Origin of the sequence: Pseudomonas putida (assembly GCF_004357765.1) — a bacterium.
GTDB classification, from domain to species: domain Bacteria; phylum Pseudomonadota; class Gammaproteobacteria; order Pseudomonadales; family Pseudomonadaceae; genus Aquipseudomonas; species Aquipseudomonas putida_U.
The window spans coordinates 1-228733 of record NZ_SMTE01000004.1; the positions used below are offsets into that span (position 1 = coordinate 1).

The 228733-nt window shown below is 62.1% G+C and carries 212 protein-coding genes and 1 pseudogene (1 of these 213 cut by a window edge); 73 read left to right on the forward strand and 140 right to left on the reverse strand.

The window, feature by feature from the left end; genetic code table 11:
• Positions 1-229: pseudogene (locus tag E2H86_RS26380) on the reverse strand (hypothetical protein); the annotation flags it as partial.
• Between the two features lie 291 nt (positions 230-520).
• Here E2H86_RS26380 and E2H86_RS06495 point away from each other — a divergent pair.
• The 4 genes from E2H86_RS06495 (at position 521) to tsaA (ending at position 3023) form a co-directional block, all read left to right on the forward strand.
• Entirely contained in the window at positions 521-979 is a 459-nt protein-coding gene (locus E2H86_RS06495) for a GNAT family N-acetyltransferase (protein WP_133325909.1), read from the forward strand.
• A gap of 120 nt (positions 980-1099) precedes the next feature.
• Entirely contained in the window at positions 1100-1810 is a 711-nt protein-coding gene (locus E2H86_RS06500) for an rRNA pseudouridine synthase (protein ID WP_133325911.1), read from the forward strand.
• Positions 1811-1859: 49 nt separating this feature from the next.
• Complete coding sequence (locus tag E2H86_RS06505) at positions 1860-2321, forward strand: DUF1456 family protein (protein WP_133325913.1); 462 nt, start codon at positions 1860-1862, stop codon at positions 2319-2321.
• 6 nt (positions 2322-2327) lie between these two features.
• The gene (gene tsaA / locus E2H86_RS06510; RefSeq protein WP_133325915.1) at positions 2328-3023 is read left to right on the forward strand and encodes a tRNA (N6-threonylcarbamoyladenosine(37)-N6)-methyltransferase TrmO; all 696 of its coding nucleotides are present in this window, start codon (positions 2328-2330) and stop codon (positions 3021-3023) included.
• A gap of 66 nt (positions 3024-3089) precedes the next feature.
• On the opposite strand, the gene fpr is transcribed toward tsaA, so the two are convergent.
• Positions 3090-3869, reverse strand: a complete 780-nt coding sequence (gene fpr, locus E2H86_RS06515; protein WP_023381933.1) for a ferredoxin-NADP reductase — start codon at positions 3867-3869, stop codon at positions 3090-3092.
• 119 nt (positions 3870-3988) lie between these two features.
• On the opposite strand from fpr, the gene finR reads away from it, so the two are divergent.
• Positions 3989-4915, forward strand: a complete 927-nt coding sequence (gene finR / locus E2H86_RS06520) for a LysR family transcriptional regulator FinR (RefSeq protein ID WP_133325917.1) — start codon at positions 3989-3991, stop codon at positions 4913-4915.
• Here finR and E2H86_RS06525 read toward each other — a convergent pair.
• From E2H86_RS06525 to E2H86_RS06535, 3 genes are all read right to left on the reverse strand, one after another.
• A complete protein-coding gene (locus tag E2H86_RS06525; RefSeq protein ID WP_133325919.1) occupies positions 4912-5274 on the reverse strand; it encodes a diacylglycerol kinase in 363 nt (120 codons plus the stop codon). The two genes, finR and E2H86_RS06525, sit on opposite strands and share 4 nt — an antisense overlap.
• A gap of 73 nt (positions 5275-5347) precedes the next feature.
• Positions 5348-5998, reverse strand: a complete 651-nt coding sequence (gene erdR / locus E2H86_RS06530; RefSeq protein WP_133325921.1) for a response regulator transcription factor ErdR — start codon at positions 5996-5998, stop codon at positions 5348-5350.
• Between the two features lie 180 nt (positions 5999-6178).
• Positions 6179-6889, reverse strand: a complete 711-nt coding sequence (locus E2H86_RS06535) for a tRNA-uridine aminocarboxypropyltransferase (protein WP_133325923.1) — start codon at positions 6887-6889, stop codon at positions 6179-6181.
• Positions 6890-7107: 218 nt separating this feature from the next.
• Here E2H86_RS06535 and E2H86_RS06540 point away from each other — a divergent pair, with 218 nt between their 5' ends.
• Positions 7108-7527 carry a quorum-sensing-regulated virulence factor family protein gene (locus E2H86_RS06540; RefSeq protein ID WP_133325925.1) on the forward strand — a complete coding sequence of 140 codons (420 nt, stop codon included), beginning with the start codon at positions 7108-7110 and terminating at the stop codon, positions 7525-7527.
• On the opposite strand, the gene E2H86_RS06545 is transcribed toward E2H86_RS06540, so the two are convergent.
• On the reverse strand, positions 7528-7731 hold the full coding sequence (locus E2H86_RS06545; protein WP_133325927.1) for a hypothetical protein: 204 nt from the start codon (positions 7729-7731) through the stop codon (positions 7528-7530).
• Positions 7732-8010: 279 nt separating this feature from the next.
• Here E2H86_RS06545 and E2H86_RS06550 point away from each other — a divergent pair, with 279 nt between their 5' ends.
• Complete coding sequence (locus tag E2H86_RS06550; protein ID WP_133325929.1) at positions 8011-9129, forward strand: TIGR00730 family Rossman fold protein; 1119 nt, start codon at positions 8011-8013, stop codon at positions 9127-9129.
• A 62-nt stretch (positions 9130-9191) separates the two neighbouring features.
• Here E2H86_RS06550 and recX read toward each other — a convergent pair whose 3' ends face one another.
• The 3 genes from recX to E2H86_RS06565 all read right to left on the reverse strand — a co-directional run bounded on the left by recX (position 9192) and on the right by E2H86_RS06565 (position 11326).
• Positions 9192-9662, reverse strand: coding sequence for a recombination regulator RecX (gene recX, locus E2H86_RS06555; RefSeq protein WP_133325931.1), 471 nt, complete (start codon positions 9660-9662; stop codon positions 9192-9194).
• Between the two features lie 10 nt (positions 9663-9672).
• The gene (gene recA / locus E2H86_RS06560; RefSeq protein WP_133325933.1) at positions 9673-10740 is read right to left on the reverse strand and encodes a recombinase RecA; all 1068 of its coding nucleotides are present in this window, start codon (positions 10738-10740) and stop codon (positions 9673-9675) included.
• A gap of 103 nt (positions 10741-10843) precedes the next feature.
• Positions 10844-11326, reverse strand: coding sequence for a CinA family protein (locus E2H86_RS06565; protein WP_133325935.1), 483 nt, complete (start codon positions 11324-11326; stop codon positions 10844-10846).
• A gap of 741 nt (positions 11327-12067) precedes the next feature.
• Between E2H86_RS06565 and E2H86_RS06570 the strand changes: the two genes are divergently transcribed.
• Together E2H86_RS06570 and E2H86_RS06575 are read left to right on the forward strand one after the other, a co-directional pair.
• Positions 12068-12316 carry a hypothetical protein gene (locus E2H86_RS06570; protein WP_133325937.1) on the forward strand — a complete coding sequence of 83 codons (249 nt, stop codon included), beginning with the start codon at positions 12068-12070 and terminating at the stop codon, positions 12314-12316.
• Entirely contained in the window at positions 12313-12564 is a 252-nt protein-coding gene (locus E2H86_RS06575) for a DUF3077 domain-containing protein (RefSeq protein WP_133325938.1), read from the forward strand. Before E2H86_RS06570 ends, E2H86_RS06575 begins: the two co-directional genes overlap by 4 nt.
• Positions 12565-12595: 31 nt before the next feature.
• Here the strand turns inward: E2H86_RS06575 and E2H86_RS06580 are convergent, their stop codons facing one another.
• The 18 genes from E2H86_RS06580 to E2H86_RS06665 all read right to left on the reverse strand — a co-directional run bounded on the left by E2H86_RS06580 (position 12596) and on the right by E2H86_RS06665 (position 27285).
• A complete protein-coding gene (locus tag E2H86_RS06580; RefSeq protein ID WP_133326573.1) occupies positions 12596-13045 on the reverse strand; it encodes a lysis system i-spanin subunit Rz in 450 nt (149 codons plus the stop codon).
• Positions 13046-13077: 32 nt separating this feature from the next.
• Positions 13078-13626 (reverse strand): glycoside hydrolase family 19 protein, encoded by a 549-nt coding sequence (locus E2H86_RS06585; protein WP_133325940.1) that lies wholly within the window; start codon positions 13624-13626, stop codon positions 13078-13080.
• Positions 13627-13656: 30 nt separating this feature from the next.
• Entirely contained in the window at positions 13657-14673 is a 1017-nt protein-coding gene (locus E2H86_RS06590) for a phage late control D family protein (protein WP_133325942.1), read from the reverse strand.
• A gap of 27 nt (positions 14674-14700) precedes the next feature.
• Positions 14701-14907 (reverse strand): tail protein X, encoded by a 207-nt coding sequence (locus tag E2H86_RS06595; RefSeq protein WP_133325944.1) that lies wholly within the window; start codon positions 14905-14907, stop codon positions 14701-14703.
• Positions 14882-15727, reverse strand: a complete 846-nt coding sequence (locus E2H86_RS06600; RefSeq protein ID WP_133325946.1) for a phage tail protein — start codon at positions 15725-15727, stop codon at positions 14882-14884. The genes E2H86_RS06595 and E2H86_RS06600 overlap by 26 nt, the downstream gene beginning before the upstream one ends.
• A gap of 9 nt (positions 15728-15736) precedes the next feature.
• On the reverse strand, positions 15737-17683 hold the full coding sequence (locus E2H86_RS06605) for a hypothetical protein (RefSeq protein ID WP_133325948.1): 1947 nt from the start codon (positions 17681-17683) through the stop codon (positions 15737-15739).
• A gap of 125 nt (positions 17684-17808) precedes the next feature.
• Positions 17809-18111, reverse strand: a complete 303-nt coding sequence (locus E2H86_RS06610) for a phage tail assembly protein (protein ID WP_133325950.1) — start codon at positions 18109-18111, stop codon at positions 17809-17811.
• An 11-nt stretch (positions 18112-18122) separates the two neighbouring features.
• A complete protein-coding gene (locus E2H86_RS06615; protein WP_133325952.1) occupies positions 18123-18632 on the reverse strand; it encodes a phage major tail tube protein in 510 nt (169 codons plus the stop codon).
• Positions 18633-18645: 13 nt separating this feature from the next.
• Positions 18646-19812 carry a phage tail sheath subtilisin-like domain-containing protein gene (locus E2H86_RS06620; protein WP_133325954.1) on the reverse strand — a complete coding sequence of 389 codons (1167 nt, stop codon included), beginning with the start codon at positions 19810-19812 and terminating at the stop codon, positions 18646-18648.
• Between the two features lie 85 nt (positions 19813-19897).
• Positions 19898-20269 (reverse strand): phage tail assembly chaperone, encoded by a 372-nt coding sequence (locus E2H86_RS06625; protein WP_243744030.1) that lies wholly within the window; start codon positions 20267-20269, stop codon positions 19898-19900.
• A gap of 32 nt (positions 20270-20301) precedes the next feature.
• A complete protein-coding gene (locus E2H86_RS06630; protein WP_243744031.1) occupies positions 20302-22866 on the reverse strand; it encodes a phage tail-collar fiber domain-containing protein in 2565 nt (854 codons plus the stop codon).
• Complete coding sequence (locus E2H86_RS06635) at positions 22826-23434, reverse strand: phage tail protein I (protein ID WP_133325958.1); 609 nt, start codon at positions 23432-23434, stop codon at positions 22826-22828. Before E2H86_RS06635 ends, E2H86_RS06630 begins: the two co-directional genes overlap by 41 nt.
• Positions 23431-24318, reverse strand: a complete 888-nt coding sequence (locus E2H86_RS06640; RefSeq protein ID WP_133325960.1) for a baseplate assembly protein — start codon at positions 24316-24318, stop codon at positions 23431-23433. Before E2H86_RS06640 ends, E2H86_RS06635 begins: the two co-directional genes overlap by 4 nt.
• Positions 24315-24641 carry a GPW/gp25 family protein gene (locus E2H86_RS06645; protein WP_133325962.1) on the reverse strand — a complete coding sequence of 109 codons (327 nt, stop codon included), beginning with the start codon at positions 24639-24641 and terminating at the stop codon, positions 24315-24317. Before E2H86_RS06645 ends, E2H86_RS06640 begins: the two co-directional genes overlap by 4 nt.
• A 43-nt stretch (positions 24642-24684) precedes the next feature.
• Positions 24685-25245: a phage baseplate assembly protein V gene (locus tag E2H86_RS06650; RefSeq protein WP_133325964.1), complete on the reverse strand. Its 561-nt coding sequence runs from the start codon at positions 25243-25245 to the stop codon at positions 24685-24687.
• The gene (locus tag E2H86_RS06655) at positions 25242-25739 is read right to left on the reverse strand and encodes a hypothetical protein (protein WP_133325966.1); all 498 of its coding nucleotides are present in this window, start codon (positions 25737-25739) and stop codon (positions 25242-25244) included. Before E2H86_RS06655 ends, E2H86_RS06650 begins: the two co-directional genes overlap by 4 nt.
• The gene (locus E2H86_RS06660) at positions 25736-26089 is read right to left on the reverse strand and encodes a phage holin family protein (RefSeq protein ID WP_133325968.1); all 354 of its coding nucleotides are present in this window, start codon (positions 26087-26089) and stop codon (positions 25736-25738) included. Before E2H86_RS06660 ends, E2H86_RS06655 begins: the two co-directional genes overlap by 4 nt.
• Before the next feature lie 458 nt (positions 26090-26547).
• A complete protein-coding gene (locus E2H86_RS06665) occupies positions 26548-27285 on the reverse strand; it encodes a LexA family transcriptional regulator (RefSeq protein WP_133326577.1) in 738 nt (245 codons plus the stop codon).
• A 146-nt stretch (positions 27286-27431) separates the two neighbouring features.
• Between E2H86_RS06665 and mutS the strand changes: the two genes are divergently transcribed.
• The gene (gene mutS / locus E2H86_RS06670; RefSeq protein WP_133325970.1) at positions 27432-30005 is read left to right on the forward strand and encodes a DNA mismatch repair protein MutS; all 2574 of its coding nucleotides are present in this window, start codon (positions 27432-27434) and stop codon (positions 30003-30005) included.
• A gap of 139 nt (positions 30006-30144) precedes the next feature.
• Entirely contained in the window at positions 30145-30468 is a 324-nt protein-coding gene (gene fdxA, locus E2H86_RS06675) for a ferredoxin FdxA (protein ID WP_133325972.1), read from the forward strand.
• A gap of 518 nt (positions 30469-30986) precedes the next feature.
• Here fdxA and rpoS read toward each other — a convergent pair.
• The 8 genes from rpoS to E2H86_RS06715 form a co-directional block, all read right to left on the reverse strand.
• Positions 30987-31994 (reverse strand): RNA polymerase sigma factor RpoS, encoded by a 1008-nt coding sequence (gene rpoS, locus E2H86_RS06680; protein ID WP_133325974.1) that lies wholly within the window; start codon positions 31992-31994, stop codon positions 30987-30989.
• A gap of 108 nt (positions 31995-32102) precedes the next feature.
• Complete coding sequence (locus E2H86_RS06685; RefSeq protein WP_133325976.1) at positions 32103-32957, reverse strand: peptidoglycan DD-metalloendopeptidase family protein; 855 nt, start codon at positions 32955-32957, stop codon at positions 32103-32105.
• Between the two features lie 188 nt (positions 32958-33145).
• A complete protein-coding gene (locus E2H86_RS06690; protein WP_165976041.1) occupies positions 33146-33784 on the reverse strand; it encodes a protein-L-isoaspartate(D-aspartate) O-methyltransferase in 639 nt (212 codons plus the stop codon).
• A gap of 38 nt (positions 33785-33822) precedes the next feature.
• Positions 33823-34572: a 5'/3'-nucleotidase SurE gene (gene surE / locus E2H86_RS06695; protein ID WP_133325978.1), complete on the reverse strand. Its 750-nt coding sequence runs from the start codon at positions 34570-34572 to the stop codon at positions 33823-33825.
• Positions 34560-35618 (reverse strand): tRNA pseudouridine(13) synthase TruD, encoded by a 1059-nt coding sequence (truD, locus tag E2H86_RS06700; protein ID WP_133325980.1) that lies wholly within the window; start codon positions 35616-35618, stop codon positions 34560-34562. Before truD ends, surE begins: the two co-directional genes overlap by 13 nt.
• Complete coding sequence (ispF, locus tag E2H86_RS06705; RefSeq protein ID WP_133325982.1) at positions 35615-36088, reverse strand: 2-C-methyl-D-erythritol 2,4-cyclodiphosphate synthase; 474 nt, start codon at positions 36086-36088, stop codon at positions 35615-35617. Before ispF ends, truD begins: the two co-directional genes overlap by 4 nt.
• Before the next feature lie 137 nt (positions 36089-36225).
• Positions 36226-37080: an S-formylglutathione hydrolase gene (fghA, locus tag E2H86_RS06710; RefSeq protein WP_133325984.1), complete on the reverse strand. Its 855-nt coding sequence runs from the start codon at positions 37078-37080 to the stop codon at positions 36226-36228.
• Positions 37081-37088: 8 nt separating this feature from the next.
• Positions 37089-38201: an S-(hydroxymethyl)glutathione dehydrogenase/class III alcohol dehydrogenase gene (locus E2H86_RS06715; protein WP_133325986.1), complete on the reverse strand. Its 1113-nt coding sequence runs from the start codon at positions 38199-38201 to the stop codon at positions 37089-37091.
• A gap of 108 nt (positions 38202-38309) precedes the next feature.
• Between E2H86_RS06715 and E2H86_RS06720 the strand changes: the two genes are divergently transcribed.
• A complete protein-coding gene (locus E2H86_RS06720; RefSeq protein ID WP_133325988.1) occupies positions 38310-39206 on the forward strand; it encodes a LysR substrate-binding domain-containing protein in 897 nt (298 codons plus the stop codon).
• A 126-nt stretch (positions 39207-39332) separates the two neighbouring features.
• Here the strand turns inward: E2H86_RS06720 and ispD are convergent, their stop codons facing one another.
• From ispD to rpsB, 23 genes are all read right to left on the reverse strand, one after another.
• Positions 39333-40040 carry a 2-C-methyl-D-erythritol 4-phosphate cytidylyltransferase gene (gene ispD, locus E2H86_RS06725; RefSeq protein WP_133325990.1) on the reverse strand — a complete coding sequence of 236 codons (708 nt, stop codon included), beginning with the start codon at positions 40038-40040 and terminating at the stop codon, positions 39333-39335.
• Complete coding sequence (ftsB, locus tag E2H86_RS06730; RefSeq protein ID WP_012315882.1) at positions 40037-40318, reverse strand: cell division protein FtsB; 282 nt, start codon at positions 40316-40318, stop codon at positions 40037-40039. Before ftsB ends, ispD begins: the two co-directional genes overlap by 4 nt.
• A gap of 156 nt (positions 40319-40474) precedes the next feature.
• Positions 40475-41764, reverse strand: a complete 1290-nt coding sequence (eno, locus tag E2H86_RS06735; protein ID WP_133325992.1) for a phosphopyruvate hydratase — start codon at positions 41762-41764, stop codon at positions 40475-40477.
• A 152-nt stretch (positions 41765-41916) separates the two neighbouring features.
• The gene (kdsA, locus tag E2H86_RS06740; protein WP_133325994.1) at positions 41917-42762 is read right to left on the reverse strand and encodes a 3-deoxy-8-phosphooctulonate synthase; all 846 of its coding nucleotides are present in this window, start codon (positions 42760-42762) and stop codon (positions 41917-41919) included.
• Between the two features lie 3 nt (positions 42763-42765).
• The gene (locus tag E2H86_RS06745; protein ID WP_133325996.1) at positions 42766-44394 is read right to left on the reverse strand and encodes a CTP synthase; all 1629 of its coding nucleotides are present in this window, start codon (positions 44392-44394) and stop codon (positions 42766-42768) included.
• Positions 44395-44663: 269 nt separating this feature from the next.
• Complete coding sequence (gene tilS, locus E2H86_RS06750) at positions 44664-45947, reverse strand: tRNA lysidine(34) synthetase TilS (protein ID WP_133325998.1); 1284 nt, start codon at positions 45945-45947, stop codon at positions 44664-44666.
• 136 nt (positions 45948-46083) lie between these two features.
• On the reverse strand, positions 46084-47031 hold the full coding sequence (locus E2H86_RS06755) for an acetyl-CoA carboxylase carboxyltransferase subunit alpha (protein WP_133326000.1): 948 nt from the start codon (positions 47029-47031) through the stop codon (positions 46084-46086).
• Between the two features lie 105 nt (positions 47032-47136).
• Positions 47137-50661 (reverse strand): DNA polymerase III subunit alpha, encoded by a 3525-nt coding sequence (gene dnaE, locus E2H86_RS06760; protein WP_133326002.1) that lies wholly within the window; start codon positions 50659-50661, stop codon positions 47137-47139.
• A 179-nt stretch (positions 50662-50840) separates the two neighbouring features.
• Positions 50841-51464: a ribonuclease HII gene (gene rnhB / locus E2H86_RS06765; RefSeq protein WP_133326004.1), complete on the reverse strand. Its 624-nt coding sequence runs from the start codon at positions 51462-51464 to the stop codon at positions 50841-50843.
• Between the two features lies 1 nt (position 51465).
• Positions 51466-52593, reverse strand: coding sequence for a lipid-A-disaccharide synthase (gene lpxB, locus E2H86_RS06770; RefSeq protein WP_133326006.1), 1128 nt, complete (start codon positions 52591-52593; stop codon positions 51466-51468).
• Between the two features lies 1 nt (position 52594).
• On the reverse strand, positions 52595-53371 hold the full coding sequence (gene lpxA / locus E2H86_RS06775; RefSeq protein WP_133326008.1) for an acyl-ACP--UDP-N-acetylglucosamine O-acyltransferase: 777 nt from the start codon (positions 53369-53371) through the stop codon (positions 52595-52597).
• On the reverse strand, positions 53368-53808 hold the full coding sequence (gene fabZ / locus E2H86_RS06780) for a 3-hydroxyacyl-ACP dehydratase FabZ (protein WP_003252314.1): 441 nt from the start codon (positions 53806-53808) through the stop codon (positions 53368-53370). The genes lpxA and fabZ overlap by 4 nt, the downstream gene beginning before the upstream one ends.
• Positions 53809-53921: 113 nt before the next feature.
• Positions 53922-54977, reverse strand: a complete 1056-nt coding sequence (gene lpxD, locus E2H86_RS06785) for a UDP-3-O-(3-hydroxymyristoyl)glucosamine N-acyltransferase (protein ID WP_133326010.1) — start codon at positions 54975-54977, stop codon at positions 53922-53924.
• A gap of 1 nt (position 54978) precedes the next feature.
• Positions 54979-55482 carry an OmpH family outer membrane protein gene (locus E2H86_RS06790; RefSeq protein WP_133326012.1) on the reverse strand — a complete coding sequence of 168 codons (504 nt, stop codon included), beginning with the start codon at positions 55480-55482 and terminating at the stop codon, positions 54979-54981.
• A gap of 42 nt (positions 55483-55524) precedes the next feature.
• Positions 55525-57873 carry an outer membrane protein assembly factor BamA gene (gene bamA, locus E2H86_RS06795; RefSeq protein ID WP_133326014.1) on the reverse strand — a complete coding sequence of 783 codons (2349 nt, stop codon included), beginning with the start codon at positions 57871-57873 and terminating at the stop codon, positions 55525-55527.
• Between the two features lie 74 nt (positions 57874-57947).
• A complete protein-coding gene (rseP, locus tag E2H86_RS06800; protein WP_133326016.1) occupies positions 57948-59300 on the reverse strand; it encodes an RIP metalloprotease RseP in 1353 nt (450 codons plus the stop codon).
• A 45-nt stretch (positions 59301-59345) separates the two neighbouring features.
• On the reverse strand, positions 59346-60536 hold the full coding sequence (gene ispC / locus E2H86_RS06805) for a 1-deoxy-D-xylulose-5-phosphate reductoisomerase (protein WP_133326018.1): 1191 nt from the start codon (positions 60534-60536) through the stop codon (positions 59346-59348).
• Entirely contained in the window at positions 60533-61348 is an 816-nt protein-coding gene (locus E2H86_RS06810; RefSeq protein ID WP_133326020.1) for a phosphatidate cytidylyltransferase, read from the reverse strand. Before E2H86_RS06810 ends, ispC begins: the two co-directional genes overlap by 4 nt.
• Positions 61348-62103, reverse strand: a complete 756-nt coding sequence (gene uppS / locus E2H86_RS06815; RefSeq protein WP_133326022.1) for a polyprenyl diphosphate synthase — start codon at positions 62101-62103, stop codon at positions 61348-61350. Before uppS ends, E2H86_RS06810 begins: the two co-directional genes overlap by 1 nt.
• Positions 62104-62118: 15 nt before the next feature.
• Positions 62119-62676: a ribosome recycling factor gene (gene frr / locus E2H86_RS06820; protein ID WP_051097412.1), complete on the reverse strand. Its 558-nt coding sequence runs from the start codon at positions 62674-62676 to the stop codon at positions 62119-62121.
• On the reverse strand, positions 62673-63416 hold the full coding sequence (gene pyrH / locus E2H86_RS06825) for a UMP kinase (RefSeq protein ID WP_003252294.1): 744 nt from the start codon (positions 63414-63416) through the stop codon (positions 62673-62675). Before pyrH ends, frr begins: the two co-directional genes overlap by 4 nt.
• 180 nt (positions 63417-63596) lie before the next feature.
• Positions 63597-64460 (reverse strand): translation elongation factor Ts, encoded by an 864-nt coding sequence (tsf, locus tag E2H86_RS06830; RefSeq protein WP_133326024.1) that lies wholly within the window; start codon positions 64458-64460, stop codon positions 63597-63599.
• Positions 64461-64644: 184 nt separating this feature from the next.
• Positions 64645-65382, reverse strand: a complete 738-nt coding sequence (gene rpsB / locus E2H86_RS06835) for a 30S ribosomal protein S2 (protein ID WP_133326026.1) — start codon at positions 65380-65382, stop codon at positions 64645-64647.
• Between the two features lie 397 nt (positions 65383-65779).
• Between rpsB and map the strand changes: the two genes are divergently transcribed.
• Genes map through dapC form a run of 3 tightly spaced genes read left to right on the forward strand, consistent with a single transcriptional unit; the run spans position 65780 to position 70531 of the window.
• Positions 65780-66562: a type I methionyl aminopeptidase gene (map, locus tag E2H86_RS06840; RefSeq protein WP_133326028.1), complete on the forward strand. Its 783-nt coding sequence runs from the start codon at positions 65780-65782 to the stop codon at positions 66560-66562.
• Between the two features lie 35 nt (positions 66563-66597).
• On the forward strand, positions 66598-69300 hold the full coding sequence (locus E2H86_RS06845; RefSeq protein ID WP_133326030.1) for a [protein-PII] uridylyltransferase: 2703 nt from the start codon (positions 66598-66600) through the stop codon (positions 69298-69300).
• A 34-nt stretch (positions 69301-69334) separates the two neighbouring features.
• Positions 69335-70531 (forward strand): succinyldiaminopimelate transaminase, encoded by a 1197-nt coding sequence (dapC, locus tag E2H86_RS06850; RefSeq protein ID WP_133326032.1) that lies wholly within the window; start codon positions 69335-69337, stop codon positions 70529-70531.
• Positions 70532-70585: 54 nt separating this feature from the next.
• Here dapC and E2H86_RS06855 read toward each other — a convergent pair whose 3' ends face one another.
• Positions 70586-72232 carry a Na+/H+ antiporter gene (locus E2H86_RS06855; protein WP_133326034.1) on the reverse strand — a complete coding sequence of 549 codons (1647 nt, stop codon included), beginning with the start codon at positions 72230-72232 and terminating at the stop codon, positions 70586-70588.
• Between the two features lie 481 nt (positions 72233-72713).
• Here E2H86_RS06855 and E2H86_RS06860 point away from each other — a divergent pair, with 481 nt between their 5' ends.
• From E2H86_RS06860 to E2H86_RS06875, 4 genes are all read left to right on the forward strand, one after another.
• Positions 72714-73061: an ArsC family reductase gene (locus E2H86_RS06860; RefSeq protein ID WP_165976042.1), complete on the forward strand. Its 348-nt coding sequence runs from the start codon at positions 72714-72716 to the stop codon at positions 73059-73061.
• A 42-nt stretch (positions 73062-73103) separates the two neighbouring features.
• Positions 73104-74138 carry a 2,3,4,5-tetrahydropyridine-2,6-dicarboxylate N-succinyltransferase gene (gene dapD / locus E2H86_RS06865; RefSeq protein ID WP_133326038.1) on the forward strand — a complete coding sequence of 345 codons (1035 nt, stop codon included), beginning with the start codon at positions 73104-73106 and terminating at the stop codon, positions 74136-74138.
• Positions 74139-74217: 79 nt separating this feature from the next.
• Entirely contained in the window at positions 74218-75423 is a 1206-nt protein-coding gene (locus E2H86_RS06870) for a cysteine desulfurase (protein ID WP_133326040.1), read from the forward strand.
• Positions 75420-75830: a SufE family protein gene (locus E2H86_RS06875; protein WP_133326042.1), complete on the forward strand. Its 411-nt coding sequence runs from the start codon at positions 75420-75422 to the stop codon at positions 75828-75830. The genes E2H86_RS06870 and E2H86_RS06875 overlap by 4 nt, the downstream gene beginning before the upstream one ends.
• Positions 75831-75956: 126 nt before the next feature.
• Here E2H86_RS06875 and tcdA read toward each other — a convergent pair whose 3' ends face one another.
• A complete protein-coding gene (tcdA, locus tag E2H86_RS06880) occupies positions 75957-76766 on the reverse strand; it encodes a tRNA cyclic N6-threonylcarbamoyladenosine(37) synthase TcdA (protein ID WP_133326044.1) in 810 nt (269 codons plus the stop codon).
• A gap of 131 nt (positions 76767-76897) precedes the next feature.
• On the opposite strand from tcdA, the gene E2H86_RS06885 reads away from it, so the two are divergent.
• A complete protein-coding gene (locus E2H86_RS06885) occupies positions 76898-79486 on the forward strand; it encodes a glycosyltransferase (protein WP_133326046.1) in 2589 nt (862 codons plus the stop codon).
• A gap of 19 nt (positions 79487-79505) precedes the next feature.
• Here E2H86_RS06885 and E2H86_RS06890 read toward each other — a convergent pair whose 3' ends face one another.
• Genes E2H86_RS06890 through E2H86_RS06900 form a run of 3 tightly spaced genes read right to left on the reverse strand, consistent with a single transcriptional unit; the run spans position 79506 to position 83262 of the window.
• The gene (locus tag E2H86_RS06890) at positions 79506-81890 is read right to left on the reverse strand and encodes a fimbria/pilus outer membrane usher protein (protein ID WP_133326048.1); all 2385 of its coding nucleotides are present in this window, start codon (positions 81888-81890) and stop codon (positions 79506-79508) included.
• The gene (locus E2H86_RS06895; RefSeq protein ID WP_133326050.1) at positions 81890-82606 is read right to left on the reverse strand and encodes a fimbria/pilus chaperone family protein; all 717 of its coding nucleotides are present in this window, start codon (positions 82604-82606) and stop codon (positions 81890-81892) included. Before E2H86_RS06895 ends, E2H86_RS06890 begins: the two co-directional genes overlap by 1 nt.
• A gap of 8 nt (positions 82607-82614) precedes the next feature.
• On the reverse strand, positions 82615-83262 hold the full coding sequence (locus E2H86_RS06900; RefSeq protein WP_133326052.1) for a DUF1120 domain-containing protein: 648 nt from the start codon (positions 83260-83262) through the stop codon (positions 82615-82617).
• A 181-nt stretch (positions 83263-83443) separates the two neighbouring features.
• Here E2H86_RS06900 and dapE point away from each other — a divergent pair, with 181 nt between their 5' ends.
• Genes dapE through E2H86_RS06915 form a run of 3 tightly spaced genes read left to right on the forward strand, consistent with a single transcriptional unit; the run spans position 83444 to position 85799 of the window.
• Positions 83444-84595, forward strand: a complete 1152-nt coding sequence (gene dapE, locus E2H86_RS06905; RefSeq protein WP_133326054.1) for a succinyl-diaminopimelate desuccinylase — start codon at positions 83444-83446, stop codon at positions 84593-84595.
• Positions 84595-85407, forward strand: a complete 813-nt coding sequence (locus tag E2H86_RS06910; RefSeq protein ID WP_133326056.1) for a putative RNA methyltransferase — start codon at positions 84595-84597, stop codon at positions 85405-85407. The genes dapE and E2H86_RS06910 overlap by 1 nt, the downstream gene beginning before the upstream one ends.
• A 17-nt stretch (positions 85408-85424) precedes the next feature.
• Positions 85425-85799 carry a hypothetical protein gene (locus tag E2H86_RS06915; RefSeq protein WP_133326058.1) on the forward strand — a complete coding sequence of 125 codons (375 nt, stop codon included), beginning with the start codon at positions 85425-85427 and terminating at the stop codon, positions 85797-85799.
• A 119-nt stretch (positions 85800-85918) separates the two neighbouring features.
• Here E2H86_RS06915 and E2H86_RS06920 read toward each other — a convergent pair whose 3' ends face one another.
• Positions 85919-86128 (reverse strand): cold-shock protein, encoded by a 210-nt coding sequence (locus E2H86_RS06920; RefSeq protein ID WP_003252255.1) that lies wholly within the window; start codon positions 86126-86128, stop codon positions 85919-85921.
• A 228-nt stretch (positions 86129-86356) separates the two neighbouring features.
• Here E2H86_RS06920 and plsB point away from each other — a divergent pair, with 228 nt between their 5' ends.
• The 4 genes from plsB to E2H86_RS06940 all read left to right on the forward strand — a co-directional run bounded on the left by plsB (position 86357) and on the right by E2H86_RS06940 (position 90893).
• Positions 86357-88843 (forward strand): glycerol-3-phosphate 1-O-acyltransferase PlsB, encoded by a 2487-nt coding sequence (plsB, locus tag E2H86_RS06925; protein ID WP_133326060.1) that lies wholly within the window; start codon positions 86357-86359, stop codon positions 88841-88843.
• 141 nt (positions 88844-88984) lie between these two features.
• On the forward strand, positions 88985-89674 hold the full coding sequence (locus E2H86_RS06930) for a hypothetical protein (protein ID WP_133326062.1): 690 nt from the start codon (positions 88985-88987) through the stop codon (positions 89672-89674).
• Positions 89675-89774: 100 nt separating this feature from the next.
• A complete protein-coding gene (locus tag E2H86_RS06935; RefSeq protein WP_133326064.1) occupies positions 89775-90173 on the forward strand; it encodes a YbaY family lipoprotein in 399 nt (132 codons plus the stop codon).
• Positions 90174-90206: 33 nt separating this feature from the next.
• Positions 90207-90893 carry a DUF4197 domain-containing protein gene (locus tag E2H86_RS06940; RefSeq protein WP_133326066.1) on the forward strand — a complete coding sequence of 229 codons (687 nt, stop codon included), beginning with the start codon at positions 90207-90209 and terminating at the stop codon, positions 90891-90893.
• A 67-nt stretch (positions 90894-90960) separates the two neighbouring features.
• Here the strand turns inward: E2H86_RS06940 and E2H86_RS06945 are convergent, their stop codons facing one another.
• Both E2H86_RS06945 and E2H86_RS06950 read right to left on the reverse strand, forming a co-directional pair.
• On the reverse strand, positions 90961-94035 hold the full coding sequence (locus tag E2H86_RS06945; RefSeq protein ID WP_133326068.1) for an efflux RND transporter permease subunit: 3075 nt from the start codon (positions 94033-94035) through the stop codon (positions 90961-90963).
• Between the two features lie 6 nt (positions 94036-94041).
• Positions 94042-95142: an efflux RND transporter periplasmic adaptor subunit gene (locus tag E2H86_RS06950; RefSeq protein ID WP_133326070.1), complete on the reverse strand. Its 1101-nt coding sequence runs from the start codon at positions 95140-95142 to the stop codon at positions 94042-94044.
• A 181-nt stretch (positions 95143-95323) separates the two neighbouring features.
• Here E2H86_RS06950 and E2H86_RS06955 point away from each other — a divergent pair, with 181 nt between their 5' ends.
• Entirely contained in the window at positions 95324-95953 is a 630-nt protein-coding gene (locus tag E2H86_RS06955) for a TetR/AcrR family transcriptional regulator (RefSeq protein ID WP_133326072.1), read from the forward strand.
• Between the two features lie 91 nt (positions 95954-96044).
• On the opposite strand, the gene E2H86_RS06960 is transcribed toward E2H86_RS06955, so the two are convergent.
• On the reverse strand, positions 96045-96827 hold the full coding sequence (locus tag E2H86_RS06960) for a class I SAM-dependent methyltransferase (RefSeq protein WP_133326581.1): 783 nt from the start codon (positions 96825-96827) through the stop codon (positions 96045-96047).
• 105 nt (positions 96828-96932) lie between these two features.
• Between E2H86_RS06960 and E2H86_RS06965 the strand changes: the two genes are divergently transcribed.
• Positions 96933-97556 (forward strand): energy transducer TonB, encoded by a 624-nt coding sequence (locus E2H86_RS06965; protein WP_133326074.1) that lies wholly within the window; start codon positions 96933-96935, stop codon positions 97554-97556.
• 2 nt (positions 97557-97558) lie between these two features.
• Here E2H86_RS06965 and E2H86_RS06970 read toward each other — a convergent pair whose 3' ends face one another.
• From E2H86_RS06970 to ppc, 8 genes are all read right to left on the reverse strand, one after another.
• Complete coding sequence (locus tag E2H86_RS06970; RefSeq protein WP_133326076.1) at positions 97559-98248, reverse strand: extensin-like domain-containing protein; 690 nt, start codon at positions 98246-98248, stop codon at positions 97559-97561.
• A 3-nt stretch (positions 98249-98251) separates the two neighbouring features.
• Positions 98252-99082 carry an isocitrate lyase/PEP mutase family protein gene (locus E2H86_RS06975; protein ID WP_133326078.1) on the reverse strand — a complete coding sequence of 277 codons (831 nt, stop codon included), beginning with the start codon at positions 99080-99082 and terminating at the stop codon, positions 98252-98254.
• Positions 99083-99122: 40 nt separating this feature from the next.
• Positions 99123-99992 (reverse strand): DUF72 domain-containing protein, encoded by an 870-nt coding sequence (locus E2H86_RS06980; protein ID WP_133326080.1) that lies wholly within the window; start codon positions 99990-99992, stop codon positions 99123-99125.
• Positions 99993-99995: 3 nt separating this feature from the next.
• Positions 99996-100280: a hypothetical protein gene (locus E2H86_RS06985; protein WP_133326082.1), complete on the reverse strand. Its 285-nt coding sequence runs from the start codon at positions 100278-100280 to the stop codon at positions 99996-99998.
• Positions 100281-100410: 130 nt separating this feature from the next.
• Positions 100411-101085, reverse strand: coding sequence for a tRNA (adenosine(37)-N6)-threonylcarbamoyltransferase complex dimerization subunit type 1 TsaB (gene tsaB, locus E2H86_RS06990; RefSeq protein WP_133326084.1), 675 nt, complete (start codon positions 101083-101085; stop codon positions 100411-100413).
• 88 nt (positions 101086-101173) lie between these two features.
• Positions 101174-101824 carry an adenylate kinase gene (adk, locus tag E2H86_RS06995; protein WP_133326086.1) on the reverse strand — a complete coding sequence of 217 codons (651 nt, stop codon included), beginning with the start codon at positions 101822-101824 and terminating at the stop codon, positions 101174-101176.
• Between the two features lie 10 nt (positions 101825-101834).
• A complete protein-coding gene (locus E2H86_RS25930) occupies positions 101835-101981 on the reverse strand; it encodes a hypothetical protein (RefSeq protein WP_165976039.1) in 147 nt (48 codons plus the stop codon).
• A 100-nt stretch (positions 101982-102081) separates the two neighbouring features.
• Positions 102082-104709 (reverse strand): phosphoenolpyruvate carboxylase, encoded by a 2628-nt coding sequence (gene ppc / locus E2H86_RS07000; protein WP_133326088.1) that lies wholly within the window; start codon positions 104707-104709, stop codon positions 102082-102084.
• A gap of 170 nt (positions 104710-104879) precedes the next feature.
• On the opposite strand from ppc, the gene E2H86_RS07005 reads away from it, so the two are divergent.
• From E2H86_RS07005 to E2H86_RS07015, 3 genes are all read left to right on the forward strand, one after another.
• A complete protein-coding gene (locus E2H86_RS07005) occupies positions 104880-105224 on the forward strand; it encodes a pilin assembly protein (protein ID WP_133326090.1) in 345 nt (114 codons plus the stop codon).
• A 274-nt stretch (positions 105225-105498) separates the two neighbouring features.
• Positions 105499-105912 carry a DUF4398 domain-containing protein gene (locus E2H86_RS07010; protein ID WP_133326092.1) on the forward strand — a complete coding sequence of 138 codons (414 nt, stop codon included), beginning with the start codon at positions 105499-105501 and terminating at the stop codon, positions 105910-105912.
• Between the two features lie 50 nt (positions 105913-105962).
• Positions 105963-106748: an OmpA family protein gene (locus tag E2H86_RS07015; protein ID WP_133326094.1), complete on the forward strand. Its 786-nt coding sequence runs from the start codon at positions 105963-105965 to the stop codon at positions 106746-106748.
• Between the two features lie 218 nt (positions 106749-106966).
• Here E2H86_RS07015 and E2H86_RS07020 read toward each other — a convergent pair whose 3' ends face one another.
• The 7 genes from E2H86_RS07020 to prfB all read right to left on the reverse strand — a co-directional run bounded on the left by E2H86_RS07020 (position 106967) and on the right by prfB (position 113595).
• Entirely contained in the window at positions 106967-107293 is a 327-nt protein-coding gene (locus E2H86_RS07020; protein WP_009686993.1) for a hypothetical protein, read from the reverse strand.
• Positions 107290-108213 (reverse strand): alpha/beta hydrolase, encoded by a 924-nt coding sequence (locus tag E2H86_RS07025; RefSeq protein WP_133326096.1) that lies wholly within the window; start codon positions 108211-108213, stop codon positions 107290-107292. The genes E2H86_RS07020 and E2H86_RS07025 overlap by 4 nt, the downstream gene beginning before the upstream one ends.
• Entirely contained in the window at positions 108185-109462 is a 1278-nt protein-coding gene (locus tag E2H86_RS07030) for a flavohemoglobin expression-modulating QEGLA motif protein (protein ID WP_133326098.1), read from the reverse strand. Before E2H86_RS07030 ends, E2H86_RS07025 begins: the two co-directional genes overlap by 29 nt.
• Positions 109463-109498: 36 nt before the next feature.
• Entirely contained in the window at positions 109499-110047 is a 549-nt protein-coding gene (locus E2H86_RS07035) for a hypothetical protein (RefSeq protein ID WP_133326100.1), read from the reverse strand.
• A gap of 27 nt (positions 110048-110074) precedes the next feature.
• Complete coding sequence (locus tag E2H86_RS07040; protein ID WP_133326102.1) at positions 110075-110779, reverse strand: TetR/AcrR family transcriptional regulator; 705 nt, start codon at positions 110777-110779, stop codon at positions 110075-110077.
• A gap of 124 nt (positions 110780-110903) precedes the next feature.
• On the reverse strand, positions 110904-112406 hold the full coding sequence (lysS, locus tag E2H86_RS07045; RefSeq protein ID WP_133326104.1) for a lysine--tRNA ligase: 1503 nt from the start codon (positions 112404-112406) through the stop codon (positions 110904-110906).
• Between the two features lie 93 nt (positions 112407-112499).
• Positions 112500-113595, reverse strand: a protein-coding gene (gene prfB / locus E2H86_RS07050; protein ID WP_133326106.1) for a peptide chain release factor 2 whose coding sequence is annotated in 2 segments (ribosomal slippage) — positions 112500-113522 and positions 113524-113595 — 1095 coding nt in all. Because the reading frame shifts where the segments join, the coding sequence is not laid out codon by codon here.
• 228 nt (positions 113596-113823) lie between these two features.
• On the opposite strand from prfB, the gene E2H86_RS07055 reads away from it, so the two are divergent.
• Positions 113824-114225: a hypothetical protein gene (locus E2H86_RS07055; protein WP_133326108.1), complete on the forward strand. Its 402-nt coding sequence runs from the start codon at positions 113824-113826 to the stop codon at positions 114223-114225.
• Positions 114226-114273: 48 nt separating this feature from the next.
• Here the strand turns inward: E2H86_RS07055 and E2H86_RS07060 are convergent, their stop codons facing one another.
• The 8 genes from E2H86_RS07060 to E2H86_RS07095 form a co-directional block, all read right to left on the reverse strand.
• Positions 114274-115275: a response regulator gene (locus E2H86_RS07060; protein WP_133326110.1), complete on the reverse strand. Its 1002-nt coding sequence runs from the start codon at positions 115273-115275 to the stop codon at positions 114274-114276.
• 51 nt (positions 115276-115326) lie between these two features.
• Positions 115327-116340 carry a chemotaxis response regulator protein-glutamate methylesterase gene (locus E2H86_RS07065; protein ID WP_133326112.1) on the reverse strand — a complete coding sequence of 338 codons (1014 nt, stop codon included), beginning with the start codon at positions 116338-116340 and terminating at the stop codon, positions 115327-115329.
• Positions 116337-118619 (reverse strand): hybrid sensor histidine kinase/response regulator, encoded by a 2283-nt coding sequence (locus E2H86_RS07070; protein ID WP_133326113.1) that lies wholly within the window; start codon positions 118617-118619, stop codon positions 116337-116339. Before E2H86_RS07070 ends, E2H86_RS07065 begins: the two co-directional genes overlap by 4 nt.
• Entirely contained in the window at positions 118616-119281 is a 666-nt protein-coding gene (locus E2H86_RS07075) for a chemotaxis protein CheW (protein ID WP_133326115.1), read from the reverse strand. The genes E2H86_RS07070 and E2H86_RS07075 overlap by 4 nt, the downstream gene beginning before the upstream one ends.
• Complete coding sequence (locus E2H86_RS07080; RefSeq protein ID WP_133326117.1) at positions 119278-120525, reverse strand: CheR family methyltransferase; 1248 nt, start codon at positions 120523-120525, stop codon at positions 119278-119280. The genes E2H86_RS07075 and E2H86_RS07080 overlap by 4 nt, the downstream gene beginning before the upstream one ends.
• Positions 120522-121025 (reverse strand): chemotaxis protein CheW, encoded by a 504-nt coding sequence (locus E2H86_RS07085; protein ID WP_133326119.1) that lies wholly within the window; start codon positions 121023-121025, stop codon positions 120522-120524. Before E2H86_RS07085 ends, E2H86_RS07080 begins: the two co-directional genes overlap by 4 nt.
• 5 nt (positions 121026-121030) lie before the next feature.
• Positions 121031-122653 carry a methyl-accepting chemotaxis protein gene (locus E2H86_RS07090; RefSeq protein ID WP_133326121.1) on the reverse strand — a complete coding sequence of 541 codons (1623 nt, stop codon included), beginning with the start codon at positions 122651-122653 and terminating at the stop codon, positions 121031-121033.
• A gap of 165 nt (positions 122654-122818) precedes the next feature.
• Complete coding sequence (locus tag E2H86_RS07095; protein WP_133326123.1) at positions 122819-123508, reverse strand: tellurite resistance TerB family protein; 690 nt, start codon at positions 123506-123508, stop codon at positions 122819-122821.
• Positions 123509-123724: 216 nt separating this feature from the next.
• On the opposite strand from E2H86_RS07095, the gene ydcS reads away from it, so the two are divergent.
• The 5 genes from ydcS to E2H86_RS07120 all read left to right on the forward strand — a co-directional run bounded on the left by ydcS (position 123725) and on the right by E2H86_RS07120 (position 129221).
• The gene (gene ydcS / locus E2H86_RS07100) at positions 123725-124876 is read left to right on the forward strand and encodes a putative ABC transporter substrate-binding protein YdcS (RefSeq protein ID WP_133326125.1); all 1152 of its coding nucleotides are present in this window, start codon (positions 123725-123727) and stop codon (positions 124874-124876) included.
• A gap of 124 nt (positions 124877-125000) precedes the next feature.
• Positions 125001-126041, forward strand: coding sequence for an ABC transporter ATP-binding protein (locus E2H86_RS07105; protein ID WP_133326127.1), 1041 nt, complete (start codon positions 125001-125003; stop codon positions 126039-126041).
• Position 126042: 1 nt separating this feature from the next.
• A complete protein-coding gene (locus E2H86_RS07110; protein ID WP_133326129.1) occupies positions 126043-126984 on the forward strand; it encodes an ABC transporter permease in 942 nt (313 codons plus the stop codon).
• On the forward strand, positions 126974-127780 hold the full coding sequence (locus tag E2H86_RS07115; protein WP_133326131.1) for an ABC transporter permease: 807 nt from the start codon (positions 126974-126976) through the stop codon (positions 127778-127780). The genes E2H86_RS07110 and E2H86_RS07115 overlap by 11 nt, the downstream gene beginning before the upstream one ends.
• 16 nt (positions 127781-127796) lie before the next feature.
• A complete protein-coding gene (locus E2H86_RS07120) occupies positions 127797-129221 on the forward strand; it encodes a gamma-aminobutyraldehyde dehydrogenase (protein ID WP_133326133.1) in 1425 nt (474 codons plus the stop codon).
• Between the two features lie 103 nt (positions 129222-129324).
• Here the strand turns inward: E2H86_RS07120 and tnpA are convergent, their stop codons facing one another.
• Positions 129325-129732, reverse strand: a complete 408-nt coding sequence (gene tnpA / locus E2H86_RS07125) for an IS200/IS605 family transposase (RefSeq protein WP_133326135.1) — start codon at positions 129730-129732, stop codon at positions 129325-129327.
• Positions 129733-129951: 219 nt separating this feature from the next.
• Here tnpA and E2H86_RS07130 point away from each other — a divergent pair, with 219 nt between their 5' ends.
• Together E2H86_RS07130 and E2H86_RS07135 are read left to right on the forward strand one after the other, a co-directional pair.
• A complete protein-coding gene (locus tag E2H86_RS07130; RefSeq protein WP_243744032.1) occupies positions 129952-130407 on the forward strand; it encodes an RNA-guided endonuclease InsQ/TnpB family protein in 456 nt (151 codons plus the stop codon).
• A 42-nt stretch (positions 130408-130449) separates the two neighbouring features.
• Positions 130450-130746: a type II toxin-antitoxin system HicB family antitoxin gene (locus E2H86_RS07135; protein ID WP_133326583.1), complete on the forward strand. Its 297-nt coding sequence runs from the start codon at positions 130450-130452 to the stop codon at positions 130744-130746.
• A gap of 3 nt (positions 130747-130749) precedes the next feature.
• On the opposite strand, the gene E2H86_RS07140 is transcribed toward E2H86_RS07135, so the two are convergent.
• From E2H86_RS07140 to E2H86_RS07150, 3 genes are all read right to left on the reverse strand, one after another.
• A complete protein-coding gene (locus E2H86_RS07140; RefSeq protein ID WP_133326137.1) occupies positions 130750-131856 on the reverse strand; it encodes an NADH:flavin oxidoreductase/NADH oxidase in 1107 nt (368 codons plus the stop codon).
• Positions 131857-132164: 308 nt separating this feature from the next.
• Positions 132165-133874 (reverse strand): single-stranded-DNA-specific exonuclease RecJ, encoded by a 1710-nt coding sequence (gene recJ, locus E2H86_RS07145; protein ID WP_133326139.1) that lies wholly within the window; start codon positions 133872-133874, stop codon positions 132165-132167.
• A 30-nt stretch (positions 133875-133904) separates the two neighbouring features.
• Positions 133905-134447 carry a YaeQ family protein gene (locus tag E2H86_RS07150; protein ID WP_133326142.1) on the reverse strand — a complete coding sequence of 181 codons (543 nt, stop codon included), beginning with the start codon at positions 134445-134447 and terminating at the stop codon, positions 133905-133907.
• 132 nt (positions 134448-134579) lie between these two features.
• On the opposite strand from E2H86_RS07150, the gene E2H86_RS07155 reads away from it, so the two are divergent.
• Positions 134580-135779: a CaiB/BaiF CoA transferase family protein gene (locus tag E2H86_RS07155; RefSeq protein WP_133326144.1), complete on the forward strand. Its 1200-nt coding sequence runs from the start codon at positions 134580-134582 to the stop codon at positions 135777-135779.
• Between the two features lie 8 nt (positions 135780-135787).
• On the forward strand, positions 135788-136660 hold the full coding sequence (locus E2H86_RS07160) for a TIGR02285 family protein (protein WP_133326146.1): 873 nt from the start codon (positions 135788-135790) through the stop codon (positions 136658-136660).
• 143 nt (positions 136661-136803) lie between these two features.
• On the opposite strand, the gene E2H86_RS07165 is transcribed toward E2H86_RS07160, so the two are convergent.
• The 6 genes from E2H86_RS07165 to xerD all read right to left on the reverse strand — a co-directional run bounded on the left by E2H86_RS07165 (position 136804) and on the right by xerD (position 142478).
• Positions 136804-137085 (reverse strand): DUF3509 domain-containing protein, encoded by a 282-nt coding sequence (locus E2H86_RS07165; RefSeq protein ID WP_133326148.1) that lies wholly within the window; start codon positions 137083-137085, stop codon positions 136804-136806.
• A gap of 79 nt (positions 137086-137164) precedes the next feature.
• Complete coding sequence (locus E2H86_RS07170) at positions 137165-137572, reverse strand: histidine kinase (RefSeq protein ID WP_133326150.1); 408 nt, start codon at positions 137570-137572, stop codon at positions 137165-137167.
• A 133-nt stretch (positions 137573-137705) separates the two neighbouring features.
• Positions 137706-139115, reverse strand: a complete 1410-nt coding sequence (gene thrC, locus E2H86_RS07175; protein ID WP_133326152.1) for a threonine synthase — start codon at positions 139113-139115, stop codon at positions 137706-137708.
• 163 nt (positions 139116-139278) lie between these two features.
• Positions 139279-140583 (reverse strand): homoserine dehydrogenase, encoded by a 1305-nt coding sequence (locus tag E2H86_RS07180; RefSeq protein WP_133326154.1) that lies wholly within the window; start codon positions 140581-140583, stop codon positions 139279-139281.
• A gap of 82 nt (positions 140584-140665) precedes the next feature.
• Positions 140666-141427: a DsbC family protein gene (locus tag E2H86_RS07185; RefSeq protein WP_133326156.1), complete on the reverse strand. Its 762-nt coding sequence runs from the start codon at positions 141425-141427 to the stop codon at positions 140666-140668.
• Positions 141428-141581: 154 nt separating this feature from the next.
• A complete protein-coding gene (gene xerD / locus E2H86_RS07190) occupies positions 141582-142478 on the reverse strand; it encodes a site-specific tyrosine recombinase XerD (RefSeq protein ID WP_133326158.1) in 897 nt (298 codons plus the stop codon).
• Positions 142479-142546: 68 nt separating this feature from the next.
• On the opposite strand from xerD, the gene E2H86_RS07195 reads away from it, so the two are divergent.
• Positions 142547-144373 (forward strand): cation:proton antiporter, encoded by a 1827-nt coding sequence (locus E2H86_RS07195; RefSeq protein WP_133326160.1) that lies wholly within the window; start codon positions 142547-142549, stop codon positions 144371-144373.
• A 2-nt stretch (positions 144374-144375) separates the two neighbouring features.
• Here the strand turns inward: E2H86_RS07195 and E2H86_RS07200 are convergent, their stop codons facing one another.
• The 6 genes from E2H86_RS07200 to ffh all read right to left on the reverse strand — a co-directional run bounded on the left by E2H86_RS07200 (position 144376) and on the right by ffh (position 148430).
• Complete coding sequence (locus E2H86_RS07200) at positions 144376-144783, reverse strand: acyl-CoA thioesterase (protein ID WP_133326162.1); 408 nt, start codon at positions 144781-144783, stop codon at positions 144376-144378.
• Positions 144784-144878: 95 nt separating this feature from the next.
• The gene (rplS, locus tag E2H86_RS07205) at positions 144879-145229 is read right to left on the reverse strand and encodes a 50S ribosomal protein L19 (protein WP_008094487.1); all 351 of its coding nucleotides are present in this window, start codon (positions 145227-145229) and stop codon (positions 144879-144881) included.
• A gap of 42 nt (positions 145230-145271) precedes the next feature.
• Positions 145272-146024: a tRNA (guanosine(37)-N1)-methyltransferase TrmD gene (gene trmD, locus E2H86_RS07210; RefSeq protein ID WP_133326164.1), complete on the reverse strand. Its 753-nt coding sequence runs from the start codon at positions 146022-146024 to the stop codon at positions 145272-145274.
• 3 nt (positions 146025-146027) lie between these two features.
• A complete protein-coding gene (gene rimM / locus E2H86_RS07215; RefSeq protein ID WP_133326166.1) occupies positions 146028-146564 on the reverse strand; it encodes a ribosome maturation factor RimM in 537 nt (178 codons plus the stop codon).
• A 5-nt stretch (positions 146565-146569) separates the two neighbouring features.
• Positions 146570-146821 carry a 30S ribosomal protein S16 gene (rpsP, locus tag E2H86_RS07220; RefSeq protein WP_003259424.1) on the reverse strand — a complete coding sequence of 84 codons (252 nt, stop codon included), beginning with the start codon at positions 146819-146821 and terminating at the stop codon, positions 146570-146572.
• Positions 146822-147053: 232 nt separating this feature from the next.
• Positions 147054-148430: a signal recognition particle protein gene (ffh, locus tag E2H86_RS07225; RefSeq protein ID WP_133326168.1), complete on the reverse strand. Its 1377-nt coding sequence runs from the start codon at positions 148428-148430 to the stop codon at positions 147054-147056.
• Between the two features lie 261 nt (positions 148431-148691).
• Between ffh and E2H86_RS07230 the strand changes: the two genes are divergently transcribed.
• From E2H86_RS07230 to E2H86_RS07240, 3 genes are all read left to right on the forward strand, one after another.
• Entirely contained in the window at positions 148692-149501 is an 810-nt protein-coding gene (locus E2H86_RS07230; RefSeq protein ID WP_133326170.1) for a cytochrome C assembly family protein, read from the forward strand.
• Positions 149502-149507: 6 nt separating this feature from the next.
• On the forward strand, positions 149508-150710 hold the full coding sequence (locus E2H86_RS07235; protein ID WP_133326172.1) for a transporter associated domain-containing protein: 1203 nt from the start codon (positions 149508-149510) through the stop codon (positions 150708-150710).
• A 257-nt stretch (positions 150711-150967) separates the two neighbouring features.
• Positions 150968-152269, forward strand: a complete 1302-nt coding sequence (locus tag E2H86_RS07240) for an MFS transporter (protein ID WP_133326174.1) — start codon at positions 150968-150970, stop codon at positions 152267-152269.
• Positions 152270-152404: 135 nt separating this feature from the next.
• Here the strand turns inward: E2H86_RS07240 and purT are convergent, their stop codons facing one another.
• From purT to E2H86_RS07270, 5 genes are all read right to left on the reverse strand, one after another.
• Positions 152405-153586: a formate-dependent phosphoribosylglycinamide formyltransferase gene (gene purT, locus E2H86_RS07250; RefSeq protein ID WP_133326178.1), complete on the reverse strand. Its 1182-nt coding sequence runs from the start codon at positions 153584-153586 to the stop codon at positions 152405-152407.
• Between the two features lie 77 nt (positions 153587-153663).
• Complete coding sequence (locus E2H86_RS07255) at positions 153664-154131, reverse strand: VUT family protein (protein ID WP_133326180.1); 468 nt, start codon at positions 154129-154131, stop codon at positions 153664-153666.
• An 87-nt stretch (positions 154132-154218) separates the two neighbouring features.
• Positions 154219-154416, reverse strand: a complete 198-nt coding sequence (locus E2H86_RS07260; protein WP_133326182.1) for a DUF1289 domain-containing protein — start codon at positions 154414-154416, stop codon at positions 154219-154221.
• Positions 154409-154933, reverse strand: coding sequence for a gamma carbonic anhydrase family protein (locus E2H86_RS07265; RefSeq protein WP_133326184.1), 525 nt, complete (start codon positions 154931-154933; stop codon positions 154409-154411). The genes E2H86_RS07260 and E2H86_RS07265 overlap by 8 nt, the downstream gene beginning before the upstream one ends.
• A gap of 65 nt (positions 154934-154998) precedes the next feature.
• On the reverse strand, positions 154999-155598 hold the full coding sequence (locus tag E2H86_RS07270; protein WP_133326186.1) for a CoA pyrophosphatase: 600 nt from the start codon (positions 155596-155598) through the stop codon (positions 154999-155001).
• 140 nt (positions 155599-155738) lie between these two features.
• Here E2H86_RS07270 and E2H86_RS07275 point away from each other — a divergent pair, with 140 nt between their 5' ends.
• From E2H86_RS07275 to E2H86_RS07300, 6 genes are all read left to right on the forward strand, one after another.
• Entirely contained in the window at positions 155739-156290 is a 552-nt protein-coding gene (locus tag E2H86_RS07275) for an NUDIX hydrolase (protein ID WP_133326188.1), read from the forward strand.
• A 20-nt stretch (positions 156291-156310) separates the two neighbouring features.
• Positions 156311-156865 carry a L,D-transpeptidase family protein gene (locus tag E2H86_RS07280; protein WP_133326190.1) on the forward strand — a complete coding sequence of 185 codons (555 nt, stop codon included), beginning with the start codon at positions 156311-156313 and terminating at the stop codon, positions 156863-156865.
• 154 nt (positions 156866-157019) lie between these two features.
• Positions 157020-158699, forward strand: coding sequence for a ShlB/FhaC/HecB family hemolysin secretion/activation protein (locus tag E2H86_RS07285; RefSeq protein ID WP_133326192.1), 1680 nt, complete (start codon positions 157020-157022; stop codon positions 158697-158699).
• Between the two features lie 26 nt (positions 158700-158725).
• Entirely contained in the window at positions 158726-163252 is a 4527-nt protein-coding gene (locus E2H86_RS07290; protein WP_133326194.1) for a hemagglutinin repeat-containing protein, read from the forward strand.
• A gap of 163 nt (positions 163253-163415) precedes the next feature.
• Positions 163416-165461, forward strand: coding sequence for a PhoX family protein (locus E2H86_RS07295; protein WP_133326195.1), 2046 nt, complete (start codon positions 163416-163418; stop codon positions 165459-165461).
• Positions 165462-165605: 144 nt separating this feature from the next.
• Entirely contained in the window at positions 165606-167636 is a 2031-nt protein-coding gene (locus E2H86_RS07300) for an HET-C-related protein (RefSeq protein WP_133326196.1), read from the forward strand.
• A 3-nt stretch (positions 167637-167639) separates the two neighbouring features.
• Here the strand turns inward: E2H86_RS07300 and E2H86_RS07305 are convergent, their stop codons facing one another.
• Together E2H86_RS07305 and purL are read right to left on the reverse strand one after the other, a co-directional pair.
• On the reverse strand, positions 167640-167951 hold the full coding sequence (locus E2H86_RS07305; RefSeq protein WP_133326197.1) for an NGG1p interacting factor NIF3: 312 nt from the start codon (positions 167949-167951) through the stop codon (positions 167640-167642).
• 3 nt (positions 167952-167954) lie between these two features.
• A complete protein-coding gene (gene purL, locus E2H86_RS07310; protein ID WP_133326198.1) occupies positions 167955-171854 on the reverse strand; it encodes a phosphoribosylformylglycinamidine synthase in 3900 nt (1299 codons plus the stop codon).
• Positions 171855-172089: 235 nt separating this feature from the next.
• Here purL and mltF point away from each other — a divergent pair, with 235 nt between their 5' ends.
• A complete protein-coding gene (gene mltF, locus E2H86_RS07315) occupies positions 172090-173547 on the forward strand; it encodes a membrane-bound lytic murein transglycosylase MltF (protein WP_133326585.1) in 1458 nt (485 codons plus the stop codon).
• A 1-nt stretch (position 173548) separates the two neighbouring features.
• On the opposite strand, the gene tadA is transcribed toward mltF, so the two are convergent.
• Positions 173549-174028 carry a tRNA adenosine(34) deaminase TadA gene (gene tadA, locus E2H86_RS07320; RefSeq protein WP_133326199.1) on the reverse strand — a complete coding sequence of 160 codons (480 nt, stop codon included), beginning with the start codon at positions 174026-174028 and terminating at the stop codon, positions 173549-173551.
• Complete coding sequence (locus E2H86_RS07325; RefSeq protein ID WP_133326200.1) at positions 174028-175410, reverse strand: multicopper oxidase family protein; 1383 nt, start codon at positions 175408-175410, stop codon at positions 174028-174030. The genes tadA and E2H86_RS07325 overlap by 1 nt, the downstream gene beginning before the upstream one ends.
• A 211-nt stretch (positions 175411-175621) precedes the next feature.
• On the opposite strand from E2H86_RS07325, the gene E2H86_RS07330 reads away from it, so the two are divergent.
• Both E2H86_RS07330 and E2H86_RS07335 read left to right on the forward strand, forming a co-directional pair.
• Positions 175622-176887 (forward strand): DUF2254 domain-containing protein, encoded by a 1266-nt coding sequence (locus tag E2H86_RS07330; RefSeq protein ID WP_133326201.1) that lies wholly within the window; start codon positions 175622-175624, stop codon positions 176885-176887.
• Between the two features lie 181 nt (positions 176888-177068).
• Positions 177069-180038 (forward strand): membrane-targeted effector domain-containing toxin, encoded by a 2970-nt coding sequence (locus E2H86_RS07335; protein ID WP_165976040.1) that lies wholly within the window; start codon positions 177069-177071, stop codon positions 180036-180038.
• Between the two features lie 145 nt (positions 180039-180183).
• On the opposite strand, the gene E2H86_RS07340 is transcribed toward E2H86_RS07335, so the two are convergent.
• A complete protein-coding gene (locus tag E2H86_RS07340; protein ID WP_133326205.1) occupies positions 180184-181221 on the reverse strand; it encodes a PIN domain-containing protein in 1038 nt (345 codons plus the stop codon).
• Complete coding sequence (locus E2H86_RS07345; RefSeq protein WP_439958279.1) at positions 181218-181385, reverse strand: hypothetical protein; 168 nt, start codon at positions 181383-181385, stop codon at positions 181218-181220. Before E2H86_RS07345 ends, E2H86_RS07340 begins: the two co-directional genes overlap by 4 nt.
• Positions 181386-181699: 314 nt before the next feature.
• Between E2H86_RS07345 and E2H86_RS07350 the strand changes: the two genes are divergently transcribed.
• The 3 genes from E2H86_RS07350 to E2H86_RS07360 are packed head-to-tail and all read left to right on the forward strand — an operon-like array spanning position 181700 to position 185902.
• Positions 181700-182926, forward strand: a complete 1227-nt coding sequence (locus E2H86_RS07350) for an ABC-three component system protein (RefSeq protein WP_133326209.1) — start codon at positions 181700-181702, stop codon at positions 182924-182926.
• On the forward strand, positions 182923-183588 hold the full coding sequence (locus E2H86_RS07355) for an ABC-three component system middle component 1 (RefSeq protein WP_133326211.1): 666 nt from the start codon (positions 182923-182925) through the stop codon (positions 183586-183588). The genes E2H86_RS07350 and E2H86_RS07355 overlap by 4 nt, the downstream gene beginning before the upstream one ends.
• Positions 183563-185902: an AAA family ATPase gene (locus E2H86_RS07360; protein WP_133326213.1), complete on the forward strand. Its 2340-nt coding sequence runs from the start codon at positions 183563-183565 to the stop codon at positions 185900-185902. The genes E2H86_RS07355 and E2H86_RS07360 overlap by 26 nt, the downstream gene beginning before the upstream one ends.
• 48 nt (positions 185903-185950) lie before the next feature.
• Here E2H86_RS07360 and E2H86_RS07365 read toward each other — a convergent pair whose 3' ends face one another.
• The gene (locus E2H86_RS07365; protein WP_133326215.1) at positions 185951-186331 is read right to left on the reverse strand and encodes a plasmid mobilization protein; all 381 of its coding nucleotides are present in this window, start codon (positions 186329-186331) and stop codon (positions 185951-185953) included.
• Between the two features lie 479 nt (positions 186332-186810).
• Here E2H86_RS07365 and E2H86_RS07370 point away from each other — a divergent pair, with 479 nt between their 5' ends.
• The 4 genes from E2H86_RS07370 (at position 186811) to E2H86_RS07395 (ending at position 190406) form a co-directional block, all read left to right on the forward strand.
• Positions 186811-187020, forward strand: a complete 210-nt coding sequence (locus tag E2H86_RS07370) for a TraC family protein (protein WP_133326217.1) — start codon at positions 186811-186813, stop codon at positions 187018-187020.
• Between the two features lie 503 nt (positions 187021-187523).
• The gene (gene trbJ, locus E2H86_RS07380; protein WP_133326221.1) at positions 187524-188321 is read left to right on the forward strand and encodes a P-type conjugative transfer protein TrbJ; all 798 of its coding nucleotides are present in this window, start codon (positions 187524-187526) and stop codon (positions 188319-188321) included.
• Between the two features lie 193 nt (positions 188322-188514).
• Positions 188515-190083, forward strand: coding sequence for a P-type conjugative transfer protein TrbL (gene trbL / locus E2H86_RS07390; protein WP_133326225.1), 1569 nt, complete (start codon positions 188515-188517; stop codon positions 190081-190083).
• Between the two features lie 2 nt (positions 190084-190085).
• A complete protein-coding gene (locus E2H86_RS07395; RefSeq protein ID WP_133326227.1) occupies positions 190086-190406 on the forward strand; it encodes a hypothetical protein in 321 nt (106 codons plus the stop codon).
• Positions 190407-190771: 365 nt separating this feature from the next.
• Here E2H86_RS07395 and E2H86_RS07400 read toward each other — a convergent pair whose 3' ends face one another.
• Together E2H86_RS07400 and E2H86_RS07405 are read right to left on the reverse strand one after the other, a co-directional pair.
• Positions 190772-192046 (reverse strand): replication protein, encoded by a 1275-nt coding sequence (locus E2H86_RS07400; RefSeq protein WP_133326229.1) that lies wholly within the window; start codon positions 192044-192046, stop codon positions 190772-190774.
• Between the two features lie 108 nt (positions 192047-192154).
• Positions 192155-192373, reverse strand: coding sequence for a helix-turn-helix transcriptional regulator (locus E2H86_RS07405; RefSeq protein WP_133326231.1), 219 nt, complete (start codon positions 192371-192373; stop codon positions 192155-192157).
• Between the two features lie 82 nt (positions 192374-192455).
• On the opposite strand from E2H86_RS07405, the gene E2H86_RS07410 reads away from it, so the two are divergent.
• Positions 192456-193406: a LuxR family transcriptional regulator gene (locus tag E2H86_RS07410; RefSeq protein ID WP_133326233.1), complete on the forward strand. Its 951-nt coding sequence runs from the start codon at positions 192456-192458 to the stop codon at positions 193404-193406.
• 290 nt (positions 193407-193696) lie between these two features.
• Positions 193697-194425 (forward strand): hypothetical protein, encoded by a 729-nt coding sequence (locus E2H86_RS07415; RefSeq protein WP_133326235.1) that lies wholly within the window; start codon positions 193697-193699, stop codon positions 194423-194425.
• Between the two features lie 49 nt (positions 194426-194474).
• Here the strand turns inward: E2H86_RS07415 and E2H86_RS07420 are convergent, their stop codons facing one another.
• The 5 genes from E2H86_RS07420 to E2H86_RS07440 all read right to left on the reverse strand — a co-directional run bounded on the left by E2H86_RS07420 (position 194475) and on the right by E2H86_RS07440 (position 200616).
• Positions 194475-195686, reverse strand: a complete 1212-nt coding sequence (locus E2H86_RS07420; protein ID WP_133326587.1) for a tyrosine-type recombinase/integrase — start codon at positions 195684-195686, stop codon at positions 194475-194477.
• A 307-nt stretch (positions 195687-195993) separates the two neighbouring features.
• Positions 195994-197571: a glutamine-hydrolyzing GMP synthase gene (gene guaA / locus E2H86_RS07425; RefSeq protein WP_133326237.1), complete on the reverse strand. Its 1578-nt coding sequence runs from the start codon at positions 197569-197571 to the stop codon at positions 195994-195996.
• A 125-nt stretch (positions 197572-197696) separates the two neighbouring features.
• Positions 197697-199166 carry an IMP dehydrogenase gene (gene guaB / locus E2H86_RS07430; RefSeq protein ID WP_133326239.1) on the reverse strand — a complete coding sequence of 490 codons (1470 nt, stop codon included), beginning with the start codon at positions 199164-199166 and terminating at the stop codon, positions 197697-197699.
• An 86-nt stretch (positions 199167-199252) separates the two neighbouring features.
• The gene (locus E2H86_RS07435) at positions 199253-199810 is read right to left on the reverse strand and encodes a sugar ABC transporter ATPase (protein ID WP_133326241.1); all 558 of its coding nucleotides are present in this window, start codon (positions 199808-199810) and stop codon (positions 199253-199255) included.
• Between the two features lie 50 nt (positions 199811-199860).
• Complete coding sequence (locus tag E2H86_RS07440; RefSeq protein WP_133326243.1) at positions 199861-200616, reverse strand: sulfite exporter TauE/SafE family protein; 756 nt, start codon at positions 200614-200616, stop codon at positions 199861-199863.
• Between the two features lie 97 nt (positions 200617-200713).
• Between E2H86_RS07440 and E2H86_RS07445 the strand changes: the two genes are divergently transcribed.
• Positions 200714-201601: a LysR substrate-binding domain-containing protein gene (locus E2H86_RS07445; RefSeq protein ID WP_133326245.1), complete on the forward strand. Its 888-nt coding sequence runs from the start codon at positions 200714-200716 to the stop codon at positions 201599-201601.
• On the opposite strand, the gene E2H86_RS07450 is transcribed toward E2H86_RS07445, so the two are convergent.
• Positions 201592-202356 (reverse strand): N-acetylmuramoyl-L-alanine amidase, encoded by a 765-nt coding sequence (locus E2H86_RS07450; RefSeq protein WP_133326247.1) that lies wholly within the window; start codon positions 202354-202356, stop codon positions 201592-201594. The genes E2H86_RS07445 and E2H86_RS07450 overlap by 10 nt on opposite strands.
• Before the next feature lie 145 nt (positions 202357-202501).
• Between E2H86_RS07450 and xseA the strand changes: the two genes are divergently transcribed.
• From xseA to leuA, 3 genes are all read left to right on the forward strand, one after another.
• The gene (gene xseA / locus E2H86_RS07455; protein ID WP_133326249.1) at positions 202502-203881 is read left to right on the forward strand and encodes an exodeoxyribonuclease VII large subunit; all 1380 of its coding nucleotides are present in this window, start codon (positions 202502-202504) and stop codon (positions 203879-203881) included.
• Positions 203882-203884: 3 nt separating this feature from the next.
• Positions 203885-204712 carry a peptidoglycan DD-metalloendopeptidase family protein gene (locus E2H86_RS07460; protein ID WP_133326251.1) on the forward strand — a complete coding sequence of 276 codons (828 nt, stop codon included), beginning with the start codon at positions 203885-203887 and terminating at the stop codon, positions 204710-204712.
• Between the two features lie 328 nt (positions 204713-205040).
• On the forward strand, positions 205041-206714 hold the full coding sequence (gene leuA, locus E2H86_RS07465) for a 2-isopropylmalate synthase (protein WP_133326253.1): 1674 nt from the start codon (positions 205041-205043) through the stop codon (positions 206712-206714).
• A gap of 171 nt (positions 206715-206885) precedes the next feature.
• On the opposite strand, the gene E2H86_RS07470 is transcribed toward leuA, so the two are convergent.
• From E2H86_RS07470 to zwf, 3 genes are read right to left on the reverse strand one after another with little or no spacing between them, the layout of a single operon-like run.
• Positions 206886-207566: a bifunctional 4-hydroxy-2-oxoglutarate aldolase/2-dehydro-3-deoxy-phosphogluconate aldolase gene (locus E2H86_RS07470; RefSeq protein WP_133326255.1), complete on the reverse strand. Its 681-nt coding sequence runs from the start codon at positions 207564-207566 to the stop codon at positions 206886-206888.
• A 17-nt stretch (positions 207567-207583) separates the two neighbouring features.
• Positions 207584-208297: a 6-phosphogluconolactonase gene (gene pgl / locus E2H86_RS07475; RefSeq protein WP_133326257.1), complete on the reverse strand. Its 714-nt coding sequence runs from the start codon at positions 208295-208297 to the stop codon at positions 207584-207586.
• Complete coding sequence (gene zwf, locus E2H86_RS07480) at positions 208284-209753, reverse strand: glucose-6-phosphate dehydrogenase (protein WP_133326259.1); 1470 nt, start codon at positions 209751-209753, stop codon at positions 208284-208286. The genes pgl and zwf overlap by 14 nt, the downstream gene beginning before the upstream one ends.
• 210 nt (positions 209754-209963) lie before the next feature.
• On the opposite strand from zwf, the gene hexR reads away from it, so the two are divergent.
• Positions 209964-210827 carry a DNA-binding transcriptional regulator HexR gene (gene hexR, locus E2H86_RS07485; protein ID WP_196172888.1) on the forward strand — a complete coding sequence of 288 codons (864 nt, stop codon included), beginning with the start codon at positions 209964-209966 and terminating at the stop codon, positions 210825-210827.
• On the opposite strand, the gene E2H86_RS07490 is transcribed toward hexR, so the two are convergent.
• The 11 genes from E2H86_RS07490 to edd form a co-directional block, all read right to left on the reverse strand.
• Positions 210820-211674 (reverse strand): D-hexose-6-phosphate mutarotase, encoded by an 855-nt coding sequence (locus tag E2H86_RS07490; RefSeq protein WP_133326263.1) that lies wholly within the window; start codon positions 211672-211674, stop codon positions 210820-210822. The genes hexR and E2H86_RS07490 overlap by 8 nt on opposite strands.
• Before the next feature lie 117 nt (positions 211675-211791).
• A complete protein-coding gene (locus E2H86_RS07495) occupies positions 211792-213135 on the reverse strand; it encodes a carbohydrate porin (protein WP_133326265.1) in 1344 nt (447 codons plus the stop codon).
• 42 nt (positions 213136-213177) lie between these two features.
• The gene (locus E2H86_RS07500; RefSeq protein ID WP_133326267.1) at positions 213178-214332 is read right to left on the reverse strand and encodes an ABC transporter ATP-binding protein; all 1155 of its coding nucleotides are present in this window, start codon (positions 214330-214332) and stop codon (positions 213178-213180) included.
• Positions 214333-214335: 3 nt separating this feature from the next.
• Positions 214336-215181, reverse strand: coding sequence for a carbohydrate ABC transporter permease (locus E2H86_RS07505; protein ID WP_133326269.1), 846 nt, complete (start codon positions 215179-215181; stop codon positions 214336-214338).
• Entirely contained in the window at positions 215174-216082 is a 909-nt protein-coding gene (locus E2H86_RS07510) for a carbohydrate ABC transporter permease (RefSeq protein WP_133326271.1), read from the reverse strand. Before E2H86_RS07510 ends, E2H86_RS07505 begins: the two co-directional genes overlap by 8 nt.
• A gap of 134 nt (positions 216083-216216) precedes the next feature.
• Positions 216217-217533, reverse strand: a complete 1317-nt coding sequence (locus tag E2H86_RS07515) for an ABC transporter substrate-binding protein (protein WP_133326273.1) — start codon at positions 217531-217533, stop codon at positions 216217-216219.
• Between the two features lie 104 nt (positions 217534-217637).
• Complete coding sequence (locus E2H86_RS07520) at positions 217638-218879, reverse strand: D-mannose isomerase (RefSeq protein WP_133326275.1); 1242 nt, start codon at positions 218877-218879, stop codon at positions 217638-217640.
• Between the two features lie 123 nt (positions 218880-219002).
• Positions 219003-220454 (reverse strand): ATP-binding protein, encoded by a 1452-nt coding sequence (locus E2H86_RS07525; protein WP_133326277.1) that lies wholly within the window; start codon positions 220452-220454, stop codon positions 219003-219005.
• Positions 220435-221133, reverse strand: a complete 699-nt coding sequence (locus tag E2H86_RS07530) for a response regulator (protein ID WP_397465974.1) — start codon at positions 221131-221133, stop codon at positions 220435-220437. Before E2H86_RS07530 ends, E2H86_RS07525 begins: the two co-directional genes overlap by 20 nt.
• Before the next feature lie 90 nt (positions 221134-221223).
• The gene (locus E2H86_RS07535) at positions 221224-222183 is read right to left on the reverse strand and encodes a glucokinase (RefSeq protein WP_133326281.1); all 960 of its coding nucleotides are present in this window, start codon (positions 222181-222183) and stop codon (positions 221224-221226) included.
• Complete coding sequence (gene edd, locus E2H86_RS07540) at positions 222180-224006, reverse strand: phosphogluconate dehydratase (protein WP_133326283.1); 1827 nt, start codon at positions 224004-224006, stop codon at positions 222180-222182. Before edd ends, E2H86_RS07535 begins: the two co-directional genes overlap by 4 nt.
• 265 nt (positions 224007-224271) lie before the next feature.
• Between edd and gap the strand changes: the two genes are divergently transcribed.
• From gap to E2H86_RS07560, 4 genes are all read left to right on the forward strand, one after another.
• On the forward strand, positions 224272-225273 hold the full coding sequence (gene gap / locus E2H86_RS07545; protein WP_133326285.1) for a type I glyceraldehyde-3-phosphate dehydrogenase: 1002 nt from the start codon (positions 224272-224274) through the stop codon (positions 225271-225273).
• Between the two features lie 152 nt (positions 225274-225425).
• Positions 225426-225938, forward strand: coding sequence for an RNA polymerase sigma factor (locus E2H86_RS07550; protein WP_133326287.1), 513 nt, complete (start codon positions 225426-225428; stop codon positions 225936-225938).
• 91 nt (positions 225939-226029) lie between these two features.
• On the forward strand, positions 226030-226989 hold the full coding sequence (locus E2H86_RS07555; RefSeq protein ID WP_133326289.1) for a FecR family protein: 960 nt from the start codon (positions 226030-226032) through the stop codon (positions 226987-226989).
• 142 nt (positions 226990-227131) lie between these two features.
• Positions 227132-228733, forward strand: the 5' portion of a protein-coding gene (locus tag E2H86_RS07560; RefSeq protein WP_133326291.1) for a TonB-dependent receptor. 1005 nt of this gene lie beyond the right edge of the window; only the first 1602 of its 2607 coding nucleotides appear in the window; the start codon lies at positions 227132-227134; the stop codon falls past the right edge of the window.

Here is a 228733-nt window from a genome sequence, read left to right on the forward strand (position 1 = left end):
CGCCGCCGCCGTGGCCACCGCCACCGCCGCCACCGCCGTGGCCACCACCACCGCCGCCGCCATGACCACCACCGCCGCCGCCACCGTGGCCACCGCCGCCGCCGCCATCTTTGGCAAAGGCGCTGGAACCGCTTGAAATCGAGTCAGGAACCAAAACCATGGCGGTCGACAGTACGCCAGCAACGGCTACCGCCAATAGAGCCCGCTTGAACAGCCAATGAATCTGCATTTTCCGTCTCCTGGTCATCACCGCGATGGGACGCCAAATCACGTAGTCGTTCGTAGGCTTTTACTTTTTATTGTGTGGGAATTTTTCCCACGCTTTAGTAATAGACCTCCTTCATCGGGTGTTCAAGCGGCGCATGCGGGAGACGACCAGCGGTCACACCCGGAATACTGCAGAAGGAGGGACGCGTTCTCATTGAAGCGATCGATGTCAGCGACAAGCACCTGCGGCATCGCCCTGGCGGTGCGGACTTTTACATCTATGTTTGCTTTATGGCATTGGAGGAAGTTCCGCATGCACGCACTACTGACGTTGCAAACCCCGCACCCAGGCGACTTTCCCGAACTGGTGGAAGTGTGGGAGGCCTCGGTGCGCGCAACACACGATTTTCTGCCCGAGTACTACATCGTGCTGCTGCGCGAGCAGGTCCTGCGCCGCTACCTGAATGCCGTGATGTTGATCTGCTGCAAGGATGCCCACCAACGTATCTGCGGCTTCGCCGGAGTCGCCAACGGCCAGGTCGCCATGCTTTTCGTCGCACCGCAATACCGTGGGCAAGGCGTGGGCAAACGACTGCTGCGCTACGCCGTGACCGAGCTCAATGCTGAACGCTTGGACGTCAACGAGCAGAATGCCCAGGCTCTCGGGTTCTACCTGCATGAGGGGTTCGAGGTGGTGGGGCGCTCGGAGACCGACGGTCTGGGTCAGCCGTACCCATTGCTGCACATGCGTCGAAGGCGTACCTACGCCTAGGACCGGCGTGGGCGATGCCGTGCAATATCTTGCAAATGGCGTAATTGCCATCGATTCCCGTCACCTTGTGTGAGCAGACAGGTACAATGCAGGTCTCTTCCTGTCTTGTGAATCGCTGTCATGTCCGAACCGGTGCGCTTGTCCAAACGCCTTATCGAGCAACTCGGCTGCTCACGCCGCGAAGCCGAGCTGTATATCGAAGGCGGTTGGGTCACAGTCGATGGCGTGGTGGTCGAGCAACCGCAGTTCAAGGTCGATACCCAGCGTATCGAGTTGCTGCCTGGCGCCCGCGCCGAAGCCCTGGAACCAGTGACCCTGCTCCTGCACCAGGCAGCGGGCGTGGACAGCGAAACTGCGCGCGCCAGCCTGAACATGACCAACCTCAGCGAGGCCCACCGCGAAGGTGTGCGCCCGTTGCACGGACACTTCTCCCGGCTCACCTGCGTGGCACCGCTGGAGCGCGGCGCCAGCGGCCTGCAGTTGTTCACTCAGGACTGGCGGGTCAGCCGCAAGCTCGACGCTGACATGCGGCGCATGGAGCAGGAATACATCATCGAAGTGCGCGGTCAAACGACCCCTCAGGCTCTCGAGCGCTTGGCCCGCGGGGCTACGCGCAATGATCGGGAGTTGCCCAAGGCCAAGGCCAGCTGGCAGAACGAGACCCACCTGCGCGTGGCCTTGAAGAACCCACAGCCCGGTCAGATCGCCGAACTGTGCGCCTATCTGCGCCTGGAGGTCGTTGGCATGCGCCGCATTCGTCTGGGTGGCGTGCCCATGGGCAAACTGCCGATGGGTCAGTGGCGCTACGTCGCCAGCACCGAACGTTTCTAAGCAATGCCGCCGTGCCTGGAGGCGCGGCTCTGAACAGGATCCGAGTCACATGAACCACAACGATGTCCTGCGCAGCCTGCGCTACATGCTCAAGGTGAACGACGCCAAGATGGCCGAGATCATCGCGCTGTCCGGCCTCGAGGTTAATCCGGTGGTTCTCGCCACCTACCTGAAGAAGGAAGACGAGGCAGGCTTCGTGCGCTGCCCGGAACGGGTCATGGCGCACTTTCTCGACGGCCTGGTGATCCATCGCCGCGGCAAGGATGACAGCCGTGCGCCGCAGCCAGTCGAGCTGCCGGTGACCAACAACACCATACTCAAGAAGCTGCGAGTCGCCTTCGAGCTCAAGGAAGACGACCTCCATGCGATCCTGAAGTCAGTGAACTTTCCTGTGTCCAAGCCAGAGCTCAGTGCCCTGTTCCGCAAAGCTGGGCATGACAACTACCGCCCCTGCGGCGATCAGTTGCTGCGCAACTTCCTCAAGGGCCTGACCCTGCGCGTGCGTGGCTGAACGAGCATGCAGCATTCGGTTTCAGCGGTCGGCATCGTGCGCTCCTGCTTCAAGGAGAAGTTCGCCATTCCACGCCAGCCGCACCTGGCGCCTGCGGCCCGCGGGGTAGTGGAACTGATACCGCCTTTCGACCAGGGCGACGCGGTCGCCGGTCTCGAGCAGGTCAGCCACATCTGGATTCTGTTCCTGTTCCACCAGGCCCTGGAGGATAAACCCAGGCTCAAGGTGCGCCCGCCACGGCTGGGTGGCAACAAAACCATGGGTGTGTTCGCCACCCGCGCTACCCACCGCCCCAACGGTATCGGCCAGTCGGTGGTACGCCTGGAAGGTGTCGAACCCGGACGCCTGCTGCTCTCGGGCATCGACCTGCTCGATGGCACCCCAGTCCTCGACATCAAGCCCTACGTGCCCTATGCCGACAGCGTCGGCGATGCGCGCAACCAGATGGCCAGCGAAGCCCCGCCGTCGATTGCCGTGCAGTGGCACGACAATGCCCTGCCCCAGGCTCGCGCACATGCCTTGCGCCTGTCTGAACCGCTGGTAGAGCTGATCGAGCAGTGCCTGGCCCAGGACCCGCGACCGGCTTATCAGGTGCCGTCGCCAGAGCGGGTGTATGGCGTGAAGTTCTGGGATGTGCAGGTCAGGTGGCATTATCCGCAGGCGGATTTGATCCGCATACTGGAAGTGGTCCGCGAACGCTGAAAGCAGAAGTCGATGAGCATAAAAAACGCAGACCAAGGTCTGCGTTTTTTCGTCACGGCGTTCGTCTTACTTCTCGACGAAAGCGCGCTCGATCAGGTAGTCACCTGGCTCACGCATGCGCGGAGAGATCTTCAAGCCAAAGCTGTCCAGCACTTCGCTGGTTTCATCGAGCATGCTCGGGCTGCCGCAGATCATGGCGCGGTCGTCCTGGGGGTTGATCGGTGGCAGGCCGATGTCGCTGAACAGCTTACCGCTGCGCATCAGGTCGGTCAGACGACCCTGGTTCTCGAACGGCTCACGGGTCACGGTCGGGTAGTAGATCAGCTTGTCGCGTACCGCCTCGCCGAAGAACTCGTTCTGCGGCAGGTGCTCGGTAATGAACTCGCGGTAGGCCACTTCGTTCACGTAGCGCACGCCGTGGACCAGGATGACCTTCTCGAAACGCTCGTAGGTTTCCGGGTCCTGGATGACGCTCATGAACGGCGCCAGACCGGTACCGGTGCTCAACAGGTACAGGTGCTTGCCTGGGTTCAGATCGTCCAGTACCAGGGTACCGGTCGGCTTTTTGCTGATGATGATCTCATCGCCTTCCTTCAGGTGCTGCAGCTGAGAGGTCAGCGGGCCGTCCGGGACCTTGATGCTGAAGAACTCCAGGTGCTCTTCCCAGTTCGGCGAAGCGATGGAGTAGGCGCGCATGAGCGGACGGCCGTTGTCTTGTTGCAGGCCGATCATCACGAACTGACCGTTCTCGAAGCGCAGGCCCGGATCGCGGGTGCACTTGAAGCTGAACAGGGTGTCGTTCCAGTGGTGCACACTGAGGACACGTTCGTGGTTCATGTTGCTCATCTAGGGGGGCTCCTGAAGAAAAACGCAGCGCGCGAGACGCGCAGTTGCGCGATAGTTTAGGGGCAGCGACAATATCTGTTAACTGAATTATCAAGATATGTGTTATCGGTTATATCGATATGCGATTCACTCTCCGTCAACTGCAGGTTTTCGTCGCCGTCGCCCAGCACCAGAGCGTGTCGCGCGCTGCCAGCGTGTTGGCGCTCTCACAATCGGCCGCCAGCACCTCGATCACCGAACTCGAGCGCCAATCGAGCTGCCAGCTGTTCGACCGCGCCGGCAAACGCCTGGCGCTCAACGCCCTGGGCCATCAACTGCTGCCCCAGGCCGTGGCGCTGCTCGACCAGGCCAAGGAAATCGAAGACCTGCTCAACGGCAAGTCCGGTTTCGGCTCGCTGGCGGTCGGCGCGACCCTGACCATCGGCAACTACCTAGCCACCCTGCTGATCGGCAGCTTCATGCAGGTGCACCCGGAAAGCCAGGTGAAGCTGCATGTGCAGAACACGGCGCATATCGTGCAACAGGTGGCCCACTATGAAATTGACCTGGGTCTGATCGAAGGCGATTGCAACCACCCCGACCTCGAAGTGCAGCCTTGGGTCGAAGACGAACTGGTGGTGTTCTGCGCGCCGCAGCACCCATTGGCCACAATTGGCCGCGCCGATGTCGAAACCTTGTCGCATGAAGCGTGGATCCTGCGTGAACAGGGTTCAGGCACGCGGCTGACCTTCGACCAAGCCATGCGCCATCACCGCGCCAACCTGAATATCCGCCTGGAACTGGAACACACCGAGGCCATCAAGCGTGCGGTGGAGTCCGGTCTGGGCATTGGCTGCATTTCGCGCCTGGCCCTGCGCGATGCGTTCCGCCGCGGCAGTCTGGTGCCGGTCGAAACCCCGGAACTGGACCTGATGCGCCAGTTCTATTTCATCTGGCATAAACAGAAGTACCAAACCTCGGCAATGCGCGAGTTTCTCGAGCTCTGCCGCAACTTCACTGCGGGCTTTACCCGCAGTGACGAAATCGTGCTGCCGCCGATCGCTTAGAGCAGGATCACCGCCCAGACCAGGGCGACCATGGTCAACGCTACGAACTGCGCGGCGCTGCCCATGTCCTTGGCATTTTTCGACAAGGGATGACGCTCCAGCGAGATGCGATCGATAGCCGCCTCCACTGCCGAATTGAACAGCTCCACGATCAGGCCCAACAAGCACACCGCGATCATGATGGCTCGCTCGGCACGGCTCACCGACAGCCAGAACGCCAAGGGAATCAGCACCACGTTGAGCAATACCAGCTGGCGAAACGCCGCCTCCCCTTTGTAGGCCGCGCGCAGACCGTCCAGCGAATAGCCGGCCGCGTTGAGAATGCGCTTGAGGCCCGTCTTGCCCTTGAATGGCGACATATGCGTCCCTTCACCGATAAAAGGCCCGCAGCCTAGTTGGGCTGGGGTCAAAAAAGCGTGAACTGGCAGCGACTTAGTTGCTGGCAACCGATTCCAGTTGTTGCAACAGCAGCGCCGCCTGGGTTCGAGTACGCACACCCAATTTGCGGAAGATCGCCGTCACGTGGGCCTTGATGGTCGCTTCGGAGACATTCAGCTCGTAGGCGATCTGCTTGTTCAGCAACCCTTCACAGACCATGGTCAACACGCGGAACTGCTGCGGGGTAAGGCTGGCCAGACCTTCGCTGGCGGCCTTGGCCTCGGCCGAGACATCGACTTTTTCGAACGCCTGGGGTGGCCACCAGACTTCGCCATCGAGCACTTTTCTCACCGCATCCTGTATCACTTCGAGGCCGCTGGATTTGGGGATGAAGCCGCTGGCACCAAACTCACGCGACTTGACCACCACGGCCGCTTCTTCCTGGGCCGAAACCATCACCACCGGGATCTGCGGATATTGTCCGCGCAACAGGACCAACCCGGAGAAGCCATAGGCTCCCGGCATGTTGAGATCCAGCAGGACCAGGTCCCAATCGGATTTTTCACTCAGACGGGTTTCCAGTTCGGCGATGCTCGCCACTTCAACCAGTCGTACATCCGCGCCCAGGCCGAGGGTAACGGCCTGGCGCAATGCGCTACGAAACAACGGGTGGTCGTCGGCAATCAGGATTTCGTATGTGGCCATCGATCTATGGATCCTGTTCTGTGCCAGGCGCGGGCGGGGTAGGTCAGGCGCCTGGCGGGGAATCGGCACCAAGGATGCCGAGCGCGGCTGGCGATGGTCAAGCCAAACGCCCCGCCGAACCCGCCACCCTGGCCGCCAGCCCCGACATTATGAACCAGTCTGGGGCATCTGCCCCTTGGACTATAGGAAGGTATGCAAACGCTGGTGGGCCGCGTCCTGCTCATCCAGCGGCAGGTGCCGTTTGGCACTCAGGTAATGCAGGCTGAACACATCCAGGTAGGCGTCCAGCGCCTGGGAGGCGCGCGCATCGCCGGCCAGTTCCAGGCACATCGCCGCGACCTCGGCAGTGCAGAAGTGATCATCGCGTTTGGAACGGCGCAAGCGATAGCGCGACATCTGCTCGGCTTCCAGACTCAGCACCGGGAAGCGGTCCAGGTACGGACTCTTGCGAAACATCTTGCGCGCTTCGGTCCAGGTCGCGTCGAGCAGAATGAACAACGGCCGCTTGCCCGGTTCACGCACCACCTCGGTCACCACGCGCTCCTGGGCTACGAACTCGCCAGGAAACACGATATAGGGCTGCCATTGGGGCTGTTCGAGCAGGGCCAGCAACTGTCCGTCGACCGAGGTGCGCAGCCAGCCGAACGCCGAGGTGTCCTCGACCAGGTCGGCGATCAGCCAGCCGGTGTTGGTCGGTTTCAATGGCTCGGTGTCATGCATCAGCAGGCACACACCCGAATCGGCCTGTACCTTGGGCTTCCATTTGCACAGGCAATGGCTGGCGATGACCCGGCAATCCGGGCAACGGACAGCACGCGAGCCGCGGGCGATGAAGGGTTTGATGCTGCGGGCCAGGCGCTCGGCGCGCAGCCGCGCTACGGCGTGGCTCATGCTGGCGAGCCTTTGAAGGAGGAAATGAACACTGCGGTAACTCGGAGTAGACAGAGCGCCAGTCTATCAGAATGACCATGTTTTGCCCGTGCAAGGGCTCCCCTGCGCCCTTATAATCCGCCCTTTGCCGGCCAACACATCCCCGCGCCAGCAGGGTTTCATGGAACGCCGCCTGCCGGCGCATGTCAAAGCGCCAGTCAACGAACCAGGAGAGATTCATGCTGCGTCTTATCGTCCCGACCCTGAGCCTGCTGCTGGCCCTGCCGCTGGCAGCCCAGGCCGCCTCCAAGCAGGATTACGACCTCAACAAAATGCTGCAGAAGGTCGCCAAGGAGAGCAGCGTCGGCACGCCGCGTGCCATCAACGAAGACATCCTCGACCAAGGCTACACGGTCGAGGGCAAGGCGCTGGTCAATCACCTGAGCGTACGTGCCGAGCACGCCGAGCGCATGCAGGCGAACCCTGAGCAGGTGCGTAGCCAGCTGGGCGACAGCGTATGCCGCAACAATGGTTACCGTAACCTGATGTCCAAGGGCGCAGTCATGGTCTATCGCTTCAGCGTCTACAAGACCAACCAGCCGGTCATGGACCAAGCTTTCGATGCAGCCAGTTGCACGGCCGGCAACAAGAGAAAGTAACTAGCTCGGCTGATCCTCATGGGCGCGCCGCGAATCCTCATCGGCGCGCATCTCCGCCAGCATCGCCTGCAGGTAGCGAGACTGGCATTCAAGCAGCCCCAACCTGCGCCGACACTCGGCCTCCAGACTCACATGATGTACCTGAGCTGCATGTTCCAGCTGCTGATACAGCTGCCGGTCTACCTCGATGACCAAGCGATGCATAGGCCACCTCCCCGTCTTCAGCACCTTCGCCATCTCAGTTAACCAAAGCCCTGGGCCCTGTGGCCATGTGCCGACGAGTGGCCACGGTCAATCCGCTTCGGCACGATCAGGGCCGAGGGTCTAGATTGATAGCGAACGCCCAAGAAAAACGAGATGGACTTTTGCGACCTGCAGCACGGCCTTGCAGGCCCACTGCAATGCTCGGGTGGCATGCTCGAGCCACGGCAGCCCGTGACACACGAAGTGTCCAAGAGGTTTTGCTGCAGAAGGAGACGTTGAATGCCTTACCTACCAAATGAACGCCTGTCCAGTTACTTCACAGAAAACGGCATCGACCTGCACCACATCGACGAACAACTCCAGCAGGTGGCTTCCAACAGCCCGAACCTGCCCCTGTACCGCGACATGATACTGACCATCCTGCGCATGGCCCATGACGACAGCGACCGCTGGAGCGCAAAGATCACCCTGCAGGCCCTGCGTGAACTCGACCATTCCTTCCGTACCCTGCAGCGCTACAAGGGCCGTCGCAAGGTTACCGTGTTCGGCTCGGCACGCACGCCACTGGAGCATCCCATGTACGCTCTGGCCCGCGAACTCGGCGCAACCCTGGCTCGCTCCGATCTGATGGTCATTACGGGCGGCGGCGGCGGGATCATGGCGGCGGCCCACGAAGGGGCTGGCAGCGACCATAGTCTGGGTTTCAACATCACCCTGCCCTTCGAGCAACACGCCAATGCCACGGTGGACGGCACCGACAAGCTGCTGTCCTTCCACTTCTTCTTCATTCGCAAGCTGTTTTTCGTCAAGGAAGCCGATGCGCTGGTGCTGTGCCCGGGCGGTTTCGGCACACTCGATGAAGCCCTGGAAGTACTGACACTGATCCAGACCGGCAAGAGCCCCCTGGTGCCGGTGGTATTGCTCGACTCGCCCGGAGGATCGTTCTGGCGCGATTGCCTGGATTTTATTACCCGCCAGTTGGAAGAGAATCGCTATATTCTGCCCACCGACCTCAAGCTGGTGCGCCTGGTACACAGTGCCGACGAAGCGGTGGAGGAAATCAATCAGTTCTACAGCAACTATCACTCCAGTCGCTGGCTGAAGAATCAGTTCGTGATCCGCATGCACCATGCACTGAGCGAAGCAGCGCTATACGACATCCAGGAAGGCTTCGCCGACCTGCGCCTGAGTGGCAAGTATCATCAGCAAGGGGACGGTGGTTTTGAACACGAGGTCGGTGATTTCAGTCACTTGACGAGGCTGACCTTCGCTTTCAATGGTCGTGACCAAGGCAGGCTGCGCGAACTGGTGGACTTCATCAACTTGCCGGAAAACTGGGCCAAGCCACAACCTATGCATACCACACAGCGTGCGCGGGAAGCGTTGAAAGCCAGCTAAAGGACTCAGGGCTCCATCAAGACAAACGACCTCATCGCCGGCAAACCGGCGATGAGGCCATCTCAGTAATCGTCCAGATCTCGCCCGTTGAGCAGACGGCCGATCATGTCCATGGGAAAGCCACGGTAGGCAAGAAACCGCGTCTGCTGGGCGCGACTACGAGGATCATGAGGGCGCTGCCCGGCGAACTTGCGTTGCCACGTGTCCCTGAGTAGCGCTGCCCAGTCCACTTCGCTTTCACGCAGTGCCTGGTCGACGTCGCCACGGTTGAGGCCACGCTGGCCCAATTCCTCGCGGATACGGGCAGGGCCGTAGCCGGAATTGGAGCGGTAACGGATGAAGCTTTCGAGATAGCGGGCTTCACTGAGCAGCCCTTCTTCGGCAAGCCGATCGAGCGCAGGCTCGATCAGCTCATCGGATGCGCCGCGCTGACGCAACTTGCGCGTCAGCTCGACTCGACCATGCTCGCGGCGCGCGAGGAGGTCCATGGCTGCCCGGCGGACCGCGACGGGATTGTCGAGTACGACGGACATACGCGTCTAATTAGTAGCCAGCGTCGGCGTCGGCTACATCGTCAGCGTTGGCATCGGCGACGGCAGCCTTGCCAGCAGCGGCAACGGCACCCGAATTGAGCAGCTTGTCGCGGATCTGCTTCTCGATTTCGTTGCCGATGGCCGGGTTCTCTTGCAGGTACTTGGCAGCGTTCGCCTTGCCCTGGCCGATCTTGTTGCCTTGGTAGCTGTACCAGGCACCGGATTTTTCCACCAGCCCTTGGGCAACGCCCAGGTCGATGATTTCACCGTTGCGGTAGATACCTTTACCGTAAAGGATCTGGAACTCGGCCTGACGGAACGGCGGCGAGACCTTGTTCTTGACGATCTTGACGCGGGTTTCGCTACCGACCACCTCGTCGCCTTCCTTGACCGCGCCAGTACGGCGGATGTCCAGACGCACCGAAGCGTAGAACTTCAGGGCGTTACCACCGGTGGTAGTCTCCGGGCTACCGAACATGACGCCGATCTTCATACGGATCTGGTTGATGAAGATGACCAGGCAGTTGGCGTTCTTGATGTTACCGGTGATCTTGCGCAGCGCCTGGGACATCAGACGAGCCTGCAGACCCACATGCATGTCGCCCATCTCACCTTCGATCTCGGCCTTGGGTACCAGGGCAGCCACGGAGTCGACGATGATCACGTCAACGGCGTTGGAGCGCACCAGCATGTCGGTGATTTCCAGAGCCTGTTCACCGGTGTCCGGCTGCGAGACCAGCAGGTCGTCGACGTTGACGCCCAGCTTGCCAGCGTACTCCGGATCGAGGGCGTGCTCGGCGTCGACGAAGGCACAGGTGGCGCCGTTTTTCTGGGCTTCGGCGATGACCGACAGCGTCAGCGTGGTTTTACCCGACGATTCCGGGCCGTAGATCTCGACGATACGGCCTTTTGGCAGGCCGCCGATGCCAAGGGCGATGTCCAGGCCCAGCGAGCCGGTGGAAATGGCCGGGATGGCCGAACGCTCGTGGTCGCCCATGCGCATGACCGCGCCCTTGCCGAATTGGCGTTCGATCTGACCCAGGGCCGCAGCCAAGGCGCGCTTCTTGTTGTCGTCCATTGAAATCCTCACGTGTTCGACTTGGCCCTGACGGCCGGAATACCTGTATAAGTAGCCAGTATTATTCCACAGGCGAGCGCCGAGGCAAACCCCTGTCGTCGATTTACTCGGCACCGAGCTGTAACAAGCCGTCTAACGCGGCGATTACCGTCTGTCGACGCACTGCTTCGCGGTCGCCGTCGAAGTGCCGGCGTTCGCTGCTGACATGGTCGCCATCGGCCCAAGCCAGCCATACGGTGCCCACTGGCTTGTCGGGCGATCCGCCGTCAGGCCCGGCCACGCCGCTCACCGCAACGGCAAAGCGTGCGCCGCTGGCGGCCTGGGCGCCACGGGCCATGGCCTCGACCACTTCCTGGCTGACTGCGCCGACTTGGCCGAACAGGGTCTCGGGGACGTTCAGTTGGCGGGTTTTCTGGCTGTTGGAGTAGGTGATGTAACCGGCCTCGAACCAGGCCGAGCTGCCCGGCACACGGGTGATGGCCTCGGCGATGCCGCCGCCGGTGCAGGATTCGGCGGTGGTGACATGGGCGTTGAGGCGTTGCAGATGTTCGCCCAGGCGGGTGGCGAGAACGGTGATCGGGTCCATGGGTGGAGTCCTTGGGGGGATGGGGTACGGTAGCATTTGGGGTGTGCGATTGAGAAATGTAGCGGCGCCCGAACTGTGGTTCGCGAGGTGTGCACTTGAGAGGTGCAGCGCCACTGAAATCGAGCGCCGCCCGCGCGGCGCTTCGCGGGACAAGCCCGCTCCCACAGTTTGTTGCAACGAACCTATGTCTGATAGGTCATGGTTGTCAGCCTGGTGGGCCCGGCGCGATATTTGTGTTGGCGCAGGGCTCACCACGATATTCGGTGGTGCCGCCAAAGGCGAACAACCCCGGCCTGACAGACATAGGTTCGTTGCAACAAACTGTGGGAGCGGGCTTGTCCCGCGAAGCGCCGCGCGGGCGGCGCTCGATTTCGGCAGCGCTACATTTCTCAAGCGCACACCCTGAACCACCGCCGCTCCGTAAGAAGATTCCGAACCTGGATCCCAATACTTCAGTGGCACAACCATATCGAACTATCCTACGCCCTGTGTCGGATGTCATCTGATAGGCGGGGAAGTACCCCAGGGATAAGGTCACGGTTCGCCCATATGGCGAGCGGCTGTGAGAAGCCGACGTTGCCCCTTACTGCTGTGGCTTTCTGTCATGGTAGCCGTGCGCGTGCAGACTTCGGTCTAGCCGCGAACTCGGGGCGCGGACTTCTCACCTCGCGTACGGCTGCCACCCAAACCGTGAGAAGTGCTTGGTGGCGGTTTTTTGGACCAACCCCGCGGACGATCACCATGAAAAAAATCATCCCTCCCCCCACTGACCTCAATTCCCCCCGCTACACATTTCCACCCTACCTCCCCCGCGAAAAAGCCCTGCTCTACGCAACCAAGCTCATGAAAAGCCTCACCAAAACCAGCAACGACTACCTGAATGCCGAAACCGATGAAGCCGCCACGTCCGCCCTCGACGAACTAGCGATGCGCACCGACCTGTTGGCAGCGGTACTCACCCACCTGCAAAACCTGGAGCGTGCGCAATGAAAACCACGCTCGGCTCCCGCACCACCGCAGGCCAGACCAACTTCTCCGAGCTATACGCCATCCGCCCGGGAATTCCCCTCGATCATGCCTTCTCCGAACTCTCCGCCCTGCTCGGCTGCATCGAGCACCTGACCGAGGAAGCCGAAATGGAAAGCAATCTGATCGCCGGCAGTGCAGCGCGCATCCTCAGCGCCATGGCCAAGGCACTGATCAATGACATGGAGGTAGGCTTCAATTGCGGTAATTGATCCTGGGAGCGGCTCGATGCCGCTCCCATAGCTATGGCCCTCCCCGCAACACCTCGCGAACATAATCCTGACACCCCCGCAACGCCATCAATCCCCGGTCGCCTTCATCGGTAATGGCGATAATTCGTCCAGCATGCGCCGGCTCAAGTCGGGCGCGTACGGCGCCATGATCCATGCCGCCGGTGCCGACGGCGGCAGGCATAGAGGCGCAGGCGTCATCGCGCTCGACCAGGGCCGACAAGCGCACATCGGCAGTAGCCAAGCGATCACGCAGGCGTGCTTGAGACTGTTGCGCATCGTTCAACTCCTTGAAAAACCGGCTTTCGCTGTCACGCAGACGCTGCTCCAGGCCTTGACGTTGCGCGCGTTCACCCTCCAACTGCGCTACCAGAGCCTGGGCCTGTGCCGCGTCCTGTTCCGCCAGCGAACGAGCGCAGCGCCAGCCCTGGGTTTGCCAGCCGAGCGCCGCACTCGCCAGCATCAGCAGCCCACATACAGCCAACTGCACACGGCTCAGCACAGTACCTCCCGCGCTCTGGCCCACAGTTTGAGGCGATCCTCCAAGCCATTGAGCCCGCCATTGATGAGCCGGGTAATGCGGTTGAACTCGCCTTGGTCGGCGAGCGCATTGAGGCCCCGCGATTGCCAGAACCAGGCTGCCGATTCGCACGCCCAGCGCGGTTGCTCGAGCAGCTGCGGCTGCTCCAATAGACGTTCGTCGCCAAACAGGGCGCGGCTGCAAGCTTGGTAGTTGTTGTATCCGGTGACCTGAATCAGCCCGCGCCCCCGGTAACGCTGGCCATCACCGTCGGCCTGGGGCGTGTTGCCCAGGCGCAGCGCCAGGCTGCCCGTGTCGTAACGCGCCAGGTATCGATCGTTGCCCAGTTCGCGCACATAACGCAATTGGCCGGATTCATGACCGACCTGGGCTATAAAAGCCGCCACGCGCCTGGGGTTGTCGATTTCCCAGCGCGGCATGCAGGCGTTGAGCGCCGGTAGGAAATCGCCCGCGACACGGCGGGCGTTGGGCAGTATCTGCACCAGTTGTGATTCGCTGAGCATCCTTGTTTACCTCTTCCAATGAGTCATCGGTCAGCGTTGCCTGACGCTGCCTTTGGCTTGCACCTTGCCCGCCTTGCCGCCGTTGCACTGCACGGTGGTGCGCCAACCGGACGCGGTGAAAACCTGTTCCACCGAGTCGATCAGGTATTGGCCGCCGAGCCCAGTGGCAAAGCCTTCCAGGTCAATGCTGCGCTCGGCGAACAGGTCGTTGCGCCCTGGCAGGTCCAGACGCACGCTGGCGGTGTCGCGGTTAAAACCGGCCAGACGCGCCCTGGCAGCCTGTTCGGCAGCGCTGCGGTCGGGGTACAGGTGGCGGTCGGTGTGCACTGGACGCTGACCGTTAGCCGCTTCCCCGTTAGTCAGTTCCACTACCTTCTGTTCGCCAGTGGCGAGATCCTGGTAGCGGGTGCGTACGATGGCTCGCGCAGCCTTGTCATCCAGGCGGAACTGCCATTGGCTTACTTCGGCGCGAGTCAGCCTGACCATGCCCAAGGGCTTGCCAGTAGCGCTCTGCCCCGCCTGGCGTGGCAGCACCAGCAACTGGCCGTTGCCCAGCTTGGCGGTGCAGTCGTACTGGCGGGCCAGGCGGGTGATGAAGTTGAAGTCCGATTCGTTGTACTGATCGACCCTAGCCACCTGGGTGAGCACCGGGCAGATCGCCTGCCAACCATTGCGCGCGCCGATCTCGGCGACGATGCGCTGCAGGGTCACGGCCTCCCAGCTACCGCTGCGGATGGTCCGGCCACTGCCACGCAGGTCGCTGGCCTTGCCGCGGATTACCAGGGTGTCCGGTGGACCGGACAGCTCCACCTCGTCCACCGTGAAGCGCCCCAAACGCGCCAGGGGCTGGCCGACATAGCCCAGGTGCACCTCGATCGATGCACCCCGGGCTGGCAGGGCCACAACTGCGTCGCGGGCATCGATGCGCAGCTCGAAGTCATCGGACTCCATGCCGGGTTTGTCGGTGGTGCGCAAGAGCAGCAGGCGGTCATTGATCTGGGTGGTGATGTCGTTGCCGTCGGCAACGATGCGAAATTGCGGTTGCATGGGCATGACTCCGTTGGGGTTGCGCCATCAGTCCCACAACTGGACGGTGGCCGTGCCCGGCACGTTGACCTCGGGCAAGCGAATCAACACACCGCTGCGAAACGGTTGTGCCTCGTCCGCCAGGCCCTGGTTGGCTTCGAGCACCGCCTCGACGGTGCCGTTGAGATGGCCGTAGTAATGCTGGCAAAGGGTGTCGAGGACATCGCCCTCAGAGGTTCTGCAGGTCTTGGCCATAGCTGACGAACTCCAGTGAGAAGCCTTGTTTACGCGGGATGCCACCCGCCAGCAGCAGGCCCTGATCCTCCTCGATACTGGTCAGGCACCAGTTGCCGAGTACTTCGCCATAGCCTGTGGTCAACGACAGCGGCAGCAACTGGCGACCGATGTCACGCAGGGTTTGCAACTGACCGAGGCCACCTCTGAAGCCGGGGAAAATGGCCCCACGGATGCTGATGGTTTCTTCGCCCAGGCTTACCGCCTGCTGGGCGTTTTCTCGGCTCAGGCGTTCCTGAGCGGCCCATCGAAAACGCGTTTGCCGGCGCAATTGGTCGAAGGCAGCGGTGTCGAGGTTGAAGTAGTAGGGCGCGGCATTGGCCTTGAGCGGCTGCAGCACCAACAGATGGGGGAACGGCGTGATCGCTTCGGCAGCGGGTGTGGTCAGCGGGGCAAAGCCGAGCGCGGACATCACGCCGCTGGCCACGGCCTGCGCGTCACCGATCACCCGACGGATCGCCGCGCCAGCCTTGCCCAGGTGCTCGGTAAGGGCATCGACGCGGTCACGCACCTTGCGCACCGTTTCGACGGTCTGCTCGTACTTGGCGATCACGTTGTCCACGCGCTGCTTGGCCGAGTCGATCGCGCGCATCGTGCGTTGCAGACGCTTGCCGATCTCCGGGCCGATCCAGGGCAAGGCTTCGAGTTCGGCGGCCGCCTCCTTTACATGGCCAACCGCCTGGTCCATCGGTTCGAGCATGGCGTCGGCACGCCGACGCCCCTCCTCGCCCGCCTTGACCAGTGCATGCAAGCCGCCTTGCAACTGCTCCAGGTAGGTCATGGGTACTCCTCATGGGTTGGGTTGATCGACCATCTGCACCGACCGCGCCTGGCGCATCAGGTCGTCCAGCACCCGACGGGCGATGGCTTCCAGTTGCTGCAGGGTGGTCGGGTCGTCGAAGTTGTTGTTCAAGGTCACCGGCATGTTGGCGGTAAAGGTGAACTGCTGGTTGATGATGGGTGGTGGGGTGGGTAGCGATTCGGGTGTCGCCGTAGCGGACTCGGACTGCGAGATGCTTTTGATGGGTTCGGTAACCTGGACGGGCTGCACAGCGGGCGCTGCAGAGCCCTCGCCCGCAACCGAAGCATCGTTGCCAGTGACCGCAGCCACGGCCCTGCCCATCTGGCTGCCTGCGGTTTCCCCGACCATGCCACCCAACACGCCGCCAATCAGGCCACCCAATACAGTGCCGAGCACCGGCACCACGGACCCGAGCGCAGCACCTGCGGCCACGCCGGCCAGCGTCCCGCCCAGCCCTCCTGCTGGCTGGCCATATCCCTCAAGCTTCTGTGCTGTCGTGCCGTCGCTGGTGTAGGTATCGACTACTTGCAGCCCGGCACTGAGGTAGGCAAGTCCAGGAACACGTTTGAGCAGCGTTGCGGCCTTGGGCAGGTGCAGGCTCGCGCCAAGCGTCGGTTTGCCAGGTACGGGAAAAACAAGTGGGGTGCCCGCCGTTGGAGGGCTGGCGGTGGCCGTCGGTAACGTCGCATCGGCTGCCTGTTCTTGCACCACTTGCGATTGCTCTGCGCCCTGCGGCTGGCCATTTCCATGCCGAGCAATGTCACTTGCCTTACCAGGCGGTGCCGCTTCGTCCACTTCATCGGCCACAGTGCCAGCGTCGCGTCCCTCGTCACCGGGACGCAACGACACGCCATTGAGAGCAGTACGGCTGTCTTGCCAGTGCGCACTCGTCGCACTGACGATCGTCATCTGCGTATTCGTTGCGCTGTCTGATCCAAGCCCTGAAACTACCACGAGGCCGCTGGCTACAACGGCTGTGGTGCCAATCGTCGTGGTCGGTGGCTGCGGTTGCCCCTGAGTCGGTGCGGCAGGGGTATCCGCAGCCTCGCTGCCAGGTTTCCCGCCATCGTCCCGCTGCGCCGTGGCATCCTGGCTGACCCAGTTGTACAGCATGCTCGCTACACGTTCACCGAGTCCCTCACCCACTGGGCCGAGCAAATCGGCGCCGTACTTTCTAGCCCACTTGTTTTTAAACAACCTTGGCAGCACCGCCCCTGCTATGCGACCACCGAGCTCGCCAACCGCACCACCGACAGCTTTGGCCTTTGCCTCGCCGTCCTCGCCGGTGATCAGCGCCTTGCCGATATTGCCGATGGTCTCGGCACCCTTTTCGCGCAATTGCTGACGCGCCACCCTAACAATCCTGCGCTGGGTATTCGGCGGCAGGCGACGCATGCCCTCACGCGCAACATAGCCGCCAGCGACCGCAGTGCCACCGAGCGCGGCCACCGCCCCCGCGCCTCTGAGCACCGCGCCCGAGTTACCCTGCTTAGCCGTCGAGGCCGGTACAGGACGTTCCTGCGATTGCTCCGATGCGGCAACGTTTGCGTGTTGCATGACCAACAACGATTGCTGGACGACGACCAGCGTCGACTGGATTCGCAGCGGCTTGAACCGCGCCAACCCAGTGAGCACCTGGTCGAGCAGCAGATAATGTCGGCGCAGGCGCTCGACGGCGCCGACCTCATCGTCCAGGCGGGCGATCTGGCCCTCATGTTGCTGTTGCTGATCCAACGCCAACTCACGTTCGACCTGGCGTACCTTGCCCAGCTCCAGACCCAGGCGGACCACTTCGCCGATGAGCCTGCCGAGCGGGGTGCCGTCGGCCTGCCTGCGCAGTCGTTCGAGATCACGGCGCAGTTGCTCGATGGCAGTGCCCAGAGGATTGGTGAAGGTGACGCCGAGCCCGAGGGTGAACACCTGTGTGCTCGCCATGGAGTCCTCCTTGTCACGGGGCGAGCCACCAGACCATGTCGTTATAGGACATGGTCATGATGTCGCTCGCGGAAAAATTCAGTTCCTTGGCCAGCCGCCTGGCAGCGGCCTTTTGCCGGGCCGGGTCAAAGTTTGTCGTCCTGCACCAGGCGAAAATAGCCGCTTTGCAGGCGGCTATAGTCCTTCAGGGCAAGGCCTTCGAGGTCCTTGATACCGACCTCGGCCAGCGAGGCGAACAGGTTCAGCTCGCGCTGTTCATCGTCACTGGCGCCCCCGGCCTGGGCATTGCGGATGTCGCGCACGGTCGGTGCCCGCAGCGTCAGGCTGTCGACCTGCACGCCATTGGCCTCGCTGGGGCGCGACAGGCGCACGGTGACGCGCTCGGCGTCCAGGGTCAGCCACTGCGGCTGCTTTTTTGCTTGGGCCATGGTGCTTCTCCTTACAGGCCGAGTGCGGCGCGCTGGGCGGCCAGTTGGTCGACGCCGTCGATCACCCGCTTCATGCCCAGGGCGTCGATTTCGTAGATAACCCGGCCATCGACTTCGAGCTTGTAGTAGGTCAGGCCGACGCTGTGCTTGATCTCGGCTTTTTCGCCGGATTTCCAGTCGCCCATGTCGATCTCCTTGAGGCTGCCGCGCAGGGTCACCACCACCGGGTTGATCTTGCCCTTGAGGCCCTTGAAGGCGCCGCGGAAGGTGCCGTTGAAGCCGCTGCCATCGGCCAGGCCGAAGAACTTCAGCGCTTCGCGGCGCACGCCAGTGGTGGTGAACGCCGCTTCCTGCTTCTCCATGCCCATGTCCATCTCCACCGGCATGTCCAGGCCGCCGGGGCGATGTTCTTCCATCTTCAGGGTGAGCTTGGGCAGAGTCAGGCTGGGTACATCGCCCTGGAAGCTGACGCCGTCGACGAACAGGTTCAGGTTGGCCAGGGTTTCGGGAATCATTGCCATGTGTGTGCGCTCCTTAGGCGGCGGAATCGAGGACTTCGGTCAGCCACTGGTTGGTGACTTCGACGCGGAAATTGGGGTTTTCGGCAGGCGGTACGTCTGTGAAGCGGATGTTCCAGTAGACCTTGCCTTGCTCGAGCTGGCTGGCGGTGTTCAGGTCGGGGTCGGCGAACACTTCGAAGTTGATGATCGCGCCCTGGTTCTTGAGGTCGCGCATGAACGCCTGCAGGCCCTCGGTGACGTCCTTGACGTAGGTGGCGGTGATGGCGCGGTCGACGGCCCACTTGTGGCCGTAGAGGATCGCGTCCATGACGATGTCCATGGTCCGTACGCGGGTGACGAACGCCCACTTCGGGTCCCTCGACAGGGTGCGGTTACCCCACAGGCGGAAGCCATCGTCACGGATGATGGTGGCAATGTTGGCGTTGTTGAGCAGGTTGGCGCGGCAGGTATCGTCGCCATCGAGGAACTCGACTGCGCGGGTGGTGCCGGTGATGCCGACGAACTCCTTGTTCGAGGGCGAGGCCCAGAAACCGTATTCGCTGTCGGTCCAGGCGAACAGACCGGCGACCCAGGCCGAAGCGGGTGCATCGAGGGTGGCTTCGTCGCCGTTGTCCCAGTACTGCACGCCTGGATCGACCAGGAACGCGCGCTTAGCACCGAAGTTCTCGGCGTAGCCGATAGCCGCTTCGTCGGTGGTGTTCGGGCCGTCGATGATGGCGATGCCGCGCAGCTTGTCGGCCAGCGCCACCAGGGCGGTGCCGACGGCCTGGGTGGCGCTGTGGCCAGGCGTGGCCAGCAGGCGTGGCTGGGCGTTGAAACGACTCTTGCCGTCGAGCAGCGCCTGCAGGCCGGTGCGTTTGCCATCGGCCTGGACGTTGCCGATGATCGCCGAGGTTTGCTCGGCATCATCATCCAGTTTGGCCACACCGCAGGCGACGATCACTGCCTTGGCCCGGGTATAGATGGCGCGACAGGCACGAGTGATGGCCGAGTTCTGCCCGAACGCCGCAACCGCTTCGCGCTCGCTGGTGATCAACACCAGGTCGTTGGGCTGGGCCGTGGCATCGGCGCCGGGGGTGAAGGTGTCGACCAGGCCGATGATCGAGGAGGAAGGCAGCGCGATGCTGCGGGCTCCGGTGTCGACGTTGGTCACGGTAACGCCGTGGAAAAATCCGCTCATAGATACTCCAGAAAGAAGAAGGCCCCGCGAGGGCGAGGCCGGAGGTGATACAGCAGAAAAGAAAACGCCCCAGCGGTGCGGGGCGTTATTTGGTAAAGAGGTCAATCCAGATGGGCAACTTCGGTCGCTTTTGCGAATCGGGAAAAGATTCGGACTGTGGCCAGTCACGCAGCGCCTGCAAGTACGAAAGCAGTTCGGTGAAAAGCACATTACTGAGCGTGGTCGGTCGCCCTAGGTCTTGCTCATCGCGATGGCGGTCGCGCAGCCATTGCCGGGCGGACAGTTCAACATCTCGCCATTGCCGCTCAGCCGCGCGACGGTCCTCCTCGCTCACAACCTTCTCGGAAAATGAGCCGTTCGAGTAAAGCCACCCGGAACGAACCTGATCCGGGCAAGCTCGCCATTTGAGGTCGGGGTGATAGCGCCCCTCCGGGTCGACATTCGTCGTCTCGACCACGACGCCATCCTGCACAAGAGCCCACATAGTCATCACCATTGAATAATTACCTGCCCAACAGCCCCAAGCCCACCCGATGAGCCGGTATAAGCACCAGAGCCACCACCGCCAGGACCCACGCCCGTACCGCCAGTGACTGCGGCCTGGGAGGCACGAACGCCTGGCCCGCCACCGGTGCCGCCTTGAGTACCGTAGTTAGAGTGACCAGGGCCCAGTGTGGTATTAAAATCCCCGCCTACGCCCAAGCCACCATTTCCGCCGGCGTTAGCAGACGAGCTATTCCCTGCACCACCTACGCCGCCGGTCGCAGACAGATAAGCCCCAAAGGAGGATGTCCCCCCCGTTCCACCTTGCCCGCCGAAGCTTGTCGCGCCGGCCCCACCCTCACCGACCGTCACCGTTACCGACGTAACGCCCGCTAGGTCAACCAAGCGCTGCGACATGCCGCCACCACCACCACCGGCCGAGCCGATGCTGTTGGCGGGAGCGCAACCACCCCCGCCCCCAGCACCGATAACAGTTACCCAAGCTTTGTTTACGCCGGCGGGAACAGCCCAGGTAGATACACCGGCAGCTTTGTAAACCTGCGTACCACGGAACGGCAGCGTTTGACTGGTGGAGTACGTGTACCAATCTGTCCACCCGTCCACGTTTTGCATCACACGCAAGGCCATGACTGGGATCCCACCTTGCGCTAGACCGCCCGTGATGCGCTGGATGAGATAGTTATTTGCATTCAATCCCTCGACAACAACGTTGTAGCGAGCGCTGGCTGTCCAACCGTCTGGTAGGTTTGTGAGACCTGATAAAGGGGTTAGATAGTTACCTGGGATCTTGTAATTGTTAAGGTTGGTTTCGGTACTAAGGACGCCGGCGCCCAGGCCGAAAGACCCCACCGTCAACATCGCACCAGCGGTTTGATCCGTGCTACTGGCTTGTTTCGGTGTGTTGTGACTGGTCCACAACTCGCCCCAAGGCAACCAATTCCCGCTCAGATTCTTAGTTCGAATGAATGTGAGTGGCGTTGTCGTACTGATGAATACGTCGAGTATCTGCGTGGCCGCATTACCCGATCCTCGCTCGATGTGCAGCAGGCTGCCCGCCGTGATCGACTGGCCTTGAACTCCGCCAGGATATCCAGAGGGCCACTTAGGCATCGTGCCGGCGTTGCCGGAAACTAGATAAAAGCCGGTCAAGTTCAGCATATCGATGTTGCCGCCGAACTGGTTCGCTGCGGAACCCACGCCAAACAAGGACATGGCCGCGCGCACAAACGCCGTTGTGGCCACAGATGAATCGTTATCGCTTGCCGTTTGCGTTGGCGCCCTCGGATCGCCGGTAAACATGGGACTGGCCAACGGCGCCTTGAGCGCCAATGCGTTGGTCATAGTGGTGGCGAAGTTCGGATCGTTGCCCAGCGCAGCCGCCAGCTCGTTGAGCGTATCTAGAGCTCCAGGGGATGAAGCCACCAACGCAGCTATAGCAGCCTGCACAAACGCGGTGTTCGCCAACCGAGTGCTGTTGTCGCCCACCGCCTGGGTGGGGGCGGTCGGATTATTGGTGAATGTAGGACTGTCCAACGGCGCCTTGAGACCCAAGGTTTCATCGATCTGTGTCTTGGTATATACATCGGTCAGGCCATAACCGCCCACGGTGGTGGGATTGCTTGCCGCAACCACTCGACCGTAAGCGTCTACGGTCACGCTGCGATAGATACCCGCCGCCACACCGGTGCGCCCAAAGGCCATTTCAAACGTCAAACTGGTAACGCCTAGCGTGATCGGTGCATCCGTCACCAGCTGCCACGCGCTGTCGCCATTGACCGCGCCCCGCTCTACCAACACCAGCATGCCGGGCGTCATCTCGGCGCTGATATTCGCATCAGTGCAGCGAGCCCAGGCGCCCCCTGCAACCACCAGATACAAGCCATTATCCTTAGCGGCGACTTGGTTTTTCACCAGTACCCGCACCCCAGCAGAGAGGGCCACACCGTCGACGGTCTGCAACCCGCTCAGGCTGATGGCTGCAGTAGTCGCCGCAACTACTGAATGCTTGAAGTCCTGCTTCGCCAGCTCGCTCTCGACCCATTCACGAGTAGCCAGCACCACACTAGGATCAATCTTGAGCTGCACATTACTGGCGCTACTTACGATCAGGTTCATCCGCACCACCTGAGTACGCCCCGACCCCTGGTTCAGCAGCGGCTTGTAGGTCGGCGCACAATTGGCCACCGCCACCAGATCCCCATCGGCGTCATACAACCCGATCTCGCGAATCCAGCGCCCACCAATATCCGCCGGAATGATCTGCTCGGCGACAATGATCGAACTGTCCTTGTCATCGACCTTCAACTGATTCAGCGGCGCCCTGCGCCATTCATTCAGCAAGGCCGTCCAGTTCGCCGAAGGCTGCGGCAATGCCGGGCTCTCGACATTGCCGGGGTTGCCATCGCCCACGGCCATCTCGGTAATCTTCCAGGCTATGCCCAGGGCATCGGCATTGGCCTGCTTGGCCGCGCCGACATTGGTGAGGATCGCGTAAAACTGTGAAGTCCGGTCAACCATAATGAATATCCAGGTAATCGATGGTGTGTTCACGCCCACCCCTACCAATGCTGCCGCTGACCTCGAGGTCCACGGCGAGTGGCGGGTAGACATCTAGTTCGTCGCCCTCGGAAATCGACGTGGCCAAGTACACCCGGCCAGCGGTTTCCAGGCTGATCACCAGCCCGGTCATGTGTCGGCTCACCGGGCGCGCGTCGTCGATCAGCCAGGACAGCTCGCGGTAGGTCTCCTCGCTGATGCCCTCCTCGGCCACCCCGACCTTGACGGCGAAAGTGCCTGGCACGCCCAAGGGCTCGGTCTGCCACCATTCCTGCACCTCGATCAGGTAGCCGAATGGCTCGACCACCCTACGCAGCGCGCCGATGGTGCCCTTGTGGGCATGAACGTAGAACGACGAGCGGATGACCGATCGCTTGACCGCATCGGTCCAGCTGTCATCCCAGCGGTCCACCGACCACGCCCAGGCCAGTTGGTACAGCAGATGCGCGGGGCAGGTGTCAGGGTCGTAAAGCGTGCGCAAGGGGATGGCGGCGTCGTCGACACCGGCTGCCTCCACCGCCCGTTCCAGGGCGGTGCTGTTGAGCGGTAGCAGGCTATTCATGCCTCTTCACCCCGCTCGACCGTGAACCCTTCGCACCAGGCGGCCTGGGCCGTACTTGGTCGGATGTCGGCCCAGCCGGGAATTTCCACCCGGGCCACGCCGCTGATATGCAACTGGGCATCAATCGCCGAGCGCGCTACTTCCACGCCCAGCCGGCGCCGAGGGTTCACCCAGGCTTGCAGGCGCGCCTTGCATTCGGCGAGCACCGCCTCGTTCTCCGGGCCGGTGCCGGCCATGTACACCAGGGCATCGATGCGATACGGCAGGATCTGCGCTGATTGCACCGTCAGCCGGTCGGCGACCGGGCGCACATCGTCGTCACTCAAATAGGCCTGCACGGTTTGCAACAGATCCGCCGAGGCCTCGCCGTTGCCCTCCAGCGCCAGTACGCTCACGACCACTTCGGCCGGGGCCGGGCTCTGCGCGGTGGCATCGGCGACCAACCCCGAGGCGTTGCGGGCATGCAGGATATAGCTGTTGCGCGGCCCCGCCGTGGTCAGGCCTTCATAGACCAACTGCACTCGCTCGCGCAGGGCATCGTCCGACTCGAGCACGGCCTCGGTGGGAGGTGTAGCGGTCAGGTCCTCGGCCTGGATCACCAGGCGCTGCAGGCTGACGTTGGCTGCCAACTGGTCAAGGTCGCTGCCTTGGGCGTAGGCCAGCAGAAGCGCCTTGGCTGCGTCGTTGGTGCGCGCCCGATCGAGCAACTTGCGGTAGGCCCCGACCTCCAGCAGCTTGGTCACCGGATCGCTTTCCAGATTGGCGGTCCAGCCCTCGCCCAGGTATTCGCGGAAGGTGTCCAGGTCCGCCTGGTACAGCACCTCGAAATCGAGGTCTTCGAGTAACTGCGGCGCCGGCAGTTGCGACAGGTCGACCGGGCTCATACGTTCACCTCCACCTGTGCATCTTCACCCAGGTAGCGACCGTTCAAGACCAAGCTGACCTGGCCGTCGAGCACCGCCACCACCTTGACCCGCTCCAGCCGCAGGCGTGGCTCCCAACGCCCCAGGGCGCGGGCGACCTCGGCTTGCACCGCGCTCTTCCAGCCTTCGTTGACCGGCAGGTCGACGTAACGGCGCAACTGGCTGCCGTATTCCGGGCGCATGCGTCGGCTGCCCAAGGGCGTGGCGAGGATGTCTTCGATGGACTGGCGCAAGTGGGAGGCGCCGGCCAGCGTCTGGCCGGTGTGGCGGTCCAGGCCGATCACGGTGCACCTCCGGTTGTTCTTGTCTGCATGGCGAACTCCTGACTCAGTGTTTGTGGTTGGCGGTATTGCCAGCGGTATCGATGATCCGCCCACCGCCGTTGATGTCGCCGCTGACGCTCAACGGGCCGTCGATGGCGACATTGCCTGCGAGACTGATGCTGCTGGCTTCAAGATGGATGGCGCCGTCGCTGACCAGCACGTTGCTCTGGCCGACTTGAATGCGGGCGTTGCCGCTGGGCAACTGGATGTCGTAGCGCTTGGCCTGCCAGTCGTAGACCAACGAGCCGCCGTCGGGAAAGTGCCAGGCCTCGGTGGATTCGCGGTTGTCTGGCGTCGGACCGGCATTGCCGTACAAGCCGGGAATGAAGGTGCCCTGGGCCGGCTCGCCACTGGGGCTCAGCAATACCCCCTGCTCGCCGAGGCCCGGTGCCCGCCAATGGCGCGCCGCACCTGCCGCCAGGGCATGCCAGCGCAACCAGGCGCTGGTCCAGCCGGCACCGTCCGAGACCCTTACCCGCGCCGCGGCGAGGTCCACCGCGACCACCCGGCAGGGGATCAACAGGCACGCCAGCATGCGGTCATGCATTGCGCTGACGTAGCTCATGCCAGCTCCTCCGGTGCCAGGTACTGGCCTTCGTTGCCGGGGCCGGTGTCCGGGCTGAAGCCCAGGCGCAGGCTGCCGGGTGGTTGGTCAGGCCAGTCCCAGCGCGGCTCGCCGAACATTACCGGCTGCTCCCAGATCACGCTCCAGGCGCTGCCCTCGAACTGCGCCTGCACATTGCGACTCGCCTCGACGAACTCCAGGCCCCAGTGCTGCTGGCGCAACAGGTCCATCAGTTGTGCCGCGAGCAGACTGCCCTGCAGCCGCGCATCTGGGTTGGCGCTGTCGGCGGTAATGTCCGCCTCGAAGGTGGCGATCAGCACCGAGCGACCATCCCTCGGCGTGGCATCGGCCGTCATGCGGACCACGCCGTGGCGCAGCGATGGGCGCTCCAATGCATTTCCTACGTTCGTGTATGCATCAACCGACACCAGGTCTGGCATGGACTCACGAATGGTCGCGGTTACGGTCGCATGCAGTGTGGCGAGTTCGTTCATGTGTCTTCCCTCGATCGATCGGCTGAAGGCCCGGCGTCGCGCAGGCCCAGGCGTTTCATTGCCCAGCGTTCGTAAAGGCCCATGGCTACATCGGCACCGCCCACGGCGGTCAGGCAGCCAAAGGCGCTGGCGGTCCAGATGGAAAGGCCGCAGGCATACAGCAGCATCACCGTCGAAACCCCGCAGACCACGCAGGCCCCAGAGCGCAATACCAGGCGTCGCAACAGCGACCAGCCAGTGGCCCCGGCCTTGTCGGCGCGCCACATTTCGCCGCTGAGGCCGCCCAGCAATGCCAGGACGATCACCAGCCAGAGCGGCATCTCCAGCGACGCTTGTTGCTCATTCGTCACTGTCCTGTCTCCTGTATGAGGCTCACCGGCGGTGACCGGTGAGCGATGGGTGGAACGCGGCATTCCAAAAAGCCCGCAGCCCGGGCTTTTCAGTAATGCGTTGTCGAACCGCCGGCCACGACTGGTGACGCCGGGCGGTTGCTTGCACAAATTGGTGTCTCCGACCGCGGCCACCTGCCCGCCGGATAACTGATCGTGGTGCTTTACGCTGCACACCCGGGCCAGTTGCCAACCCTCTGAACAGTCGAGGCCTGTTCATCGCTGCCTGTGTAACAACCGGTGTCCGACCGGCTTGAGACACACATTATGCATTGATGCATATGCAGTCAATGCATTTTTAAATATTTCCATGCGCGAAAATTTGCTTGAATGCATGAGATCCATGCATGCCGTGGGCTGTAGGATTTTTCTGGAGGCGAAAAAAAACCCGCCGAAGCGGGTTTTTCAGGAAGGTGGATTCAACGTGCGTACATGCCCCACCAGAACACATGCCCGAGCAAACTGATCTGCTCATCCTGCATCTGCTGGAAGCTGTAGTCCTCGTCGGGATGTTCGTCGCGGTTGAAGCTACGCAGGCGGATGCCAGTGGGCAGGCGGTACACCTGCTTCACACGCAACTGCCCGTTGTGGTTGATGGCGTAGAGATCGCCATCGATGATGTCGCCGATCGAGCACTTGCCGGTGTTCACCCCGACCGTGGCCCCATCGCGCAGCACCGGGAGCATGCTGTTACCCCGCACGGTGACGCATTTGGCGTGGTCGAACTGCACGCCATTATGGCGCAGGCTGCGCTTGCCGAAACGCAAGCGGGCGCGTTCGCTCTCCTCGATGACAAATCTTCCTGATCCGGCTGCCAATTCGACCTCACGAAGGAAAGGCACACTGACCTCGTCGTCCTCGACGGGGGTTTCATCGTCCCACAAGCTGATGTCGCTCAGTTGCGCATGCCCATGCACCGGCCTAGCCTGTTCACGCGTTTCGCCCAGTTCGGCGCGACCGCGCAGTTGATCGGTGCTCACACCGAAATACTCGGCGATTTTCGACACGTGTTTGTCGGAGGGGTCGACGATCTTGCCACTGAGAATCCGTGACAGGGTCGATTGCGGGACGCCCGTACGCCGGTGCAGCTCCGTCGGGGACAGGCCGTGGCGATCGAGCAGTGCTCTGAGTACGGTTGCTACGTTGCGCTTTTGCATAACGTGCATCATGCAAGCGAACCTCAAGAAATGCAACCATGCATGAATAGGTGATGGGCCGCCGCTCCGTGCCCCTTTGCAGGGAAAATCCCTGTAGAATGCGCGGTTCGCAAAATGCCAACCAGATGACCGCTGTAAGGCCCTGAATGTCTGATCTATCCGCACACACCCCGATGATGCAGCAATACTGGAAGCTGAAAAACCAGCATCCAGACCAGCTGATGTTCTACCGCATGGGCGATTTCTACGAGATCTTCTACGAAGATGCGAAGAAAGCCGCAAAACTGCTGGACATCACCCTGACCGCCCGCGGGCAGTCGGCGGGCCAGTCGATCCCGATGTGCGGCATCCCATTCCATTCGGTCGAAGGCTACCTGGCCAAGCTGGTGAAGCTCGGCGAATCGGTGGTCATCTGCGAACAGATTGGCGACCCGGCTACCAGCAAGGGTCCGGTGGAGCGCCAGGTGGTGCGTATCATCACCCCAGGCACGGTCAGCGACGAAGCCCTGCTCGACGAGCGCCGCGACAACCTGATCGCCGCCCTGCTGGGTGACGAGCGCCTGTTCGGCCTGGCCGTGCTGGACATCACCAGCGGCAACTTCAGCGTGCAAGAGATAAAAGGCTGGGAAAACCTCCTGGCCGAGCTCGAACGCCTCAACCCGGTCGAGCTGCTGATTCCTGACGACTGGCCCCAGGGCCTGCCCGCGGAAAAGCGCCCAGGTGCGCGCCGTCGTGCGCCGTGGGACTTCGACCGTGACTCGGCGCGCAAGAGTCTGTGTCAGCAGTTCGCCACCCAGGACCTCAAGGGCTTCGGCTGCGACAAGCTGACCCTGGCCATCGGCGCCGCGGGTTGTCTGCTGACCTACGCCAAGGAAACCCAACGTACTGCCCTTCCGCATCTGCGCAGCCTGCGCCACGAGCGCATGGACGATACGGTGATCCTCGACGGCGCCAGCCGGCGCAACCTGGAGCTGGACATCAATCTGGCCGGTGGCCGCGACAACACCTTGCAGTCGGTGATCGACCGCTGCCAGACCGCCATGGCCAGCCGCCTGCTGACCCGCTGGCTGAACCGTCCGCTGCGCGACCTCAAGGTCCTGCAGGCGCGCCAGCAGTCGATCCGTTGCCTGCTCGACGGCTACCGCTTCGAGAAACTGCAACCGCAGCTCAAGGAAATCGGCGATATCGAGCGGATCCTCGCCCGTATCGGCCTGCGCAACGCCCGCCCGCGTGACCTGGCGCGCCTGCGCGATGCCCTCGGGGCGCTGCCGGAGCTGCAGAACGCCATGGCCGAGCTGGAGGCGCCGCACCTGGCACGCCTGGCCGCGATCACCGGCACCTACCCGGAACTGGCCAGCCTGCTGGAACGGGCGATCATCGACAACCCGCCCGCTGTGATCCGTGACGGCGGCGTACTCAAGACCGGTTACGACACTGAGCTCGACGAGCTGCTGGCCATGAGCGAGAACGCCGGCCAGTTCCTCATCGACCTGGAAGCCCGGGAAAAGGCCCGCACGGGCCTGGCCAACCTCAAGGTCGGCTACAACCGCGTGCATGGCTACTATATCGAGCTGCCGACCAAGCAGGCCGAACAGGCGCCGGGCGACTACATCCGTCGCCAGACCCTCAAGGGTGCCGAGCGCTTCATCACTCCGGAGCTCAAGGCTTTCGAGGACAAGGCCCTGTCGGCCAAGAGCCGCGCCCTGGCCCGCGAGAAGATGCTCTACGACGCGCTGCTGGAAAACCTCATCGGCCACCTGGCGCCGCTGCAAGACAGCGCCGCCGCCCTGGCCGAGCTGGACGTGCTCAGCAACCTGGCCGAGCGCGCGCTGAACCTCGACCTGAACTGCCCGACATTCGTCGACGAGCCTTGCCTGCGCATCGACCAAGGTCGCCATCCTGTCGTCGAGCAAGTGCTGACCACGCCGTTCGTGGCCAACGACCTGAGCCTGGACGACAGCACTCGCATGTTGATCATCACCGGCCCGAACATGGGCGGTAAGTCGACCTACATGCGTCAGACCGCGTTGATCGTGTTGATGGCCCATATCGGCAGCTTCGTGCCGGCGGCCCGTTGCGAATTGTCGCTGGTCGACCGCATCTTCACCCGCATCGGTTCCAGCGATGACCTGGCCGGCGGTCGTTCGACCTTCATGGTCGAGATGAGCGAAACCGCCAATATCCTGCACAATGCCACCGACCGCAGCCTGGTGCTGATGGACGAGGTCGGTCGCGGCACCAGCACCTTCGACGGCCTTTCGCTGGCCTGGGCCGCTGCCGAGCGCCTGGCCCAACTGCGCGCCTACACACTGTTCGCCACCCACTACTTCGAACTGACGGTATTGCCCGAAAGCGAACCATTGGTGGCCAACGTGCACCTGAACGCGACCGAGCACAATGAGCGGATCGTCTTCCTGCACCACGTGCTGCCCGGCCCTGCCAGCCAGAGCTATGGTCTGGCTGTGGCGCAACTGGCCGGCGTGCCGGCGCCAGTCATCCAGCGTGCCCGCGAACACCTGGGCCGGCTGGAAACCAGCAGCTTGCCGCATGAGGCCCCGGTGGCCAAGAAAGCCGCCGATGCCCCAAGCGTGCCGCACCAGAGCGACCTGTTCGCCAGCCTGCCTCACCCAGCCATCGAGAAGCTGGGCAAGCTGGCGCTGGACGACATGACCCCGCGTCAAGCTATCGAAACGCTATATCAACTAAAGAACCTGTTATAACGGCGCCCACAACAAGCTGGTAGAATCCGCCGCGGTTTGCTGGTGCTGCAGGCTATTAGCCTGGCCTGCAGCCATTGCCAGTTAGCCGCGCGGCCCTGAGAGGAAGGGCCGCCGCCGTCGCCTGAGGAGAGAACTAGAAATGACCTTCGTCGTCACCGACAACTGCATCAAATGCAAATACACCGACTGCGTGGAAGTCTGTCCGGTGGACTGCTTCTACGAAGGCCCGAACTTCCTGGTCATTCACCCGGACGAGTGCATCGACTGTGCACTGTGCGAGCCTGAATGCCCGGCCCAGGCGATCTTCTCGGAAGACGAGATCCCTGCTGGCATGGAAAACTTCATCGAGCTCAATGCCGAGCTGGCGGAAATCTGGCCGAATATCACCGAGAGAAAAGACGCGCTGCCTGACGCTGAAGAGTGGGATGGCAAGACCGGCAAGATCGCCGATCTGCAGCGCTGATAGCGCAAGCGTATGAAAAAGGCTCGAGAGAGCCTTTTTTCATTTTCGCCAGGCAAAAAAAAGGGGCGGTTTGACCCGCCCACATTTTTTCCGTAGTCCCTGCTTGTCCTAAACATCGTCCTGATGAAATCGCTTCTTGCGATGTCCTTGGCCTTCATCCGTGAGGGCCTGTGCATGTCCGTGTGCACAGTTCGAATACTAACGAGTTGAATCGGTGCCGCAAACTGCGAAACCTCACAAGACATTACCAGGGACACACTTCCACACATCGAATAAACGCAATACTTTCAAGCACTTAGATTTTCGCGGAATGTGAAAACGGCGATAATTTACTCCTCATCACATAGATGGCTTACACAAAGAGTAAGCAAAGGCTTACATCCAACGCTACAAAGGTAGCGGATGCCATCTTTTAAGCGTCGGCCTCCGGCTTGCTCGGTGCTTGAGCGAGCCCTCCGGGTTTCGATAGCCATGAAAAAGCCCCGCCAAATGACGGGGCTCTTCGACTCCAGCTCGTGTTACTGGAACAGCGATTCGCTGGACAGGCCGTTCTTCTCGAGAATCTCACGCAGGCGCTTGAGCCCCTCTACCTGAATCTGCCGCACGCGTTCGCGAGTCAGGCCGATCTCCAGACCAACATCCTCAAGGGTGCTGCTTTCATGCCCCCGCAGGCCAAAACGACGCACCACCACTTCACGTTGCTTGTCGGTCAGCTCGCCCAGCCACTGATCGATGCTCTGCGACAGGTCATCGTCCTGCAGCAGATCGCAGGGGTCGGTTGGACGATCGTCGGTCAGGGTGTCGAGCAGGGTCTTGTCCGAGTCCGGGCCCAGCGAAACGTCCACCGAAGACACCCGCTCGTTGAGACCCAGCATGCGCTTGACCTCGGCTACCGGCTTTTCCAGCAGCGTGGCGATTTCTTCCGGGGAGGGTTCGTGATCGAGCTTTTGCGTCAGCTCCCGCGCGGCGCGCAGGTAAACGTTGAGCTCCTTGACCACATGAATCGGCAGGCGAATGGTGCGGGTCTGGTTCATGATCGCCCGCTCGATGGTCTGGCGGATCCACCAGGTGGCATAGGTCGAGAAGCGGAAGCCACGCTCGGGGTCGAACTTCTCGACCGCGCGGATCAGACCCAGATTGCCCTCCTCGATCAAATCGAGCAGTGACAGGCCGCGGTTGACGTAGCGGCGGGCGATTTTCACCACCAGGCGCAGGTTGCTCTCGATCATTCGCTTGCGCCCGGCAGGGTCGCCTTTTTGCGAGAGGCGGGCGAAATGCACTTCCTCCTCTGGCGACAGCAGAGGCGAGAAGCCGATCTCGTTGAGATACAGCTGGGTAGCATCGAGTGCCCGGCTGTAATCGATGTACTTGTGCTGCTTGAGCGAAGAGCCTGATTTGGCCCTGGTCCGAACCGAAGGTACAGCAGGTTCGTCTGACACCACATCCGTTTCCAAAACGATGCCCGTCTCCATCAGGAGGACGTCCTCGTCGATGTCAAACTCCGGCGCTTCTTTACTGAGAGCCATTGTTATAGTCCTTTGCTGAGTTCGAACTCAGACTCGAGCGGCGCCTGTCTCCTTGGCATCGCTGGAGCCCGTCCCCTCTACGTCAAAGGAACAGGCCAGGCACAATGGTCAACGACGTGGCAGGAACTGGAGAGGATCGACGGGTTTGCCCTGGCGGCGAATCTCGAAATGCAGTTTCACCCGATCAGTGCCCGTGGACCCCATTTCAGCAATCGACTGCCCTGCCTTGACCTGCTGCCCCTCCCGAACCAAAAGCCTGCGGTTGTGGCCGTAGGCACTGACGTAGGTATCGCTGTGCTTGATGATGATCAGCTCGCCGTAGCCCCTCAAGCCACTCCCGGCGTACACCACCGAACCATCAGACGCAGCAAAAACAGGCTGTCCCAAATCACCGGCGATATCAATGCCTTTATTCAAACTACCGTTTGAAGCGAATTTTCCAATCAGCACACCGTTCGCAGGCCAGGTCCAGCCGCCCACCGCACGCTCCGCGGCGGGTACGGTGGTGACCACCGGCGTGCTGCTCGACGCTGTGGCGGTGGCTGGTTTGCTGGTGGTCGTCGTAGTGGTCCCAGCAGGCCGCCGGGTGACCGTGGTGCGGCTCGATGACGATGGGCTGGACACGACCGTGGTTCGTCCGGATGAACCGCTGCTGAAACGAATCGCTTGGCCCGGACGGATGGTGTATGGCGCCGTGATGCCATTTCGCGCAGCCAGCTCCTTGTAATCCCAGCCATAGCGGAAGGCGATGGAGAACAGCGTATCCCCCGGCTTGACGATGTATTGCCCGGAGGTCACGGTCGGCCGCTTGGGCGCTGCGTTCGAACTGCCGCGGTCGACGACCCGTGCGCCACTGGAGCCGGTGCTCGAACACCCTGCCAACAGGGTCCCCATGGCCAACGCAATCGCCAGAAGCTTGAAACCCGCTCGATCCCTGCGCTGCCGCATGCCTGTGTGACCCACCCGCGCTCCCCTCATGGTGCCAAAAAACGTAAAGACGAAATGAAATGCAATATTGTTGCAATTATAACCAAGCCCATCCGCAAAGGGAGGATTGCCTGGCCTGGATACCCATGAATACCCTGAAGCCCCGCCAGATAGACAGGCGGCCGACGCAAGAATTCGCGGCGAGGGCGAAAAAGCCTTGCGACTCAGGCTACTGGGCCATTGAGCAACGGCACGAAACGCACTGCACCCAGTACCCGTCGTGAGAAGCCGTGCTCCTCGCGCACGATCAACATCAGCTGTTGCACTTCGCCCGCCGGACCGACCGGAATCACCATGCGCCCTCCCGGCGCCAACTGGTCGAGCAGCGCCTGGGGTACCTCTGGGGCCACTGCGGTGACGATGATGCCGTTATAGGGCGCCAGGGCGGGCCAACCCTCGCAACCATCGCCCCAACGGAATACCACGTTACGCAGGTTGAGCTCGACCAGACGCTCTTTCGCGCGGTCTTGCAGGACCTTGATCCGCTCCACCGAGAACACCCGTTCCACCAACTGGGCGAGAATCGCGGTCTGGTAGCCGGAGCCGGTACCGATTTCCAGCACCTTGTCCAGCGGACCGGCTTCGAGCAGCAGTTCGCTCATGTGCGCGACCATGAACGGCTGAGAGATGGTCTGGTTATGGCCGATCGGCAGCGCGGTGTCTTCATAGGCCCGGTGCGCCAGGGCCTCGTCGACGAAGAGATGCCGAGGGGTGCGGCGGATGACCTCGAGCACCTTGGGGTTCGAAACGCCCTCCTCGCACAGACGTTGAATCAACCGCTCCCGGGTCCGCTGGGAGGTCATGCCGATGCCGCGCCGCAGCAGATCGTCCTGTTCGCGCATCAGAGCACGCCCTCCAGCCAACCATCGAGTTGTTCGAAAGCATCGTTGAAGGTGCGGTCCAATTGCAGCGGGGTGATCGAGACGTAGCCCTGCATCACCGCGTGGAAGTCAGTGCCCGGCCCTCCGTCCTCGGCATCGCCGGCCACAGCGATCCAGTAGCCTTCCTTGCCTCGCGGGTTGACCACCTTGGTCGGCGCCGCAGCACGGGCGCGGTGGCCCAGACGGGTGAGCTGGATGCCGCGGATGTGCTCGAGCGGCAGGTTGGGAATGTTGACGTTGAGCACGGTGCGCGCCGGCAATTGCAGGCGCGCTTGCGCCTCGACCAAACGGCGGGCGATATAAGCCGCCGTCGGCAGGTTGTCCGGCTGGCGCGAGAGCAACGAGAAGGCCAGCGAGGTACCGCCCAGGAAGCGGCCTTCCAGGGCGGCAGCGACGGTGCCGGAATACAGCACGTCATCGCCCAGGTTGGCCCCCAGGTTGATGCCCGACACGACCATGTCCGGCGTCTCGGCCAACAGACCGTTCAGCCCCAGGTGCACGCAATCGGTCGGCGTGCCGTTGAGGCTGATGAAACCGTTGGCCAAGGCCTGCGGGTGCAGTGGCCGATCCAGCGTCAGCGAACTGCTGGCGCCGCTCTTGTCTTGATCCGGGGCAATTACCGAACACTCGGCATAATCCGCCAGCGCAGCGTGAAGCGCGGCGAGGCCAGGTGCGGTAACACCGTCGTCATTCGAAATCAGAATACGCATGGGCTGTCCGTCTGCCCTGCCGGCACCAGATCGACGAGTTCGCGCACCACGACGGTGGCGAAGCATCCGGCCGGAAGGACGAATTCCAGTTGCAGGATATCAGGCTCTGGATAATGCCACGTCAAGCCGCCAATAGGGAGCCGCAGGATGCGTCGTTCGTGAACCATTCCCGCTTGCGCCAGCCACTGACACAACTGCGGGTGCCGATCACCAACCGCCGATTCCAGCGCCCCGGGGGCGCCGCAGGTCGCTACTGAGCCTTCGCCCCACAGCGGACCCGTCGGGTGCAGGTCGAGAATCGCCAGGCGCGGATCGCTGCATTCCTGCTCGCCTGCAGGAAAGAAACTACGACTGGTGGTGAACGCCAACAAGTCGCCGACCTGGGCTATCTGCCAGCTACCGTCGGCCACACGCGCCGCCAGCACCTGGTTGAACAGATAGCTGCGCGCCGCCGAAAGCAGCCGCGAACGTACATTGCGTTGTTCTGGCAGCGCCTTGCGGCTTGCCCAATCGAGGGCATCATGGACGTTGCCGCCGGCATGGCCGAAGCGCTGGCTACCAAAATAGTTCGGCACGCCTTGCGCCTTGAGGCTTCCCAAGCGGGCATCCAGCGCTGCATGATCCCCTGTCAAGCCGGTCAAACGCAGCGTGAAGCCGTTGGCCGAATGGGCGCCACGTTGCAGCTTGCGCAGGTGGCGAACCTGCTTGAGCACACGCAGGCTGGCATCCTCGGCACGGGACAGGTCGGGGTCGGCCTTGCCAGGCAGGTGCAAGCTGAACCACTGGCGGGTCAGCGCCTGACGATCCTTGAGCCCGGCGTAGCTGATCGCTCGCACCGGTACGCCAGCGGCTCGTGCCAGCCGGCGCGCCGCTTCCTCGGTATTGAGGTCTCGCTTCTCGACCCACAGCCACAGATGCTCGCCCTGGCCGGAGAGCGGGATGTCGAGCACTTCGTCGACCTGGAAGTCCTCGGCCACCGCCTTGAGTACCGCGGTCCCCAGCGACCCGCCCGACGCACGCGGGCCCAGCAGTTCCAGTTCGGTCATGCGGGCAGCAGCAGGGCGACCGCATGCACGGCGATGCCCTCCTCGCGACCGGTGAAGCCAAGCTTCTCGGTGGTGGTGGCCTTGACGTTGACCTGGTCGAGTTCGACCTGCAGGTCTTCGGCGATGGCTCGACGCATGGTGTCGATGTGCGGGGCCATTTTCGGCGCCTGGGCGACGATGGTGGCATCGACGTTGCCGACCTTCCAGCCCTTGGCCGCGACGATACCTACCACGTGACGCAGCAGCACGCGGCTGTCGGCACCCTTGAACTGCGGGTCGGTGTCGGGGAAATGCTTGCCGATATCGCCCAACGCAGCGGCGCCGAGCAAGGCATCACTCAGGGCATGCAACAGCACGTCACCGTCGGAATGGGCCAGCAGGCCGTATTTGTGGGGGATACGCACCCCACCCAGGGTAATGAAATCACCGTCGCAGAAACGGTGCACATCGTAGCCGTGGCCAATACGCATAGAAAAACGCCCTGATTGAGTCAGGGCGTGATTCTACCTGCATTTGGAGCTGCAAGCTGCAAGCTGCAAGCCTTAAGAAAAATCGGGGCGATGTGCAACCTGCTCTTTCTTGCAGCTTGAAGCTTGCCGCTCTGAACTTACACCCGCCCCAGGGCCTCCGCATGGTGGCGCAGGTGCTCATCGATGAAGCTGGCGATGAAGTAGTAGCTGTGGTCATAGCCTGGCTGCATGCGCAGGGTCAGTTCATGACCGCCCTTGCGTGCAGCCTGCTCCAGCGCTTGCGGCTTGAGCTGCTTGTCGAGGAAGTCATCGCGGTCGCCCTGGTCGACCAGCAGCGGCGGGCACTGGCCTGCCGGCGCCTCGGCCAACAACACGCTGGCGTCCCATTCGCGCCAGCGTGCGCGGTCTTCACCCAGATAACGGCTGAACGCCTTCTCCCCCCACGGGCAGTCCATCGGGTTGCTGATCGGCGAGAACGCCGATACCGAACGGTAGCGCCCTGGGTTGCGCAAGGCGCACACCAACGCGCCGTGGCCACCCATGGAATGGCCGCTGATGCTGCGCTGGTCGGAGGCCGGGAAATGCGCCTCGATCAGTGCCGGCAGCTCCTGTACCACGTAGTCGTGCATACGATAGTGCTGCGCCCAGGGTTGCTGGGTTGCGTTGAGATAGAAGCCCGCGCCGAGGCCGAAGTCATAGGCGCCATCGGGGTCGCCAGGCACCTGGTCGCCGCGCGGGCTGGTGTCTGGCGCCACGATGATCAAACCCAGCTCGGCAGCCAGGCGCTGGGCGCCGGCCTTCTGCATGAAGTTCTCGTCGGTGCAGGTAAGGCCGCTGAGCCAGTACAGCACAGGCAGCTTCTCGCCTTGTTCGGCCTGCGGAGGCAGATAGACGGCGAACACCATGTCGCAGCCCAGCACCTTGGAGTGATGCCGGTAACGCTTGTGCCAGCCGCCGAAGCTCTTCTGGCAAGAGATGTTATCCAGGCTCATGACAGACCTCAGAAGTGGATCACGCTACGGATGCTCTTGCCTTCGTGCATCAGGTCGAAGGCTTTGTTGATGTCCTCCAGGCCCATGGTGTGGGTGATGAAGGTATCCAGCGGAATCTCGCCCTTCTCGGACATTTCCACATAGCTCGGCAGCTCGCTGCGGCCACGCACGCCGCCGAACGCCGAACCGCGCCAGACGCGACCGGTCACCAGCTGGAACGGACGAGTGGAGATTTCCTGGCCGGCCCCGGCCACGCCGATGATCACCGATTCGCCCCAACCCTTGTGGCAGCATTCCAGGGCCGCACGCATCAGCTGTACGTTGCCGATGCACTCGAACGAGAAGTCCACCCCGCCGTCGGTGAGGTCGACGATGACTTCCTGGATCGGACGATCGTATTCCTTGGGATTGATGCAATCGGTAGCGCCCAACTGGCGGGCGATTTCGAACTTGGCCGGGTTGATGTCGATGGCGATGATGCGCGAGGCCTTGGCCTTGACCGCACCGATAATCGCCGACAGACCGATGCCGCCCAGGCCGAAGACGGCCACGGTATCACCAGGCTTGACCTTGGCGGTGTTGAGCACCGCGCCGATGCCGGTGGTGACACCGCAACCGAGCAGACAGACTTTCTCCAGAGGGGCTTCCTTCTGAATCTTGGCCACGGAGATTTCCGGCAGCACCGTGTACTCGGAGAAGGTCGAGGTGCCCATGTAGTGGAACAGTTGCTGGCCTTTATAGGAGAACCGGGTGGTGCCATCGGGCATCAGGCCCTTGCCCTGGGTCGCGCGGATCGCCTGGCACAGGTTGGTCTTGCCCGAGAGGCAGAACTTGCACTTGCCGCATTCGGGGGTGTACAGCGGAATAACATGGTCGCCGACAGCCACCGAGGTCACGCCCTCGCCCACTGCTTCGACGATCGCACCGCCTTCGTGACCCAGGATCGACGGGAAGATGCCTTCCGGATCGGCACCCGACAGGGTGTACGCATCGGTGTGGCAGACACCGCTGGCGACCACGCGCAGCAGCACCTCGCCGGCCTTGGGCATGGCCACGTCGACTTCGACGATTTCCAGGGGTTTCTTGGCCTCGAAGGCAACGGCAGCACGGGACTTGATCATCGGCGGTCTCCATTCAGATAGATGAAATCGAACCACCAGTGTAATTCAGCATCTTTTGAGGAATAATCGGGGCCAAGACAAAACATTATTGCCGCACAGGGATAATCCATGAGCAGTCGCTGGGAGGGTATCGACGAATTCGTCGCGGTGGCCGAGGCGGGTCAGTTCACCGCTGCCGCCGAGCGTCTCGGCGTGTCGTCTTCGCACATGAGCCGGCAGATCGCCCGGCTCGAAGAGCGTTTGCAGACCCGCCTGCTATACCGTAGTACCCGACGAGTGACCCTGAGCGAGGCTGGGCAGACCTTCTTGCAGCATTGCCAGCGCCTGCAGGATGGTCGAGATGAGGCCCTGCGCGCCATCGGCGACCTGGCCAGCGAACCCAAGGGCCTGCTGCGCATGACCTGCGCGGTGGCTTACGGTGAGCGCTTCATCGTCCCGCTGGTGACACGCTTCATGGCGTCGTACCCACAGCTGCGGGTCGACGTGGAACTGAGCAACCGCACGCTCGATCTGGTTCACGAAGGCATGGACCTGGCCATTCGCCTGGGCCGTTTGCAGGATTCTCGGTTGGTGGCCACCCGCCTGGCGCCACGGCGCATGTATCTGTGCGCCTCCCCCGACTACCTCGAGCGCTACGGCCGGCCCCACAGTCTGTCGGAGCTGGCACGGCACAACTGCCTGGTGGGCAGCACGGACTTGTGGGCGTTGCAGCAAGATGGCCGGGAAATCAGCCAACGGATTCAGGGCAACTGGCGCTGCAACAGCGGCCAGGCGGTGCTGGATGCGGCGCTGCAGGGAATGGGCTTGTGCCAGTTGCCCGACTACTACGTGCTCGAGCATTTGCACAGTGGGGCATTGGTATCGTTGCTCGAAGCCCATCAGCCGCCCAATACCGCGGTTTGGGCGCTGTATCCGCAGCAGCGGCACCTGTCGCCGAAGGTCAGGCGCCTGGTGGATCATCTGAAGCAGGGGTTGGCGGGGCTGCCGGAGTATCGGCTCAGCTGATGTGCTGGCGCTATCGGTCTCTTCGCAGGTAAACCCGCTCCCACAGGACCAGCACAAACCTTGAATCCCGTAGTACACCTGTGGGAGCGGGCTTGCCCGCGAAGGGGCCGCTGGGGAACACGACGATCAGCTACGCGCTGACCAACGCTGGCGCAGCCACTCCAGGTCTTCCGGACGCGTGACCTTGATGTTGTCGCTGCGCCCTTCGACCAGCCGCGGAGCCAGGCCAGTCCACTCGATGGCGGACGCTTCGTCGGTGACCACCACATCGGCTACCAGGCACTCGGCCAGCGCACGGTGCAAGGTCCCCAGGCGGAACATCTGCGGCGTATAGGCCTGCCAGATGGTGCTGCGGTCCACCGTCGCACTGACCCGTCCATTGCCGTCGGCCCGCTTGAGCGTGTCGCGAGCCGGCACTGCCAGTAGTCCACCCACGGGGTCATCAGCCAGTTCTGATAACAAGCGGTCCAGATCACTGCGCGCCAGGTTCGGCCGCGCCGCGTCGTGCACCAGCACCCAGTCGCTGTCCGCAGCGCCCTGTTCATGCAATACCAGCAAGGCATTGAGCACCGAGTCGGCACGCTCTCGCCCGCCAGGAGCTCGCTGGATACGTGGATCGCTGGCAGAGCGCAGACCCGGCCAGTAAGGATCATCGGCGGCAAGGCTGACCACCACGCCCCTGAGCGACGGATGGTCGAGAAAACAGTCGAGGCTATGCTCGATCAAGGTCTGCCCGCCCAGTTGCAGGTACTGCTTGGGACGGTCGGCAGCCATGCGGGCACCCACGCCCGCAGCAGGAATCACGGCCCAGAAGGCCGGTAGCGTTTCACTCATTTTTGCGGCAGCTGGAAGAGGGTTTCGCCCTCTTTGACCATTCCCAATTCATGGCGAGCCCGTTCTTCGACGGTCTCCATGCCTTTCTTCAATTCCAACACCTCGGCGTAGAGCACGCGGTTACGCTCCAGCAGCCGCTCGTTCTCGGCATGCTGTTCGTCGATCTGCTGCTTGAGCTCGGCCACTTGCGCCAGGCTGCCGTTACCGACCCAGAGGCGGTATTGCAGACCACCGAGCAGCAGGAGCAGGACAAGAAACAACCAATAGGGACTGCGCATCAAGGTATCCAGGTTAAAGACCGCCGCACACGGACGTCATATAGCACGAAGCCTGGCCGAGGCCAGGCTTCGTTGACAGAAACCCGCATGAAGCGTCGGAAATCTCAGTATGAAATGTCCGACAGCCTCGGCAGCTGTCTTTTTACCATCTCTTGCTTAGCCGCGAAACTCGGCGCGACCACGGTACACCGCCTTGGCACCCAGTTGCTCTTCGATGCGCAGCAGCTGGTTGTACTTGGAAACGCGGTCAGAACGGCACAGCGAACCGGTCTTGATCTGGCCGGCAGCGGTACCAACGGCCAGGTCGGCGATGGTCGAATCTTCGGTTTCGCCGGAACGGTGCGAGATGACTGCAGTGTAGCCTGCGGCCTTGGCCATCTGGATGGCTTCCAGGGTTTCGGTCAGCGAGCCGATCTGGTTGAACTTGATCAGGATCGAGTTACCGATGCCCTTCTCGATGCCTTCCTTGAGGATCTTGGTGTTGGTCACGAACAGGTCGTCGCCGACCAGTTGCACCTTGGCACCGATCTTGTCGGTCAGAATCTTCCAGCCAGCCCAGTCGGACTCGTCCAGACCGTCTTCGATGGAGATGATCGGGAAGCGCTCGGTCAGGCCTTTCAGGTAATCGGCGAAGCCTTCGGCATCGAACGACTTGCCTTCACCGGACAGGTTGTACTTACCGTCTTCGTAGAATTCCGAAGCCGCGCAGTCCAGCGCCAGGGTCACATCGGTGCCCAGCTTGTAGCCGGCTTTTTCCACGGCTTCGGCGATGGCGCCCAGGGCGTCTTCGTTGGAAGCCAGGTTCGGTGCGAAACCACCCTCGTCACCCACCGCGGTATTCAGGCCGCGAGCCTTCAGTACAGCCTTGAGGTGATGGAAGATCTCGGTGCCCATGCGCAGGCCGTCGGAGAAGGTCTTGGCGCCGACCGGCTGAACCATGAACTCCTGGATGTCGACGTTGTTGTCGGCGTGCTCGCCGCCGTTGATGATGTTCATCATCGGAACCGGCATCGAGTATTGGCCCGGAGTGCCGTTGAGATTGGCGATGTGCGCGTACAGCGGCAGGTCCTGGTCCTGGGCGGCGGCCTTGGCAGCAGCCAGCGACACGGCCAGGATGGCGTTGGCGCCCAGCTTGGCCTTGTTCTCGGTACCGTCCAGTTCGATCATGGCGCGGTCCAGGGCCTTCTGGTCGGAAGGATCCTTGCCCAGCAGCAGGTCACGGATCGGACCGTTGATGTTGCCGACGGCTTTCAGCACGCCCTTGCCCAGGTAACGGCTCTTGTCGCCATCACGCAGCTCCAGCGCTTCGCGCGAGCCGGTGGAAGCACCGGACGGCGCGCAGGCGCTACCGATGATGCCGTTGTCGAGCAGTACATCGGCTTCCACGGTGGGGTTGCCACGCGAATCGAGAACTTCACGACCTTTGATGTCGACGATCTTTGCCATTGTTGTAAGCACTCCAGAATTGACGAAAACAACGCAGCTTGGGAAATCCTTGCTTCACCAGGCGGTAGCACGCGGCAGGCAGGCCTGATGAACAGGCCCCCTGACCGGCAGGTCAGGGGGAAACGGGCGGTACTTTACCCGAGAATTGAGGTTTACGCGGTTTCTACCGTCGGAAAACTCTTGACCAGGTCGTCCAGTTGCTTGAGCTGGGCCAGGAATGGCTCCAGTTTATCCAGGCGCAGCGCGCATGGACCGTCGCACTTGGCGTTGTCCGGGTCGGGGTGCGCTTCGAGGAACAGACCGGCCAGGCCCTGGCTCATGCCAGCCTTGGCCAGGTCGGTGACCTGGGCACGGCGGCCACCGGCGGAGTCGGCGCGGCCACCCGGCGTTTGCAGGGAATGGGTCACGTCGAAGAACACCGGATACTCGAACTGCTTCATGATGCCGAAGCCGAGCATGTCCACCACCAGGTTGTTGTAACCGAAGCTGGAACCACGCTCGCACAGGATCAGTTGATCGTTACCGGCCTCCACGCACTTGGCCAGGATGTGTTTCATCTCCTGGGGGGCGAGGAACTGGGCTTTCTTGATGTTGATCACCGCGCCGGTCTTGGCCATGGCCACCACCAGGTCGGTCTGGCGCGACAGGAAGGCCGGCAACTGGATGATGTCGCACACCTTGGCCACCGGTTCGCACTGGTAAGGCTCGTGGACGTCGGTGATCACCGGCACGTTGAAGGTCCGCTTGATCTCCTCGAAGATCTTCAGGCCTTCTTCCATGCCAGGGCCACGGTACGAGGTGACCGACGAACGGTTGGCCTTGTCGAAGCTGGCCTTGAACACGTAGGGGATACCGAGCTTCTCGGTGACGCGCACGTACTCTTCGCAGACTTTGAGGGCCAGGTCGCGGGACTCCAGCACGTTCATGCCGCCGAACAGCACGAATGGCTTGTCGTTGGCGATCTCGATGTTACCGACGCGAATGATCTTCTGGGTCATGGATCAGGCCTTGTTCTTCTGTGCCAGAGCTGCCTTGACGAAGCCGCTGAACAGCGGGTGACCGTCACGCGGGGTCGAGGTGAACTCAGGGTGGAACTGGCAGGCGACGAACCATGGGTGATCCTTGGACTCGACCACTTCGACCAGCGCGCCATCCTCGGAGCGACCGGATACCACCAGGCCAGCCTCAACCAACTGCGGCAGCAGGTTGTTGTTGACCTCGTAACGGTGGCGGTGACGCTCGGTGATGATGTCCTTGCCGTAGCATTCGTGCACCTTGGAACCGGCCGCCAGCTGGCAGTCCTGTGCGCCCAGGCGCATGGTGCCGCCCAGGTCGGACGCTTCGGTACGGGTCTCGACGGCACCGGTGGCATCGGCCCACTCGGTGATCAGACCGACCACCGGATGGCCGCTGTTGCGGTCGAACTCGGTGGAGTTGGCGTCTTTCCAGCCCATCACGTTACGGGCGAACTCGATCACGGCCACCTGCATGCCCAGGCATATACCCAGGTAAGGCACCTTGTTCTCACGGGCGTACTGCACCGCGGTGATCTTGCCCTCGACGCCGCGCAGGCCGAAACCGCCCGGGACGAGAATCGCATCGGCACCTTCGAGCAGGCTGGTGCCCTGGTTCTCGATGTCTTCGGAGTCGATGTAGCGCAGGTTGACTTTGGTGCGGTTGGTGATGCCGGCGTGGCTCATCGCTTCGATCAGCGACTTGTACGCATCCAGCAGCTCCATGTACTTACCGACCATGGCGATGGTGACTTCTTGCTCGGGATTGAGCTTGGCATCGACGACCTTGTCCCACTCGGACAGGTCGGCGCTGTTGCACTGCAGGCCGAAGCGCTCGACGACGAAGTCATCCAGGCCCTGAGCGTGCAGCACGCCAGGAATCTTGTAGATGGTATCGACGTCTTCCAGGGAGATCACCGCACGCTCTTCGACGTTGGTGAACAGCGCGATCTTGCGACGCGAGGAAGCATCGACCGGGTGGTCGGAACGGCAGATCAGCACGTCAGGCTGCAGGCCGATGGAGCGCAGCTCCTTGACCGAGTGCTGGGTCGGCTTGGTCTTGGTCTCGCCAGCGGTGGCGATGTACGGGACCAGGGTCAGGTGCATCAGCATGGCACGCTTGGAGCCCACTTCGACACGCAGCTGGCGGATCGCCTCGAGGAACGGCTGCGACTCGATGTCACCCACGGTACCGCCGATCTCGACCAGGGCCACGTCGGCATCGCCGGCGCCCTTGATGATGCGGCGTTTGATTTCGTCGGTGATGTGCGGGATGACCTGGATGGTCGCGCCCAGGTAATCACCACGGCGCTCCTTGCGCAGCACGTGCTCGTAGATACGGCCGGTGGTGAAGTTGTTGTTCTGGGTCATGGTGGTGCGGATGAACCGCTCATAGTGGCCCAGGTCGAGGTCGGTCTCGGCGCCGTCGTGGGTGACGAACACCTCACCGTGCTGGAACGGGCTCATGGTGCCCGGGTCGACGTTGATGTACGGATCCAGCTTGAGCATGGTGACCTTGAGCCCCCGCGCTTCCAGGATGGCCGCCAGGGAAGCCGAGGCAATGCCTTTCCCCAATGAAGAAACAACACCGCCCGTGACGAATATGTAGCGCGTCATGAAAAACCCTAGAAGTCTGCGTTAAGGCGGCCAGCGCCGCCGGAGAAAGCGAAGGAAGGCCGAAGCCCCCGATCACCTGCGTCAATCACAGTGCATCTCGAAAAACTGCCGCGTCTGTACAGACCAGGGGCATCCCCGGCATGGAGCTCGCTCGTCATTTTAAGATTCAGCCCAGCAAAAAACTGCTTGGTAATCGGCAACTCCTGTGTTTTCGCGGAACCCACAGAAGCTGTATCAAGAAGGGAGGGTAGTCTACCCGAATGTACCCTTCAGCTCAAACCTTGCGCGTTCGTCGGCAACTGCCATTCCAGTTGGCAATCGGCCTGCGCCAGGCCCGGCAGGTTGGCGACTGCCAGCAGACGACCGCCCTGGTACAGCAATGGCAGGCGCGGACGCAGAAAATGCGGCACTTGCAACTCGTTGAGCAGGCGCTTGAGGTCGCGCCGGCCGCGCCCAGGCAGATCGAGCACCTCGCCGCCCTGGCGGTAGGCGATATACAGGTCGGCCACAGGCTGGGCCGCGTGAAGGCGCACGCTGCCGTTACCGGGCAGGCTCAGCGCGATGCTTGGGTCTGACCAGCCATGACGGCCTTCGACAGGGCGTAACCAATCGCCGCTCAACCACCAGATCCGGCCATGGCTACGCATCAGTTGGCCATCGGCCAGGCACCACACGGGGCATGCATCGGCAGCGGCATCACGCAGGTCGCCCCAGCCCGCCCAATGGCGCGCATCAGGTAACCGGGTGCGGCGACGCAGCCAGTATTGCAGAGCGTTACGCTGGCGCGCCGGGGACAGTTCAGCGAGTGCGGCCAGGTCGAGCGAGTCCAGGCCCAGCCACAGTGTCGAAGCTCCCACCTTGGCCACGGCCAGATCGCCTTCGGCCAGTTCGTCGAGCAGGCCAAGCGCCTCGTCCAGGTGCTCAGCTGTACGCGCCATGCTCTGTGCCGCCTGTGGCCAGCGCTGCCGCATCACCGGCAGCACCTCACCGCGCAGGTAATTGCGGGCGAAGCGTGTGTCGCTGTTGGAGGGGTCGTCGATCCAGTTCAAGCCGCGGGCCTGGGCATGATCCTGCAACTGTTCCCGACTCATCGAGAGCAACGGCCTGACCAGGCTGCCCTGCCCCAGCGGGCGCTGCAACGGCATACCGGCCAGGCCGCGCAGGCCAGCGCCGCGCAGCAGGCGAAAGAGCAAGGTCTCGGCCTGGTCGTCGCGGTGCTGGGCGGTGAAAACGACGTCACCGGGTTTCATGACCTGCTCGAACGCGGCGTAGCGCGCCTCGCGGGCAGCCTGTTCGAGACTGGCAGCGGAAGCTACCCGGACGTGGATGACCTGGAGCGGAATGCCAAGTGCGTCGCAGACCGACTGGCAGTGCGCGGGCCATGCGTCAGCGGCGGGTTGCAGGCCGTGATGAATGTGAAGGGCACGCAGCGCCGGGGTGGCCTGGTTGCGGGCGTGGTCGGCCAGCAGGTGCAATAGGACGGTGGAGTCGAGGCCGCCGGAGAAGGCGATGTACCAGGTGGGGGCGTTGAGCCAGGGGGTGAGATCAATCATCAGGACCTCGAACGATTCGATAGCGCATTCGCGGACAAGCCCGCTCCCACAAAACCTGCGCTGCACCTGAGGCTTGCGCTGTACCTGTGAGAGCGGGCTTGCCCGCGAATGGGCCGCGGTGCGGCCCGGCGATCTATCAGACGCCGTAGCTCATCAGTCGCTCGTAGCGACGGGCCAGCAATGCGTCATTGTCGAACTTGCCCAGCATGTCCAGCTGCTCGACCAGGTCGGCACGGATGCTTTCGGACATCTTCGCCGGATCACGGTGGGCGCCGCCCAGCGGCTCCTGGATGACCTTGTCGACGATGTTCAGGCTCTTCAGACGCTCGGCGGTGATACCCATGGCCTCGGCGGCATCGGCGGCCTTGTCGGCAGTCTTCCACAGGATCGAAGCGCAGCCTTCCGGCGAGATCACCGAGTAGGTTGAGTACTGCAGCATGTTCAGCTGGTCGCACACGCCAATGGCCAGTGCTCCGCCGGAACCGCCCTCGCCGATCACGGTGGCGATGATCGGGGTCTTCAGCCGCGCCATGACACGCAGGTTCCAGGCGATGGCCTCGCTCTGGTTACGCTCTTCGGCGTCGATGCCCGGATAGGCACCCGGGGTGTCGATGAAGGTCAGAATCGGCATCTTGAAGCGCTCGGCCATTTCCATCAGGCGGCAGGCCTTGCGGTAGCCTTCAGGACGCGGCATACCGAAGTTGCGGCGCACCTTCTCGCGCACTTCCCGGCCCTTCTGGTGGCCGATGACCATGACCGGCTTGCCGTCCAGGCGAGCGGTCCCCCCGACGATGGCAGCATCATCGGAGAAGTGGCGGTCACCGTGCAGCTCTTCGAACTCGGTGAAGATGTGCTCGAGGTAGTCCAGGGTGTAGGGACGACGTGGGTGACGAGCCAGACGGGCGATCTGCCAGCTGGTCAGGTTGCCGAAGATGCTTTCGGTAAGGGTGTTGCTCTTGTCTTGCAGACGGGCAATCTCATCGCTGATGTTCAGCGAGTTGTCGTTGCCCACCAGGCGCAGCCCTTCGATCTTGGCTTGCAGGTCGGCAATCGGCTGTTCGAAATCGAGGAAATTCGGGTTCATAGGCATCCGTCTTGGGTCTACGGCCAGGCGGCCGGCCGGTTGATCCGTTTGGCGCCCTACCTTAAGGGATCAGGCGCATTCAGGTCGAGATTAAAATTCGTCGGTTCAACGATATTGCAGGAAGACGTTCTCACGTCCGAACTGGTCACGCAGCGCCTGAATCAGGCCATCGGCCGGGTCGATCGACCATTCATCGGAGAACTGCAACATCGCTTTGGCATCGCTGCCGGTGTATTCGAGCGTGATCGGGCAGCCACCGCGGTGGCGGGTGATCAACTCACCCAGCCAGCTCAGGCGGTCGCCCTTGAGCGCATCGTGCGCCACTTTCAGGCGCAGGCTCTCGGCGAGCTTGGTGCGGGCATCCTCCATGGTCATCACTTGTTTCACCCGCAGGCGCAGGCCGCCGGAGAAGTCGTCGTTACTGACCTCGCCCTCGACCACCACCATGGCGTCGGTCTGCAGCAGTGCCTGGGCGGCCATGAAGGCATCGGCGAACAGCGAGGCCTCGATGCGCCCGGAGCGGTCATCGAGGGTGACGAAGCCCATTTTGTCGCCCTTCTTGTTCTTCATCACCCGTAAGGCAATGATCATGCCGGCCACCGTCTGAGTCTCGCGTGAAGGCTTGAGGTCGATGATGCGCTGGCGGGCGAAGCGACGAATCTCGGTTTCGTATTCGTCGATCGGGTGACCGGTCAGATAAAGCCCCAGGGTGTCCTTCTCGCCTTTGAGGCGCTCCTTGAGGGTCAGCTCACGCACCTTGCGGTGGTTGGCATAGACATCGGCGTCCGCCTCCTCGAACATGCCACCGAAGAGGTCGATGTGGCCACTGTCGGCAGTGCGGGCGGTCTGTTCTGCAGCCTTGATGGCCTCGCCCAGGGCCGAAAGCAGCGTCGCCCGGTTACGGTCGATGTTGGCGTGGTAGGCCTTGATCTCGTCGTGGAAGTGCGGCCCCAGGCGATCAAGCGCACCGCTGCGCACCAACGCATCGAGGGTCCGTTTGTTGACCCGCTTGAGGTCGATGCGCTCGCAGAAGTCGAACAGATCCTTGAACGGCCCTCCTTGGGCGCGAGCCTCGACGATCGCCTCTACCGGCCCCTCACCGACCCCCTTGATCGCCCCCAGTCCATAGACGATGCGGCCATCGTCGTTGACGGTGAACTTGAAGTCGGAGAAGTTCACGTCCGGCGCATCGAGGCGCAGCTTCATGCTGCGCACTTCCTCGACCAGCACGACGACCTTGTCGGTGTTGTGCATATCCGCCGAAAGCACCGCCGCCATGAACGGCGCCGGGAAATGGGTCTTGAGCCAGGCGGTCTGGTACGACACCAGCCCGTAGGCAGCGGAGTGAGATTTGTTGAAGCCGTAGCCGGCGAATTTTTCTACCAGGTCGAAGATGTTACCGGCTAGCTCCGCATCGATATTGTTGTTGGCACAACCCTCGATGAAGCCTCCGCGCTGCTTGGCCATTTCCTCTGGCTTTTTCTTACCCATGGCCCGACGCAGCATGTCCGCGCCACCCAAGGTGTAACCGGCCATGACCTGGGCGATCTGCATGACCTGTTCCTGATACAGGATGATGCCGTAGGTCGGCGCCAGCACCGGCTGCAAGCCTTCGTACTGATAATCGGGGTGCGGATAGGCCAGCTCGGCACGGCCGTGCTTGCGGTTGATGAAGTCGTCCACCATGCCTGATTGCAGCGGTCCGGGGCGGAACAGTGCCACCAGTGCGATGAGGTCTTCCAGACAGTCGGGCTTGAGCTTCTTGATCAGCTCCTTCATGCCACGCGACTCGAGCTGGAACACCGCGGTGGTCTCGGCCTTCTGCAGCAGTTCGTAGGTCTTGCGGTCGTCCAGCGGAATGAAGTCGATATTGACGTCGGGCAGGTTCTTCTTGGCCTGCTCGCGGTTGATGATTTCCATCGCCCACTTGATGATGGTCAGCGTACGCAGGCCAAGGAAGTCGAACTTCACCAGGCCGGCGGCCTCGACGTCGTCCTTGTCGAACTGGGTCACCAGACCGCCGCCCTCTTCGTCACAGGCGATCGGCGAGAAATCGGTCAGTTTGGTCGGTGCGATCACCACACCGCCGGCGTGCTTGCCGGTACCACGGGTGACGCCCTCGAGCTTGAGCGCCATATCCCAGATTTCCCGGGCGTCTTCGTCACCCTTGAGGAAATCCCGAAGGATCTCTTCCTGCTCGTAGGCCTTCTCCAGCGTCATGCCCACTTCGAACGGAATCATCTTCGACAGACGGTCGGCCAGACCGTAGGACTTGCCCTGCACCCGCGCCACGTCACGCACTACCGCCTTGGCGGCCATGGTGCCGAAGGTGATGATCTGGCTCACCGCATTACGCCCGTAAGCTTCGGCCACGTAATCGATGACCCGGTCGCGACCGTCCATGCAGAAGTCGACGTCGAAGTCGGGCATGGAAATACGCTCAGGGTTGAGGAAGCGCTCGAACAGCAGGTCATAGGCCAGCGGATCGAGGTCGGTGATTTTCAGTACATAGGCTACCAACGAACCTGCACCCGAACCCCGACCAGGGCCGACCGGCACGCCGTTGTTCTTGGCCCACTTGATGAAGTCCATGACGATCAGGAAGTAACCGGGGAAGCCCATCTGGATGATGATGTCCAGCTCGAACTTCAGGCGGTCCAGATAGACCTGGCGCTTCTCTTCGTAGTTGGGCGTGGTCTCCTTGGGCCAGAGCACCGCCAGGCGCTCCTCCAGGCCCTCATGGGACACATGCCGCAGGTAGTCGTCGATGCCCATGCCATTCGGCGTGGGGAAGTCAGGCAGGAAATACTTGCCCAACTGCACCTGGATGTTACAGCGCTTGGCGATCTCGACCGTGTTGGCGATGGCGTCGGGCAGGTCGCTGAACAGCTCGGCCATTTCCTCGGCCGACTTCAGGTACTGCTGATCGCTGTAGTTGCGCGGACGGCGTGGATCATCGAGGGTCCAGCCTTCACCGATGCAGACTCGGGTTTCGTGGGCGTCGAAGTCCGACTGCTTGATGAAACGCACGTCGTTGGTCGCCACCAGCGGCGCACCGAGCTTGTCGGCCAGGGCCACGGCGGCGTGCAGGTACTCTTCGTCACCGACGCGGTTGGTGCGTTGCACCTCGACGTAGAAGCGATCGGGGAACATGCCCATCCAGTCGCCCAGCAGCGCTTCGGCCTCGTCGTTGCGACCACTCATCAGGGCCATGCCGATATCGCCTTCGCGGGCCGCGGACAAGGCAATCAGGCCCTCGCTGGCCGGGGCGATCCATTCGCGCTGGAGAATCACCAGGCCATTGCGCTGGCCTTCGGTCCAGCCACGCGAAATCAACTCAGTCAGGTTGCGGTAGCCTTTGGGGTTCATCGCCAGGAAGCAGATGCGCGACAGCGGTGCTTCGGGATCGGCACCGGCCAGCCACAGGTCGGCACCGCAGATCGGCTTGATACCGGCGCCCATGGCGGTCTTGTAGAACTTGACCAGCGAGCACATGTTGCTCTGGTCGGTGATCGCTACCGCCGGCATGTTCATCCCGGCCAGCGCCTTGGCCAGCGGTTTGATCCGCACCAGGCCGTCGACCAGCGAGAATTCGGAGTGTACGCGCAGGTGAACGAAGGGAACCGACATGGATGATCCTGTAGCAGAGCTGAACGACAAGGGCGGGATTGTAGCGTAAATGGGCGGGGGTTTTGGGCTGCTTTGCAGCCCATTCGCGGGACGAACCCGCCCCACAGGCCCCGCACAAATATCACACCAGGCGCAGAGTCTGTGGGAGCGGGCTTGTCCCGCGAATGGGCCACATAGTTCTATATCAAAGAATTGGTAACGCCTTCACGCGCTTCCCAAGCCGCCCGCACCGGGGCGAAAGAGCGCCGATGAATCGGCGTAGGACCCAGCCGCGCCAAAGCCTCGAGATGCACCGGCGTCGGATAGCCCTTGTGCCCACCGATGCCATAACCCGGGTAAATCAGCTCGAACGCACTCATTTCCCGATCACGACTGACCTTGGCCAGGATCGATGCGGCAGCAATCGCCGGCACCTTGGCATCGCCCTGAATCACCGGTGCCGCCGGCACGGCCAGCTTGGGGCAACGATTTCCGTCGATCAGTGCGAGCTTGGGCGTGACGCTCAACCCCTCGACCGCGCGCTGCATCGCCAGCATGGTCGCCTGGAGAATGTTCAGCCGGTCGATTTCCTCGACTTCGGCCCGGGCGATGCAAAAACTCAGGGCTTTTTCGCAGATCTCATCGAACAGCGCTTCGCGCTTGGCTTCGGTGAGTTTCTTCGAATCGTTGAGGCCGAGGATAGGCCGTGCAGGATCGAGGATCACCGCGGCAGTGACCACCGCCCCACACAAGGGGCCGCGGCCCACTTCATCGACACCGGCGACCAGATCCTCGACCAGGTTGAAATCCAATCCCATCTGCATGTCAGCGGTCCTTGAGCAGGGCCAGCACAGCGTCAGCCGCCTGGTTGGAGGCGTCACGGCGCAGGGTGCGGTGAATCTCGTCGAAGCGCTCGGTCTGCTGGCGGCCATCGGTGACCAACGGTGCCAAGGTCTGGGCCAGGGCTTCGCTGGTGGCGTCATCCTGCAGCAGCTCCGGCACCAATTCGCGTTGGGCGAGCAGGTTGGGCAACGACACGTAGGGGCTTTTGACCAGGCGCTTGAGAATCCAGTACGTCAGCGGCGCGAGTCTGTAAGCCACGACCATGGGGCGTTTGTACAACAAAGCTTCAAGCGTAGCAGTCCCGGAAGCGATCAGTACCGCATCGCAGGCAGCCAGGGCCTGATGCGATTGGCCATCGAGCAAGGTCAGCGGCAGCTCGCGACCCGCCATCATCTGCTCGATCTGGGCACGGCGCGTGGCGTTGGCACAGGGCAGCACGAAACGTACGCCAGGCACCAATTGTTGCAGACGCTGCGCAGCGTCGAGGAACAATGCCCCCAGCCGCCCCACTTCGCCGCCCCGGCTGCCGGGCATCAACGCCACCAGGGGACTGTCGTCCAGACCCAGCGCCTGCCGCGCAGCTTGCCGATCGGCATCCAGAGGAATGGTATCGGCCAGCGGATGACCGACGAAACGCACTGGCACGCCCTGCTCTTCGTAGAAACGCGCCTCGAACGGCAGTAGCGTGAGCATCAGGTCACAGCCCTCGCGGATTTTCAGCACCCGCTTCTGCCGCCACGCCCACACCGAGGGGCTGACGTAGTGCACGGTCTTGATCCCGGCCTGACGCAGTTTCAATTCGATATTGAGGGTGAAATCCGGGGCGTCGATACCGATGAAGACATCGGGCTTCTCGGCGATCAGCGTCTGGATCAGCAGCTTGCGGCGCTTGAGCAATTCGCGCAGACGCCCGAGCACTTCGACCAGGCCCATGACCGCCAAACGCTCCATGGGGAAGTACGACTGCAGGCCTTCAGCCTCCATGAGGGGGCCGCCGACACCGATGAAACGTACATCGGGATGACGCGCCTTGAGCGCACGCATCAAGCCGGAACCTAGAATATCGCCACTGGCCTCACCCGCGACCAAGGCTACACAGAGCTGCGCCATGTCAGCGAGTGATGCCGCGGGCAGAGGTCAGAATCGACTGGCGGAACAGCTCGACTTCGGAGAATTGTCCGGCCAACTCGTCAAGCTCTTTAAGCGCGTCTTCCACGGTCAGGCCCTGGCGATAGACGATCTTGTAGGAGCGGCGCAAGGCGTGGATCACTTCATCGCTGAAGCCGCGACGGCGCATGCCTTCGAAGTTCATGCTGCGCGCTTCGGCCGGGCTGCCGAAGACCGTGACGAACGCCGGTACATCTTTGCCGATGGCCGTGCCCATACCGGAAAACGCATGGGCGCCGATATGACAGTACTGGTGCACCAGCGTGTAGCCGGACAGGATAGCCCAGTCGCCGACGTGGACGTGGCCGGCCAAGGCGGTGTTGTTGACCAGGATGCAGTGATTGCCGATCACGCTGTCATGGCCGATGTGGGCATAGGCCATGACCAGGTTGTGATCGCCCAGGGTGGTTTCGGCGCGGTCCTGGATGGTGCCGCGATGAATGGTCACGCCTTCGCGAATCACGTTGTGATCGCCGATCACCAGGCGAGTAGGCTCACCCTTGTACTTGAGGTCAGGGGTGTCTTCGCCGATCGACGAGAACTGGTAGATGCGATTGTGCTTGCCGATACGGGTCGGACCCTTGAGCACCACGTGCGGGCCGATGACCGTACCTTCGCCGATCTCGACATCGGGACCGACGATGGACCAGGGGCCGACTTCGACGCCGTCGGCCAGCTTGGCCGACGGATCGATGATCGCCCGAGGGTCGATCGAATTCATAGGGAGCGTTCCGCGCAGGTGATCTCCGCCGAGCAAACCGGCTTGCCGTCGACCAGCGCACGGCACTCGAACTTCCAGATCATGCTCTTGCGGCTGAGGAACTTGGCTTCGAGCACCAACTGGTCACCCGGCAGCACCGGCTGGCGGAAACGCAGCTTGTCGGACCCGACGAAGTAATACAGCGTGCCATCTGCCGGCTTGGCGTCGAGCATCTTGAAACCGAGGATGCCGGCCGCCTGGGCCATGGCCTCGATGATAAGAACGCCCGGCATGATCGGATGCGCCGGGAAATGGCCATTGAAGAACGGCTCGTTGATGCTGACATTCTTGTAGGCACGAATGCTCTGGGCCTCGAAGTCCAGATCCGTCACGCGATCTACCAGCAGGAACGGGTAGCGGTGAGGCAGGTATTCGCGAATCTCGTTGATGTCCATCATTTCGGGGGGAAGCCTGTAATAAGAATAGGGAGCGCAGGGGCTGACCGCACGCTCCTTTTGCAATCCAAAGAGGAGCCAGCTAGCGACTGTTCACTCTTGCTCAGGAAATGGTATCAGCCTTCTGATGCCGGCTGGCCACCTGAGGTCACGGTAGCGACGCGTTTTTCCAGCTGTTGCAGACGTTTAGCCATGTCATCCAGCTGGCGGATACGCGCGGCACTCTTGCGCCAGTCAGCCAGAGGCTGCATGGCTGTACCGGAAGAATAGGAGCCCGGTTCGGTAATCGAACGGGTCACCATGGTCATCCCGGAAACGAACACGTTGTCGCAAATATCGATATGCCCCACCAGGCCGACGCCGCCGGCGAGCATGCAGTGCTTGCCAATGCGCGCGCTGCCAGAGATCCCGACGCAGGCCGCCATGGCGGTGTGATCGCCGATCTGCACGTTGTGTGCGATCTGGATCTGGTTGTCGAGCTTGACGCCATCGCCGATGCGGGTATCGGACAAGGCGCCGCGGTCGACAGCGGTGTTGACGCCGATTTCCACGTCATCACCGATGGTCACCCCACCGATCTGGGCGATCTTCTGCCACACGCCCTTTTCGTTGGCAAAGCCGAAACCTTCACCGCCGATCACTGCCCCGGATTGGATCACCACGCGCTTGCCGATGGTCACATCGTGATACAGCGTCACCCGCGGCGCCAGCCAGCCACCTTCGCCGATCACGCTGCGGGCACCGATCACGCAGTGGGCACCCAGGGTGACATTGGCCCCGATGCGTGCGCCGCTTTCGATGACCACGAAGGGCCCGATGCAGGCACTGGCATCGACCTGGGCATCCTCCGCCACCACGGCGCTGGGATGAATACCCGCCACAGCCTTGGGTTTGGGATCGAACAGGTGCGAAATGCGCGCATACGCCAGGTAAGGGTCAGCGACGATCAGAGCGTTACCGGCGAAGCCTTCGGCATCCGCCGCCTTCAGCAACACCGCTGCAGCCTGGCTGTGCTCCAGGTACTTGCGGTACTGCGGATTGGCGAGAAAGCTCAATTGACCGGGGCCGGCCTCTTGCAAGGTCGCCAGCCCGGTAATCTGCACGGCCTCGGCGCCCTGGAGGGTGGCGCCGAGCGCCTCGGCCAGCTGGCCGAGTGTCATGGTCACGGTCATATCAACGCGCTTGGTTCATGCGCTCGATGACTTGGCGGGTGATGTCGTACTGAGGTTTGACATCGATGACCGCACCGCGCTCGAGGACCAGGTCGTAGCCGCCCTTTTTGATCACTTCCTCGACAGCACCGTCCAGCTTGGGCTTGAGCTGCTTGAGCATGTCACGATCGGCGACGGCCTTGGCTTCGTTCAGCTCCTTGGACTGGAACTGGAAGTCGCGTGCCTTCTGCTTGAATTCGAGCTCCAGGCGCTCACGCTCCTGTTGCTGCATCTTGTCACCACCCTTGATCAGACGGTCCTGGATGCCTTTGGCGCTGCTTTCCAGGGTTTTGAGCTTGGTCAGCTGCGGGCCGAACTTCTTCTCGGCATCGACGGCGTACTTCTTGGCCGCGTCGGATTCGAGCAGGGCCATCTGATAGTTCAGTACGGCAACCTTCATTTCAGCGAAAGCCGGGGTGGCGACCAGCGCCGCAGCCACGAGGGCCAATTGGGTCAACTTACGCACGATGCACTCCTGGATAAACCGTTGTTTGAGCAAGGGCCGACCTTAGAAGGTCTGGCCCAGAGAGAATTGGAACACCTGGGTATCGGCGTCGTCCGGCTTCTTCACCGGCATCGCCAAGCTGAAGCTCAGCGGGCCGAGTGCGGTGATCCAGGTTACGCCCAGGCCCACCGAGCTGGCCATGCCCGAGAAACCGACCTTCTCGCAGTCCGGCTTGCTACCGCAATTGGTGTCGAAGACGTTACCCACGTCCCAGAACACGGAAGTGCGCAGCGAACGCTGATCCTTGACGAATGGCAGTGGGAACAACAGCTCTACACCACCCTGGACCAGCACGTTGCCACCGAACGGCAGCGGATCCTGGTCCGGGTCACGAACGGTGCCGTCCCGTGTACCATCGCTCGGCGTACTGCGTGGGCCCAGGCTGCTGTCCTTGAAGCCACGTACGGAGTTGAAACCACCCGCATAGTAGTTCTCGTAGAACGGCAGGCCGGAAGTGCCACCGAAACCATCACCATAGCCCAACTCGGTGTGCAGGCGCAGGGTGTAGTCGTTGTTGATCGGCTGGAACAGCTGGCCGCGGTAGTCGAGCTTGTAGAACGACAGGTCGCTGCCCGGAATGGTGGACTCCAGGGTCAGGCTCTGGGAATGACCCCGGGTCGCCAGTACGCCTTTGTTCAGGGTGGACTCGGACCAGCCGATGGATGCCTTGAAGTTGAGGAAGTTGTCGCCCTCTTCGTCCAGGAAGTCGAAGATCTCGTCGACGGTGTACTTACCGGTCTTGATCTTGTCCTGCTGCACGCTCAAGCCGTAGGTCAGGCGCGAGGTTTCGCTGATCGGGTAGCCCAGGCTGACGCCTGCACCCAGGCTGTCCACCGCATAGCTGGCCACGTCGACGTCGAGGTCATCGTAGTCGGTGCTGCGGTAGAAGGCGTTGTAGCCCAGGCTCACACCATCGGCGGTGAAGTAGGGATCGACGTAGCCGAAGTTGTAACGGGTCTGGTATTCCGAACGGGTCAGGCCGATGGACACCTTGTTACCGGTACCGAGGAAGTTGCTCTGGCTGATCGAGCCACCGAGGATCAGACCGGCGCTCTGGGCGAAACCGACGCTGGCGGTGATCGAGCCGGACGCCTGTTCCTCGACGCTGTAGTTGACGTCGACCTGGTCGTCGGTGCCAGGCACCGGCGGCGTCTCGACGTTGACTTCCTTGAAGAAGCCCAGACGCTCGAGACGGGTCTTGGACTGGTCGATCAGGTAGGTCGAAGCCCAGCCACCTTCCATCTGGCGCATCTCGCGACGCAGCACTTCGTCTTCGGTCTTGGTGTTGCCGCGGTAGTTGATGCGGTTGACGTAGGCACGCTTGCCCGGGTCGACCACGAACATGATGTCGACGGTGTGGTCTTCGTCGTTGGCCTGAGGCACGCCGTTGACGTTGGCGAAGGTATAACCTTCGTTACCCAGGCGGCGGGTGATCAGGTCGGAGGTCGAGGTCATCACCTTGCGCGAGAACACCTGGCCTGGCTGCACCAGCAGCAGCGACTTGACCTGGTCTTCCGGCACTTTGAGGTCGCCGGAGAGCTTCACGTCGCGGACGGTGTACTTCTCGCCTTCGTTGATGTTGACGGTGATGTAGACGTGTTTCTTGTCCGGGGTGATCGATACCTGGGTGGACGCGATGTCCATGTTGATGTAACCGCGGTCCAGGTAGTAGGAACGCAGGCGCTCCAGGTCGCCGGAGAGTTTCTCGCGGGCATACTTGTCGTCGTTCTTGAAGAACGACAGCCAGTTGGTGGTGTGCAGTTCGAACAGCTGCCCCAGGGTCTCGTCGTCGAACACGTTGTTGCCGACGATGTTGATGTGCTGGATGGCAGCGACGGTGCCTTCGTTGATCTTGATCTTCAGCGCCACCCGGTTGCGCGGCTGTGGCACCACCTCGGCATCGACCTCGGCCGAGTAGCGGCCCTGGGCCACGTACTGGCGCTGCAGCTCGTTACGCACGCCTTCGAGGGTGGCCCGCTGGAAGATCTCGCCTTCGGCCAGGCCCGACTGTTTCAAGCCCTTCATCAGGTCTTCGGTGCTGATCGCCTTGTTGCCTTCGATCTCGATACCGGACACCGAGGGGCGCTCGACCACGTTGATGATCAGGACGTTGCCGTCACGGTCCAGCTGGATGTCCTGGAAGAAGCCGGTCTTGAACAGCGAACGGGTCGACTCCACCAGGCGCCGATCATCGGCCTGATCACCCACGTTCAGGGGCAAGGCGCCAAAGACGCTGCCGGCGGACACCCGCTGCAGGCCGTTGACTCGGATATCGGAGATGGTGAAGGACTCGGCGTGAACTTCAGCGATCATCAGTGCGGACATGACCGCAGTTAGCAGCAGACGTTTCATGAAGTCCTTTTATTCCAACTGGCAATAAACAACCTGCCGCAAAAAGGCGGCAGGTTCGCAATTGAGCGAAGCTTTTATAGTCGACCCAGATCGTTGATCAGGGCGAGCAACATCACCCCTATGACCAAACTGATACCGATCTGGACCCCCCAACCTTGCACCCGATCCGACAACGGGCGACCGCGCGCCCACTCGACCAGGTAGAACAGCAAATGCCCCCCATCCAACACGGGGATGGGCAGCAGGTTAAGAACCCCCAGGCTTATGCTCAGGTAGGCCAGGAAATTCAGGAAATCCCCCACGCCGGACTGGGCTGAAGCGCCCGCCACTTTAGCAATGGTTATCGGTCCACTCAAGTTTTTTACCGAGAGCTCCCCGAACAGCATTTTCTTCAGCGAGTCGAGGGTGAGCACGCTCATGTTCCAGGTTCGCGACAGGCCTTGGCCTACCGCATCCAGCGGCCCATAGCTGACCTCACGGAGCATGTCGGCCGGCCATTGCGCAGCTTTGACGCCCGCACCCAGATAGCCTCCGGAGGACTTGCCCTCGCCGTGACGAGCCAAGGTCACCGGCACCTCCAACTGCGCACCGTCGCGCTCGACCCGCAAGGTGACCTTTGTTTCCGGGCGAGCGCGCACGGCGTCCACCCACTGCTGCCAGTCCCCCACCGCGACACCATCGAGGGCCAGCAACGTATCGCCGACTTGCAGCCCCGCAGCCGCTGCCGGGCTCTTGGGCGCGATCTCGGCGAGCACCGGCGCAACCGAAGGACGCCACGGGCGCACACCAAGGGATTGAATCGGATCAGGCTCGTCAGCCCCCTTGAGCCAGGCATCGAGTTTGATCTGCAACTGATGTTCGGCGCTGGCGCCGTCGTCACGCACACCGACCTGCAGGGTGCCGCTCTCGCCCAAACGACGAACCAACTGCAGGTTGACCGCCGACCAACCACTGGTCGGCTCGCCATCGATGGAGACGATCTCCTGGCCGGCCACCAGACCGGCCGACGCAGCCAGGCTGCCCGGCTCGACTGCACCGACCACCGGACGGACCTGCTGAGTCCCGAGCATGGCCAGGACCCAGAAGAACAGGATCGCCAGAAGGAAGTTGGCGATCGGCCCCGCCGCGACGATAGCGATACGCTGGCGCACCGACTTGCGATTGAAGGCCTGCTCGACCAACGCCGGCGGCACCTCGCCCTCGCGCTCGTCGAGCATCTTCACGTAACCGCCCAGAGGAATAGCCGCCACCACGAACTCGGTGCCGTGCTTGTCGTGCCAGCGCAGCAAGGGAGTGCCGAAGCCGACCGAGAAGCGCAGCACCTTGACCCCACAGCGGCGCGCCACCCAGAAGTGGCCGAACTCGTGGAAAGTGACCAGAACACCCAGGGCCACCAGGGTGCCGATAATCATGTAGAGCGCAGTCATGTCTATCTCCGAATGACGTTCAGCGGAACCTGGAGGCCAACGGCATCAGCGGCCGTGACGCCTCAGCCATTCCCGGGACAGCTCCCGGGCCCGCTGGTCGGCGGCGAACACCGCATCCAGCGTAGGCAGCGCCACCACCGGTTCCTGGTCGAGCACCTGTTCGATCATACCCGCGATTTCCGGGAAGCGGATACGCCGCTGGAGAAACGCCTCCACGGCGACTTCGTTTGCCGCATTGAGTACCGCCGGGGCGCTGTTACCAGCCTCGGCAGCCTGCCGCGCCAGACGCAGGCAGGGGAAGCGCTGTTCGTCGGGGGCCTGGAAGTCCAGGCGAGCGATGGCGAACAGGTCAAGCGGAGCCACTCCCGAATCGATCCGTTCAGGCCATGCCAGGGCGTTGGCGATGGGGGTACGCATGTCCGGATTGCCCAACTGGGCCAGCACCGAACCATCCACATAATCGACCAGGGAGTGGATGACGCTCTGCGGATGCACCACTACCTCGACCTTGGCAGGCGCCGCATCGAACAACCAGCAGGCCTCGATCAGTTCCAGGCCCTTGTTCATCATGCTGGCCGAGTCCACCGAGATCTTGCGGCCCATCGACCAGTTCGGATGAGCGCAGGCCTGCTCGGGCGTGACATCCACCAGCGCAGCCTGGGACGTTTCGCGAAACGGCCCACCCGAGGCGGTCAACAGAATGCGCCTCACGCCCACCTGGCCGAGACCACGGGCGTAGTCGCCGGGCAGGCACTGGAAGATCGCATTGTGCTCGCTGTCGATCGGTAACAGCACGGCACCACTGCGCCGCACCGCCTCCATGAACAGCGCGCCGGACATGACCAGGGCTTCCTTGTTGGCCAGCAACACTTTCTTGCCGGCTTCCACCGCAGCCAAGGTCGGGCGCAGGCCGGCGGCACCGACGATGGCCGCCATCACGGCATCCACCTCGGCGGCCGCAGCTACCTGACACAACCCCGCCTCGCCCACCAGCACCTCGGTGGTGCAACCGGCGCCGGTCAGGCCGTCACGCAGGCGCGCGGCCTGCTCGGCCGCCGGCACCACGGCGAACGCCGGGCGATGACGCAGGCACAGGGCGAGCAACTCGTCGATGCGCGAATAGCCGCTGAGGGCGAACACTTCATATCGATCAGGGTGACGGGCAATCACGTCCAGCGTGCTGAGGCCGATCGAACCGGTGGCGCCCAATACGGTGATGCGCTGCACTGCACTCACATCACACCCCATTCGGCAGCCCACAGCAGCACGGCGAACAGCGGAATGGCCGCGGTCAGGCTGTCGATGCGATCGAGCACGCCACCATGACCCGGCAACAGATTGCTGCTGTCCTTGATACCGGAACGGCGCTTGAACATGCTCTCGGTCAGGTCACCCACCACCGAGGACATGACCACCAGCGCCGCGCCCAGCAGACCCAGGAGGATCTGGCCGAAGCCCCAATCACGGTTCAGGCCGACCACCAGGGTGATCAGCAGGCTCAACGCAAGACCGCCATATAAGCCTTCCCAGCTCTTGCCTGGGCTGACCTGGGGTGCCAGCTTGCGCTTGCCGAACTTGCGCCCGGAGAAGTAAGCACCGATGTCGGCGGACCATACCAGCACCATGACCGAGAGGATCAGCCAGTTGCCCAACGGCCAGTGCTTGAGCAGCAACAGCCCCTGCCAGGCAGGCAGCAACACCAACAGGCCGATCAGCAGTCGGCAGGCGGCACTGGCCCACAACTCACTGGTACGAGGGAACGTCAGCACCAGCCAGGTCGCCACGGCCCACCAGATCACCGACGCCCCCAGCACCCAGGGGGCCAGCTCTGGGAGGATGTACAGCAACATCAGCGCCCCGGCGACGACAGCGGCATAAGCAATGCGCAGCGGCTGGGCCATCAACCCAGCCAGGCGCGCCCACTCCCAGGCACCCAGTGTCACGACGAAACCGATGAACAGGGCGAAATCCCCACCGTTGAGCAGGAAGAATCCACCCACTGCGATCGGCAGCAGAATCAGCGCGGTAATGATGCGTTGTTTAAGCATTAAGCACGAGCTCCAGCCTCGACCTGCTCGCTGGTCTTACCGAAGCGGCGCTGGCGCGAAGCGAAATCGGCCAGGGCGTTGCGCATGGCCTCGTGTTTGAAGTCCGGCCAGAAAAGGTCGGAGAAATACAGCTCGGCATAGGCTAACTGCCACAGCAGGAAGTTGCTGATGCGGTGTTCGCCACCGGTACGAATGCACAGGTCAGGCAATGGCAGCTCGCCGGTTGCCAGGCAGGTCTGCAACAATCCAGGCGTGATGTCGTCCGGACGCAGATGCCCGGCCTGCACTTCACGCGCCAGGCGCTGGGCGGCCTGGGCGATATCCCATTGACCACCGTAGTTGGCGGCGATCTGCAGGATGAAGCGATTGTTGCCTGCGGTCAGCGCTTCGGCTTCGCGCATGGCGGCCTGCAGCTCAGGATGGAAACGCGAACGATCACCGATGATACGCAGGCTGATCCTGTTCTCGTTGAGACGCTTGGCCTCGCGACGCAAGGCCGAGAAGAACAGCTCCATCAGGGCACCGACCTCATCGGCCGGACGCTGCCAGTTCTCACTGGAGAAGGCGAACAGGGTCAGTACCTCGACCCCGGCCTCGGCGCACACCTCGATGACTGCACGCACCGCATCGACGCCGGCCTTGTGCCCGGCGACGCCGGGCAAAAGGCGCTTCTTCGCCCAGCGATTGTTGCCATCCATGATGATCGCGACGTGACGCGGCACCGATGAAGGTGCCGCCAGCTTGGTCTTTTCCATTAAAAAACCTCGGCCTCAGACGGCCATCAGGTCCTTTTCCTTGGCTTTGAACGCAGCATCGACCTCGGCGACATACTTGTCGGTCAGCTTCTGGATCTCGTCAGCAGCGCGACGCTCTTCGTCTTCGCTGATTTCCTTGTCCTTGGTCAGCTTCTTCAGATCGGCCAGGGCATCACGACGCACGTTGCGCACCGCGACCTTGGCGTCTTCGGCAACCCCACTGGCCTGCTTGGTGTAGCCCTTGCGGGTTTCCTCGGTGAGGGCCGGCATCGGTACACGGATGGTGGTACCGGCGCTGGACGGGTTCAGACCCAGGTCCGAGGTCAGGATGGCCTTTTCGATGGCCGCGCTGAGATTCTTGTCGTGGGCGACGATCTTCAGGGTGCGGGCGTCTTCGACGGTGATCGCGGCTACCTGGTTCAGCGGCATCTCGCTACCCCATGCCGGGACCTTGACGCTGTCCAGGATGCTTGGGTGGGCGCGACCGGTGCGGATCGCCGCCAGGTTGCGCGCCAGGGCCTCGATGGACTTGCCCATGCGCTCCTGGGCGTCTTTCTTGATGTCGTTGATCATGCTTGGCCTTCCTCGATCAGAGTACCTTCAGCGCCACCGACCACGATGTTCAGCAGGGCGCCAGGCTTGTTCATGTTGAATACCCGCAATGGCATCTTGTGGTCACGGCACAAGCAGATTGCGGTCAGGTCCATGACGCCGAGCTTGCGATCCAGCACCTCATCGTAGGTCAGGTGATCGAACTTCTCGGCGTGCGGGTCCTTGAATGGATCGGCAGTGTACACACCATCGACCTTGGTCGCCTTCAGCACCACGTCGGCATCGATTTCGATGGCGCGCAGGCAGGCCGCGGAGTCGGTGGTGAAGAACGGATTGCCGGTACCGGCGGAGAAAATTACCACATCCCCGGAGTTGAGGTGGCGAATAGCTTTGCGACGATCGTAATGGTCGGTCACGCCCACCATGGAAATGGCCGACATCACCAGGGCCGGGATGTTCGAGCGCTCAAGCGCATCGCGCATGGCCAGGCCGTTCATCACGGTGGCGAGCATGCCCATGTGGTCGCCGGTGACGCGATCCATGCCGGCTGCGCTGAGTGCGGCACCGCGGAACAGGTTGCCACCACCGATCACCAGACCGACCTGGACACCGATCCCCACCAACTGGCCGACTTCAAGGGCCATGCGATCCAGCACCTTCGGGTCGATCCCGAAGTCTTCCGAGCCCATCAGGGCCTCGCCGCTAAGTTTGAGCAAAATGCGTTTATAGCGAGGTTGGCGACCACTCACCTGCTGAGCCATTGCGAGTCTCTCCTGCGGCGTACTTTTAGAAAATTCGTGCGGGCTGTTTACAGCCTGCTAACTGTAGCGTGGCACCGCTTCGGTGCCAGCGGAGATGAGCCGGATAAACCCTTCTCCGTTTTGACAAAGAGGCTGCGCGCGTGAGCGGGCAGCCTCTTTGGGGCGACAGACGGGGCTGTCTTACTGCTTGGCAGCAGCGACCTGAGCGGCAACTTCAGCAGCGAAGTCGTCGACTGGCTTCTCGATGCCTTCGCCAACCTTGAAGTAGGTGAAGGAAACGATTTCAGCACCGGCTTTCTTGGCCAGCGCGCCAACCTTGACTTCCGGATCCATGACGAAAGCTTGCTCTTTCAGCGAAGCTTCGGCTTTGAACTTGGCGATACGGCCGTTGATCATGTTCTCAACGATGTTTTCCGGCTTGCCAGCGATCTTGTCGGCGTTCAGCTGCAGGAAGACGTTCTTCTCGCGCTCGATGGCCTCTGGGGAAATTTCCGAGGCATCCAGGAACTCTGGGTTCGAAGCCGCAACGTGCATGGCGATGTTCTTGGCCAGCTCGACGTCACCGCCTTTCAGAACGACGGCAGCACCGATCTTGTTGCCGTGCAGGTAGGCGCCGACAACGTCGCCCTCGACACGTACCAGACGACGGATGTTGACGTTTTCGCCGCACTTGGCGACCAGGGCTTCACGAGCAGCTTCACGCGAGGCGATCAGCGGAGCAGCGTCGGTCAGCTTCTGGGCGAAGGCTTCTTCGAGGCTTTCGGCGACGAAGTTCTTGAAGTCGTCTTGCAGGGCCAGGAAGTCGGTCTGCGAGTTGACTTCCAGCAGGACGGCCGACTTGCCGTCGGTCTTGACTGCGATGGCGCCTTCGGCGGCTACGTTGCCAGCCTTTTTGGCGGCCTTGATGGCGCCCGAGGCACGCATGTCGTCAATGGCTTTTTCGATGTCGCCGCCGGCCTTTTCCAGGGCCTTCTTGCAATCCATCATGCCTTCGCCGGTACGCTCGCGCAGTTCTTTGACCAGCGCTGCAGTAATTGCTGCCATTTCAAAATCCTCTTGGAAAGTTTTTCAACCATTCCACCCGCTCTTCACGGGCGTTAAATTCTGCAAATCGCTGCTGTTACATCAACCCGAGCATGATGCCGGGCCATGGCTGACAGCAGGATTTCAAGGTGGCAAAAAGGGGGCAAAGCCCCCTTTTCGCGTGCCAAGTAGACGCTAGCGTCTATTACTCGGCAGCAGGTGCAGCCGCTTCTTCAGCGTAGACTTCGGTGCCGCCGGCAACGTTGTTGCGGCCGCGGATGATGGCGTCAGCCATCGAAGTCATGTACAGCTCGATGGCGCGGATGGCGTCGTCGTTACCTGGGATCACGTAGTCAACGCCTTCTGGGCTGCTGTTGGTATCGACAACGCCGATGACCGGGATGCCCAGCTTGTTGGCTTCGGTGATGGCAATGCGCTCGTGGTCGACGTCGATCACGAACAGGGCATCAGGCAGGCCGCCCATGTCCTTGATACCACCCAGGCTACGATCCAGTTTTTCCAGATCGCGCGAACGCATCAGGGCTTCTTTCTTGGTCAGCTTGGCAAAGGTGCCATCTTCGGCCTGGGTTTCCAGGTCGCGCAGACGCTTGATCGAGGCGCGGATGGTTTTGTAGTTGGTCAGCATGCCGCCCAACCAACGGTGATCAACGTATGGCGAACCTGCGCGAGCAGCTTGCTCGGCGACGATCTTGCCAGCGGAACGCTTGGTGCCGACGAACAGGATCTTGTTCTTGCCCTGAGCCAGGCGCTCTACGAACGCCAGGGCGTCGTTGAACATCGGCAGGGTTTTTTCCAGGTTGATGATGTGGATCTTGTTACGCGCGCCGAAAATGAACTTGCCCATTTTCGGGTTCCAGTAACGGGTCTGGTGGCCGAAGTGCACACCGGCCTTCAGCATATCGCGCATGTTGACTTGGGACATGATAGTTCCTTGATAAGTCGGGTTGGGCCTCCACGTATCCCAATGACCAACCCACGCTCCCGAACCGAGGTTCGAAGGTAAACGGGGCACCCAGGCCATCGTGTCGACACGTGTGTGGGTTTGAGCTCCCGGGGACCTCCCCCGAAAGCGGCGCATGTTATACCACAGACCGCAGGCAAACGGAACCCAGTTAGAGCAGCCGCAAGCAGCAAGCGACAAGCAGCCAGAAAAAGCATCCACTTGCAGCATCCACTTGCAGCATCCACTTGCAGCTTGCAGCTTGCAGCATCCACTTGCAGCTTGCAGCTTGCAGCTTGCAGCTTGCAGCTTGCAGCTCTGATAGAATATGGCCTTTCCCGTTTTTTCGCGCCCAAGATGGCGCCGTAGAGAGCCTGCAATGACCGTTACCATCAAGACCGCAGAAGACATCGAGAAGATGCGCATCGCCGGCCGCCTGGCCGCCGAAGTGCTGGAAATGATCGAGGAACACGTCAAGCCCGGCGTTACCACCGAAGAACTCGACCGCCTGTGCCACGACTACATCGTCAACGTCCAACAGGCCATTCCGGCGCCGCTCAACTACAAGGGCTTCCCCAAGTCCATCTGCACGTCGGTCAACCACGTGGTCTGCCACGGCATTCCCGGTGAAAAGCCGCTCAAGGATGGCGATACGTTGAACATCGACGTCACCGTCATCAAGGATGGCTACCACGGCGACACCAGCCGCATGTTCCACGTCGGCACCGTACCGGCCTGGGCCGAGCGCCTGTCCAAGGTCACCCAGGAGTGCATGTACAAGGCCATCGAGCTGGTCAAGCCGGGCTGCCGCCTGGGCGACATCGGCGAAGTGATCCAGAAGCACGCCGAGAAGAACGGTTTCTCGGTGGTGCGCGAGTTCTGCGGCCACGGCATCGGCAAGGTGTTCCACGAAGAGCCGCAGATTCTCCACTACGGCAAGGCCGGCACCGGCATGGAACTCAAGGAAGGCATGACCTTCACCATCGAACCGATGATCAACCAGGGCAAGGCCGACACCAAGGTGCTGGGCGACGGCTGGACCGCCATCACCAAGGACCGCAAGCTCTCGGCCCAGTGGGAACACACCCTGGTGGTGACCGCTACCGGCTATGAGATCTTCACCCTGCGCAAGGACGACACCATCCCGCGCACTTCGGCCTGACCTACCCGGCCACTCTACGACAGGAACGCGACAGCATGCCCCAGGTGGATTCCGAGCTGTTCGACCGCGGCCAGTTCCAGGCGGAACTGGCCCTCAAGGCGAGCCCCATCGCCGCCTTCAAGAAGGCCATCCGCCAGGCAGGCGAGGTGCTCGACAGGCGTTTTCGCGAAGGCCGCGAGATCCGCGGACTGGTCGAGGATCGCGCCTGGCTCGTCGACAACATCCTGCAACAGGCCTGGAAGCAGTTCGACTGGGGCGACTGCAGCGATATCGCCCTGGTAGCCGTCGGCGGCTACGGTCGCGGCGAGTTGCACCCGCATTCGGACATCGACCTGCTGATCCTGCTCGACGCCGCCGAGCATGAGCAATACCGCGACGCAATAGAGCGCTTCCTGACCTTGCTCTGGGACATCGGCCTGGAAGTCGGCCAGAGCGTGCGCACCGTCGATGAATGCGCCGAGCAGGCCCGTGCCGACCTGACGGTGATCACCAACCTGATGGAAAGCCGCACCATCGCCGGCCCCGAAGCCCTGCGCCAGCGCATGCTGGAGGTGACCAGCACCGCCAACATGTGGCCAAGCCGGGAGTTTTTCCTGGCCAAGCGCGCCGAACTCAAGGCGCGCCACCACAAATACAACGACACCGAGTACAACCTCGAGCCCAACGTCAAGGGCTCCCCCGGCGGCCTTCGCGACATCCAGACAGTGCTGTGGGTCGCCCGTCGCCACTACGGCACCTTGAACCTGCACGCCCTGGCCGGCGAAGGCTTCCTGCTGGAGAGCGAGAACGAGTTGCTGGCTTCGTCCCAAGATTTCCTGTGGAAGGTGCGCTACGCCCTGCACATGCTGGCCGGACGGGCCGAGGACCGTCTGCTGTTCGATCACCAGCGCAGCATCGCCGCGTTGCTGGGCTACAGCGACGAGAACCCCAAGCGCGCCATCGAACAGTTCATGCAGCAGTACTACCGGGTGGTGATGAGCATCAGCCAGCTGTGCGATCTGATCATCCAGCACTTCGAGGAGGTCATCCTCGCCGACGACGACAGCGGCACCACCCAGCCCTTGAATGCCCGCTTCCGCCTACACGACGGCTATATCGAGGCGGTCAATCCGAACGTATTCAGACGCACCCCGTTCGCCATGCTGGAAATCTTCGTGCTGATGGCCCAGCACCCGGAAATCAAGGGCGTACGCGCCGATACCGTGCGCCTGTTGCGCGAGCACAGGCACCTGATCGACGAAACGTTCCGCAACGACATCCGCAACACCAGCCTGTTCATCGAACTGTTCAAGTGCGAAGTCGGCATCCACCGCAACCTGCGAAGGATGAACCGCTACGGCATCCTCGGCCGCTACCTGCCGGAGTTCGGCCTGATCGTCGGACAGATGCAGCACGACCTGTTTCACATCTATACCGTCGACGCACACACCCTCAATCTCATCAAGCACCTGCGCAAGCTGCAGTACACGCCGGTGTCCGAGAAATTCCCGCTGGCCAGCAAGCTCATGGGCCGTCTGCCCAAGCCTGAGCTGATCTACCTGGCCGGCCTGTACCACGACATCGGCAAGGGCCGCCAGGGCGACCACTCCGAGCTCGGGGCGGTGGACGCGCAGAAGTTCTGCGAGCGCCACCAGTTGCCGGCCTGGGATTCGCGGCTGATCGTCTGGCTGGTGCAGAACCACCTGGTGATGTCCACCACCGCCCAGCGCAAAGACCTCTCAGACCCGCAAGTCATCAACGACTTTGCCCTGCACGTCGGTGACGAGACGCGTCTGGACTACCTCTACGTGCTGACCGTGGCCGATATCAATGCCACCAACCCCAGCCTGTGGAACTCCTGGCGCGCCAGCCTGCTGCGCCAGCTCTACAGCGAGACCAAGCGCGCATTGCGCCGCGGCCTGGAAAACCCGCTGGACCGGGAAGAACAGATCCGCCAGACGCAAAGTGCGGCGCTGGATATTCTCGTTCGCGAAGGCACCGATCCGGACGACGTCGAACAGCTCTGGTCGCAACTGGGGGACGACTACTTCCTCAAGCACACCGCCGCCGACGTGGCCTGGCACAGCGATGCGATCCTCCAGCAGCCATCTGACGGCGGACCGCTGGTGCTGATCAAGGAAACCACACAGCGCGAGTTCGAAGGCGGTACGCAAATCTTCATCTATGCGCCCGACCAGCACGACTTCTTTGCCGTGACCGTAGCCGCGATGTCACAGCTGAACCTGAACATCCATGATGCGCGGATCATCACCTCGAGCAGCCAGTTCACCCTCGACACCTACATCGTGCTCGACAACGATGGCGGCTCGATCGGCGACAACCCGCAGCGGGTACAGCAGATCCGTGACGGCCTGACCGAAGCGCTGCGCAACCCCGAGGACTACCCGACCATCATCCAACGCCGGGTGCCACGCCAGCTCAAGCATTTCACCTTTGCCCCACAGGTGACCATCCACAACGATGCACAGCGGCCGGTGACCATCCTCGAGATCACCGCCCCCGATCGCCCAGGCCTGCTGGCGCGCATCGGGCGGATCTTCCTGGAGTTCGACCTGTCGTTGCAAAATGCCAAGATCGCCACCCTGGGCGAGCGCGTGGAAGACGTGTTCTTCATCACCGATGCCGACAACCAGCCGCTTTCCGACCCGCAATTGTGCAGCCGCCTGCAGGAAGCCATCGTCCAGCAGTTGCAGGCCGGCCAGGGCAGCGACGCCAGCCCCGCCCGCGTGACCTTTTAACGATTAGACAGACGATTGACGAGACCTTGCGCCGATGAACCATGCCTTGACCCAGCTGCAGCCCTACCCGTTCGAGAAGCTCCGTGCCCTGCTGGGCAGTGTCACCCCTGCCGCGGGTAAACGCGCCATCGCTCTGTCGATCGGCGAGCCTAAGCACGAATCACCGGCGTTCGTCGCCAAGGCCATGGCCGACAACCTCGATAAACTGGCCGTCTACCCCAGCACCATCGGCCTGCCAGCCTTGCGCCAGGCCATTGCCCAGTGGTGCGAGCGCCGTTTCGGTGTGCCTGCCGGCTGGTTGGACGCCGATCGACACGTGCTGCCGGTCAATGGCACTCGCGAGGCGCTGTTCGCCTTCACCCAGGCGGTGGTCAACCGCGCCGATGACGGTCTGGTGATCAGCCCCAACCCGTTCTACCAGATCTACGAAGGTGCCGCCCTGCTGGCGGGAGCCACCCCGCACTACCTGCCGTGCCTGGAAAACAACGGTTTCAATCCTGACTTCGATGCCGTGCCGGCGCATGTCTGGAAGCGCTGTCAGATCCTGTTCCTCTGCTCGCCAGGCAACCCCACCGGTGCCCTGGTGCCGATGGACACGCTGAAGAAGCTGATCGCCCTGGCTGACGAGCACAACTTCGTGATCGCCGCCGACGAGTGCTACAGCGAACTGTACTTCGACGAAGACGCGCCACCTCCCGGCCTGCTGACCGCCTGCGCCGAGCTGGGTCGTAGCGACTTCAAGCGCTGCGTGGTATTCCACAGCCTGTCCAAGCGCTCCAACCTGCCAGGGCTACGCTCGGGCTTCGTGGCCGGCGACGCCGAAATCATCAAGCCGTTCCTGCTGTACCGCACCTATCACGGTTGCGCCATGCCGGTACAAACTCAGCTGGCCAGCATCGCCGCCTGGCAGGACGAGGCCCACGTGCGCGAGAACCGTGACCAGTACCGGGCCAAGTACGATGCCGTACTGGACATTCTGCAGCCGGTAATGGACGTGCAGCGCCCGGACGGTAGCTTCTACCTCTGGGCCAAGGTGCCAGGCAGCGACGCCGACTTCACCCGCGACCTGTTCGAGGCGCAGCACGTGACCGTGGTCCCAGGCTCGTACCTGTCGCGCGAAGTGGACGGCGTCAACCCAGGCGCCGGGCGGGTACGCATGGCCCTGGTCGCGCCACTGGCCGAATGCATCGAGGCAGCGGAGCGGATTCGCACGTTCCTGCAGAGCCGCTGATCAGGCTGGGGGCGCGTTGCGCCCCTGCTTGCCCGCGAATGGCCTCGGTCAGAACTACTTGACCGGCCCCAGGTTGGCCTCGCTCATGTCCAGCTCACCCAGCACCTGACGCACCACCTCATCGCCGACCTGGTGCTGACGGTGCAGGTTGTACAGTTCCAGCCGCTGCGCCCGCAACGCTCGCAGACGCAAACGACGCTCCAGCAAGTCCATTTGTTCGGCCAGTGCCCGCGCCTCGGCGGTGTCGTTGTAACTGTCCAGTTCAGCTCGGTATTCGGCCATCAGCCGCGCTTTGAGCTCGGTCGCCAGGGTGGCTTGGGCCGCATCCTGAGGCGCGTTGGCATCGATGACTTCTTCAGCCTCAAGGGCGTGGATCGCCGCCTCTACCGTACGTCGCCAGGCTTCCTGCACTTCCTGGTGCAGTCGCTCGTCCGGACTGCGGGTCACACCACGAAGCAGCAAAGGCAGGGCGATGCAGGCGCAGATCAACGACAGCAGGATCACCCCGGCGGCAATGAATATGAGCAAATCACGCTCAGGGAAGGCCTTGCCGGCGCCGATCAGCAGCGGCACCGACATCACGCCTGCCAGGGTGACCGCACCGCGTACGCCGCCCAAGGTCAGCAACCAGCAGGAACGCATGGTCGGCACCAGCACCAGTTCCGGCTTGCCGCGCCAACGGCGCACCACGCCAATGGCCCGCCAGATGCTCTGCACCCAGACGAAGCGCAACAGGATCAGTGCGCCGAAGATCGCCACCACGTCCAGGCAACGCCAGGCCAAGGTTGGCCACAGCGTGGCTTCGTGACTGACGACAGCCTTGATGATGTCTGGCAGTTGCAGGCCCAGCAGCAGGAAGATCAGGCCATTGAAGGCGAACTCCAGCAGCGCCCAGACGCTGCGATTGAGCAGTCGGGTACTGGTCTGACGCGGCAACAGGTCGAGCCAGCTCTGCATCATGCCTGCCGCCACCGCCGAAAGAATTCCCGACACACCCAGGCGTTCGGCCAGCACATAGGCGGCGAACGGCAACAGCAGCATGAACACCACATGGGTCGCCGGATCGTCCCAGCCGCGGGCGATCATCCAGGTACGCAGGCGACCGATCAGCCAGCTCAAGGCCACCCCGACCGCCAGACCGCCAAGGGCCACCAGCACGAAGCTCAAACTGGCATCGGCCAGCGAGAACGCGCCGGTGATGGCTGCAGCCAGGGCGAACTTGAAGGTGACCAGGCCAGAAGCGTCGTTCATCAGCGCTTCGCCTTGCAGCATGTGCATCAGCGGCGTGGGCAGTCGATCCTGAGCGATGGCCGAGACTGCCACGGCATCGGTGGGCGAGAGCACCGCCGCCAGGGCGAAGGCCACCGCCAGCGGGATCGACGGCAGCAGCCAATGGATGAAGTAACCCGCCCCTACCACGGTGAACAACACCAGGCCCACGGCCAATGCCACCACCGGGCCTCGAATGCGCCAAAGCGCGCGTTTGGGAATGCGCCAGCCGTCAGCGAACAGCAGCGGCGGCAAGAACAGAAACAGGAACAGCTCGGGATTGAGGGTGACATGCAGACCAAGGGTCGGCCAGGCCAACAGCGCACCGGCGGCAATCTGCACCAGGGGGAGCGGCAGCGGTATCACCCTGCCAAGCAGTTTCGAGAGGCTTACCAGCGTCAGCAGGATGAGGACGGTATAGGCGGACTGCATCCGTGAAAGCTTCCTTTGTGAATCTAGAACGACAGCGGGGCGAAACATCGCCATTGAAACAATATGTTAGCGCCGTCTGGCGAAACGGGGCCGCTGCACGATAGTCGCAAGTGGAGGGCAAATATGTAACATGATGATACTTGATGGCCAGGCTAGGACTGCTGGCAAGCATCTGCCCTCGCGGACTGGCAAGCAAGGCACATAACCGTACAATCGACCTTAACGAATAACGTTAAGCTTTTCGTTCATTAATGCGGCGAGGAACATTCTCGCGGTCGGGCAAGGCCGTCTACCTGTAGCAATCCCCGTCCTTCAGGGCGGGGAGGATGTCAACGGATCGGTACAGCGCCTGGTCGCCTGAGCCGTGCCTCGATGGAAACAGGACGTTGCAAGCGTGGCGCCGCGAGGATCGTTCCCGCATAATCCCGCGACTGACATTCGGCAACGGAGAGATTGGGGCGGCGCCTCCCCAATGAACACGATGACCTACACGCTCTACGGCATCAAAGCCTGCGATACCATGAAAAAAGCCCGCACCTGGCTCGAAGACCAGGCCATCGGCTACGAATTTCACGACTACAAGACCCAAGGCATCGACCGCGACAGCCTGAATCGCTGGTGCGACGAACACGGCTGGGAAGTCATCCTCAATCGTGCCGGCACCACCTTCCGCAAGCTAGACGACGCCAGCAAGGCCGATCTCGACCAGGCCAAGGCCGTTGAACTGATGCTGGCCCAGCCGTCGATGATCAAGCGCCCGGTGCTCGACCTCGGCAATCGCACCCTGGTCGGCTTCAAGCCCGACCTGTACGCCGCCGCGCTGGCCTGAACCGGTCTACGTTCCACCCCCTATTTCGCATGAGGTAATCCTATGTCCAACACTCTGTTCAGCCTGGCCTTCGGTGTCGGCTCCCAGAACCGCCAGGGCACCTGGCTGGAAGTCTTCTACGCTCAGCCTCTGGTCAACCCGAGCGCCGAACTGGTGGCCGCCGTTGCCCCGATCCTCGGTTACCAAGGTGGCAACCAGGCCATCACCTTCAGCAACGCCCAGGCCGCTCAGCTGGCCGAGGCCGTCAAGGGCGTCGACGCCGCCCAGGCCGCCCTGCTGACCCGTCTGGCAGAAAGCCACAAGCCGCTGGTCGCCACCGTATTGGCCGAAGATGCAGCCCTGACCTCGACGCCTGAGGCCTATCTCAAGCTGCACCTGCTCTCGCATCGCCTGGTCAAGCCGCACGGCGTGAGCCTGGCCGGCATCTTCCCGCTGCTGCCGAACGTGGCCTGGACCAACCAGGGTGCCGTCGATCTGAGCGAACTGGCCGAGTTGCAATTGGAAGCCCGCCTCAAGGGTGAACTGCTCGAAGTGTTCTCGGTCGACAAGTTCCCGAAAATGACCGACTACGTGGTTCCGGCTGGCGTGCGTATCGCCGACACTGCCCGTGTGCGCCTGGGCGCCTACATCGGCGAAGGCACCACCATCATGCACGAAGGCTTCGTCAACTTTAACGCTGGCACCGAAGGCCCAGGCATGATCGAGGGCCGCGTATCCGCTGGCGTATTCGTCGGCAAGGGGTCGGACCTGGGCGGCGGCTGCTCGACCATGGGCACCCTGTCCGGCGGCGGTAACATCGTCATCAAGGTGGGCGAAGGCTGCCTGATCGGTGCCAACGCCGGTATCGGCATCCCGTTGGGCGACCGCAACACCGTGGAAGCCGGCCTGTACATCACCGCCGGTACCAAAGTGAACCTGCTGGACGAGAACAACGTCCTGGTCAAGGTGGTCAAGGCCCGTGACCTGGCCGGCCAGACCGACCTGCTGTTCCGCCGCAACTCGCTGAACGGCGCCGTGGAGTGCAAGACCCACAAGTCAGCCATTGAGCTGAACGAAGCGCTGCACGCTCACAACTGAGAACCCTGCGCGGTTCGAAGTGATAAGATCGGGTCTGATGTCATGTCAGACCCGATTTTTCATTCCAGGCCCCGCTCACATGTTCCAGCCCTCTCCCTGGCGTGCCGATTTCCCCGCCATTGCCGCCCTGCAACGGCAGCACCAGACCTACCTGGACAGCGCCGCCACCACCCAGAAGCCTCAAGCCTTGCTCGATGCCCTGAGCCACTACTACGGCCATGGCGCCGCGAACGTGCACCGCGCTCAGCATCTGCCCGGCGCCCTGGCGACCCAAGCCTTCGAGGCCAGTCGCGACAAGGTAGCCGCTTGGCTCAACGCCGCGGAATCCCAGCAGATCGTCTTCACCCACGGCGCGACTTCGGCGCTGAACCTGCTGGCCTATGGCCTGGAGTACCGTTTCGAGCCGGGTGACGAAATCGCCATCAGCGCCTTGGAGCACCATGCCAACCTGCTGCCCTGGCAGCAATTGGCGCAGCGACGCAACCTGCGCCTGGTCGTATTGCCAGTCGATGCACGCGGCCTCGTCGATCTGGATCAGGCCCTGCAACTGATCGGCCCACGCACCCGGGTCCTGGCGGTCAGCCAGTTGTCCAACGTGCTCGGCACCTGGCAGCCGCTGCCGGCCCTGCTCGCCCACGCCCGTGCCCAAGGCGCGCTGACCGTGGTCGACGGCGCCCAGGGCATCGTCCATGGACGTACCGATGTGATGCAGTTGGGCTGCGACTACTACGTGTTTTCCAGCCACAAGCTGTATGGCCCGGAGGGCGTGGGTGTGCTGTATGGTCGTCGCGAGGCGCTGGGGCTGCTGCGCCATTGGCAGTTCGGTGGCGAGATGGTGCAACTGGCCGACTACCAAGGCGCCAGCTTCCGCCCGGCGCCCCTGGGCTTCGAGGCTGGCACTCCACCGATCGCCGGGGTGATTGGCCTGGGCCCCACACTCGACTACCTGGCCAGCCTCGACCATCAGGCTGTCCAGGCCCATGAGGCAAACCTGCACCAGCACCTGCTGCGCGGCCTGGGCGACCGCGAAGGCATACGCCTGCTCGGCTCGCCGCAAACGGCACTGGCCAGCTTCGTCATCGACGGCGTGCACAATGCCGACATCGCCCACGTCCTGACTGAACAAGGCATCGCCGTGCGCGCCGGGCATCATTGCGCCATGCCATTGCTCAAAGGACTGGGGCTGGAGGGCGCGATACGGGTTTCGCTGGCGCTGTACAACGACAGCGACGACCTGCAGCGCTTTTTCGATGCGCTCGACCAGGGCCTGGAGCTACTGCGATGAGCCTTCCGGCAGAGGCCCAGGAGGCCTTGGTCAACTTCGCGCAGGCACGCGGCTGGGAGCAGCGTGCGCGGCTGCTGATGCAGTGGGGCGAGCGTCTCGAGCCACTCGGCGAGGCGGACAAGGTCGAGGCCAACCGGGTCCATGGCTGCGAGAGCCTGGTGTGGTTGGTGGCGCAGCAGCACCAGGGCCAGTGGCGGTTCAAGGCTGCCAGCGATGCGCGGTTGTTACGGGGTTTGCTGGCGTTGTTGCTGGTGCGGGTGCAGGGGATGACCAGGACGGAACTAGCTGGCCTGGATCTGCGCGAGTGGTTCACCCAACTTGGGCTGGAGCGCCAATTGTCGCCCTCGCGCAGCAATGGGTTGCATGCGGTGCTGATGCGAATGGCTGAGTTGGCGACTTCCTGTTGAGTCGGCGGTGTGCCCTTCGCGGGCGAGTCGGGGCGCCGAACCGCCGCCACTACAGGATCTTCACAGCAATCAAAGCCTGCGCCGTACCTGTGGGAGCGGGCTTGTCCCGCGAAGAAGCCGCCGCGACTATTCAGGCTTGACCCGCTCCGACGGCCGCCGCGCCCCCGCCACCAGCTTTTCCACGGCCTTGCTGGCCGCCACCATGCCGAAGGTCGCGGTCACCATCATCACTGCGCCAAAGCCGCCGGCACAGTCCAGGCGCACACCCTCGCCGACGAAGCTCTTCTGCAGGCACACACTGCCATCACCTTTGGGATAGCGCAGTTGTTCGCTGGAGAATACGCAGGGCACGCCGTAGTTACGGCTGACGTTGCGCGAGAAATTGTAGTCGCGACGCAAGGTCGAACGCACCCGTGAGGCCAAAGGATCGTTGAAGGTCTTGTTGAGGTCGCCGATCTGGATCTGGGTCGGGTCGATCTGCCCGCCCGCACCACCGGTGGTAACCACCGCGATCTTGCGCCGCCGGCACCAAGCGATCAGGGCAGCCTTGGCCATCACGCTGTCGATGCAGTCGATGACGCAATCGAGGTTTTCGGTGATGTAATCGACCATGGTCTCGCGGGTCACGAAGTCCGCCACGGCATGCACCGTGCAAGCGGGGTTGATCGCCCGCAGGCGTTCGGCCATGACATCGACCTTGGCCCGCCCGACTTGCCCTTCCAGCGCATGGGCCTGGCGATTGGTGTTGCTGACGCAGACATCGTCCAGATCGAACAGAGTGATCTCGCCCACGCCGCTGCGCGCCAGCGCTTCCGCTGCCCATGAGCCGACCCCGCCAACCCCGACCACTGCCACGTGGGCCTGGCGCAGGCGTTGCAGGCCATCGTCGCCATACAAGCGAGCGACGCCGGCAAATCGTGGATCTTCTGTGCTCATGCGGATACCCCAGACGCTATACCTCAAAACCGGCGCGCATTATAGGCCACTCACTCCGTGAGCTCCATGGTTAGGAAAGAGCCTACTAACCCTGCTTTAATGTCCTATCTCTTCGACAGATTTGGACGACGATGTCTTCACGTAAATTCGGCATGAACCTGGTAGTGGTCCTGGCCATTGCCGCGCTGTTCACCGGCTTCTGGGCGCTGATCAACCGCCCGGTGTCCGCCCCGGCCTGGCCCGATCAGATCGCCGGTTTCTCCTACTCGCCGTTCCGTTTGGGCGAAAGCCCACAGAAGGGGCAATACCCCAGCGACGACGAGATGCGCCAGGACCTGGAACAGATGAGCAAGATGACGGACAACATCCGCATCTATACCGTGGAGGGCACCCAGGCCGAGATCCCCCGCCTTGCCGAAGAGTTGGGGCTGCGCGTGACCCTGGGCATCTGGATCAGTCCCGACCTTGAACGCAACGAACGCGAAATCGCCAAAGGCATCGCCCTGGCCAATACCTCGCGCAGCGTCGTGCGCGTGGTGGTCGGCAACGAAGCGCTGTTCCGCGAAGAGGTCACCCCCGAAGCGTTGATCCAATACCTGGACCGGGTTCGTGCGGCAGTCAAGGTACCGGTCACCACCAGCGAGCAATGGCACATCTGGAAAGAGAACCCGGAACTGGCCCGCCATGTCGACCTTATCGCCGCGCACATCCTGCCCTACTGGGAATTCGTGCCCATGAAGGACTCGGTGGAGTTCGTCCTCGACCGGGCTCGCGAGCTCAAGCGCCAGTTCCCGCGCAAGCCACTGCTGCTATCGGAAGTCGGCTGGCCGAGCAACGGTCGCATGCGCGGCGGCGCCGACGCTACCCAGGCCGATCAGGCGATCTACCTGCGGACACTGGTCAACACCCTCAACCGACGCGGCTACAACTACTTCGTCATCGAAGCCTACGACCAGCCATGGAAGGCCAGCGACGAAGGTTCGGTAGGTGCCTACTGGGGCGTGTTCAACGCCGAGCGCCAACAGAAGTTCAACTTCGAAGGGCCGGTGGTGGCGATTCCCCAGTGGCGGGCCCTGGCAGTCGCCTCGGTGGTGCTGGCGATGATCGCCCTCGCCGTCTTGCTGATCGACGGCTCGGCCCTGCGTCAGCGGGGCAGGACCTTCCTGACCTTCATCACTTTCCTGTGCGGTTCGGTCCTGGTGTGGATCGCCTATGACTACAGCCAGCAGTACAGCACCTGGTTCAGCTTGACCGTCGGCGTATTGCTGGCCCTTGGCGCCCTGGGGGTATTCATCGTATTGCTCACCGAAGCCCACGAACTGGCCGAGGCGGTATGGATTCACAAGCGGCGCCGAGAGTTCTTGCCGGTACAGGCCGACAGCGCCTACCGACCCAAGGTGTCGGTACATGTGCCTTGCTACAACGAGCCTCCGGAGATGGTCAAGCAGACTCTCGATGCCCTCGCCGCGCTGGACTACCCCGACTACGAAGTATTGGTGATCGACAACAACACCAAGGACCCGGCCGTGTGGGAACCCCTCAAGGCCCATTGCGAGAAGCTCGGCGAGCGCTTCAAGTTCTTCCATGTCGCGCCCCTGGCTGGTTTCAAGGGTGGCGCACTCAACTACCTGATTCCGCACACGGCCAAGGATGCCGAAGTGATCGCGGTGATCGATTCGGACTACTGCGTCGATCGCAACTGGCTCAAGCACATGGTGCCGCACTTCGCCGACCCGAAGATCGCCGTGGTGCAATCGCCGCAGGACTACCGCGACCAACACGAGAGCGCCTTCAAGAAACTGTGCTACAGCGAGTACAAGGGCTTTTTCCACATCGGCATGGTCACCCGCAACGACCGTGATGCGATCATCCAGCATGGCACCATGACCATGACCCGGCGCACCGTGCTGGAAGAGCTTGGCTGGGCGGACTGGTGCATCTGCGAAGATGCCGAACTGGGTTTGCGCGTTTTCGAGAAAGGTCTGTCGGCGGCCTATGCCCACAACAGCTACGGTAAGGGTCTGATGCCGGACACCTTCATCGACTTCAAGAAACAACGCTTCCGCTGGGCCTATGGTGCCATCCAGATCATCAAGCATCATGCTGGTCAACTGCTGCGCGGCAAGGGCAGTGAACTGACCCGCGGCCAGCGTTACCACTTCCTCGCCGGCTGGCTGCCATGGATCGCCGACGGCATGAATATCTTCTTCACCGTCGGCGCCTTGCTGTGGTCGGCAGCGATGATCATCGTGCCGCACCGGGTCGACCCGCCACTGATGATTTTCGCCATTCCGCCACTGGCGCTGTTCTTCTTCAAGGTTGGCAAGATCGTCTTTCTCTACCGCAGAGCGGTCGGGGTCAACCTCAAGGACGCCTTCGCCGCCGCGCTGGCGGGGCTGGCCTTGTCCCACACCATTGCCAAGGCCGTGCTGTACGGTTTCTTCACCAGCAGCATGCCGTTCTTCCGCACCCCGAAGAACGCCGACAGCCATGGTCTGATGGTGGCGATTGCCGAAGCCCGTGAGGAACTGTTCATCATGTTGCTGCTATGGGGCGCGGCAGCGGGTATCTACCTGGTGCAAGGCCTGCCCAGCTCGGATATGCGCTTCTGGGTCGCCATGCTGCTGGTGCAATCGTTACCGTACCTGGCGGCGCTGGTGATGGCGTTGCTGTCCTCGCTACCGAAACCGGCGCACCAGGCTGATCCGGTCAAGGTGTAGGCGATCCCGCCCGGTGCTTTCAAGCTGCCCGGCATTGAGCGGGCAGCGTCTCATAATGGCGGTTTGGATCGAGTTTCTCGGCTGGCTGGAACTCGAGGATGCAGGTGCGCGCTCCCGGTATCTCGACCGACAGGCTTGCGCCCTGGCGGTAGTCGTGCAAGAAGACCACACCCGCGTGCTGAACCAGAGTGACGAACTCGCCGGCGGCGTCAGTGACTTTCGCGCCGGCAGGAATGGGCTTTCCATCGTGCGATACCATCAACAGCAACCGTCTGCGTTGCTGGACGTCGAATGCCACCTTCGAAACCGTGCCTCGACGCGCCTGCACGGTGACGATCGCATTATCCAGTTCAGCGCTGCGCGGCAGACTGCGTGAACGCACCTGTACCGGCACCTCTCGGTAAGGCTCGACCTGCGCCACTACCGCTCGCCCGTTACCGTCGGTGCGCACCGGGCCGCTGGGGGTCGTCACTTCGATATCCTCCAGCGCAGCGACGTTCAACAACGCAAAGGTATCGTGCACGGAATAAGGCGAAAGAGTGATGCCCTCCTCGTGGGCAACCGCCGCACCCCGAAGGTTGGCAGACACGCTGCGATCGTCGCGACCATTACCTGCATAATCGAGGCGCATCTGGTTGGAATCGTTTCGCAGTGACACACCCGCGCGGCTGCGTAGTCCATCCTGGCCGGCCCGCTGTTCCAGGCCCAGGTCATAGTCGAGCCGGTCATTGACCTGTTGACGCAGGGTGATCCCAGTCCGTCGAGTTTCACCTTTGCCGACGTGGGAAAGCCGTAGCCGCCGCTTTCCGTCCAATGGCACGCTGAGCCCGAGGTACATCGCTCGCCCGCCCCTGCCTGTACGACTTGCCCAGTCCACCCCGACATTGACAGTGGCCTTGGACAGCGCCTTCGACCAGGCCAGGTGGGTGCGGCCGAGGCGCTGTCCGTCGGCCAGGCGCGACTGTCCGAGACCAAAGCTGAACCCTCCCAGACGAGCCTGTTGCGAAGACAGCGAAAAGGAGTATTGGTGGCGTTCGAACGCAACCTGTCCAGACTTGTCTGCAGTGTTCAACGCCTCATGGAGCTGGCGATAGCCAGAGGTCTGCCGCGAGTAGTCGACGGTTGCCTGCCAGTTGCGTCCCCATCGTTGCGCCAGGCGCAGTTGGCTCTGCGAGCCCACGTGTCCATGTCGACCGGCCCAGGACTGTCGCCAGACTGTCGAGATTTGCGCATCGGTCCAGGCAAGCAGCCCGAGCCCCACACCCAAAGCCTGATAATCGGCGTTGGCCAGCGCGCCGCTTGCGGTCGCCAGGCGTCCGCCGAGGTTACCGTTCCAGCCCCCGCTAAGCACCGTAGGCGAGTGCTCGTGGTCACGCATTGCCCCCAAACCGTAGGTGAACCCGGCGGGCGAGTCGAGCCCGACCGAGGGAGGCGTCGCAACATTCAGCCTGCGCCTCTTGCCATCGGCCTCGATGATGCTCACTTCGAGAGGTGCGAGGGGGTCGACCAGTGCTGGCGGCACCAGGGCGAATGGCCCCGCCGGAACCAGGGTAGCGTGCACCAGTCTTCCCCCCTGACGCACTTCGACACGCGCTGGGGTCTGAGCGATGCCTTCGATGGTCCGCTGGTCGCTCGCCTCGTGCAAGGCCTGCTCAGGGAATGCTTGAACACCTGTCACCGCCATGCCACCCAGGAGCGGATTTCGCAGATCTATCTGCCCAAGCTGAAAGACCAGCGCCGGCTGCTCAAAAGTTCGCTGGGCATAGGCATCGAGCCAGTCGACCCGCTGTTGCCCGTCCAGGCTGCCGGCCAATTGATGGCTTCGAAGCACCCAATTTCCAGCGTTGAGCCCCAGCTCGGTCCTGGCAGTCCAGGCATCCTCTGCGTTTACGCCAAATCGATTTTGCGACCAGGCCAGATCGTAGTTGAGCACCCCTGCCATACCGCCGGAGTCGTAATGGGCGGACGATTGGCCGTGGCGATCGCGGGACAGCGCCTGGGGCGGTACGATCAGGTCCACTGCCGAGGCCTGGGGGTCGAGGTGCACGATGCTTTGCGGATGTGACGCCTGGAAGCGTTCGCAGTCAACGCCAGGACTGTCGAGCTGCCCCGGTGGAGCGACCATGTGCGCGGAATCGAGTAGAGGCCGGTCTATACACAATTCACCGGCTTGGGTGATGCGCACCTCCACCCGCCCCAGGGCCCGCCCATTGACCGTCAATGCTACCGGGTGGGTGCCGGGAGTGAAGCGCGCAGCGTTGGCGAGGTACTCCGCCACGCCGGGGTCGATGCCTCGCTCACGCAAGGTCTGCCGATCGAACCCGGCCGCTTGCGCATGCCCCGTGCTGCACAGTGCCGACATGCAGCACCCCAGCAATGCTATCCAGGCGAACGGCTTGAGCATCAGTGTTCGGACGGCTGGAGCGTGGTCTCGAAGGCTCCGACCGCAAACCCATACACGGTCGCCGGGAATATGCGTACCCGCTGCACGTCACTGCGTGCAAGGTGATCCGAAGAAGCCAGCAGGGATTGACCGGGCAGGAGGTAACTACGCGGTAACGAAACGTTTTTGCCAGAGGGCAACAGCACGACATCCTGCGCCAGACGCACCACATGCAGACTCGGATTCGTCACCCTCAGCTGACCGGCGTCCAGACTCCAGACGAGCTGGGTCCAAGGTGTGCGATCCAGTTCCAGTCCCCTTGGATGAATGAGCAATGGAAGGTTCTGGCGGATCGTCACCCCTACCTTGGTGACGCTGTCACCGCCGGGGCTCAGTTCCGGAACGCCTTCGAACACCACGCGCTTTAGCCGTTGCCCCTGCAAGGGCACATCATCGCGCAGGATGAACCGCACCACCTGCTCCTGACCTGCCTCCACCCGCCAGGCCGGCTGAGTCAGGAACACCAATGGTTCATCATCCTCAGGGATGTCTTGGATCGTCACCAGCAACAATGCCGCCCGGTCGTCATCGTTGCGCACTCGGATCGACGTCTCGCCGTCCGCCTCGTGGACGATGACAACCGAGGTTTCCGGTACCATCCCGTCCGCCAGCGTGGGCAAAGGTCTGAGGAGGAATACGCTGGCCAGGCCAATCGCAGCAAACAGGAACGGTTTCATCTATGCCCTCAGAGGTAGTGCACTTCGAGCGTAGAGGCACCGTCGAGCTCTATACCTGCGCCAACATCCAGGTTGTTGAGGGGTGAGATGTACAGATTCACGCGCATCTGCGCGGTCAGGCTTTGAATCGCCACCGGCTGGCTGCTGTTGCCTGGCGCGAAGCTATGCAGGGTATTGGACCGACTGTTGGTGAGGCGGTTGTGAGATACCCCATCTTCGCGCATCCAACTGGCACCACCATTGCCACTGAAAAAGCGGGAGACTGCCTTCTTGCCATCCACCTCGATGCTCGAACCGAGAATGGCCAACTGATAGTTACCTATCTTGTTGCTCCCATTCATGCCCAGGCCGAAGTTGTATCCGTCCACGGTCGCTGCGCTACCGGCCCGGGAATCTATCGCGCGCAAGCCGAACCGGGTCGGTCCGTCGCACTGGATGTTGAGTACTTGATAGGGCGAATCGATCTGGGTGAACTGGGTCTGCGACAGCTGTTTACTGCTGATGGTCTTGAAGTTGTACTCGCCGCCACCACTGAGGGTGGGCATGCAGGCACTGGGCCTGATCACGCCGCTGACGGTAATCTCGGCGCTGCCAGCCCAAGCCAATGGGCTGGCTCCCATGGCTGCCAACACGAGCAGGCGGTGTAGTCGTTTCATGTTCAAGCTCCTCGTTATCAAAACGTCGCCACAATGGCTGGAGGAGCTTATGAGCTGGCCTGGCGCGAGGTCAGACGGCAAGCATTCCGAGAGAAACCATCCCCCGTGAATGCTCAGCCTGAGGCGTTTTGCTTTAGACTATTGCCCCCTTGCCTGCCTTGCCCGCTTCTGGAGTACCACGATGACGGCCCCAGCCGACCTCACCCCAACCCTGCAACTGGCCTGCGACCTGATCCGTCGCCCGTCGGTCACCCCCGTCGACGCCGACTGCCAGGCGCAGATGATGAATCGCCTTGGCGCCGTGGGCTTCCAGCTCGAGCCGATGCGCATTGAGGACGTCGACAATTTCTGGGCGACCCACGGCAACCAGGACGGTCCGGTACTGTGTTTCGCCGGCCATACCGACGTGGTGCCCACCGGTCCGGTGCAGCAGTGGCAGCATGAGCCTTTCGAGGCGCTGATCGATGCCGACGGCATGCTCTGCGGCCGTGGCGCGGCTGACATGAAAGGCAGTCTGGCATCCATGGTGATCGCCAGCGAACGCTTCGTGCAGGACTACCCGAACCACCGCGGCAAGGTCGCCTTTCTCATCACCAGCGACGAGGAAGGCCCGGCCCACCATGGCACCAAAGCCGTGGTCGAGCGCCTGAAGGCCCGCAACGAGCGCCTGGACTGGTGCATCGTCGGCGAGCCGTCGAGCACCACCCTGCTCGGTGACGTGGTCAAGAACGGCCGTCGTGGCTCGCTGGGCGCCAAGCTCACCGTGCGCGGCAAACAAGGCCATGTGGCCTACCCGCACCTGGCGCGCAACCCGATCCACCTGGCCGCCCCGGCCCTGGCCGAACTGGCCGCGGAGCACTGGGACGAAGGCAACGCGTTCTTCCCGCCGACCAGCTTCCAGATCTCCAATCTGAATTCCGGCACCGGTGCCACCAACGTCGTGCCGGGAGAGCTCACCGCGCTGTTCAACTTCCGCTTCTCCACCGAATCGACCGTCGAAGGCCTGCAGGCGCGGGTATCGGCAATCCTCGACAAGCACCAGCTGGACTGGTCGATCGACTGGGCACTGTCGGGCCTTCCGTTCCTCACCGAACCCGGCGAACTGCTCGATGCAGTCTCGGCCAGCATCAAAGGCGTCACCGGTCGCGACACCCAGCCCTCCACCAGCGGTGGCACCTCCGATGGCCGCTTCATCGCCACCATGGGTACCCAGGTGGTCGAACTCGGCCCGGTCAACGCCACCATCCACCAGGTCGACGAACGTATCCTGGCCAGCGACCTCGACCTGCTGACCGAGATCTACTACCAGACCCTGGTGCGGTTGCTCGCCTGATGCTCACCTGCCCTCTTTGCCAGGCGGCCCTGACGCGGCTCGACAATGGTGTGGTATGCCCCGCCGGGCACCGCTTCGATCGCGCCCGCCAGGGGTACCTGAACCTGTTGCCGGTGCAGCACAAGAACAGCCGCGACCCAGGTGACAACCAGGCCATGGTCGAGGCCCGCCGCGATTTCCTCGAAGGCGGGCATTACGCTCCGGTGGCCCGGCGTCTGGCCGAACTCGCCGCCGAGCGCCAGCCCAAGGCCTGGCTCGACATCGGTTGCGGCGAAGGCTACTACACCGCACAGCTCGCCCAGGCCGTGCCCCAGGCCGACGGCTATGCGCTGGACATCTCCCGCGAGGCGGTCAAACGCGCCTGCCGGCGAGCTCCGTCGGTCACCTGGATGGTGGCCAGCATGGCCCGGGTACCGCTGGCCGATGCCAGTTGTCAGTTCATCGCCAGCGTATTCAGCCCGCTGGACTGGGCCGAGGCCAAGCGCGTGCTCGGCCCCGGCGGCGGCCTGATGCGGGTCGGCCCGACCAGCGGCCACCTGATGGAACTGCGTGAAGTGCTCTACGATGAAGTGCGCCCTTACGCTGACGACAAGCACCTGGCCTTGGTGCCGCCCGGCATGGCCCACGACCATAGCGAGATCCTCGAGTTTCGCCTGAGCCTGGCCGCGCCCAAGGCCCGTGCCGACCTGCTGGCGATGACCCCGCACGGCTGGCGCGCCAGTGCCGAGAAGCGCGCCCGGGTGATCGATCAGCCCGAGCCCTTCGAGGTCACGGTTTCCATGCGTTATGACTATTTCGTGCGCCAAGACTGAGCACACTGGAGCCCCCTATGCGCCAACCTGATATCGAGATCTATCTCAAAGACGCCGACGTCGACCACAAGCAAATCGCCCAGTGGCTCGACCAAGCTGTAGGCACTTGCAGCGAATGGCAGCAGAAAGGCCAGACCTACAAGTGCAAGGCCGGTAACATTCCGGTCACTTGGTTACCCAAAGCTGTAGGGAAATGGAACAGTCTTTATCTGGAAAGTGACCAGACTCCGTGGGAAGACGATGTCGCCTGCGCACGCGCCGCCTTTGCCGCGCTGGGCGTGGAAGTCCGCTGCGCGCCGGGTGGCTGGGTCGAGGAAGACGGTGAAGAGGATGCCGATCGATGGATCCGCATCAGCGCCGACGGTGAAGAAGAAATCACCTGGCGCACCTGACAGCATGGTGTTCTCTGTAGGAGCGGGCTTGTCCCGCGAAGCGAACACCGCGGTGACTGGCACCGGCTGCGCCGGTGTTCGCGGGGCAAGCCCGCTCCTACACGCTTACAGCCAGAGGCTCAGAGGCCTACCACGTCCTCGGCTTGCAGGCCTTTCTGGCCCTGCACGCAGGCGTATTCCACCCGCTGCCCTTCGACCAGGGTACGATGCCCCTCACCGCGGATCGCCCGATAGTGGACGAAGACATCCGCACCACCTTCGCGCTGAATGAAGCCATAACCCTTGGCATCGTTGAACCACTTTACATTCCCAGTCTCACGAGACGACATCTGAACTACTCCGGTTTTTTATTGTGAAGATCGCCTTGCAGGCACAAGGTCACCCCCGTGCCGACGCCGCTTGCTCGAATATCTTGCAAGGTGCAGGCCGAGTATATGACACAGAACAAAAAAGATTCATGACTGGCAGACAAAATCGCGTATTTTGCTGAACTTCTGCGGATACGGCAGACTAACGGGCAGCATACTCATCGAACTTTACCCCAGGGCACTCACCCCATGACCCGTTCCCCCCTGCGCCGCTTGATCTTCGGCGCCCTCCGTCGCCTGTTGTACCTGTGGGTGCGCTCAGAAACCATCAACCAGTCATCCGTGACCTTGCAGCTCGACCGCAGCCGCCCGGTGTTCTATGCCCTGCCTTCGCCCTCGTTGACCGACCTCGCAGTGATCGACCGCGAATGCACCAAGGCGGGGCTGCCACGGCCGGTACTGCCCGTCAGTGTCGCCAACCAGCAGGAGCCCGCGGCGTTCTTCTACCTCACTCCCGAACCCGACTGGCTCGGCCGCCAGGACAAACGCGGCGCGCCACCGACCTTGCAACGCCTGGTCACGGCTGTGAGCCAGCACCCGGAAGAAGATGCGCAGATCATTCCGGTCAGCGTGTTCTGGGGCCAGACCCCGGCCAGTGAGTCGAGCCCTTGGAAACTGCTGTTCGCCGATAGTTGGGCCGTTACCGGTCGCTTGCGCCGGCTGCTGACCGTCCTCATCCTTGGCCGCAAGACCCGCGTGCAGTTCTCTGCCCCTATCCACGTGCGCGAACTGGTCGAACACAACAAGGGGCACGAGCGCACGGTGCGCATGGCCCAGCGCCTGATGCGCGTGCATTTTCGCAATCTCAAGACCGCCGTCATCGGCCCGGACATCTCGCACCGGCGCCATCTGGTCAAGGGGCTGGTCCATGCGCCGCTGGTGCGCCAGGCCATCGGTGAGGAAGCGGCTCGCGAGAACATCCCGCTGGCCAAGGCCGAAGCCCAGGCACTGCGCTACGGCAACGAGATCGCCTCGGATTACACCTACACCGCCATCCGCTTTCTGGAAGTGGTCCTGAGCTGGTTCTGGAACAAGATCTACGACGGCATCAAGGTCAACCACATCGAGCAGGTACAGGGTATCGCGCCAGGTCACGAAGTGATCTACGTACCTTGCCACCGCAGCCATATCGACTATCTGCTGCTGTCATACCTGCTGTTTCGCAACGGCCTGACACCCCCACATATCGCCGCCGGCATCAACCTCAACATGCCTGTGATCGGCGGCCTGTTGCGCCGCGGCGGCGCATTCTTCATGCGCCGGACCTTCAAGGGCAATCCGCTGTACACGGCGGTGTTCAACGAATACTTGCACACCTTGTTCACCAAGGGCTTCCCGGTGGAGTACTTCGTCGAGGGCGGGCGCTCGCGGACCGGTCGCATGCTGCAACCACGCACCGGCATGCTGGCGATCACCCTGCGCAGTTTCCTGCGCTCCTCGCGCACGCCGATCGTTTTCGTGCCGGTTTACATCGGCTACGAGCGAGTGCTCGAGGGCCGCACCTACCTGGGCGAATTACGGGGTGCCAGCAAGAAGAAGGAATCGATTCTCGACATCTTCAAGGTCATCGGTGCATTGAAGCAGCGCTTCGGCCAGGTCTACGTCAACTTCGGCGAACCGATCCGCCTGGCCGGCTTTCTCGACCAGCAGCAACCCGGATGGCGTGAGCAGGACCTCGGCCCACAATTCCGCCCAGCCTGGCTCAACGAAACCACCACCCGCCTGGGCGAAACCGTGGCCCGTCACCTGAACGAGGCGGCAGCGGTCAACCCGGTCAACCTGGTGGCCCTGGCATTGCTGTCCAGTAGCCGCCTCGCTCTCGACGAGCGCGCCCTGGTCCGCGTACTCGACCTGTACCTGGCACTGTTGCGCCAAGTGCCGTACTCCAGCCACACCACCTTGCCCGAAGGTGACGGGCAGGCATTGATCGAACATGTCAGGGGCATGGACCTGCTGTCCGAGCAGAACGATGCCATGGGCCGCATCCTTTATCTGGATGAAGCCAACGCGGTACTGATGACTTATTACCGCAACAACGTGCTGCATATCTTCGCTCTGCCAGGCCTGCTCGCCAGTTTCTTCCTCAGCAGTTCGCGGATGAGCCGGGATCTGCTCGGTCAGTATGTGCACGCGCTCTATCCCTACCTGCAGGCCGAACTGTTCCTGCGCTGGGCACCCGAGCAGCTGGACGAAGCGATCGACCAGTGGTTGGCCGTGTTGGTCGAGCAAGGCTTGCTGCGCCGCGAAGGCGACACATTCATGCGCCCGGCGCCAAGCTCACGGCAGTTCGTACTGCTGACCCTGCTGGCCCGCGCCATCACCCAGACGCTACAACGTTTCTACATGGCGACCTCGCTGCTGCTCAACAGCGGCCAGCACACGCTCAGCGCCGAGGCGCTCGAAGACCTGTGCGTGATGATGGCGCAGCGCCTGTCGATCCTGCATGGCCTCAACGCACCGGAATTCTTCGACAAGACCTTGTTCCGTCACTTCATCCAGACTCTGCTCGAACAAGGCGTGCTGCGCCCGGATGGTAACGGTAAGCTGAGCTATCACGAGAAACTTGGCGAGCTCACCGAAGGGGTGGCCAAGCGCGTGCTTTCAGCCGAACTCCGCCTGTCGATTCGTCAAGTCGCGCTACACCATGACGAGCCTCAAGAGCCCATCGATACCTGATCGATTTGTATCCAGCGTGGGGACAGCAGACAGAGCCCCACGTGAGCACCGCTTCCCTCTGACTCCCTGCCAGCCCCGCTCCCAGACTCCCTTCAACGCCAATACCGGCGCGATACATTCACGATGAAGGAGCGGGAGCCCATGACGAACAAACACCTCATTCAATTGCAGGGATCGATCAGCCTGGCCGATCTGCCGGCATTCACGGCTCGGCCTCACCAAGTCTGCGTAACACTCAGCCGTCCCGGCGCGAAAACACGGGGGGACGCGCTGACCTATCAGTTGATGGCCTTCAACCAGTCACCGCTATCCTATCGGCTGCAGGTCGACGCCCGGACGTTCAAAGCCGGCGAGGCATTGGAGTTAGCCGCCTTCGTCACCGCAGGCTACGACAAGGATGCAGAGAAAGCGCGCGTCACCTTGCCGCTGACCCTGGACCCTGGCAAACCCAACGTCGAATACAACCTGGTCATACCAGGCAGAACAACCCTTGCCAACTCGTCGCGAATCGCAGGCACCTTGACGATCCCGCCGACCGACAATCTGGCCGACCACCTGCTCAGGGTGGGTCTGTACGAAGTCGGCTACGACAACAAAAGGACCCAGCTCTACCACCGGATAGTCGAGTGCAATATTCCGTTTCCTGCGCCGCAGACGCCATTCTCGCTGGATTTCGATGAGACAGCGCTGACCTACGACGACACCAGCCATGACGTGATGATCTGGTTACTGGCACCTAACGGACGCACGGTGGCGACCTGCTTGCTACGCCAAACCACGCCCACCGAACTGGGTCAGAACCTGCAGATAACGCTGAAAAAACGCAGATGAGTCTTTGCAGCGGGATGCCCGCTCCATCGCCCTGCAGGATGGAAATCCGTTAAAGTGACGCGGGCCGGCCGATAACCGGCCCAAGTCGTTGGGAGATTCCATGAAAAAGCTCATCATGCTGTGCTGCGCATCCCTGCTAGCAGCTTGCTCCAGCACCCCCACCTCGAAACCAGTCAGCCTTGACGGTGAAGTCTACTACTTGCAACGCATCGCCTTGCCGCCTGCCGCCACCCTCAGTGTGGAGTTGCAGGACGTCTCGCTCATGGACGCCCCAGCCGTGACCCTGGCTCGCCAGGCCGGCCCGGTCAAAGGCAACGTGCCGCTGCCGTTCCACCTCACCTATGACCCGGCCCAGATCAAGCCTGGCCACCGCTACGCGCTGAGCGCGCGCATCGAACTGGACGGCAAGCTGCTGTTCATCAACACCGAACACCACGGCGTGCTGCTCGACGGCAGCGACCCGCAACCGGTACGGGTCAAGGTCGACCCGGCTCGCTGAACTCCGTACCCATTCGTCGATAAGGAAATACACATGATTCGCTCCACCCTGCGCTTCACCTCCCTATGCGCTGGCCTGATGCTCTCGGCAAGCGCCATGGCCCTGTCGCTGGGCGACCTGTCGCAGACCGATGCCAGCGCCGGCGTCAAGGATGCCCTGACTCAGGGCGCGCAGCTTGCCGTCAAGCAACTGAGCGCACCCGGCGGCTTCAACGACAACCCGGATGTGCGCATCGAGCTGCCCGGCAAACTTGGCAAGGCGGCCAAGGCCATGAAGATGTTCGGCCAGGGCGATAAAGTCGAAGCCCTGGAAAACAGCATGAACGCCGCCGCCGAGGCCGCCGTGCCACAGGCCCAGGCGATCCTCGTCGATGCGGTGAAGAAAATGAGCGTAGCCGACGCCAAGGGCATCCTCAGCGGCGGTGACGACTCGGCCACCCAGTACCTGAACAAGAGCAGCCGCGAACAGATCCGCGCCAAGTTCCTGCCCATCGTCAAGCAAGCCACCGACAAGGTCGGAGTGGCCCAGCAGTACAATGCATTCGCCGGTCAGGCCAAGAGCCTGGGCCTGATCAAGGACGACGCCAACATCGAGAACTATGTGACCGAAAAGGCCCTGGATGGCCTGTTCGAGAGGATCGCCAAAGAAGAACAGAGCATTCGCCAGAACCCGGCACAAGCGGCCACCAGCCTGGCCAAGAAGGTCTTCAGCGCGCTCTGAAGCGCATAGCTGCAAGCTGCAAGAAAAGCGGTACTTGCGTGCCCCCACACTTCTTGTGGCTTGCAGCTTATAGCTTGTCGCCTTTCCTCACCCTGAACCAGGCCGCATACAACGCCGGCAGGAACAGCAGCGTCAAGGCCGTGGCCACGATCAGCCCACCCATGATCGCCACCGCCATCGGTCCGTAGAACACACTGCGCGACAACGGAATCATCGCCAGCACCGCCGCCAGCGCGGTCAGCACGATGGGTCGGAAGCGCCGCACGGTGGCCTCGATGATCGCCTGCCAGCGGTCCAGCCCGGCGGCGATATCCTGCTCGATCTGATCGACCAGGATCACCGAGTTACGCATGATCATCCCCGCCAGGGCGATGGTCCCGAGCATGGCGACGAAGCCGAAAGGCTGGCGGAACACCAACAGGAAAAGGGTCACGCCGATCAGCCCCAGGGGCGCGGTGAGGAACACCATCACCGTGCGCGAGAAACTGCGCAACTGGACCATCAACAAACTCAGCACCACCACCACGAACAGCGGCATGCCGGCGTTCACCGACTTCTGCCCGCGGGCGGCATCCTCCACGGTGCCACCCACTTCGAGCAGGTAGCCGTCGGGCAGCTTGGCCTCGATCGCGGCCAGGGTCGGTTCGATCTGGCGCACCAAGGTGGCGGGCTGCTCCTGGTCGTAGATATCGGCACGCACAGTCACCGTCGGCAAGCGGTTGCGGTGCCAGATGATGCCCTCCTCGAAGCCATATTCCAGGGTCGCCACCTGCGACAGGGCCACGCTCTGACCGTTGTCGGTGGGCAATGCCAGGCTACCGAGGTTGCCCAGCTCGCTGCGTTCGCGCGGGGTGCCACGCAACAGGATCTCGATCAATTCGTTGTCTTCACGGTACTGGCTGACCGAGGTACCGGTCAGCGAGCTCTGCAGAAAACTCGACAAGTGCGCCGTACTTACGCCCAGCGCCCGCGCACGATCCTGATCGATGTTCAGGTATACCGCCTTGCTCGGCTCTTCCCAGTCCAGGTGCACGTTGACCACATGCGGGTTCTCGCGCACCTTGGCCGCCACTTCACGGGCCAAGGCCCGTACTTGCTCGATGTGCTCGCCCGTCACCCGGAACTGCACCGGATAGCCCACGGGAGGACCGTTTTCAAGGCGCGTGACCCGACCGCGCAGGTCGGGAAACTGCTGGTCCAGCGTAGCGATCAGCCAACTGCGAAGGTGTTCGCGGTCGTCGAGCGATTTGGCCAGCACCACGAACTGGGCGAAGCTCGCCGCAGGCAATTGTTGGTCCAGCGGCAGATAGAAACGCGGCGAGCCGGTGCCGACATAGGCCACGTAGTTGTCGATCCCATCCTGCTGCTTGAGCAGAGCCTCCAGTTGCTTGACCCGCTCGGTCGTATTGGCCAGCGAAGCGCCTTCGGCCAGCTTGAGATCGACCATCAGTTCCGGACGGCCAGAGGCGGGGAAAAACTGCTGCGGTACGAAACGGAACAACAGGATGCTGCCGACGAACGCGGCAATGGTCAGCACGATCACCGTCTTGCGCCGTCGTACGCACCACTCCACCAGACGCCGGACCCGTTGATAGAACGGTGTGTCATAGGGGTCCGGGGCGTGCCCGTCCTTGCCGTGCCTGGCAGCATGCATCTTGGCCAGGTCCGGCAACAGCCGCTCGCCCAGATAGGGCACGAACAGCACCGCAGCCACCCAGGACGTTAGCAAGGCAATGGTCACCACCTGGAAGATCGAGCGCGTGTACTCACCGGTACTGGACGCTGCGGTGGCGATGGGCAGGAAACCCGCCGCAGTGATCAGCGTGCCCGTCAGCATCGGGAACGCGGTACTGGTCCAGGCGTAGCTGGCCGCCTTGAGACGGTCGAAGCCCTGTTCCATCTTGATTGCCATCATTTCCACGGCGATGATCGCATCGTCCACCAGCAGGCCCAGCGCCAACACCAGTGCGCCGAGGGAAATCTTGTGCAGGCCGATGCCGAAGTAATGCATCGCCGCGAAAGTCATGGCCAGCACCAGCGGAATGGCCAGAGCCACCACCAGGCCGGTGCGCAGCCCGAGCGAGAAGAAGCTCACCAGCAACACGATGACCAGTGCTTCGGCCAGCACCTGGACGAACTCACCGACTCCTGCCTTGACCGCCGCCGGCTGGTCCGAGACCTTGCGCAGCTCCATGCCCGCCGGCAGATTGCGCGCCAGCCGTTCGAATTCGGCTTCCAGGGCCTTCCCCAGGACCAGGATGTCGCCACCGTCCTTCATCGCCACGGCCAGGCCGATGGCATCTTCGCCCATGAAGCGCATGCGCGGCGCAGGTGGATCGTTGAAGCCTCGGTGCACCTCGGCGACATCGCCTATGCGCAGGGTGCGATCACCGACCCGAATGGGAAACTGGCGGATCTGCTCGACGCTGTCGAAGCGCCCGCTGACCCTTAGCTGCAAACGCTCGCTGGGGGTTTCGAAAAAGCCTGCGGTACTGACTGCGTTCTGCTCGCGCAGCGCCTGCTGCACCGCTTCCAATGGCACGCCAAGGGTCGCCAGCTTGAGGTTGGAGAGTTCGATCCAGACTTTTTCATCCTGCAGGCCGATCAGTTCGACCTTGCCCACATCCTTGACCCGCTGCAGTTGGATCTGGATCCGGTCGGCATAGTCCTTGAGCACCGCATAGTCGAAACCTTGGCCGGTCAGCGCATAGATATTGCCGAAGGTGGTGCCGAACTCATCGTTGAAGAATGGGCCCTGGACCTCTGGCGGCAAGGTGTGACGAATGTCCGAGACCTTCTTGCGGATCTGATACCACAGCTCGGGGATATCCTTGGACGGCATCGAGTCGCGGGCCATGAAGGTCACCTGGGACTCGCCCGGACGCGAAAAAGAGACGATCCGCTCGTACTCGCCGGTTTCCATCAGCTTCTTCTCGATACGCTCGGTGACCTGGCGCGACACCTCCTCGGCCGTGGCGCCCGGCCACAAGGTCTGGATGACCATGGCCTTGAAGGTGAACGGCGGATCTTCGCTTTGACCGAGCTTGGTGTAGGACATCGTCCCCACCGCAGCTAGCAGGATCATCAGGAACAAAACGATCTGGCGATTGCGCAACGCCCAGGCAGAAAGGTTGAAACCCATCGGGACTTACTCCTTGGCCGTCAGGTTGACTACCCGGTTGCTGCGGTCGACGGGCCGTACCGTCTGCCCTTCACGCAACACGTGGCCGCCGGCGGCGACGATCCAGTCGTCGGCGCTGAGCCCCTCGAGCACCGGCACACGCTCGCTGCCATAAGGACCCAGACGCACCGGTGCCCGCTCCAGACGGTGCTCGGGGTTGACCCGCCAAACGTAGGCCTGACCATTTTCCGAGCTGACCGCCGACAACGGCACCGCCAAGGGCACCCGGCCTTCATGACTGATGTACACCCGGGCGCTCTGCCCCAGTTCGGCCGGCACGGTGGCCGAAGTGAACGCGATGCGCGCGGCGAAGGTTCGCGAACGAGGGTCGGCGGCAGGCGACAGTTCCCGGATGCGCCCTTCGAAACGCTGGCCAGGGTGCGACCAGAGTTCGACGCTCACCGCCTGGCCAACGGCGAACCGAGCGAACTGCTGTTCGGGGAAGCTGATGGCCACTTCACGCTCGCCATCGGCGGCCAGCGTGAAAACCGTCTGCCCTGCGGCGACCACCTGCCCGACCTCGACCTCGCGTTTGGCGATCACCCCTGCCTGGGGCGCTCGCAGCACGGCATAGGCGGCCTGGTTGCCGGCAACGTCGAACTCGGCCTTGGCCTGTTTCACACGGGCCAGACCGGCGCGGTAGAGGTTCTCGGCATTGTCGTACTGGGAGTGGCTGACCATCTGCCGGTCCAGCAGTTTGCGGTACCGGTCGCGTTCGGCACGCACCAGCGACAGGTTAGCCTCGGCGGCCGCAAGTTGAGCGCGGTTGGCCTCCAGTTGCAGGCGCACATCCTGTGGGTCGAGCTCGGCCAACGGCTGCTCGGCCTTGACCCGTTGCCCCGCCTCGACCAGTCGCCGGCTGACCTTGCCCGCAATGCGGAAGGCCAGGTCCGGTTCGAAGCGCGCGTGCACCTCGCCGGGGTAGCTGTCGGCCCCGGCTTCGAGCGGCTGTGGCTGAACCACCAACGCCGGACGAGGGCTAGCGGGCGGTGTCGCCTCCTGGCCGCAAGCGACCAGCAGCAGGGCGGCAAGCACCGGCACAGTTAAAGACAAGGCAGGGCGCAACATGATGAGTCCTTTCGCGAGGAGCGATGTCGAGTTTTTATACTGGTGAGTATACTAAATCAGGCAAGCGAAGCCGGGAAGCCGGCACGGTCAAGAAAAACCACATTAAGCTGGAGTATCTCTTGCAGCCCAAACGCACCTGAGCGGCTAAGATAGACGTCCATTCATCCATACGCGGATTCCAATGCCCAACGACGCACCCAACGGGCCAGGTCGCCCCAAGGACCTGGCCAAGCGCGAGTCCATCCTCGAGGCGGCCAAGTCGCTGTTCCTCAGTCTCGGCTATGCCAACACCAGCATGGATGCGGTCGCTGCGGCGGCAGGTGTTTCGAAGCTCACCGTGTACAGCCACTTCACCGACAAGCAGACCCTGTTCTGCTCGGCGGTCATGGCCACCTGCCAGATCCAACTGCCCGATCTGCTGTTCGAGTACCCCGAAGGTGTGCCGGTGGAGGAAGTACTGCTGAACATCGCCCGTGGTTTCCAGGCGTTGATCAGCAGCGACGAGGCGGTGAAGCTGAGCCGCTTGATCATGGCCCAGGGTAGCCAGGACCCAAGCTTCGGTGAGTATTTCTACGAAGCCGGGCCCAAGCGCGTGCTGGCTGGAATGGAGGCGTTGCTGCGGGATATCGATGCGCGGGGGCTGCTACGGATCGCAAATCCACTGCATGCGGCAGAGCACTTCTTCTGCCTGGTCAAGGGCGCGCCGGATTATCGTTTGCTGCTGGGCTGTGCGGGACCGCTCGAAGGGGAAGAGGCCGAGGCGCATGTGCGCGAGGTGGTCGGGGTGTTTATGCGGGCTTTCCGGCCCTGAGAATTTGACAGGGGCTGGGTGATCTCCCATAGGAATTTCACACCCCCCTGTGGAAGCGTGCCCGCGAAGAGGCCGGCACAGCTCTACCTGATCAAGCCTTGAGCGCCTTCTTCGGATAAACGTCATACCGGCTCGACTTGCCTTCCAGGCTATGGCTCGGCTTGGGCCCGTCGATGATCGGCGCCTTACGTGGGCGTTTGACCACCACTCGGTGACTGGCCAGCGCCAGCGCCGCTTCCAGCAAGGCCGGGGCGTCCAGGTCGTCGCCTACCAAGGGCCGGAACACACGCATTTCCTTTTTAACCAATGCGCTCTTGTCGCGGTGGGGAAACATCGGATCGAGATAGATCACCTGCGGCGCCTCGCCTTCCCAGCTGCGCATGCGTTCGATGGCATTGCCGGTCAGCAGCCGCATGCGCGCGACGATCGGGCCGACCTCGGCATCCCCGACCGCACGGGCCAGGCCATCCTCGAGCAGGGCTGCGATCAACGGCTGACGTTCGATCAGGGTCATCTGGCAGCCGAGGCTGGCCAGCACGAATGCGTCCTTGCCCAAGCCCGCCGTGGCATCCAGCACCTGAGGCCGTACACCTTGGGCAATCCCCACCGCCTTGGCGATCATCTGCCCGTTGCCACCACCGAACAGTCGGCGGTGCGCCGCCTGGCCTTCTACGAAGTCCACCCGCACCGGGCCTGGGGCCTGGGGGCCGAGTTGCTGGATCTGCAAACCGTCAGCGCCGACCTGCACGGCGAAACCGGCCTCATCGTCCACCAGCGGCAGCCCCAGACGTTCTGCCCACTCGCTGGCCCGCCCAGCATATTCGGGGGTCAGTGCCTCGACCCTGAGCCCTGCGCCCTGCTCCTGCTCTACCATCACCACCGCACTCGAAAAATTTGATGAAGCCTTAATGAATCACCGGCCACGGCCGATACAGGCAATATCCCGCTATTCTGCCAGAGCACAGCGCGCACGACTGCCATGTCAGAGACTCTTTCCATCGGCTTGACCTACCTGTCGCCTGTCGACAACTACGGTCGGCAGAATACCCAGGCACTGGGGGGCGTCAGCCACCTGTGGCAGGATTTCTTCGCCCGCGCCATGGCCGAGCAGCAAGCGCCGGAGCCGGACACCTTCAGCCAGGCGCTGGTCGAGCAATACGACAAGCAAAGTGGCGAGCCTATCGGTGGCGCCCGGGCACTGGCGCTGATCGATGCGCAGCGCGCCTGCAATGTCCAGGATACTGAGGTCGCACCACCTGAGCCGCTGTTCCTGCCCAAGGCGGAACTGGAAGCTCACCTGCTCGAGCCTGCAGCCGAACCCTACAGCGCTGCCGAGCTGATCGAGCAGCAACGCCAGCTCGACGTCAACAACAGTTGGTTGCGGCCCGTGGTCATGAGCCAGGGCCATGAGTTACCGGTGCCCGGCCCCGCCCCTGCAACCCGTCCGCTGCACCTGCCGATCGCCGAGTTCGAAATGGACCTGCTGCCACCCGCCGCCGAGCCGTTCGATGAGCTCACCTTGGCGCAACAGCAGCAGGCACTGGAGTTCGACATCCACTGGGCGCGTCCGGTGGTACTGAACAACGTGCGCACCTACGCCTGAGGTCAGCGGCAGACCTGCCAGTGCCCCATGTCCAGGTGAAAGTGATTGTGGTGCGCCGCGTTGTAGTCCGGGCCCAACACTGTCCCGAACACCTCGCACGCCGCTTGCCGAGCCTCTCGCAGGAACGCGGCCTTCTGCCCCTCACCCTGCCAGTCCCGCGCCAATACCACCCGCTGACCATCCTTGAGCCGAAACCCGCTGATATCCAGGGCATTGGCCGAAGCGTGCTGGCTCAGCCGGCCTTGGGCACGGTTATACACGTTGCGACAGGCAAAGCTGCCGAGGTGGTCCACCTGCGTCACCGGTTGGCCAAATACACGTTGGGCTGCCGGTTGCAGGCCGTGCTCCTCGAACAGCGCATACGCCACCGCCAGCGGGCAACTGGCCAGAAAACTGCTGGACAAGCGCGCCTGCCCTCCTTCGATCCGCCACACGTTGCGTAGCGGGCATTTCGCCGACGACGGGCTGTCGGCCTGGGCTCGATAGCGCAGGCCGGAGCTTTGCAAGGCCTCTCGGCACAATGCTGGATCGCCGGCCAGGCGCGACAGCTTGTAGGAAGTCAGCAGGTTGGGGGGTTGGCTGACATCCAGTGGCGCCCACGGATTCCACGCCGCCGGTGGCCGCCCCCCCTGATGCCAGGCAAGGCCCGCGGCGAGCGCCAGGCAGAGCAGCAGCCCCAGCAGCCAGCGCATCGGTCAGCGGCGGAACAGGTCGTTGAGCTGGGCGAATGGCAGCGCCTGTTCGCCGTAGCTGAAGGTGCCCTGTTCACGGATCTCCAGCGCCGCACGCTGCAAGGCGCCCATGGCCGCCCGGGCCATCGACGAGCCGACGCTGATACGCTTCACACCCATGTCTTGCAGTTGGTTGACGCTCAAAGGTACGCCGGCCAGGCCCATCAGCACGTTCACCGGCTTCGGCGCCACGGCCTGAACCACCGCACGGATTTCGTCGACGCTGCGCAGTCCCGGTGCATAGAGCACATCGGCCCCCGCCTCGGCGAAGGCCTGCAGGCGCAGGATGGTATCGTCCAGGTCCATTCGGCCATGCAGCAGGTTCTCGGCCCGGGCACACAGGGTAAAGGGGAACGGCAGGCTGCGTGCGGCCTGTGCCGCCGCCCGCACCCGCTCGACCGCCAGGGCCAGGTCGTAGATAGGCGCGTCGCTGCGGCCAGTGGCATCCTCGATCGAACCACCCACCAGCCCCGCCTCGGCCGCTCGCAGGATGGCCTGCGCACAATCCTGCGGCAGTTCACCGAAACCGTTCTCCAGATCTGCGGCTACCGGCAAGGGCGTGGCGTCGACGATGGCCCTGGCATTTTCCAGCGTCTCCTCCAGGTTCAAGGCTGCTTCGGCATCGGGTCTGCCAAGGCTGAAGGCAAGTCCGGCACTGGTCGTGGCCAGGGCCTCGAAGCCAAGACCGGCCAGGAGCCGCGCCGACCCGGCATCCCACGGGTTGGGAATGACGAAGGCACCGTCACGCTCGTGCAGCGCCTTGAAGGCTTCGGCTCGCAGGGTTTGTACATCCATGATGGCGTCTCCAGCAGGTCGATCAGGCAATGGGGTGGCGTCAGAGTAGCCCCAATTGTTCGACCTCAGGGGCTCGCGGCAATTCAGACAAAGCGGCGAGTCCCGGCAGACGCGCCATCAGACGCTGGTGGAAGTGCTGAGCGAGCGCTGCGGCCAAGCGGTTGTCCGAGGTATGCAGAAACACATAAGGGCTGAGCCCTTGCTCGATCCATTCGGCGACCTTGGCTACCCAGGGCGTGAGGAAGCTGTCGTTGGCCGCCAAGGTCGGGTGGCCGATGAAGCGCACCTGCGGATGCTGGCTGAACGCGGCTGGGCGTGGTGGGACCTTGGGCTTTTTGGTTTGGGCATGCAGCACCGCAGGCTCGCGTGAGGTGCAACTGAACAATGCACGGGGGTCGAGACAGATGCGCTCTACCTGGCGCTCATGCAGCAGGCGATTGAGCAGGCGCTCTTCCTCGCCCTTGGCGAAAAACGCCTGGTTACGCACCTCGACGGCCACCGGCACGCCAATCTGATCGAGAAACGCGCTCAACTCGGCCAGACGCGCTGGGCCGAACTGCGCCGGCAGCTGCAGCCAGTAAGGCGCCACACGCTCCCCCAGCGGCGACAGCAGGCGCGTGAAGTCGAAGGCCGATTCGAGCCGATCGCGCAAATCCGCCTCGTGACTGATATCACCCGGAAACTTGGCGGTGAAACGGAAATGCGCAGGCATAACCTGGGCCCAACGGGCTACTGTGGCAGGCGCAGGTCGGGCATAGAAGGTGGTATTGCCCTCCACCGCATTGAACACCTGGCTATACAGGCCGAGAAACTCGTTGGGGCGGGCATCGGCGGGATACAGGTAGTCGCGCCAGGCCATTTCGCTCCAGGAGGGACAACCGAGAAAATAAGGCAGGGAGGACGAATTCATCCGTCAAATGTACAGGTCGAGCCCCAGTACTTCCATGTCCCAGTCATTGAAACCTGCGGTACTCAGGTAGCTGGCCAGCGCCCTGGCGGTGCGCCGATCACTGGCCCGGGGAAACACCAGATCCTGCTGGCGGGCCGGTAAACCGCTGCGAGGTCGTACCGGAGCGGCCTGGGCAGCCTCGGTATCGTCGATCAGTTCGGCATCATCGATGGCATCGTCCCGCACCGCAGCCTTGCGTGGGGCACGCTTGATCGGATAAGACTGCGGTGAGAAACCATCGATACGCATGAAATAGCACTCAGGACCAATAGTGGCAATTTAGCAGCACCAGGGATCCTTCGCTAATGCCCGCGTGATAACTGGACCACAGTTCGGGTAAAAGGTTTTATCGTGACCGGCAATAACCGACGGGCGACCTTCAACGCGTCTTGGGTGTCGCTACATTATCGCGCAGATATACCGGTTGCGCCTGCTCGGCGGCAATCGCCTCGCCCCGCCTCCAGGCGAACTCCGCCAGGCTGAGGACATCCAGGGCAGTGGGCAACGCGGCGGCATTGTGCGCGCCGACCTGCACAGCCAACCGCTCGCCGTAGCCCCAGCCTGTACCGGCTCCAAACCAGTCGCCGCCCATGCCTGCGGGCAGGATGACGCGTTCTGGCGGCAGGACCGCCTCTTGGCCAATCAAGCGCATTTCACCGGCCTCGGCCTGGTAGCAGCCCCAATACACCTCGTCCATCCGCGCATCGATAGCGGCAGCCACCTGTTGCACACCGTGTTCGCGCAGAGCGCCCTGGGCCAAGGCGGCCAGGTTGGATACCGGCAGTACCGGGCGCTCCAAGGCAAACGCCAGGCCCTGGACCACGCCAATGGCGATACGCACACCGGTGAACGCCCCTGGGCCACGGCCAAAGGCGATGGCATCCAGTGCATTGAGCGTTACACCGGATTCGGCCAGCAGCTGCTTGATCATCGGCAGCAGCTTCTGGGCATGCATGCGCGGGATCACCTCGTAATGGCTGGTCACCTTGCCGTCATGCAGCAATGCGACGGAACAGGCTTCGGTGGCGGTATCCAGGGCCAGCAGGGTGGTCATCGAACGGGTTTCCAGGGTGCGAGGGAAAAGAGCGGCAGTATAAACGACAACGGCCCGCAAGCGGGCCGTTGTGACGCGCGGAGATGGATCAGCTCAGCGCTGCCAGCACCTTGGCGGTAATGGCTTCGACCGAACCGACGCCTTCGATGTGGCTGTACTTCGGCTTGCCGCCGTTGTCGGCGGACAGTTTCTGGTAGAAGTCCACCAGAGGTTTGGTCTGGCTGTGGTAGACCGACAGGCGATGACGCACGGTTTCTTCCTTGTCATCGTCGCGCTGGATCAGGTCTTCACCGGTGACGTCGTCCTTGCCTTCCACTTTCGGCGGGTTGTACTGGATGTGGTAGGTACGACCCGACGCCAGGTGCACGCGGCGACCCGCCATACGGCCGACGATCTCTTCGTCGTCGACGGCGATCTCGACCACGGCGTCGATGTCGACACCGGCGGCGACCATGGCTTCAGCCTGGGGAATGGTCCGCGGGAAACCGTCGAACAGGCAGCCATTGGCGCAATCCGGCTGGGCGATGCGCTCCTTGACCAGGCTGATGATCAGTTCGTCCGAGACCAGCTGGCCGGCGTCCATGACTTTCTTCAGTTCCAGGCCCAGCGGGGTGCCGGCCTTGACGGCGGCACGCAGCATGTCGCCAGTGGAGATCTGCGGAATACCGAATTTTTCGGTGATGAACTTTGCCTGAGTACCTTTACCGGCCCCGGGAGCTCCCAGCAGAATTACGCGCATCTTGTGCTCCTCAAATTTTTTTATGAAATTCAATGGATTCGGCAACCTGGGCCAAGTCCGGAAAATCGGGTAAGACCATAAATCGGTCAAAAGGCTGCTCAAGATACACAGCGCTCGGCAGCCAGACAAGCGCCACAAAGTTGCAGGATTGGGCCATTCACGCCCCTGCCGGAGAGTGGTTGCGCCCGGCGCAACCACTCGCCGGCCCCTCTTGCCACACCTCGATCACTGTTGCCCTGCAGGGTAAAGCTGCAGTCTCAGCCGGTGTTGCGCAGACCTGCGGCAATACCGGCGACGGTCACCAGCAAGGCCTGCTCCAATGGGCTGTCCAGAGCGGCTTCGCGGCTGCGTGAACGCGCCAGCAGTTCGGCCTGGAGGCGATGCAGCGGGTCCAGGTAGGTATTGCGCAGGCTGATGAATTCCCGCGTCTCCGGACTGTGCGCCAGTAGCACCTGCTGACCGGTCAAACCTAGCACCACCTGGCAGGACTGCGACAATAGGTCGCGCAGGTGCGCACCCAAGCCACGCAACTCCGGTTGCACTAGACGTTCGTCGTAGGCTTCGGCGATCTGCGCGTCGGCCTTGGCCAGGACCATCTCGAGCATGTCGATGCGCGTGCGGAAGAACGGCCATTGCTGGCGCATCTGCGCCAACAACTCGCCCTGGCCACGTCCCAGGGCATTGCTCAACGCCGTCTCCCAGCCCAACCAGGCCGGGAGCATCAGCCGCGTCTGGGTCCAGCCGAAAATCCACGGGATCGCCCGCAGGCTCTCGATACCTCCGGCCCGTCGCTTGGCCGGGCGACTGCCCAGCGGTAGACGCCCAAGCTCTTGCTCAGGGGTCGACTGACGGAAATACTCGACGAAATCCGGGTTTTCGCGTACCACGCCCCGATAGGCCTTGAGGCCGTCAGCAGCCAACTGGTCCATCAGCGCTCGCCAGGCCGGCTCCGGCGGCGGTGGCGGCGACAAGGTGGCTTCGAGGACGGCCGCCAGGTAGAGGTTGAGGTTCTGTTCGGCGATGCCTGGCAAGCCGAACTTGAAGCGAATCATCTCACCCTGCTCGGTGGTACGGAAACGCCCCGCCACCGAGCCAGGCGGCTGCGACAAGATCGCCGCATGGGCCGGACCACCGCCACGGCCCACGGTACCGCCCCGGCCATGGAACAGCAGCAACTCGACTTGGTGTTCGCGGCAGATGCGCACCAGGTTTTCCTGGGCGCGGTACTGGGCCCAGGCAGCGGCAGTGGTGCCGGCATCCTTGGCCGAGTCGGAATAGCCGATCATCACTTCTTGCGGACCACGCAAGCCGGCGCGGTAGCCCGGCAAACTGAGCAGGCGCTCCATCACCGGCCCGGCGTTGTCCAGATCGGCCAGGGTTTCGAACAGCGGCACCACCCGCATCGGCCGGGTCAGGCCGGCTTCCTTGAGCAGCAATTGCACCGCCAGCACATCCGATGCCGCTCCGGCCATGGAAATCACATAGGAGCCCAGCGAGGCGGCAGGCGCCGCGGCGACCTCGCGGCAAGTGGCGAGCACTTCGGCGGTGTCGGCCTGGGGCTTGAAATGCGCCGGTAGCAGAGGACGGCGGTTTTTCAGCTCGGCCTGAAGGAATTCAATACGCTGTTCTTCGTCCCAATCGGCATAACGGCCCAGCCCCAGGTAATCGGTGATTTCCGACAGCGCGTCGCGGTGCCGGGCGGCATCCTGGCGTACGTCCAGGCGGCCCAGGAACAGGCCGAAGGTCACGGCGCGGCGCAAGGTGTCGAGCAACGGGCCATCGGCGATCACACCCATGCCACATTCATGCAGCGACTGGTAGCAGAGTTCGAGCGGTGCGATCAGGTCGCGGTTGTCGACCAACACGCCGGGATTGGCCGGCTGGCTGCCAGCCAAAGAGGCGTGGGCCCAGGTGCGGGTCGCTCGCAAGCGGTCGCGCAATTGCTTGAGCAGCGCCCGGTAGGGCTCGGCGCTGTCGCCTACCCGCTCACGCACGGCGCTGCTGGCCTGCTGCATGGACAGCTCTGCGGCCAGGGCATCGATGTCGCGCAGGAACAGGTCGGCCGCCATCCAGCGCGCCAACAGCAGTACTTCCCGAGTCACCGCCGCCGTGACGTTGGGGTTGCCGTCACGGTCGCCTCCCATCCAAGAGGCAAAGCGGATCGGCGCGGCCTCCAGCGGCAGGTGCAGTCCGGTCGCCTCGAACAACGCCGCGTCGACCTTGCGCAAGTGATTGGGCACCGCCTGCCACAGCGAGTGCTCGATCACCGCGAAGCCCCACTTGGCTTCATCCACCGGGGTCGGCCGGCTGCGGCGGATCTCTTCGGTGTGCCAGGCTTCGGCGATCAGCCGACGTAGACGCTCGCGCACCTGTTGCCGCTCGGCTGCGGTCAGATCGCGATGATCCTGAGCAGCCAGTTGCCCGGCGATCGCGTCGTACTTCTGGATCAACGTGCGCCGCGCCACTTCGGTGGGATGCGCGGTGAGCACCAGTTGGATATCCAGCTTGGCCAACTGTCGGGCGAGCGCATCGTTACCGTGACCGGCCTGTTTCAGCCGCGCCAGCAACTCCGGCAGTACCCGAGCCTCGAACGGCTCTGGCTGGTCGGCGTCGCGCCGGCGGATCAACTGGTACTGCTCGGCCATGTTGGCCAGGTTCAGAAACTGGTTGAATGCCCGGGCCACCGGCAACAGATCGTCCTCGCCGAGGTTGGCCAGGGTCGAGCTCAACTGCTCGGCGGCGCCACGGCGGTCGGCCTTGGCACTGTGGCGAATGTCCTCGATCTTGCCGAGAAAGGCGTCGCCGTGCTGCTGGCGAATGGTCTCGCCGAGCAACTCCCCCAACAGATGGACATCTTCACGCAATCGCACATCGATATCGGTCATTGGCCCTCTCTTCGGCGCGGCTAGCCCGCACGCTTGTCGTCAACAGCACAACCCCAAGAGTGCCCACAGCCGGGGCCCCGTGGCAAGCCGCGATCAGGCAAAGCAAACTAAAGTGAAGACAGAGCACTCCGATGCAATGCAGCCTTTCACAGGCGTAGACAGAGGTCATCATGAAAATCCGCGAACTCGCACAACACTGGGAACAGAACGCCGCCGGGCGCATGAGCCCGACCAGCCATGTGCTGCACCTGGACCTGGAGTCCGAAGCACGCCTGGCAGCGCTGATCGAGATGTACCCCAAACGTACGGCCGAAGAACTGCTCGGCGAACTGGTCGCAGCCGCCCTCGAAGAGGTGGAGGCAAGTTTTCCCTATGTGCCTGGCAGCCAGGTCATCGCCACCGATGAGGAAGGTGATCCGCTGTATGAAGACATTGGCCCCACCCCGCGCTTTCTTAGCCTTTCCCGGCGCCACTTGCACACCCTGAGCAACACGGCGCAAGACAGTCAGGAATGACCGCACCACGCCGGTCGGCGCGCCGAAACGGCCCGCCGACCGGCGTTCGGCCCCGCAGCCAGCCGCCCTCGCCGCTGACTGACCAGTCAGAAATAATTGCCGTTGCATGTGTAATTTTTCTGAACCATTGGAAAAAAACCCCAGTCCCAGCCAATAGCCATCACGCTAAAACCCTGCACACCTGCCGTTGTGCACCGTTCGGCTGAAGCGCGCGGAACTGTCAGGGATTGAGCGATGGACTGCTACGGACATCGTCGTTATCAGGAGTGATCCAATGGAGCTGACCACCATGAAGACCCGCACTTCGAAACCCTCATCCAATCACCTGCGCGGGTTCAAGCTGGCCGCGCTGGCACTGGGCAGTAGCTTGGTCCTTGCTGGCTGCGCCGGCAACCCGCCGACCGAGCAGTATGCCGTGACCAAGTCCGCCGTGAACTCCGCCGTAAGTGCCGGCGGCACCGAGTTCGCCGCCGTCGAAATGAAAGCGGCGCAGGACAAGTTCAAGCAAGCCGAAATCGCCATGCACGACAAGAAGTACGACGAAGCCAAGCGTCTGGCCGAACAGGCCGAATGGGACGCCCGCGTCGCCGAGCGCAAGGCCCAGGCGGCCAAGGCCCAGAAGGCCGTGCAGGATGCCCGCCAGGGCGTTCAGGACGTACGTGAGGAAGGCCTGCGCAGCGCTCAATGAGCTCTGTGCAGCCAACCCCAGCCTTCGCCAACGATCAAAGGATGAACACTATGCGCAACTACGTCATGATTCCCGCCCTGCTGGCCCTGAGTGTCGGTCTCGCTGCCTGCTCGCACGATCCGAACCCCAACCTGGAGTCGGCCCGCACCAACTTCTCTTCGCTGCAAAGCGACCCGCAGGCGAGCAAAGTCGCAGCACTGGAAACCAAAGATGCCCAGGATTGGCTGAACAAAGCCGACAAGGCCTTCATGGAACGCGAGGACACTGAGAAAGTCGACCAGTTGGCCTACCTGACCAACCAGCGCGTCGAAGTGGCCAAGCAGACCATCGCCCTGCGCACCGCCGAAAACGAGCTGAAGAACGCCTCTGCGCAACGTGCCCAGGCCAAGCTTGACGCACGTGATGCACAGATCAAGAAACTGCAGGAGAGCCTCAACGCCAAACAGACCGACCGTGGCACCTTGGTGACCTTCGGTGACGTGCTGTTCGACTTCAACAAGGCCGAGCTCAAAAGCAGTGCCTACCCCAACATCACCAAGCTGGCCCAGTTCCTTCAGGAAAACCCGGAGCGCAAGGTGATCGTCGAGGGTTATACCGATAGCGTCGGCTCGGCCAGCTACAACCAGAGCCTGTCCGAGCGCCGCGCCAACAGCGTGCGCATGGCCTTGGTACGTGCCGGTGTCGATCCATCGCGCATCGTCGCTCAGGGTTATGGCAAGGAGTACCCGGTCGCGGACAACTCCAGCAACTCGGGCCGCGCGCAGAACCGTCGAGTGGAGGTGACCATCTCCAACGACAACCAGCCCGTGGCACCGCGTTCGGTCAGCCAGCGTTAAGCGATACCGCAGGTAATAGAAAGCCCCGCCAGCTGTGCGGGGCTTTTTTGGTGTCTGCCATAAGGTATTTGGCGCCTGTGAGATCGAGCGCCACCTCAACCCCTAAGACAAACCCCTGGTGGCTCCCACCAACCTGCCGCCAAACCAATCACAGCCACTCTTTCCCAACATCCCGTGAAGACCCCCTTGTTTTGCGGCCCCTTCGCGAAGACCGCAGCTCACTGCACCTGCTGCGGCGTTTCCTCGCCCATGCAACGCACCGCCCGCTTGCGGTTGTCCACCAGGACTCCGGTCAGGCCCTTCTGCTGGGTATCGAACAACACCAGCACGCCATCGACACATTGCGCCACCTGCGGCGCGGGGTCGAGGGACACCTTGTAGTCCTCGCCGGGGACCGTCTTGAGCATGGTGTAGTCCTGCAGCAGCAGGGCATCCTCAGGCTTGGCGAAATGCAGGTAGCCGTAGTACCAAAGGGCCCCCACCGTCACGATGATGCTGCCGACACCGGTCAGGATCAACGGGATGGCGTTGCGTTCTTCACTCATTGCTTGTTCTTCTCGTCAGGGTAGTTGGGCACTTCGGCAAGCCGGCGCAGGCCGTTGAAATGGCTTGGGTCATCGAGGAAGCGCAGCATCACCTGGCGCCATACCGGGTCGGCGAAGGTCTGCACATGGCCGCCACGGGTCAGTTGCAACACCCTCGGAGGTGGTGCGTGCTGGTACAGGCGGATGCCGTTGTCCATCGGCACCAGATTGTCGTCGATGCTGTGGAAGAACAGCTTCGGCGGGCTGCTCAGCCGCTCGATCGAGCGAATCGCGCTGTCGCCGTCCGGCACCAGCCAGGACAGCGGCACCTGCAACGGCCAGGTCATCCACGAGGTGCTCAAGGCATAGCGACCGACCGCGCGGTAGCTGGCAGGCACGCCATCGAATACCAACGCGCTGAAGCGCGCGTTCTGCTCCGGGTGCGCCGCCAGGTAATGAATGGCCATCGCTCCACCCAGGCTCTGGCCCAGCAACACCAGCGGCTTGCCCTGAACCTCGGGCGCCTGGGCAAGCCACACCATCGCTGCGTCGATATCGGCGTAGACCTCAGGCAGGCTTGGCTTGCCCTCGGACAACCCATAGCCCCGGTAATCGATCATCAGCACCTGATAGCCCTGCTCCGGCAGCCAATAGCTGCCGCCCAGGTGCCCCGCCAGGTTGCCGCCATTGCCGTGCAGGTGCAACACCGTGCCCTTGACCGTGACTCCGGCCTTGGCCGGAAGCCACCAGCCATGCAAACGGATGCCATCGCGGGTGGTCAGGGTCAGATCCCGGTACTCGAGCTTGGCCCGCTGCGGTGTGAAAGGCTCTCCAGGTTCGGGATAGAACAGCAAGCTGCTGCACCCGGCCAGGCCCAGCAGGGCCACGGCCAACACCAGCAGGCGACAGCGATCAGAGAATGTTGGCGTAGTCGGCTTCAATGCGATCCAGGCTCAGGTGATTGAGGAAGTTGGAGAAACACATCCACGCCGAGAGGGCGTTGAGGTCGCGGAATTGCTCCGGCAGATACTTGGGCGGCTCCACCAGCCCTTCCTCTACCAACTGGCGCAAGGTCCGCATGTCTTCGAGAGTGGTTTTGCCGCAGAACAGCAGTGGAATCTGCTCCAGCTTGCCCTTCTTCACGGCCAACTGAATGTAGTTGTAAACCATGATGAAGCCTTTGAGGTAGGACAAGTCCTTGGTGAATGGCAATCCATCGGGCACCGAACCGCGGAACACCCGACTGGCGTTGCTGTAGCTCTGCGCCATCTCGAAACCCTGGGCGCGGAAGAACTCATAGACCTGCATGAAGTCCGCCCCCTCCTCGACCATGTGGATGGCGCGGGTACGGTTGGTCAGCTTGCGCAGGCGACTGGGATACGAGGCGAAGGCGATTACCTCCATGAGGATCGCCAGACCCTCCTGGGTCACTGTCGAGGAGGGGGGCCCCTTGGCCAGAAAGGTGCAGATCGGCTGATTCAGGCCATTGAGCGTGGTGCCGACATGCACCAGCCCCTCATGAACCTCCAGGGCCCGCACATCGCGGCTGTTGAACATGGCGTCGGCACGCACCTTGATGTAGTCGGCACCCGCCGCGGCGTCGGCGACGATCCCGTCGGATTCGAACACGCGGATGGTCCCCTCCGCCTCGCCGAACACTTTGTTCAGCCGGTGCTGGAGGATTTCCACGGCCTGCTTGGCAGTGAGGTTCTTTGGCTCGTCCTTGAGGTCGCCGCGGCCATCGATGTTGTTGAGGTAGTCCGAGAGCATCAACCCCAGATCGGCCAGGGTCGGGTCACCGGCATGAAAGGCATCCGACGCGGCGCCGTAGAGCTCCTGGGAGATCAGGCCGAAGTCCTCGGTGCCTCGCGCCTCGAGCATGCGCACCACCATTCGGTATTCGCGGCACATGCGCTTCATGATCTGCCCGACCGGATTGAACTGGCCGAGCTGGCGGATGATATCGCGCTCGATCCCCTGGAATTCGGCCTTCACCGCGCTGGAATCGAATGCCAATGGACGCGATTGATAATAAGCGCGATCGACCGCCGGCGGCTCCTTGCCCCTGGCCTTGAGGAAGCCTTGACGGATGTTGTCATCCCACTTCACCGCATCGAGCACACGGATCGGCGTCTGCGCTGCGACGATGCGGTCGGACAGGGCGCGGATGGTCTGCTGGTATTCGTCCACTGGGGACTCCTTGTTCAAAGGCGCACGCGTAATTCGCTACTTACCGGAGCGCTGGAACCGCGCCACCTCGACGAACAGGTCGGAATTGGCCGGGTCGTCCAGGTACGCCAGGACCCGCGCGGCAGGGCTGTCGATCAGCACGCCGTCACCGTCCTCTTCGTCTACCTGGGTGCTACGCCCCGAGAGTTCTTTGTTCTGCACGGCCTGCAGGACCTGGTCGACATCAAGGTTGTAGACCACCAGCTCCTTGCCATCGACGATGTCGAACCCACCGATCAGGAAGTTGCCGCCCAGACGCTTCGGCACCCCAGCAGACAGGTACCAGCGGTTGCCATGTCGCGAAACGGTGAACGTGTATTGCTCCGGCGCCTTGCCCTTTGCCGTGGCCACCGCCGTGTAGGCATCGCCACCGCTGCGCCTGATGGTCAGCCGCAGCGGCTCGCCCCAGGCATCCTTGCTGCTCCATTTGCCGAGCAAGGCCTTGGGCGCTGCCTGGTTGCTCGGCAGCGGCTCATGAAAGGTCACCAGACAACCGCCCAGCAGCAGAAATGACAAGGTCAACAACAGCACACGCCAGGCCTTCATCTACTTCTCCTTGAAAGATATCTCGGCTCAGGCCGATGCCAGCACCAGGTGCAGATAACGGGTAAGCATAGCGAGCATCTGCCCATCGGCTTGCGCGTCGGCATCCTTGAGCAGGCCCTGATATTCCATCTGCTCGATAATCGCCGTCAACATCTGGGCGTCCTGTTCCGGTTGCTGCGAGCCGACCACCTGCAGCAGCTGGCGGGCGCCGTGCAGCAGAATCTGCTCGTGGGCGCACACCAGCTCGGCCAGCCGAGGGCACAACAAGGCTTCTTGGCGGAACGCCTGCTCGGCCATCATGAAATCGCGACGGTTGAGCAACTGGCGCTGAACGTAGTCGACCGTCATGCGCGCGATTTCGTCCGCCAGCCGCGCCCGCGACTGCGCACTGCCATCGCCCTGGGCCAGCAACTGGCGCAGCACGACCTCGGTGTTGGCCCAGAGCTTGGCCATATAGGCGGCACTGCGCTCGACGTACTGGGCGAAGGTATCGGTGAGCAGGTCCTCGATATCCTTGAAGTAGTAGGTGGTGGCCGATAACGGCACATCGGCCTCGGCTGCCACGGCGCGGTGGCGTACACCGCGCACACCATCGCGCACGACGATGCGCATGGCGGCGTCGAGAATCGCCTGGCGACGTTGCTCGCTGCCCTGGCGGGCGGTCTTGCGCCCCTGGTATTGCACGCTTTCGGCGACGGCGGTGGCGATGCCGGCGGCGCCTTGATGAGCCATTGCGGGTGTCACGGGGTGTACCTCATGGACGGTGGTTTGCCTGGGCCCGCGAAGAGGCCAGCACTGCCAGTACCAGTGTACAGGCAATAAAAAGCCGCCCCGAAAGGCGGCTTGTTCACTTCGCTCAGGCTTGCGGGCGCATGTGCGGGAACAGGATCACATCGCGAATCGACGGCGAGTTGGTCAGCAGCATCACCAGACGGTCGATACCGATGCCCTCACCGGCCGTTGGCGGCATGCCGTACTCCAGCGCACGCACGAAGTCAGCGTCATAGTGCATGGCTTCGTCGTCACCGGCGTCCTTCTCGGCCACCTGGGCCAGGAAGCGCTCGGCCTGGTCTTCGGCATCGTTGAGCTCGGAGTACGCGTTGGCGATCTCGCGGCCACCGATGAACAGCTCGAAGCGGTCGGTGACAGCCGGGTTTTCGTCGTTGCGGCGGGCGAGCGGCGAGACTTCGAAGGGGTACTCGGTGATGAAGTGCGGCTGCTCCAGCTTGTGCTCGACCAGCTCTTCGAAAATCATCACCTGCAACTTGCCCAGGCCTTCGTGACCCAGCACCTTGGCACCGGCTTTCTTGGCGATGTCACGGGCACGGTCGACGTCCTGCAGGTCAGCGGCAGTGAGCTCCGGGTTGTACTTGAGGATCGAGTCGAACACCGAAAGACGGGCGAATGGCTCGCCGAAGTGGAACACCTTGTCGCCGTAAGGCACGTCGGTGCTGCCCAGTACCAGCTGCGCCAGCTCGCGGAACAGTTCCTCGGTGAGGTCCATGTTGTCGCGATAGTCGGCGTAGGCCTGGTAGAACTCGAGCATGGTGAACTCAGGGTTGTGCCGGGTCGAGACGCCTTCGTTACGGAAGTTGCGGTTGATCTCGAACACCTTCTCGAACCCACCGACCACCAGCCGCTTGAGGTACAGCTCCGGCGCGATACGCAGGAACATGGCCATGTCCAGGGCGTTGTGGTGGGTTTCGAACGGCTTGGCCGCGGCGCCGCCAGGGATGGTCTGCAGCATCGGCGTCTCGACTTCGAGGAAGTCGCGCTCGATGAGGAACTTGCGGATGTGCGAGATCACCTGCGAGCGCACCCGGAAAGTGTGGCGGGTTTCCTCGTTGACCATCAGGTCGACGTAGCGCTGGCGGTAGCGCTGTTCGGTGTCGGTCAGGCCGTGGTGCTTGTCCGGCAGCGGGCGCAACGACTTGGTCAGCAGGCGCACGTCGGTCATCTCGACGTACAGGTCACCCTTGCCGGAACGGGCCAGGGTGCCTTCGGCGCTGATGATGTCGCCCAGGTCCCAGGTCTTGACCGCCGCCAGGGTTTCTTCCGGCAGGGTCTTGCGGTTGACGTAGACCTGGATTCGACCGGTCATGTCCTGGATGACCATGAACGAGCCACGGTTGAGCATGATGCGGCCGGCAACCTTGACCGGGATCGCGGCTGCTTCCAGCTCTTCCTTGGTCTTGTCCGCATACTGCTTCTGCAGGTCGTTGCAGTAGCTGTCGCGACGGAAGTCGTTGGGGAAGGCATTGCCCTTGGCGCGTTCTGCGGCAAGTTTTTCCTTGCGCAGGGCGATCAGGGCGTTTTCTTCCTGTTGCAGGTCTTGCGATTCGGTCTTGAGGTCGCTCATGTCGTCATTCTTTCCATCAGGTGTTCGTTGCCCTTTTCGGGCAGGGCACGCGATACCGGCGGATGGCCAGGCATCGCGGCAGTGGTGTGCGGCTTACAGCCCCTGCTTGAGGCTCGCTTCCAGGTATTGGTCGAGGTCGCCGTCCAGGACCTTCTGGCAGTCGCTGCGCTCGACGCCGGTACGCAGGTCCTTGATACGCGAGTCGTCCAGCACGTAGGAGCGGATCTGGTGGCCCCAGCCGATGTCCGACTTGCTGTCCTCCAGTGCCTGCGACGCGGCGTTGCGCTTTTGCATTTCCAGCTCGTACAGCTTGGCCCGCAGCATCTTCATGGCGGTGTCCTTGTTGGCGTGCTGGGACCGTTCGTTCTGGCAGGCCACCACGGTGTTGGTCGGCACGTGGGTGATACGGACCGCCGAGTCGGTGGTGTTCACGTGCTGACCACCGGCGCCGGAGGAGCGGTAGGTGTCGATGCGCAGATCGGACGGGTTGATCTCGATCTCGACCTTGTCGTCGATTTCAGGAGAGACGAACACCGCCGAGAACGAGGTGTGGCGACGAGCGCCGGAGTCGAACGGGCTCTTGCGCACCAGACGGTGCACGCCGATCTCGGTGCGCAGCCAGCCGAAGGCGTACTCACCCTTGACGTGCACGGTGGCGCCCTTGATGCCGGCGACTTCCCCTTCGGACAGCTCGATGATGGTGGCGTCGAAGCCACGCTTGTCGGCCCAGCGCAGGTACATGCGCAGCAGGATGTTGGCCCAGTCCTGTGCCTCGGTACCACCGGAGCCGGCCTGGATGTCCAGGTAGGCGTTGTTCATGTCCATCTCGCCGCTGAACATGCGACGGAACTCAAGCTGGGCCAGGTTTTCTTCCAGGCCTTGCAACTCGGTCACGACGTCGCCGACGGCGCCTTCGTCATTTTCTTCGACGGCCATGTCGAGCAGGTCCTTGCAGTCGGCCAGGCCACCGGACAGTTTGTCCAGGGTCTCGACGACCTGGGCCAGCATGGCGCGCTCACGGCCCAGGGCCTGGGCGTACTCGGGCTTGTTCCAGACGGCAGCGTCTTCCAGCTCGCGGTTGACTTCGATCAGGCGGTCATGCTTGTGATCGTAGTCAAAGATACCCCCGAATGGACTGGGAGCGTTCGGTGAGGTCCTTGATGGTGTTCAGGATCGGTTGGATTTCCATGGGTGCGCGGCTCTCGTACGAATTCTGTGAAAAGCCCGCGAGTATAACTCATCCCAGGCGTCGGAGCAGCCCGCTGGGCGCCCACACCGCCCATTTTCCCCAGCCACAAGGCAGCGGCCAGCCCGCGCAGGCCTAACAGAACTGCCAGTTTTCCGACAACCAGCAACTGCGCACACTGGATCCACGGTCAGGCAAGTCGCCTGCCTCTCGGTTCAGGAGCGAATGAGCATGAACAATACCTATGAGCAAACCCTGCAGCGTCTGGAAGATTTCCACATCGAGCCGCCAATTTTTACCCAAGCTGTAGGAGACGTCCTGGAATACGACCCCTCTGCGGGAGCGAGCAACCCGGTTTCCGTACAGTACCCAGGGCTCGATGAGGCCATTCCAGGGCTCGAATATGTCACGGTGAGCATCCATGGCAGCCGCTGGTCGTCGAGCACGACGTTGCCTCCAGCGGATGCCTTGAAGCCCTGCACCGTAAGCGGTTACGCACGCAGCGCCGCCTTGGAGGAAAGCGACAACTACAAGATAAAGGCAGTCGTGAACTTCAAATTGGTAGGCGAAGAATGCACGATCCGCTACGAGTCCCTCGACAGGGTCTACAAACTCATTGCCAAGAAGCCTTGACCACGATGCGCGATGGGTCGCTGGCAGACGACGCCTGTCAAGCGGCCATCACGCAACGCCCACCTGGTTACGTCCATTGTGCTTGGCCATGTACAAACCTTTGTCCGCCGCCGATATCAACTGTCGGCAATGGCTGCCGACCGGCGGCGTCTGGGTGGCCAGGCCAATGCTCACGGTAAGGCACGAGTCAGCGACGGGCGCGGTGTGGGGAATATTCAGGGCAAGTACCGCCTGACGCAGCTTCTCGGCGATAAGCCGGCCCCCGCCGGGCGAGGTATTGGGCAACACCAAAGCGAATTCTTCGCCGCCATATCGCGCCGGCAGGTCGGTCGGCCGTGCACAGGTACCGCGCAATGCCTCGGCGACCTGACGCAGGGCCTCGTCACCGGCCAGATGGCCGAAACTGTCGTTGTATGCCTTGAAATAGTCGACATCGATCATCAACAGCGACAGTTGCTGCCGCTCACGCATGGCCCGACGCCACTCGAGTTCAAGGTACTCGTCGAAGTGCCGACGATTGGACAGCCCGGTGAGGCCGTCGGAATTCATCAACCGCTGCAGCATCAGGTTGGTGTCCAGCAGTTGCTGTTGGCTCACGCGCAACGCGCGGTAGGCCTCGTCGCGCTGCAGCAGGGTCAGGTAGGAGCGTGAGTGGTAGCGAATGCGCGCGACCAGCTCGATGCTGTCCGGCAACTTCACCAGGTAGTCGTTGGCTCCGGCAGCAAATGCCGCACTCTTGACCAGCGGGTCTTCCTTGGTCGACAGGACGATGATCGGAATGTCCTGGGTAGCCGGGTTGCTGCGGTATTCACGCACCAGCGTCAGGCCATCGAGCCCCGGCATGACCAGATCCTGCAGAATCACCGTGGGCTTGATGCGCATGGCTTGGGCCACGGCCTGATGGGGATCGGCGCAGAAGTGGAAATCGATGTTATCCTCCTGGGCCAACCCGCGCCTTACAGCTTCGCCAATCATGGCCTGGTCATCGACCAGCAGCACCATCGCTGCGTTTTCGTTGGTGGTCAGCCCGTCGAGCGGTTGATCATTCATCCTTTTTCACCCGATCAGTACCGGACAGGCGGCCTGATTCATTGCGTATCATCATTTGCCGAAGATCTCCGCCAACCGCCCGGAAATGCGCTCCAGCGGTTGAATCTCCATTGCTGCGCCGATCGCCGCAGCCGCCTTGGGCATGCCGAATACCGCGCTGCTGTGCTGGTCTTGGGCGATGGTCAGGAAGCCTCGCTCGCGCATCAGTTTAAGCCCCTGAGCGCCATCGCGGCCCATGCCAGTCAGCAAAACCCCCACCGCCTCGCCACGCCAGTATTGCGCCACGCTCTCGAAGAACACATCGATCGACGGTCGATAGATCGCATCCACGGGTTCGGCAGTGTAAGCCAGTTGGCCATTGTGCAGCAGGCGAACATGGTGATTGGTGCCAGCCAGCAACACCTGGCCGGGTTGCGGCGGTTCGCCTTCCCGCGCCAGACGCACCGGCAGCCCGGCGGCGCTAGCGAGCCACTCGGCCATACCGGCGGCAAAGACCTGGTCGACATGCTGGACCAGCACGATGGCTGCCGCGAATGTGCGCGGTAGCCCCCTGAGCAGGACCTCGAGGGCGGCAGGCCCGCCCGCCGAGGAGCCGATGGCCACCAGGCCATGGCGCTGCGCCAGATCACGCGCCGGGGCAGCGATCGCCGAAGTGGCACGTGGTCTTTGATGGCCGATGAGCCAACTGATGTTGAGAATCTTGCGTAGCAGCGGCGCCGCCGCCTCGCGCGGGTCGCCGACGCCCACAGCTGGTGTGTCGACCACGTCCAGGGCGCCATGGCCCATGGCTTGAAATACCCGGTCCATGTTGCGTTTGCGGTCGACCGTGACGATGACGATGGCACAGGGCGTCTCGGCCATGATCCGGCGGGTTGCCTCGACGCCGTCCATCACCGGCATGAGCAGGTCCATGAGAATCAGGTCCGGGATGTCCTCGGCGCAGCGACGTACCGCCTCGGCGCCGTCGTGGGCCACCCACAACACCTGGTGCGCGGGCTCCAAGGCCAGTGCGCGGCGCAGGGCCTCGACTGCCAGGGGCATGTCGTTGACGATGGCGATCTTCATCCCTGAGCACCTCCAATCAATTCGCCGACGGCATCCAGCAACGCATCGTCATGGAAGCTGGCCTTGGCCAAATAGTAGTCGGCGCCAGCGTCCAGGCCACGCCGCCGGTCTTCCTCCCGGTCCTTGTACGACACCACCATCACCGGCAGACTCTGCAGCCGTTGATCGCGGCGCACCAGGGTGACCAGCTCGATGCCATCCATGCGCGGCATGTCGATGTCGGTGATCAGCAAGTCGAAGCGGTCACCACGCAGAGCATTCCAGCCATCCATGCCATCGACCGCCACCGCGACCTCGTAGCCTCGGTTGCTCAGCAGCTTACGTTGCAGTTCGCGCACGGTGAGCGAGTCATCGACCACGAGAATGCGCTTGCGTACCTGGCCGCGCCCGTCCTGGCCGCCGCGCTCGACCCGCTCCAGGCGACCGCTGCTGAGCAGTTTTTCCACCGAGCGCAACAGGTCTTCGACGTCGACGATCAGCACCACCGAGCCGTCATCGAGCAGCGCGCCTGCGGAGATGTCCTGAACCTTGCCCAGGCGGGCATCCAGCGGCATCACCACCAATACCCGCTCGCCGATCAGACGCTCCACGGCAACGCCATACAGCTGCTCCCGCTCGCGAATCACCACCACCGCAAGGCGCGACTGATCCCCCTGCCCCGCTGGACGGTTGAGCAACTGGCTGGCCGCCACCAGGCCTATATGCCGGCCCTCGTGCCAGAAATGCTGGCGCCCTTCGATCTGCACGATCTGCCCGGCTTCGACCTCAAGGGTGCGTTCGATATGTGCCAGGGGAAAGGCGTAGGCCTCCCCACCCACCGTCGCTACCAGGCTGCGCACCACCGACAGGGTCAGCGGCACTTCGAGCTGGAAGCGACAACCCTGACCAGCTTCCTGGGTCAGCTCGATCGAGCCACGCAAACCGCGCACCATGTGCTGCACCGCGTCGAGTCCGACACCTCGGCCAGACACCTCGGTGACCTGGTCGCGCAAGCTGAAACCGGGCAGGAACAGAAACGCCAGCAGCTCCGCTTCGCTCATGTGCGAAACGCTCTCCAGCGGTGCCAGACCGCGCTCGACGATGCTGCGGCGCAGCCGCTCCAGGTCGATGCCAGCACCATCATCGAACAGTTCGAGCACCAGCAGACCTGCCTGGTGCGAGGCCCGCAAGCGGACCACTCCCTCCTGGGCCTTGCCCGCCAAAGTCCGTTGCTCGGGCAGTTCGATGCCATGATCGACCGCGTTGCGCAGCAGATGTGTCAGCGGTGCGTCGAGCTTTTCCAGGACGTCGCGATCGACCTGGGTCTTCTCGCCCTCGATGTGCAGACGCACCTGCTTCCCCAGCGAGCGCCCCAGATCCCGGACCATCCGGCTCTGTCCGCTGAGGACGTCGGCCAATGGCCGCATGCGGCAGGCCAGCGCCGTGTCGTAGAGGGCCTGGGCGCGCTGACTGGCCTGCCAGCCGAACTCGTCCAGGTCGGCGGCCTGTTGTTGCAGAATCTGCTGGGTTTCCGCCAGCAGACGCTGGGTCTGGGCCAATGCCTCGAGCACCTCTGGACCTTGGCCGCTGCCTTCGAGTTGCACCTTCAAACCATCCAGGGCGCGCATGCCCTGTCCGTGCATGCGCTTGAGCCGTTGCAAGGTCGCCAGATAGGGTTTCAGCCGCTGGGTTTCGACCAGCGCCTTGCTCGACAGATCGAGCAGGCCGTTCAACCGTTCGGCGGTGACGCGCAGCACCCGCTCGCCGCCTTCGAGGTTACGCTTGCCAGGCCTGGGCGCAGGTTCCGGTTCAATCTCGACAGCAGATAGGACTGCACTATCGATGGTCACCGCTTCGCTCGGCGGGGCCTGGGGCGTGGGGGACGGCGCCGGGGGTACCGGCAGCGCCGCCGTACCGTCAAGCAGAGCGGCCAGGTGTGCCAGAAAACCCGGAACGGCCCCCTCTCCCTGCTGGTCGCCGGGTGTGGCAATGTGCAGCAGGATGTCGGTGCCGCGCAGCAAGGCATCGATATGCTCGGCGCGCAGACGCAAGCGTCCCTCCTGCGCCGCCACCAGGCAATCTTCCATGGCGTGGGCCACGCTGACCCCGGCATCGATGCCGACGATGCGCGCCGCGCCCTTGAGCGAATGGGCCGCGCGCATGCAGGCTTCGAGCTGCTCGGCCTGGGTTGGGTCACGTTCCAGCGCCAGCAGTCCGGCGTTGAGCACTTGGGTCTGCGCTTCGGCCTCCAGGCCGAACAGTTCGAGCAGCGATGCGTCGCGCATTTGCTCTGGGGTCATGACAGGCTCCGCTGCACGGCAGACAGTAGATGTAATTCGTCCAGCACGCGCACGCTGCGTCCACGCCACTGCAGTACCGCAGCGGTGAACGGCGCGGCGTCGGGCTGCTTGTCCGGCCGGGAGGAGTCGAGGCGATGGATGCCGTCGATCTCGTCCACGGCGATCACCACCGGCCCACCATTGGCAGCCAGGATGAGCATGCGTGGCAACGCACGCCCGACTGCTGCGCCGGGCGGCGCGACCGGCACCTCGAGCAAGTCGGCCAGCGATACGCAGGGCACCAATGCACCGCGGACATTGGCCACACCCTGCAATACCCGCGAGCGTTGGTGGGGCAGCGAGTGCACCGGCTGCATGGGCGCGACCTCCGCCAGACAGGCGGTGGCCAGGGCCAGCCACTCCTCGCCCAGACGGAACAGTAACAACGAGCGGCCATCGACGCGCTCGGGCGGCGGCGCAGGTGCCAGTTCATCCGCATCGAGCAAGGCATAGCGGTCGAGCAAGCGGGTCGCCGCCGCGGCATACACCTCGCAGTTCCGGCAGTGAATGTGCCGCACCAGCAGAGGACACTGCTTGTCGCCATGGACGCCGATCCGGTTCCAGCAATCATCGATGAGCTGATCCTGCTGAGCGAGCGTTTGCAGCAACTGTTCGCCATTCATCGTTCAGGCTCCCGGCCAATGCGTGCGGCCCGTTCATGCAGACGGCGGGCTCCGGCTTCATCGCCCTGGGCCGCCAGCAACATGGCCAGCTGGATCAGCGCCTCGGTGTGCTGGGGTTCCAGGTACAAGGCCTTGCGGTAGTGACTGAGCGCCTGCGCGGCATCGCCTTCTGTGTCGCTGAGCAGTCCGAGCCAGTAGTACACCTGGGCATGGGGCGGGAACGTGCGCAGGTAACGCTGGCAACCGGCGCGGGCCTGGGCGTGCTCGCCGGCGTTGGCCTGACGGGTGATGCTGGCCAGCAACTGTTCCGCAGTTTCGGCCGGCGCCGAAGGGGGCGGCGATGACGCAATCGGCCTGGGCCGCTCCGGCAGGCTGCGCAAGGGCGGCACGGCAGCTACAGTGGGCCGTGGAAGCACGCGACTGACCGGCGCGATCGGCATTGCTGGCGCGTCCGCCTGGCGGGCGTAGGCGAACGCCTGTGGAATGCCCAATGCACGCATGCCCAGGCGGGACAGCAGGCTGCCTTCGGCCGGACCGATGAACAACACACCCTCGGCGTGGGCCAGACGCTTGAGCACCTCGAACACGCGCTGTTGGGTGGCCGTATCGAAATAGATCAGCAGGTTGCGGCAGAACACGAAGTCATACAGCCCGTCGCGGCTGGCCAGCCCTGGGTCCAGGACATTGCCCACCTGCAGGCTGACCGACTGACGAACCCGGTCATGTAACCGATGGCCGTCCTCGACGGGGTCGAAGTGCCGGTCACGGAACGCCAGGTCGCCGCCACGGAAGGCATTGCGGCCATAGATGCCCTGCTCGGCCTTGGCCACCGAACTGGGACTGACGTCCATGCCGTCGATGCGGAAAGCTTGCGCCGCCATCCCACTGTCGAGCAACGCCATGGCCAGGGAATAGGGCTCCTCCCCGGTCGAGCAGGGCAGGCTCAGCAGCCGTAGCGGGCGCGCCCCGGCCAGTTCGGCCAGGCGCTTGTGGGCCAGACCGACCAGGGCGGTAAAGGACTCGGGATAACGGAAAAACCACGTTTCGGGAACGATCACCGCCTCGATCAGCGCCTGCTGCTCATCCGCCGACTGCTGCAGGCGCAGCCAATAATCGTCGAGGTCGCCGGCATGGGTCGCTACGCAGCGCTGGCGCAAGGCACGCTGGACCATCGGCACGCCGACCGAGTCGACGTCCAGACCGATCCGCGCCTGCAGGAACCGGAAGAAGCGCTGCTCGCTCATGTCGCCTCCTCGCCCGTAACGGTGGGAAACAGCATCTGGCGCACGGCATCGCAGAGCAGGTCGTCCACTTCGATGCGCTGCAACAGGCCCTGGGCGTCTTCGAGTACCGGCCCCAGATAGCGGGCGTCGCCGTTGTCCAGACCATACGGCTGGAAGGCGTCGGGCTGACAGCGCAAGGTCTCGGTGGCCTGCTCCAGTACCAGCCCGAGCGCTCGCTCGCTGCGGTAACGCACCAGGACCAGGCGAGTGCTGGTGCGCTGCTCGGCAGGGACGCCGAAGCTCAAGGCGGCCAGGTCGATCACCGGCACCAACTGGCCGCGGTGAGCGAGGATGCCGGCCACCCAGACCGGTGCCTGGGCAATCGGCTTTAGCGGGCGCCTTGGCAACACTTCGATCACCTCACGCACATCCAGGGCAAAGCGCTGGCCACCCAGGTGAAACTGCAAGTACAGCGCGCCCTTGGCTGAGCCCGCTGCAGTCTTGGGGTGCAGGTCGTTCATCACGGTCAGACTTTGAATCGCGACACACCACCGCGCAGACCCGCGGCTACCTGGCTCAATTCGTCGATGGCGAAACTGGCCTGGCGCAGCGACTCGACGGTCTGGGTGCTGGCATCGCTGAGCTGGGCCAGCGCCTGGTTGATCTGCTCGGCGCCGGTCGCCTGGGCCTGCATGCCCTCGTTGACCATCAGCACCCTTGGGGCCAGTGCCTGTACCTGGTGGATGATCTGGCTGAGCTGCTCACCTACCTGTTGCACCTCCGCCATGCCACGACGCACTTCCTCGGAGAACTTGTCCATGCCCATGACCCCAGCCGATACCGCCGACTGGATCTCGCGCACCATCTGCTCGATGTCGTAGGTAGCGACGGCGGTCTGGTCCGCCAGGCGGCGCACCTCGGTGGCCACGACGGCGAAGCCGCGTCCGTATTCACCGGCTTTCTCCGCCTCGATGGCGGCGTTGAGCGACAACAGGTTGGTCTGGTCGGCGACCTTGACGATGGTCACCACCACCTGGGTGATGTTGCTGGCTTTCTCGTTGAGGATCGCCAGCTTGGCATTGACCAGGTCGGCGGCGCCCATCACCTGATGCATGGTGTCTTCCATGCGTGCCAGCCCCTGCTGGCCGGAACCGGCAAGGCTCGACGCCTGGTCGGCGGCGCTGGTGACCTCGGTCATGGTACGCACCAGATCACGCGAGGTCGCAGCGATTTCCCGCGAAGTGGCGCCGATCTCGGTGGTGGTGGCCGCGGTTTCGGTGGCTGTGGCCTGCTGCTGCTTGGAAGTGGCAGCGATCTCGGTGACCGAAGTGGTCACCTGCACCGACGAGCGCTGGGCCTGGGCGACCAGGTTGGCCAGGGCCTCGGCCATTTCGTTGAAACCGCTTTCGATGGCGCCGAACTCATCCTTGCGCTCCAGGCTCAGGCGCATGCTCAGGTCGCCTGAACGCAGCTTGTCCAGCGCATGGACCACGCGCTGTACGGGGGAGGTGATGGCACGCATCAGCAACAGGCCACACACCCCTGCGGCTATGATCGCCAACAGCAGCGACACGATCATGCTGCCCTTGGCAGTGGCAACCGCGCTGACGATCTGCGCCGAGGCGGCGTCGGCAGATTCTCGATTGTGCTCGATCACTGCATTGAGCAGCTTGCGACCCTCCATCCAAGCCGGAGCCAGCTCGTCGGTGACCAGTCGCTCGGCCTCACTGAAATTGCGCTGCCGGTAGGTTTCCAACACCTGCTCGACGAGCTTGACGTAGGTGCTTTCCTGCTTGATGAACTGATCGAAACGCTGTTGATCATCGGCGTCCTGGATGGTGCCCTGGTAACCGGCCATGTGTTCTTTGAGGCGATCGTCGAAGCCCTTGAACAGCTCCATGTCAGCCGGGGTGATCTCGCGACGGTTGGACAGGCCGACCAACTGCTGGCTGGTGACGTACATGTCGACCCAGGAACTGCGGATCATCGAACTGTAGTAGAGGCCTGGAATGCTGTCCGTGCCTACGGCCTGCTCGGCCTTCTCGATCGCCACCAGCCGCGAGTAGGCCGCCACGATCATCAGCAGCATGACGGCGATGATCACGGCGAAACTTGCCAGGATCCGTTGGCGCAAGGTCCAGTTCTTCACATTCAGCCCTCAGGAATTCACTACGAGCGGGAAAAATCGCCGAAGTATAGCCCAGGCATCCTATGCTTTTGTCGCTTCGGATGAGGGTAGAACCGTCATAGATGGCAGGACATGGGCTGGGCCTACCCTCCGGCAATCTGTGAAGAAGCAAATCGCCCGTTGCTTTTATCCGGCTTCGCCAACCTGGCGGACCTGCTCTTCGAGCGACTGGCGCAACGCAGGGTCGAGGCCGAGCTGGCGCGCCAGTTCATCCAGGTAGGCTCGCTCCATGAAGTGTTCCTGGTCGACCATCATCACGCTGGCCAGGTACATCTCGGCAGCCATCTCCGGGGTTTGCGCGGCACGAGCCACTTCGGCGGGATCGAGCGGCTTGTTCAGCTCGGCATGCAGCCAGTGCTGCAATTGCCGGTCGTTGTCCAGGCGAGTGAACTCGCCTTCGATCAGCTCGCGCTCACGGTCATCGATATGACCATCGGCCTTGGCCGCCGCCACCAGTGCCTGCAGCACCGCCTGACTGTGCTGTTCGGCCTGGGCCGGCGGCACGCGGTCGAGGGTCTGCGGCTCACGGTGCGATGCATCGCCCTGACGCGCCTGCCAATTGCCATAGGCCTTGTAGGCCAATACTCCCAGGGCCGCCAGGCCGCCATAGGTGAGGGCTTTGCCGCCAAACTTGCGGGCTTTCTTGTTGCCTAGCAGCAGCCCCATGGCGCCTGCCGCCAGGGCCCCGCCGCCCGCCCCTGAGAGCAGGCTGCCAAGGCCTGCCGTCGTACCGGGTTTGCCAGTACCGCCGGCTTGCTTGTCGAGCAGCGCCTGGCCGGATTTGAGCAGTTGGTCGAGCAGTCCACGGGTGTTCATCGAACGCATCTCCAGGAGGCACAGGTGAAAGGCCAGGGTAAGCCCTGCCGGGGTCGGAGCCAGTGTTGATTTGCTTCCGGATGTTGCATTGGCTGGCAAAAAGCCAACTAGACTGCTCTTCGCCAACACCTTGCATATCCGCACTACGCTTATAACGATCGCTGCACCCTTTCTTGATGACTGCCCCGAGCAAAATCTCCACGAAGAGGGAACACCATGTCAGTGCACAAGACCGCATTGTTCGGCGCCGTGACCGGCGCCTTGCTGGCCTGCGCAAGCCTGCAGGCCGCCGACTTGCCCAAGGCCCTGGGCGACGGCGAAGGGCGCCTGGATATCATCGCCTGGCCGGGCTACATCGAGCGCGGTGAAAGCGACAAGGCCTACGACTGGGTCACGGGGTTCGAAAAGGAAACCGGCTGCAAGGTCAGCGTCAAGACGGCCGCCACCTCCGACGAAATGGTCAGTCTCATGACCAAGGGCGGCTACGACCTGGTCACCGCCTCGGGTGACGCCTCGCTGCGTCTGATCGCCGGCAAGCGCGTGCAGCCGATCAACACGGCGCTGATCCCCAATTGGAAGCACATCGACCCACGCCTGCAGAATGGGGGTTGGTACGTGGTCGACAAGCAGGTCTATGGCACGCCCTACCAGTGGGGGCCGAACGTCCTGCTGTACAACACCACGGTGTTCAAGCAGCCGCCGACCAGCTGGAGCGTGGTGTTCGAGCCGCAGGACCTGCCGGATGGCAAGCCGAACAAGGGCCGCGTACAGGCCTACGATGGGCCGATCTACCTCGCCGACGCCGCGCTGTACCTGAAGTCGGCCAAGCCTGAGCTGGGCATCAAGGACCCCTACGAGCTGAACGAGGCCCAGTACAAGGCCGTGCTGGAACTGCTGCGCCAGCAGCAACCGCTGGTGCACCGCTACTGGCATGACGCCACGGTGCAGATGAGCGACGTCAAGAACGAAGGCGTGGTCGCCTCCAGTTCGTGGGGCTACATGGTCAACGGCCTGAAAGCCGAGAACCAGCCGGTGGCCTCTACCATTCCGAAGGAAGGTGCTACCGGCTGGGCTGACACCACCATGCTGCACAGCGAGGCCAAGCACCCCAACTGCGCCTACAAGTGGATGGACTGGTCGCTGCAACCGAAGGTCCAGGGCGATGTGGCGGCCTGGTTCGGCTCGCTGCCGGCGGTGCCCGCCGCCTGCACCAGCAGCGAGCTGCTCGGGGCCGAAGGTTGCAAGACCAATGGCTTCGACAATTTCGACAAGATCGCCTTCTGGAAGACGCCCCAGGCCCAGGGCGGCAAGTTCGTACCTTATAGCCGCTGGACCCAGGACTACATCGCGATCATGGGAGGGCGTTGAGGTCCATTGAGCCTGTGGTGGCCCCTTCGCGGGACAAGCCCGCTCCCACAAATTCGCCTGTAGGAGCGGGCTTGTCCCGCGAAGGGGCCACTAGAGGTAACACAAGTACAGCTGAGTACCGCCCATGCCCCCAGCAGTCCAGTTCACCCAGGTATCCCGCACCTTCGGCGAGGTCAAGGCCGTCGACCAGGTCAGCATCGACATCGACGACGGCGAGTTCTTCTCCATGCTCGGCCCGTCAGGCTCGGGCAAGACCACCTGCCTGCGACTGATCGCAGGCTTCGAACAACCGAGCAGCGGCTCGATTCGCATCCATGGGGTCGAGGCCGCCGGTGTGCCGCCGTACGAGCGCGACGTCAACACCGTTTTCCAGGACTACGCGCTGTTCCCGCACATGAACGTGCTCGACAACATCGCCTACGGCCTCAAGGTCAGGGGCATAGCCAAGGCCGAACGTCATGGCCGAGCCGAGGAAGCGCTGGCCATGGTCGCCCTGACCGGTTTTGCTCAGCGCAAGCCGGCGCAGTTGTCTGGCGGTCAGCGCCAGCGTGTCGCCCTCGCCCGCGCCCTGGTCAATCGGCCAAGGGTACTGCTGCTCGACGAACCGTTGGGCGCCCTGGACCTGAAGTTGCGCGAACAGATGCAGGGCGAGCTGAAGAAGCTCCAGCGTCAACTGGGCATCACCTTCATCTTCGTCACCCACGATCAGACCGAGGCCCTGTCGATGTCCGACCGGGTCGCGGTGTTCAATCGTGGCCGTATCGAACAGGTCGACACCCCGCGCAACCTGTACATGAAGCCTGCCACCACCTTCGTCGCCGAATTCGTCGGGACCTCGAATGTGCTGCGCGGGGCCCTTGCCGAACAGCTCAGTGGCAACGCCCAGGCCTTCTCCATTCGCCCCGAGCACATCCGCCTGGGCGAGCCGGCGATGGCGGGCGACCCGGTCCGGGTCAGCGGCGTACTGCGTGACGTGCAGTATCAGGGCAGCGCAACCCGCTACGAGCTGCAACTGGACAGCGGCCAGTTGCTGTCGGTGAGCCAGGCCAACGACCGTTGGCAGGCACAGCCCCAGCCCTGGCAACCCGGCCAGCGTGTGCAGGCACACTGGCCCCGCGAAGCGATGACGGCCCTGCGGGACAGCATGTCTGTCGAGGGGGCCTGAAATGAGCAATCCCGCAACCGCCGCTGCCCGACCCGGCCCCCTGCGTGGTGCCAGCAACCTGCTGTACCGGCGCCCGAACCTTTACCTGGCGCTGCTGCTGGTACCGCCGCTGACCTGGTTCGGCGCCATCTACCTGGGCTCGTTGCTCAACTTGCTGTGGCAGGGTTTCTATACCTTCGACGATTTCACCATGGCGGTGACACCGGATCTCACCCTGGCCAACTTCGCCGCCCTGTTCATTCCATCCAACTTCGACATCATCCTGCGCACCCTGACCATGGCCGTTGCCGTGTCGCTGGCCAGCGCCGTACTGGCCTTTCCCATCGCCTACTACATGGCTCGCTACACCAGCGGCAAGACCAAGGCATTCTTCTATATCGCAGTCATGATGCCGATGTGGGCCAGCTACATCGTCAAGACCTACGCCTGGACCCTACTGCTGGCCAAGGGCGGCGTGGCCCAGTGGTTCGTCCAACTGCTGCACCTGGAAGGGCTGTTGCAGGCTGCGCTGGCGGTACCGGGTATCGGCGGCAGCACCCTGTCGACCTCGCATCTGGGCCGCTTCCTGGTGTTCGTGTACATCTGGCTGCCGTTCATGATCCTGCCGATCCAGGCGGCGCTCGAACGCCTGCCACCGTCGTTGCTGCAAGCCTCGGCAGACCTTGGCGCCAGGCCGCGGCAGACGTTCGTGCAGGTGATCCTGCCACTGTCGATCCCAGGCATCGCCGCCGGCTCGATCTTCACCTTCTCACTGACCCTGGGTGACTTCATCGTGCCGCAGTTGATCGGGCCGCCGGGGTATTTCATCGGTAGCATGGTCTATGCCCAGCAAGGCGCGATCGGCAACATGCCAATGGCCGCGGCTTTCACCCTGGTGCCGATCGTGCTGATCGCCATCTATCTGTCCATCGTCAAGCGCCTGGGGGCTTTCGATGCACTCTGAGCGAGCCTCCGTGGGCCTGCGCCTGGCGGCGTGGGGCGGGCTGGTGTTCCTGCACTTCCCGATCCTGATCATCTTCCTCTATGCCTTCAACACCGAGGATGCCGCGTTCAGCTTCCCGCCCCAGGGCTTCACCCTGCACTGGTTCACGGTCGCTTTCGCCCGATCTGACGTGCTCGAAGCCATAAAGCTGTCGTTGCAGGTAGCCTGCCTGGCCACGCTGATCGCATTGGTACTCGGCACCTTGGCTTCGGCGGCGCTGTATCGACGCAGTTTTTTCGGCAAGGAGAGCATTTCGCTGATGCTGATCCTGCCAATCGCCCTGCCCGGCATCATCACCGGCATCGCTCTGCTTTCGGCATTCAAGCGTCTGGGCATAGAACCTGGGGTGTTCACCATCGTCGTCGGCCATGCCACCTTCTGCGTCGTGATCGTCTACAACAACGTCATCGCCCGCCTGCGTCGCACGTCGCAGAGCTTGATCGAAGCGTCGATGGACCTCGGCGCCGACGGCTGGCAGACGTTTCGCTACATCATCCTGCCCAACCTCGGTTCGGCGCTCCTGGCCGGAGGCATGCTGGCCTTCGCCCTGTCGTTCGATGAAATCATCGTCACCACCTTCACCGCCGGTCACGAGCGCACCTTGCCCATCTGGTTGCTCAATCAACTGAGCCGCCCACGCGACGTGCCAGTGACCAACGTGGTCGCCATGCTGGTGATGCTGGTGACCATGCTGCCGATCCTCGGCGCCTATTACCTGACCCGCGGCGGCGAAAGCGTCGCGGGCAGCGGCAAATGACCCTGGAGGAGTCCCCATGCAAACCCGAATGCTGATCAACGGTCAATTGGTGGCCGGCCAAGGCCCGGCCTGGACCGTGCTCGACCCGGCCCGGGGTACGGCCCTGGCGCAAATCAACGAAGCCACCGAGGCCCAGGTCGACGCTGCGGTGCGGGCTGCCGATCAGGCTTTCGAGACCTGGTCGCAAACCTGCCCACGGGAGCGCTCGCTGGCCCTGCTGGCGCTGGCCGATATCATCGATGCACACGCCGACGAGCTCGCCAGCCTGGAATCGCAGAACTGCGGCAAGCCACTCGCCGCCGCACGCAATGACGAGCTGCCGGCGATTGCCGACGTATTTCGCTACTTCGCAGGTGCCGCACGCTGCCTGGGCGGCTCGGCGGCAGGTGAGTACCTGCCGGGCCACACCTCGATGATCCGCCGTGATCCGCTGGGCGTGGTGGCCTCGATCGCGCCTTGGAACTACCCACTGATGATGCTGGCATGGAAGATCGCCCCGGCCCTGGCGGCGGGCAACACCGTGGTGATCAAGCCCTCGGAACTCACTCCGCTGACCGCCCTGCGCCTGGGTGAACTGGCCCAGGACGTGCTGCCTGCTGGCGTGCTCAACATCCTCTTCGGCCGTGGTCAGACCGTCGGCAATCCTCTGGTCACCCACCCCAAGGTACGCATGGTCTCATTGACCGGATCGATTCCCACCGGCGCACACATCATCGGCGCCACCGCCGACAGCGTGAAGCGCATGCACATGGAACTCGGCGGCAAGGCACCGGTGCTGGTGTTCGACGATGCCGACGTCGATGCCGCCATCGAAGGCATCCGCACCTTCGGCTTCTACAATGCCGGCCAGGACTGCACGGCGGCCTGCCGCCTGTATGTGCAGGAGGGCATCTACGACCGTTTCGTCGAACGCCTGGGCGAAGCGGTGTCCAGCCTCAAACCGGGCCTGCAGGAGGCCGACGGCACCGAACTTGGCCCGCTGATCAGCGCCCAGCATCGCGACAAGGTCGCTGGCCTGGTGCAACGTGCCATCGCCCAGCCACACATCCGCCTGGTCACCGGCGGCAAAGCGCTGGCGGGGGATGGTTTCTTCTTCGAGCCGACGGTACTGGCCGATGCCTTGCAGGATGACGAGATCGTGCGCCACGAGGTATTTGGCCCGGTAGTGTCGGTGACACGCTTCACCGAGGAAGCCCAGGCGCTGGAATGGGCCAACGATTCCGAGTACGGCCTGGCCTCGTCGGTATGGACCCGCGATACCGGGCGGGCGCATCGGTTGGCGGCGCGCCTGCAATATGGCTGCACCTGGGTGAATACCCATTTCATGCTGGTCAGCGAAATGCCCCATGGGGGGCAGAAGCATTCGGGGTATGGGAAGGATATGTCGATGTATGGGTTGGAGGATTACACCTGTGTGCGGCATGTGATGATTAAGCATTGAGCACAGTCGAGCGTCGCGCTAGCGGCGCTCGATCGGTTTTCTCCGCGAGATACCCCGTACTTTAGTGCGGGGAGGGATAGCGAGGCGTGCGAACTGCGCGCCATTACGCCGGCCTGTCTTGCTCCTCGATGTAGCGCCGAACCACGTCCAATGGCGCACCGCCTACGCTGCCGGCGAAATACGACGCCGACCATAACGCATTCCCCTGCCAGGCTGGTTGCATCACTTCCGGGAAATACATTTTCAGCTTGCGGGATGTGACGCCCTTTAGGCTGTTGACCAGCTTGCTCAATGCCACTTTGGGCGGGAAATTGACCAGCATATGTACGTGATCCTGCTCCCCGTTGAACTCGACCAATTGCACTTCGAACTGCTCGCATACACCACGCGCAATCTCTTCTAGCTTGGCCAAGTGCTCTGCCGCGAATACCCGACCCCGGTACTTGGTAACAAACACCAGATGAGCATGGAGCATGAACACGCAATGACGCCCAGTTCTTGAATTTTCCATTAGACCAACCTTGAAAAAGCCATGTTAAAGTCGCTACTTTACTGGATCATATTGATAAAGGCCAATCCAGAATAAAAACCACCAAAACCCTCCAATTGCGCATCAAGGACAGGCATGCGTCCATTCTGCGCGCGTGGGCGCGGACGGTTAACACTGTCTGGAATTACCTGAACGAATTAAGCTATCGCAACATCCGTGACCATGGGCGATTAAGGCAAGTTGGCCATTGCCCAGCGTGCCGGCAGGAAAATCCGCGCGCGAGCCATCCACGCCAAGATCGCGAACCGTCGCAAGGATGCACTTCACAAATTCGGCACCGCGCTTGTGCAGCGGTGCGGGCTGATCGTTGTTGGCAACGTCAAGCCCAAAGCGTTGGCTAAGACCCAAATGGCCAAGTCGGTGCACGACGCCGGTTGGGGCATGTTGAAAACGATGCTGTCTTACAAGTGCGATAGCGCAGGCATCGTTTTTCGTGAAGTCAACGAAGCGTACACCACCCAAGCCTGTTCGCATTGCGGCGCACTCGCGCCCAGTAGTCCGAAAGGTAGGACCGGCCTTGGAATAAGAGAATGGACTTGTGAGTGTGGTGTCACTCACGACCGCGACATTAACGCGGCGAGGAACATTCTCGCGGTCGGGCATGGCCGTCTAGCTGTAGGAATCCCCGTTCTTTAGGGCGGGGAGGATGTCAAGACCTACCGCGGCTATGCCGCTCGTATTGAATACAGTGACGAAGACCAGCTGTTGATCGGCCATGTTGCCGGCATCCGTGACATGATCGGTTTCCATGGCGAATCGGTCCGTGAGTTGCGTCAAGCGTTCGAGGAGGCTGTCGATGACTATCTTGAAACGTGCAAACGGCTCAGGCGCGAGCCCCAAAAAGCGTACTCCGGCAAATTGAGTCTGCGCCTCGAACCCACTCTTCACGCCAGCGTGGCAGCCAATGCCGAACTGGCAGAGAAGAGCATCAATCAGTGGGTAAGTGACATCCTCAGCCAAGCATCCTACACCTGAGCATCAGTCCCGCAAATCCGACTCATGAATCGGGTTCGCCCGGCTGGTCGCCCGCTGATACTGCGCCGGCCAGGTTGCCTTGTTGCCACCCAGGTCATCATCGGCATGCAGCGGCCAATAAGGGTCGCGCAGCAGTTCCCGGGCGAGGAAGATCACATCTGCCTGACCCGTTCGCAGAATGTGTTCGGCTTGGGCAGGCTCGGTGATCATGCCCACGGTACCGGTGGCAATTTCCGACTCCTTGCGCACGCGCTCGGCGAAGCGGGTCTGGTAGCCCGGGCCAGTGGGGATCTCGGCATTGACCGAGGTGCCACCGGAGGATACGTCGATCAAATCGACGCCGAGCACACGTAGCCGACGCGCCAGTTCGACGGTTTCATCCGGATTCCAGCCATCCTCGACCCAATCGGTGGCCGACACGCGCACCAACAGCGGTAGCTCCTGTGGCCAGACCTTGCGCACCGCCTCGGTCACCTCCAGGGTCAAGCGGATGCGGTTCTCGAAGCAGCTACCGTATTCGTCGCGGCGCTGGTTGCTCAGCGGCGAGAGGAACTGGTGCAGCAGGTAGCCATGCGCGGCGTGGATCTCCACCACCTTGAAACCGGCCTTCAGGGCCCGCTCGGTGGCTGCGACGAATGATTCGACGATACCTTCGATGTCGTCCTTACTGAGTTCCCGCGGAGGCGTGTGTTGTGGGTCGAAAGCAATCTTCGACGGCCCGACGGGTTGCCATCCGCCCTCTTCAACCTTGACGCTGCCGTGCTTGCCCAGCCACGGCCGGTAGGTACTGGCCTTGCGCCCGGCATGGGCCAGCTGGATGCCGGGCACGGCGCCCTGAGCGGTGATGAAGCGGGTGATGCGTTGCAACGGGGCGATCTGGTCGTCATTCCACAGGCCAAGGTCTTCGGCGGTGATCCGTCCGTCATCGGTCACCGCAACCGCCTCGGTGAAGACCAGGCCGGCCCCCCCCACAGCGCGGCTGCCCAAGTGAACGAGATGCCAGTCGTTGGCCAAGCCATCGACGGCGGAATACTGGCACATCGGCGAAACGGCGATGCGGTTGGGCAGTGTCAGCTGACGCAGGGTGTAAGGCTCGAGCAGCAGGCTCATGAGGGCACCTCCCAGGGACTCCAATGGTGATCCGGCCGGGCTCATGCGCGATCCTGGCCCGGTTCCGGTCAATATTCAGACTAGACCAGATTGGGTGGGGGAAAGGTTCCATGGGATTGGTGGGAGAGGATTGCGCAGGGGGCGTGCGCTGCAGATTTGTGGTGTTGCACAAATCGAGCGCCGCCCACGCGGCGCATCGCGAGCTGCGCCCGCGAAAGGGCCGGCCCAGCAACCCGAAATCTATCAGGAAAGAGGGTAAGGAATTACCAAGTTGGTCTTCACCCAACTTGTAATATTCGTTGCGCAGGTCACCGCGCCTCGATATGCGCAATCATCAACTGCACACTCTCATTCCCACGAAACTCGTTCACATCCAGCTTGTACGCAAGCTCCACCCAACGCACCGTCGGATTCGGCCACACGTCGCGGTCGATGCCGAAGGCGATGCCATCCAGCCGCACCGAGCCGCACTCGCTCTTGAGCACGACCTTGAGGTGTCGCTCCCCCACCACGCGCTGCTCCACCAACTGGAACACGCCATGGAACAACGGCTCGGGGAAGTGCTGCCCCCAAGGCCCGGCATGGCGCAGGGCCTTGGCCAGCTCGAGGTGGAATTCCTCCACCGCCAGGGTGCCATCCGACAACAGGCGGCCGGTGAGATCCTCTTCGCGCAACTGGCGACGGACCTCCTCATCGAAGGCCGCGGCAAACGCCGGGAAGTTACCCTCCGGCAGCGACAGTCCGGCGGCCATGGCGTGCCCGCCGAACTTGCTGATCAATTGCGGATGACGCGCTGCCACCGCATCCAGCGCATCGCGAATATGAAAGCCCGGCACTGAACGCGCCGAGCCCTTGAGCATGCCGTCGCCGGCGTCGGCAAACGCGATGGTCGGTCGGTGATAACGCTCTTTCAGGCGCGAAGCCAGGATACCGATGACACCTTGGTGCCAGTCGGCGTCGAACAGGCACAGGCCGTAAGGCATCGACTCCACCGGCAGATCCTTGAGCTGCGCCAGCGCCTCGCGCTGCATGCCCTGCTCGATCGACTTGCGGTCCTGGTTCAGGTCATCCAGCTGCTGGGCCATGTCCTGGGCCAGGGCCGCGTCCTCGCACAACAAGCACTCGATGCCCAGGCTCATGTCGTCCAGGCGCCCGGCCGCATTCAGCCGCGGGCCGAGAATGAAGCCTAGGTCAGTCGAGGTGATGCGCCGGTGGTCGCGGCGCGCCACTTCAAGGATTGCTTTCAACCCCGGTCGCGCGCGGCCGGCACGGATGCGTTCGAGCCCTTGGTGCACGAGGATGCGGTTGTTGGCATCCAGCGGTACCACGTCGGCGACGCTGCCCAGGGCGACCAAGTCGAGCAGCTCGCCGATGTTCGGCTGCGCCTGGGTTTCATACCGACCCAGGCTGCGCAAGCGCGCACGCAGGGCCATGAGCACGTAGAAGATCACCCCGACTCCGGCCAGCGACTTGCTCGGAAACGCGCAGCCCGGCTGGTTGGGGTTGACGATGGCGTCGGCAGCAGGCAACTGAGCACCAGGCAGGTGGTGGTCGGTGACCAATACCTTGAGCCCGGCAGCCTTGGCCGCCGCAACGCCCTCGACGCTGGAAATGCCGTTGTCCACGGTCACCAGCAACTGCGGCTGGCGTTGCAGCGCCACCTCGACGATTTCCGGGGTCAGGCCGTAGCCGTACTCGAAACGGTTGGGCACCAGGTAATCGACATGGGCCGCGCCCAGCAGGCGCAGGCCGAGCACGCCGACCGTGCTGGCAGTAGCGCCATCGGCGTCGAAATCGCCGACGATGAGGATCCGCTGGCGCTGGTCAAGGGCCTCGACCAGCAGGTCGACCGCGGCCTCGATGCCCTTGAGCTGCTGATACGGCAGCAGCCGCGCCAGGCTCTTGTCCAGTTCGGCCTCGGACTGCACGCCACGGGCGGCATACAGGCGGGTCAGCAGGGGTGGCAGATTACCCAGCGATGGCAGGGTCGGTGGCAACGGACGGGGTTCGATACGCATGGGATCTTCGGCAGTCGGCTATCGATCGGTTCAGCCACGCTCGCCGAGCAGCCACTGAAGCTGCACTTCGTGCTGGCCACGGTCGTCGGTGACGAACAGGGTGCCTTCGCTGATCATGACATCCCACTTGATGGTACGTGGCATGTCGGTGGCCAGTACTTCCAGCACCTCCTGCGGGACAGCGGCGATGCTCAGGTTCTTCAGGCCCTTGACTGCCCCGACGACCTTGCCCTCCCACACCCGCAGGCTGCCGTATGCCAGCAGGCTGGTACGTTCAGTGCGGCGCGAACACCAGGTGAGGCGCTCGGCGTCTGGCTGGCCGACTTCGATCCAGTGCAGGATGCGGTCATCCAGGCTCTTTTCCCACAATGCCGCCTCGTCGACATCCGACAGGCCACGGCCGAACGACAGATTCTCGTTATACCAAAGGGCGTAGGCCAGCAAACGCACAGCCATGCGCTCTTCGGTTTCCGACGGGTGACGGGCAATGGTCTGCCGGACGTTTTCGTACACACCGCGATCGAGATCGGTCAGGTTCAGTTCGAATTTATAGGTGGTGGACGGCTGGGCCATGGTCGACGGGCTTCTTGCGCAAAGAAAAGTGACACAGTCTAACCGATCCTGATGTTCGTTGCGCCGAGGGAGTACCTGCCACCTCAGACCTATGATAAAACCTCGGGTCTGACCAGTCGCCACGGATGTCTCATGTCTACCCCCAGCAAACCACTCGCCGGCCTCAAGGTCGTCGAACTCGGCACCTTGATCGCCGGCCCCTTCGCTTCGCGCATTTGCGCCGAATTCGGTGCCGAGGTGATCAAGGTCGAGTCCCCCGACGGCGGCGACCCGCTGCGCAAATGGCGCAAGTTGTACGAGGGCACATCGCTGTGGTGGTTCGTGCAGGCCCGTAACAAGCAATCGCTCACCCTCAATCTCAAGCATCCCGAAGGCCGCGAGATTCTCAAGCGCCTGTTGGCAGAGGCCGACATCCTGATCGAAAATTTCCGACCTGGCGTGCTGGAAAAGCTCGGCCTGGGCTGGGATGTCCTGCATGCGCTCAATCCACGCCTGGTCATGGTGCGTCTGTCCGGCTTCGGCCAGACCGGACCGATGAAGGATCAGCCAGGCTTCGGCGCGGTCGGCGAGTCAATGGGCGGCCTGCGCTACATCACCGGCTTCGAGGATCGGCCGCCGGTGCGCACCGGCATTTCCATCGGCGACTCGATTGCTGCCTTGTGGGGCGTGATCGGCGCGCTGATGGCATTGCGTCATCGCGAGGTCAACGGTGGTCAAGGCCAGGTGGTGGACGTGGCCCTGTATGAAGCGATCTTCGCCATGATGGAAAGCATGGTCCCCGAGTTCGACGTATTCGGTTTCATCCGGGAGCGCACCGGTAACATCATGCCAGGCATCACCCCCTCCTCTATCCACACCAGTGCCGATGGCAAGCACGTGCAGATCGGCGCCAACGGCGATGCGATCTTCAAGCGTTTCATGCATGCCATCGGTCGCCCTGACCTGGCCGACGACCCTACTCTGGCCAGCAACGATGGCCGTGACGCACGCCGGGACGAGCTGTATGGCGTGATCGACCGTTGGGCCAACAGCCTGCCGTTGCAGCAACTGATGCAGATCCTCGGCGCCGCCGAGGTGCCGGCCAGCCGCATCTACTCGGCCGAAGACATGTTCAGCGACCCGCAATTCCTGGCCCGAGAAATGTTCCTCCAGGCCAAGTTGCCGGACGGCAAGCCGTTCAAGATGCCGGGCATCGTACCCAAGCTCTCGGACACGCCAGGTTCGGCCGAGTGGGTCGGACCGACACTGGGCGAGCATACCGACCGCCTGCTGGCCGGCCTGGGTTACGACGCCAGAGCCATTGCCAATCTCCGCGCAGCAGGCACGGTCTGACCGCGCCCATGCCCTCCGCACGCCGGGGCCGGCCACTGCTCGCGTTATGCGCCTTGTTGCTGGCCCTGACCCTGCAACCGGTTGCCGCGAAGGAACGGCTGATCTGGCTGGTACGCGATCTGCCCCCGTTCACCATCTTCGATGGCAGCGAAAAAGGCCAAGGCGTGATCGACCAGCTATTACCCCTGCTGATCGAGCAGATGCCTGAGTACGATCACCGTATCGTCAGGGTCAACCGTGCCCGCGGCCTGCAGATGCTCCAGGCCGGCCATTTCGTCTGCGATCCGACGCTGCTCTGGACTGCCGAGCGAGCGCGTTACGTGCAGTACTCGGTACCCGCCCTGGGAGCGCTGAGCAGTGGCTTGATGGTCCACAAGCACAATGCGAACAGGCTAAAGGCCTTCAGTAACGGTAGCGAAGTCGACCTGCAGGGCTTGCTCACGCAAACGCCACTCAAACTCGGCATCGTGGCCGAGCGCAGCTATGGCACGCAGATCGACGATATGATCAGCAACCTCCCCGATTCGGCGCTCAACCGTCATTACGGCAACGACGCCACCGCCAGCCTGCTGCAGATGCAACAGCTGGGGCGCCTGCAACTGGTCCTAGGCTATTGGCCGGAAATGCGCTACCTGATCCAGCAGCACGGCGGTTCACCAGACGACTATCGCTTCTACCCAATCCAGGGAGTCAAACGCTTCCAGTTCCTCCACGTAGGCTGTGCCAACACCACACTGGGACGCGCCGCTATAGCGCATATCGACCAGTTGTTGCCGACCCTGCGGCGCGAGACCTTGCCGTTGCTCTACGCGAACTGGCTCGACCCGGAGTTACGTGAGGATTATCTGCAGCAGAGCCGGCAGTTTTTCACCGACCCCTGATCGCCGAACGGCGAAAAAAAGAAACCCCGGGCTGGGGAAATATGCCCGGGGTCAACCGAAAGCCTTCTCAGGCTTCCCAAGACTCTCTACCGACGCCGGAGCTGTGCGTGGGCAGATAGCCTCTGCTGAATCTGATGACGCGCTCAGGCAAAGGTTCCCTGAGGCTGCCGGCACTGTTGCAAAGCCGCGATCACACAGGGTTGCAGACGACCCTCGGCAATCTGCAGGTCGCGGTGCAGGCCATCGACCAGGTCGACGAGCAAGCGCTGCTCCTGCAACTGACGCAGGCTGACCGTGCGCTGCAAGGTCACGCTGCCAAGCGTGTCATACACGGTCAATTGACGGTTGCCGCCGGCATCCACGGGGCCGAGTCGGGTCTGATAAGGGCTCAGCGCTTCGTTGAGCAGTCTGCAGATTCTTTCCATCCGGATCACTCGCTGCGTGGTGGGATATACAGGCATTGACCAGCAAGCGCAGCGGAAAGTTCTTCAAACTGCGCCTGTCTCAATGAGCATGCTGGCTCGACATGACCGTTTGAATACGCTCCAGAGCCTGTTGCCAGCGCCGCATCGGCAGCGGCCACGACAACTCGGCCAGTACCTTGAAACCCCGCATGCGAGCCTGCCCTGCCGGGCTTTCCCGGTCGTCGTCACCCCTGCTGCCGACGAACAGCAGAGCCGGCACCTGATGACTGTCGGTAAGTCGCTCGAACAACACCTGGGCCGTGGCCGGAGCCAGACCCGCATCGAGGATCAGCAGATCGGCGACACGTTCGCGCGCCAGGCAGGCTTGGAGATCGGCAAGATCGCGGGTGACGCGCACGTCGAAGATGCCCAGGGCATTGCAGGCTTGGTGCAGGAGGATCTGGTGCGAAGGGCGAGCTTGATGAAGCAATACATAGGGCCTGGGCATGAGCCGCTCCCGACAGGAAGGATCGACTGCACACTAAGCGAGGCGGCCAGCGCCCGATATCAGACATTTCTGAAAGTGCTGACCGGCGGACAATGGGGCCGCGCATTGCGCGCCGGCCCCATGCCCAGGGGAGTTACAACGGTTTGCCGCGATTGCCGTGCTGGCTGACGAAGGCCTGGACGGCCTTGAGGTCGTTGGCCAGGACCGTGCAGCGCTCCTCGCGGCTGAACAGGTCGCTCATGTGCACAGGCAACTCCAGCGCCTTGCCGACACCGGCCTTCTCCACCGCTTCGGGGAACTTGACCGGATGCGCGGTACCCAGCACCACCATCGGCGTGTCCAGGCTGCGGCGGCACTCGCGGGCGGCCTTGACGCCGATCGCGGTGTGCGGATCGAGCACTTCACCAGTACTGGCGAAGACTTCGGCGATGGTCTCGCAAGTCTGCTCATCGCTGACGGCCAGCGAATCGAACAGCTTGCGCGCTTCGGTCCAGCGGTCCTGTTCGACGCTGAAGCCGCCACCTTGCTTGAAGGTCGCCATCAGTTCGGCCAATGCGGCGCCATTGCGACCGTGAAGGTCGAACAGCAGACGCTCGAAGTTGGACGAAACCATGATGTCCATCGACGGCGACAGGGTCGCGTGCAGGGTTTCCTTGACGTACTGGTTGCCGCTCATGAAGCGGTGCAGGATGTCGTTGCGGTTGGTCGCGACCACCAACTGGCTGATCGGCAGGCCCATGTTGCGCGCCAGGTAACCGGCGAAGATGTCGCCGAAGTTGCCGGTCGGCACCGAGAAGGCCACCGAGCGGGCCGGGCCACCGAGCTGCAGCGCAGCGTGGAAGTAGTAGACGATCTGGGCCATGATCCGCGCCCAGTTGATCGAATTGACGGCCACCAGGCGGGTGCCCTTGAGGAACGACTGGTCGGCGAAGCTGGCCTTGACCATTTCCTGGCAGTCGTCGAAGTTGCCTTCGATGGCGATGTTGTGGATGTTGTCGCCGAAGATGGTGGTCATCTGGCGGCGCTGTACCTCCGACACACGCTGGTGCGGATGCAGGATGAAGATGTCGACGTTGTCGCAACGGCGGCAGCCTTCGATGGCGGCCGAGCCGGTGTCACCGCTGGTGGCGCCGATGATCACCACGCGCTCGTTGCGCTTGACCAAAACGTGGTCGAGCAGACGGCCGAGCAATTGCAGGGCGAAGTCCTTGAACGCCAGGGTCGGACCGTGGAACAGCTCCATGACCCATTCGTTGCCGTTGAGCTGGCGCAGCGGCGCCACGGCGGCGTGGGCGAACTCGCCGTAGGTCTCTTCGAGGATTTTCTTGAAGTCGGCGTCGGCGATGCTGCCTTCGACGAACGGGCGCATCACTCGGAAGGCCAGTTCGTGATACGGCAGGCCTGCCCAGGAGGCGATTTCTTCCTGGGTGAAACGTGGCAGGTTCTCAGGGACGTAGAGGCCACCATCGCTGGCGAGGCCGGCCAGCAGGACGTCTTCGAAATTCAGGGCCGGTGCCTGGCCGCGGGTACTGATATAGCGCATGGGTGCAAACCTTTGGTTTGAGCGGCGAGCTACGAGCTGCAAGCTAAAAGACAAAGCCAATTGGCGTTGATCCTGTACCCTGCGTTTCCTTCCTCGCCGCTGATGAAATCTGTTCAAAGCCTCAACAGCGAACTGCCTTTACTCGCAGCTTGAGGCTTGCCGCTTAATTGAGCTGTTCGACGCGAATGCGCACGACCTTGCCGACCACGTCCTGCAGGGCTTCCAGGGCGACGATGGCGTCGTCGATACCCTGCTCGACCACGCGGTGGGTCAGCAGAATCATCGGCACCAGCCCGTCCTGTTCCTCGGCTTCCTTCTGCATGATCGATTCGATGTTGATACCACGCTCGGACAGGATGCTCGCCACCTGGGCCAGCACGCCAGGATGATCCTTGGCCTGGATACGCAGGTAGTAGGCGCTCTCGCAGGCTTCGATCGGCAGGATCGGGTGCGCCGACAGCGAATCGGGCTGGAAGGCCAGGTGCGGTACGCGGTTTTCCGGATCGGAAGTCATGGCGCGAACCACGTCGACCAGGTCGGCGACCACCGACGAAGCGGTCGGCTCCATGCCGGCACCGGCGCCGTAGTAAAGGGTCGAACCCGCAGCATCGCCGTTGACCATCACGGCGTTCATCACGCCATTGACGTTGGCGATCAGGCGATCGCTCGGGATCAGGGTCGGGTGCACACGCAGCTCGATACCCTCGGCGGTACGACGCGCCACGCCCAGGTGCTTGATGCGATAGCCCAGGGCCTCGGCGTAGTTCACATCAGCGGTGGTCAGCTGAGTGATGCCTTCGGTGTAGGCCTTTTCGAACTGCAGAGGAATTCCGAAGGCGATCGAGGCCAGGATGGTCAGCTTGTGCGCGGCGTCGATGCCCTCGACATCGAAAGTCGGATCGGCTTCGGCATAACCCAGGGCCTGGGCCTCGGCCAGCACGTCAGGGAAGGCACGGCCTTTCTCGCGCATTTCGGTGAGGATGAAGTTACCGGTGCCGTTGATGATACCGGCCAGCCAGTTGATGCGGTTAGCCGACAGGCCTTCGCGGATCGCCTTGATCACCGGGATGCCACCGGCCACAGCGGCTTCGAAGGCAACGATCACGCCCTTCTCGCGAGCCTTGGCGAAGATCTCGTTGCCGTGTACGGCGATCAGCGCCTTGTTGGCGGTGACCACGTGCTTGCCGTTCTCGATGGCCTTGAGGACCAGGTCGCGGGCGATGGTGTAGCCACCGATCAGCTCGATGACGATATCGATCTCCGGGTTGCTCGCGACTTCGAACACATCAGCGGTAATGGGGGTACCGGTAATCTGGCAGTTCGGGTTCTGCGAGCGCATGGCAATCTGTGCCACTTCAATACCGCGCCCGGCACGCCGGGCAATCTCCTCGGCGTTGCGCTGAAGTACATTGAAGGTTCCGCCACCGACGGTCCCCAACCCACAGATGCCTACTTTGACCGGTTTCACTGTGAACTCCCCATTGTACGGCCGGCGCCTTCGCCGACCGTGAAACATGCCGTCACCCCATGACGACGGCGCATTGAATTGATTACTTGGCGGCTTGCGCCTGGCCGGCCAGGGCCAGCTTGGCCACCTGTGGCGCCGGCTGGTAGCCCGGAATCACCTGACCGCTTTCGAGGACGATCGCCGGCGTGCCGTTGACGCCGATCGACTGACCCAGCTGGAATTGCTTGCCAACCGGATTGGCGCACTTGGCCGCCTTGATTTCCTTGCCATCGATCATTTTGTCCAGCGCCGCGCGGCGATCGCTGGAGCACCACACTGCCTGCAACTGCTCATCACCCGGCGAGCCCAGCCCCTGGCGCGGGAAGGCGACATAGCGCACTTCGATACCACGGCGGTTGAGCTCCGGCACTTCGGCGTGCAGCTTGTGGCAGTAAGGACAGGTGGTGTCGGTGAAGACGGTGATGTGCGACTTGGTTTCGCCCTTGGCAGGATAAACCACCATCTCGGCCGCTGGAATGCCGTTGATGAGCTTGGCGATACCTTGGCGTTCGGTTTTTTCGGTGAGGTTGACTGGCTTGCCGTCCTGGATCTGGAACAGGTAGCCCTGCATCACGAACTGGCCATCGGCGCTGGCATAGAGCACACGACCGCCCTGCAGCTTGACTTCGTACAGGCCACTGACCGGGCTGCTGCCGACGCTTTCCACCGGAACTTCGAGTTCGAGGTTTTGCAATGACTTGCGAATCGCCTGCTCGGCACCGCTATTGACGTCGCTGGCCGCGGCAACGGCGAAAGTACTGGCCAGCGCCAAGGCGGCGGCGGCGAAAAATGGGGTCACGCGCATGGGGAACTCCTGAGGGCGGACAGGGGCCGGAGGGTGTCGCCGGCAAACGAACCGTGGCGACCGTGCGGCCCTTGATGCAAACCGCCCAAGACTACCACATCAGGCCAGGGTTGAAGGGGCTTGCAGGTACCGGTCGGCGGAACATGAAAATGATTCATCCACGAGGATGGTGCTGGGCGTGCAGTTGTTGCAGGCGCGCCTTGGCGACATGGGTGTATATCTGCGTCGTCGACAGATCGCTGTGTCCCAACAACATCTGCACCACGCGCAGGTCGGCGCCATGGTTGAGCAGATGGGTGGCGAAGGCGTGGCGCAAGGTGTGCGGCGACAGCGGTTTGTCGATGCCGGCGACCCGGGCCTGGTGCTTGATGCGGTGCCAGAAGGTCTGCCGGGTCATTTGCTCGCCGCGCTGACTGGGGAACAGCACGTCGCTGGGGCGGCCGTTGAGCAACTCGGCACGTCCGTCGCGCAGGTAGCGTTCCACCCAGGTGACCGCCTCTTCGCCCATGGGCACCAGGCGCTCCTTGCTGCCCTTGCCCATCACGCGCAGCACGCCCTGGCGCAGGTTGACCTGATCGAGGGTCAGGCTGACCAGCTCGGTCACGCGCAGACCGCAGGCGTACAGCACCTCGAGCATCGCGCGGTCGCGCTGGCCGATGGCTTCGGCCAGATCCGGGGCCTGCAGCAACGCCTCGACATCGGCCTCGGACAACGACTTGGGCAAGGGGCGACCCAACTGAGGCATGTCCACCAGCAGGGTCGGGTCGACCCCAATCAGCTTTTCACGCAGCAAATAGCGAAAGAAGCCACGCAGACCGGAGATGAACCGGGCGGTCGAGCGTGGCTTGTAGCCCTGGTCGACGCGCCAGGCGAGATGATCGAGGATCAGCTCGCGCCCGGCATCGGGGAGCACCACATCGCGCTCCTGCAGCCAACCGTTGAACAATGCCAGGTCACTGCGATAGGAAGCCCGGGTATTGTCGGAGAGGCCTTTTTCAAGCCATAGGGCATCGAGAAACTGGTCGATCAGGGGGTGGTCGAGTGCGGGCATGGAAACTCGGTGGCAAACATCGGAATGGCGCTTAGTCTTTCATAACATCATCGGTACAGGGAGCCCCTATGAGCGAGCAACAGATTCTCCTGAGCGTCGGTGGTATCGGCGCTGCCGCCTTGGCCTGCCAGTGGCTGGCCTGGCGCCTGAAGCTACCGGCGATCCTGTTCCTGCTGCTGGCCGGCATCATTGCCGGCCCTGCCCTGGGCTGGCTCGACCCGCAGGCGCTGTTCGGCCCGCTGCTGATGCCCCTGGTATCGCTGGCGGTGGCCCTGATCCTGTTCGAGGGCAGTTTGACCCTGCACCTGTCGCAATGGCGCGAAATCGGCAGCGTGGTACACCGCATGGTGACCCTGGGCGCGCTGGCGACCTGGCTGGTCATCGCCCTGGCGACCCGCTGGTTGCTGGGTTTCGACTGGCCCCTGGCAATCCTCTTCGGCACCCTGACCCTGGTCACTGGCCCCACGGTGATCGTACCGATGCTGCGGGTGGTAAGGCCGAATGCGACCATCGCCAACATCCTGCGCTGGGAAGGCATCATGATCGACCCGATCGGTGCGCTGCTCGCGGTGGTGGTCTACAGCTTCATCATCGCCAGCGGCGACGGCAACGGCCTGAGTCAGAGCCTTGGCACCTTCGCCGGAGTGATCGTCGCCGGCTGCGCCCTTGGCGCAGCGGGTGGCTGGTTGCTCGGGCAGATCATGCGTGAGCAATGGCTGCCCGAGTACCTGCACAACCTGGCCTCGCTGGCGGCAGTGCTGGGAATCTTCATCGCAGCCAACCAGATCGTCCATGAATCCGGGCTGCTGGCGGTCACGGTCATGGGCATGTGGCTGGCCAACATGCCGGGCGTGGATGTGCGGCAGATCCTGCACTTCAAGGAAAACCTCAGCGTGCTGTTGATCTCCGGGCTGTTCATTTTGCTGGCGGCCCGCCTCGACCTGAACGCGATGTTCGAACTGGGCCCCGCGGTGCTGGCACTGCTGCTGGTCATCCAGTTGCTGGCGAGGCCACTCAATGTGTTGCTGTCGACCCTGGGCTCCTCACTGAACTGGCGAGAACGCGCGCTGCTGGCCTGGATCGCCCCACGGGGTATCGTGGCAGCGGCGGTATCGGCGATCTTCGCCATTCGCCTGCATGAGGCCGGCCACGAAGATGCGCTGCTGCTGGTGCCACTGACCTTCGCCGTGATCATTGGCACCGTGGTCCTGCAAAGCGCCACGGCCCGCCCTCTGGCACGCCTGCTCAAGGTCGCCGAGCCTGCACCGAGTGGCTTTCTCATCGTCGGCGCCAACCGACCGGCGCGGATTCTCGGTAAAGCCTTGCAGCAACTGGACTGCCGCGTGCTGTTGACCGACTCGAGCTGGGAGAACATTCGCGCAGCCCGCATGGAAGGGCTGCCGACATACTTTGGCAATCCCGCCTCGCAACATGCCGACGCCCATCTGGACCTGGTCGGCCTTGGGCATCTGCTGGGCCTGTCGCCGGCTGGGGAGATCAATACCCTGGCGTGCGCTCGCTTTCGCCACGATTTCGGCGCTGGGCGGCTGTACGTGCTGGCCAGCGGCCTGGAAAAGAAGCGCAGCGACAAGCACCGGGCCAGCGCGGAACATCGCGGCCAACTGCTGGGCGACCGACCGATGACCTACCAGCAACTGGCCAATCATCTGCATCAAGGTGCCGAAGTCTATAGCACCACCCTGACCGACGCGTTCGACTGGCAGGACTATCAGGCGCTGCACGGCGAGCGGGCACATCTGTTGTTCGCCCGGGACAGCCATGGTTGGGTGCATGTCTCGACACCTGACACCCCACTTCGCCCTCAACCCGGCTGGACCCTGGTGGCGCTGATCGAACCTGTGCCCGCCGACCTGGCGACTGGCGTCGAGCAATGACCTCAGTCTTGCGGCAACACCGGCACCGGTCGTTTGTCCTCGTCGATGGCGACGAAGCTGAACACCCCATGGATCGCCCGCTCGCAGCCATCGAGGTACATGTTCTCGACAAACACATCGACCTGCACCTGCAGACTGGTGTTGCCCACTTTGATAACGCTGCCCACCAGCTCGACGATCGAGCCCGCCGGAATCGGATGCTTGAAGTCGATCCGGTCGGTGGACACGGTCACCAGCGGCAGGCGGCAGAAGCGCGTGGCGGCGATGAACGAGACTTCGTCCATCCAGGCCAGGGCGGTGCCGCCGAACAAGGTGTTGTGGTGGTTGGTGGTGTTGGGGAACACCGCCTTGGTCACGCGGGTCACCGATAGTTCGGTGCGGCGCTGGATTTCCTGGTCTCGACTGGTCATGACACTCACCTATTCACGGATTTCAAAACGCAAAAAAGCAGCCCGAAGGCTGCTTTTTTCTCGCTAGGCGGCCTCGGCCACCGGGCAAACTGCACTCAGGACAGTTTTTCCTTGATGCGAGCGGCTTTGCCGGACAGGTCGCGCAGGTAGTACAGCTTGGCTTTACGCACGTCACCACGACGTTTCACGGCCAGGCTGTCGATCTGCGGGCTGTAGGTCTGGAAGGTACGCTCTACGCCAACGCCGCTGGAGATCTTGCGCACGGTGAAGGCGCTGTTCAGACCACGGTTACGCTTGGCGATAACGACGCCTTCGAACGCCTGCAGACGGGAACGCTCACCTTCCTTCACTTTAACCTGGACGACGATGGTGTCGCCTGGTGCGAAGGTCGGGATTTCCTTGCTCATCTGCTCGGCTTCGAGCTGCTGGATGATCTTGTTGGTCATGCTGTGCTCCTAAGATGGATACGTGATCCACCATCGATACGTTTAACTATCGTCCCGCTCGCGGAGATATTCCTCGAGCAGCTTCTTCTCTTCTCCAGAAAGCGAGCGACTTTCCAGAAGATCGGCGCGTCGTTCGAAGGTCCTACCAAGGGACTGCTTCATCCTCCAACGCCGGATGTGTGCATGGTTGCCACTTAGCAACACGTCGGGAACGCGCTGATCCGCATACACCTCAGGTCGGGTGTAGTGCGGGCAATCGAGCAGACCGTCGGTGAAGGAATCTTCCTCCGCCGAGTCCACATGCCCTAAAGCTCCGGGCAGCAGCCGCGTAACCGCATCGATCAGTACCATGGCCGGCAGCTCGCCACCGGAAAGCACATAGTCGCCAATCGACCACTCCTCATCGACATGAGCCTCGATAAAGCGCTCATCGATGCCTTCATAACGACCGGCGATCAGGATCAACGATTCCTGTTCGGCCAGGTCTTTGACCGCTTGCTGAGTCAGCTTGCGGCCTTGCGGGGAAAGGTAGATCACCTTCGCCGCAGCTCCGGTCGCTTGCCTGGCGCTAACCAAGGCATCTTCCAGAGGCTTGATCTTCATCACCATGCCCGGACCACCGCCAAACGGCCGATCATCCACGGTGTGGTGGCGATCTGTGGTGTAGTCCCGCGGGTTCCAGCAAGTCACCTGAAGCAACCCCTGTTTCACCGCGCGGCTGGTAATGCCGTACTCCGTGATGGCCGAGAACATCTCGGGAAACAACGTGATGACGTCTACGCGAAGGTTACCCATCGATTAGAAGTCCGCGTCCCACTCAACCCGCATCACGCCTGCTTCCAGGTCGACTGCCAGCACGCATTGCTCCGTATAGGGCAACAGACGCTCGCGATCATCCAGGCTGCCTGCGCAGGGCTTGACCACCATTACATCGTTCGCGCCGGTCTCCAACAGGTGATCGACCTTGCCGAACAGCTGTTCGTCCTGGTTGATGACCTTCAGACCCACCAACTGGTACCAGTAGTACTCGTCAGCGGCCAGGTTGGGCAAAAGGCTCCGCGGAATGCAGATTTCGTAACCGCTCAGAAGACGAGCTTCATCGCGATCGTCGAGGCCTTTCAGTTTAACGACCAGGCCCTTTTGGGAACCTCGACCGTTGACCAGCTCGACCTGCTTTACCTTGCCTTCGTGCCGAAGCGTCCAGCGTGGATAATCCAACAGGTTTTCAATCGGATCGGTAAAGGAATACACCTTCACCTCGCCGCGAACGCCGTGAACCGAAAAAATCTTGCCAACGACGATGAGGTCGTCAGCCTTTTCTGGCGTCGCGTTCATACTGCTCAGGCGGCAGCCTTGGCAGCGTCCTTCAGCAGCTGAGCAACACGCTCAGACGGCTGCGCGCCCTGGCTCAGCCAGTAGTTGACGCGTTCCTGGTTGACCGACAGCTTGACTTCGGCGCCAGCAGCGATCGGGTTGAAGAAACCTACGCGCTCAACGAAACGGCCGTCACGGGCGTTACGCGAGTTGGTCACGGTCAGGTGGTAGAAAGGGCGCTTTTTCGAGCCGCCACGGGCCAGACGAATGGTTACCATGTGAACATCGTTCCTATAGTCGGTGCTGCAAAACTGAATGCCAAATAGGCACACGGGTGCCCAAAAGGCCGCATATTCTCAGGGAATACACGGACATTTGCAAATGCCTTTTTCGCCAGGGCCCTACCCTGACGTTCAGTCTTGCCGGTTGCGCCGCGCAATCACGCGGCCGTTAACCCGCCGCAGCGGGGTTACGGGCGCCCGCCGGTAAAGGCCGGCGCCCGAAATCGGGTCACATCTTCGGCATGCCGCCGCCCGGCAGCATTCCGCCCAGGCCGCGCATCATCTTGGCCATGCCGCCTTTGGCAGAAAACTTCTTCATCATTTTCTGCATCTGCTTGTGCTGCTTGATCAGGCGACCGATGTCCTGCACCTGGGTGCCGGAACCCAGCGCGATCCGGCGTTTGCGCGAACCACTGATCAGGTCGGGATCGCGGCGCTCGGCCGGGGTCATCGAGTTGATGATCGCTTCCATCTGCTTGAACTGTTTTTCGGCAGCGCCCTGGGCGTTGCCCATCTGCGACAGGTTGACCCCACCGATGCTCGGCAGCTTGTCCATCAAGCCGCCCAGACCACCCATGTTCTTCATTTGTTGCAACTGGTCGCGGAAGTCTTCGAGGTCGAAGCCCTTGCCCTTCTTGAGCTTCTTGGCCAGTTTGTCGGCCTTGGCCTTGTCGATGGTCTGCTCGGCCTGCTCGATCAGGCTGAGCACATCGCCCATGCCGAGGATGCGCGAGGCGACGCGGTCGGGGTGGAACGGCTCGAGGGCCTCGGTCTTCTCACCCATACCGATGAACTTGATCGGCTTGCCGGTGATGGCGCGCACCGACAGTGCGGCACCGCCACGGGCGTCTCCGTCGACCTTGGTCAGCACCACGCCGGTCAGCGGCAGGGCTTCGCCGAACGCCTTGGCGGTGTTGGCGGCGTCCTGACCGGTCATGGCATCGACCACGAACAGGGTCTCGATCGGCTTGACCGCAGCATGCAACGCCTTGATCTCGTCCATCATGTCGGCATCGATGTGCAGACGACCGGCGGTGTCGACGATGACCACGTCGATGAACTTCAGCTTGGCCTCACGGATGGCCGCCTCGGCGATGGCCACCGGCTTCTGGCTGATATCGGACGGGAAGAAGGTCACACCGATATCGTTGGCCAGGGTTTCCAGCTGTTTGATCGCGGCTGGGCGATAGACGTCAGCCGACACCACCATGACGCTCTTCTTCTTGCGCTCCTTGAGGAAGCGCGCGAGCTTGCCGGCGGTGGTGGTCTTACCGGCGCCCTGCAGGCCGGCCATCAGCACCACGGCGGGTGGTGCGGCATTGAGCGCGAGGTCTTCGTTGGCCGCGCCCATGAGGCTTTCCAGCTCGGCCTGGACGATCTTCACGAATGCCTGGCCCGGCGTCAGGCTGCGCGAGACCTCGGTGCCGACCGCACGCTCCTTGACGCTGTTGACGAAATCCTTGACCACCGGCAGCGCCACGTCGGCTTCGAGCAGGGCCATGCGCACTTCGCGCAGCGTGTCCTTGATGTTGTCTTCGGTCAGCTTGGCCTTGCCGGTGACATGGCGCAGCGTCTGTGACAGGCGGTCGGTCAGGTTTTCGAACATGGTGATCCTTTCAGGCCCAGAAAAGCCGGGAGTTGTCAGGTGCCCTGGTGGTCACGCGCAAGCGCGGGGCACAGCAAGGCGGCGATTATAGCGAAGAGCGGCGGCGGCGGACACCTTGGCTTCCGAGCGGCAAGCTTCGAGCTTCAAGCCACAAGAAAAAGCAGCCATCACGCGGATCAGCCTTCGCTTGCAGCTTGCGGCTTCCAGCTTGCAGCTCACTATGCCAAACTCCGTCCCTTTAAGGCTCGCTTTCCAGGACTTATGGTCTCCTCACCCAGCCTCATCCCCAACTTGATCGCCGCCGGCCTTTATATAGCTGCGGCCATCTATCAGGGCGCCTACCTGGCCCAGAGCCGCAAAGCCGACACACGGCTGCTCGGCCTGCTCGGCGTCCTCGCCGTGGTCGCCCAGAGCGGTGCACTGTACTTCCAGCTGATCACGCCGCTGGGTCTGAGCCTGGATTTCTTCAGCGCCGCCAGCCTGATCGCCGTGGCGGTCATCTCCCTGACGCTGCTGGCCTGCCTGCGCATACCGGTGGAAAACCTCCTGGTGCTGCTGTTTCCCCTCGGCGCCATCACCGCGCTGCTGGCTCAGTTCGCCCCACCCGGTACCGTGCCGCTGATCGACGAAGAGCCGGGTATCCTCGCGCACATCCTGCTGTCGATCCTGGCCTACGGGCTGTTCACCATTGCCGTGTTCCAGTCGCTACTCCTGCTGCTGCAGGACCACCAGTTGAAGAACAAGCACCCGTCGGGCCTGATTCGCAACTTCCCGCCGCTGCAAACCATGGAAAGCCTGTTGTTCGGCTTCCTCTGGGCCGGCTGGTGCCTGCTGTCGCTGTCACTGATTTCCGGCTGGCTGTTCCTGGAGAACCTGTTCGCCCAGCACCTGGTGCACAAAACCCTGCTGGCGTGCGTGGCCTGGATCGTCTTCAGCGTACTGCTGTGGGGCCGCACCCGCCTCGGCTGGCGCGGGCACAAGGCGATCCGCTGGACCCTGGCCGGTTTCTGCCTGCTGATGCTGGCCTACTTCGGCAGCAAGCTGGTTCGCGAATTCATCCTGCATATCTGACAAGCCATGGACACGCTGCCGTACGCACCGCTTCTCGGCATTCTGGCCCTGGCCTTGATCTGGTCGGCGCTGTTCACCGCGGTGGACGTCGCCCGTCAACAGACCAATGGCCACTCGCGCAACAATGACCAGGACCACGCGAAACTGCCGACCCAGGCACTGACGCTGTCAGCCGGCCTGGGCAAGTTGCTGGTACTGGGATTGGCCTGTCTGATGGGCCAGCGCTATCAGGGCGAACACGGCTTCTGGCTGGCTGGCCTGGGCGCGAGCCTGGTGCTGCTGGTATTCGCCGAGTTTCTGCCGCGGCGCCTGGCCCGTCGTGCCCCCCAGGCGCTTCTGGCCCTCGGGGCCGGCCTGAAATGGCCGTTGGCGCTGCTGCAACCATTGGCTTGCCTGCTCGATGCCTGCGCCAAGCTGATCTTGCGGCCGCTCCGCGCGCAGCCCACCGCAGTGGCCTTGCATCCGGAGCAGGACGAGCCCTTCGATGATGACGACAGCGACGAAACGACCCATCCAGGCCTGCTCGACGGCCTGCAATCGCTGGACAAGATCACCGTCAACGACATCCTGGTGCCACGCAACGAAGTCGACGGCATCAACCTGGACGATCCGATCGAGCACATCATCGAACAGCTGATCGTCAGCCGCCACACACGGCTGCCGGTCTATCACAGCGATATCAACCAGGTGGAGGCGATCCTCAACACCAAGCTGATCAGCCATTTGCTGCCCAAGGCCGAATTGACCTTCGAAGCCCTGCAAGGCGCCTGCTACGAACCTTACTTCGTACCGGAAAGCACGCCCCTGCAGATGCAACTGTTGAACTTCCACAAGCAGCAGCGCCGGCTGGGCGTGGTGGTCGACGAGTACGGCGAGGTATTGGGGATCGTCACCCTGGAAGACATCCTCGAGGAGATCGTCGGCGAGTTCGAGGACGAGCAGAGCCTCGACAACCCCCATGTACACCCCCAGCCCGACGGCACCTTCGTCATCGACGGCGCCGCGTCGCTTCGCGAAATCAACCGCACTCTCGGCTGGCACCTACCCTGCGACGGCGGCCCGAAAACCCTCAACGGCCTGGTCACCGAAGCCCTGGAAAGCATTCCGGAAAGCGCCGTTTGCCTGAAAATCGGCCGCTACCGCCTGGAAATTCTCGAAACCGAGGACAATTGCGCCAGCAAGGTACTGGTGTGGACCGTGACCCGATAGCTATACTCCGGTCACGCTTACCCAGCCCCGCCGCCGCGCCCGCTACCCGCACCCGGCGTCAGACGGCCAGTCCGCTCCACTGACACGCGGTCCTGCTTCACCACCCCGAACAGTACCCGTACCCACCGCTATCCCTCCAGGGTTCTCGTCAGTAGGAACGCAAAAGAACAATACGCTCCGGCGTCCGCCAAACCGTGCCTGCCTGGCCGGCGCGGATCACGCCCAGGAGCCGCACCAGACTGTTAGGGACCTACCAGATGACAACCAGCAGCACCTACGCCCAAGCGCCTGCCGCGCCGGCCAACTCACCCGCCCGGGTGGCCACCGCCAGTTTCATCGGCACCGCCATCGAGTTCTACGACTTCTACGTGTACGCCACCGCGGCAGCCCTGGTGATCGGCCCGGTGTTCTTTCCGTCCGGGTCGGGCACCGCGCAGATGCTCGCAGCGTTCATCACCTTCGGCATCGCCTTCCTCGCCAGGCCGCTGGGCTCGGCATTGTTCGGCCACTTCGGCGACCGCATCGGGCGCAAATCCACCCTGGTGGCCTCGCTGCTGCTGATGGGTGTTTCGACCACACTGATCGGCGTGCTCCCAGGTTATGACAGCATCGGCGTCTGGGCGCCGGTCCTGCTCTGCCTGCTGCGCTTCGGCCAAGGTCTGGGGCTGGGGGGCGAATGGGGTGGCGCGGCACTGCTGGCCACCGAGAACGCGCCGGAAGGCAAGCGCGCCTGGTTCGGAATGTTCCCGCAACTGGGCCCTTCGATCGGTTTTCTGGCGGCCAACGGCCTGTTCCTGACGCTGGCCCTGGTACTCAGCGACGAGCAGTTCCGTGACTGGGGCTGGCGTGTACCCTTCCTGCTCAGCGCCGCCCTGGTGCTGGTCGGCCTGTACGTGCGCCTGAAGCTGGAGGAAAGCCCGGTGTTCGCCAAGGCAGTGGCACGTCACGAGCGGGTGAAGATGCCGGTGGTCGACCTCTTCGCCAAGTACTGGCTGCCTACCCTGCTGGGCGCTGCGGCCATGGTGGTGTGTTACGCCCTGTTCTATATCTCTACCGTGTTCTCGCTGAGCTACGGCGTATCGACGCTGGGTTACAGCCGTGAATCATTCCTCGGCATGCTGTGTTTCGCCGTAGTGTTCATGGCCTTGGCCACACCGCTCTCGGCCTGGCTCAGCGACCGCTACGGCCGCAAGCCGGTACTGATCGTCGGCGGCCTGCTGGCGGTGGCCTCGGGCTTCACCATGGAACCGCTGCTGACCTCGGGATCGACCCTGGGTGTGACCCTGTTCCTGAGTATCGAGCTGTTCCTGATGGGTGTGACCTTCGCACCGATGGGCGCCCTGCTGCCAGAGCTGTTTCCGACCCACGTGCGCTACACCGGCGCTTCGGCAGCGTACAACCTGGGCGGCATCGTCGGCGCCTCGGCGGCACCGTTCTTCGCCCAGAAGCTGGTGAGCATGGGCGGCTTGAGCTGGGTAGGCGGCTATGTGTCGGCGGCAGCAGTGATCAGCCTGATTGCCGTGCTGTGCCTGAAGGAAACCCGTGATACCGCGCTTTGAGTGATTGGGGCTGCTTTGCAGCCCATTCGCGGGACAAGCCCGCTACCACAGGTACAGCGCTGGACTTGAGGGCGGTAGTTATCCTGTGGGAGCGGGCTTGTCCCGCGAATGGGCCGCAGAGCGGCCCCGCTTGCATCAGAACTCGACCTTGACCGCCTGCGAAGCACGGGTCGCCTTGGCCCGCGCAGCTTCGATCGACTCGTCACGCGCCAGGCATACCCCCATGCGGCGGGTGCCGTTGATTTCCGGCTTGCCGAACAGGCGAATCGCGGTGTCCGGCTCGCTCAGGGCGGCGCCGAGGTTGGCGAAGCTGGTCTGCTGCGACTGCCCCTCGGGCAGGATCACCGCCGAAGCCGACGGGCCGAACTGGCGCACCACAGGGATCGGCAGACCGAGAATGGCGCGGGCGTGCAGGGCGAACTGCGACAGGTCCTGGGAAATCAAGGTCACCAGCCCAGTGTCATGGGGACGCGGCGAGACTTCACTGAACCAGACCTGATCACCTTTGACGAACAGTTCCACGCCGAACAGGCCACGACCGCCCAGTGCATCGGTCACCGCCTTGGCCACCCGCTGCGACTCGGCCAGGGCCTTGGCGCTCATGGCCTGGGGCTGCCAGGACTCCTGGTAGTCGCCCTTCTCCTGGCGATGGCCGACCGGTTCGAGGAAGGTAGTGCCGCCAACATGGCGCACGGTCAGCAGGGTGATTTCGTAGTCGAAATCGATGAAGCCTTCGATGATCACCCGGCCCTTGCCGGCACGGCCGCCTTCCTGGGCGTAATCCCAGGCCTGCTGCAGGTCGGCGTCGCTGCGCAGCAGGCTCTGGCCCTTGCCAGATGAGCTCATCACCGGTTTGACCACGCACGGGTAGCCGAGGTCGGCGACGGCCTTGGCGTAGTCCTCGAAGGTGTCGGCGAAGTGGTAGGGCGAGGTCGGCAGGTCCAGCTCTTCAGCGGCCAGGCGACGGATGCCCTCGCGGTTCATGGTCAGCTGAGTGGCACGGGCGGTCGGCACGACGGTGAAACCTTCGCTTTCCAACTCGACCAGGGTGGCGGTGGCGATGGCTTCGATCTCAGGCACGATGTAGTGCGGCTTCTCGGCCTCGATCACCGCACGCAGGGCAACGCCGTCGAGCATGTTGACCACGTGGCTGCGATGGGCGACTTGCATCGCCGGAGCATTGGCGTAGCGGTCCACGGCGATCACTTCGACGCCCAGGCGCTGCAGCTCGATCACCACTTCCTTGCCCAGCTCGCCACAGCCGCAGAGCAGTACACGGGTCGCGGTAGGCGACAATGGGGTTCCGATACGGGTCATTTCAGGTCCTCGAAGGCGTCCGGGGCCGCGTCAGGCGTAGGCGCGACCCACTGAAAAAGGACCAGTATTCTACACCATCAGCCCGCCACGGCGGCGCGTCGGGCACGAAATGCCATGGCCAGCCAGACGGCGGTGACACCCGCGAACTTCGAGGCCAGCGCGGTGCCGATCACCACCGGGGTCAGGGCGCCGATCATGCCGAAGAAGATCAATGTATCGACCGGAATGCTCAGCGCCGAGCTCAACCACAGGCGATCGCGCAGCGGACGGCGGGTGATGCTGAACACCAGCCAGTCGATCAGCTCGGAAACGAAGAACGCGGTGGCACTGGCCAGGGCGATGGCCGGCTCCGAGGTGACATAGGACAGCACCAAGGCCAGCAGCATGGCAACCAGCGCGCCATGGCCGAAACGGGTCTGCACCATATCGCGCAGGATGAACACCAGGCCGCCCCAGGCGGACCAGATCACGTCCAGGTGCGGGGCACTGGAAAAGGCGTAGTTGATCAGCACTACGCTGCTGATATAGGCGATGAGATAGAACATGGGACTGCAGTCTGTTGGCAAGCCCGACAGATTACCGCTGGCTCGGTCGCGGGTAAACCCGCTCCTGGCCAAGAGGCCGACGCAGCGTCACGCCCCCATGATCAGACCCGCCGCCACCGCCCGCTCATGGCAACGCTTCAACACCTCACGACGCTCGTCGTTGTCCATGCGCCCCCAGCGGCCGATCTCGGCCACGGTACGCTGACATCCGGTGCAGATGTCTTGCTCGTCCAACGCGCAGATGCTCACGCACGGGGACGCCACGGGCCGTTGCACCTCACTCATCGTCGACCACCAGTTCGCGCGCATAGCGTTCGGCGTTGTGCACATAGTGCGCGGCGCTGGCCTCGAGCATGCGCTTCTGCTGCTCGGTCAACTCGCGCACCACCTTGCCAGGCGACCCCATCACCAACGAGCCATCGGGGATTTCCTTGCCCTCGGCGATCAAGGCATTGGCGCCGATGATGCAGTGCTTGCCGATGCGCGCACCGTTGAGAATGACGGCATTGATGCCGATCAGGCTGTAGTCGCCGACACTGCAGCCATGCAGCATGGCATTGTGGCCGACGGTCACGCCCTTGCCCAAAGTCAACGGCGAACCCATGTCGGTATGCATCACGGTGCCGTCCTGGACGTTGCTGCCCTCGCCGATGTCGATCAGTTCGTTATCGCCACGCAGCACCGCGCCGAACCACACACTGGCATGGGCCTGCAGACGCACCTTGCCGATCAGGGTGGCGGTGGGCGCGGCCCAACTGGTGGGATGGGTTTCGACGCGCAGGTCGCCCAGGCGATATTTCATGGGAATTCCTTGACTCATCGGCAGCTAATGACAAAGGCAGGGTGGGCCCCGCTCAGGTTGGGTGTTCAGATTTCGACATACTGCGCCGGCGGCTCGTGCAGGCTGATGCCAGCGTCGAACCACAGGTTGACCAACTCGACGATCATGATCGCCGACAGTCCCCAGATCTTGTACTCACCGAAACGGTAGCTCGGCACATACCAACTGCGCCCCTGGTAATCGATACGGTGGGTATGGTCCCGCGGATCCTGGCGGAAGAATTCCAGCGGCACGTTGAATACTGCCGCGATTTCGGCATCGTTGGCACGGTATTCGACGTAGTCCGGGATCAGTCCGACGAATGGCGTCACCTTCAGGCCGTGCAGCGAAATCAACGGACTGAGCGGGCCGATCACCTCGACCAGACCAGGCGGCAGTCCGATCTCTTCCTCTGCCTCGCGCAGCGCGGTGAACACCAGATCGGGGTCTTCGGGGTCGCGGCGACCACCGGGAAAGGCGACCTCGCCGCCGTGGGTGGACAAACCCTTGGCACGCAGGGTGAGAACCAGCTCGGGCGCTTCACTGCGCGTGATGGGCAAAAGTACCGCCGCTTCGGGAAACCGTCGGTCGGTTTCCAGCGACGTGGGTACATGGTTGCTCATTCGGCGAAGAAGCTCGTCCAGCATTGCGCACTCTCGTTTCCAAGGCCTGCCTTGCATGATGCACCAAAAGCCGCGACACACCCAAGTCCCGCGCGCATGCCGCCTGCGCTTGCCCCCGCCCCGTCGGGCGCGCCAAGATAAGGCAAGCACAAGGAACCCCAAGCATGAAATTCTGCAGCGCGTGCGGCCAACCGGTCATCCAGCAGATCCCCGAAGGCGACAGCCGCCTGCGCTATGTCTGCCAGTCCTGTCACACCATCCACTACCAGAACCCCAACATCGTCGCCGGCGTGCTGCCCACCTGGGGTAGCCAGGTTTTGCTGTGTCGCCGTGCCATCGAGCCACGCCGTGGTTTCTGGACGTTGCCGGCCGGTTTCATGGAGAACGGCGAGACCCTCGACCAGGCCGCCCGTCGCGAAACCGTCGAGGAAGCCTGCGCCCAGGTCGGTACCATGAGCTTGTACCAACTGTTCGACCTGCCGCACATCAATCAGGTACATGTGTTCTTTCGCGCCGAACTGGCCGACCTGAATTTCGACGTCGGCGTCGAAAGCCTGGAGGTGCGATTGTTCGAGGAACACCAGGTGCCATGGGACGAGCTGGCTTTCCGCACCGTCGCACGCACACTAGAATGCTATTATCGCGATCGCATCGAGCAGCACTACCCCATTGGTCATGAGTACCTGCCGCCGATGAACGTCTCGCCCACTTCCTAGCATCCCAGGGATACCGTTTCATGCGTTGGTTGTTCGCCCTCTTCTGCCTTTGCGTTACCTCGGTGTCCCAGGCGGCTTTCACCGAGACCATCATCCGCAAGCCGCAACCGCCCGTGGCAGCCCCCTCGCAGTCCCAGACGGCCATGCAACCGCTGATCGACAAGGTGCTGGTGATCAAGTCCGAGCGCCGTCTGCAGTTGCTCAGCCGCGGCGAGCCGCTGAAGACCTACCGCATCTCCCTGGGCAAGCAACCCAAGGGGCCCAAGCAGCGCGAGGGCGACAAGAAAACGCCCGAGGGGCTGTACTGGCTGGACTGGCGCAAACAAAGCGACCGCTTCAACCTGGCCATGCACATCACCTACCCGAACATTCGTGACGCCGCCCAGGCGACCCGCGAGGGCGTGAGTGCCGGCAGCATGATCATGATTCACGGCACGCCGATCAACGACGAGTACCCGGAATGGTACTTCCACACGCTGGACTGGACCGACGGCTGCATCGCCATGCGTAATACGGACATGCGCGAGGTCTGGGACCTGGTACGTGATGGAACGCTGATCGAGATTCGTCCCTGAAGGCTTGGAACTGAGCTTGTAGGCAGCTTCCTACTTAAAACTGTCCTCCGCCCTACGATTATCCAAGGCGAGGTACTGCATCCAAACGATGGACTGAATTCTTAGCATCCCTGCAAACGAGTACGCGAACCGTACGCCATTTGCGGGGTAGTTCATGCCGTCCCGATTCTCTCGATATGCCGGCAGGCTACTTGCCTGCTGCCTGACCGCCGCTTCGTCCCTGCCATGGGCATGGGCCGACGACCCCGCCAGTCGCCACCTGCGCGACCAGCAACACAGCCAACAACAGCTCGAGCAGCAGTTGCGCCTGCAACGCTGGCAGCGGGCGCCTGCCCATCCGGACCTCGACCCGCCGCCCGCACCGCCCGCCGAAACCAACCGCTGCTGGGCAATCACCGGGGTCCGCCTGGCCGGCCACCAGCAACTTTCGGCACAGGCCCTCGAAGCGGCCGTGCGCGCCCAACTCCCCCCGTGCATGGGCATCGACGACATCAACCAGTTGCTCAGGGCCATCACCCAGGTCTACGTGCAGGCCGGCTACCCCGCCAGCCGCCCTTACCTGAGTCAACCTCCGCAGGATGGCCAACCGCTCGATATCCTCCTGGTCGAGGGTTTCGTCGAGTCGATCGAACTCGGTACCGAGCTGCCGTTGTGGCTGCAGGGTGCCTTTCCCGACCTGCTCGGGCAACCCTTGTACCTGCCAGCCCTCGAGCAGGGTCTGGACCAACTCAACCGCCTGCGTGCATTCGAGCTGTCAGCCGATCTGCTGCCCGGCACGCGACCCGGTGCCACCCACGTGCAGGTCAAAGGTCAGCAGGTAGCGCGACGCTGGCACCTCGACAGCCGCTTCGATAACCGCGGCAGTGATCTGACCGGCCGCCATCGCCTGAACCTGGGCCTTGGCCTGGACAGCCCCCTGGGCTTGAACGACGACCTACGCGTGTCCCTGTCTTCGACCGTGCTCGATGCCCCAGGACGCAGTCAGGGGCTGTCCGTGTATTACAGCGTTCCCTACGGCTTCTGGACCTTCGCCATCAACGCCACCCAGTCGAGCTATTCAGCGCCGATCCCGCAAAGCGCTCGGATCAGTAGCGGCAGCAGCAGCTACCAGGGGGTGAGTGCCGAACGACTGCTCTGGCGCAACCAGCAAGGCATGCTCAGCGCCAGCGCCCGACTCGACCGCAAACGACTGCTCAACCGCACCGGCAAGACCGAAATCGCCCTGCAAAGCCCCACGCTCACCAGCTTGGAAGCAGGTATCAACTTGCTGTGGCTCGACGACGGTCTTTGGCACGGCTTTCTCGGCGTAGCCCGTGGTGTGGACTGGCTCGGCGCCGACCGCTCTGCCCTGAACCAGGACGCCCCGCGCCCGGATTTTCTCAAGTACCGCGGCACCCTGCTGCACCTGCGCCAGGGCCCGGCGAACCGGCCTTGGCGTTGGCAGAGCGAACTGAACCTACAGTACAGCCGCGACTCATTGCCTGCCGCGGAGCAGTTGGTGGCCAGTGACGACTCCACCGTACGCGGGTTTCGCCTGAGCAGTTATGGCGGTGCCAGTGGTGCGGTCTGGCGCAACACCTTCAGCCACGCCCTGACGCTGCCTCTGACCCAGCCGCTGCAGATACGGCCATACATCGGCCTGGACCTGGGCTGGACGCGCCTGCTCCAGAGCAGCAATAGCCAACACCTGGTCGGCGCCGCCAGTGGCGTGGAGCTGAGCCTGCCCAGCAGCCGCCTGCGCCTGGATTACCAACGCGCGCTGCATGCCAGCGACAAGCCTCGCTCGGGCCTGGAGTCAGGCTTCTGGGTACTGGAGTGGTCTCTGAACATTTGATTTCCCAACAACAAAGAGAACGAGAAATGCACACAATCTCGCAACGCACGCCCTTGCGCCCCGACACCTTACGCTGGACCATTTCCCTCGCCCTGCTGGCATCGGCGCCAGCCCTGGCTGAACCCGCACTGACCCCGGCACGAGGACCTGCCGGGACACCCCTGATCGGCAATGGCCACGGCGTACCGGTCATCGACATCGTCGCACCGAACGCCAACGGCCTCTCGCACAACCAATTCCTCGACTACAACGTCGGCAAGCCTGGCGTGGTGCTCAACAACGCTACCCAGGCCGGCCAGTCCCAACTGGCCGGGGCACTGCAGGCCAACCCGCAGTTCCAGGGCCAGGCGGCGTCGACCATCCTCAACGAGGTGATCAGCCGCAATGCTTCCTTGATCGAAGGCCCGCAGGAGATCTTCGGGCGCCGCGCCGACTACATCCTGGCCAATCCCAATGGCATCACCCTCAACGGCGGTAGCTTCATCAACACCACCCGAGCTGGACTGCTGGTCGGCAGCCCAGAACTGCAGGAGGAACAACTCAAGCACCTCAGTACGCTCGAAGCCCATGGCAGCCTGAAGGTGACCGGCGCCGGCGGGCACAATCCCGAAGGCGCCCTGGACCTGATCGCCCCACGTATCGACAGCACTGGCCTGCTCCAGGCCAAGAGCGACCTCAACCTCACCTTGGGCCGCAACCGCATCGACTACCCCACCGGTGAAGTGCTCCAGCATCTGCCAGGCACACCCTCCAGCATCGACGCCAGTCTGTTCGGCGCAATGCGCGCCGGACGCATCCGGGTGGTCAGCACGGCCGAGGGTGCAGGCGTGCGTGTAGGCCCGGTGAAGGTCTGGGCTGATCAAGGTATCGCCATTCATTCGGCCGGCGCACTTGAAGTCAGCGGCCAGGCCGATGTCCCGAGCGAACTACGTACCGAGCACGGCAATCTGAACCTCAGCGCCGCCGGCGACGTCGACATGCGCGCCGCCAAAGGCCATGCCGATCGAATCGAGATCAAGGCCGGCAAGAAACTCAGCCTCGACGCGCAAACCGCAGAAAGCATCGCCAAGGACCAGAAGCGCTGGAACAAGAAATTCCTGTTTGTCACCCACGAAACCTACGAGCGCAAGCGCACCACCACCGACCGCCACCAGCGCGGCACCGAATTGAAGGCAAGCGAAGGCATACGCTTGGAGTCCGGCGCCGACATGCGCCTGGCCGCTGCCGATATCCGCGCCGGTGGCGAGCTTGCCGTGGATAGCGGGGGCGATCTCGACGTCGTCGCCGGCATCGACAGCCAACGCATCGAAGAACAGATACGCCATCGCAAGCACCTCTGGCGTGGCGACGAAGACACCGAGCAGTATCGTGAAACTGCGCGCGCCAGCACGCTCGAAGGCCAGCATATGACCGTCAACGCCAAGAACCGGATCAAGCTCGAGGGCAGTCAGTTGCACAGTCGCGGCGACCTCGACATCACCGCGAAAAAGATCGAGGTCGGCACCACCGCGTTACAACAACATGGCACCCGCCGCGACTACCGTGGCGACCTGGTGTCAGGAGCCTTCTTCGCCGACCGCAAGGGCAACGATACCCAGGGCCATGCCGTGACCGGAAGCAGCGTCAGCGCCGACGGCAAGTTGCAGGTCAGCGCCGAACAGGTCGATATCAAAGGCAGTCGCGTGCATGGCAAGCAGGACGCACTGCTGTACGGCAGCAAAGGTGCACTGGTGATCGAAGCCGACCACGGCAATCTGACCACTACCGATCACCAGCGCGACAGCAAGCTGTTCGGCCTGTTCGGCAACAGCGAAGAAAGCACCACGCGTAGCCAACAGGTGCTGCGCAGTGACGTCGGCTCCAGCACCAACCTGCGCCTGGCCAGCGCCGAGGAACTGCGCATCCAGGGTGCCAAGGTCGAAGCCGCTGGCCACTTGCAGGTGGAGGCCAAGGGCGATGTCCTGATCGATGCCGCGCAAGCGATCGATGAACGCGAAACCCGCAATCAGCGACGCGGCTTCAGCGCCAGCGTCGGACAGACTCAGGAGGCTCAGGACGGTAAGCCTGGATCCCGTCAGTACACGGCAAGCGTCGGCTATGACGTGACCACCCGCACCGGTTCGCAACGCCAGGTCAGCCAGGTGGGTAGCCAGCTCAAAGGGGCGTCGGTAACGCTGAGCAGCGACACGCACCTGCAAGTCAATGGCGCCAGGGTAGAGGCCTCGGCGGGAGACCTCGACGTGCAAGCCAAGCAGGTGACCCTCGGCGCCAGACGCAACGAAACGGAATCGACCACTGAGCAGACGCGCAGCGGTGGCAGCATGGGCCTGACCGGCGGTATCGACCGGTTTGGCTCGCTGCTCGAGGGCCACCACCATCGCGACAGCACCATCGAACGAGACAGCACCGCGCAGCGCAGCGAGCTGCTGGCCAGCGGCAACCTGCGCATCGAGGCTGACGAGTTGGTCAACGAAGCAGCGCGAGTCAAAGCCGGTAAGACCCTCGAAGTGGTCGCCGAGCACATCGACAACCGTGCCGTCGAAGATATCCACGAACGACAGGAGAGCCAAGACAACTGGGCTGGCAGCCTTGGCGTCAGCGTCGAATACCGAGACCTCACCCGGCCGATCGAACGCCTGGTCCAGGGTGAGGAAGCTGCACGCTTCCAGCAAGCTTCACCCGAGGATGCCATGGTCGCGCCCAGCGCCGGCGCCGATATGACCGTCGACCATCTCAAACGCCTGGAAAACCAGCGGCGCGGCTTCGCCCAGGTCAGCGAGCTGTCCGGGGCAGAAGTAACGGTCAAGGCAACGCGTATCGACGATGAAGGCACCACCTGGCGTGCCGACGCCGGCAAACTGCAGATCGACGCACAGCAGCACCATATGCGCGCCGCTGCCAACACCAAGGCGCATGAAATACAGCGTCTGGCCTTTGGCGGTGACCTGCGCGGCGACACCAGCACCGGCAGCGACATCAATGGCCGCATCGCCGGCAAAGGCGGCTCGCTGAACAAGCAGGAGACCACCAGCACCGCTGTACCCGGTAGCCTGATGGGCCAAGCCGGAATCCAGGTGCAGCTAGGCAGCGACGGGCGTTATGAGGGCACGCGCATCGATGGCGGCGAGGGCGATGTGATCATGCACAGCGCGGGCGACCTCTCCTTGCTGCAGGCCAGCGACCTGACGCGACAGACGTCCAGCGGACTCGACGGAAATGCCTGGGCCAAGGGCGGCAACCGGCCAGGAACCACCGGTTTCGATGCCCGTGGCTACCTCGACCACTCCACGCAGCAGGCCAGTCAGTCCAAGGCCCAAGTGACACAACTCGACGCCAAGGGTAAGGTCCACTTGAGTAGCGGCGGCGACCTGCTGCTCGAAGGGACCCGCATCGGCAAGCGCGAGGCCAAGGTTGCCGACCTGCAGTTGCAGAGCGAGGGCCTGTTGACCGTCAAGGCCGCCAGCGATACCCAGGAAGCCACCGGCAGCACCCTCGGTGGAGGCCTGGAGATCGGTATCAAACAGGGCGCTACCCAGGGCGGCGCGCTCGGCGGACACTTCTCCCATGGCAAGCAGAACGAAAGCGCCCGCCAGGCACTCGATGCCCAGTTCGCCAGCGCCGGTCGACTGGCCCTGGAAAGCCGTGCCCGCGAGGAGGTCGCACTGCGTCTGCAAGGCTTGCAGGCCTCGGCCGGACAAATCGAACTGCTCGCCCGCAACGGCGGCATGCTGGTCGAGGCATCGTCCAATCTGGAGCGGCGCAACAATCTCGACATCACCGCCGGGGCCGGTTTCCTCAAAACCCAAGGCACAACCGACACCCGTGGCCTGCACGGCCGTGTTCAGGTCAATCTCGACCAGCGCGACAACCACACCTGGAACGCCGACACCCTGCGCGCCGAGCGTATCGACATCCAAAGCCTGGGCGACACGCGTGTGCAAGGCGTCAGCCTGGAGGCCGGGCAGATCAACGGCAACATCGGCGGCGATTTGCACGTGGCCAGCCGCAAAGACAGTGTCGACAGCCTGAACCTCAAGGTTGACGCTCGCCTGAGCCAAGAGAGGAACCCCCAAGGCTACACCAACGCAGCCACCGCTCTGGCGGGTCCCCTGCAAGGCAAGGTGAGCGACAAGACTCGCTCGACATTGAGCAAAGCCGAGCCTGGCTTCTCCCCCACCTTCAAGCTCGAACTGTCCAAACAACAGCGTGACACGGTAGCCCGGCAGACGACCCTGCAAGGCCGCGATGGTGTCGATCTGAAGGTGGGCGGCGCCGCTCACCTGGAAGGCGCTCGGATACAGTCGGCCAAGGGCGACGTGGCGCTCAAGGCAGCCACGGTGACCCAGCAAACCCTAAGCGGCACGGACCTGCGCCGTGACGTATCGGTCGACGCCTCCAACTCGCCGGTCGACTTGGGTACCGCCATCGCCGATATCGCCAAGAACAAAGGCGCTGCAGACGGTGAGAACGCGCTGGACCTGGGGCTGTTACGCACCAGTGGGCACAACCGAAACGAGCAGTGGCATTCGTCCATTCAAGGCAAGGCCGATTGAGCAACATCGCCCAGGGTCGCCTTGCGGCCCTGAGCCCTGACCCAGGTACTAGGCAATGTCCGCACACAGGATTTTTTCTTCCGTCATATTTCTGCCAACTGATCATCACATTTGCAGCATAAAGTCGCGGGTCTGCCTACTCAGCCACTACAAGGACAGCCTGATGAGTCGACACAGCGGCGATAACCTGGACCGCAACCGCAGCGGCAATGCACCGATGGCCGGCATCATGGACCTCTACCTGAGCCGGCGCAGCGTCGTGCGCGGTAGCCTTGGCGCGGCCATCGCCATGATCGCCGGCGGCGGCCTCAGCGCCTGCTTCGACAGCACAGGCGCCAAGCCAACAGGCCCAGCTACAGCCCCTCAGGCACCCACACCAACACTGGGCTTCGAGTCCATTCCCGGATCACGGACCGATGCCTGTACCCTCGCCGCAGGCTACAGCGCCTATGTCCTGGCGCCTTGGGGAACGCCACTGAACAGCGCCGGCAATGCCTGGAAAGCCGACGGCAGCAACAGCGCCGCCGACCAGGCGAACGCCATGGGCATGCACCACGATGGCATGCACTTCTTTCCCATCGATGGCAGCGCCGAAGACGGCCTGCTGGCCATCAACTTCGAGTACATCGACCAGCAAGCGTTGCACCCGGCTGGGCCCACCTTCGACGCCCACGGCAAACGCCCGGCCGAAGAAGTGCGCAAGGAAATCAATGCCCACGGCGCCGGCGTGGTTCGCCTGAAAAAACTTGGCGGACGCTGGCAGGTGGTCGACAACGACCCGCTCAACCGTCGCTTCACCACCGCTTCGCAGATGGACATCGCCGGCCCCATGCGCGGCAGCGATCACGTCAAGACCCGTTTTTCGCCAGACGGCACCCGTTGCCGTGGCACCAACAACAACTGTGGCAACGGCTACACGCCGTGGGGCACCTACCTGACCTGCGAAGAAAACTGGCCAGGGATATTCGTCAACAAAGGCACCCTGCCCGCTGACCAGTCACGCCTCGGCGTCGTGACCTCCAGCGGCCTGTACCAGTGGGAAAGCGCCGCTGGCGACAGCGGCGAAATGGACGACGAGTTCGCCCGCTTCGACGTGACCGCCCGCGGAGCAAGTGCCACCGACGACTACCGCAACGAAGCCAGCACCTTTGGCTACATCGTCGAGATCGACCCGTACGACGCCAGCACCCGCGCGACCAAGCGCACCGCTCTCGGACGCTTTCGTCATGAAGGCTGCTGCCCAGGCCTGGCGGTGGCCGGCAAGCCGCTGGTCTGGTACATGGGCGACGACTCCAATAACGAGTATCTGTACAAATTCGTCTCCGATGCAGTGTGGGATATCGCCGATGCCAATCCGAAGGACCGCCTGGCCACCGGCGCCAAGTACCTGGACCACGGCAAGCTCTATGTGGCCCGCTTCGATGCCGATGGCTCGGGTGTCTGGCTGTTGCTGGACGTGACCAGCAAGACCACCGCAGGGGGCACGCTGGGCGCGTTGTATGGCGACTTGCCGGGGATCATCCTCAACACCCGTGGCGCCGCCGACGCGCTCGGTGCGACACCCATGGACCGCCCGGAATGGACTGCGGTCAACCCGCACAACGGCGATGCCTACCTGACCCTGACCAACAATGTCGTGCGCAGTGCCGACAAAGCCGATGCCGCCAACCCACGCGGCCCCAACCTGCACGGCCACATCATCCGCTGGCACGACAGCGCCGATCATCAGCGCTTCACCTGGGACATCTTCGTGTTCGGCGCAAACGCCAGCGGCGATGCCAACATCAACCGCTCGGGCCTGAGCGAGCTGAACCAGTTCGCCAGCCCCGACGGCATGAGTTTCGATAGCCGTGGCGTATTGTGGTTCGAGACCGACAACAGCGAGAAGAGCGTTGCCGATTACACCAACGATCAGTTGCTGGCAGTGGTGCCCAGCCAATTGGTCGACGCCAATGGCCGACAGGTGCCGGTCAATCGACAGAATCAGGTGGATTTACGCCGCTTCTTCGTCGGCCCGAATGGCTGCGAAATGACCGGCATCACCTTCACGCCGGACAACAAGACACTGTTCATCAACGTGCAGCATCCGGCGAACTGGCCCTATACCGATAACGCCACCGACGCGACACCAGCCGGAACCAAGGTGAGGCCACGGGCGGCGACCGTCGTGATCCAGCGCAATGATGGCGGCGAGATCGGCACCGTCTGACCACCCGCGGTCTGCCAAGTCTCCCCGTAGTCATTCGGTTGAACACTTCAAGCCGGACCAACCTCCACACGAGGTAACGCTGCTCAGTTCATTCAGCGAACAGGAAAAATCAGGCTAGGCGTTCTATTTCCCGGAACGACAACTATGCCGATTGAACCCAACGCCAATGACGCTCTGCTGATCAGCACCTATGAACTGGGCCGGCTTGATGACTTGGCTCGGCGGACCGATGAAACGGTCTTCATAGCACTGTTCATGTCGGTGTTTGGCACCGACCTGACGGTCGACACTTACAAGAAAATGCGGGTAGCCATACAGGACCGCACTCTTGCCAACCCGCAGTATGCCGTGGAGCCCGATGGCAGCGGCCTTGCCCGCTACGACAGGACCAGACGTACGATCTTCGTGACGGCTGACGCAATAACGCAAAGCGAATCCGACGACCACTTGAGCGTCAATCTGTTCATCGCCATGGCCAGAGCATTTGGCGAATATCTGGACAATGTGCTCAGGGAAGACCTGAGCGATGGTAACGAGGACGTTCTCACGGAGCGCCCAGCGGATGTAGCGGCCGAGGTCGGCGCCGCTTATGCCGACATGATCCTGTTCGGCGGAATCAGGGTGGCGGATGGCACGGTGTATGCCAACTACGCGGGCGCCGATCTGTGCCTGAAGATTCCCAATCTCGCCCCTCCTCCGAAGCTCGCGAGATTCGTGGCAGGCGAAGCTGATGCAAAACCTGGCTCATTCGGTCACGAGAGCTTGGAAAAGGGCTTGGCATCGGCAGGGTTCACTGATGAGGAACGTCGAAGTATCTATTTCGGCAACTGGCTGCGTGATTATTCTCAGCTGCTGGACCCCAAGATCGTGCGAAGAGCGGATGCGCCGAAGAACTTCCCTTCGAAAATGTCCCGAGCAGCCCTGACCCAGGTGGTCGATGTCCTGGCGCTCAAAGCGTTTCACGATTTGCAAGACACACCAGAGGGCCGCAGCGCCTACACCGTGACTGAAAAAATGCTCGGGGTGTATCGCGCTTCTGAACATATCGATAATCCGATGAACCCGGCGCCCGATGCGAGCGACCCACAGGAAATCGATACGGATTTCGAGCCGTTGGTGACACACGGGCACCCGCTGCTGCGGGTCGAACCGGGGCGTTCGATACCAGGTTATATCGACAACGCCGCCCGCTGCATGCATGACAAACTGGTCGACGCGTGTTACGCGGGCAATACCATCGATGGCAGGCGCTATCTCGGCGAAGCACTGCATATCCTGGAAGATTACTTCGCCCACTCCAACTTCGTCGAACTGTGCCTACGCAAACGAGGCCACAACGTATTGCCCTGGACCACTGAGACGGACTGCAAGTACCGCTTCCCAGTCGTCACCGGGATGTTCGCAAGCCTCGATGTGATCGCCAGCATTGCCGAACCCTTGGGCAAAATCCTGTTCGAGGTAAAGACGCTTGATTTCGAGTTGACCAAACCTGGATATCGCAGTGATGGCGAGAAAGTGCTGCTGATACTCTTCAAGGAGCATGAGAGTGAGACCGCTCTCAATTGGCTGAACACCTACCTGGAACTTCGCGATAACGCCGCGGCACAGCCACTGTTCGGCGTATTCCAAGCTGGGCGTTGGCTAAGTGGTCTCCCGTTGACGCTTTTGCAGAATGCAATCAACTTCACGATGCGCAGCATATTGAAGTGGGTGGGAGACAGCATCGACGAGATCCAAACGCTGTCCGGCCACAACCCCAACGAGACTCCAGGCCTGCATCCGACTCACTCCCAGTTGGCCAAGGATCACACCAACCACCCGTTCCATGAACTAGCCGCGTATCTTGCCATCTACGCGGTGGAACAAGTGGGCCGTTCGATGTATCGATACTGGCAGGGTGAAACCGAGCGAGATCCTGCCAGTGTGGCCTTGAGTTTTATCCTGCACCCCGAAGCCCATGATTGGCACGAAGACATCGTCGCGGCATGGGAGGCCAAAGACCCCAAGGGTTCACGCAGCAGAATTCAAGTCGGCAGCCAATTTGCAGACTTGATCGAACTTCAGGCACAACTCAAGAAAGAAGAGCAGGAAAGGGTCGAGGTGTTGGGAGAAAGCTTCCGAAACGCTCCAAATACGCTTTCGGACATGCTCGCCAACGGCTTCCATTTTGGCTGAATGCTAAAGCGCTTCGAGCCGCCAGACCTCATAAGCTGGCGTCTCGTACGGGTGGCTCTGCTTGAGCGCAGCGACGACCTGGGCAATCAGGTCGTCAGCCACCACCAGCTCCACCTTCCACTCCTCGACCACCTCGACCTGGCCAGCCTGCCCTATGAACGGCTGACTGCCGTCCAACGGGCGAAACTGGCCTTGGCCCAAAGTCTGCCAGGCGCAGCGGTCGTAGTCGCCAATGCGTCCACCACCTGCGGCGAACACGGCGTCCTTGACCACCTCGACATGGCTGGCCGGGACGAAGAAGGCGAGTTTGTACACGCCTTAGTTCACCCACACCCGCGCATTGCGGAACATACGCATCAGCGCGGCGTCTTCCTGCCACTCGTCCGGGCGCCAGGAGTTCTGCACAGCGCGGAACATACGCTCGGGGTGCGGCATCATGATGGTGACGCGGCCGTCGCGGTTGGTCAGGCCGGTGATACCGCGCGGCGAACCGTTCGGGTTGGCCGGGTAGGCTTCGGTGACCTTGCCGTGGTTGTCGACGTAGCGCAGGGCCACGCAACCGGAGACATCGGCCGCCAGCAGCGCTTCCTCGCTGGCGAACTCGGCATGGCCTTCGCCGTGGGCAATGGCGATCGGCATACGCGAACCGGCCATGCCCTGCAGGAAGATCGAGTTCGACTTCTGCACCTCGACCATGGCCACACGCGCTTCGAACTGCTCCGAACGGTTGCGCACGAAGTGCGGCCAGTGCTCGGTGCCCGGGATCAGCTCGTGCAGGTTGGACATCATCTGGCAACCGTTGCACACGCCCAGGGCGAAGCTGTCGCTGCGCTCGAAGAAACCTTGGAAGGCATCGCGGGCACGGCTGTTGAACAGCGCCGACTTGGCCCAGCCCTCACCGGCGCCCAGCACGTCACCGTAGGAGAAGCCGCCGCAGGCGACCAAGCCCTTGAAGTCGGCGAAGTCGACGCGGCCAGCGAGGATATCGCTCATGTGCACGTCGATGGCGGCGAAGCCGGCACGGTCGAAGGCGGCTGCCATCTCGACCTGGCCGTTGACGCCCTGCTCACGCAGGATCGCCACTTGCGGACGCACGCCCTTCTTGATGTACGGCGCGGCGATGTCGTCGTTGACGTCATAGCCCAGCTTCACCGACAGACCTGGGTTGTCTTCTTCGAGCAGCGCGTCGAATTCCTGGTCGGCGCAGTCGGCGTTGTCGCGCAGGCGCTGGACCTGATAGCTGGTCTCGGCCCACTGGCGCTGCAGCATGCGACGGTCGTCATCGAACAGCACTTCGCCATTGAGGCTGATGGACACTTCACCGTTGTTGACCGGCTTGCCGATCACCGCCACGCATTGCTCGCCCAGGCCTGCGGCGCTGAACTGCGCCAGCACGTCCGGGGTGGCGTCCTGGCGGACCTGGATCACCGCACCGAGCTCTTCGTTGAAGAGGATGGCCGGCACGTCCTTGCTGTTATCGGTCAGCGGGTCGAGTTGCAGGTCCAGGCCGCAGTGACCGGCGAAGGCCATTTCCAGCACCGTGGTCAGCAAACCGCCGTCGGAACGGTCATGGTAGGCCAGCAGGTGGCCGTCGGCGTTCAGGCCCTGGATCACGGCGAAGAACGCCTTGAGGTCTTCGGCATCGTCGACGTCAGGTGCCTGGGCCGCGATCTTGCCGTAGGTCTGCGCGAGGATCGAAGCACCCATGCGGTTCTTGCCACGGCCCAGGTCGATCAGGATCAGATCGGTCTCGCCCTTGTCCATGCGCAGTTGCGGCGTCAGGGTCTTGCGAATGTCGGTGACCGGGGCGAAGCCGGTGATGATCAGCGACATCGGCGAGGTCACGCTCTTCTCCTCGCCGCCTTCGCTCCACTTGGTCTTCATCGACATCGAGTCTTTGCCGACAGGGATGGTGATACCCAGCTCCGGGCACAGCTCCATGCCGACTGCCTTGACGGTGTCGTACAGACGGGCGTCTTCACCAGGGTGGCCGGCGGCGGACATCCAGTTGGCCGACAGCTTGATGTCGGACAGCTTCTCGATTTGCGCAGCAGCCAGGTTGGTCAGGGTCTCGCCGATCGCCATGCGGCCGGAGGCCGGGGCATCGAGCAGAGCCAGCGGAGTGCGCTCGCCCATGGCCATGGCTTCACCGGTGTAGACGTCGAAGCTGGTGGCGGTGACGGCACAGTCGGCAACCGGCACCTGCCAAGGGCCGACCATCTGGTCACGGGACACCAGGCCGGTGATGGTCCGGTCGCCGATGGTGATCAGGAAGCTCTTGCTGGCCACGGCCGGGTGGTTGAGGACGCGCTGTACGGCGCTGTCCAGGTCCAGCTCGCTCGGGTCGAAGTCATCGCCCAGTTCCGTTTCGCGGGTCACCGAACGGTGCATGCGCGGCGGCTTGCCCAGCAGCACGTCGAGCGGCATGTCCACCGGCGTGTTGTTGAAGTGGCTGTCGGTCACGGTCAGGTGCTGCTCTTCGGTCGCTTCACCCACCACGGCAAACGGGCAACGCTCGCGTTCGCAGATGGCCTGGAAGCGCTCGAAATCCTTGGCGCTGACCGCCAGCACGTAACGCTCCTGCGATTCGTTGCTCCAGATTTCGTGCGGGGCCATGCCCGGCTCGTCGTTGGGCACGTTACGCAGTTCGAAGCGCCCACCGCGACCACCGTCGTTGACCAGCTCGGGGAAGGCGTTGGAAATGCCACCGGCGCCGACGTCGTGGATGAAGGCGATCGGGTTGGCGTCACCCAGTTGCCAGCAGCGGTCGATGACCTCCTGGCAGCGGCGTTCCATTTCCGGGTTCTCGCGCTGCACCGAGGCGAAGTCCAGATCAGCCGAGCTGGCACCGGTGGCGACCGACGAAGCCGCGCCGCCGCCCAGACCGATCAGCATGGCCGGGCCTCCGAGCACGATCAGCTTGGCGCCGACGGTGATCTCACCCTTCTGCACGTGGTCTTCGCGGATGTTGCCCATACCGCCGGCAAGCATGATCGGCTTGTGGTAACCACGGACTTCTTCGCCATGCGGGGTATTGATGGCCTGCTCGAAGGTACGGAAGTAACCGGTCAGCGCCGGACGGCCGAATTCGTTGTTGAAGGCGGCGCCACCCAGCGGGCCTTCGATCATGATGTCGAGGGCGTCGACGATACGTTCCGGCTTGCCGTAGGCCTGTTCCCACGGCTGTTCGAAGCCCGGGATACGCAGGTTGGAGACGGTGAAACCGGTCAGGCCGGCCTTGGGCTTGGCGCCACGACCGGTGGCGCCTTCGTCGCGGATCTCGCCGCCGGAACCGGTGGAAGCACCGGAGAACGGAGCGATGGCGGTCGGGTGGTTGTGCGTCTCGACCTTCATCAGAATATGCACCGGCTCCTGCATCGCGCCGTACTGGCGGGTCTCAGGGTTCGGGAAGAAGCGGCCGGCGACGCTGCCGACGATCACCGAGGCGTTGTCCTTGTAGGCCGACAGCACGCCTTCGTTGTGCATCTGGTAGGTGTTCTTGATCATGCCGAACAGGCTCTTCTCCTGAGCCTGGCCGTCGATGTCCCAACTGGCGTTGAAGATCTTGTGACGGCAGTGCTCGGAGTTGGCCTGGGCGAACATCATCAGTTCGATGTCGTTCGGGTTGCGTGCCAGGTTCTGGAAGGCGTTGACCAGATAGTCGATCTCGTCTTCGGCCAAGGCCAGGCCCAGGTCGATGTTGGCCTTGGCCAGGGCGGCACGGCCACCACCGAGGATATCGACCGAGGTCATCGGCTTGGGCTGGGCATGGCTGAACAGATCGGCGGCCTGCTCCAGCTTGGCCAGCACGCGCTGGGTCATGCGATCGTGCAGCTCGGCAGCGATGACCTCGGCGTCGGCGTCGCTCAACGAACCGGCGACGTAGTAGGCGATACCACGCTCCAGGCGCTGGATCGACTGCAGGCCGCAGTTGTGGGCGATGTCGCTGGCCTTGCTGGCCCAGGGCGAGATGGTGCCCAGGCGCGGCACGACCAGGAACAGGCGGCCGCTCGGCTCCTGCACCGGCACGCTCGGGCCGTATTTGAGCAGACGCCCCAGCACCTGCTGCTGGTCGGCGGTCAGCTCGCCGTCAACGTCGGCGAAGTGGGCAAATTCGGCATACAAACCAGTAACAGCGGGGACTTTCTGGCTCAGTTGCTCGAGTAATTTACCGTGGCGAAAGGCAGAAAGGGCAGGAGCGCCGCGCAGGATCAACATCGTCGGGACAGCCTCAGGAAGGGGTGTGCTTAGAGGCCGTGCATTCTAGCCTAAATCGATGGCTTTCGGCACCCGCTCTAAGCCAAGCCTGCCGGGCGGCGGAACCGGACTTCAGGGTCAGAAAATTCCGGTCTTCACGCGCTGCCTATAGATGCAACGGTTGCCGGGCCGATACCAGACAACCCGCCCATTGTCGAGATATGGCGCCGCCGGTCCTTTGCGTATACTGCAAGCTATGTTCGCCCGTACTGCTTTGCGCCAGCGTTGCGCCAGATGGCTCCTCGCAACCGGTCTCTTTCTGATGCTCGGTGCCTGTGTTGAAAAACCCAGCACCCTTGAGCGCGTGAAGGAGGACGGCGTGCTGCGCGTGATCACCCGCAACAGCCCGGCCACCTATTTCCAGGACCGTAACGGCGAAACCGGCTTCGAGTACGAATTGGTCAAGCGTTTCGCCGACGATCTCGGCGTCAAGCTGGAGATCGAAACCGCTGATAACCTCGACGACCTGTTCGACCAGCTGGGCAAACCGTCCGGTCCGGTGCTGGCGGCAGCCGGTCTGGTCAGCAACGAGCGGCGTCAGGCCCAGGCCAAGTTCTCCCATCCGTACCTGGAAGTGACGCCACAGGTCATCTACCGCAATGGCCGCTCCCGCCCCACCGAGCCCAAGGACCTGATCGGCAAGAAGATCATGGTCCTCAAAGGCAGCAGCCACGCCGACCAACTGGCCGAGCTGAAAAAGCAGTATCCAAGCCTGCAATACGAAGAATCCGACGCCGTCGAAGTGGTCGATCTGCTGCGCATGGTCGACGAGGGCCAGATCGACCTGACCTTGGTCGACTCCAACGAACTGGCGATGAACCAGGTGTACTTCCCCAACGTGCGCGTGGCCTTCGACCTTGGCGACAGCCGCCAGCAGCGCTGGGCCCTGGCCGCAGGCGAGGACAACAGCCTGCTCAACGAGGTCAACGAGTTCCTCGACAAGGCGCAGAAGAACGGCACCTTGCAGCGCCTCAAAGAGCGGTATTACGGCCATGTCGACGTGCTCGGCTATGTTGGCGCCTACACCTTCGCCCAACACCTGCAGCAACGCTTGCCCAAATACGAAAAGCACTTCAAGAACTACGCGAAGGTCGAGCAGGTCGACTGGCGACTGCTGGCGGCCATCGGCTACCAGGAGTCGATGTGGCAGCCGGAGGTCACCTCCAAGACCGGCGTGCGCGGCCTGATGATGCTGACCCAGCGCACCGCGCAGGCCATGGGCGTGTCCAACCGCCTGGACCCCAGGCAGAGCATCCAGGGCGGGGCCAAGTACTTCATGAAGGTCAAGGCTGAGCTCGACGACAGCATCAAGGAGCCGGACCGCACCTGGTTCGCCCTGGCCGCCTACAATGTCGGCGGTGGTCACCTGGAGGATGCCCGAACCCTGGCCAAGCGGGAAAAGCTCGATCCGAACAAGTGGCTGGACGTGAAGAAGATGCTGCCGCGCCTGGCGCAGAAACAGTGGTACCGACAGACCCGCTACGGCTATGCCCGGGGCGGCGAGCCGGTGCACTTCGTGGCCAACATCCGCCGCTACTACGACATCCTCACCTGGGTGACCCAGCCGCAGCTCGAGGGCCAGGTCGCCGAAGGCAACCTGCACGTGCCTGGCGTGAACAAGGACAAGCCGGCAGAGCCGTCCCCGCCGATGTGATTCAGTCCTTCGCCCGCCGGGCCTTGAAGAACTCGCTCAGGATCTGACCGCACTCCTGCGCCAGCACCCCACCTTCCACCATCACCCGATGGTTGAGGAAGCTTTGCCCGAAGAACTGCCCCTGACTCTGCACGATGCCCGCCTTGGGCTCCAGGGCTCCGTACACCACCCGCGCCACCCGCGCGTGCACGATGAGTCCTGCGCACATGCTGCAGGGTTCCAAGGTCACGTACAGGGTGCTGCCCGGCAGCCGATAGTTGCTGGCAGCCTTGGCTGCGGCGCGAATGGCCACCATCTCGGCGTGGGCGCTGGGGTCGCTGTCGACGATCGGCCGGTTGAAGCCCTGACCGATCACCTGACCATGCTGCACCAGTACCGCGCCCACCGGCACCTCGCCCATGGCCGCGCCCTCGGCGGCCAGCGCCAAGGCCAAGCGCATGAATTCCTGATCGCGGCTGCGATCGATGATCTGCGGACGCATCAGACCACCGCGATCGCGGCCATCAGACCGGTTTCCATATGGTCGATGACGTGGCAGTGGAACATCCAGGTGCCGGGGTTATCCGCCACCAACGCCACCTGAGCCCGCTCGTTCTTGCCCAGCAGGTAAGTGTCGGTGAACCACGGCTCCTTGATGTCGTGGCGGTTGGAGGCGATCACCTTGAAGCTCATGCCATGCAGGTGGATCGGATGCTGGTACTGGGTCATGTTCTTCAACTCGAAGATGTAGCTCTTGCCCTTCTGCAACGTGGCGATGGGGCGATCGGCGCAGGTCTTGTCGGTGATGTCCCAAGCCTGCCCATTGATCTGCCACAGGCTCGGCGGCTTGCCGTTGTCGGTATTGACCGAGACCTTGCCGACCCATTCGAAATTGAAGTTGAGCTTCTCGGCGTTGGCCAGGTCGGGCTCGGCGATGGGGTTGGCTGGCAGGGCTTTTGGCCAATCACCCGGGGCCTGGCTGCTGGCCACCGAACGCAGGGTGCCCAGGCGTACGAAACCGTCGCGCAAGGAGACCTCCTCACCGGCCTGGGGAATGCGGATCGCCAGGCAGATGCGCATGCCCGGGCCAAGCCAGTACTCGTCGTCGAGCTTGCGCGGCGTCACCGGGTTGCCGTCCAGGGCATAGATCATCGCCTCGCAGTTGCCCTTGAGATTGATGCGGTAAGTCCAGGTGTTGTCCAAGTTGAGCAGGCGCACCCGCACGACCTGACCGGCCGGTAATTCGGTGACCGAATCGGCCTGGCCGTTGATGGTGATCAGGCGGCCAGCGGTGCCGTTGCGGGCGGCTTCACGGGGAATGCTGAACGGCAGCCACGCACCCTGCTCGTCGACGTGCCAGTTCTTCAGGCTGAGCGTGCGTTCGTGCCTGAACCCGGTGGGCTCACGCTCCTCGACGATCAGCGGGCCGACCAGGCCACGGCCAAGCTCCTCGGAACTGCTGACGTGGGGGTGATACCAATAGCTGCCAGCATCCGGCACCCGGAACTTGTAGTCGAAATACTCGCCAGGCTTGACCGGCAACTGCGAGACATAGGGCACCCCGTCCATCTCCAGCGGCAGGCGAATGCCGTGCCAGTGGATGGTGGTTTCCACCGGCAGCTGGTTGATGAAGCGCACCCGCAGCCAGGTACCCTGGCGCACGCGCAGTTCGGTGCCCGGTGCCGATGGACCGAAGGCCCAGGCCTCGGTTTTGAAGCCCGGCACCAGTTCCACCTCGAGGGGCGCAGCGATCAACTGGTAGTCATGCCCGGCATTCTCATCCTCGACCTTGCCCAGCCAGTAGCGCGCCGCGCCGCCGGCGCCCAGGCCTACCACAGCCAGGCCACTGAGGCCCTTGAGGATTTGTCGTCGGGAGAAGGACATCGGTGCGGGTACCTCGTTTGTACGGTCAACCTGCCAGCAGCGCTGGCGATGAAGGGCGAACACGATACACCTGCAATTGAGAAATATTAAGTGAAGGATTGTCACAACAGGACTCGCCTGCACAAGCCGGCAGGCTCGCCAAGCCCTCGCAAAGGGTCCACACTCAGGGCGCACCCTCTGCGTGAGCCCGCAGCCCGACAAGGAGGCTTGAATGCCGCGCTGGCAATGGATACTCGCTCAGTTCACCCGCCGTCTCTGGGTTCGCGCAACGCTCATCGGCATGTTGGGCGTCGCCGCCGCCCTGCTGGCGGCCCTCGTCGAACGCTTCATACCCTGGCTTCCAGCCAGCCAGATCGGCGCCGATGCGGTCTATGACATCCTCACCATCATCGCCTCGAGCATGCTGGCGGTGACCACCTTCTCACTCAGCGTCATGACCTCGGCCTATGGATCGGCTGCCAGCAACGTCACACCTCGCGCCACTCGCCTGCTGATGGAAGACAGCCTGACCCAGAACGTGCTGTCGACCTTCATCGGATCGTTCTTGTTCAGCATGGTGGGGATCGTGGTGCTGAAGACCGGCGCCTACGGCGACCGGGGTCGGTTCGTGCTGTTCCTGGTGACGGTCGCGGTCATCGTGCTGATCGTGGTATCCCTGCTGCGCTGGATCGACCACCTGACACGGCTGGGTCAGGTGGGCGAAACCACGCGCAGGGTCGAGCAGGCGACCCGCGAGGCGATCGCCAGGCGCCGCGATGCACCTTGCCTGGGAGGACTACCGCTGCTTCGCGATGCGCTGCCCGCCGATGCGCTGGCCGTCCGTGCCAGCACTATAGGCTACGTGCAGTTCATCGATATGGAGGCGTTGTCGCTTTGTGCCGAACGTCACCAGGGCTTCGTTCAGGTCGTGGCAATCCCCGGTACGTTCGTGCACGACGGCTCGCCACTGGCCTGGTTCAGCGCGACGCCGGGCAATGCAGACCTCGAAACCGTGACCGATGCAGTGCGCAGCGCCTTCTCGATCGGCGATGAACGCAGCTACGATCAAGACCCCCGCTTCGGCCTGATGGTGATGAGCGAAATCGCTTGCCGGGCGCTCTCCCCTGCTGTGAATGATCACGGCACCGCCATCGATGTGATCGGTCGCCTGGCACGCCTGCTGAGCCTGCTTGCCACCGCCCCGGAAGCGGATGCAGAGCCGATCGCCTTTCCCAAGGTCCAGGTCGCCGCGCTGGCCATCGATGACCTGTTCGAAGATGCGTTCATGCTGATAGCACGGGATGGCGCCGGCCAGGTCGAGATCCAGCTGCGCTTGCAGAAGTGCCTGCAGGCGCTGGCCCTGCAAGGTGATGCGGCATTTCGCAGTGCGGCACTGCAACAGGCGGCGCTGGCCTTGGAGCGGGCCAATGGGGCGCTGCCACTGGAGGCGGAAAAACAACGCCTGCGCCGGGCGATCGATATGGCGGCCAACCCCTGAGACCTTGCCGGCAGGTGCTGGTGCCAAACAACGAAGAGCCCGTACTCCTCGACCGGGTTCGCGCCTTCGCTCAATGCATCACCACTTGCTCTCAAAAGGCTCACGACAGGCACTAGCTATCTACTGCCTTACCCGCCTGACTGCGGAGGAACCTGAGTTTCCACCTGTCCGAGGAAACCCCATGCCCCTCCCCCAAGCCCAACAAACCGCTCGCCAGCACCTGAAGCAGCAGGCCAACCTCCTGGTTCCTGACTGCCCGGACATGCGCCAGATGGCCCGCGATGTCGCGCAGTCGCTCCTGGCGCAGCACCACCAGGGTACGCTGGACCCCGATCATGTCTTTCTCAATCGCTTCCATACCGCGCAAAGCAGCCCACGCACCTTCAGCGGCTGGCAGCACTACGAAACACCCTACCAATCGCTGACCCTCCCGCAACTGGTGATGCAGCGCTTCGACGTACACGACCAAGACAACGCCGACCTGCTCAGCTACCTGACGGGTTTCTACAAGGACGGCGTGGAAAAGGACGTCTTCGATGAACACAATGAAGTCCCTATCGCCCCCGGCGACATACTCGAAGCCTTCTGGGAGCTGGATTTCAGCCAAGCATTCAAGCACAAGTGCGATGCGTTCTGGCAGGCCCATGCCGACAGCTTTCGCCTGCTGGCCAAAGTCAACTTCCTGGGGAAAGTCTTCGAAACCCTCGACGGCGACGACCCCGCCTTGGCCAAGCGGGCCCTCGAAGTCGCCCAGGCACTAACGGGCATCGAGACCTGGCCACCGACACTCGAACAACTGAACCGCCGCGTGACACCCGCCTCCGGCTACCGCCTTTGCACCTTCGACATCGGTGGCCATGTCGCCAGTGATATCCTGCGCGTGGAAATGGCCGATGGCGCACAACTGCTGTACATCCCTGGCGAGGATCACCCGCTGCACCTGTTCCCAGACCGCCAGGCGCTCTACTGGTGGGTGTTGATGAACACCAACCAGGCCGATAATCGCGCCAGGTTCATGACCCACTTCCCAATGGCCAGCCACGCCGAAAAGGGCAGCGATGTCGGGCTGAACCACCTGCTCGATTTGCTGTTCTTCCATTGGGGCGGGCAATACCCGAGAATCCTTGACCAGCGCGATACGACGCTCCCGGGCGACGCCTTCGATCATCTGCGCGACAGCGCGCGCCAACGCATGCACGATGACGCCGACTTCGCATTGCGCTCCAATGCCGACCTGAGAAAGCAGTTGTGGATCGGCTACCTCAAGGCGTTCGGTCAAACCTTCGGCCCAATGGCCGGCGTGGACTGGCCCGTGACCCTGGCTGTCGTCGGGGCTGGGCTCGCCGAAACCGGCCTGAACATCGACCAGGCCATCACCGGCCACACCACGGCCGAGCGCCAGGCCGGCGTGCTCGGGGCGGTATTCGCCGCCATCGACACCCTGTTCAACGCAACCTTCCTGCTGGGTGAGTCCCCCAGTACCCTGGCGGAGCTGGGAGAAACCACGCAGGGCATCCCTGCGGAGAAGCCACTGCCATCGGCGGAAGATGCCCCCGCCACCCCTGCAGAACTGCGGACCTGGGTTCCGGAACCCTTCAAGCCCATCGCGCAGCCAGAGCTACTGAACGCGTTCGAGGCCAACGTGATCTTGTATGGCGAGCCAGGCACTGGTGAGATGGCGGGCATCTTCCTGCAGGAGGGCAAGTTCTATGCAGAAATCGACGGTATCCCCTATCAGGTTCGCTACATCGGGGAAACGCGCAGTTGGGTGGTGATCGATCCGGAGAACCCTTACTCGTTCTACCGCAACGTGCCGATCGAGCAAAGCGCCGAAGGCTCCTGGCAGCCGCTGGCCCGCCCCGATCTGATCGGCGAAGGGATGCCGCGCAAGCTGCTCAGCCTATGGGGGCGCACGACGGCGGCCGAGCTGCCGGCCCTGCCCGCGACGCCCTACGAGATACCGTCCGGTATGCGCTCGACGCTGGCACCGGCAATCCTTTCGAGCGACGACCGGGCATTCAGCGGTGTCTTCGGTAGCATGAACCCAAGCAAAGAGGAAGCGTTCGTCGAGTTCAGAAGGCTTCGCGATCAGTTGCTGGCCGATACCAACGAGTACTTCATCGACCCCCAATTACCTGCCCGTCCAGAGATCCCCACCCTGCCCGCCGAGGCCAGCCCGAAACAGCTGATCGCCAGTGTCTACGAACGCAGCAACGGCCTGGTCATTGGCGAGTCGCACTCTCAAACGGGCAGTAAACGCTTCCTGATCGACAACATGGCGTTATTGAAGAAGCAGAAAGTCAGGGTGCTGTACATGGAGCACGTCATGACCGACTTCCATCAGGCGGACCTGGACCTGTTCCACAAGACAGGAGAAATGCCGGAAAACCTGAAGACCTACGTCAGCGCCCAGGACATCGGGCACGCTACCGACCGCGCCAACGGCTACACCTTCATGCAGGTGCTGACCACCGCCCAGAAGAACGGCATCCGCATCCAGGCCATCGACTGCCTGGCCAGCTACCGCCAGGCCTGGATGCGTTCGCCGGGACCGCTGACACGCCAACGAATGATGAATTTCTACGCCCACCGCATCATCGAGGCCGACCAGGCAACGCGGGGTGCCAGCAGATGGGTGGCGCTGGTCGGCAACTCGCACTCCAATACCTTCGAAGGCGTTCCGGGCCTGAGCGAGATCGAAGGGGCAATCGGGCTGCGTTTCGAGGACGTTCCCGCTGGCCAGCCCTATCGAATAGGTGAAGATCCCGGGCTTTCGATCACCCAGGGCAACGCCACGGCACAACGCGTGAAGGGCGACCTGCGCGTGCAAGCGGCGGTGAGACCTCGCCCACGCCTTGGAAGCGACCTGCGCGCACAGGCTGCCGTGGGCGGTCGACCGCTGTCTGGAAGCGACCTGGAACGCGCATTGACACCCCCGGGCAACTTCACGTTCAAGGAGATCGACGGGGAAATGAACCTGATACACCGAAGCAAAGACGGGCAACTGAAGTACACCCCCCTTCGACGGGACGCCAGGTATTTCTATATCGACAGGCCTGAATGGCCATGGATCAGCGGCCGGCGACTGGAAAGCCTGGGGCAGATGAAGGGCCTGCTTTCCCGTCGCGGCTTAACGTACGTCGAGGTGTGACTCATCGATGCAAAAAGGGCGCCTCGCGGCGCCCTCTTCGTTCAACTCATTCCCACTCATTATCAATAGAGACTATAAAGGCATACAAATCAACTACTTAATACACAATAAATCACCAGCACCATGAAAAAAACCATGCTCAGCTTTACGTATCAAGCATATCCCACTCATCTCCGAGCACCCAGCGTATTGCTGATAGCTTCCCATTGACCATTCCCCACTCAAAGTCAGACCAAGGCCCCAACTCTGCGATGCCAACCTCTTCCTCGGCTCTTTTCATGGAGGCAAGCATCCCCTCCCAAATGGTATCTACCAGGAGGTTGCGCCGATCTTCCGGAGTGGCTTGGTCCCAAATTTCTTTGGTCACAAGCTTCTCTTCACCGTCTTCGACGCGAGCGATAATATTCCACTTTCTGTTGTACCAAACTTGCGTAGTCAGCTTATTTTCTGCCTCAAGCAGTTCAGATAGCTGCCGAGGGTCTTGACTGAACTCACGCTCGAATCGTGTTTCTTCGATCAGGTCGCTTGCAAACTCGCTGAGAAGCGTACTTAGGTTGGTTTCGTATCGTGACCTCACACCATCAAAAAGCGAAGTCAAATCGGGATGCGGGACACGCGTGTCAGCCCCCTTTTGGCTAAAGTCGTGGATGTTATGGGTCACGAAGGCAAACACGTCATCTTCTGTGCGCTCGGCTATCGCATCAATGTAAGTCTCGATGATGATCGCATCGCCAATTCCATTCATTTGCCGGTGAAATGGGGCTACCTTGGCAATAGCCCGATCCGCCGCACGCAACTTGATGCTATCGCTGACCGGGACGGGTGAGGTTTCCCCGAACAGCTTTTCGATCAGTTCCACTGCCTCATTCACAGCCTCTCCGCCAGTAGCGACTCGATGGTCGACTTCGTTCAGCTGTCTCAGCGTGGCATCTCGCCCTTCCTCGGGGGCGAATTGCATAATTGCCTCCCTGACACGCTTGAAATGACTGGAAAGGCTGGCTCGACTTGCCGCCATGACTCGGTCCCGATTACGAGCAAATTCGTCAACGATGATCTGCGGCATGATCAGAACGACGTCACCTGATTGAGCCATCGCGGACAGCGCGTCCAGCAAAGGTAGGTGTCTGGGGTCTTTCGTAAGATCAAGCCATACAGATGTATCGATCAACAGGTTCAATCTCATTCGCGCTCACTCCATGTCGTGCCGACCTTTACTGTGGAATCCTTTGCAACCACCTTTTGCAGTTGACGTAACAGGACGGCACATTCGGCGGGGTCACCGCCGCTACGTACTTCGGCGAGCAACGCTTCTGCATAGGCCGGCTGGGCCTGGAAATAGGCAATCATAGCCTCATCATGCGGCCTATCTTTCATTGGCGTTCACCCCCTCACAAAGAGCGTCGTTCCTGTGCCTGCCTACGGAACCACACCAGCTAGACCCGCATACTAGCGTCCTTGCAACCTTGTTTCACGCTGAAAACCGTGCTCCGCATCCTATTGCGGCGGAACAGATATCGATTAGCGATCTACTCTCGGCAGATAGGCTTTTACAGGGTCTAACTGATCCATTAGCTCGCGCACATGACTAAAACAAATGATAGCCTCGTGATATCATCCTTTCCACCCAAGTACTGCATAATCGTGTGGTGAAAGGAGTCAAGATGAGCGACGAGGAAGCAAGCAAGTACCCGCATAGCGCTATTTCGACTTGGAGTGGATTCGTCTACCAAGGCAAAGTAGCGCTTTATCATTGCCTGAAACTGATCAATCAGGGCGACTGTGATTTCCAGCTACAGCTCGACAGCACAGACGATTTCGCCATTTATAAAAACAATAAATTAATAAGCGCCCATCAGGTAAAAGCCAAAATTGGTGATTATCGCAGCAACTATAAGGACGCTTTAAAAAAGTCAGCTGCAATTGAGCTCGACAGAATTGCAGGAACCAAAAGATATTTTCACATATCCCAACCCATCAACGATAATAGCGACTACGTAGACGCCAATCACGAGCGAGTTGAATTTTATGCATATGGTGACCTTCGCCACTGCGAGCTTGACAAGATTGAAGAGCTAACAAAACAGGTAATCAAGGAAATTTATACCCGACAAGCTATAGTTTACGAGGATAACCTTGTAGACTCTAACTACTGCCTACTATCTGACAAAATTAGCTCTCAAGCGCTAGTAATTCACGCGAAAATACAAAATGAAGGTGACGCTCAGCGTATCGCAGCTTATGAGCATCGGGTGCCTGCGGAAAGCATTCTTAAAGACATATTGGACGCGAATCCATACGAAAGAAAAGACTATTATGCAATCGAGCTGAAGGCACGCCTCCATACCCACTTGGAAGAAAGGTTAGCTGAATCGCTCCCAGGTATGTCGGACGCAGCGTACGAAAGAGCCCGACGTATCTACGAGCTTATAAGACTCTCTGAGGGTGGCGACTTCAAAATACTTTGCCAACTTATGAAGCCATCAGAAAAGTTCTCACGCATCCAAAGCTCAGATATACGCCGATACTCAGACCTTCTACACACAATCAATATTGAGCCTATTCTAAAACGACTACCACACTACTTAGATAGCGACAATAAATTTTATGCACCAACAGCACTATATTTACCAGAACCAACAGACAAAAAATACTGCACCTCTGAGATCATCGCAGAAATAAAAGATAATGACGATCTAGGCAGGCTACTTTTCGAATTTAACAATCTAATTGCAGCTAAGGCCAACGAGAGCTTCACAATCGATACAAAGTACACAAATTGCTTCGATACAATCTCCACTGACGATCAAAACCGCATCGACAGCAATATTACCAAAAGTTTGTGCATCAGCATTTTAACAAAAGACGACGCAGAGGCTCGACTTAAATGATTATTGACCTCATTCACCAAGCCCTAGATGCACACAATTTCTCCAAAGTACATGAGAACGACAGTACTGGCTTCTATGTTCGCGAGGACGGTACGGCGGTCAGATTTGCAGTCTTGCACAGGTTAGACAGCCTGATGAAGCCCGGCGAACTCAATGCCATCATCAACCAGTCAGCACCAGTGGAATTTATAACTGATCCAGCATTTAAAAAGAATTGCGATCTAATCTGCATTCATCACCTCGATAAGCTTGCCGAATTCAAAAACCATGAAGAGCAGATTTTTGAAATTGAAGAAGATCCTCATTTCTATAAAAAATATGTGCTTTACTACAGCGACACTGAGGTTGAAGCCATTAAGGGGCTAAATTTTGCCAAGCTAAATGAATTGATTTCAGACAAAGCACAATTCGACATATATAAAAACGAACCCACAGCAGCTACCAAATACAGTGCAGCTGCGAAAATATTCATTAAGCTGCCATTTTTGGCGCTTCACATCAATAAAGTGGAGCTCGTACCCCTTCGTTTACAAATTGACGAGGCTGTGGCAGAAGCCGACCTTAGCAAGACTTATGAAACGATAAAGAAACACGGCCAACTAAATATCGAAGACTTGATCAAGGAACTGATTAGCGATGAACTGGCAAATTTCCAAAATTGAGATTTCAAGCTTTAAAGCCTTCAAACAAATCCATCTGGATTTTGGCGACTCATCACTCTTGACATTGGATGGACCCAACGGGTTTGGCAAAACAAGTATATTTGATGCAATTGAATTATTGCTAACTGGCAGAATAAAGCGAATCTGTCACTTATTCACCACTCTAATGATGGGGAAAAGAACAAATTATGAAGACAACCTGCTTTGGAATAACCGCTCCGGCAATAAAGATCTAGCAATCAAAATAGAGTTCATCAATGGCTCGCGCAAGCTTATTCTAGCGAGGCATACTCCCGCAGCAGACTTTGACGAGAAGTCAAACAATCGAGCAGACCAGTTTACGCACCTCATGCTTTACGAGCTACCTGAGTTCTCGTCAAACGATTACGTAGCAGAAAATCTTCGGAACGAAAGTTTTATCGAGGAGCTTTTTGGCAAAAACTTTAAAGAAAACTTTTCTTACTTAAATTATTTAGAGCAGGGCCAAAACCAACTCCTCCACTCGAGAGTAGACAAACGCAAAGAAGCATTAAACAACCTTTTCAATATCAGTGACGTAAAAACAGAGACAGATAACTGCAAAACTATCGCTTTGCGGCTTACAAAGTTCATTGGTGACCCAAAGCGTGCCGCAGATTTATCAAGGTTAGAGTCAGAAGCTGGCTTGCTGAAGGGAATGATTCAGGCAGACTTAGGAGCAATTGAATATAAAAAGACTTCCACAGCGGCGTTGCAACCTGGCTGGGACAAAGAGAACCCCTTCCCCACCTACTCTGTGGAAATCCACGGAGAATACATCGAGAGCATCCAACGTCTTCAAAGACTGGTTCTACTAAAAGGTGCAATACAGACCAGAGACAAAAACGAGTCGATTGAAAATTATATTGAACTTAATAAGGACTCGATCAAAAGCCTGGCGCGTTTCGGCAATGATTTGAACAAACTGGATGACCTCGAAGCGACCAAAAAAGAGTTAAATGAACTGCTCAAACGTGGGGGGATTATCAAACGCGGAGCTACAGTCATCAACGCCGGTGAAGCCGAGAGCCTAACTGGATGGACCCAAGGGCGTTTGGAATGGTTTCTTGAGCAAATAATTACCCGCGACTCTCTTCAGCAAAAGAACAGTTCCAATACCAACGCTGCAGCCGAGCTGAATCGTCTGAAAGCAGAACTGATAGCTGAGCACTCTAAACTCTATCCTGACGATCAGCATTGCCCAATGTGTGGGGCCGACTGGCAATCCCATGACGCGATGCAGCAAAAAATTGAGCTCAGATCAAAGCAGATCAACGACGCGCTAAACGCTGATGGCCAGACTTTGATAAACCTCACAGGGCTGATGGCTGCGGAGTTGTCTTTAATTGACACCCAGATCCAAGCCCGGGGAGCGGAGCTATCCGTAGGTTACAACAGCGCCCTACACAACGCCCTGCTCCGTGATAAAGCTCGATTGCCGGCGATTAACCATCTCGCCGCGCGGCTTCAAGCCTTAGGCGTACAGCTGAACCACTCATTTTCCGAAAGTGAGGAAGAGATAGACACTCGGACTCAGGCTCTGACAGCTTTCATCAGAAGTCAGAAAACAGCCGAGACAGAACCTCTTCCGCAAGATTGGAGAAGTGTCATCACATCTGCCTTCAAAGAGCTGCAAGATTTCTATATTGTTGAGCCTCAAACACTTAAGGACAAAGAGCTTTATATCGTAGCTAAAGCAAACGAGGCACAAAGCAACAGGCTGAAGCAATGTCTTGATGAGCTACAGATCATTCAGCGTGAAACGAAAGCTGCGCAGATTGCTAAAGCCAAGGTCAACAACTTAAAGTCCACCTTGGAGAAAACAGAACGCAGTTACTCTGAACAAACGATTGCTGAAATTGAGCTGATTTTCCATATCTATAGTGGACGGCTTATCCAAAACTATCAGCGTGGCTTGGGTCTATTTATTGAAAGCAAAGATGGTAAAGAGCTCAGGTTCCTTACCGCTGAAAAGTCTGAGTATGATGCGATTCTGTCGATGAGCTCTGGGCAGGTGTCGGCACTCAGCCTGGGCTTTTTCCTCTCGCTGAATAGAGTTTATTCAAGCGTACCGCTGATCCTGATCGATGACCCGTCCCAGTCGTTAGATGAGGTCAATATCGCCTCTTTAACTGATCTACTTCGCTGTGAGTTCAGCAATCGCCAGTTGGTAGTTTCCTCGCACGAGGATGATATCTCCTCATATATGCGTTACCGATTCGCCAAAGCTGGCTTGAGCACCCGATCGTTAAACATGCAACGCTTGGCTAAGGAAGCCTTAGTCTCCGCAGGTTGATTCGCCATAATTGGGCACATGGAACGTGCCCCTTGTCTAAGATTGGCTTCACAGAACATTTTTTTGAGTTTGAACAATAGATCCCATCTTCATCCCTACGGCCACCTGCAATCTTCGAAACTCCACCATTATGCTCTCTACGTCAGTGGCATTCGCTTCTTGACCGCGCTTCTCTGCGAGCCAAATTTTCAACAGTCCCGCAACCCGCCCAAGGTCGCCATTGATCTTGGCCAGATCGGCCACGGCGTTCAGGTCAACGACCGACCGTATCGGCGTGTTCAATCCTAGCGCCCGCAAGTAGCCCGAACGGGACATGCCCGCTTCTTCGGCGCGCTCTATGATGGTCGCTTTTTCCTCGTCAGTCACCCACACCTCTATCGACTTTCCACGCCTTCGAGGTTGGACCCTCTCTTTGGTGCCCTCTTTCATGACTTGTGCTCCTGCTGTTGCTATTCGGCTTTTAGACGCGGCAGCGGCTGGGGGCTCGCAGAGCAAGATACCGTTGAGCCGCAGGCGAATAAGGGGCGGTGTTGGATGGGTTCGGGCTTGCCCGTACCCGTACAACACACATCTTGCCGTCTATCTCTATGCGATTCTATGCAATTGGAGCAGAGATGCCATTTGCATTTTATATAATCGCGTAGATTCGCGTTAGTTCGCATACATTCGCATAGCGTCGCATTAATTAATGGTTTCAATCGCATAGAATCGCGCAGAATCGCATAAAACCGTCACAGCGAACGAGGTCAGTTGAATTATCTAGCATTGGACCCCAAACAGACTGATTGGTGGCGAGCACGGCTAATATTGAAAAGCTTGCACCTTGAAAATTACGTATCGCGAATGAGAGCATTCATATGCCAACGCCCCTTTACCGAAGAAAATCATCAGATATATCGGAGTAATCAATGGCACGCAAAACTCTCGCTGAGCGCCGTTCTGACGCCATTTCCGAACTGGAAACCGCTAAAGCACGACTGGCGAAACTCGACAATGAGGCCGCTGAGAGAATCGGCAGAATTGCAATAAAGTCAGGATTGGTTAATCTGAAGCTTACGGACGATCAAGTCCGGGAAGAATTCGACCGAATAGTGGAAAAGATCAGCAAGGGGAATTGATCATGAAGACAGCTCACCGCATCAGCGCATTTGCCAGTCGACTTGACGAATTGCAAGCCTGCCTCGGTAGAGCCGGTAACCGGGCTACGAAAAATGTTACGGAAGCCCAGCGTATCGCGGCTGAGCTGGCTTTATCCCTCGAAGACTGGCATCTCGACGCGCTGCGAATACCTAAGGCGGAGCGTGCCCCCTACCGAGCGCAGAATCCATATTATTCAGCACATTGACTCTGCCGCTCTCGTTAAAAAGTCCACTCCGGTGGACTTTTTTGTGTCCGTAAAATGTATAAAGCCGGACAAATTCAATCCATCCCCTCCTCACAATTAACGCCTTATAAATCAGACCGATAGTTTTTAGTTCTCTCCCAGATACCGGACAGTTTACGGACAGTTTACGGACAGACCACGAGAACTTTATGCGGATAGCACAGTTATCCGCATATTTTAAACAGGCCAATATCAGTAAATAATCGAGCCACCAAGGTTAGAAATGAGGTATTCAGCATGGAAAGGGAATTACTCATAAAATCGTCGTCCCGTGTACGCAAAGCCTGGCGTCATGCGGCTTTGAGCATTGCGGTGGCCGGAACCATCTTAGTTGGCGGGACCCTATACGTTGCACCTGCCACGGCTTACGCCATCTACTGCGCAAATTGCTCCACGTTCTATCAGCAAATGTTTGAGTACGCTGAGGCGGTTAACACGGCTCTGAACACCGCCGAGCAACTGCAAACCCAGGTGCAGCAGTATCAAAGCATGATCACGCAGGGCACGGGCTTGCCTGATTCGATGTTCGGCAGTATCGCAACTGATCTTAAAAACGTGATGAACATCTACGACCGCTCGCAGGCGTTGGGCCGCCAAATCCAGAACATGGATTCGCAGTTCAACACGGCTTTCCCCGGTTTCAATTCGTACCTGAATCAAGCTGCCAACTGGGCTGAGTCACCGGCACAAGATCGCTATCAGACGTGGTCTGAGCAAGGCCGCGATAACGTGAAAGCTGCGCTAGAAGCGGCGAACCTCAATACCAGCACCTTTGAGTCTGAGGGCGAGCAGCTTGACCGCATGATGACCCGTTCACAGTCGGCTGTGGGCCGGATGCAAGCACTTCAGGCGGGCAACGAAATAGCCTCGCAGAACGTACAGCAGTTGCAAAAGTTGCGCGATCTGGTGGCTACGCAAATCAACATGCAGGGCAACTATCTGGCTCAGCAGGGTGACCGTACAGCAGCCAGCGAAGCTACTGAACAGCAGTTTGAAGCGCGCAAAAATACACGCGGCGGCGTAAAGGGGTACTGAGAATGACTATTTCGAAATGGCTCATCGCGTTGATCTGCTCCGGCTCTGCACTAATCGGTTCTATGGTCACCGTGGCGGTTCAACGCAACAGCGAATGTACATCGGTGGCGGAGCAGCAACAGCAACAGCGCGACGCTGATGCCTCGTTTGAAGCACGCCCGAACACTCGCGGCGGCGTTAAGGGGTACTAGCTATGGATCGTCGCCTACTGTTCTTCCTCGTCTTGGCGAGTGTATTCGTAAGCGGAGATGCTATGGCCGCGACCGACCTTTCCCATGCCGACACCTCGGTCCAGGGCCTACTCGACCTCGTTTTGCAGCAGTCGCACCAGTGGTCAGGAAAGCTGTATGACTACGCGATCAGATTATTCTGGCTGTTGGCCTCGATTCAGTTCATCTGGACGTTCATGCCTCTGGTCATGAAGCAAGCCGACTTCGGCGAGATTGTCGGAGAGCTGCTGCGCTTCGTCCTGGTGGTCGGTTTCTTCCTTGCCGTTATGAAGTACTCGGTGGAGTGGTCATCTGCCATTGTCGATAGTTTCCGCGATGCTGCGGCATCCGCTAGCGGCCTCGGACGCGCATTAGAACCCGGCGATATGCTGGCGGTCGCACTGGATTTTGGCCGCACCATGGTGAAGGGCATATCAGTGTTTTCTCCGGCCAAAGGACTTCTGATCGCAGTTTGCGCAATCCTTGTGTTGGCGTGTTTCGCCTTCATCGCTGTATTCATGTTCGTAACGCTCGTAGAGTCTTACGTCACGGTGCTGTTCTTTGGCTTTGGCGGCTCACAATGGACGCGTGATTTTGCGATCGCACCAATGCGTTTCACCGTCGCAATCGGAGCGAAGCTGTTCGTCTTAACGCTGATCGTCGGCCTGATCGTTCAGTCGGCCAAGCAGTGGTTGGCCGCCTACACCAATGACGAAGCGTCGTTGATGACGATGGTTGGTCTGGCTTTGGTGTGCTGCTATCTGACAAAGACCATTCCCGACCTGATCGGCGGCATGATTAGCGGCACGTCGATGGGTGGCGGATCAGCCATCGGTGGTATGGCGGCCGCCGGTGCTGCCGGTGCAGCGGCGGCAATCGCCACTATCGCCACGGCCGGGGCGGCCGCTCCTGCTGCTGCCGGTGCTCTCGGCGCTGCTGGCAGCAGTGGTGCAACCGGTGCCGGTGCAGCGGGTGCCGGGGGCGGTCTCGCAGGGGCGATCAACTCCAGCTTTGCCGGTGCAAGCTCCGCCGGTGGTGCCGCTCCGTCTGTAGGTGGCGGTACCCCCATTGGCGTCGGGGCCAACACTGGCGGCGGTGCAGTTGCCAAGACGGCCAGCTCCGCAGGCGTGAAAACTGGCGGTGGCGCAGCTACCCAATCGGCTACCCCCAGCAGCGGCACCCAGCAGGCCGCTAAGCAGGCCGGGAAGGCCACGCAGACCGGCGATGACAATGATCAGAAAGCAATACCGAAAGGGGAAGCTGTTAGTTCCGGCAACGCACTGTCCCAAGCGGCCAATGGTGGTGCAAAAGCGCTTGGCGTAATCGCCTCGCTGACAGTTCCGGGCATGGAGAATGCACACTCAGCGTCGCTTGGCGCTGGTCTTCCACAGCCAGCTCACGGTGACTCCAGTTCGCTCAAATCCGCAGCGCCGGCTGCGGAAGCCCCAGGTATGGAATCCAATGTCATTCGACCAGATACGAACACCAGCTCGAATTCCGGTCGCACCGACGTTTCGAGCATAACCTCAAGCAATGACCAACCGGAGAAATAACCATGAATAGCATTCTGATGTTCGCTGGATTCGTCGTACTCGCCTCCACCTTGGCCATTGCCATGTGGGCGTTCGGCCGTTGGCTAAGAGGCAAAGGCTACGGGCCATTGCTCGATAGACTGGATCGACAATGCACCGCGTTGCAGCTTCGAGTTAGCCCGCTGGCCCTTTCGGCTTCCTTTCACATGTTTTCCGGAGTGCAACACATGAATCGCCTCCCACTGCTTGGTAGCAAGAGCAATGCTGCTCAAGCCCAGCAAATTCTGATAGCGATCCGAGCGGCGCAGGAAGCCCAAAGGCGAGAGATACCCGGCAATCGCTAGTTGCACCCGAGGCAACCCCGCATTTATGCGGGGTATCGCTTTCAGAAAAAGACAGACACCTATGTCAAGGCTAGGTGCAGTGAGAGACCAACACTCAGTATGCGCCTTTAAGGATGGATGCGGCGCGACCATCTGTTTGTAATACGCACGGACATTGAACACGCTGCTAGCCAGCGTGAGAAATATGGACAGTGACGACACCGAAACGCACCTTTCAGAATCCCGCTGACGATGCCGTTAGTAATACGCACGCACCTGTCTCAGCTTCGCTTACTACCTTCAACCCAGCCGCAGTCGACAGCCAGGTGAAACCTACCTAAAAAAGCACAGGGGGCTTCGCCATTAGTAATACGGACGGACTTGTCTCAGGCATTTCCATGATCTGCAGGCTTACCAGCGCGGTACCAAGTTGCACGACTCATCCCAAGGCTTTCCCACGGCCGCTTACGACTCAAGGAGTTACCTTCATACGCCGCTCGATCCAGCGCGCCGTTGGCACGTCGCTTATCCTCGTGACGCTTCCTGTCGCGCTCTCGTGCCATGGCCGAGCCGATGATCGTCTTGAGCTGACGCTGTTCGTCAGCAGTGATCCCGAACAAGTTAATAAGCGTGTCGTTCTTCGGCGTGTAGAGCGGTGTGTAGTCCTTGCCACCAAAACTGATCTTTTCCCCGGCCTCGTAGGCTTTGGCCTTGCTGAACAGCGTCATAAGCTCCTTCGAGCGGCTATTCCATTGCGGGTCGAGCTCGCGGGCCAGCGCGACCGCTTCGTGGTACATCTGCTTGCTGTTGGTCGCCCCTGACAGCAGCAGGAAGTTCAGCCGCCAAAACAGGTGCTGCATCCGGCTGCCTTCGCTGACGCCGCCGCGCAGCTCGGCGAGCTTGCGCAGGTCTTCGAGGCGATCCCATGCGAGCTGCCTACCGGAGAACCCGCGTAGATTGCCGGCTTTGCCGCCGGGCACCAATAGGAAAGGCTTTTTCGTGGCGCGCTGCTCGCGCTGTTCGGCCAGTTCCTGCCGCTGCTGCTCGATTGTCCAGCGTGCCGCCGGTAGCAGCGCCTCGGCGAGATACTCGAAGTTGTAGCGAATCGGATTGCCGTCTGCACCGCTCTGGACATGAACAACGCGGCAGACCTCCCCGCTCTTACTGTTGACCGTCTCCACGATGCGCAGCACACGGCTGGCGTCCTTGGCCATCGGGTCAGCGCCTACGTGCGCGAGGCGATCAACAAGGTAGCGTTGACAAGCATTCCAACGAGGCAGGGCCTGTCGTGGAATCGTGCCCTCCAGCAGCCACTTGGCCTGTATGCCCCGGCCGCTGTAGATCAGCACGGACGGCGGAGGCAAGCCCCCTTCGGCGCAGAAGTATAGGACGGACGCGACCAGTTGGTCAGGCGCTCGCCCAGCCAGCGCGGGCACGCGGTAGGTGTCAAGGTCGGCGAACAGCAGGCCAAGCCGCAGAAGATTCACGACTCGCCTATTGGGTCGGATGAACTCTGCTTGGGACATCCACGTGTCACGTTTTTTGTCCAACAAACTTAGCACTTTTGGCATATCAGCCAAACGATGCGAAGACTGGCGCTTTTCACCTCGGGAGTCGACAAGCAACGAAAAAAAACCGGCTCTCGCCCTGTCGTGGTACATCTGCGCTTCGTCCTGAGAACTGAAAAGCGCGAGCTGTGAGCTTGCGCCAGTCAGCTGAGCGTTGGCAGTGTCTGATATCGACCTTGTCTCAGGCCCGATCCGCACCGCTCAGACTGCCATTCCTGGCCTTGGGGCGGGGCCAGACTCCCTGCACGAATCAATCCACTCCTCTACCTCGGCCAAATCCCACACGACCTTGCGACTACTCACCGCAATGCGGCGCGGGAATTTACCCTTCATTTCAAAGTTATAGATCGTGCGCTCACACAGCGGGATCATCGCCAGGAGTGTCTTTTTGTCGATGAGTTTTTTGCTCGATGGATGCATAGCTAGGCCCTACCAGTCACAGCGAATGTGTGCCTGATCGTGCCTTTAGGTGCCTATTGCTTCGACAGAATGATTGGCTAGAATGGTTGACATGAAAAAACCATCGACCATATCTATTTGGGAGGGGTGTGACGCCTCCCTCACAGAGGCCCTACACCGATTCCTTGATCGCTGGGAGCCCTACTCCACAGCATCTAAACGCTACCCGATCGTTCGTCTGGTCGAAGAGCTTATCGACCCTGCCGTGGCGGCATATGCCGAAACGCTTCCATCGCGTTATCAGGGCCATATACCCGGAGCAGGAACAAATGTAGCGTTCAGCGCGATTATGCAGCTGGTTGGCGTTGCCGCTATGGTCCGCCTACAGCGTCAACTGCTACGAGCCTTTGTTCTGACCCACGACAAGCAGTCGGGAGATGATCGCTGCTTCATTGCGACGCTGGAGACATTGATAGAGCTGGTGCTGGCATGTGAGCGCAAGCAACCGTCTAACAAGGATATGGGCGGTTTGAACGGTCAACGCTTGAAGGGGTTTTGTAGATTCTGCGGCGCGCGAGCAGAGCTAGCATTGTTCGCAGAAGGTGAAAGTCAGCGTGACCTTGATGAACACCTACGCCTGAGCAACCTGTACTGCACAACCCACCGCCCAAAGACACCGGATGGACGCTGGAACCCGGCATACAGGCAAGCAATGAGATCTGTAGCGCAGTTCGACCTAGAGCTGGCCAGATTGAGCAGACAATGCGCGATACGAGTAGAGCCTAAGGCAAAGTCAGGTGACGAGCTCGTCGACGCGTATATCTTTCGATACATGCTTAGCCAAACCCTTCACCTAGCGGACGAAGCGGAGCTAAGAAATCTCGCTCGACTTATGGTGGACGTGAAGCTGACAGACCGAAGAAAGCAAATCCTCGTACTGCAAAAATTCGGCTTCAACCAGTCAGAAATTGCTCGCAGACTTGAGATCGAGCGCCAAGCAGTATCCAAAGCTCTTCGCTCAATACCTGATTCCTTTCGACTTTCGAAAGCATGAGTGAGTCAAACTGCGTCATTGCACTCATAGTGCTAAAACGTTTGCATTCGACGCGTCCAATCACTTGCATTTGATCTGACCAGACTTCTTACATGGCTAACGGCAAAACAGTTATCCACGACCAGCAGCCCCCCATTTCTCCGGCCTCTGCTTCTGAAGAAAAACGGCCGCCTGGTTGTTTTCGCGCCCACACTTAACGCGTCATGGCGGCCTCTTAGAAATCCGAAGCCTTACAGACCATCTTAGGCATTACAATACAAACCACCTAAATTACGCAGAGCGGTTATTACATGGAAAGTGCTACGGAACTCAATGTAAATTCAGGCTACATAGCAGCGATAGATGACTTGAAAAGGAGAGCCAAGCGATCTAGAACAGCAAGACTCTATATAGCTTTGGGCTTGTTAATTTTAATGAGCCTTGCAGTGGCGGCTGTGTTTAGTTCGAGTCAGACCAGGACATATTCACTCCGAGAACTTGGCGAGAAAATCTCTTTTAACAAAATGCGTGACCCTGGATTATTTTTACGCAAATCCAACGATCTCCTCGAGAAAATTTATCCTGACAGCATCATTAACATGGGAAGGCGGATGGATGGCGAAGACGTCAAGGAAGAAAGTTTCACAATGGATGAGCGCACCGCCTACATGCGCGAGCTTGAGCAACTGGTGAATTTCTATGAGCGTACCCAGACAGCGTATTCGAAACAGCCATTTGTACAAGAAACACCGGAATGGACAAGCTCCGTATCGTCTATAGCTTTTACATTTGGCGCTATAGCTGTTTCAATTCTATTATTCCAAACAGCGGTTTCCTTTATAAGGTATTACTCACAGCTAGCGGAGCTCTATGACTCGCAAGCTAGCGCCCTATTGGCCGCAAATAACGACACAGAAAAGTTTGTAAAATACTCAGAGATGCTCTCCCCATCAGTCGTTAGCTTCGGAAAGCCTCCTGTGAGTGTTTATGAGCGAGCATTTGAAGCAATAGCATCAATTAGAGGGAAAGAGACGAAGTAAAGATCGACACAGAACTCAGAAGAACCCGCCTCTGGCGGGTTCCTTTTTGCTACCCATTTTTCTTACGAGGTCTCTTAAGCGTCCATTCATCAATCATATCGGCCCAATCCTGCAACATAGCGCGACGCTGATCCCGGTACTCGGCCTTGTTGTAGACCGCTCGCACACCCTTCTGCTCGTGCGCAAGACACTTCTCGATCCAGTCGGAGTTATAGCCCGCCTCATGCAGCAGCGTGCTGGCCGTGCGTCGCAGGTCGTGAGGACCGAACTTGCCTAGGGGCACCCCCTCCTTTTGGGCAAGGCGATAGGTGAGTGTCAGTACCTGGTTGATCGTGGCCGCACTCATTGGCAAATCAGAGTCGTAGCGTGACGGTAAAACGTAGTCTGAACCTCCTGCCAAGGTTTTCAACGCGATGAAGAAATCCAACGCCTGCTGGGACAGAAACACCAAATGGGGGTTACGACGCTTCATCCGCTCTTTGGGGATGGTCCATAACGCTTCGCTGAAATTGATCTCACCCCACGTCGCATTGGTCAGCTCGCTCTTGCGCACCATCGTCAGCAGGAGGAGTTTGGCCGCTGCACGAACAGAGGTCGCGGTGCCGATTCTGTCCATGTACTGGTACATCAGCGCAATTTCATCGGGCGTCAACGCACGGTCGCGCGGCTCGAATTTCGCGATGCTGGCAGGCCGTACCAGATCTGCCGGGTTTTCAACCTTTTGGCCACGTTCAATAGCCCAACGGAAGACTTGCAGCACGATCTCCCGTGAGTGGACGGCGGTTGCAGGGGCACCCCGCTCCACTATGGCATCTGTCAGCGCTCGCAGATCCTCATGGGTGATTTCGACCAGCTTCTGATTACCAAACTTCGACTTCAACTCTCGCTCATAGACTGATCGGCGCATGTCTCGCGTCGAGTCCGCCATTTGGTAACCGCGCAGCCATTTTTCAGCCCAAGCGTCAAAAGTCTCAGCACCCTTCGTGCGCGCCTTCGCACGCGCTTTTTCCTTAGCTGGAGACTTGCCAGCGGCGACCATCTTCTTCGCCTCCCCTAGCCGCTCGCGAGCCTCTGCCAGAGTGATCCCCCCTAAGCCATAACGACCGAAGGTGATGGTCTCCTGCCGGCCGTTGATGGAGTAGTTGTAGCGAAAGGAGATTGAGCCGGCTGGGGTAACGGCCACGTACAGGCCATCACGGTCAATCACCTTGTAGAGCTTGTCCTGGGGCTTGAGATTTCGAAGCTTGGTATCGGTGAGCATGGCTTCCACTATTTCCATGAAAAAATACCATGCCCTGAAAAGCGCGGAGAAATGGGGTCCATCCCCAGTAAAACCGGGCCTTTAGGCCAACTCGATACCATGCCAACACTGAGGCAAGGGACATGGTATTGAGCGTCATGCATGGCATTAGGTGCAGTCAATACCCCGTACCATGCCACACAAACACCGTGCTTGGCGATGCAGAACGCTACTCGAATTTGCCAGACAAAAAAAGCCAAAAGCCCGCAATTATGCGGGCTTCAGGACATTTTTTGCTAGATTGTGCCGGGCAGTGCCGGACGCGGGATCATTCCCACTCGATGGTGGCAGGCGGCTTGCTCGACACGTCATAGGTAACGCGCGAAATACCGTCGATTTCGTTGATGATACGGCCACTGACGGTTTCCAGCAGTTCGTACGGCAGATGCGCCCAACGTGCGGTCATGAAGTCCACGGTCTCGACGGCGCGCAGGGCGACGACCCAGGCGTAGCGGCGGCCATCGCCGACCACACCGACCGACTTGACCGGCTGGAACACCACGAAGGCTTGGCTGGTCTTGTGGTACCAGTCGGCCTTGCGCAGTTCTTCGATGAAGATATGGTCAGCGCGACGCAGGATGTCGGCGTATTCCTTCTTCACTTCACCGAGGATACGCACGCCCAGGCCTGGGCCCGGGAACGGGTGGCGGTAGACCATGTCGTACGGCAGGCCCAGTTCCAGGCCGATCTTGCGCACTTCATCCTTGAACAGCTCACGCAGCGGCTCGACCAGTTTGAGGTTCATTTCCTCCGGCAAGCCACCGACGTTGTGGTGCGACTTGATCACGTGGGCCTTGCCGCTCTTGGCGCCAGCCGATTCGATCACGTCCGGGTAGATGGTGCCCTGGGCGAGGAACTGGATGTTCTCCAGCTTGCTGGCCTCGGCATCGAACACGTCGATGAAGGTGCGACCGATGATCTTGCGCTTCTTCTCCGGGTCCGCTTCGCCGGCCAGATTGTCGAGGAACTGCTGCTCGGCATCGGCACGGATCACCTTGACGCCCATGTTCTCCTTGAACATGGCCATCACCTGGTCGCCTTCGTGCAGGCGCAGCAGGCCGTTGTCGACGAATACGCAGGTCAGCTGGTCACCGATGGCACGGTGCAGCAGCGCGGCAACCACCGAGGAGTCCACGCCGCCGGACAGACCCAGCAGAACGTTGGCCGAACCCACCTGTTCGCGGACCTGGGCGATGGCGTCTTCGACGATGTTGGACGGGGTCCACAGGGCTTCGCAGCCACAGATGTCCTGGACGAAGCGGGAGAGGATGCGACCGCCCTGTTTGGTGTGGGTCACTTCCGGGTGGAACTGCACGCCGTAGTAGCCACGCGAATCATCGAACATGCCGGCGATCGGGCAGCTTGGGGTGCTGGCCAGCACATGGAAGTCGCCCGGCATCTGGGTGACCTTGTCACCGTGGCTCATCCATACGTCCAGGCCCAGCACGCCGTCGTCGTCGACGTGGTCTTCGATGCCTTCGAGCAGGCGGCTCTTGCCGACCACGTCGACACGGGCGTAGCCGAATTCACGCAGGTTGGAACCTTCGACCTTGCCGCCCATCTGCTCGGCCATGGTCTGCATGCCGTAGCAGATACCCAGCACCGGCACTTTCAGGTCGAACACCGCCTGCGGAGCACGCGGGCTATTGGCTTCGTGGACCGACTCGGGGCCGCCGGCGAGGATGATGCCGCGCGGGTTGAATTCGCGGATCGCTTCATCGTCCATGTCGAACGGATGCAGTTCGCAATACACACCGATCTCGCGCACACGGCGCGCGATCAGTTGGGTGTACTGGGAACCGAAATCGAGGATCAGGATGCGGTGAGCGTGAATGTCGAGGGCCATGACTCAATCTCTGGTGCAGCTGCAAGCTTCAAGTTGCAAGCTGCAAGTTGATCGGGAGAACGCGGTAATTGCTGCAGCGCAACTACCGCTTGTAGCTTGAAGCTTGTCGCGTACCGCTGGAGGCGTCAGCCGACCCGGTAGTTCGGGGCTTCTTTGGTGATCTGCACGTCGTGCACGTGGGACTCGGCCATGCCGGCACCGGTGATGCGCACGAACTCAGGCTTGGTGCGCATCTCTTCGATGGTGGCACTGCCGGTGTAGCCCATGGACGAACGCAGGCCGCCCATCAGCTGGTGGATGATCGCGGCCAGGGCGCCTTTGTAAGGCACACGACCCTCGATCCCTTCCGGAACCAGCTTCTCGGCACCGGCCGAGGAGTCCTGGAAGTAACGGTCGGAAGAACCTTGCGCCTGTGCCATGGCACCCAGCGAGCCCATGCCACGGTAGGCCTTGTAGGAACGGCCCTGGAACAGTTCGACCTCACCCGGCGCCTCTTCGGTGCCGGCGAACATCGAACCCATCATCACGCACGAGGCACCCGCCACGATGGCCTTGGACAGGTCACCGGAGAAGCGGATGCCGCCGTCGGCGATCAGCGGCACGCCAGTGCCTTCCAGGGCGGCGGCGACGTTGGCGATGGCGCTGATCTGCGGCACGCCGACACCGGCGACGATACGGGTGGTGCAGATCGAGCCAGGGCCGATACCGACCTTGACCGCATCGGCGCCGGCTTCGGCCAAGGCCTTGGCGGCTGCGCCGGTGGCGATGTTACCGCCGATCACCTGCACCTGCGGGTAGGTTTCCTTGACCCAGCGAACGCGGTCGATCACACCTTTCGAGTGACCGTGGGCGGTGTCGACCACCACCACGTCGACGCCGGCGGCAACCAGGGCGGCAACACGCTCGCCGGTGTCCTTGCCGGTACCGACCGCAGCGCCGACGCGCAGGCGACCTTGGTCGTCCTTGCTGGCCAGCGGGTAGGCCTTGGCTTTTTCGATGTCCTTGACGGTCATCATGCCCTTGAGGTTGAACTTGTCGTCAACGATCAGGACTTTTTCCAGGCGGTGCTTGTGCAGCAGCTCGCGGACTTCGTTCTTGTCGGCGCCTTCGCGTACGGTGACCAGACGCTCTTTGGGCGTCATCACGTCGCGGACCTTGGCTTCCAGACGGCTCTCGAAGCGTACGTCACGGGAGGTGACGATGCCGACCAGGTCGCCATTGGCCAGTACCGGGACGCCGGAGATGTTGTTCAGGCGGGTCAGGTCGAACAGGTCGCGCACGGTGGCGTCGGCGTCGATGGTGATCGGGTCCTTGACCACGCCAGCCTCGAACTTCTTGACCTTGCGCACTTCGCCGGCCTGCTGTTCGATGGTCATGTTCTTGTGGATGATGCCGATGCCGCCTTCCTGGGCCATGGCGATGGCCAGGCGCGCTTCGGTCACGGTATCCATGGCAGCGGAAACCAGCGGAATGTTCAGCTCGATGCCGCGGGTCAAACGGGTCTTGAGACTGACTTCATTGGGCAGTACCTCGGAATAGCCAGGTACAAGGAGGATATCGTCGAAGGTCAGGGCTTCTTGGCTGATACGCAGCATCGCGGGGGCTCCCGGGCGGGAAAAATGGAAGCGCGCCATTATACTCATCCACGGCGCGCCGCTCAATGCAAAATAAGGGCCTTCGGTCAGCCTTGTGGCAGTTTTACCTGCACCACCGCCACCGGCTGATCGAGCCAGTCGGCGAAGCTGTCGACAAAGGCCTGGGTGAACCCGGCCTCGCCCCAGTTGTTGAAGATGAACCCGAGGTTGGAAAAGGCACATGGCTGCAGGAAAAGAAAGCCATTGATGTCGTCCTCGAAACCACACAGCGGGCAGGTAAAGTTGTCGCTTACCCCCGGCATCCATTCTTCCAGGCTTTCGAACAGCGGCTCGCCGACCTCGCGCCGACACTCCGGGCACCCGGCTTCTTCGAGAAAGCCATCGCTGGGGGTGTAGATGCAGCGCTTGAGAACGACTTCCAGACCATTGACCGGGTCCCCGAATGGCAGCTTCTCGGGATGCAGGGCGAATTTGCGGGCCCCCTCGGCCAGGGCATGGCCCATGCGGTTGCCGGTGCGACCACAGGTCGTCAATTGCTCCTCCACCACTTTTTCCCGTACCAGCCAGCGCAGGATGGCCCGGGCACGGGCCTCGTGAACCGGCACGGTGGAGAGTTTGGGAACGATGATGCTCTGGGTGTTCATGGGCAAGACAAGCCTGGAAACTGCGGTAGTGGCGCAATTCTACCGTTTGCTCAGCCGCTCAGGTAGCGGCCCAGCAACGCAAGGCCACTGGCCAGCACCAGCCAGGTCACCAGGCGCACGAAGGCTTCACGGGAGAGCTTCGAGGCCACGCGACGCCCGATCCAGAGTCCAGCGAACATCACCGGTAACAGCCAGGCTGCGAGCAACAGCAGGTCGCTGTCGGCATAGACCCCGGCAAACAGGAACAACGACAGACGCACTAGGGTGCTGCTGCTGATCAGCGCACTCTGGGTGGCGCGCACCTGCTCCTTCACCTGCAGACGAGCGCTCAGGTAAATCGCATATAAAAAGCCGCCGCTGCCGAACATGGCGCCGAACAGCCCACCGACCACACCCATCGGCACGGCCCAGTAACCAGCCAACCTCGCAGGACGGACCGTCACAGCCAAGGCATAGACCGCATAGGCCGTGACGAACAGCCCCAGCGACAACAGCAACACGTCCGTTTTCAGCCGCAACAAGAACATCACGCCAACGGCGCAGCCCACGGCCATGCAGGGCAACAGGCGCAGCAATTCGTCACGGACCACATCGCGCCGCGAGGGCAGCAGATTGCCGAAGGCGGCGACGAAGTCCAGGAGCACCAACAATGGAATGACGCGTGACAACGGCATGAAATGGATCAGCACCGGGCCGGCGACCAAGGCGGTGCCGAACCCGGCGATTCCGAAGACGATGTACGCTGCGCCGATGGCCAGCGCGATGATCAGCCAGTCAAGACTGGTAAACGACAGCTGAGCGAGCATGAAGCGAACTCCAGGGAGGACCCGCAAAGGTTAGCCAGCCCGCAGCCATGCCGACTAATATGCCTTTTGCCCACCAGCCATCTCGAAAAGGCATGACATGACGTCGATCCGCCAATTGCGGTATTTCCAGGAAATCGCCGAGTGCGGCAGTTTCAGCGCCGCCGCCGAGCGACTGTATGTTGCGCAGTCGGCGCTGAGCCGACAGATCAAGGAGCTGGAACAGCACCTCGGCACACCCTTGTTCGAACGCACGGCCCGGCGACCGCAACTGACCCCCGCCGGCCAGGCCTTGCTCCACCGCACCCGCCGACTGCTCGCCGACCTGGCGCAGGCCGAGCGCGAAACCCGCGACATCGGCCACGGACTAAGAGGCACCCTGCGCCTGAACCACTCCAGCACGGTGCCGCTCACAGGCGAATTACTGGCCCGCTTGAATCGCTATGTGCACGCCAATCCGGACGTTTCGGTGGACATCGCCCAGCAATCGTCCGAGGCGCAACTCGAGGACATTGCCGCCGGACGCCTGGACATCGGCCTGTTGAGACTTCCGGTATTGCGCCAGCATGCGGGGGTGACGCTGCACGAACTGTACAGCGAACCCTTGCTTCTGGCAGTTGCCGCCGAGCATCCACTGGCAACCGCGCAAGCCGTACCGCTGGAGCGACTATGCGCAGAGCCCTTCGTGTCGATCCCTCACCGCGACCGGGGCGGGTTGAGCTACCTGTCCGCTTCGCTGTGCATGGAAGCCGGATTCTTTCCTCGCGCAGCACAGGTCACTTCACGCAAGACCACCCAGTTGCAGCTGATTCAAGCCGGCTTTGGCGTGGCACTGCTGCCGGCCTGCATGCGTGACATCGCCCCCGCTTCGGTTCGCTTCATCCCGCTGCAGCCAATGTGTCGCAGCAGTGTGGCGTTGGCCTGTCGCCAGGGTGCAGAGAAACTGGTACAAGCGTTCGCCAGGGCGATGGGCGCCCATCATGCCTGATAGCGCTGCGCTAACGCATAGAGAATGGCGAGGGTTTCGGCGTCGGCGAAGCCACGGTGATCGCTGGGACGAAAATGCAGTTGGAAAGCTCTGAGCAGTGAACGCATGTAACCATCGCTGGGTCGGGGCGGAACGCTGTAGCCGTAGGCGCGCAGCTTGCCCTGGATATCCTCGGATGCAGGCCTGTCGCTTGCGAACTGCGCTTGGAACCGCGTCTTCACCTCCTCGTCATACCAGGCGCCGATACCCGCCTCGTGCAAACTGCGCCAAGGAAAGGCGGCACCTGGGTCGCTCTTGCGCCCGATGGCGATGTCACTGTGCCCGAGCACCTGTGTGGGTTTGATATCCGGATAACGCTGGAGAATGTCTCGGCTCAGTTGCACCAGCGCAGCAATCTGCTCGGGGTGGTATTCCGGAAAGCTGAACTGGCCATTGCTCACCGTAGCCTCATTGACCAGTTCGATGCCGATCGCCGTATCGTTCAGGTTGCTCCGCCCTCCCCAGGCGCTGACGCCTGAGTGCCATGCCCGCTCGCTTTCATCGACGAGGTTGAAGATACGTACCCGGTCGAAGCCTGCACGTCGATAGCTCGGATCGGCGGGCGTGGGCAGCAGATAGTGCGCACTGACCTGCCCCCCTTTTGCCAGGGCGTTGACCGAACCTTCGAAGTTGATTGCGGTGTAGTGGAAAACCAGAAAGCGTACTCGACGGTTGAATGCCTTCGAGCGGTAGGTAGTGGAGTCAACGTCGTACATGAACACCTCCGTGCGAGTGAAGCGATCAGGCTAGGCTTCTCTGCAAGGGGGCAGTAAGCCTTCGAATTCGCCAGGCAAGGTAGGACACATCCTGTAGGCACCGCCCCCGGTGCATCGATCGGTCTTGTCCTTTATGATGCCGGGCATGATCAGAGACCCTTTCGAACGACTCGGCCTGGACCGCGAGGTCCTCACCGTCAGCCAACTCAACGGCCGCGCCCGTGTGCTGCTGGAAGACGTGTTCCGCAGCGTCTGGGTGGAAGGCGAGATTTCCAACCTCGCCCGCCCGGCTTCCGGCCACATGTACTTCACCCTCAAGGACAGCGGCGCCCAGGTGCGCTGCGCGCTGTTCCGGCAGAATGCCACCCGCGTGCGCCAGGCCCTGCGTGATGGCCTGGCAGTGCGGGTACGTGGCAAGGTCTCGCTGTTCGAGGGCCGTGGTGACTACCAGTTGATCCTCGACACCGTCGAGCCGGCCGGCGATGGCGCCCTGCGCCTGGCCTTCGAAGCGTTGAAGGAAAAACTCGGCAACGAAGGGCTGTTCAGCGCCGAGCGCAAGAAAGCCCTGCCGGCACACCCCCAACGCATCGGCATCGTCACCTCGCCCACTGGCGCGGTGATCCGCGACATCATCAGTGTGTTCCGACGTCGCGCCCCCCAGGTCGAGCTCAACCTGATCCCCACCGCCGTGCAAGGGCGCGAGGCCATCAAACAGATCGTCCGCGCCCTGCAACTGGCCGACAGCCGCGGCTTCGACGCACTGATCCTGGCCCGTGGCGGCGGCTCGCTCGAAGACCTGTGGTGCTTCAACGAAGAAGCAGTGGCCCGGGCCGTGGCCGCTTGCGTCACGCCGATCGTCAGCGCGGTGGGGCATGAGACCGATGTGTCGATCAGTGACTTCGTCGCCGATGTGCGTGCCCCGACGCCTTCCGCCGCCGCCGAGCTACTGGCACCGGACAACAGCGGCCTGCAGCAACGCCTCGAAGGCCTGCAGCGGCGCCTGCTGCTGCGCATGCAGAACCGCTTGGCCCACGACCGCCTGCGGCTGGAGTCGCTGACCCGACGCCTGCGCCATCCAGGCGAGCGTCTGCGGCAACAGGCCCAGCGCCTGGACGACCTGGACATGCGCCTGCGCCGCGCTTTCATGCTCAATCTGAACCAGCGCCGCGAGCGCCTGGTACGCCTGGACACCCGCCTGGCCGCGCAGCATCCAGGGCGCACGCTGAAGTTGCTTGGGCAGCGCCTGGACAGCCTGGCCGAACGCCTGCCGCGAACGATGCGCGAGGTGCTCAAGGACCGTCGCCAGCGCTTCCAGGCACAACTGCAAACACTGCAGGTCGTCAGCCCTTTGGCCACCCTGGCACGCGGCTACAGCATCCTGCTCGACGACCGTGGCCAAGCCATCCGCAGCGCCGAGCAGACCCGCAATGGCCAGCGCCTCACTGCCCGCCTCAATGAAGGCGAACTGCAGGTGCGGGTCGAGGACAACCACCTGACCCCGGTCACCCTTTCCCTACTGGACTGACTCATGCCCCGCCTGTTCGCGCCACTGCTTGCCCTCTGCCTTCTGACGCTCGCTGGCATCGCCCAAGCCAGCTACATCACCCGCACGCTGAACAAACCGGTGCCCGGCGGGGTTGCCGTGATCGACCTAGGCCCGGCGGCGCAAGCGCCCAGCGCGCGCTTCGATGGCAAGCCGGTGCTGGTGGTCAAGGAGCAGAACAACTGGCTGGCCATCGTCGGCCTCCCGCTGACCCAGAAACCCGGCACCGCTGTCCTGAGCCAGGGCGGTCGCGAGCTGCCCTTCAGCGTTGGGCACAAGAAATACCCCGAACAGCACATCACCCTGAAGAACAAGCGCCAGGTCAACCCCAACCCTGCCGACCTCAAGCGCATCGACCGCGAACTGGCCGAACAGATCAAGGCCTACCGCAGCTTCAGCCCCAACCTGCCCAGCAATCTGGTGCTCGACAAACCGGTCAACGGCCCGTTGTCGAGCAAGTTCGGTGTGCGCCGTTTCTTCAACGGCGAGGAGCGCAACCCCCATGCGGGCCTGGACTTCGCCGTGCCGGCCGGCACGCCGATCAAGACCCCGGCCAATGGCAAGGTGATCCTGGTGGGTGACTACTTCTTCAATGGCCGCACGGTGTTCGTCGACCATGGGCAGGGCTTCATCAGCATGTTCTGCCACATGTCGAAGATCGATGTGAAAGTTGGCCAAGCGCTGCGCAGAGGTGATGTGGTAGGTCGCGTAGGCTCGACAGGGCGGGCGACCGGCCCGCACATGCACTGGAACGTCAGCCTCAACGATGCGCGTGTGGATCCGGCGATTTTCATCGGGGCGTTCCAGCCCTGAAAGGGGGCTTTGCGCCCTTCGAGCGTGTTGCGCCATCGAAAAATACCGTGCAACAAAAAAGAAGCACTGGGAAATTTTCAGCCATAAAATTTCGCATTGCTGCTTTTTTTGAGCATTTATCTCAATTTTTTTCCAGCCCTTGCCATCCCTCATCTCACTGGTTAGGGTTGAAGGCATGAAAACCTTCAGCACCCTCATTCTGCTCCGACAACACCGCAGCCTCTGCCTGGTCAGCGCCCGACTACCAGGCTGAATCGCGTCGCCTCGCCCCTCATCTCGTTATTGCTCGGCAGGCCCGATCTCGGCCGCACACAAAAGGATTGCTTCCATGACCATGCTCAAAGACCCTTCGAAGAAGTACCGCGCCTTCCCGACTATCGACCTGCCCGACCGTACCTGGCCGTCGAAGACCATCACCCAGGCGCCGATCTGGTGCAGCTCCGACCTGCGTGATGGCAACCAGTCGCTGATCGAGCCGATGGACTCCGAGAAGAAGCTGCGGTTCTGGAAAACCCTGGTGCAGGTCGGCGTGAAAGAGATCGAAGCCTCGTTCCCCTCCGCCTCGCAGACCGACTTCGACTTCGTGCGCACCCTGATCGAAGACGGCCACATTCCGGACGACACCACCATCCAGGTGCTCACCCAGGCCCGTGAAGACCTCATCGCCCGCACCTTCGAATCCCTGCGCGGCGCGAAAAAGGCCATCGTCCACCTGTACAACGCCACCAGCCCGTCGTTCCGCCGCATCGTCTTCAACCAGGACAAGCAAGGCGTGAAGGACATCGCCGTGAACGCGGCCAAGCTGTTCGTCAAATATGCCGCGCAACAGCCAGAAACCCAGTGGACCTTCCAGTACTCGCCGGAAACCTTCAGCGCCACCGAGCTCGAGTTCGCCAAGGAAGTCTGCGATGCGGTCATCGAGGTCTGGAATCCGACGCCTGAGCACAAGATCATCCTCAACCTGCCGGCCACCGTGGAAGTCGCCACCCCGAACATCTACGCCGACCAGATCGAATGGTTCTGCCGCCATATCAACCGTCGCGACAGCGTGATCATCAGCCTGCACACCCACAACGACCGTGGCACCGGCATCGCCGCCACCGAGCTGGGCCTGATGGCCGGCGCCGACCGTGCCGAAGGCTGCCTGTTCGGCAACGGCGAGCGCACCGGCAACGTCGACCTGGTGACACTGGCCTTGAACCTGTACACCCAGGGCGTCGATCCGCAACTGGACTTCTCCGACATCGACGGCGTGCGCAAGGTGGTCGAAGAGTGCAACCAACTGCCGGTGCACCCACGCCACCCATACGTGGGCGACCTGGTCCATACCGCTTTCTCCGGCTCGCACCAAGATGCCATCCGCAAAGGCTTCGCCAAGCAGAAAGAAGGCGAGCTGTGGGAAGTGCCTTACCTGCCGATCGACCCAGCGGACATCGGCCGCAGCTACGAGGCGGTCATTCGCGTCAACAGCCAGTCCGGCAAGGGCGGCATCACCTACCTGCTCGAGCAGGAATACGGCATCAGCCTGCCACGCCGCATGCAGATCGAATTCAGCCAGGTCGTCCAAGGCGAAACGGACCGCCTGGGCCTGGAAATGACCGCCCAACAGATCTACAGCCTGCTGCACAAGGAATACCTCCAGGCCAACGCACCGTACGCACTGGTCAGCCACCGTCTGCAGGAAGAAAACGGCCATAGCGCCGTGGAAGTGGAAGTCGCCGGCGAAGGCGAAACCACGTTGCACTGGCGCGGCAAGGGCAATGGCGCCCTGGAGGCACTGGTGGCCGGCCTGCCGATCGCCGTCGAGATCATGGACTACAACGAGCACGCCATCGGTGCCGGCACCAACGCCAAGGCGGCGGCCTACATCGAACTGCGTGTGGCCGGCGGCCGTCCGGTACATGGCGTGGGCATCGATGAAAACATCACCACCGCCAGCTTCAAGGCACTGTTCAGTGCACTGAACCGCTCCTTGAGCCAGCAGGCTGCCAAAGCGGCCTAAGGCTAACTGCGCAACACCAGAGCCCGCATCCTGTATGCGGGCTTTTTTTGGGGCGCGGAACCCGTCGGGAGAGCTGCAGCGCTGCGGATATCGAGCGCCACCCTACGAATCCAAAGCAAAAAAAAGGGGCGCCGACCAAGCGCCCCATAAGCCGTCAAGCACACAACAAATTCAGTTGGCGTCCAACAATGCCATCGCCTCAGCGCTGCAGGCCTCGATGCGGGCCCAGTCGCCGTTCTTGATCCAGCTGCTATCGAGCATCCAGGTGCCGCCCACACACATCACATTGGGCAGTGCCATGTAGTTGCGCACGTTGGCCGGATTGACTCCGCCGGTGGGACAGAAGCGGATATCGCCGAATGGGCCGGCAAAAGCCTTGATCGCCGCAACGCCACCGCTGATTTCCGCAGGGAAAAGCTTGAAGCGACGGTAGCCCAGGGCATAACCCATCATGATCTCCGACGGCGTGCTGATGCCGGGCAGCAGCGGAATGTCGCTGGCGACACCAGCCTCAAGGATGTCCTGGGTCACGCCGGGCGTCACCACGAACTGCGCGCCGGCGGCCTCGACCGCCTCGAACATACCGCGGTCGAGCACGGTACCGGCGCCGACGCACAATTCCGGCCGCTGCGCGCGCAACACTTCGATGGCCTTCAGGCCATACTGGGAGCGCAGTGTCACTTCCAGTGTACGGATCCCGCCAGCAGCCAGGGCGTCAGCCAGCGGCAGGATGTCTTGTTCACGGGCGATGGTGATCACCGGCAGGATGCGCGCCTGACCACAGATCGCATCGATCCGCTGGATTTTCTCGACCATCGAGAGCAAAGGCTGGGGGCGTTCAAGGGTGGTCATGACAGTATGTCCTTGGCTCACGGGCACCAGTAGATGCCCAAGGGGTCGTGAAGAAAAGCGCGAATCGGCATTTCAGTGATGTCGCTACCAGCCAGCGCGGCGCGCAGGGTAGCGAGTTTGCCCGGACCTTGCACGGCCAGGGCGATGTAATCGGCGCTGGCAAGCAGCGAGCGCGTCATCGAAAGGCGCTGGTGCGGCACGCTCGGCGCCAGCATCGGCAAGCATCGGCGGGTGCAAGTGAGGTCCAGGCCCTGCGCGAGATTGGGGCTGTGGGGAAACAGCGAAGCGGTGTGGCCATCGTCGCCCATGCCCAGCACCAATACATCGATCGGCGCCAGTTCGGCCAACGCCTGGTCGGCCTTGTAGGCGGCAGCGTCGAGGCTTTCGGCCTGATGGTAGAGACCGACGAAACGGGCACGGGCGACATCGCCCTTGAACAGATGACGGGCCAACAGGCCAGCATTGCTGTCGGGATGCTCGACCGGCACCCAGCGCTCGTCGGCCAGGCTCACGGTCACCTTCGACCAATCCAGCGCCTCACTGGCCAACTGCTCGAGAAACGGCACCGGGCTACGACCGCCGGAAAGCACCACACAGGCCTGGCCCTTACTGGCAATCGCCGTGCGCAGACGTTCGGCGACGTCACGGGCCAAGGTGGCGGCCAGCGCCTTGCCAGTGGGCAGGTCATGAACCTGCACCGGCGCCGGCAGTTGCAATTCAGATATCGCCATACCACGACCTCCCATCGCGCGTGATCAGTGCAATCGAGCTCATCGGCCCCCATGACCCAGCCGCATAGGGCTTGGGCGCATCGCCGCTGGTGCGCCAGCCGGCGATCAACTGATCGCACCACTTCCAGGCATATTCGATCTCGTCCTTGCGCACGAACAGGTTCTGATTACCCCGCATCACCTCGAGCAGCAGGCGTTCGTAGGCATCCGGAATCCGCGCACTGCGCCAGGCGTCGGAAAAATTCAGCTGCAAGGGCCCGCTGCGCAGTTGCATACCCTTGTCCAGCCCCTGCTCCTTGGTCATCACCCGCAAAGAGATACCTTCGTCCGGCTGCAGGCGGATGATCAGTTTGTTACCGATCTGCAAACGCTGTTCCGGGGCGAAGATATAGTGCGGCGTTTCCTTGAAATGAATGACGATCTGCGACAGTTTTTGCGGCATGCGCTTGCCGGTACGCAGGTAGAACGGCACGCCCGACCAGCGCCAGTTACGGATATCGGCGCGCAGAGCGACAAAGGTCTCGGTGTCACTCTGGGCATTGGCGTTGTCCTCATCGAGGTAACCCGGTACCGGCTTGCCGTCGCTGTAACCGGCGATGTACTGACCACGCACCACATGGGTGCCTAGGGCCTCGCCAGTGATCGGTGTGAGGGCTTTGAGGACCTTGACCTTCTCGTCGCGAATGCTGTCGGCCGAAAGGTCGCTGGGTGGGTCCATGGCGATCAGGCACAACAACTGCAGCAGATGATTCTGGATCATGTCGCGCAACTGGCCAGCCTTGTCGAAGTAACCCCAACGGCCCTCGATGCCGACCTTTTCAGCCACGGTGATCTCCACGTGGGAGATCGAGTTCTGGTTCCACTGGGTTTCGAACAGACTGTTGGCGAAACGCAGGGCGATCAGGTTCTGGACCGTTTCCTTGCCCAGGTAGTGGTCGATGCGATAGACCCGGCTTTCCGGGAAGAAGCGTGCCACGGCGTCGTTGACCCGGCGCGACGACTCCAGATCGTGACCGATGGGCTTTTCCAGCACCACCCGGGTGCGTTCGGCCAGACCGACTCGTTCGAGGTTCTCGCAGATTGCGCCATAGACCGCCGCTGCAGTGGCAAAGTAGGCGATCAGCGGCATGCCACCGGCGACCTGCTCGACCAAAGCCTGGTAGCCCTCCGGCTGCAGGAAATCCAGGTGCTGATAACCCAGGCGCCCAAGAAAGCGCTCCAGCGCCGCCGGCTCGATGTCCCCGGCCGGCACATGCTGGCGCAGATGGGCTTCGATGGTGGCCAGGTGGTCCTCGACGCTGCCTGGCTCGCGGGCCAGCGCCAGCAGGCGAGTGCCCCCGTGCAGCAGGTTGGCACGGTCGAGCTGGTAGAGGGCGGGAAAGAGCTTGCGCAATGCCAGGTCGCCGAGGGCGCCAAACAGGGCAAAGGTGCAAGGTTCTACACTGATCGCAGCCATGATGTTGGTTCTTTCCTAAAGTTGGACTAGAAATACCGCTTTCACACACGGTTTTCAAGGGGTAATGTAGTAATAACAACAACATTACCAGCGAATGATACAGATAAGTGGTGCGCGCACCGCACCGACAGTACGATAGACAACTCTGATAAAGGCCTGCTGTCTCGTCAGCCGCCTGCCTTTCGACCCAAGGAAACCCCCATGGACCGCGTGCGAAATCTCCTGGAGCAGATCCAGGGACGCCTCGACGAGCTGAACAAGGCCGAACGCAAAGTCGCCGAAGTCATCCTGCTCAATCCGCAACAAGCCACCCGCTTCAGCATCGCCGCACTGGCCCAGGCCGCCAAGGTCAGCGAACCCACGGTCAACCGCTTCTGTCGCTCGTTCGGCGTCAGTGGCTACCCCGAACTGAAGCTACAACTGGCGCAAAGCCTGGCCAGCGGTGCCGCTTACGTCAGTCGCGCGGTGGAAGCGGACGATGATCCGGCAGCTTACACCCAGAAAATCTTCGGCAGTGCCATCGCCTCGCTCGACAGCGCCTGCCAACAATTGGATCCGCAGCAGGTCAGCCGTGCTGTCGACATGATGATCCAGGCCCGCCAGATCCACTTCTTCGGCCTCGGTGCCTCAGCGCCGGTAGCACTGGACGCGCAGCACAAATTCTTCCGCTTCAATCTGGCCGTTTCAGCCCACGCCGACGTGCTGATGCAGCGCATGCTGGCCTCGGTCGCCCACACCGGCGACCTGTTCGTGATCATCTCCTACACCGGTCGAACCCGCGAATTGGTCGAAGTCGCGCGTCTTGCCCGGGAAAACGGCGCCTCGGTGCTCGGCCTCACCGCCGCCGGCTCGCCACTGGCCAACGCCTGCAGCTTGAGCCTGCACATTCCGCTTCCGGAAGACACCGACATCTACATGCCGATGACCTCGCGGATCATCCAATTGACCGTGCTCGACGTACTGGCCACCGGCATGACCTTGCGCCGGGGTGTGGATTTCCAACCGCATCTGCGCAAGATCAAAGAAAGCCTCAATGCCAGCCGCTACCCGATCGAGGACGACCAGTTCAACTGAGCCGGTGCGCCTGCAAACACAGGTGCGCGCGCTGCCCGGGTGCCAGGCTCAAGCCCTCACCGCTGCCGCTGGCGGCCTCGACGCAGACAAAACCCTGACGCTCGCGCCCGGTCACGCCCATCAGCGGTCGGTTGCCGGGGTGCCAGACCACGGTATCGTCGCTGTCACCGGTGTCGATGCACAAGGCCCGCTGCCAGGCCGGGTCCTGCAATTGCACCTGAGCGGTGCCCGGGTAGACCCGCTGACAACCGCCCTGGACTTTCAGAGCCCCCTCGTCGCGGCACACCTGGCGGCTGAGGCGATCGTAGCCTTCGACATCTTCCAGTCCAGACAGCGCTATCTGCGACACGTTGCTGATACGCCAGTAGGCCAACAGCGCATGGCTCAACTGGCAGGGTTCGCTGTCCTGGTGCTCGGTGCTCAAACGCAGCTCCATGCGGCTACCTAACCGAGCGTGCAGGTCGACCTGCCAGTCGCACAGCTCCAGCCGCCAGTTGAGGGTAACGCCCTCCTCGTCCTCAGCGCTGTCGATCAGCTTCCAGTCGAGCAGGCGGGCCCAGCCATGGGCCGGCCACAGGTCCTCGCTGGGATGGCGGCCATACCAAGGCCAGCACACCGGTACACCGCCGCGGATGGCACCCACTTGCGGCCATTGCTCGGCGCACCACAGCCAGGGCCGCTCGCCGACAGGCTGGAAATGCAGCAACTGCGCGCCCTGGCGGCTGAAAACCGCCTGGCAGCGCGGGTGATCGATGACCAGAACATCGCGCTGCTGGTAACGCTCCCATTCGAACGTCGGCCTGGGCCGTTGCGCGCAGAAGAAGCGATGAAGCGGATGTTCAGGCATGGTGACGGGCTCTTGTTGTTTGAGATAGCGCTGTCTCGACCTATCCTGGCAAACCACTGCAATGCCAGTGGATGCCAGGTAACGAGGTGGATTGGCGTAAATTTACAACAAACCGACTCAGAATGACGACTGAATCTTCAAACCTGCGACCAACGCATTATCGACCTCATCCACCCCACCGGGGCTCTTGATGTACTGCAGGTTGGGCCGCACGGTCAGCCAGTTGGTGACATGGAATCCATAGTAGAGCTCGGCGTTGTACTCGGTGCGTTGCAATGGCACGAACCCTGGGTTGTCGTAGTCGTCGATACCGCTCTGGGCATTGAGCAGCTCGGCGCGCTTCTTCACATCGTCGTTCACATGGATGCGCGCCACGCCAAAGCCGATGTCGTCCTTGGGTCGGGCGTCGAAGGCCCCTTTGTAGACCAGACCGACCTGCTGGTAGTTGTCGACCACGTTGGTCGCTTTGTCGTGCACGGTGAAGTTGGCGAACAGACTCAGGCCCCGGTTCACATCGCCGCCCTGGGCGGTGACCTGCTGCTGCGCCACCACCCACCAGCCATGCTTGCTCGAATGAGACTTGAAGGCTGCGCCGGTCAGCGCCTGGGGATTGCCGTTGACGTCGTCGTACACATCGTCGGCCTTGGCCGTGCTGTAGTAATAGCCCAGGCGGTATTCGCCGGGCAGTCCATTGACCTTGGGTGACCAGACCATCTCCACCGGCAGGATCGCCCCCTTGGTCCCACTGCCGCTGAGCTTGAAGCCGTTGCCGGTTTCGAGGTTGGAAGGGTTCTGCTCGAAGGCACCGGCCTGGACGAAGAATTCCGGGGTGATGTTGTACTTGACCCGCAGGGCCCACTGGCTGACCGGCCAGTTGTACCAGATGCCACCGACCCAGTTGCCCACCTGCGAGCCACAGAATGCCAGGTTCTGGAAGTCGCAAGGGAAGCTATTGAAGTCCTCGCCTTCACCGAAGCGACCGAATTTCACGTCCAGGGCGCCGTCGAAGTACTTCTGCTTGATCCACATTTGCGTCAGCCGCCAGGTCTGGCCACGGCCCCACACTTCCTGCACCGAGCTGAACTGCCCGGCACGCGGGTCGCTGATGCGGTCGTTGGACAGGTTGCGGCCACTGCGCTCGGTGATCGCCAACTTGAACTCGGTGTCCTTCCAGCCGAAGATCTTTTCCAGGTCAAGGTGCGCGCCCAGCGCGAACTGGTCACTGTAGCGTGCGGTCTTGTCATCGTTGTAACCGCCATTGAGGTTGCCAGCCACCTCACCGACATAGTCGAGGGTGAAGTCGTAGCCTTTTTCCAACAGCTCGGTGCGCGTGCCACCCCAGTCACCCGTCATCCATTTGGATTCGCTGGAGAAGGCCTCGGCGGCTTGCACCCCGCTGTTGCCGACGAGCGCCAGCAAGGCCAACGAGCCCAACGTCCTGATGCGATTGCGCTGTTTCATCCTGATACGTCCTCTTTTTTGTTATTGGTGATGTAGACGATTTCAACGGCCTTTGAACAAAGCCACGTTGTCCCTTATTGCTTCGCTGGACCTACGCAGGTCCAGGCGCTCGCCACTTTCGGCGTCGAACAGAAGGACCCGGGCGGGGTCGATCTGCAAGTCGAGCTGGTCACCGATACGGCACGGCACGTCCGGTGCCAGGCGGCAACACACCTTGGTCTGGTTGAGGGTGACAAATACCAGCAGGTCGGGCCCTGTCGGCTCGGTGACCTGCACTTCGGCACGTATGCCGACTGGCCCGGGCTCCTGCCCCGCCCCCAGGCTCACCTGCTCGGGCCGCAGGCCGAGGATCACCTGGCGACCCTCGAGCTCGTCCCCCATCGCCCCCAGCGGCACCTCGCAGCGCGCCAGGCCACTGTCGAGCACTGCCAGCAGCCGGCCGTCGCGCTTGACCACCGGCACGGGAATGAAATTCATCGGCGGCGAGCCGATGAAGCTGGCGACGAACTGGTTGGCCGGGTCGTTGTAGATCTGCTGAGGCGTGCCGAACTGCTGGATGATGCCATCCTTCATCACGGCTACCTTGTCACCGAGGGTCATGGCCTCGATCTGGTCGTGGGTGACATAGACCGTGGTGGTCTTCAGGCGCTGGTGCATCAGTTTCATTTCGGTGCGCATCTCGACCCGCAGCTTGGCATCGAGGTTCGACAACGGCTCGTCGAACAGATAGAGCTTGGGTCGCCGCGCCAGCGCACGGCCCATGGCCACCCGCTGTTGCTGGCCCCCGGACAACTGCGCCGGCTTGCGTGTCAGCAGGTGCTCGATCTGCAACAGCTTGGCCACCCGCGCCACTTCCTCGTCGATGGCTGCCTGGGGCAGCTTGCGGATCTTCAGGCCGAACTCGATGTTCTCCCGCACGCTCATGGTCGGATAAAGCGCATAGGACTGAAACACCATGGCGATGTCACGGTCCTTCGGGCTCATGCCGCTGACGTCCTCGCCATCGATGAGGATCGCCCCACCGCTGATCTGTTCGAGGCCGGCGATGCAATTCATCAGGGTCGACTTGCCGCACCCCGAAGGACCGACCAGGATCAGGAATTCCCCTTCCTTGATCGCCAGCTGGATGTCTTTGAGGGTGTCCGGCAGGCCGCTGCCGTAGGTCTTGTTCACATTGCGAAGTTCGAGCGTTGCCATGACTTACCCCTTTACCGCGCCGGCCGTCAGCCCGCGGACGAAATACTTGCCTGCTACCACGTAGACCAGCAGGGTTGGCAGCCCGGCGATCATCGCCGCGGCCATGTCGACGTTGTATTCCTTGGCCCCGGTGCTGGTGTTGACCAGGTTGTTCAGGGCCACCGTGATCGGCTGTGAATCGCCGCTGGAGAACACCACGCCGAACAGGAAGTCGTTCCAGATCTGGGTGAACTGCCAGATCAGGCAGACCATGATGATCGGTGTCGACAGCGGCAGGATGATGCGTCGGAAAATGGTGAAGAAGCCGGCGCCGTCCAGGCGAGCAGCCTTGACCAGGGCGTCGGGAATGCTGACGTAGAAGTTGCGAAAGAACAGCGTGGTGAAGGCCAGGCCGTACACCACATGCACCAGTACCAGCCCAGTGGTGGTGCTCGCCAGGCCCAGTTTGCCGAGGGTGAAGGACGCCGGTAGCAACACGGTCTGGAACGGCAGGAAGCAGCCGAACAGCAGCAGGCCGAAGAACAGTTGCGAGCCACGGAAACGCCACATCGACAGCACGTAACCGTTCAGCGCACCGATGGCGGTGGAGATCGCCACGGCCGGCACGGTGATCAGCACCGAGTTCCAGAAGTAGCCGCTGACCGTGCCCCAGGCCTTGACCCAGCCAATGCCGGTGACCACTGTCGGCCAACTCAGCAGGTTGCCGCTGCCGATGTCTTCCGGGGTCTTGAAGCTGGTCAGCAACATCACCACCAGGGGTACCAGGTACAGCAGCACAGCGAGCAACAGCACGGCGTGAATGATGAGGCGACTCAGGCTCGAAGTCGGTTTGTCGACTGGGCTATGCATGGCGCTTGCTCCTCAGTTCCGAGTACAGGTAGGGCACCAGAATGGCGAGGATCGCGCCGAGCATGAGGATGGCGCTGGCCGAGCCCATACCCATCTGCCCACGGCTGAAGGTGAAGGTGTACATGAACATCGCTGGCAGGTCGGAGGAATAGCCAGGCCCACCGGCGGTCATCGCCGCCACCAGGTCGAAGCTCTTGATGGCAATGTGCGAAAGGATCATCAATGCGCTGAAGAACACCGGTCGCAAGCTGGGCAGCACCACGGTCCAATAGATGCGCGGCAGGCTGGCACCGTCGATCTGCGCGGCGCGAATGATCGACGGATCGACGCCACGCAAGCCGGCGAGAAACATCGCCATGATGAACCCCGAAGCCTGCCATACGGCGGCGATCACCAGGCAGTACACCACTCGGTCGGGGTCGATCAGCCAGTCCAGGCGAAAACCTTCCCAGCCCCAGTCGCGCAACAGTTTGTCCAGCCCCATGCCGGGATTGAGCAGCCATTTCCAGGCAGTACCGGTGACGATCATCGACAGCGCCATCGGGTACAGATAGATCGTGCGGATGAAACCTTCGCGGCGGATGCGCTGATCGAGCAGCACCGCCAGCAGCACCCCGATGGCCAGGCTGATGGCGATGAACAGGCCGCCGAACAGCAGCAGGTTCTTGCTCGCTACCCACCAGCGGTCGTTGTCGAACAGCCGGGCGTACTGCGTGAGGCCCGCCCATTTGTAGGTCGGCAGAAACGTCGAGGTGGTGAAGGAAAGCACGAAGGTCCACAGGATGTAGCCATAAAAGCCCACCAGGACGATGAACATGCTTGGGGCCAGCACCAGCTTCGGCAGCCAGCGTTGCAAGGCGTCCAAAGGGGAGGCCCGCAGTTGAGCGGTCACGGTCGTCATGTCATGAATCTCGAGGTTGGGGCGGTACTTGGCACCGGTTGACGCCGGGGCGGCACCGCCACATGAGCCCTGCTCGCCACAGGCCTTGGGCAGGACGCCGGACCTGTGGGAGCGGGCTTGCCCGCCAATGGCCTTTACTTGGCCGCCTGGATTGCCGCCGCCAGTTTTTTCGCGGCATCAGCCGGATCGGCAGCCGGGTCGTTGATGTAGTTGGTCACCACATCGAAGAACGCCCCCTGCACGGCCAGCGAGGTGGCCATATTGTGCGCCATGCTTGGTTGCAGGCCACCGGTCTTGGCATCGGCGAGGAAGTCCTTGGCCGACGTCTGCGCGCAGCTATCGAAGCCATACTTGCCCATGTCGGCAAGCATGTCGTTGCGTACCGGGATCGATCCCTTGTTGATGCTGAACACCTTCTGGAAGTCCTGGCCCAACACTTTGCGCGCGATGTCCTGCTGGGCAGCGGCAGTGCCCTCGTCCTTCTGCTTGAACACCACCAACGAGTCGATATTGTAGAGGAACGCCTTTTCGGTGCCGGGGAACGGCACGCACTGGTAGTCCTTGCCGGCGACCTTTCCGGCCAACGTCCATTCGCTCTTGGCCCAGTCACCCATGATCTGCATACCGGCCTTGCCGTTGATGACCTTGGCCGCTTCGAGATTCCAGTCCTGCCCTTTGCCATCAGGATCCATATAGGTGGCGACCTTCTTCAGTTCGGTCAACGCCTTGATCATCTGCGGTCCGGTAAGCGCCTGCTGATCGAGCTCGACCAGCGCTTTCTCATAGCCCTCAGGGCCCATCACCGCCAGCACCACGCTTTCGAACACGGTGCTGTCCTGCCACGGCTGACCGCCATGGGCGAGCGGGATGAAGCCGGCAGCCTTGAGCTTGTCAGCGGCGGCGTAGAACTGCTCGAGGTTCGTGGGTGCCTGTTCGATACCGGCCTTCTTGAACACCTGCGGGTTGATCCACAGCCAGTTGATGCGGTGGATGTTCACCGGTACGGCGACGTAGTCACCTTCGTACTTCACGGTGTCGGCAACCTTCTTGTCGAGCAAGGCATCCCAATGTTCCTGCTTGGCCACGTCCTTGAGCACATCGCTGTCGAGCAGGCCGGTGGCGGCCCAGTCCTGGATGTCCGGCCCTTTGATCTGCGCGATACCCGGTGGATTGCCAGCCACTGCGCGGCTCTTGAGTACGGTCATGGCCGTGGCCCCGCCACCGCCGGCGACCGCGCCATCTTTCCAGGTGAAGCCGTCTTTCTCGACCTGGGCCTTGAGTACATCGACGGCAGCCTTCTCGCCGCCCGAGGTCCACCAGTGCACGACCTCGATGCTACCTTTGGGCGAGGCGCCCTCTTTGGCATCGTCGGCAAAGGCATTGAGTGGAGTGACCAGAGGTGGAAGCACGAGGGACAGGGCGCCAACGAGGCGAAGGGCTGCAGCGTTCATGGAAGTACCTTTCTTGTTGTTATGCCGTGCAAGTCGGTCGCTTGCGTTGCATGAAGTCTAATCAGCGCAACCGCTTCGTCAGGTAACGAAGCGATGCGCAAATGTCATCGTTTGGTGACATTACGCGCCAGTTGGGTCGCCAGGCTCGGTGCCAGCGCCAGTCCCGGCAGCAACAATGCCTGGTAAGCGTGATAGAGGTCGGGCTTGCCCGGCCAGATCGTCCCCGCAGGACGGTTGTCGGCATCCAGTTCGTGATGCCAACTGCCCGCCTCGCGATCGATGAAGTGATTGTCGATGAAGTCCCAGATGCGCTGGTACCAGCGCTGGTATTGCGCCTCGCCGGTACGCATCAGCAGGGCCGCGGCGGCTGCACAGCCTTCGGCGTGGACCCAGTGCAAACGTGCGCGCACCACCGGACGGTTGTTCCAATCCAGGGTGTAGATGAAGCCCGCAGCGCCATCGACGTTCCAGGCCAGGGTACAGGCGCTTTCGAACAACCCTCGTGCACAGGGCAGCAACCACCCTGGCGCCTCCAGACCCGCCAGACGCAGGCTGGCTTCCAGATGCAGCAGCAGGCGAGCCCATTCCATACCATGGCCGGGGGTGGTGCCATAAGGCCGGAAATGGTCGGCGGGATGCGCCAGGTTGTAGTCCGGCAACGCTTGCCAGAGCGCGTCGAAATGCTCGACTACCCGGTACTGGCTGGCTGCAGCTTGAACATGGACGATGCGCTCGACGATGCGCAGGGCGCGCTGGAGCCACACAGGATCGCCCGTGACATCGGCCAACGCCAGGAACGCCTCGGTGGCGTGCATGTTGCTGTTGGCCCCGCGATACGCTTCGGGCAACTGCCACGCACGGGAAAAGGTCTCGCGCAGGGCACCCTCGCCTTCACTCCAGAAATGCTCTTCGATGACCCGTATGGCGTCGGCCAGCAAGTCTTTTGCCGCCGCAGCGCCGGCCACTACCGCGGAACTGGCGGCCAGGGCGACGAACGCATGCAGATAGGCGGACTTGCCGCTGTCGTCCTGCCCTCCGGGATGGGCGAACCAGCCGCCGTAGGTGGCATCGCGCATCGCCCCGGCCAGGGCGGCAACCCCATGCTCGGCATAGGCCAGGTAACCCGGCACCCCCTGGATATGGGCCAGGGCGAAGCAGTGGGTCATGCGCGCGGTGTTCATGGTCTCGGCAGTAGCTCCCGGCAGCAGACGGCCATTGGCATCAAGGTTGCCAAAGCCGTCGGGCAACCTGGAGGCCTTGGCGAAGGACAGCAGACGCTGGCCTTCCGCCATGCGCCAGGCAGCATGCACCGGGGAGTCGAGCCAATGGAGGCAGGTTTCGTTCATGGGCCAGCGTATCCTTGCCAGTCGTTTACCGAGTCTAACCAGATGTTCCCGCTGGCATGTCACAAAGCCGTTGCGCAATGTCACAGACCCGTTACGTTGCAACCCGGGCCGTCGCCGACGGCCTCAATCGCCACGTGGCAGGTACAGTGTCACCCGCAGCCCACCGCCACGCAGGTTGAGCAGGCTGACTTCACCACCATGGCTATGGGCGATGTTGCGCGCGATTCCCAGACCCAAGCCATAACCCTGCTGGCGCCCTGCCAGTCGCACATGCGGCTCGAACACCTGCTCCAGTTGCAGCTCTGGAACGCCGGGGCCCTGGTCGTCCACCTGCAGGACGAAACTCTCGGCGCTGTCGATGATGCGCAGGCGCGCCCGCTCACCGTACTTGATGGCATTGTCGATCAGGTTGCCGATGCAGCGGCGCAAGGCCAGCGCCTTGCCCGGATAGGGCGCCAACGCCTGCCCCTCGACGGTGATACGGCCATCGGCCAGATAAGGCTCGGTGAGGAGCTCGAGGACCTGATTGAGGTCGATCGGCTCGATGTTCTCGTGGATATCGGTGTCCTTCACGCATTGCAGGGCGCCCTTGACCAGCAGCTCCAGCTCGTCGAGGTCGCGGCTGAACTTGGCTTGCAGGCCCTCATCCTCGAGCAACTCGACCCGCAGGCGCAGGCGCGTGATGGGCGTGCGCAAGTCATGGGAAATCGCGCTGAACAACTGACTGCGTTCGGTCAGGTAGCGGCTGATCCGTTCGCGCATGGTGTTGAAAGCCCGCCCGACCTCCACCACCTCGCTACCGCCACGACCGACCACCGGCGCCACCTCGGCGCCAAGGGAAAGCTCACGGGCGGCCCGAGCCAGGCGCTTGAGCGGCCAGCTCTGCCAATGCACCAGCAGGCCGATGAACAACAGCAACAACGCCGTGGTCAGGGCGATGAAACCGACCTGCTGGCGAGGCAGCCCCTCGGCCTCGAGGCTGGTATAGGGCTCTGGCAGCAACGAGGCGATGTACAGCCACTCCCCTTCCCCAAGGCGTATCTGCGTGACCAGTACCGGCGGGTTGAGGGGTTCGAGGGTAAGCGAATAGTGCGCCCACGAGCGGGGCAACTCGTCGAGTTTCAACCCGCTGTTGAAGATGCGCAGGTCATCAGGACCGACGAACGCCACCGAAATGTCCATCTGCGCCCCTAGCCGTTCATGCAGTACCTGTTGGACGACATCGACGACCGCCTGCTTGCGCGGCGTCTGCGGCAGCATCGGCATGGCCAGCGGCTTGATGTTGAGGGAGACGAAGAAGCGCGTGCCGCCCATGCTGCGCAACTGATCCAGGACCATCGGCCGGTAGGCCACCGGCAACGAGCGGAAATAGCTGACGCTGGCGCTCATCGAATGCGCCAGGCTGCTGGCACTGGCCCGCAGGCCCTGCAACTGGCTGGAGCGCAGCTGCGCGACCCAGATCATGCTCGACAGCCCCTGGGCGAGCAGAACGGCCAACAGGGTCAGCAGCAACATGCGGCCAAGCAGCGAGCGCGGCAACAGGCGCCAGCGCCGCTCAAGCCGTGCAGCGGACATGGGCAGCCAGCAGGTAGCCACTGCCACGCACGGTCCGAATCAGCCGTGGCGGACGGTCGGTGTCACGCAGGCGCTGGCGCAGGCGGCTGACGGCCATGTCGACGATGCGGTCCAGGGGCATGGGCTCGCGACCGCGGGTGGCATTACCGATGGTGTCGCGGTCGAGAATCTGCTGCGGGTGATCGAGAAACAGTTTGAGCAGGGCGAAGTCAGCACCCGACAGCATCACTTCTTCACCATCGCGATGGAACAGGCGATGACTGATGATATCCAGCCGCCAGTCGGCAAAGGCCAACACCTTTCCTGCCGGCGCCGCCTGGGTGAATTCGGCACGACGCAGCAAGGCCTTGATCCGCGCCTGCAGCTCGCGCGGGCTGAACGGCTTGCCCAGGTAGTCGTCGGCGCCCAGCTCCAGGCCGATGACCCGGTCGGTTTCGTCGGAGCTGGCGGTCAGCATGATGATCGGCACCCGCGCCTGACGGGGATGCTGGCGTACCCAACGGCACAGACTGAAGCCATCCTCGTCGGGCAGCATCACATCGAGGATCACCAGGTCGCAAGGGATCTCGTCCAATGCCTGGCGAAAGCCCTGACCGTCGCCTTCGGCATGCACCTGGTAGCCGGAACGGCTCAGGTAGGTTTGCAACAATTCGCGAATCTCCTGGTCGTCGTCGACCATGAGAATGGTTTTTCCGGCAGTGCTCAAGGTATCCCGCCCTCTTGTTGTTATTACAGGTCGTCTCGCCTGCTGCGGTGCGGCTGGAGGATCTCAGCGATCCAAGGTTTGCTGCAGGGCCACCCCTGCTCCAAGCAGGCCAGAGAACTCTGCCGTGACCAGCCACACTGGCACTCCGGCAAGATAACCGCTCATGCAGCCTTTGTCGGCAAAACTGGCGGCGAACCCGCTGCGCAGGAACAGTTCGGCGAAACGCGGGATCACCCCACCGACAATGTAGACCCCGCCGCGCGCGCCCAATGTCAGCACATTGTTACCGGCCACCCGGCCGAGGAATCGGCAGAACTGCTCGATCACCGCCACCGCCCGTGGCTCGCCGGCCAGCGCGGCATCGGTGATCGCCGCCGGGGTCTTGTGTCGAGGGCTATCGCCGTCGAGGGCGCAGATTGCCTGGTACAAGCGCACCAGGCCACCGCCGCTGAGCACGGTCTCGGCACTGACATGGCCGATCTGCTGATGAATCTGCTGATGAATGGCCGCCTCACGGGCATTGCCAACGGGCAGGTCGACATGCCCGCCTTCACCGGGCAGCGCCAGCCATCCGCCTGCGTCCAGAGGCAACAGGCTACCGACGCCAAGGCCAGTGCCTGGGCCGATCACCAGCGCCGGGCGCAAAGGGTCGGCCTGGCCTGGGCATACTTCCTGAAACTCGCCGGGGCGCAGCCGCGTCATGCCCAGCGCCATGGCCGAGAAATCGTTGGTCAACAGCAGGCGATCGGCCCCCAGCGCCTGGCAGAACGCTTGCCGGTTCAGGCGCCAATGGTTGTTGGTGAAACGAAAGTCATCGCCGTCGACCGGGCCGGCCACAGCTAGACACACGGCGGCCAAGCCGCCACAGGCAAGGCCCTGGTCGTCGAGATAGGCCTCGATGGCCTGCTCGGGGCTGGTGTAGTCAGCGGTGGCGAAAACCTTCACCGCGTGCAGCTGGTTGTCACGCCACAGCGCGAACCGGGCGTTGGTACCACCAATGTCGCCAACCAGCAGTTCCTTCATTTGAGGTTCTCCAGGTCCGAGGTGAAGGCGCTCGCGCCCCGCTCGGCCGGGCTGAACGCCATGCGCATGAAGCCGAACAGCTCGCGCCCGCATCCTTCGTCGTTGCCCTGCGGAGCGGGTGGCTGGTCGCGGCTGGCCAGTTCCTCGGCCGAGACCATCACCTGCAGCGTGCCTTCGACACCATCGACCCGTACGATATCACCCTCGCGCACCCGCGCCAGGGGGCCGCCGTCGAAGGCTTCGGGGCAGACATGGATGGCCGCCGGGATCTTGCCCGAAGCGCCGGACATGCGCCCGTCGGTCACCAGCGCGACCTTGTAGCCGCGGTCCTGCAGTACCCCCAGGAACGGCGTGAGCTTATGCAGTTCCGGCATGCCATTGCAGCGTGGCCCCTGGAAGCGTACTACCGCGACGAAATCGCGCTCCAGTTCGCCCGCCTTGAACGCGTCGGCCAGCGATTGCTGATCGTGGAACACCCGCGCCGGCGCCTCGACCACCTGATGTTCGGGCGCCACAGCGGACACCTTCATCACGCCGCGGCCCAGGTTACCCTGCATCACCCGCAGCCCGCCCTCGGGCGAAAATGCCCGCGCCACCGGCCGCAGGATGTTCTCATCGAGGCTTTGGCGTGGTCCTTCACGCCAGACCAAACGGCCATCGTCGAGGAACGGCTCCTGGGTGTAGCGGCGCAGGCCAGGACCGGCGACCGTATTGACGTCCTCGTGCAACAACCCGGCGTCGAGCAGCTCGCGGATCAGGAAGGACATACCGCCAGCGGCCTGGAAGTGGTTGATGTCGGCCTTGCCGTTGGGATAGACGTGAGACAGGGTCGGGACCACTTCGGAGAGGTCTGCCATGTCCTGCCAGGTGAGCTGGATCCCGGCAGCCTGGGCAATGGCCGGAAGGTGCAAGGTATGGTTGGTCGAGCCGCCGGTGGCGTGCAGGGCGACCACGGCGTTGACCAGGGCCTTCTCGTCGACGATCTCGCCCAGCGGCATGAAGCTGCCACTGGCCTTGGTCATACGCGTGACCTGCTGCGCCGCCTCGGCGGTGAGCGCATCGCGCAGCGGGGTGTACGGGTTGACGAACGAAGCCCCAGGCAGGTGCAGGCCCATCACTTCCATCACCAGTTGATTGGTGTTGGCAGTGCCGTAGAAGGTGCAGGTGCCTGGGCCATGGTAGGACTTCATTTCCGACTCCAGCAGCTCTTCGCGGCTGGCCTTGCCTTCGGCGTAGCGCTGGCGCACATCGGCTTTCTGCTTGTTGGAAATGCCCGACGTCATCGGACCGCCCGGGACGAAAATGGTCGGCAGATGGCCGAAGCGCAGCGCCCCCATCATCAGGCCAGGGACGATCTTGTCGCAGATGCCGAGCATCAGTGCGGCATCGAACATGTTGTGCGACAGGGCCACGGCCGTGGACATGGCGATCACCTCACGGCTGGCGATGGCCAGTTCCATGCCCGGCTCGCCCTGGGTGACACCGTCGCACATGGCCGGCACACCGCCGGCGAACTGACCGACCGAGCCCACCGCACGCAGGGCCTGTTTGATCTGCCCGGGAAAATGCAGGTACGGCTGGTGCGCCGAGAGCATGTCGTTGTACGCCGAGACGATGGCCACGTTGGCCGCATTCATCAGGCGCAGGCTCTGCTTGTCTTCGCTGCCGCACCCGGCCACGCCGTGGGCGAAGTTGGCGCACTGCAGGCTGGCGCGCATGGGCCCGTCACTGGCCGCGCCGCGAATCAGCCGCAAGTAGCGTTCACGGGTAGCGCGGCTGCGCTCGACCAGCCGTTGGGTGACCTCAAGGATGCGCGGATGCATGTACTGGACTCCAGGCTAACTGTAAGGGTGGCCATACCGGGCATTTCCCCTCCTGCCGATCGCGTCCTAGGCTCACTGGAGGGGAGCATGACGCATCGAGGAGGCGACCGAGCCGACCACTCGTTGTATGTTTAAACAAAATACTGCCAGTAAAAAGGCTTGTTTTCTATCTGATAGTGAATAATCTTGTAATTCCAACAACAAAACCGTTTCAGTGAACCCCCTTTGTGCCACAGGTCTCACTCGAACTGCCAGAGGTACTGCCATGACCCTACGCATCGCCATCAATGGATTCGGCCGCATCGGACGCAACGTCTTGCGCGCACTGTATACCCAAGGCTACCGCCAGGACCTGCAGGTCGTCGCCATCAACGACCTGGGCGACAGCACCATGAACGCCCACCTGCTCAAGTACGACAGCGTGCACGGCACCTTCGACGCCACGGTGGAGGCCGACCATGAAAGCCTCACGGTCAACGGTGACCGCATTGCCGTCAGCGCCATCCGCAACCCCGCCGACCTGCCCTGGAAGGCCGAAGCAATCGATGTGGTGTTCGAGTGTACCGGGCTCTTCACCGAGCGGGCCAAGGCTGCCGCGCACCTGACGGCTGGCGCTGGCAAGGTGATCGTCTCGGCCCCGGCCAAGGGTGCCGACGCCACGGTGGTGTATGGGGTCAACCACGACATCCTGCGTGCCTCGCACCAAATCATTTCCAATGCCTCCTGCACCACCAACTGCCTGGCGCCGATCGCCCAGGTACTGGACCGCGAGTTCGGCATCGAGCAGGGCCTGATGACCACCATCCATGCCTACACCAATGACCAGGTACTGACCGACGTCTACCACAGCGACCCGTATCGGGCTCGCTCGGCGACCCAGTCGATGATCCCGAGCAAGACCGGCGCCGCCGAGGCCGTAGGCCTGGTAATGCCGGAACTGGCCGGCAAGCTCACCGGCATGGCGGTGCGGGTCCCGGTGATCAACGTGTCGCTGGTGGACCTCACCGTCAATCTCAAACGTGAGGCCAGCGCCGAACAGGTCAACCAGTTGTTCCTCGAAGCCAGCCGGCATTCGCGGGTGTTGGGCTATAACGCCCTGCCTCTGGTGTCCTGCGACTTCAACCACAATCCCCTGTCGTCGATCTTCGACGCCAACCATACCCGCGCCAACGGCCGCATGCTCAAGGTACTGGCCTGGTACGACAATGAGTGGGGCTTCTCCAACCGCATGCTGGACAACTGCCTGGCGCTCTGCAGCGCTCGCTGAGAAGACGCTTGGCGTCGGTGAGATCGAGCGCCGCCCGCGCGGCGCTCGCCCCTCCCCTCACAATCTTTACCTTTTCCTAATCCTTCCGGACTTGACCCGAGGAGCAGATGATAAGCATTATCATTAACCCCTCGTAGGTCAGGTTTCCCTCCGTGAGTCAGTCCCGGTTCAATTCCATCTTTCTCCTCCAGCGCCTTTCCCTACTGCGCACCCTCCAGCGCATGGTCGGCAACCCCAGCACGGCTGAAGACCTGCTGCAGGAAACCTACCTGCGGGTGTCGCGGGCATTGAGCGAGCGTCCCATCGCGCACCTTGAACCCTTCGTTTTCCAGACCGCCCGCAATCTGGCCCTAGACCACTTGCGCAGCCGACGGGTCCAAGCGCGGACGCTGATCGACGATGTACCCGAGGAGGTGCTGCACAACGTCGCCGCGCCGACCAGTCACCATGAGGAGGCCGCGCATGCCGAACGCCTGCTCAAGCAGTTGAGCGCTAGCCTCGGGCAACTGAGTGAGCGCCAGCAGCGGATCTTCATCCTGAGCCGCGTGCATGGCGCCAGCTATCTGGAAATCGCCCAGCAATTGAACGTCTCGGCGAGCACCGTGCAAAAGGAGCTGAAACTGATCATGGCCATCTGCATGGGCGTGGCCGATCGACTCAAGTGAAACCACCAGCAGCCTTCGGGGTAATCCGACTCCCTTGCCAGACCCAAGCGTTGCCTTGATCATGCGCGAAAAACCCATCCAGAGATCCACCGTGACCGACAGCCCTGCCCCTCAACCGCCATCCACCGTGTCCGACGCACGGGCACGCGCCATGGACGAAGCGCTGGACTGGCTCGTGCGCCTGCAATGCGCCACCGAGCAGGACACCCAGGCGTTCGAGCAATGGCTGGGGGCGGCCACCGAGAACGCCGAAGCCTATGTGCAAGCCGAAGCGCTGTGGAACGGCAAACCGATGCGCCAGGCCGCCGCGCAACTGCACCAGAACCAGCGCCGGTCGCTTCGCGGACGCTTGCGCGCGCACTGGAAACCGCTGGCCACGGCTGCCGTGCTGCTGGTCGGACTGTTCACTTTCGGCAACCTGCCGATACGCCTGCAAGCCGACCACCTGACCGTGGTCGGCGAACGCCAACGCCTGGAGCTGAGTGGTGGCACCAAGGTACTGCTCAACACCGACTCGGCTTTCTCCAGCGAACGACGCAACGGCCACGATGTCGCGCGTCTGCTGCAAGGCGAAGCATACTTCCAAGTCGCAGGTGGACAGCCACCACTGGAGGTCCTGGCCGGCCCGCTGCGTGCCCAGGTGCGTGACACCGATTTCGCCGTGCGCTATCTCGATGGACAGGCGCAGGTGCGGGTCCAGCGTGGCGACGTCGATCTCCAGGCCCCCAGCGACCAGCGCATCCGCCTCAGTGCCGGCGACACTATCAGTATTGGCCCTAAGGGCTTCGGCCAGCGCCAACGCCGTGACATGCGCAAGGAACTGGCCTGGATCGACGGCCGTCTGGTGTTCGAGAACTGCCCGCTCAGCGAGGTTTTGGCCGAGGTGCGTCGCTATTACCCCGGCTGGATCATCAATCGCAACCGCCAGCTCGACCAGGTGGCTGTCACTGGCAACTACCGTCTCGACCAGCCGTTGCAGACCTTGCGCGCGCTCGCGCAGATCACCTCGGCGAAACTGCACGAGTACCCTGCCCTGGTCATCCTGAACTGACGAAGTGCGTCCGCTACTGCGCGCCTGACTATTTTTACGCAATCCCGACTGCCCAGCCGTCTCGTTATAGCCAATGCAACTGATTCTTGTTTCAGATGAGATCAGCCACCTATAACAGTTCGCGCGTCTGGGAGCGCCTTCGATGTCCACAGGTCAAAATCGCCCCTCAACCCTTCCCCGTCGTCGTAACGGGCAATTGCCGCTGCTCAGCCTTTCGCTGTTGAATCTGGCACTGCTTGCCAGCGGCACCTACAGCCTGCCGGCACTGGCCGCCGAATCGAGCCAGGTCAGCAGCCCGCGAACGGGCGACTACCGCTTCGAAATCGCCCAGCAACCGCTGGTTTCGGCCATCAACGCCTTCAGCCAGGTCACCGGCTGGCAGGTCGGCTTCAGCGCCGAGCTGGCCGATGGCATCGCCTCACCCGGCGTACAGGGATCGTTGTCGCCACAAGCTGCACTCAAGCGCCTGCTGCACGGCACCGGCCTGAACTTCCGCAGCATCGGTACGGGCAACGTGGTGCTCGAACGCCAAGCCGCAGGCAATGCCATCGCCCTGCAGCAGATGACCGTCAGTGCCACCCGCAGCGCCCAGGACGTCAGCCAGGTGCCCAGCACGGTCAGCGTGCACAGCCGCGAGCAACTGGACCGCGACAACGTCAACAACATCCAGGACCTGGTACGTTACGAGCCCGGCGTATCGGTCGCCGGCACGGGGCAGCGCAGCGGCCTGAACGGCTACAACATCCGCGGCATCGACGGCGAACGAATCCTCACCCAGATCGACGGCGTGTCGATCCCCGACAGCTTCTTCTACGGCCCGTACGCCCAGACCCAACGCAACTATGTCGACCCCGAGATCGTCAAGCGCGTGGAAATCCTCCGGGGCCCGGCTTCGGTGCTGTATGGCAGCAATGCGATCGGCGGCGCGGTGAGCTATTTCACCCTCGACCCAGACGACATCATCAAGCCCGGCAAGGACGTCGGTGCCCGCCTGAAAACCGGCTACAGCTCGGCAGATGAAAGCTGGCTGACCTCGGCCACCATCGCCGGTCGCCACGGCGACTTCGACGGCCTGCTGCACCTGAGCCAGCGCAACGGCCATGAGACGGAGTCCTACGGCAGCCATGGCGGCAGCGGCATCGACCGCACCGAGGCCAACCCAATGGACGTGCGCACCACCAACGTGCTGGCCAAGCTGGGATGGAACTACGCCGACGATGCGCGCCTGGGCTTTACCTACGAGAACTACAAGGATGACCGCGACCAGAACGTCCTGAGTGCCGTCAACGGTCCCTATGCCAACGGCAACGCCATGGGCATGTACAAGTCGAGGCAGGCCGAGGACACCATCACCCGCGAACGCTTCGGCCTCAACCACGAGTTCGGCCTGGACTCGGCGGTGGCCGATCGCATGAAGTGGAGCCTGAATTACCAGATCGCCAAGACCAACCAGGACACCGAAGAAATCTACGTGCCCCGTGTCCGTCAGGTATTGCGCACCCGCAATACCACCTACAAGGATCGCCAGTGGGTTTTCGACGCCCAGCTGGAAAAGGCTTTCAGCATCGGCCAGACCGATCACGAACTGACCTACGGTGCCACCTTCAAGCATGAAAAGGTCACCGGTTCGCGCAGCGGTAGCGGTACCTGCCTGGCCGTGGGCTCAGGTTGCAGCGCGGTGGGCGCCGACAGCGCAGCTGACCGCCAGCAGCTGGTCAGCGACTTCCCCGACCCGACCACCCAC

Coding starts and splice junctions, on each gene's coding strand:
- E2H86_RS06495 (WP_133325909.1), top strand. CDS start 521: ATGCACGCACTACTGACGTTGCAAACCCCGCACCCAGGCGACTTTCCC.
- E2H86_RS06500 (WP_133325911.1), top strand. CDS start 1,100: ATGTCCGAACCGGTGCGCTTGTCCAAACGCCTTATCGAGCAACTCGGC.
- E2H86_RS06505 (WP_133325913.1), top strand. CDS start 1,860: ATGAACCACAACGATGTCCTGCGCAGCCTGCGCTACATGCTCAAGGTG.
- tsaA (WP_133325915.1), top strand. CDS start 2,328: ATGCAGCATTCGGTTTCAGCGGTCGGCATCGTGCGCTCCTGCTTCAAG.
- fpr (WP_023381933.1), bottom strand. CDS start 3,869: ATGAGCAACATGAACCACGAACGTGTCCTCAGTGTGCACCACTGGAAC.
- finR (WP_133325917.1), top strand. CDS start 3,989: ATGCGATTCACTCTCCGTCAACTGCAGGTTTTCGTCGCCGTCGCCCAG.
- E2H86_RS06525 (WP_133325919.1), bottom strand. CDS start 5,274: ATGTCGCCATTCAAGGGCAAGACGGGCCTCAAGCGCATTCTCAACGCG.
- erdR (WP_133325921.1), bottom strand. CDS start 5,998: ATGGCCACATACGAAATCCTGATTGCCGACGACCACCCGTTGTTTCGT.
- E2H86_RS06535 (WP_133325923.1), bottom strand. CDS start 6,889: ATGAGCCACGCCGTAGCGCGGCTGCGCGCCGAGCGCCTGGCCCGCAGC.
- E2H86_RS06540 (WP_133325925.1), top strand. CDS start 7,108: ATGCTGCGTCTTATCGTCCCGACCCTGAGCCTGCTGCTGGCCCTGCCG.
- E2H86_RS06545 (WP_133325927.1), bottom strand. CDS start 7,731: ATGCATCGCTTGGTCATCGAGGTAGACCGGCAGCTGTATCAGCAGCTG.
- E2H86_RS06550 (WP_133325929.1), top strand. CDS start 8,011: ATGCCTTACCTACCAAATGAACGCCTGTCCAGTTACTTCACAGAAAAC.
- recX (WP_133325931.1), bottom strand. CDS start 9,662: ATGTCCGTCGTACTCGACAATCCCGTCGCGGTCCGCCGGGCAGCCATG.
- recA (WP_133325933.1), bottom strand. CDS start 10,740: ATGGACGACAACAAGAAGCGCGCCTTGGCTGCGGCCCTGGGTCAGATC.
- E2H86_RS06565 (WP_133325935.1), bottom strand. CDS start 11,326: ATGGACCCGATCACCGTTCTCGCCACCCGCCTGGGCGAACATCTGCAA.
- E2H86_RS06570 (WP_133325937.1), top strand. CDS start 12,068: ATGAAAAAAATCATCCCTCCCCCCACTGACCTCAATTCCCCCCGCTAC.
- E2H86_RS06575 (WP_133325938.1), top strand. CDS start 12,313: ATGAAAACCACGCTCGGCTCCCGCACCACCGCAGGCCAGACCAACTTC.
- E2H86_RS06580 (WP_133326573.1), bottom strand. CDS start 13,045: ATGCTGGCGAGTGCGGCGCTCGGCTGGCAAACCCAGGGCTGGCGCTGC.
- E2H86_RS06585 (WP_133325940.1), bottom strand. CDS start 13,626: ATGCTCAGCGAATCACAACTGGTGCAGATACTGCCCAACGCCCGCCGT.
- E2H86_RS06590 (WP_133325942.1), bottom strand. CDS start 14,673: ATGCAACCGCAATTTCGCATCGTTGCCGACGGCAACGACATCACCACC.
- E2H86_RS06595 (WP_133325944.1), bottom strand. CDS start 14,907: ATGGCCAAGACCTGCAGAACCTCTGAGGGCGATGTCCTCGACACCCTT.
- E2H86_RS06600 (WP_133325946.1), bottom strand. CDS start 15,727: ATGACCTACCTGGAGCAGTTGCAAGGCGGCTTGCATGCACTGGTCAAG.
- E2H86_RS06605 (WP_133325948.1), bottom strand. CDS start 17,683: ATGGCGAGCACACAGGTGTTCACCCTCGGGCTCGGCGTCACCTTCACC.
- E2H86_RS06610 (WP_133325950.1), bottom strand. CDS start 18,111: ATGGCCCAAGCAAAAAAGCAGCCGCAGTGGCTGACCCTGGACGCCGAG.
- E2H86_RS06615 (WP_133325952.1), bottom strand. CDS start 18,632: ATGGCAATGATTCCCGAAACCCTGGCCAACCTGAACCTGTTCGTCGAC.
- E2H86_RS06620 (WP_133325954.1), bottom strand. CDS start 19,812: ATGAGCGGATTTTTCCACGGCGTTACCGTGACCAACGTCGACACCGGA.
- E2H86_RS06635 (WP_133325958.1), bottom strand. CDS start 23,434: ATGAATAGCCTGCTACCGCTCAACAGCACCGCCCTGGAACGGGCGGTG.
- E2H86_RS06640 (WP_133325960.1), bottom strand. CDS start 24,318: ATGAGCCCGGTCGACCTGTCGCAACTGCCGGCGCCGCAGTTACTCGAA.
- E2H86_RS06650 (WP_133325964.1), bottom strand. CDS start 25,245: ATGAGCTACGTCAGCGCAATGCATGACCGCATGCTGGCGTGCCTGTTG.
- E2H86_RS06655 (WP_133325966.1), bottom strand. CDS start 25,739: ATGAACGAACTCGCCACACTGCATGCGACCGTAACCGCGACCATTCGT.
- E2H86_RS06665 (WP_133326577.1), bottom strand. CDS start 27,285: ATGCAAAAGCGCAACGTAGCAACCGTACTCAGAGCACTGCTCGATCGC.
- mutS (WP_133325970.1), top strand. CDS start 27,432: ATGTCTGATCTATCCGCACACACCCCGATGATGCAGCAATACTGGAAG.
- fdxA (WP_133325972.1), top strand. CDS start 30,145: ATGACCTTCGTCGTCACCGACAACTGCATCAAATGCAAATACACCGAC.
- rpoS (WP_133325974.1), bottom strand. CDS start 31,994: ATGGCTCTCAGTAAAGAAGCGCCGGAGTTTGACATCGACGAGGACGTC.
- E2H86_RS06690 (WP_165976041.1), bottom strand. CDS start 33,784: ATGACCTCCCAGCGGACCCGGGAGCGGTTGATTCAACGTCTGTGCGAG.
- surE (WP_133325978.1), bottom strand. CDS start 34,572: ATGCGTATTCTGATTTCGAATGACGACGGTGTTACCGCACCTGGCCTC.
- truD (WP_133325980.1), bottom strand. CDS start 35,618: ATGACCGAACTGGAACTGCTGGGCCCGCGTGCGTCGGGCGGGTCGCTG.
- ispF (WP_133325982.1), bottom strand. CDS start 36,088: ATGCGTATTGGCCACGGCTACGATGTGCACCGTTTCTGCGACGGTGAT.
- fghA (WP_133325984.1), bottom strand. CDS start 37,080: ATGAGCCTGGATAACATCTCTTGCCAGAAGAGCTTCGGCGGCTGGCAC.
- E2H86_RS06715 (WP_133325986.1), bottom strand. CDS start 38,201: ATGATCAAGTCCCGTGCTGCCGTTGCCTTCGAGGCCAAGAAACCCCTG.
- E2H86_RS06720 (WP_133325988.1), top strand. CDS start 38,310: ATGAGCAGTCGCTGGGAGGGTATCGACGAATTCGTCGCGGTGGCCGAG.
- ispD (WP_133325990.1), bottom strand. CDS start 40,040: ATGAGTGAAACGCTACCGGCCTTCTGGGCCGTGATTCCTGCTGCGGGC.
- ftsB (WP_012315882.1), bottom strand. CDS start 40,318: ATGCGCAGTCCCTATTGGTTGTTTCTTGTCCTGCTCCTGCTGCTCGGT.
- eno (WP_133325992.1), bottom strand. CDS start 41,764: ATGGCAAAGATCGTCGACATCAAAGGTCGTGAAGTTCTCGATTCGCGT.
- kdsA (WP_133325994.1), bottom strand. CDS start 42,762: ATGACCCAGAAGATCATTCGCGTCGGTAACATCGAGATCGCCAACGAC.
- E2H86_RS06745 (WP_133325996.1), bottom strand. CDS start 44,394: ATGACGCGCTACATATTCGTCACGGGCGGTGTTGTTTCTTCATTGGGG.
- tilS (WP_133325998.1), bottom strand. CDS start 45,947: ATGATTGATCTCACCCCCTGGCTCAACGCCCCCACCTGGTACATCGCC.
- E2H86_RS06755 (WP_133326000.1), bottom strand. CDS start 47,031: ATGAACCCGAATTTCCTCGATTTCGAACAGCCGATTGCCGACCTGCAA.
- dnaE (WP_133326002.1), bottom strand. CDS start 50,661: ATGTCGGTTCCCTTCGTTCACCTGCGCGTACACTCCGAATTCTCGCTG.
- rnhB (WP_133326004.1), bottom strand. CDS start 51,464: ATGCAGATGGGATTGGATTTCAACCTGGTCGAGGATCTGGTCGCCGGT.
- lpxB (WP_133326006.1), bottom strand. CDS start 52,593: ATGGCGCAGCTCTGTGTAGCCTTGGTCGCGGGTGAGGCCAGTGGCGAT.
- lpxA (WP_133326008.1), bottom strand. CDS start 53,371: ATGAATTCGATCGACCCTCGGGCGATCATCGATCCGTCGGCCAAGCTG.
- fabZ (WP_003252314.1), bottom strand. CDS start 53,808: ATGATGGACATCAACGAGATTCGCGAATACCTGCCTCACCGCTACCCG.
- lpxD (WP_133326010.1), bottom strand. CDS start 54,977: ATGACCGTGACCATGACACTCGGCCAGCTGGCCGAGGCGCTCGGCGCC.
- bamA (WP_133326014.1), bottom strand. CDS start 57,873: ATGAAACGTCTGCTGCTAACTGCGGTCATGTCCGCACTGATGATCGCT.
- rseP (WP_133326016.1), bottom strand. CDS start 59,300: ATGACTGCGCTCTACATGATTATCGGCACCCTGGTGGCCCTGGGTGTT.
- E2H86_RS06810 (WP_133326020.1), bottom strand. CDS start 61,348: ATGCTTAAACAACGCATCATTACCGCGCTGATTCTGCTGCCGATCGCA.
- uppS (WP_133326022.1), bottom strand. CDS start 62,103: ATGGAAAAGACCAAGCTGGCGGCACCTTCATCGGTGCCGCGTCACGTC.
- frr (WP_051097412.1), bottom strand. CDS start 62,676: ATGATCAACGACATCAAGAAAGACGCCCAGGAGCGCATGGGCAAGTCC.
- pyrH (WP_003252294.1), bottom strand. CDS start 63,416: ATGGCTCAGCAGGTGAGTGGTCGCCAACCTCGCTATAAACGCATTTTG.
- tsf (WP_133326024.1), bottom strand. CDS start 64,460: ATGGCAGCAATTACTGCAGCGCTGGTCAAAGAACTGCGCGAGCGTACC.
- rpsB (WP_133326026.1), bottom strand. CDS start 65,382: ATGTCCCAAGTCAACATGCGCGATATGCTGAAGGCCGGTGTGCACTTC.
- map (WP_133326028.1), top strand. CDS start 65,780: ATGACCGTTACCATCAAGACCGCAGAAGACATCGAGAAGATGCGCATC.
- E2H86_RS06845 (WP_133326030.1), top strand. CDS start 66,598: ATGCCCCAGGTGGATTCCGAGCTGTTCGACCGCGGCCAGTTCCAGGCG.
- dapC (WP_133326032.1), top strand. CDS start 69,335: ATGAACCATGCCTTGACCCAGCTGCAGCCCTACCCGTTCGAGAAGCTC.
- E2H86_RS06855 (WP_133326034.1), bottom strand. CDS start 72,232: ATGCAGTCCGCCTATACCGTCCTCATCCTGCTGACGCTGGTAAGCCTC.
- E2H86_RS06860 (WP_165976042.1), top strand. CDS start 72,714: ATGACCTACACGCTCTACGGCATCAAAGCCTGCGATACCATGAAAAAA.
- dapD (WP_133326038.1), top strand. CDS start 73,104: ATGTCCAACACTCTGTTCAGCCTGGCCTTCGGTGTCGGCTCCCAGAAC.
- E2H86_RS06870 (WP_133326040.1), top strand. CDS start 74,218: ATGTTCCAGCCCTCTCCCTGGCGTGCCGATTTCCCCGCCATTGCCGCC.
- E2H86_RS06875 (WP_133326042.1), top strand. CDS start 75,420: ATGAGCCTTCCGGCAGAGGCCCAGGAGGCCTTGGTCAACTTCGCGCAG.
- tcdA (WP_133326044.1), bottom strand. CDS start 76,766: ATGAGCACAGAAGATCCACGATTTGCCGGCGTCGCTCGCTTGTATGGC.
- E2H86_RS06885 (WP_133326046.1), top strand. CDS start 76,898: ATGTCTTCACGTAAATTCGGCATGAACCTGGTAGTGGTCCTGGCCATT.
- E2H86_RS06890 (WP_133326048.1), bottom strand. CDS start 81,890: ATGCTCAAGCCGTTCGCCTGGATAGCATTGCTGGGGTGCTGCATGTCG.
- E2H86_RS06895 (WP_133326050.1), bottom strand. CDS start 82,606: ATGAAACCGTTCCTGTTTGCTGCGATTGGCCTGGCCAGCGTATTCCTC.
- E2H86_RS06900 (WP_133326052.1), bottom strand. CDS start 83,262: ATGAAACGACTACACCGCCTGCTCGTGTTGGCAGCCATGGGAGCCAGC.
- dapE (WP_133326054.1), top strand. CDS start 83,444: ATGACGGCCCCAGCCGACCTCACCCCAACCCTGCAACTGGCCTGCGAC.
- E2H86_RS06910 (WP_133326056.1), top strand. CDS start 84,595: ATGCTCACCTGCCCTCTTTGCCAGGCGGCCCTGACGCGGCTCGACAAT.
- E2H86_RS06915 (WP_133326058.1), top strand. CDS start 85,425: ATGCGCCAACCTGATATCGAGATCTATCTCAAAGACGCCGACGTCGAC.
- E2H86_RS06920 (WP_003252255.1), bottom strand. CDS start 86,128: ATGTCGTCTCGTGAGACTGGGAATGTAAAGTGGTTCAACGATGCCAAG.
- plsB (WP_133326060.1), top strand. CDS start 86,357: ATGACCCGTTCCCCCCTGCGCCGCTTGATCTTCGGCGCCCTCCGTCGC.
- E2H86_RS06930 (WP_133326062.1), top strand. CDS start 88,985: ATGACGAACAAACACCTCATTCAATTGCAGGGATCGATCAGCCTGGCC.
- E2H86_RS06935 (WP_133326064.1), top strand. CDS start 89,775: ATGAAAAAGCTCATCATGCTGTGCTGCGCATCCCTGCTAGCAGCTTGC.
- E2H86_RS06940 (WP_133326066.1), top strand. CDS start 90,207: ATGATTCGCTCCACCCTGCGCTTCACCTCCCTATGCGCTGGCCTGATG.
- E2H86_RS06945 (WP_133326068.1), bottom strand. CDS start 94,035: ATGGGTTTCAACCTTTCTGCCTGGGCGTTGCGCAATCGCCAGATCGTT.
- E2H86_RS06950 (WP_133326070.1), bottom strand. CDS start 95,142: ATGTTGCGCCCTGCCTTGTCTTTAACTGTGCCGGTGCTTGCCGCCCTG.
- E2H86_RS06955 (WP_133326072.1), top strand. CDS start 95,324: ATGCCCAACGACGCACCCAACGGGCCAGGTCGCCCCAAGGACCTGGCC.
- E2H86_RS06960 (WP_133326581.1), bottom strand. CDS start 96,827: ATGGTAGAGCAGGAGCAGGGCGCAGGGCTCAGGGTCGAGGCACTGACC.
- E2H86_RS06965 (WP_133326074.1), top strand. CDS start 96,933: ATGTCAGAGACTCTTTCCATCGGCTTGACCTACCTGTCGCCTGTCGAC.
- E2H86_RS06970 (WP_133326076.1), bottom strand. CDS start 98,248: ATGCGCTGGCTGCTGGGGCTGCTGCTCTGCCTGGCGCTCGCCGCGGGC.
- E2H86_RS06975 (WP_133326078.1), bottom strand. CDS start 99,082: ATGGATGTACAAACCCTGCGAGCCGAAGCCTTCAAGGCGCTGCACGAG.
- E2H86_RS06980 (WP_133326080.1), bottom strand. CDS start 99,992: ATGAATTCGTCCTCCCTGCCTTATTTTCTCGGTTGTCCCTCCTGGAGC.
- E2H86_RS06985 (WP_133326082.1), bottom strand. CDS start 100,280: ATGCGTATCGATGGTTTCTCACCGCAGTCTTATCCGATCAAGCGTGCC.
- tsaB (WP_133326084.1), bottom strand. CDS start 101,085: ATGACCACCCTGCTGGCCCTGGATACCGCCACCGAAGCCTGTTCCGTC.
- adk (WP_133326086.1), bottom strand. CDS start 101,824: ATGCGCGTAATTCTGCTGGGAGCTCCCGGGGCCGGTAAAGGTACTCAG.
- E2H86_RS25930 (WP_165976039.1), bottom strand. CDS start 101,981: ATGGCCCAATCCTGCAACTTTGTGGCGCTTGTCTGGCTGCCGAGCGCT.
- ppc (WP_133326088.1), bottom strand. CDS start 104,709: ATGACCGATATCGATGTGCGATTGCGTGAAGATGTCCATCTGTTGGGG.
- E2H86_RS07005 (WP_133326090.1), top strand. CDS start 104,880: ATGAAAATCCGCGAACTCGCACAACACTGGGAACAGAACGCCGCCGGG.
- E2H86_RS07010 (WP_133326092.1), top strand. CDS start 105,499: ATGGAGCTGACCACCATGAAGACCCGCACTTCGAAACCCTCATCCAAT.
- E2H86_RS07015 (WP_133326094.1), top strand. CDS start 105,963: ATGCGCAACTACGTCATGATTCCCGCCCTGCTGGCCCTGAGTGTCGGT.
- E2H86_RS07020 (WP_009686993.1), bottom strand. CDS start 107,293: ATGAGTGAAGAACGCAACGCCATCCCGTTGATCCTGACCGGTGTCGGC.
- E2H86_RS07035 (WP_133326100.1), bottom strand. CDS start 110,047: ATGAAGGCCTGGCGTGTGCTGTTGTTGACCTTGTCATTTCTGCTGCTG.
- E2H86_RS07040 (WP_133326102.1), bottom strand. CDS start 110,779: ATGGCTCATCAAGGCGCCGCCGGCATCGCCACCGCCGTCGCCGAAAGC.
- lysS (WP_133326104.1), bottom strand. CDS start 112,406: ATGAGCGACCTCAAGACCGAATCGCAAGACCTGCAACAGGAAGAAAAC.
- E2H86_RS07055 (WP_133326108.1), top strand. CDS start 113,824: ATGAACAATACCTATGAGCAAACCCTGCAGCGTCTGGAAGATTTCCAC.
- E2H86_RS07060 (WP_133326110.1), bottom strand. CDS start 115,275: ATGAATGATCAACCGCTCGACGGGCTGACCACCAACGAAAACGCAGCG.
- E2H86_RS07065 (WP_133326112.1), bottom strand. CDS start 116,340: ATGAAGATCGCCATCGTCAACGACATGCCCCTGGCAGTCGAGGCCCTG.
- E2H86_RS07070 (WP_133326113.1), bottom strand. CDS start 118,619: ATGACCCCAGAGCAAATGCGCGACGCATCGCTGCTCGAACTGTTCGGC.
- E2H86_RS07075 (WP_133326115.1), bottom strand. CDS start 119,281: ATGAATGGCGAACAGTTGCTGCAAACGCTCGCTCAGCAGGATCAGCTC.
- E2H86_RS07080 (WP_133326117.1), bottom strand. CDS start 120,525: ATGAGCGAGCAGCGCTTCTTCCGGTTCCTGCAGGCGCGGATCGGTCTG.
- E2H86_RS07085 (WP_133326119.1), bottom strand. CDS start 121,025: ATGAACGACCTGCACCCCAAGACTGCAGCGGGCTCAGCCAAGGGCGCG.
- E2H86_RS07095 (WP_133326123.1), bottom strand. CDS start 123,508: ATGAACACCCGTGGACTGCTCGACCAACTGCTCAAATCCGGCCAGGCG.
- ydcS (WP_133326125.1), top strand. CDS start 123,725: ATGTCAGTGCACAAGACCGCATTGTTCGGCGCCGTGACCGGCGCCTTG.
- E2H86_RS07105 (WP_133326127.1), top strand. CDS start 125,001: ATGCCCCCAGCAGTCCAGTTCACCCAGGTATCCCGCACCTTCGGCGAG.
- E2H86_RS07110 (WP_133326129.1), top strand. CDS start 126,043: ATGAGCAATCCCGCAACCGCCGCTGCCCGACCCGGCCCCCTGCGTGGT.
- E2H86_RS07115 (WP_133326131.1), top strand. CDS start 126,974: ATGCACTCTGAGCGAGCCTCCGTGGGCCTGCGCCTGGCGGCGTGGGGC.
- E2H86_RS07120 (WP_133326133.1), top strand. CDS start 127,797: ATGCAAACCCGAATGCTGATCAACGGTCAATTGGTGGCCGGCCAAGGC.
- tnpA (WP_133326135.1), bottom strand. CDS start 129,732: ATGGAAAATTCAAGAACTGGGCGTCATTGCGTGTTCATGCTCCATGCT.
- E2H86_RS07140 (WP_133326137.1), bottom strand. CDS start 131,856: ATGAGCCTGCTGCTCGAGCCTTACACCCTGCGTCAGCTGACACTGCCC.
- recJ (WP_133326139.1), bottom strand. CDS start 133,874: ATGCGTATCGAACCCCGTCCGTTGCCACCGACCCTGCCATCGCTGGGT.
- E2H86_RS07150 (WP_133326142.1), bottom strand. CDS start 134,447: ATGGCCCAGCCGTCCACCACCTATAAATTCGAACTGAACCTGACCGAT.
- E2H86_RS07155 (WP_133326144.1), top strand. CDS start 134,580: ATGTCTACCCCCAGCAAACCACTCGCCGGCCTCAAGGTCGTCGAACTC.
- E2H86_RS07160 (WP_133326146.1), top strand. CDS start 135,788: ATGCCCTCCGCACGCCGGGGCCGGCCACTGCTCGCGTTATGCGCCTTG.
- E2H86_RS07165 (WP_133326148.1), bottom strand. CDS start 137,085: ATGGAAAGAATCTGCAGACTGCTCAACGAAGCGCTGAGCCCTTATCAG.
- E2H86_RS07170 (WP_133326150.1), bottom strand. CDS start 137,572: ATGCCCAGGCCCTATGTATTGCTTCATCAAGCTCGCCCTTCGCACCAG.
- thrC (WP_133326152.1), bottom strand. CDS start 139,115: ATGCGCTATATCAGTACCCGCGGCCAGGCACCGGCCCTGAATTTCGAA.
- E2H86_RS07185 (WP_133326156.1), bottom strand. CDS start 141,427: ATGCGCGTGACCCCATTTTTCGCCGCCGCCGCCTTGGCGCTGGCCAGT.
- xerD (WP_133326158.1), bottom strand. CDS start 142,478: ATGCCCGCACTCGACCACCCCCTGATCGACCAGTTTCTCGATGCCCTA.
- E2H86_RS07195 (WP_133326160.1), top strand. CDS start 142,547: ATGAGCGAGCAACAGATTCTCCTGAGCGTCGGTGGTATCGGCGCTGCC.
- E2H86_RS07200 (WP_133326162.1), bottom strand. CDS start 144,783: ATGACCAGTCGAGACCAGGAAATCCAGCGCCGCACCGAACTATCGGTG.
- rplS (WP_008094487.1), bottom strand. CDS start 145,229: ATGACCAACAAGATCATCCAGCAGCTCGAAGCCGAGCAGATGAGCAAG.
- trmD (WP_133326164.1), bottom strand. CDS start 146,024: ATGGGTAACCTTCGCGTAGACGTCATCACGTTGTTTCCCGAGATGTTC.
- rimM (WP_133326166.1), bottom strand. CDS start 146,564: ATGAACGCGACGCCAGAAAAGGCTGACGACCTCATCGTCGTTGGCAAG.
- rpsP (WP_003259424.1), bottom strand. CDS start 146,821: ATGGTAACCATTCGTCTGGCCCGTGGCGGCTCGAAAAAGCGCCCTTTC.
- ffh (WP_133326168.1), bottom strand. CDS start 148,430: ATGTTCGAAAACCTGACCGACCGCCTGTCACAGACGCTGCGCCATGTC.
- E2H86_RS07230 (WP_133326170.1), top strand. CDS start 148,692: ATGGTCTCCTCACCCAGCCTCATCCCCAACTTGATCGCCGCCGGCCTT.
- E2H86_RS07235 (WP_133326172.1), top strand. CDS start 149,508: ATGGACACGCTGCCGTACGCACCGCTTCTCGGCATTCTGGCCCTGGCC.
- E2H86_RS07240 (WP_133326174.1), top strand. CDS start 150,968: ATGACAACCAGCAGCACCTACGCCCAAGCGCCTGCCGCGCCGGCCAAC.
- purT (WP_133326178.1), bottom strand. CDS start 153,586: ATGACCCGTATCGGAACCCCATTGTCGCCTACCGCGACCCGTGTACTG.
- E2H86_RS07255 (WP_133326180.1), bottom strand. CDS start 154,131: ATGTTCTATCTCATCGCCTATATCAGCAGCGTAGTGCTGATCAACTAC.
- E2H86_RS07260 (WP_133326182.1), bottom strand. CDS start 154,416: ATGAGTGAGGTGCAACGGCCCGTGGCGTCCCCGTGCGTGAGCATCTGC.
- E2H86_RS07265 (WP_133326184.1), bottom strand. CDS start 154,933: ATGAAATATCGCCTGGGCGACCTGCGCGTCGAAACCCATCCCACCAGT.
- E2H86_RS07270 (WP_133326186.1), bottom strand. CDS start 155,598: ATGCTGGACGAGCTTCTTCGCCGAATGAGCAACCATGTACCCACGTCG.
- E2H86_RS07275 (WP_133326188.1), top strand. CDS start 155,739: ATGAAATTCTGCAGCGCGTGCGGCCAACCGGTCATCCAGCAGATCCCC.
- E2H86_RS07280 (WP_133326190.1), top strand. CDS start 156,311: ATGCGTTGGTTGTTCGCCCTCTTCTGCCTTTGCGTTACCTCGGTGTCC.
- E2H86_RS07285 (WP_133326192.1), top strand. CDS start 157,020: ATGCCGTCCCGATTCTCTCGATATGCCGGCAGGCTACTTGCCTGCTGC.
- E2H86_RS07290 (WP_133326194.1), top strand. CDS start 158,726: ATGCACACAATCTCGCAACGCACGCCCTTGCGCCCCGACACCTTACGC.
- E2H86_RS07295 (WP_133326195.1), top strand. CDS start 163,416: ATGAGTCGACACAGCGGCGATAACCTGGACCGCAACCGCAGCGGCAAT.
- E2H86_RS07300 (WP_133326196.1), top strand. CDS start 165,606: ATGCCGATTGAACCCAACGCCAATGACGCTCTGCTGATCAGCACCTAT.
- purL (WP_133326198.1), bottom strand. CDS start 171,854: ATGTTGATCCTGCGCGGCGCTCCTGCCCTTTCTGCCTTTCGCCACGGT.
- mltF (WP_133326585.1), top strand. CDS start 172,090: ATGTTCGCCCGTACTGCTTTGCGCCAGCGTTGCGCCAGATGGCTCCTC.
- tadA (WP_133326199.1), bottom strand. CDS start 174,028: ATGCGTCCGCAGATCATCGATCGCAGCCGCGATCAGGAATTCATGCGC.
- E2H86_RS07325 (WP_133326200.1), bottom strand. CDS start 175,410: ATGTCCTTCTCCCGACGACAAATCCTCAAGGGCCTCAGTGGCCTGGCT.
- E2H86_RS07330 (WP_133326201.1), top strand. CDS start 175,622: ATGCCGCGCTGGCAATGGATACTCGCTCAGTTCACCCGCCGTCTCTGG.
- E2H86_RS07335 (WP_165976040.1), top strand. CDS start 177,069: ATGCCCCTCCCCCAAGCCCAACAAACCGCTCGCCAGCACCTGAAGCAG.
- E2H86_RS07340 (WP_133326205.1), bottom strand. CDS start 181,221: ATGAGATTGAACCTGTTGATCGATACATCTGTATGGCTTGATCTTACG.
- E2H86_RS07345 (WP_439958279.1), bottom strand. CDS start 181,385: ATGATTGCCTATTTCCAGGCCCAGCCGGCCTATGCAGAAGCGTTGCTC.
- E2H86_RS07350 (WP_133326209.1), top strand. CDS start 181,700: ATGAGCGACGAGGAAGCAAGCAAGTACCCGCATAGCGCTATTTCGACT.
- E2H86_RS07355 (WP_133326211.1), top strand. CDS start 182,923: ATGATTATTGACCTCATTCACCAAGCCCTAGATGCACACAATTTCTCC.
- E2H86_RS07360 (WP_133326213.1), top strand. CDS start 183,563: ATGAACTGGCAAATTTCCAAAATTGAGATTTCAAGCTTTAAAGCCTTC.
- E2H86_RS07365 (WP_133326215.1), bottom strand. CDS start 186,331: ATGAAAGAGGGCACCAAAGAGAGGGTCCAACCTCGAAGGCGTGGAAAG.
- E2H86_RS07370 (WP_133326217.1), top strand. CDS start 186,811: ATGGCACGCAAAACTCTCGCTGAGCGCCGTTCTGACGCCATTTCCGAA.
- trbJ (WP_133326221.1), top strand. CDS start 187,524: ATGGAAAGGGAATTACTCATAAAATCGTCGTCCCGTGTACGCAAAGCC.
- trbL (WP_133326225.1), top strand. CDS start 188,515: ATGGATCGTCGCCTACTGTTCTTCCTCGTCTTGGCGAGTGTATTCGTA.
- E2H86_RS07395 (WP_133326227.1), top strand. CDS start 190,086: ATGAATAGCATTCTGATGTTCGCTGGATTCGTCGTACTCGCCTCCACC.
- E2H86_RS07400 (WP_133326229.1), bottom strand. CDS start 192,046: ATGTACCACGACAGGGCGAGAGCCGGTTTTTTTTCGTTGCTTGTCGAC.
- E2H86_RS07405 (WP_133326231.1), bottom strand. CDS start 192,373: ATGCATCCATCGAGCAAAAAACTCATCGACAAAAAGACACTCCTGGCG.
- E2H86_RS07410 (WP_133326233.1), top strand. CDS start 192,456: ATGGTTGACATGAAAAAACCATCGACCATATCTATTTGGGAGGGGTGT.
- E2H86_RS07415 (WP_133326235.1), top strand. CDS start 193,697: ATGGAAAGTGCTACGGAACTCAATGTAAATTCAGGCTACATAGCAGCG.
- E2H86_RS07420 (WP_133326587.1), bottom strand. CDS start 195,686: ATGCTCACCGATACCAAGCTTCGAAATCTCAAGCCCCAGGACAAGCTC.
- guaA (WP_133326237.1), bottom strand. CDS start 197,571: ATGGCCCTCGACATTCACGCTCACCGCATCCTGATCCTCGATTTCGGT.
- guaB (WP_133326239.1), bottom strand. CDS start 199,166: ATGCTGCGTATCAGCCAAGAAGCCCTGACCTTCGACGATATCCTCCTT.
- E2H86_RS07435 (WP_133326241.1), bottom strand. CDS start 199,810: ATGAACACCCAGAGCATCATCGTTCCCAAACTCTCCACCGTGCCGGTT.
- E2H86_RS07440 (WP_133326243.1), bottom strand. CDS start 200,616: ATGCTCGCTCAGCTGTCGTTTACCAGTCTTGACTGGCTGATCATCGCG.
- E2H86_RS07445 (WP_133326245.1), top strand. CDS start 200,714: ATGACGTCGATCCGCCAATTGCGGTATTTCCAGGAAATCGCCGAGTGC.
- E2H86_RS07450 (WP_133326247.1), bottom strand. CDS start 202,356: ATGTACGACGTTGACTCCACTACCTACCGCTCGAAGGCATTCAACCGT.
- xseA (WP_133326249.1), top strand. CDS start 202,502: ATGATCAGAGACCCTTTCGAACGACTCGGCCTGGACCGCGAGGTCCTC.
- E2H86_RS07460 (WP_133326251.1), top strand. CDS start 203,885: ATGCCCCGCCTGTTCGCGCCACTGCTTGCCCTCTGCCTTCTGACGCTC.
- leuA (WP_133326253.1), top strand. CDS start 205,041: ATGACCATGCTCAAAGACCCTTCGAAGAAGTACCGCGCCTTCCCGACT.
- E2H86_RS07470 (WP_133326255.1), bottom strand. CDS start 207,566: ATGACCACCCTTGAACGCCCCCAGCCTTTGCTCTCGATGGTCGAGAAA.
- pgl (WP_133326257.1), bottom strand. CDS start 208,297: ATGGCGATATCTGAATTGCAACTGCCGGCGCCGGTGCAGGTTCATGAC.
- zwf (WP_133326259.1), bottom strand. CDS start 209,753: ATGGCTGCGATCAGTGTAGAACCTTGCACCTTTGCCCTGTTTGGCGCC.
- E2H86_RS07490 (WP_133326263.1), bottom strand. CDS start 211,674: ATGCCTGAACATCCGCTTCATCGCTTCTTCTGCGCGCAACGGCCCAGG.
- E2H86_RS07495 (WP_133326265.1), bottom strand. CDS start 213,135: ATGAAACAGCGCAATCGCATCAGGACGTTGGGCTCGTTGGCCTTGCTG.
- E2H86_RS07500 (WP_133326267.1), bottom strand. CDS start 214,332: ATGGCAACGCTCGAACTTCGCAATGTGAACAAGACCTACGGCAGCGGC.
- E2H86_RS07505 (WP_133326269.1), bottom strand. CDS start 215,181: ATGCATAGCCCAGTCGACAAACCGACTTCGAGCCTGAGTCGCCTCATC.
- E2H86_RS07510 (WP_133326271.1), bottom strand. CDS start 216,082: ATGACGACCGTGACCGCTCAACTGCGGGCCTCCCCTTTGGACGCCTTG.
- E2H86_RS07515 (WP_133326273.1), bottom strand. CDS start 217,533: ATGAACGCTGCAGCCCTTCGCCTCGTTGGCGCCCTGTCCCTCGTGCTT.
- E2H86_RS07520 (WP_133326275.1), bottom strand. CDS start 218,879: ATGAACGAAACCTGCCTCCATTGGCTCGACTCCCCGGTGCATGCTGCC.
- E2H86_RS07525 (WP_133326277.1), bottom strand. CDS start 220,454: ATGTCCGCTGCACGGCTTGAGCGGCGCTGGCGCCTGTTGCCGCGCTCG.
- E2H86_RS07530 (WP_397465974.1), bottom strand. CDS start 221,133: ATGGTCGACGACGACCAGGAGATTCGCGAATTGTTGCAAACCTACCTG.
- E2H86_RS07535 (WP_133326281.1), bottom strand. CDS start 222,183: ATGAAGGAACTGCTGGTTGGCGACATTGGTGGTACCAACGCCCGGTTC.
- edd (WP_133326283.1), bottom strand. CDS start 224,006: ATGCATCCGCGCATCCTTGAGGTCACCCAACGGCTGGTCGAGCGCAGC.
- gap (WP_133326285.1), top strand. CDS start 224,272: ATGACCCTACGCATCGCCATCAATGGATTCGGCCGCATCGGACGCAAC.